The organism is Citrobacter gillenii (assembly GCF_013337685.1).
Lineage (GTDB): Bacteria > Pseudomonadota > Gammaproteobacteria > Enterobacterales > Enterobacteriaceae > Citrobacter > Citrobacter gillenii.
Map to the genome: position 1 here is coordinate 57082 of NZ_SUQN01000007.1, position 230686 is coordinate 287767.

Below are 230686 nucleotides of genomic sequence, written 5' to 3' on the forward strand. Positions count from 1 at the left end.
GCTGTGGGCTGCGCGTTTTTATAAAACGCGTGCGATAGCTCGCGAAATGGTTGAAGGCGGTAAGGTGCATTACAACGGGCAGCGCAGTAAGCCGAGCAAGATTGTCGAGCTGAATGCCACCCTCACCTTGCGCCAGGGAAATGACGAGCGGACGGTGATTATTAAGGCCATTACCGAACAGCGTCGCCCGGCAACGGAAGCCGTTACGCTGTACGAAGAAACCGCGCAAAGCGTGGAAAAGCGCGAAAAAATAGCGCTGGCGCGTAAACTTAACGCGTTGACCATGCCGCACCCGGACAGGCGACCGGACAAAAAAGAGCGCCGCGACCTGTTACGATTTAAACACGGCGACAGTGAATGACTGTCACCCGCAAGAGAGATGATTATGCCGCAACATGACCAATTACATCGTTATCTGTTTGAAAACTTTGCCGTGCGCGGCGAGCTGGTAACCGTTTCACAAACCCTGCAACAGATCCTCGAAAACCATACTTACCCACAGCCGGTTAAAACCGTGCTGGCCGAGCTGCTGGTCGCCACCAGCCTGCTGACCGCTACGCTAAAGTTTGCCGGTGATATCACCGTACAGCTCCAGGGCGATGGCCCGCTGAGCCTGGCGGTGATTAACGGTAACAACAAGCAGCAGATGCGCGGTGTCGCGCGCATTCAGGGCGATATCCCTGAAGATGCAGATCTGAAAACGCTGGTCGGTAACGGCTATCTGGTGATCACCATTACACCGGAAGAAGGTGAACGCTATCAGGGCGTGGTGGGTCTGGAAGGAGACACGCTGGCCGCCTGTCTGGAAGATTACTTCCTGCGTTCAGAACAGCTGCCAACGCGTCTGTTTATCCGCACTGGCGACGTCGATGGCAAGCCAGCAGCAGGCGGTATGCTGTTGCAGGTGATGCCAGCACAAGACGCGCAGGCCGATGATTTTACCCACCTCGCCACGCTGACGGAAACCATTAAAGCCGAAGAGCTGCTGACGCTGCCAGCGAATGATGTGCTGTGGCGTTTGTATCACGAAGAAGAGGTGACTCTGTACGATCCGCAGGACGTGGTGTTCAAATGCACCTGTTCACGTGAGCGTTGTGCAGATGCGCTAAGAACCCTGCCGGACGAAGAAGTGGACAGCATTCTGGCTGAAGAAGGCGAGATCGATATGAATTGCGATTACTGCGCGAGCCACTATCTGTTTAACGCGATGGATATTGCTGAGATCCGCAACAACGCATCCCCTGCTGACCCACAAGTGCATTAAGTTCATAGCCCGGCAGACAGTCCATTCTGCCGGGCTACTTGTTCCAGCGTTTACTCAGCGTAGTAGTTAATCTCTAACCGTTTCCCATCGAGAGTGATATCCCGCCAGATTCTGGGGGCTGTAGTCAGCCTGTGATTTTCCACCGCCTGCAAAAGCGTCGCTTTCGTGAATCCTTCAGGTAACTGGGCTGCGCCGAGCAAAGACCATTGCTTTTCCTTCATGCCAAAGATCAGACTTTCTCCCTCGCCAAAAGCATAAAGCACCTGCTCCGGCTGACCATCTGCGTTAAGATCCTGATTCACTAACACGCATGCATCCTGCTCAACACAGGAGCTAATACGGTAGCTTTGCTGTTTTACAAACCGCCAGAATGCGTCATCGGGTTTTTTGCTACCCGGCGCAATCATCACCATCAGTGCCAGTTGCGTTGTGGTCAGTTCCCGCATGGGATCGAGGTTCCCGCGTAGAATGGCGTTTAAATCACGTCTGCGCTTACTGTCCTTAGTGAAAGCGTCATCCTTTTGTAACGCCTCCAACGCAGCACGCCCCGGTTTTCCGCTATTACGCAACATGTACAGGCTGACCTGATCCGGTGAAATTTGGCCACTATGATAACGGGCCATATGGCTGTTGACGCTAATACGCCAGACATCAATGACCGGCGATGTCAGCAGAATCAACAGTCCCAGAGACAGTAACGAAACACTGAGGATGACTTTGCTCTGAATTTCCAGTGGATTGTGTCCACGGCGCATAATGCTCGCCATGTAGCCGAATGACCAAACCAGCAGCACTGCGATGATCAGCGCACCATGCAGACGCTCAGGCGTCCAGCCATACTGATTGACGCGGACCCAGAGCGCCCAGCTGGCTATCAACATATAAACCGGGGCGACGAGAAGTGAGGTGTTAATCAGATAACGTAATGCCCCTGGATAGGGTAAGTCGCGTTTTTGCGGCTCGCGCACAACGACCATCAATAGCAGGAGCAGCAACGTCAGCGTCGACATCAGCCCCGCCGCAGACACCCGTTGCGAAATCGCCTCCAGACCGGTAAAGGGTAATGTCAGCATAAACATCAGCGCTAACAACGCGACCAGAGGCAACAGACCCGTGGCGATCAACGTCAGAAGCTTTTGTACCGCCGTCACCAGGCGTGACTGCGTACGTGCCAGAATCACCGCCAGCGCGGTAATAAGGCCAAACGTTACATAACCAAACCAGTCGGTCTCAAAGAATAGCGTGTTAAAAAAGGGAATACCGACCAGCTTAAACATCTCGCTCCACAGCAAGAGGACCATCCAGAACAGGCCGTTGGCGACAAAGACGATCAGCAATGTCAGAACATTCAGCCATATCTGGCTGTAAAACTGCGGATAGCGCGCCTGGTCGGTACGCGTATGGAGTTGGTACTGGATCCAGGGTAACGCCAGCATAGCCATGAGAAAGAGGCGCCAACCGTAGACAAAGAAAATCTCATTCTCATTCCACCGGTTCCCTCCTGCAACGTGCCCCTTCAACCAGATGCTCATCGCCAGTACGACGCAGAAGATCACCGCCATCCAGCACCACAGCGCGCGCTGTTTAAACGAGACCACAGAAAGCAGAATCGCCGACGTCAGCGCTATCGTTACAGGCATTCCATAGAACAGCCAGCTACTGTTATGGGGGATGAGGTAAGTCATCAGCAGGTAACACACTACGCCTTGCAGCAGACCAATAAACATCATGCCCCAGCGGGTCGTACGTGAAAGCTCAACACTGTCCATGTCGTAATCCAGAATGAAGGGAAAAGATCATTATCGCATCAACATCACAATTATTGGCACTTACCGGTGTCTTTCAGCCCCTCACAACGCGACGTGAATCGATATTTCATATGTTTGAGTTACGTTATTTTCCTACATGAATGCGATTACACTCACAAGATTCCCGCCAAATATACTCTCCATTAACGTTTTAGGAACATTTTCCACAACAAAAAAGGGTTTCCTGCCATAATATCCGCCTATTTGCGACAGGAGTCGCAGCGTATTCAGTTATCTGTGATTTTGCCGGATGCGTAAATCTATGAGCCTTGTCGCGGTTAACAATCCCTAAAAAACCTTACTATTCCAGGTAATACATATTGGCTAAGGAGCAGTGAAATGCGTGTGAACAACAGTTTAACCCCGCAAGATCTCGAGGCTTATGGTATCAATGACGTTCAGGATATCGTTTACAATCCCAGCTACGACCTGCTGTACCAGGAAGAGCTTGATCCAAATCTGGAAGGCTACGAGCGCGGAGTGTTAACTAATCTGGGCGCCGTTGCTGTTGATACCGGTATCTTTACCGGGCGTTCACCAAAGGATAAGTACATTGTCCGTGACGACACCACGCGAGATACGCTCTGGTGGTCCGACAAGGGTAAAGGTAAGAACGACAACAAACCGCTTTCCCAGGAAACCTGGCAGCACCTGAAAGGATTAGTCACCCAGCAACTCTCAGGCAAACGCCTGTTTATCGTTGATGCATTCTGCGGCGCGAACGCCGATACCCGCCTTTCAGTGCGCTTTATTACCGAAGTCGCCTGGCAGGCACATTTCGTTAAAAACATGTTTATCCGCCCAAGCGATGAAGAACTGCTTGATTTTAAACCTGATTTTATCGTGATGAACGGTGCGAAATGCACCAACCCGCAGTGGAAAGAACAGGGGCTCAACTCTGAGAACTTCGTGGCTTTCAACCTGACTGAACGTATTCAGTTAATTGGCGGGACCTGGTACGGCGGAGAGATGAAAAAAGGCATGTTCTCCGTGATGAATTACCTGCTGCCGCTGAAAGGCATTGCCTCCATGCACTGCTCGGCAAACGTCGGTGAAAAAGGTGATGTGGCGGTGTTCTTTGGCCTGTCCGGTACCGGTAAAACCACGCTGTCTACCGACCCGAAACGTCGCCTGATTGGCGATGATGAGCACGGCTGGGACGACGACGGTGTGTTCAACTTCGAGGGCGGCTGCTACGCGAAGACCATCAAGCTGTCTAAAGATGCAGAACCAGAAATCTACAATGCGATTCGCCGCGATGCGCTGCTGGAAAACGTCACCGTACGTGAAGATGGCTCTATCGACTTCGATGACGGTTCTAAAACCGAGAATACCCGCGTTTCCTACCCGATTTATCACATCGATAATATCGTTAAGCCAGTGTCAAAAGCGGGCCATGCCACCAAGGTTATCTTCCTGACCGCCGATGCGTTTGGCGTTCTGCCACCGGTATCCCGTCTGACCGCAGATCAAACCCAGTACCACTTCCTGTCTGGCTTCACCGCCAAACTGGCTGGAACCGAGCGCGGCGTGACTGAACCGACCCCAACATTCTCTGCCTGTTTCGGTGCGGCCTTCCTGTCACTGCACCCGACGCAGTACGCAGAAGTGCTGGTGAAACGCATGCAGGCTGCTGGCGCACAGGCCTATCTGGTTAACACCGGCTGGAACGGTACCGGCAAACGTATCTCGATTAAAGATACCCGCGCCATTATTGATGCCATCCTGAACGGTTCTCTGGATGACGCAGAAACGTTCCGTCTGCCGATGTTTGACCTGGCGATCCCAACCGAACTGCCGGGCGTAGACACACGTATTCTCGATCCGCGTAATACCTACGCGTCACCAGAACAGTGGCAGGAAAAAGCCAATGCGCTGGCGAAACTGTTTATCGAAAACTTCGAGAAGTATACCGATACCCCAGCGGGTGCCGCGTTAGTCAGCGCCGGTCCGAAGCTGTAATTTTTGATTCGTTATATAGCCCCTTATCTGAAAGGATAAGGGGCTTTTTATTGTATTTACCCTTTTAAAATGTACTCTGTACACCTATAATTTGTACTATTAGCCCCATGCGCAGGAAGCGCCATGTTCACATTTATTGAGCTACAGGGATTTAGTAAACGCCGTCCGTTACTTTTACCTGACGATGAGTTTCGTGCCTTTCAAGAGGCGCTTATTGAAAACCCTGAGGCAGGGGATACTATCGCTGGTACGGGGGGATTCAGAAAAATTCGCTGGAGTCGCTCTGGTATGGGTAAGCGCAGCGGTATTCGGGTTATCTATTACAACGTGACGCGTAAAGGTCGAATCTATCTGGCTTTGCTCTATCCTAAGAATGAACAGGATGATTTAACCGAAGAGCAAAAAAGAGTTTTAATGCACTTATCCGATATGCTGATTTAATTATGAGAATTTTAATCATCAGGACACCGCGATCCGGTGTGGTGAGGCCAAAATGAAAGACGAATTATTTGCCGATTTGCTGGCCAGTGCAGAAGAAATGGTACGTATAGAGAAAGGTGAAGAAACACCTAAACCTGAACATGTACATACTTTTAGCGAAATTGATGTTAAAGCCATCCGCGAAGCAACAGGGTTACGCCAACAGGATTTTGCCATAGCGGTTGGTGTGAGTTATGACCTGGTTAAAAGCTGGGAAACGAAACGACGCCAACCCACTGGAGCACCAAGAAAACTGCTTTTATTAATTCAAAAAAACCCATTTATAATTAATCAATTAAAAGCAATTTAAGCCAGAGGTTTTACTGTTTACCCCATAAACAGAGGGAGGCCTTCGCCTCCCTTTTTTATGCGTCTTTGGTTGTTCCCGGCACACGGGAGACAGGAACAGGAAGCCAGGCGCGAATCGACAGCCCACCGCGTTCGCTGGTGCCGATTTCCAGCATGCCGTTATGGTTATCGATGATGCGCTGCACGATCGCCAGGCCCAGACCGGTACCGCTGGTACTACGGGCACTGTCGCCGCGTACAAACGGCTGGAACAGATGCTTACGCTGCTCCGGCTTGATGCCCGGACCATCATCCTCGACCTGGAACCAGGCGCGATGTGGCTCTGTGCCACTGCTAACCTTAATCCAGCCATTACCATAGCGGGCAGCATTGACCACCATATTGGCAACCGCGCGTTTGATCGACAGCGGATGCATCTTCACCTGAATGAGGCCAGGCTGCAGCGCGGTATCAATCTCACGTTCATAACCGCTTTCTGCCGCAACGACTTCTCCTAACACCGCGTTCAGATCCGCCATCTCCATCGGCATCTCCTGCCCGGTGCGCAGATAGTCGATAAACTGTTCGATAATGGCGTTACACTCTTCGATGTCCTTATTGATGGACTCCGCAAGGTAGCCGTCTTCTTCCCCCATCATCTCGGTCGCCAGGCGGATACGCGTCAGCGGCGTACGTAAATCGTGGCTCACCCCGGCCATCAGCAACGTTCGGTCATCGGCCAGCTGCTTCACGCCCGCCGCCATATGGTTGAAGGCTCGGGTCACCGAGCGCACCTCAGAGGCACCATATTCGCGCAGTGGCGGCGGAATAATGCCTTTACCCACCTGTAACGCCGCATGTTCCAGATCCACCAACGGCCGGTTCTGGATACGAATAAACAGCCATGCACCACCGATTGCCAGCAGCATGATCGCCAGCGTATAGCGGAACAGCGGCGAGAAATCGCCCTGATGAATTTCAGTGAGAGGAACGCGAACCCAGATATTCGGAGACAGCCAGGTTTTCAGCCACACGACCGGCGAGCTTTTGTTGACCTCAACGCGAACTTCCGTCGGACCACCCAGCTGCTGCGCCATCTGATGACTTAAGAATTCATAGTGCTGCGCCCAACGCAACCCCGCTTCTTCAGCGGCTTCGTTGGAATAGAGGGAAATCCCCAGCTCACGGTAAATTTCCCGGCGGAATGCGGGAGGCACGACCAGTTGCGTGCCGTCCTCCAGCTGCAGTTTATCGGTCATCAGCATACGGACTTCGTAAGCCAGGACCTTATTAAACTGCTGGAGGCTCGGCAGGATCGCGAAGTTCAGCACCACCAGATAAGTCGTCACCAGGCTGGCGAACAGCAAGGTGACGATGAGCAATAACGTGCGAGCAAACGAACTTCGTGGCGAGAAGCGCATTCGCCTCATGCTTTAGAACCGTCCGGGACAAAGACGTAGCCCAGACCCCATACGGTCTGAATATAACGTGGATGTGCCGGATCTTCTTCCACCATACGACGCAGACGGGAAATCTGCACGTCAATAGAACGTTCCATCGCGGAGTACTCGCGACCACGGGCCAGGTTCATCAGCTTATCGCGGGACAACGGCTCACGCGGGTGACTGACCAACGCTTTCAGCACGGCAAATTCACCGCTGGTCAGCGGCATAGGTTCATCTTCACGGAACATCTCACGGGTGCCGAGGTTCAGTTTGAACTTACCAAAAGCGATAACCGCTTCTTCCTGAGACGGCGCGCCCGGCAGTTCATTTGCCTGACGACGCAGTACGGCACGAATACGCGCCAACAGTTCGCGCGGATTAAACGGTTTCGGGATATAGTCGTCAGCGCCGATTTCCAGCCCAACGATACGGTCAACCTCTTCCCCCTTCGCCGTCACCATAATGATCGGCATTGGGTTGCTCTGGCTACGCAGGCGGCGGCAAATCGACAGACCATCTTCACCTGGCAGCATCAAATCCAGTACCATAAGGTGGAAGGATTCACGGGTCAGCAGACGATCCATCTGCTCAGCGTTTGCGACGCTTCGAACCTGGAAGCCCTGCTCGGTCAGATAACGTTCCAGTAGCGCGCGCAGGCGCATGTCGTCATCGACCACCAGAATCTTATAGTTCTCTTGCATTGTTATTACTCCCAAAGGTTCGCAACAATTGTAAGTGTGTATTCTTAAGAAAGCTCACCTGAGTAACCAGCAAATTCTGGTATGAATTCCAGGCTAAATTGTTACAAAGCATATTAAACAGCAGCTTAAGTATACAATGTTTCTCGTAATACATTATTTATTCTGTTGATATGCTCACGTAATACCAATTGTGCGCATCATCACAGAATCAAGGTAAAACAATAAGATGAAAACGCCCCTGATAACCCGTGAAGGGTATGAAAAACTCAAACAAGAGCTGAATTACCTCTGGCGTGAAGAGCGCCCGGAAGTCACCAAGAAAGTGACCTGGGCCGCCAGTCTGGGTGACCGCAGCGAAAACGCTGACTACCAGTATAATAAAAAGCGCCTGCGCGAGATCGACAGACGCGTCCGTTATTTGACCAAGTGCATGGAGAATCTAAAAATTGTCGATTACTCCCCTCAGCAGGAAGGAAAAGTGTTCTTTGGCGCATGGGTTGAGATTGAAAATGATGACGGCGACATCCGCAAATTTCGCATTGTCGGCTACGATGAAATCTTTGGCCGTAAGGATTACATCTCTATCGACTCACCGATGGCGCGCGCCCTGCTCAAAAAAGAGGTCGGCGATCTCGCTGTAGTGAACACCCCTGCCGGAGAAGCAAGCTGGTACGTGAATGAGATTGAGTACGTTAAATAAGACGGAACAATCCGAAGCCCCTGCTGATGGCTGGCATTTTTGCCAGTCAATCCGTATAACTATCCCCTGATTTTTATCCTAAAGACGAAGCTATCCATGATGAATGATTCTTTCTGCCGCATTATCGCAGGTGAAATTCAGGCTCGTGCTGAACAGGTAGAAGCTGCCGTTCGCCTGCTTGATGAAGGGAACACCGTGCCGTTTATCGCACGTTATCGTAAGGAAATCACCGGCGGTCTGGATGACACGCAGCTGCGTAATCTGGAGACCCGTCTGGGATATCTGCGGGAACTGGAAGACCGCCGTCAGGCGATCCTCAAATCTATCGGCGAGCAAGGCAAACTGACCGACGATCTGGCGAAAGCGATCAACGGCACGTTAAGTAAGACCGAACTCGAAGACCTCTACCTGCCGTACAAACCTAAACGCCGCACCCGTGGGCAAATCGCCATTGAAGCGGGTCTTGAGCCGCTGGCCGACCTGCTGTGGAACGATCCCTCTCACGACCCAGAAACCGAAGCAGCCAAATACCTCAATGCCGAAAACGGCGTGGCGGATACCAAAGCGGCTCTCGACGGCGCGCGCTACATTCTGATGGAGCGTTTTGCCGAAGACGCCGCGCTGCTGGCAAAAGTCCGTGATTACCTGTGGAAGAACGCCCATCTGGTTTCCATCGTAGTGAGCGGGAAAGAAGACGAAGGCGCCAAATTCCGCGACTACTTCGATCACCACGAACCTATTTCCACCGTTCCTTCTCACCGAGCACTGGCGATGTTCCGCGGGCGTAACGAAGGCGTGCTGCAGCTTTCTCTGAATGCTGACCCGCAGTTCGATGAGCCGCCAAAAGAGAGCCACGGCGAGCAGATTATCCGCGATCATCTGGGTCTGCGCCTGAACAACGCGCCGGCGGACAGCTGGCGTAAAGGCGTTGTCAGCTGGACATGGCGCATCAAAGTGCTGATGCACCTCGAAACCGAACTGATGGGCACCGTGCGCGAACGTGCGGAAGATGAGGCCATTAACGTCTTTGCCCGCAACCTGCACGACCTGCTGATGGCCGCTCCGGCCGGGTTGCGTGCCACTATGGGTCTCGATCCTGGTCTGCGTACCGGTGTGAAGGTCGCGGTTGTTGACGGGACCGGCAAGCTGGTGGCGACCGACACCATTTATCCCCATACCGGACAGGCAGCCAAAGCCGCCGTTGCGGTGGCCGCGCTGTGCGAAAAATACAACGTTGAGCTGGTGGCGATTGGCAACGGTACCGCATCGCGTGAGACCGAACGCTTCTTCCTCGACGTGCAGAAACAGTTCCCGAAAGTGACCGCACAAAAAGTGATCGTCAGCGAAGCCGGGGCCTCGGTGTACTCTGCTTCTGAACTGGCGGCGCTGGAGTTCCCGGATCTCGACGTTTCCCTGCGCGGTGCGGTGTCTATTGCCCGCCGTCTGCAGGATCCGCTGGCCGAGCTGGTGAAAATCGACCCGAAATCGATCGGTGTCGGCCAGTACCAGCACGACGTTAGCCAGACCCAGCTTGCCCGTAAATTGGATGCGGTAGTCGAGGACTGCGTAAACGCCGTCGGCGTTGATCTGAATACCGCCTCCGTGCCGCTGTTGACTCGCGTAGCCGGTTTAACCCGCATGATGGCGCAGAACATTGTTGCTTGGCGTGATGAGAACGGTCAGTTCCAGAACCGTCAACAGTTGCTAAAAGTCAGCCGTCTGGGGCCTAAAGCCTTTGAGCAGTGCGCGGGCTTCCTGCGCATTAACCACGGCGATAACCCGCTGGATGCCTCAACCGTTCACCCGGAAGCCTATCCGATAGTGGAACGCATTCTGGCCGCCACCGAGCAGTCGCTGCGCGACCTGATGGGCAACAGCACCGAATTGCGTAACCTGAAAGCAACCGACTTTACCGACGAGCGCTTCGGGGTGCCGACCGTAACCGACATCATCAAAGAGCTGGAAAAACCGGGTCGTGACCCGCGTCCTGAGTTCAAAACCGCACAGTTTGCTGACGGCGTAGAAACCATGAACGATCTGCTGCCGGGCATGATTCTGGAAGGCGCAGTCACCAACGTCACCAACTTTGGTGCGTTTGTCGATATCGGCGTTCATCAGGACGGTCTGGTGCATATCTCCTCGTTATCGAACAAATTCGTTGAAGACCCGCACACCGTGGTAAAAGCCGGCGACATTGTGAAGGTGAAAGTGCTGGAGGTTGATCTACCGCGTAAGCGTATCGCCCTGACCATGCGTCTGGACGAACAGCCGGGTGAAACCAATGCCCGTCGCGGCGGCGGTGGCAACAACGAGCGCACACAGGTTAACCGCCCGGCGCCTAAAGCCGCAAAACCCCGTGGTCGTGAGGCGCAGTCAGCCGGTAACAGTGCGATGATGGATGCACTGGCGGCGGCAATGGGTAAAAAGCGCTAGTGTGACGCGTGTGCCGGATGGCAGTGTAAACACCTTAGCCGGCCAACTTGTCGTAATTAACTTGTAGGCCGGATAAGACGCGCGAGCGTTGCCATCCGGCCTATTTAATATATTTATCGCTTTCCGTCACAATATATTTATCTCTTTATTAACAGCTGAAACCTTAATTAAACATTAATAAATTCCAATAGTTTCTCCCTCGAATCATTCGTGTCAGACCTGAATAAATGTTGAGCCATATCAAAATTGACTCAAATTATTCGCCAATCCAACATTCCGTCACATTTATTCTATTGATGATAGAAACCATTCTCATTATCATTGTTTTGTTGATTATTTACTCTTTCCTTCGTTGGCTAATCATCTGGTCTCATGCCGCCTTTCGCCCCATGAGGTAATCATCCAGTTAGCGAGATATAAGTAGGTCCCTATGCAATTCACTCCAGACACTGCTTGGAAAATTACCGGTTTCTCTCGTGATATCAGCCCGGCGTACCGGCAGAAGCTCTTGTCGCTCGGCATGCTGCCAGGCTCATCGTTCAATGTGGTTCGCGTCGCCCCATTAGGCGATCCTATCCATATTGAAACACGCCGAGTCAGCCTGGTGTTGCGGAAAAAAGATCTGGCGTTATTAGAAGTGGAAGCGGTTTCCTGTTAATACAGTGAGTCTATAAAAATGAAAAAACTAACCATTGGTTTAATTGGTAATCCTAATTCCGGCAAGACAACATTATTCAATCAGCTTACCGGCGCGCGTCAGCGTGTGGGTAACTGGGCTGGCGTTACCGTTGAGCGCAAAGAAGGTCATTTCTCGACAACTGACCATCAGGTTACGCTGGTGGATTTACCCGGCACCTATTCTTTGACGACCATCTCATCGCAGACCTCCCTCGATGAGCAAATTGCCTGTCACTATATCTTAAGCGGCGATGCTGACCTGCTGATCAACGTGGTTGATGCCTCAAACCTCGAGCGTAACCTCTACCTGACGCTGCAACTGCTTGAACTGGGGATCCCCTGCATCGTCGCGCTGAACATGCTGGACATTGCTGAGAAGCAGCAAATCCGGATTGATATCGATGCCCTTTCCGCCCGTCTGGGCTGCCCGGTGGTGCCGCTGGTCTCAACCCGTGGTCGCGGGATTGAAGCACTGAAGCTGGCTATCGATCGCTACAAAGAAAACGACACCGTCGAGCTGGTACATTATGCCCAACCGCTGCTGCGTGAAGCCGAGTCTCTGGCTGACGCGATGGCCAAAGAGATGCCGCAGCAACAACGTCGCTGGCTCGGTCTGCAGATGCTGGAAGGCGATATCTACAGCCGTGCCTACGCGGGTGATGCGGCACAAAATCTGGATGCCGCGCTGACTCGCCTGAGTGAAACAATGGACGATCCGGCGCTGCATATTGCTGATGCACGTTACCAGTGCATTGCCGCCATCTGCGATACCGTCAGCAACACCCTGACCGCAGAGCCAAGCCGCTTCACCACCGCGGTCGATAAGGTCGTACTTAATCGCTTCCTCGGCCTGCCAGTATTTCTGTTCGTAATGTACCTGATGTTCCTGCTCGCCATTAACATCGGTGGCGCGCTGCAGCCGCTGTTTGACGTCGGTTCCGTGGCACTCTTTATCCATGGTATTCAGTGGATTGGCTACACCCTGCACTTCCCGGACTGGTTAACCATCTTCCTGGCGCAGGGTCTTGGCGGCGGGATTAACACCGTGCTACCGCTGGTGCCGCAAATCGGCATGATGTACCTGTTCCTCTCATTCCTCGAAGACTCCGGCTATATGGCGCGTGCTGCGTTTGTGATGGATCGTTTGATGCAGGCTCTGGGATTACCGGGTAAATCGTTTGTCCCGCTAATTGTCGGCTTCGGCTGTAACGTCCCTTCCGTGATGGGCGCACGCACGCTGGATGCACCGCGTGAACGTCTGATGACCATCATGATGGCGCCGTTTATGTCCTGCGGTGCGCGTCTGGCGATTTTCGCCGTGTTTGCTGCGGCGTTCTTTGGCCAGAACGGCGCGCTGGCCGTCTTCTCATTGTACGTACTGGGTATCGTCATGGCGGTACTGACCGGCCTGATGCTCAAGCACACCATTATGCGTGGCGAAGCCACACCGTTCGTGATGGAGCTGCCGGTTTACCATGTACCGCACGTTAAAAGCCTGGTCATTCAGACCTGGCAGCGGCTGAAAGGCTTTGTCCTGCGCGCCGGTAAAGTCATCATCATCGTCAGTATTTTCCTCAGCGCGTTTAACAGTTTCTCCCTGAGCGGAAAAATCGTCGATAACATCAACGACTCGGCGCTGGCGTCCGTCAGTCGCGTAATCACCCCTATCTTCAAACCGATTGGCGTACACGAAGATAACTGGCAGGCCACCGTGGGTCTGTTCACCGGAGCCATGGCAAAAGAAGTGGTTGTCGGTACGCTGAATACGCTCTATACCGCAGAAAATATTCAGGAAGAAGAGTTCAACCCAGCCGAGTTCAACCTCGGTGACGAGTTAGCAGGTGCGCTGGGTGAAACCTGGCAAAGTCTGAAAGATACCTTCAGCCTGAGCGTGCTGGCTAACCCTATCGAAGCCAGCAAAGGCGACGGTGAGATGGCAACCGGCGCAATGGGCGTGATGGGTGCGAAGTTCGGCAGCGCCGCCGCCGCGTACAGTTACCTGATTTTCGTGCTGCTGTATGTCCCGTGCATTTCGGTAATGGGCGCTATTGCTCGTGAATCCAGCCGTGGCTGGATGGGCTTCTCCATTCTGTGGGGACTGAACATCGCCTACTCTCTGTCGACGCTGTTTTACCAGACGGTCAGCTACAAAGAGCATCCGACCTACAGTCTGGTGTGCATTTTAACCGTCATTCTGTTTAACATCGTGCTGCTGGGAATGCTGCGCCGCGCACGCAGTCGGGTAGATATCGAACTGCTGGCGACCAATAAGACGCCAGGTTCCTGCTGTGCCAGCACCACCGGCGATTGCCACTAGGCGGTGAATGATGGCATCGCTTATTCAGGTACGTGATTTACTGGCTCTGCGGGGGCGTATGGAGGCAACACAAATCAGCCATACGCTGCACACCCCGCAGCCGATGATTGACGCCATGCTGAATCAGTTAGAACAGATGGGTAAAGCCGTGCGTATTCAGGAAGATGCCGACGGGTGTCTTTCTGGAAGCTGCAAGAGTTGCCCTGAAGGGAAAGCCTGTCTGCGCGAGTGGTGGGCATTGCGCTAACCTGTTGCAATAGGCCGGATGGCGCTACGCTTATCCGGCCTACGAATAGCCCCCAATCCCCGAGCGGGATACGGCGCTAGATCTGCTGCTTCAACGCCACCAGCGCGGCACAGAACTCAGCAGGATGCGAAATAAACGGCGCATGTGCCGCTTTGGCAAATATCAACGACTCACTCTTCGGCCACAGAGCATCCAGCATCGGCACGACTTTACGCGGCACCAGACCATCGAGATAGCCGTACAAACGCAGGAATGGCATGTCCAGGGCGCAGAGCGGCTCACGCAGATCGACCGTTTTCAGGATCTCCAGCCCACCATTCAGCACCGCCACATCCGGCATCGGTAACGCCAGCACCGTTTTCTTCAGCGCTCGCGCATCCTGGCGCGCCGTCTCCGTCCCCATCGTTTGCAGTGCCAGGAAACGCTCCACCGTCCGCTGGAAGTCTTCGCTAAGCTGCTGCTGGAAGCCCGCCAGCACTTCGGGCTTAATGCCAGGCCACTCATCGCGTGCGCTAAAGCATGGCGAAGAGGCGACGGTAACCAGCGCCTGCGCGCGCTCAGGATGGGTCAACGCCACCTGACTCGCCACCAATCCGCCCAGACTCCAGCCCAGCCAGATGGCTTTCTCCGGAGCCTGTTGCAAAACGCACTCCGCCATTTCTTCCAGCGGCATCGCACCAAAACCCTGACTGCGCCCAAATCCCGGTAAATCAACCAGGTGCAGCGTAAAATGCGAGCTTAATTCCTCACTTATGCAATGCCAGACTTCCGCATTCAGTCCCCATCCGTGCAGCAGCACAAGATGGCAATTTCCCGAACCCCGGGTCTGCCACCAGATGTCATTCATCAGTTACTGTTCTCTTTTGACCAACAAGGATGAACCTATGCTAACAGTACCAGGATTGTGCTGGCTATGCCGAATGCCGTTAATGCTCGGGCACTGGGGAATGTGTTCCGTTTGCACGCGTGCGACGTGTCAACATGTCTGCCTGTGCCCACAGTGCGGGCTGCCCGCCGCCCACCCCGATATTCCCTGCGGACGCTGCCTGCAAAAGCCGCCGCCGTGGCAGCGACTGATCGCGGTCAGTGACTACGTGCCGCCGCTGAGCGGGCTTATCCACCAGCTGAAGTTTTCCCGGCGTAGTGACATCGCCCCCGCACTGTCGCGCTTGATGTTGCTGGAGGTATTGCAGGCTCGCCGTACCCGTGGCCTTCCTCTGCCGGATCGGCTGATTAGCGTTCCACTCTGGCAACGCCGCCATTGGCGCAGGGGATTTAATCAAAGTGACTTACTGTGTCGCTCACTGGCACGCTGGCTGGGCTGCGACTGGGACGGTCAGGCCATCACACGAACTCGCTCCACCGCCACACAGCACCATCTCAGCGCCCGATTACGCAAACGCAACCTGAAAAATGCGTTTCGCCTTGAATTGCCGGTGCAGGGACTCCATATGGTTGTTGTGGATGATGTCGTCACTACCGGAAGTACCGTCGCGGAGATCGCGCAGCTGCTTTTACGCAACGGCGCGGCGACTGTCCAGGTATGGTGCCTGTGTCGAACCTTGTAGAGCCTCGATGATGGGCGTATTATAACCAAGTAAAATAGTCAACTATTAGGCCATTACTATGATCCATATTTCCGATGCTGCACAAGCGCACTTTGCCAAACTGTTGGCAAATCAGGAAGAAGGGACACAAATTCGCGTATTTGTGATTAATCCCGGCACGCCTAACGCTGAATGCGGCGTTTCTTATTGCCCGCCGGACGCCGTGGAAGCAACCGACACCGCCATTAAATTTGACCTGCTGACCGCTTACGTTGATGAACTGAGCGCACCGTACCTGGAAGAGGCAGAAATTGATTTTGTTACCGACCAGTTAGGCTCCCAGCTGACCCTGAAAGCACCTAATGCGAAAATGCGTAAAGTGTCTGATGACGCACCGCTGATGGAACGCGTGGAGTACATGCTGCAGTCACAGATTAACCCACAGCTGGCTGGCCACGGTGGCCGTGTCTCCTTGATGGAAATCACCGACGAAGGCTACGCAATTCTGCAATTCGGTGGTGGCTGTAACGGCTGTTCAATGGTCGATGTCACACTGAAAGAAGGCATCGAGAAGCAGCTGCTGGCTGAATTCCCGGAGCTGAAAGGCGTTCGCGATTTGACCGAACACCAGCGCGGCGAGCACTCTTACTACTAGCTCCCGAACCTGTAGAGTATCCGTAGGCCCGATAAGACGCATCAGCGTCGTCATCGGGCATTGATGCCGGATGGCAGCGTAAACGCGTTATCCGGCCTACACCCCTGCATTTATCCGCATATGTTCTGCAACAATCCCCCTATAATTTGACCTGCCTCTCATAATTTAAATTTTGCCTGCCCAGGTGATTTTCAATCACCACATGTTACCCGTATCATTATCGCACGCACCTGGAACACTCATAACAGCCAGCTAAACTACGTAGTTTTGAAGGCAATCAGCATTGGTGCCGTAATAACTCTGTTCCCGGTCGGGACAATCAGAATTTGTCATCTAAACACTGACGTTACCCATAACAAAGTAAAGGCCAGGTAAATCATGCCATTAGTCATCGTTGCTATCGGTGTAATCTTGTTACTCCTCCTGATGATCCGTTTCAAAATGAACGGCTTCATCGCTCTCGTCCTGGTGGCGCTTGCTGTCGGATTGATGCAAGGGATGCCACTGGATAAAGTCATCGGTTCAATTAAAGCCGGCGTCGGCGGAACCCTTGGTAGCCTCGCCCTGATTATGGGTTTTGGCGCCATGTTGGGCAAAATGCTGGCAGACTGCGGCGGTGCGCAACGTATTGCCACCACGCTGATTGCTAAATTCGGCAAAAAGCACATCCAGTGGGCCGTGGTATTAACCGGCTTCACCGTGGGCTTTGCGCTGTTCTACGAAGTGGGCTTCGTGCTGATGCTGCCGCTGGTATTCACCATCGCTGCCGCCGCGAACATCCCGCTGCTGTATGTCGGTGTGCCAATGGCCGCTGCGCTGTCTGTGACCCACGGCTTCTTGCCGCCACACCCGGGCCCGACCGCAATTGCCACCATTTTCCACGCCGATATGGGTAAAACCCTGCTGTTTGGTACGATTCTGGCGATCCCGACCGTTATTCTGGCGGGTCCGGTGTATGCGCGTTTCCTGAAGGGCATTGATAAGCCAATCCCGGAAGGTCTGTACAGTGCAAAAACCTTCACTGAAGAAGAAATGCCAGGCTTTGGCGTCAGCGTCTGGACCTCTCTGGTTCCGGTCGTGCTGATGGCGATGCGTGCTATCGCGGAGATGATCCTGCCGAAAGGCCATGCCTTCCTGCCGGTTGCAGAGTTCCTCGGTGACCCGGTTATGGCAACGCTGATTGCCGTTCTGATTGCGATGTTCACCTTTGGTCTGAACCGTGGACGTTCGATGGATCAGATTAACGACACGCTGGTGTCCTCCATCAAGATCATCGCAATGATGCTGCTGATTATCGGCGGTGGCGGTGCGTTCAAACAGGTACTGGTGGATAGCGGCGTCGACAAATACATCGCCTCTATGATGCATGAAACCAACGTCTCTCCGCTGCTGATGGCATGGTCAATTGCCGCTGTACTGCGTATCGCACTGGGTTCTGCTACCGTGGCAGCCATCACCGCAGGTGGGATTGTGGCACCGCTGATTGCAACGACCGGCGTGAGCCCTGAGCTGATGGTTATTGCAGTAGGCTCCGGCTCCGTCATCTTCTCCCACGTGAACGATCCGGGCTTCTGGCTGTTCAAGGAATACTTCAACCTGACCATCGGCGAGACCATCAAGTCATGGTCAATGCTGGAAACCATTATTTCGGTATGCGGTCTGGTAGGATGCCTGCTGCTAAATATGGCTATCTGATGTAAAAAAGCCGGGATTTTCCCGGCTTTTTTTTACTTCTTCTTCGCGGCAGCTTTTCGCCGTTTGTCCAAATCCTTAATCAGCTTGTTCACCCCACCATCGGCAAACATCGCCTCAAGCGTCGTCGTCAGCTTACGCCGCCAATTTTTGTACTGGTCGCTGGTCCCCGGAATATTGACCGGCTCCGCCATATCCAGCCAGTCCTCCGGCTGCAGGCCCAGTAGGGCGCTGTTGCTGTCGGCGATATAGCGCTGCATACCCCGGTTGAGGATCGGCGTCATCGACATCAACGACGCCTTGTGTCCGGCGCGTTTTGGCAGACAGCCGTATTTGTGCAGCGCATCCAACAGGCCCTGCTTCGCCAGTTCACGGTCCTGATACAACCCGCGCAGCACAACTTCATCCGGGTACAGCCCCAGCGTTTTACCGAGCGTCAGATCACCGCTGTCCCAATAGCCTTTAAGCGTAGGAAGGTCATGCGTCGCCGCGACTGCCATTGATTGTTCCGGGTACGCCTGCGGCGCGCGGAAGTTCTTCTCATGGTCATTCTCAAAATAGAGCACTTTGTAGGAATACACGCCGCTGTCACGCAGCTTGCTGACAATTTCTACCGGTACAGTACCCAGGTCTTCACCAATCACCATACAGTGATGACGTTGACTTTCCAGCGCCAGAATAGAAAGCAGGTCGTCGACCGGGTAATGCACGTAGGCGCCATGATCGGCGGTTTCGCCGTAGGGGATCCACCACAAACGCAGCATCGACATTACATGGTCAATACGCAGCGCCCCGCAGTTCTGCATATTGGCACGCAGCAGCTCGATAAACGGCTCGTAGGCGCGCGCGGTGATGATATGCGGATCCATCGGCGGCAGGCCCCAGTTCTGACCGAGCGGACCAAGAATATCCGGCGGTGCACCAACGGACGCTTTCAGGCAGTACAGCTCACGGTCACACCAGGTTTCCGCCCCACCTTCTGCTACGCCGACCGCCAGATCGCGGTACAACCCGATAGGCATTGCAAAGCCCTGACTGGTTTCCCAACAGGCAGCAAACTGGGTATACGCCAGCCACTGTAGCCAGAGGTAGAAATCCACTTCATCGCGGTGCTCTGCGCAGAACTGTTTCACCGCCGGTGAGTCCACCGTCCGGAAGTCTTCCGGCCACGCAGGCCAACCCCAGCGCGATTCATCTTCTTTCGCCTGATATGCATGCAGCGCGTCGAACGCCGCCTGCCAGTAAAGACTTTCACCTTCCTGAGCCACAAAACGACGGAATGCCGCCATCTGCTCATCATCACGCACGGAGAACCCTTTCCATGCCAGACGTAGCGCGGTCATCTTCAGCGTGGTCACTGTGGTGTAATCCACCCACTCGGCATCGCGGGCCTGTTGCAGAGCTTGCTGCGTGGCTGGCTTCTGCCACCAGCTCTGCGCCGCTTTGCTCAGACGGAAGTCCTCTACCGCATTCACATCAATGTAGATCACGTTCAGCCAACGGCGCGAAGACGGGCTATACGGGCTGGCGCTCTCCGGGTTCGCCGGATACAGCGCGTGGATCGGGTTGAGGCCAATAAACGCCCCGCCGCGTTTAGCCACTTCCGGCAGCATCGCCTTCAGATCGCCAAAATCACCAATCCCCCAATTGTTCTCTGAACGCAGGGTATAAAGCTGGACGCAGGCACCCCACAGCTTTTGCCCGGCCAGCAGCGCCTGCGGCTCATAGCAACGTTTTGGCGCGACGATGATGCGGCAATGGCTGCGTGCTTCGTCCTGAGTCAGGGTGAGCGTGTGATACCCCTCCGGCAACTTCGCCGGAAGGTGAAAAGATTTACCGCCAGTGACATGCCCTTTGTGCTGCACACCGTCTTCGGTGGTCAGCAACCAGCTAAATTCACCACTCCCTTCAACCGCCAGCGGCATTTTTTTGCCGACGGTATACACCATCACGTTTGGCACCGGAGTCACCGCCACTTTCGTGGCGGCGGTAGTACGATGCATGGCGTCAAGCAAACGCCGTTTGGTATCGGCGCCAATAGACTGCGGTTTACCGTGGGCATTAATGTAATTGGGGCTGATCCCCGCCGCCAGCGCGGCATTATCCAGACGTTTGCCTTCCATCGCGGTTCCTTATTAGCGTTTTGCCTGCCAGATACGAGCCTGATAATCGCGGATGGAGCGATCCGAGCTGAACATGCCACAGCGTGCGGTATTCAGGATCGCCGCCCGGGTCCAGGCCTCCTGGTCACGGTACAACACATCAACCTGCTTCTGGGCTTCAACGTAGGCGGCGAAGTCGGCCATCACCAGATACGGGTCACCGCCCTGCTTACCGATGCTGTGCAACATCTGATCAAAGGCGTGTTTATCACCGTTGCTGTATTTGCCGCTTTCCAGCTCTTTCAGTACCGCATCCAGCACTTTGTCTTTCTTGCGCCATTTCACCGGGTCATAGCCTTTCGCCTTCAGCGCCTTCACATCTTCCACGGTGTGGCCAAAGATAAAGATGTTTTCATCACCCACTTTCTCGGCGATTTCGACGTTAGCCCCGTCCAGCGTGCCCACCGTTAACGCTCCGTTCAGCGCCAGCTTCATGTTGCCGGTACCAGACGCTTCTTTGCCCGCCGTCGAGATCTGCTCAGAGATATCCGCCGCCGGGATCAGCATTTCCGCCGCTGAGACACAGTAATCCGGCAGGAATACCACCTTCAACTTGTCGCCGACGTGCGGATCGTTATTAATGGTTTCCGCCACTTTGTTGATAGCAAAGATGATGTTCTTCGCCAGGTAGTAACCCGGTGCCGCTTTCGCGCCAAACAGGAATACGCGCGGGACGCGATCTGCCTGCGGGTTCTCACGAATTTCTTTGTACAACGCCAGAATATGCAGCAGATTCAGGTGTTGGCGTTTGTACTCATGCAGACGTTTGATCTGAATATCAAAGATGGCGTCGGTGGTTATCTCAATACCGGTACGCGCTTTAATAAACGCCACCAGGCGCTGTTTGTTCGCCAGCTTGATGTCGCGATACTGCTGACGAAACTTAGCATCGTCGGCGTATTTTTCCAGGTTGATCAACTGGTCAAGATCGTTGGCCCACTCTTTCTTCAGCGATTTATCCAACAACGCAGCAAGTGCCGGGTTGCACTGTTTAATCCAGCGGCGCGGCGTAATACCGTTAGTCACGTTATGGAATTTGTTCGGCCACAGCTGGTGATATTCCGGGAACAAGTCTTTCACGACCAGATCAGAGTGCAGCGCCGCTACGCCGTTAACAGCAAAGCCGCTAACCACGCACAGGTTCGCCATGCGTACCTGCTTGTTGTGCACGACTGCCAGCTTCGCCCACACCGCATCGTCGCCAGGCCAGGTTTTATCCACCAACGTCTTAAAGCGGTCGTTAATCTCTTTGATGATTTGCATATGGCGCGGCAGCAGCGCTTTTATCAGTTTCTCATCCCAGCACTCCAGCGCTTCCGGCATCAGCGTATGGTTGGTATACGCGAACGTTTTGCTGGTAATCGCCCACGCGTCTTCCCAGCTCATCTGATGCTCGTCAATCAGCACGCGCAGCAGCTCAGGAATAGCGATGGTCGGGTGGGTGTCGTTCAGCTGAATGACTTCGAAATCAGCCAGTTGATGCAGCTTACGCCCTGCCAGGTGATGGCGGCGCAGAATATCGGCTACCGAACAAGCACACTGGAAGTACTGCTGCATCAGGCGCAGCTTCTTGCCCGCCGTGTGGTTATCGTTCGGGTAGAGCACTTTAGTCAGTTTTTCAGCGTCGATACCTTGCTGCTCTGCACGCAGGAAATCGCCGTCGTTGAATTTGGTCAGGTTAAACGGATGCGCGTGGCTGGCCTGCCACAGACGCAGCGGTTGCGCCACGCCGTTACGATAACCGAGCACCGGCAGATCCCAGGCCTGGCCGGTGATGATAAACCCGGGCGTCCAGTGACCTTCTTTGCTGACTTTGCCGCCAATACCGACCTGCACATCCAGCGCCTCGTTATGACGGAACCACGGATAGCTTCCGCGATGCCAGTCGTCCGGCGCTTCCATCTGTTGGCCATCAGCAAACGACTGACGGAACAGGCCGTACTGGTAATTCAGGCCGTAGCCCGTCGCGGATTGCCCCACCGTTGCCATTGAGTCGAGGAAGCAGGCCGCCAGGCGTCCCAGCCCACCGTTACCCAGCGCCGGGTCGGTTTCTTCTTCCAGCAGGTCGGTCAGATTGATGTCGTGCGCTTTCAGCTCATCGCTCACTCCCTGATACCAGCCCAGGTTTAGCAGGTTGTTGCCCGTCAGGCGACCGATCAAAAACTCCATCGAAATGTAGTTAACATGGCGCTGGTTTTTAGCGGGTTTCACCGCAGGCTGGGCGCTGAGCAATTCAGCCAACGCCCCACTCACGGCCTGCCACCACTGACGTGACGTCATTTCGTGAGCCGACAGTAAACCAAAGCGCTGCCACTGACGAGTCAGGGCCGCTTGAAAGAGATCTTTGTTGAAGGTTGGCTGTGACATAGGGGTTCCAGATCCTTAGGTAATAAACAACGTTATCGCTAGTTTGCCAGGCTCAATGTTGACCTTCCTCATCCTGGTGAGGATTAGGGAGGGAGGAGGTGCGGGGATGAGCATAAAAATGTGATCGCCGCCACTTAAAGGAGAGGGTATTGCCCGTCGTTACGCAGAATACCCACATAAAATACCTGCCAATGCGACAGGTTTTTCGCATTAACCAAACGGGACTCAGCAGACAATATCAAATAGCGGGATACGGTTGAGAAAAAATATGTAAACAGAGAAACAGTTTCTAACCTGAAATACATATAGTGATTAAGATATTTCACACGAAAGTTTTAAGTCGATCGCGAATACCCATGACAACACTCCGGACAATACACGAGTCATAAAAAACGAGTGGGTATTTTCGCGACCATCAGAATAACGCCAAACCCAGTCGCCACGGCCTTTGTGGCCCCTAAGAGCAATTATTGCAATAGATGTATAGAATTGTGACATAGTGCAAATTCAGACACACAAAAAACCCGCTTAGCTTGCATAAAATGACTTTCTGGCCGACCTTATAGCTATTAATTACGAAGCGCAAAAAAAATCATTTTCCCCATTTTCACACAGTGAAGTGACTAACATATGTTGATTCCGTCTAAATTAAGTCGTCCGGTTCGTCTCGACCATACGGTGGTTCGTGAGCGCCTGTTGGCTAAACTTTCCGGCGCGAACAATTTCAGGCTCGCCCTGGTAACAAGTCCTGCTGGTTATGGAAAAACGACGCTGGTTTCACAGTGGGCGGCGGGGAAAAATGAACTGGGCTGGTTCTCACTGGATGAGGGTGATAACCAGCAGGAACGCTTTGCCAGCTATTTGATTGCCGCTATTCAACAGGCGACCGGTGGACACTGTACGACCAGTGAAGCCATGGTACAAAAACGCCAGTACGCCAGCCTGACCTCACTGTTTGCTCAGCTCTTCATTGAACTGGCAGAATGGCATCGTCCGCTGTACCTGGTGGTGGATGATTATCACTTAATCTCTAATCCGGCCATCCACGAAGCCATGCGTTTTTTCCTGCGCCACCAACCTGAGAATCTCACGCTGGTGGTGCTGTCACGTAACCTACCGCAGCTGGGTATTGCCAACCTGCGGGTGCGCGATCAGCTATTGGAAATCGGCAGCCAACAGCTGGCCTTCAACCATCAGGAAGCGAAACAGTTCTTCGATCGACGTTTATCCTCCCCCATTGAAGCGGCGGAAAGCAGCCGCATGTGCGATGACGTCGCCGGGTGGGCTACCGCATTACAGCTGATCGCCCTTTCCGCACGCCAGAACAATCATTCCGCGCACCAGTCGGCACGACGCCTGGCCGGGATCAATGCCAGCCATTTATCAGATTATCTGGTCGATGAAGTGCTGGACAGCGTGGATCTCAGTACCCGCCACTTCCTGTTGAAAAGCGCCATATTACGCTCCATGAACGATGCGCTGATTGTGCGGGTGACCGGGGAAGAGAACGGCCAAATGCGACTGGAAGAGATTGAGCGTCAGGGACTATTCCTGCAGCGGATGGACGACATCGGCGAATGGTTTAGCTATCACCCGCTGTTTGGTAACTTCTTACGCCAGCGCTGTCAGTGGGAACTGGCGGCCGAACTCCCCGAGATCCATCGCGCCGCTGCAGAAAGCTGGATGGAGCAAGGTTTCCCCAGCGAAGCCATTCACCATGCGCTGGCGGCAGGCGACGCCCATATGCTGCGCGATATCCTGCTCAATCATGCGTGGGGGTTGTTTAACCACAGCGAGCTGGCGCTGCTGGAAGAGTCATTAAAAGCGCTGCCGTGGGAAAGCCTGCTGGAAAATCCACGTCTGGTGCTGCTACAGGCCTGGCTGATGCAGAGCCAGCACCGCTACAGTGAAGTGAACACCCTTCTGGCGCGCGCTGAGCAGGAAATGAAAGGTGATATGGAGCCAACGCTGCATGCCGAATTTAATGCACTGCGTGCTCAGGTAGCGATTAACGACGGTAATCCTGACGAAGCTGAGCGTCTGGCAAAACTGGCGCTGGATGAGTTACCGATCGCCTGGTTCTACAGCCGTATCGTCGCCACCTCGGTGCACGGCGAAGTCCTGCACTGTAAGGGCGACCTGACGCGCTCGCTGTCATTAATGCAGCAAACAGAGCAAATGGCGCGTCATCATGACGTCTGGCATTACGCGTTGTGGAGTTTGATCCAACAAAGCGAAATTTTATTCGCCCAGGGCTTTTTGCAAGCCGCCTGGGAAACCCAGGAAAAAGCCTTCCAACTGGTGAAAGAGCAACATCTGGAACAGCTGCCTATGCATGAATTCCTGGTACGCATCCGCGCGCAGCTCCTGTGGGCCTGGGCGCGGCTGGACGAATCCGAAGCGTCTGCCCGCAGCGGCATTGAACTGCTTTCCACCTTTCAGCCGCAGCAGCAGCTACAGTGTCTGGCACTGCTGGTACAGTGTTCGCTGGCGCGAGGCGATCTGGACAATGCCCGCAGCTTGCTCAACCGTCTGGAAAACCTGCTGGGCAACGGACATTATCACAGCGACTGGATCTCCAATGCCGATAAGGTCCGCGTGATTTACTGGCAAATGGTCGGTGACAAAAATTCGGCCGCCAACTGGCTGCGTCATACGCCAAAACCGGAGTTTGCCAACAACCACTTCCTGCAAAGTCAGTGGCGTAACATAGCCCGCGCGCAGATCCTGCTCGGTGAATTTGAACCGGCAGAAATTGTGCTGGAAGAACTCAATGAAAATGCGCGCAACCTGCGCCTGATGAGCGATCTCAACCGCAACCTGTTGTTGCTGAATCAGCTGTACTGGCAGGCTGGACGCAAAAATGATGCACAGCGCGTGTTACTTGATGCACTGCAGTTGGCGAATCGTACCGGGTTTATCAGCCATTTTGTGATTGAAGGCGAAGCGATGGCGCAGCAGTTACGCCAGCTAATCCAGCTTAATACGTTACCGGAACTCGATCAGCATCGCGCCCAGCGCATTCTGCGTGAGATAAACCAACATCACCGCCACAAATTCGCCCACTTTGATGAAGGGTTCGTGGAGCGTCTGCTGACCCATCCCGAAGTCCCGGAGCTTATCCGCACCAGTCCGCTGACCCAGCGCGAATGGCAGGTGTTAGGACTGATTTATTCCGGCTACAGCAACGAGCAAATCGCCGGTGAGCTGGCCGTTGCCGCGACGACCATCAAAACGCACATCCGCAATTTGTACCAAAAACTCGGCGTGGCTCACCGCCAGGACGCGGTACAGCATGCGCAAAAACTGTTGAAGATGATGGGGTACGGGGTGTAATTAGCCCGGAGGCGTTAACGCTTACCGGGCCTGTCGCTGGCTTAGCACAACTCCAGCTGAATATGGTGGTCGGCAATCACCTGCATCACGCCCGCAGGCGGCAGGGTGTCGGTATACACGGCGTCCACCATGCTGATGCTGCCCATATTCACCATTGCATTTCGACCAAACTTCGAATGATCCACCACCAGCATTACATGCCGTGAATTCTCAATAATGGCGCGTTTGGTGCGGACTTCGTGGTAATCAAATTCCAGCAATGAACCATCGCTGTCGATACCGCTGATCCCCAAAATACCGAAATCCAGACGAAATTGTGAAATAAAGTCGAGGGTGGCTTCGCCCATAATGCCGCCATCGCGGCTACGCAGTTCGCCCCCGGCCAGAATAATGCGGAAATCCTCTTTCACCATCAGCGTATTGGCCACGTTGAGGTTGTTGGTCACAATACGCAAGTTGCTATGGTTCAGCAGCGCGTGAGCGACGGCTTCCGGCGTGGTACCAATGTCAATAAACAGCGTGGAGCCGTTCGGGATCTGCGTGGCGACCTTACGGGCAATGCGCTCTTTTTCTGCCGTCTGCGTGGCCTTACGATCATGCCAGGGGGTATTCACCGAGCTGGATGGCAACGCCGCGCCGCCGTGGTGGCGCAAAATCATGTTCTGATCGGCCAGGTCGTTAAGGTCCCGGCGAATCGTTTGTGGGCTGACGGAGAAATGCTCCACCAACTCCTCAGTGCTGACGTATCCCTGTTTTTTTACCAGTTCAATGATCGCGTCATGTCGTTGTGTTTGTTTCATTATTGTTCCCTGGAATTTTGCCGGATGGCGCTAACGCTTATCCGGCCTACAGTTTGCTATCACAACACTCTCATTCAAGTTCGTTTTCGCACATTGAGCGTGTCTGCCAATGCCATAGCCAGACCAACGGCCAGGCCAGCCATATGTGCGCCGTTCGCCATCGACATACCAAACAGATCGAACCAACCGGCAACAATCCAAATCAAGGCAAAGAGAATCAAACCACGCTGCAGGAAAATACCGCTTTGCGGATCGCGTTCGCCGCGTAGCCACACATAGCCCATCAACGCATACACCACGCCAGACAACCCACCAAACCACGGGCCGCTGAATTTCTGCTGCACATAGCCGCTCAGCAGGGCGCTGATAACGGTAATAACGATCAGTTTTCCGCTGCCCAACCGCTTTTCTACCGCCCCGCCGAGATACCACCACCACAGCAGGTTGAAGAGGATGTGCATCAGCGAGAAGTGCATAAAAGCGTGGGTGAAATAACGCCAGAATTCAAATTTCAGCGAGGGATCGAACGGCCACGCTAACCACAGCATCACCGTTTGATCGCCCACCACATTCATGGCGATAAACACCAGCACACACGCGGCCATCACCACCCAGGTGACCGGGCCGGCGCGTTCGCGCAGCGTGGCAAGAAACGGAAAACGTTGATAGTGCAGGCCACTGTCGGTTTGGCCGGACTGCCAGCTGGCCGCCAGGTAACGCGGGTCGCCTGGGTTTTCCAGAAAACGCGCCAGCTCAGCACGCACGCGTTCAGCCTGGGACTCATCCGCCAGCCAGACATCCGTTTGACTATGTTGCTGAATCGTCAGGATAACGCCCTGTGTCGCCATATAATCAACAAAGGCCTGCGCCACGCGGGGGTTAGCAAAAGAGGTAATCATCAACATCGTTGCTGTCGCTTCATCCACACAAAAGAGGACAGTATATCGACACTACCCGTTTCAGGCTGCATCTTTGTTATATCCGCCATACTTCACTGTAGCGTCGGGCTTACGCACCAAACGTCACTTCCGCAGGAAAATGTCGATGCCAGGCATCGAATCCACCGTCGATGCTGTACACCGCATCGTACCCCTGCTGAAGCAGATATTGTGCCGCACCTTTACTGCTGTTGCCGTGGTAACACATCACCAGCACAACGGTATCAAAATCATGGTCACGCATAAAGGAACCCAGCGTGTCGTTAGTCAGGTGAAACGCCTGTGGCGCATGGCCCATGGCATAGCTTTGCGGATCGCGGATATCCACCAGCACTGCCGTTCCGTGCAGCAGCTTCTGATGGGCTTCTTCGACATTGATACATTCAAACTGATCCATGATGTTCTCTTATTATTTCTGTGCAGGTAACCAATATTACCTGGCAGTGTACGTCGCCTGCACAGGTAAACGCCATAATGTTATATGTATCACTGTAAATTGTTTATCCGATGTTACCAATGGCGCGATTCTTTGCTATTATGCTCGATAACGAACATTAATGAGCTATAACGAAAGTGCGAGAGGCCAGCATGGAAACCAAAGATCTGATTGTGATAGGTGGAGGCATCAACGGTGCCGGTATCGCGGCAGATGCCGCTGGACGCGGTTTATCCGTGCTGATGCTGGAAGCGCAGGATTTAGCCTGTGCAACCTCCTCCGCCAGCTCCAAACTCATCCACGGTGGCCTGCGCTACCTGGAACACTACGAATTTCGTCTGGTCAGCGAAGCGCTAGCTGAACGTGAAGTCCTGTTGAAGATGGCACCGCATATCGCCTTCCCGATGCGCTTTCGTCTGCCCCATCGCCCACACCTGCGTCCGGCCTGGATGATCCGTATTGGTCTGTTTATGTACGATCATCTGGGCAAACGCACCAGTTTACCGAGTTCCACTGGTTTGCGTTTTGGCGCAGATTCTGTGATGAAACCCGAGATTGTGCGCGGTTTCGAATATTCTGACTGTTGGGTAGACGATGCGCGACTGGTTTTGGCAAATGCCCAAATGGTTGTGCGTAAAGGCGGGGAAGTATTAACCCGTACTCGCGCCACCTCCGCTCGTCGTGAAAACGGTCTGTGGATTGTCGAAGCGGAAGATATCGATACCGGCAAGAAACACACCTGGCAGGCTCGCGGCCTGGTTAACGCCACCGGTCCGTGGGTGAAAGAGTTCTTCGACGACGGTATGCACCTGCCTTCACCTTACGGTATCCGCCTGATTAAAGGCAGCCACATTGTGGTGCCGCGCGTACACACCCAGAAACAGGCTTACATCCTGCAAAACGAAGATAAACGTATTGTGTTTGTCATTCCGTGGATGGATGAGTTCTCAATTATCGGCACCACCGACGTCGAATACAAAGGCGATCCTAAAGCAGTGAAAATTGACGACAGCGAAATCAATTATCTGCTGCAGGTCTACAACGCACACTTTAAGAAACAGCTGGGCCGCGAGGATATCGTCTGGACCTACTCGGGCGTACGCCCGCTGTGCGATGACGAGTCCGACTCGCCGCAGGCTATTACCCGCGATTATACGCTGGATATCCACGACGAAAACGGCAAAGCGCCGCTGCTGTCAGTCTTCGGCGGCAAGTTAACCACCTACCGTAAGCTGGCCGAGCACGCGATGGAAAAACTGTCGTCGTACTATCAGGGCATCGGTCCGGCATGGACCAAAGAGTGCATCCTGCCTGGCGGTGACATCGGCGGCGATCGCGAAGATTACGCGGCAAAACTGCGCCGTCGCTATCCGTTCCTGACCGAATCACTGGCGCGCCACTATTCGCGCACCTACGGCAGCAACACCGAGTGGATCATCGGCGAAGCGACCTCGCTTGCTGAGTTAGGCGAAGACTTCGGGCACGAGTTCTATGAGGCAGAGCTGAAGTATCTGGTCGATCACGAATGGGTACGCCGCGCCGACGATGCGCTGTGGCGCCGCACGAAAGAAGGCATGTGGCTGAACGCTGAGCAGCAGGCACGCATGACCCAGTGGCTGGCGGAGTATGTTGAAAAACACCAGCTGTCGCTGGCGTCCTGATAAAAATGCCGGATGGCGGCTGACGCCTTATCCGGCCTACAAGAGTGTATTAACGTAGGCCGGGCAAGCGAAGCGCCCCCGGCAACGAGCGCCCTGTAGGCCCGGTAAGCGTCAGCGCCACCGGGCATTTTGCCGGATGGCGGCTAACGCCTTATCCGGCCTACAGGTAGCCCTATCTCTTGTTACAACCGTACTGAATCAATATGCCAGATGTTCTCGGCGTACTCTTTGATGGTTCTGTCCGATGAGAAGTAGCCCATGTTGGCGATGTTAATCATTGCCTTGGTGGTCCACTGCTCCGGCTCGCGGTACAGTTCATCAACCTTGTCCTGACAATCGACATAGCTACGATAATCCGCCAGCACCTGATAGTGGTCACCGAAGTTGATCAGCGAATCCACCAGGTCGCGATAGCGTCCCGGTTCTTCAGGACTGAAGACCCCGCTGCCAATTTGCGTCAGCACCTGATGCAGTTCCTCATCTTTCTCGTAATACTCGCGCGGCTTGTAACCTTTGCTACGCAAGGCCTCCACCTCTTCTGCAGTATTCCCGAAGATAAAGATATTCTCCGCACCCACATGCTCCAGCATCTCGACGTTGGCTCCGTCCAGCGTACCGATGGTCAACGCACCGTTCAGCGCAAATTTCATGTTACTGGTCCCGGAGGCTTCGGTCCCGGCCAGTGAAATCTGCTCAGACAGGTCGGCGGCAGGAATGATCACCTGCGCCAGACTGACGCTGTAGTTCGGGATGAACACCACCTTCAGCTTGTCGCCAATCTGCGGATCGTTGTTGATCACTTTTGCCACATCGTTGATCAGATGGATGATGTGCTTCGCCATGTAATAGGCCGACGCGGCCTTACCGGCGAAGATATTCACGCGCGGCACCCACTCGGCGTCAGGATCGGCCTTGATGCGGTTGTAGCGGGTGATCACATGCAGCACGTTCATCAGCTGGCGTTTGTACTCATGAATACGCTTGATCTGCACATCAAACAGCGATTTCGGGTTCACCACCACGTTAAGCTGCTGGGCGATAAGCGTCGCCAGACGCTTTTTATTCTCCAGCTTCGCGCGGCGTATGGCCTGGTTCACCAGAGGGTAATCACAATGCTGTTCCAGCTCGCTGAGTTGGCTGAGATCGGTTCGCCAGGTACGGCCAATGTTCTCGTCCAGCACCTCAGAAAGCGGCGGGTTGGCCAGCGCCAGCCAGCGGCGCGGCGTCACGCCGTTGGTGACGTTGCAAAAACGCGTCGGGAAGATTTTCGCAAAATCAGCAAACAGCGACTGCACCATCAGGTTGGAGTGCAGCTCAGACACGCCGTTTACTTTATGGCTGACCACCACCGCCAGCCACGCCATACGCACGCGGCGGCCGTTGGACTCATCAATGATCGAGGTACGTCCCAGCAGGCCGGTATCGTTCGGATACTGCTCCTGCAACGTCTTCAGGAAGTAGTCGTTAATCTCAAAGATGATTTGCAGATGGCGCGGCAGGATCTTGCCCAGCATATCCACCGGCCAGGTTTCCAGTGCTTCGCTCATCAGCGTGTGGTTGGTGTACGAGAACACCTGGCAGCAGACCTCAAACGCATCGTCCCAGCTAAACTTGTGCTCATCAATCAGCAGGCGCATCAGCTCAGGGATCGACAACACCGGGTGGGTATCGTTGAGGTGAATGGCGATTTTATCCGCCAGGTTGTCGTAGGTTTTGTGCAGCTGATAATGGCGGCTCAAAATATCCTGGATCGTCGAGGAGACCAGGAAGTACTCCTGGCGCAGACGCAGCTCGCGCCCGGAATAGGTGGAGTCATCCGGATACAGTACACGGGAGACGTTCTCAGAGTGGTTTTTATCTTCCACCGCCGCAAAGTAGTCGCCCTGGTTAAATTTACCGAGGTTGATTGCGCTACTGGCCTGAGCATTCCACAGGCGCAGCGTATTGGTCGCGTCAGTGTCGTAGCCCGGGATAATCTGGTCGTATGCCACCGCGAGGATCTCTTCGGTCTCGACCCAGCGCATCTTCTTGCCTTCCATCTGAACACGGCCACCAAAGCGCACTTTGTAGCGCGTATTGTGGCGTTTGAACTCCCACGGGTTACCGTATTCCAGCCAGTAGTCCGGCGACTCTTTCTGTCGGCCATCAACAATATTCTGCTTGAACATGCCGTAGTCGTAGCGAATACCGTAGCCGCGGCCCGGCAGGCCTAACGTCGCCAGCGAGTCGAGGAAGCAGGCTGCCAGACGCCCGAGGCCGCCGTTACCGAGGCCGGGGTCATTTTCTTCGTCGATTAGATCTTCGAGATCCAACCCCATGCCTTCCAGCGCATTTTTGACATCGTCATAAATTCCCAACGATAACAGTGCATTGGAAAGCGTGCGGCCAATCAGAAACTCCATTGACAGGTAATAGACCTGGCGAGTTTCCTGAGATAATTGCGCACGATTAGAACGCAGCCAGCGCTCCACGAGGCGATCGCGCACCGCGAACAACGTGGCGTTCAGCCACTCATGTTTGTTGGCAATAACCGGATCTTTGCCAATCGTGAACATCAGCTTGTAGGCGATAGAATGCTTAAGAGCCTCTACGCTGAGTGTGGGCGATGCATAACTAAATGGAGCATTCATATAGGTGATTCCTGGATATCTATTTCAAGCGATAGTAAAGCTCACGGTAGGATTTCGCCGCGACTTGCCAGCTAAAATCCATGGCCATTGCCTGACGTTGTACAAACCGCCAGAGCGAAGGGCGCGACCACAACACGAAAGCACGCCGGATTGCCCGCAACAGCGACCAGGCATTACTATCTTCAAATACAAACCCACTGGCGATACCGTCCGCCAGGTTTTCCAGCGAACTGTCGGACACCGTATCAGCCAGCCCACCGGTACGCCGCACCAGCGGTAGCGTACCGTACTTCAGTCCATACAATTGTGTTAAGCCACACGGCTCAAAGCGACTGGGCACCAGAATAACGTCAGCCCCACCCATAATGCGGTGCGAGAAGGCCTCATGATAGCCAATCTGTACACCCACCTGGCCCGGATGCTCTGCCGCTGCCGCAAGGAAACCTTCCTGCAACACCGGATCGCCCGCACCCAGTAACGCTAACTGTCCGCCCTGCTCCAGTAAACCGGGCAGCGCTTCCAGCACCAGATCCAGCCCTTTCTGGCTGGTCAGGCGGCTCACGACTGCAAAAAGCGGCACTTTGTCGTTAACCTTAAGCCCCATCGCAATCTGCAGTTCACGCTTGTTCTCGGCTTTGTCTTCCAGCGAGTCACGCGTGTAGCGCGATGCCAGCAGCAGGTCCGTTTCCGGACTCCAGATGTTTTCATCAACGCCGTTCAGCACGCCGGAAAGACGTCCTTCACGATGACGCTGCTGCAACAATCCCTCCATTCCATAGGCAAATTGCGCCTCGGTGATTTCCCGCGCGTAGGTCGGGCTAACCGCCGTAATATGGTCGGCGTAGTACAACCCCGCCTTCAGGAAAGAAATCTGCCCGTTGAACTCCAGTCCATGCACATTAAAGAATGACCATGGCAATTGGATGTCATCCATATGCTTTGCATAAAACATGCCTTGATAGGCCAGGTTGTGCACGGTAAACACCGATTTCGCCGGGTGGCCGCGTGCCGCCAGATACGCCGGGGCCAGACCTGCATGCCAGTCGTGCGCATGCACCACATCCGGGCGCCAGAATGGATCAAGCCCGCAGGCCATTTCGCATCCCACCCAGCCGAGCAGCGCAAAGCGCAGGACGTTATCAGAGTAAGCAAACAGGTTAGTATCGTGATACGGGCTGCCGGGACGGTCGTAGAGGTGCGGCGCGTCAATCAGGTAAATACCGACGCCGTTGTAATGGCCGAACAGCAGCGTGATACGTCCGGCAAAGGTATCGCGCCGCGTCACGACCTGCGCATCAGGAATGCCGCGACGGATATCCGGAAACGCCGGGAGCACGACGCGGGCATCCACGCCATCGGCAATTTGCGCGGCCGGCAACGCGCCAAGAACATCTGCCAGTCCCCCGGTTTTTAACAGGGGGAACATCTCTGAACATACGTGTAAAACCTGCATTATCGCTCCTGTTTGATCTGCAGTTTGCGCAGCATTTCACGCGTGACCAGCACAATACCTTCCTCTGAACGATAGAAACGACGTGCATCTTCTTCCGCGTTTTCACCAATCACCATGCCTTCAGGGATGACGCAGGCACGGTCAACGATGCAGCGGCGTAAGCGGCATGAACGCCCGACCCACACTTCAGGTAACAACACTGCCGAATCAATGTTACAGAAAGAATTCACCCGCACCCGCGGGAACAGAACGGACTGCACCACCACCGAACCGGAAATAATACAACCGCCAGAGACCAGCGAGTTCAGCGTCATGCCGTGGCTACCGGAGCGGTCCTGCACAAACTTCGCCGGCGGCAGTGATTCCATGTGTGTGCGAATCGGCCAGTCCTGATCGTACATATCCAGTTCCGGGGTAACCGACGCCAGATCGAGGTTAGCCTTCCAGTAGGCTTCCAGCGTCCCAACGTCGCGCCAGTACGGCTCGGATTCCGGGTCTGACTGTACGCAGGATTTAGGGAATGGATGTGCATAAGCCATGCCAGCTGCGGTAATTTTCGGGATGATATCTTTGCCAAAGTCGTGGCTGGAGTTTTCATCGAGATCATCTTCTTCAAGTAATTCATACAGATAATCGGCGTTGAAAACATAGATCCCCATACTGGCAAGGGATCGGGTCGGATCGTTTGGCATAGCCGGTGGATTCGCCGGTTTTTCCACGAATTCGATGATTTTGTCGCTGTCGTCGACGTCCATGACGCCAAAGGCGCTGGCTTCCTCAATCGGCACCGGCATACAGGCCACGGTGCAGCGTGCGCCTTTTTCGACGTGGTCGATCAGCATGCGCGAATAGTCCTGTTTGTAGATATGATCGCCCGCGAGGATCACTACATATTCCGCTTTATAGCGTCGAATGATGTCCAGGTTTTGGGTGACCGCATCTGCCGTACCGCGATACCAATTTTCACCCTGCATTCTTTGCTGGGCAGGCAGCAGATCGACAAACTCGTTCATCTCTTCACTGAAGAACGACCAGCCGCGCTGAATATGCTGCACCAGCGTGTGGGACTGGTACTGGGTGATCACGCCAATACGGCGGATCCCGGAGTTAATGCAGTTGGATAAAGCAAAATCGATAATGCGGAACTTACCGCCAAAGTGCACGGCAGGCTTAGCACGTTTGTTGGTTAAATCTTTCAGGCGGGTACCACGACCACCGGCCAGGATTAGGGCAACAGATTTTAATGGCAGCTGGCGCGCCAACATTACACGATCGTTCTTCTCTAAACTCACCATGACTAACTCCTTTTTTATCATCTTTGGAACACACACAGTCCGTGCGCAGGTCCCTGCCAGACAGCCGTAATAACCGGATTATCCTCTCCGGCAAATGGAGGAACGGCATGCCATTCCCCTTCAGGTAAAACGATATCTGTCACCTCAAGCGTGGCGTTTATCACGATCAGAAAACGGTCTGAGAGCAGGATCTGCATCTGCCTCGGGCCGTTTTGCCACTCATCCGCACTTAAGGGTTGTGCGTATCGGTTCAGCCAACGCACATTGCCGTCGCCCTCTTCCCACCAGCGATCGTCTGTTAAGGCAGGGATCTGCTGGCGAAGATGAATCAACGCGGCGGTGAATGTGGTTAGCCCGCTGTTTGCCTGCTGCCAGTCCAGCCAGGTTAAGGCGTTATCCTGGCAGTAAGCGTTATTGTTACCGTGCTGGCTATGACCATGTTCATCTCCCGCCAGCAACATCGGTGTACCCTGAGAAAGCAGCAACGTCGTCAACAGGGCATGCATGCTGTCGCGTCGCCGTTCAATCAGGTCCAGCGTGCCGCCTAATCCTTCTTTACCATGATTGTCGCTGTAGTTATTGCTAGTGCCGTCGCGATTTTCCTCACCATTCGCTTCATTGTGCTTATTTGTGAAGCACACACAGTCACGCAGCGTAAAACCATCGTGCGCCGTCACCAGATTGACCGATGCGCTGGGTTTGCGACCAGGGTGTTTAAACATGTCGCTGGAAGCCGCAAAACGTCCGGCAAACTCCCCAAGGGGCAGATTACGCTGGAGCCAGAAGCGTCGACTTGCATCGCGGAAATGGTCATTCCACTCAGCAAACGGCGGGGGAAAATTCCCAACCTGATACCCGCCTTCACCGATATCCCACGGCTCCGCAATCAGCTTAACGCCTGAAAGCAGCGGGCAGTTTTGGATTGCGGTAAACAGCGGCGCATCCTGACGAAACGCAGGCGTACGCCCCATGACGGATGCTAAATCAAAACGAAAACCGTCCACATGGCAGGTTTCCACCCAATAGCGCAGGCATTCGCACGCATACTCCACGACACCGGGATGGCTCAGGTTGAGGGTGTTCCCACAGCCGGTCCAGTTGTAGTAATCACCATCGTCCCTGATCCAATAATAGCTACGGTTATCAATTCCGCGCAGGGAGAAGACCGGCCCTTCAAGATCCAGCTCAGCGCTGTGGTTCAAAACGATATCGAGAATGACCTCAATCCCCGCTTTGTGTAGCGCTTTGACGGCATCGCGAAACTCATCCAGCGCGTGTTCAGGTGAGCAGGCATAGGCCGGATGCAGTGCAAACATGGCTACCGGGTTGTAGCCCCAGTAGTTCGACAGCCCCAGCCGCTGCAGTCGCGGCTCGCTGGCGAAATGCACCACGGGCAGCAGTTCCAGCGCAGTAATGCCGAGACGCTTGAAATAGTCGATCATCACCGGATGACCGAGCGCTTTGTAAGTGCCACGAATCTGTTGCGGAATGTCCGGGTGCAGATACGTCAGCCCTTTAACATGCGCTTCGTAGATAACGGTATTGCCCCACGGCGTGCGCGGCGGGGCATCGTCTTCCCAGTCATAATGGTCTGACACCACCACGCTTTTCAGGGCAATCGCCGCGTTATCGTGATGATCCGGTTCGTTCATTCCACCGTGCAGCAGCGGGTTATCTTTTAACTCGCCATCGACCCGGCGCGCGCAGGGGTCAATCAGCAGTTTCGCCGGGTTAAAACGGTGTCCCTGCTGCGGCTGCCACGGACCATGTACGCGATAACCGTAGCGCAAACCGGGCCGGGCATCGGCCAGATAGCCGTGCCAGACATCGCCGCTACGCCCCGGCAAATCATAGCGATGCTCACAGCCTTGCTCATCGAATATGCACAGTTCGACACGCTCGGCGTGCGCCGAAAAAAGGGTGAAATTAACCCCATGGCCGTCATACGTTGCACCATGGGGGGTGGCATTGCCGGTTGCCAGTTGTGTCATCACCCCTCCCGCATCAGCCAAATCGTGGCCAGCGGCGGCAACGTCAGGCTCAGTGAATGCTGGCGACCGTGGCTGGCAATTTCATCGCTTTGTACTGCGCCGCCGTTGCCGGTATTGCTACCGTGGTAATGCATCGAGTCTGTGTTGAGGATTTCTCGCCATTTGCCCGGTTGATTGATGCCAAAGCGGTAGTCGTGGCGAGGTACCGGCGTAAAGTTGCTGGCAACGATAATTTCATTACCGGCTTTATCACGACGAACAAAAATCAGCACCGACCGTTCGTTGTCATCGACCACCAGCCATTCAAAACCATAGCCGTCAAAGTCGAGTTCATGCAGCGCTTTGTGATGACGATAAGTGTGGTTCAGGTCGCGCACCAGACGCTGTACGCCGTGATGCCAGTTATCCCCCCCCTCCAGCAGATGCCAGTCGAGGCTGGCGTCGTGGTTCCATTCACGGCCCTGGGCAAACTCATTACCCATAAACAGCAGCTTCTTACCCGGGAAGGCCCACATCCAGCCATAGTAGGCGCGCAGGTTGGCAAACTTCTGCCACGCATCGCCCGGCATGCGGTCGAGGATCGATTTTTTACCGTGCACCACTTCATCGTGTGACAGCGGCAGCACAAAGTTCTCGGTGTAGTTGTACAGCATGCCGAAGGTCAGCTTATCGTGATGGTGCTGGCGATAAACCGGGTCCAGCTTCATGTAGTCCAGCGTGTCGTGCATCCAGCCGAGGTTCCACTTGAACCAGAAACCTAAGCCGCCCATGTCCTGCGGTCTTGATACACCGGCAAAATCGGTCGACTCTTCCGCCATACTCACCGCGCCCGGTACCTGTTCGCCAAGAATACGGTTGGTATTACGCAAAAATTCGATGGCTTCGAGGTTCTCACGCCCGCCGAATTCGTTCGGGATCCACTCGCCGTCTTTGCGGCTGTAATCACGGTAAATCATCGACGCCACGGCATCCACGCGCAGCGCGTCAATACCAAAGCGCTCAATCCAGTACAGGGCGTTACCTACCAGATAATTACTGACTTCACGGCGACCGTAGTTGTAGATCAGCGTGTTCCAGTCCTGGTGATAGCCTTCGCGCGGGTCGCTGTGCTCATACAAGCTGGTACCGTCAAACTGAGCCAGGCCGAAGTCATCCGATGGGAAGTGACCGGGTACCCAGTCGAGGATCACGTTCAGCCCCGCCTGATGCGCGGCATTCACAAAATAGCGGAAGTCATCGCGCGTGCCGAAGCGTCGGGTCGGCGCATACATGCCGGTCGGTTGGTAGCCCCAACTGCCGTCAAACGGGTGCTCGCTAATCGGCAACAGCTCAATATGGGTAAAGCCCATCCACTTCACATAGGGGATCAGTTGATCCGCCAGTTCGCGATAGCTCAGCCAGAAGTTGTTGTCCGTATGGCGACGCCACGAGCCCAAATGCACTTCGTAGATAGAGATCGGCGCATCAAACTGGTTGGCTTTTTTGCGTTCCTCCGTTTGCACCACTTTTTCGGGCAAACCGCAGATCACCGACGCCGTTTCCGGACGCATTTGCGCTTCAAAGGCATACGGGTCGGCTTTAACGCGCAAATGACCGTTGGCATCGATCATCTCGTATTTGTACAGCTGCCCCTGCTGTGCACCGGGGATAAACAGCTCCCAGATTCCGCTCTCTTTGCGCAGGCGCATCGGGTGGCGGCGACCGTCCCAGTAGTTGAACTGCCCTACTACCGAAACGCGTCGTGCGTTCGGTGCCCAGACGGAAAAACGCGTGCCGGTCACGCCGTCCATGGTATCCGCATGTGCGCCCAGCGTTTCGTACGGGCGCAGATGCGTCCCTTCGGACAACAGCCAGGCGTCCATATCCTGAATAAGCGGGCCAAAACGGTAAGGGTCATCGATCAGATTCTGCTGTCCATGCCAGACAACAGCCAGCTGATAGCGAAAGAAATTTTTACGGCGGGGAATTACAGCACAGAAAAAACCGCGAGGGTCGAGGCAATCCAGCTTGCCGACTTTGCGTCCGGTTTTTGGTTCGATCACCCACACTTCGGTGGCGTCAGGTAAAAGAGCACGGACTTCAAGTCCGGCGTCAGTTTGGTGCATACCGAGTACGGAAAAAGGATCCGCAAAATGGCCTGCAATTAGCGCATTAATCACGTCTCTATCGATACGAACGGACATGGTTGTCATCCTGTTTTATGGTGTCACCCCTTCCAACTGATTTTCGACATCAGGTAGTGACACTTTTTTTGACCTGAACGACGCAGCACAATTGTGCATCCTCTCTGCGTCGTCCCACCTTCAGGCAACAACTTAATACCTCCGGTATTAAGTCACTCTTAAAGAATAGCCAATGCTTTATCTTACTCCCGGTAAAAAATGAAACATCTGCGCTTACTCCTGTATTACGCAAAAAAAAGGGCGACTCAGCACCCAATGTTTAAACACGGTCTGTGTCTGCCGGATGGCGATATGCTTATCCGGCAGTCCCGCATTACGCTAGCTGACGCAGCATCCGGCGCAATGGTTCCGCAGCACCCCAGAGCAGCTGATCGCCCACGGTAAAGGCTGACAGGAACTCCGGCCCCATATTCAGCTTACGCAGACGACCGACTGGCGTGGTCAACGTACCGGTAACGGCCGCTGGGGTTAACTCACGCATGGTGATATCCCGATCGTTTGGCACCACTTTCGCCCACGGATTGTGCGCGGCCAGCAGTTCTTCCACGGTCGGAATCGACACATCTTTTTTCAGTTTAATCGTGAACGCCTGGCTGTGGCAGCGCAGTGCGCCGACGCGCACGCACAGACCATCTACCGGGATCACAGAAGACGTGTTAAGAATTTTGTTGGTTTCCGCCTGCCCTTTCCACTCTTCGCGGCTCTGGCCGTTATCGAGCTGTTTGTCGATCCACGGAATCAGGCTCCCGGCCAGCGGGACGCCAAAGTTATCAACCGGCAGGGAGCCGCTACGGGACAGGGTTGTCACTTTACGTTCGATATCGAGGATAGCAGAAGAAGGGGTCGCCAGTTCATCGGCCACATGGCTATACAGATGGCCCATCTGCGACAGCAGTTCACGCATATGACGCGCGCCGCCGCCGGAAGCCGCCTGGTAGGTCGCCACGGACACCCAGTCCACCAGATCGTTGGCGAACAGACCGCCGAGTGACATCAGCATCAGGCTAACGGTGCAGTTACCGCCGACAAACGTCTTGATGCCGTTGTTCAGACCATCGGTGATCACATTCTGGTTAACCGGATCGAGAATAATGATGGCATCGTCTTTCATGCGCAGTGAAGAGGCCGCGTCAATCCAGTAACCCTGCCAACCGCTTTCACGAAGCTTTGGATAGATTTCGTTGGTATAATCGCCGCCCTGACAGGTCACAATAATGTCGAGCGCCTTCAGCGCATCGAGATCAAATGCATCCTGAAGCATGCCGGTGGAGGTCGCACCAAACGTCGGTGCCGCCTGCCCAAGCTGGGAAGTAGAAAAGAAAACAGGGCGAATGGCGTCGAAGTCGCGTTCTTCTACCATGCGTTGCATGAGTACAGAGCCGACCATACCGCGCCAGCCGATAAAACCAACATTTTTCATAGCGTTTTTTTCCTGCAGAGATGTGTGCTGTGTATGTACGCCATTATCCTGTGACGTATCCTTCACCATACAAAAAGCAGCCAAAGTCGCAAGTGAAATTAATCAATGATAGCGAAGCCATCAGTAATGCGACTTATCCCGCTGCGCTCGCAAGCAGAAAGTCCGCGGTAATTATCAGGGAATTTGAGTTATGAATGAAATCATTTCAGCGGCAGTTTTATTGATCCTGATTATGGATCCGCTCGGAAATCTGCCCATTTTCATGTCCGTATTGAAACATACTGAACCGAAACGCCGTCGCGCAATTATGATTCGCGAGCTGTTTATTGCGCTGCTGGTGATGCTGATATTCCTGTTTGCGGGCGAGAAAATTCTGGCATTTCTTAACCTGCGCGCGGAAACCGTGTCGATCTCCGGGGGCATCATTTTGTTCCTGATCGCCATCAAGATGATTTTCCCCAGCGCCACCGGTAACAGCACCGGACTGCCCGCAGGCGAAGAGCCGTTTATCGTTCCACTGGCCATTCCGCTGGTGGCGGGCCCCACCATCCTGGCGTCGTTGATGCTGTTGTCGCATCAGTACCCGAATCAGATGGGACATCTGGTGATTGCCCTGCTGATCGCCTGGGGCGGAACGTTTGTGATTTTATTGCAGTCGTCGCTGTTCCTGCGCCTGCTGGGTGAGAAAGGGGTTAACGCGCTCGAGCGCCTGATGGGGCTGATTCTGGTGATGATGGCAACCCAGATGTTCCTCGATGGCGTACGGATGTGGATGAAGGGGTGACGCACTCATATTACGCCGGGTGGCGGCTTCGCCTGACCCGGCCTACGATGTGGATGTGTGCTCGTTTGTAGGCCCGGTAAGCGCAAGCGCCACCGGGCAACCGTTTTGAAGCTGGAGAGCATGGCATTTCAGAGAACGATTCCGTTCACGTTATGTTCATTGCTTCTCTGAGATCTCGTCACCGGTGAACGTGTTAAGGGGGCTACGCAGCCCCCTTAACAATCCCGGCTCTCCGGCAGGAAAATCGCCGCTTCGCGGTTCCCTCCACTTATTCCTCCAGGCTACCGGGCCGGGCGCGAGGCAGCGTCCATGCAAAACGCGCCCTGAACCCGCATCCCTGCGGGTTCTCCCGGCCTTACGGAAACGCGTCGGCAATTTTCAGCCGGACCAGCCCACACCTGACCACCTGAGCTTTTACTTGAATACCTCTGAACAGCAAAACGGATATAGCTGAAAGCCAGAGCGCTGAAGCGACACCCTAGTCCGGCTGAAAATCGATGAGGTGTTGACGGCTGACCGGGTCTGCCCGCAGGGATGCGGGCAGAGGGGACGGCCTGCATGGATGCAGGCTCGGCCCCGACCCGACAGGCAGACGGAATAAGACGAATAACTCGCGCAGCGACGATTTTCCCGCCGGGAGCCTGGGTTGCAAGGGAGGCGGCGGTGAGCCTCCCTTGCACGTTCACGGGCATCAGCGCTTCAGAGAAATGACACCACTCAGGTGAACGGAACCCTGAGCAAAAATCACATGTTCACCCTACATGCTTAACTGAACGGCATTGCACTGTAATTTCAGGTATTCCTTATGCTTTTAAACCGCTGAGAAAACATATTTTCATTTCTGCGAAGCGCCTTCCGGAATACGCTCTTGTCAGCATCGCGGATTAGCATTATCTTCTCGCTGCTCCTGCAAAATCAGGTGCCGGGATTGGTCCCCTGATTACCTCATTCGCGATAAAATCACTTTTATCGTGCGACCAGTTACACCTCTATGGTGGGCTGGACGGTGGCGTCGTAAGACGCGCCGGTATCCAATGAGGCCGGTAGGACCAACTCCGTTCAGCCCGCCACCAAAAGGTTGGTCCCTTAGGTGGTGGTAAAATTTGACTCATTGGAGGCTGCCCTATGGCGACTACCCCTCTCTTTTCACACTCTTTATTTACCCTGCCCTTTAGCCATGCCACAGATTTCACCGAGCTGGCGGATAACTGCGAGCGTTTTGTCGAAGGACTTGTTGAATGCCATGACCCGGTTGAAAAACTGGCGATTTGTGCGCGGCTGTCGGCCTGTCTGGCACTATTGCAACCAACCTTAACGGAACCTGTACCGCATCACCTGCAAGCCAGCCTGACGGTGGAAACATTCCCCACCCGTTCTCCGCTCTTTGAGCCTGAACCCGACCAGATGGGGCGCTACTGTCAGTTATTAACGCACCTGCTGATGAGTAAAACGCTGTCTGACGAGATGGAACGCGTGGCGGGTGATTTACTGCAGGATCTGGTGGAATATTTCGCCGATACGCTAAAAGCACCGCGCTGGCTGAAAACAGAAGAAGGGTTGGTCGTGCTATAAAAAAGCCGGGTAGCGCTTACCCGGCCTACGGTGTGGAAATGTGCTCGTTTGTAGGCCCGGTAAGCGCTAGCGCCACCGGGCAATGCCCTCAGCTCAATAGCTGGAAAGCAATCATACCGACAATTGCACCGACCGTGCCGAGGATGGTTTCCATCATCGTCCAAGTCTTCAGCGTTTGCGCTTCGGTCGCACCAGTGAACTTACCGAACAGCCAGAAACCGGCGTCATTCACGTGACTGACCACGATAGAGCCACCCGCGATACAGATAGACAGGGCCGCCATCTGCGCGCCGGAGAAGTTCAGCTGTTCAATCACCGGCATCACCAGACCGACCGCCGTTAAGCAGGCCACGGTTGCAGAACCCTGAATGATACGCACCGCCGCTGCCAGCACGAAGCAGGTGATGGCAATCGGCAGGCCCATACCGGTTAATGCTTCACCCAGTGCCGGACCGACACCAGAATCCACCAGCACCTGCTTGAATACGCCACCAGCACCGATCACCAGCAGAATAATCCCCGCCGGTTGCAGCGCATGACCGCAGATCTCCATCACTTTGTCTTTTGGCATCCCCTGGCGAATGGCCAGGCCGTAAATCGCCACCAGGCACGCCACCAGAATCGCGGTGAACGGGTGACCGATAAACTCGAACCATTCGTAGGTTGAAGAACCGACCGGCACAAAGCGTGCGGCGATGGTTTTCAGACCCACCAGTACCAGCGGCAGCAGGATCAGCGACAAGCTGAAGCCGAAGGACGGCATTTTCCCCTCGCCCAGATGCGGCTCGGTAATGTCTTCCGGCACGTGCAGCTCAACGTAACGGCTGATAAAATTGCCCCACAGCGGCCCGGCGATAATCATGCCCGGGATCGCCGCACACAGGCCAATCAGGATCATCCAGCCAAAGTCGGCGTGCATCTGAGAAGCCAGCAGCATCGGCGCGGGCCCCGGCAGCAGAAACGCCGCCGCTGCCGCCACGCCCGCAAACAGCGGAATGACCAGCTTAACCAGGTTGGTACCGGTGTGGCGCGCCATCGAGAACGCCACGCTTATCAGCAGCACAATCGCCACTTCAAAGAACAACGGTAATGCGCAAATCAGACCGGCCAGGCCAATCGCATAGTGCGCGCGACTGTGACCAAAGGATTTCAGCATTTTGACGGCAATCTGATCGACCGCGCCCGTTTCATGCAAAATCTTACCGAACATGGCACCGAGAGCGACCACAATCGCCAGGAAGCCCAGCGTTCCCCCCATCCCTTTTTCCATGGTGGCCGCGATTTTATCGAGCGGCATACCGGAAAAGAGACCTGCACCAATAGACACCACCATCAAAGCAACGAAGGCGTGCATACGCGCCTTCATTACTAAAAACAGCAGTAATAAAACAGACCCTACTGCTGTTAAAACAAGCGTTAATGTAGTCACTACTTACTGCCTTGGTTTATAACCTCAATGGTGCTCGCTACCACACCGTCCAGTGGTTGATCGATATCCACCACCAGTACATCGCTTTCGTCCGCACCCGGTTCTTCCAGCGCATCAAACTGGGTAACCAGCATCTGCGTTTTGAAGAAGTGACCTTTGCGCGCTTTCAGGCGGCTTTCAATCACGTCGAAGTCCCCTTTCAGGTAGATGAAAGAGAGATTCGGATTGCCTTCGCGAAGCAGGTCGCGATAGTGTTTTTTCAGCGCAGAACACACGATCAGCGAGACCTTGTTGGTACGCTGCATCGCAAAGGCGGCGTCATTGAGCGCCTGTAACCACGGCTTACGGTCGTCGTCGTTCAACGGCTCACCGGCGGCCATTTTCGTGATGTTGCTGCGCGGATGGAGAAAATCGCCATCAAGAAACGCGGCCTGCAGTTGATGCGCCACTTCGCTGGCGACAGCAGATTTACCGCTGCCCGATACGCCCATCAGAACGTAAACGTGGTGATCATGATTAGTCGTGCTCAAAGCGTTGCCCCCACTGGTACAAGAATCAGGAATTGTTACGGGTAACTGTTATCGGTAACATTGTCCAGCCGGACAAATGGAGAAGCAATATCCATTCGTGCTCGAAGTGTATAAGTGTGAGCTACATCAAACTTGTCGGCTTAAATAGATCCGCCCGGTGACAAGGTGAAACCTAAATCTAACATTTTAGGTGTGACTGCTTCACCGCGGATACGCGCCAGCAGACGCTCAGCGCCAATGCTGCCCATCCGTTCACGCGGCGTGAGCACGCTCGCCAGACGCGGTTCCATCACCTGCCCAATGTCATGACCGTGGAAACCAGCAATCGCCATATCATCCGGAATTTTCAGCCCTAAGCGCTGGCATTCAAATGCCGCCCCGACCGCCAGGTCATCGTTAGTACAGAACACACCGTCCAGCTGCGGGTATTCACGCCGCGCCTGACGGATAAGCTCAATACCAGACGAATAGGAAGAAGATTGTTCCACCATCACGCTATACGGCACCAGACCGGCGTCGCGCATGGCCTGCTCGTAGCCCCTCTGTTTGATAATAGTACGTTCATCCAGACGCGCTCCCAGATAGGCAATGTGGCGATGCCCACGCGCGATAATGGCGGCGGTCATCTGGCGGGCGGCTTCGAAGTTGTCAAAACCGACGGCGATATCAAGACACGGAGACTGGCTGTCCATCAGTTCAACCACCGGGATCCCCGCCACTTCGATCATTTTCAACGTACGCGGGGTGTGGCTGCGTTCGGTGAGGATAAGGCCATCGATATTCCACGATAGCATTGACTCCAGACGTTCCTGCTCCATCTCGGGCTTATAGCCGTAGTGCGCCAGCATGGTCTGATAACCGTGGCGGTCAGTCACGGCCTCAATGCCGCGTAACACTTCAGCAAAAACCTGGTTGGTGAGAGAGGGTAACAGCACGCCGATAGCACGACTGGTAGCATTTGAAAGGATATCAGGAGCACGATTGGGAATATAACCCAGCTCATCAAGTGCAGCGGCAATTTTGCCCCGCAGCGCCACGGAGACCTGCTCCGGGTTGCGCAAAAAGCGACTGACCGTCATTTTGGTCACGCCCACGCGGTCGGCTACATCCTGAAGTACGGGTCTTTTCTTTTTCATCGTCCTGAAGCGTTAAAAAGGGATAGATTCCCCGAGTTTACCACGGACGTGCGGATTTAATGACAAACGATGAAAAGCCGGATGGCGACGCTGTCGCGTCTTATCCGGCCTACAAGGGTTACAGCACGTTATACAGGCGGCAGGTCAAACAGTAACACTTCGCTGTCGCTGTCGGCATGAATCGAAATGGCCTGTTCATCCCAGATTGCCAGACCATCACTGGTGGACGCTTTGGTTCCGTTGATGGTGACATTGCCTTTCACGACCTGGATCCACACGCGGCGTTCCGCGGCTATCTGATGTACCGATTGCTCATCTTTGAGCAGCGCCCAGCGGTACAGCTCCATATCCTGGTAAACCTTCAGCGAACCGTCACGCGCATTCGGCGACAGCACCAGCTGTTTGCCCTGCGCGGCATCAAAACGGCGCTGCTCGTAGCGTGGCGTAATGCCGTTTTCCTGCGGGATGATCCAAATCTGATACAGGTGCAGCTTCTCGGTGTCGCTTGGGTTGTACTCCGAGTGACGGATCCCCGTCCCGGCGCTCATAATCTGGAATTCACCTGCAGGTACCTGCTCTTTATTACCCATGCTGTCCTGATGCTCCACCGCACCTTCCAGTACGTAGGTCAGGATTTCCATGTCTTTATGGGGATGCGTACCAAAGCCCTGGCCTGCGTCGATCACGTCATCGTTAATCACGCGCAGTGCCGAGAACCCCATAAAATTCGGGTCATAGTAGTTGGCAAACGAGAAGGTATGCCAAGAATCGAGCCAGCCATGATTTGCATGACCACGGTCGTTTGCTTTGCGTAAGAAGATCATTGTGTTCACCCCCAGATGTTTTCGATGGAGTCAGTGTGGACTCAATCACTCAGGGATCATAGAGGGTGAAAATTGACGCCTCTGTTCAAAAAAAATGAACAAGCCCAGAGGCGTCACTTAGCGCTATTTGGCGAGGGTTATCGTGGCAGGCATTGCCTGTTCAAAGGCGCGCTCAAGGATCTCGAGGTTAGTAAGAACGTCAGATTCCTTGACGTAATTAGGCGTACCGGTAGTCAGCGACTGATACAGCGCATCATAGACGCGGCCATAGTCGCCCACTTCCGGTTTCATCTCTTCTTTCACCGTGATGCCATCATCGTTGACATATTCCAGCACACCCACTGAATCATCGGCGGCAAAACCGGGTTCCCCCGGCATAATATTGACCTTCAGGCTGGTCTCCTGCTGGTCGATACCGTACTTCACAAACGAGCCTTTAGTGCCGTGAACGATAAACTTCGGATAGTCGATTTTCACCAGGTGGCTGGTTTTGACGATAGCCTTCAGGTCACCGTAGAACAGCTGCGCTTCAAAGGTATCATCAGGATTCGCTTTGTTGCGCAGGCTACGGATGTCATAGGCAACGTGGTCGGGGCGACCAAACAACGAGATAATTTGGTCCATGGTGTGTACGCCCAGCCCATAGAATGCGCCGTCCTGCGGCAGACCCGGCTGGGTTTCCACCACCGGGCGGTAGTAGTCAAAATGGCTCTCCACTTCAACAATCTCGCCCAACTTGCCGCTCTCAATCGCCTTTTTGGCGGTGAGGAAGCAGGAATCGAAGCGACGATTCTGGTACGGCGTAACGATCAGCCCCTTGCTTTGCGCCAGTTCGAACAGCGCTTTTGCCTCTGCCAGCGTTGGTGTGAACGGTTTCTCCACCAGCACGTTTTTACCCGCTTCCAGCGCACGCTTTGCGTATTCAAAGTGACTGTCTGCATGTGTGCAGACGATCACCAGCTTCACCTGCGGATCGTTTAATACCTCGTCGAGGTCGCTGGTAAAGTGGATGTGTGAATATTGCGGTGCCTGCTCTTCCGGCTTGGCGTGACGACGGAAGATATGCGCCACGTGCCAGCTGTCTTTGCGGTTGAGAACGTACGGTAAATGGTAGCGGGTGGTGCTTTTACCAAACCCAATGAATGCGCAGTGTAAGGTCATGAGGCAATCCTTTTGAAGGTGATTACCTACACCATAGCGCAAAGTGGGGGGAGACTGAATCCATCCTGTCATCGTGCCGGATGCGGCGTGGCCTTATCCGGCCTACAAAAGCAGTAGCCTCAAGATCGGCCGGCGGCGTCGCGGTCAGTTTGTTCACGGCAAGCGCGCAGGGCCCGGAGCGTACTAAATGTACGTGAGGAGCACGAGCACTTCCCGGGGACAAAATGGCAAGTAAGCCAGGCTGAAACAAAACCCCAAAAAAAAAGCCAGCAAAAGCTGGCTAAAGTAATACTGGAAGCAATGTGAGCAATGTCGTGCTTTCAGGTTCTCCGTAGGGTTCCCCTGAACGCAGAGCAATAATAATCATTCTCATTCGCACTTGTCTACTTCTTTTTGCAAAAAAATGCAGTTGACGGATTTTTCTTTCTCAGCGAGTGTAAATACACAATTAACCCTGCAGGAGATAAGGAATGAGTGAGATAGTGATACGCCACGCTGAAAAGAAAGATTACGACGCCATTCGTCAAATCCATGCCCAGCCGGAGGTGTATCACAATACGCTACAGGTTCCTCATCCTTCCATGGAGATGTGGCAAGAACGGCTCGCCGAGCGCACCGGTGTCAAACAACTGGTTGCCTGCATTGATGATATTGTCGTGGGGCACTTATGCATTGAAGTCACCCAGCGCCCGCGCCGCAGCCACGTCGCTGATTTTGGGATCTGCGTAGATGCCCGCTGGCAAAATCGCGGCGTCGCCAGCGCGCTCATCCGCACCATGATCGACATGTGCGACAACTGGCTGCGCGTCGAGCGCATTGAGCTGACGGTGTTTGTCGATAATGAGCCTGCTGTGGCGGTGTACAAAAAGTATGGCTTTGAAATCGAAGGGACCGGTAAGAAATATGGCCTGCGCAACGGTGAGTACGTTGATGCGTACTTTATGGCGCGCGTGAAGTAATGGTTGGGCGAGTCATCTCGCCCTTTTTATTGAAAGGACGCATCGTGAAAAAGGTTTTATCGCTGGTTCTGCTGGCAACGATTTCCCCCGGCGACGCCACGACCGTACAAAATGTGGATTCCATCCCCAACGCCATTCAACATCCGGAAGGTAAGCAGATTTTCGCCGAGCAAATGATGGGGGCAACGCCCGCCAAAGGGTTTGGTGAACTGCCGCAAGGGTTAGAGGTGGCGCAATGGATTAGCTGGGTTGCGCCGAATGAAGACCCCAAAAACCTGATTATGACCGGTGCCAAAGCCTGGGGCAAAAACGGGAAATACATTGGCGTCGCCTGTTTTGCCGATAATCAGGCAGAGGCAGAACAAACCAGGAAACGCGCAGATAACGGCTGTCCGGAAAATTACAGCACCAGCCGCGTCAATAAATTATATCTCGGCGTTTTTTCCTGGCAGAATCAACAGTTGCAGCCGATCGCACGTTCAGAAAAACCGCTGGACCAGCTCTCAACGTGGAATGAAAACGCCGAAGCGCAGAGTGATGATGAGTCCGTCAAACCGCTGGCTTATTACACCAAACTGGATCTGGCCCCTTATCGGATCGCACCCGATACCCTGGCATTCGGGGTACGCGGCGGGTACTCAAATGCGTATTCCGGCGGCGGTGCATTTTATGAAGTGCTGGAGCTCTACGCGATTAAAGACAACAAGATAATCAACGTGTTTTCCAACCTTGTTTACCAATATCAGGATATCGCCGGGGACTGGAATCAGGACGGAACACGACAGCACGACATCAGCGAAAGTAAGTACATCCTGAAAATACGCGCGGCAAAGACCGCCGGTTTTTATGACGTAGAGCGTGTTAACCTTGAGGATAAAAGCAGTCGCATATATCGCTGGTCTGAATCACAGCAACAGTACGTTCCCTAGCTGACAGATAAGGCCTACAGCGTATAGCACGATGTAGGCCATCCACCTTAGTACCCCGCCGTTAAATCATCCACGGAGCGTGGGTCAGACGCGCCATACAGTGCGCCATCCGGCCCGACCATAATGCTCTGGGTGCTGCCCATCGCCTCTTTGAGCGCGACTTTTTGCCCTTTCTGTTCTAACAGTTTGATGGTGTCCGGGCTGAAGCCTTTCTCGATGCGCAGCTCATCCGGCAACCACTGATGATGGAAACGCGGTGCATTGGTGGCTTCGGCGACGTTCATTCCAAAATCAATGCTGTTGACCACCATTTGCAGCACAGTAGTGATAATACGACTGCCGCCAGGGCTGCCGGTAACCAGCCAGGTTTTACCGTCTTTCACTACGATGGTCGGCGACATGGACGACAGCGGGCGCTTATTCGGCCCTACCGCGTTGGCATCACCGCCCACCAGCCCGTAAACGTTCGGGACACCCGGTTTGGCAGAGAAGTCATCCATTTCGTTATTGAGCAGAATACCGGTGTTACCCGCCACAATACCGGTGCCGAAGGTGGTGTTCAGGGTATAGGTCACCGCCACGGCGTTGCCGTCTTTATCCACCACCGAGAAGTGGGTGGTTTGGTTACTTTCGTACGGGGCAAGCTTGCCCGGTTTGATCTGACTGGAGGGTTTGGCTTTATTGATATCGATCTGCTCGGCAAGCGATTTGGCATACGCTTTGTTGGTCAGCGCCTGCCACGGTACCTTCACAAAATCCGGATCGCCAAGGTATTCAGAGCGGTCGGCGTAAGCATACTTCTCCGCCTCCGCCATCACCTGCATGGCATCGGCGCTGCCAAATCCGTATTTCTTCATATCGAAGTTTTCGAGAATATTAAGGATCTGCACAATATGAATACCGCCAGAGGACGGGGGCGGCATCGAGAAGACCTGGTACCCGCGATAGTCGCCGCTAATCGGTTTACGCTCCACGGCTTTATAAGCGGCTAAATCGTCTTTGCTCATCAGCCCGCCGTTCTTCTTCATCTCCTCGGCTATCTGATCGGCAATCGCCCCTTTATAAAACGCATCCGGGCCATTCTCGGCAATCATCTCGAGGCTTTTCGCCAGGTTTTTCTGTACCAGCTTGTCGCCCTTTTTCAGCGGTTCGCCGTCTTTCCAGAAAATAGCTTTGCTGTTCTCGTGGTTGGGGATCACTTCACTGCCGTACGTTTTGAGATCGTCAGCCAGCGCATCGTTTACCACAAACCCCTCTGCCGCCAGCTTCATCGCCGGGCGTACCACTTTGTTGAGCGGCAGGGTGCCGTATTTCTCCAGCGCCAGCGAGAATCCGGCCACGGTCCCCGGCGTGCCGGAAGCCAGATGCGAGGTTAGCGATTTTTTACTGTCCGGATTGCCCTGATCGTCGAGGAACATATCACGCGTGGCGTTAGCCGGCGCCATTTCACGGAAATCGATAGCGGTCGTATTCCCGTCTTTGGTGCGCAGCAGCATAAATCCACCGCCGCCCAGGTTCCCCGCCTGGGGATGCGTCACCGCCAGTGCATACCCCACGGCCACGGCAGCATCTACCGCGTTACCCCCCTGCTTTAAGATATCTACCCCAACCTGCGTGGCCATCGCATCCACGGAGGCAACCATCCCCTGCTGCGCGCGCACGGGATGGAACACATCTTCTTCCACGCCATATGATACTGGCGGCGCAGCCGGTGCGGCAGCCGCGCTGAAACAGCTTCCTGAGAGCAGAGCAGCAATGGCTACCCGGCGTATAAACGTCGGTTTTATCATCGTTATTCTCCAGATGTACGGGGGTCTGCCCCCACTAAGCCTGGTGCATAACTCTGAAATAACCATCGTAACGACGAGAAAGGAGTAAACTAAAGAGATCCCCGAGAGGAGAAAAGCGATGAAACGACTCTTGATTTTAGCCATGCTATTGCCGTTTGCAGGCTTTGCACAGCCCATCAACACCATGAACAACCCGAATCAACCGGGTTATCAGATCCCGAGTCAGCAGCGGATGCAGACACAAATGCAATCACAGCAAATTCAGCAGAAAGGGATGCTGAACCAACAGTTGCAGACGCAGACGCGCATGCAACAGCAGCATATGGAAAATCAGATCAACACCAATTCCCAGCGCGTGCGCCAGTCTCAGCCGGGGGAGTTGAATACCAGCCAACAGCAAATGCTACCCAACAACAACGGTGGGATGCTAAACACCAACCGCAATCCGGACAGCACGCTGAATAAACAGCAGCAAATGCTGTCGGAGAAAAAGAACGGCGACATGCTTAAGCCCTCCAGCACGCCGCAGCCTAACGTGCCGTTAAAAACGATTGGGCCTTAATAGGGCTGAAAATCCGGCCCAATGACATCAATGGCATCGGTACAGATGCAATCCACCCCCCAGCGCAATAGCTCTGCCGCGCGCTGGGGACGGTTGACGGTGTACACCAGAATGCGTAACCCGGCATCACGTATCGCATCGACACGCGCTTCATCCAGCAGCGTATAGTTTAGATGAAGAGAAACGCAGCCCAGCCGCGACGTGAGTTCGCGCCAGTCGTCACGCCATTCATCAAGCAGCAGCCCGCGCGGCAGTTCCGGTGCGGCCTGCTGTGCAGCTTCAAGAGCCTCAATGTCAAAGGATGACAGCAGCGGCGGCGTCATGTCAGCCCAGAGTTCACGCGCTGCCAGCGCAACGGCTCTGCCGGTGAGTGCCTCGCTACCCGTAGTGGGTTTAATCTCAATATTGGCCATCATGCGATGCTGACGGCAGCGGTCCGCCACCTGAGAAAGCAACGGCAACGGCTCGCCTTTGAACTCGCCGCTAAACCAGCCCCCGGCATCAACGCGCAGCAGATCCTGCCAGTTCAGCTCCCCTGCGACGCCCCAGCCGTTGCTGGTGCGTTCAAGGTTGTCGTCGTGCAGTAAGAAGATCTCGCCATCTTTTGACAATTTCGCGTCAAATTCGATCATGGTATGCCCGAATCGCGCCCCCACATCGATTGCCGCCAGCGTGTTTTCCGGGGCCAGTTTACCGCCACCACGATGGGCGACAATATGGGGATAAGGCCAGTTACTCATACTCGTTGTCCTGTTTCGCCATCAAAGAGATGCATATGGTTTTCGGGCAGATGCAGCCACAGCGTGCTGCCTGCCGTCGGGCGATGCTGATGCGCCAGCCGCACCACCAGTTTCTGCTCGCCCCAGCGTCCGTGGGCCAGGTTATCCGCGCCCAGCATTTCCAGAGTGTCTAGCACCTGCGGCACGCCGCCTTCGGCCTGCGAGCTTAGCGCAATATGCTCCGGGCGGATACCCAACGTCATGTTACGCCCAATATGGCGTGAATAATCCTTGCCGAGGGGCAACATCATGCCGCTATCCAGCTCAAAATGATGGCCCGTGGCGCTGATACGCCCGTCCAGAAGGTTCATGGCCGGACTGCCGATAAAGCTCGCCACAAAGCGGCTGGCCGGTTTTTCGTACACCTCAACCGGCGTACCGATTTGCTCGGCGACGCCTTTGTTCATCACCAGTACCCGCTGGGCAAGGGTCATAGCTTCGACCTGATCGTGGGTTACGTAAAGTGAGGTGGTTTTCAGTCGCCGGTGCAGATGTTGTAACTCCAGACGCATCTGCACGCGCAGCTTGGCATCAAGGTTGGAAAGCGGCTCATCAAACAGGAATACTGCCGGTTCGCGCACAATCGCCCGTCCCATCGCCACACGCTGACGCTGGCCACCGGAAAGCTCGCGTGGGCGACGTTTGAGCAGTTCGCTCAGCTCAAGGATACGCGCGGCATCGTTCACACGCTCGGCAATGTGCGCTTTGCTCATGCCGCGAATTTTCAACCCCCAGGCCATGTTTTCTTCCACACTCATATGCGGGTAGAGCGCGTAATTCTGGAACACCATCGCAATACCGCGATCTTTCGGCTCCATCTCAGTGACGCGCTTATTTTCAATCCAGATATCGCCGCTGCTCACCCGCTCCAGTCCGGCGACCATCCGCAGCAGCGTAGACTTACCGCAGCCGGACGGCCCGACCATTACAATAAATTCCCCGTCCGCAACATCCAGCGTCAGCGGTTTAATCACCTGGGTTTTACCGTCCCAGCTTTTGGTTACTGCCTGTAGTTTTAAACCAGCCATTTTATTTCTCACTATCGACCAGGCCACGCACAAACGCGCGCTGCATGGCTAACACGATGATTACCGGAGGGATAAGCGTTAGCAGCATAGCTGCCATCACGTGGTTCCACTGCGTCGTACCTTCACCGGTGGCGATCATGCCTTTGATACCCGCCACCGCCGTGCCCAGGTTCACGTCGGTAATAATCAACAACGGCCACAGATACTGGTTCCAGCCGTAAATAAAGGTGATGACGAACAGCGCCGCCAGATTGGTTTTTGACAACGGCAGCACGATGTCGCGGAAAAAACGCATCGGTGATGCGCCGTCAATACGCGCCGCTTCCACCAGTTCATCTGGCAGGGTCATAAAGAACTGGCGGAACAGGAATGTCGCGGTGGCGGATGCCATCAGCGGCAGCGTCAGACCTGCGTAGCTGTCGAGCATTTTCAGGTTGGCGATCACCTCTACCGTCGGGAAAATTCGCACCTCCACCGGCAGCATCAACGTAATAAAAATCATCCAGAAGAACAGGTTACGCAGCGGAAAGCGAAACCAGACGATGGCGAATGCGGAGAGCATCGACACCGTGATTTTCCCCAGCGTTATGCTGAACGCCATGATGAAACTGTTGAGCATCATCAACCAGAATGGTGCGCTGTTCACGCCCACCCCGTTGACCCAGATGGTGTGCATGTTATCCAGCAGATGGGTTCCGGGGATCAGCGTCATCGGCGTGTCATATACCGCCTGGTTGTCCAGCGTCGCCGCCACAAACGCAACGTACAGCGGGAACAGGATCACCATGATCCCCAGAATCAGCAGGGTGTGGCTGAATATTGTCAGCCAGCGACGGTTCTCAATCATTGGTAACGCACCTTACTTTCCACATAGCGGAACTGCACCACGGTCAAAATAATAACGAGGAACATCAGCACCACCGATTGTGCAGCGGAAGACGCCAGATCCAGCCCGACAAATCCTTCACGGTAGATCTTATAAATCAGCGTGGTCGTCGCCTGCACCGGTCCGCCCGCCGTGGCGGCATCAATCACCGGGAAGGTGTCAAAGAAGGCGTAAACCAGATTCACCACCAGCAGGAAAAAACTCACCGGGGCAATCAGCGGCAACGCCAGCTTGAAGAAGCGCCGGATTGGACCCGCACCGTCAATCGCCGCGGCTTCTATCAGCGAGAGAGGAATAGACTGTAATGCGGCAAAGAAGAACAGGAAGTTGTAACTAATCTGCTTCCAGACCGAGGCAAATACCACGAGGAACATGGCCTGGCCGCTGTTTTGCGCGTGATTCCAGTCATAGCCAAACTCACCGAGAAAATGCGTAATCAACCCGCGCCCTGGATTAAACAGAAAGATCCACAGCACCGCAGCGACGGCAGGGGCCACCGCGTAAGGCAGCAGCATCAGCGTCTGGTAGAAACGGCTGCCGCGCACCACGTAATTCACCAGCGCGGCAAAAAACAGCGACACCAACAGACCGCTTACCGTGACTAACGTACTGAACTTGATGGTGGTCCAGAACGAATCAAGGTAGTACGGGTCATGAAACAGCGCGACAAAATTATCCAGCCCCACGAACTGGCTGGAAAAACCAAATGGATCGACGCTTTGTAGCGAATACCACAGCGCTTCACCCGCAGGCCAGATAAAGAAAATAAGGGTGATAGCCAGTTGCGGGGCCACCAATAAATAGGGTAGCCAGCGCGAGCGGAACACCGGTCGGGATGAGGACATGGCAGTTCTTTTCCTGGAAGGTGCCGGATGGCGGTGCAAGCACCTTATCCGGCCTACAAACGCTGTAGGCCTGATAAGCGCAGCGCCATCAGGCACTTATACACTTAAGATTTGGTCGACTGCTCGAAGCGACGCAGTAACTGGTTGCCGCGCTCAACGGCGGTATCCAACGCTTGCTGTGGGGTTTTCTTACCGGTCCAGACGCTTTCCAGTTCCTCATCCACGATGGTGCGGATCTGCGGCATATTGCCCAAGCGCAGTCCTTTGGTGAACGGCAACGGTGGCTTGTTCAGCATTTGACGCGTGGCGGTATCCGCCCCCGGGTTCTTGTCATAGAAGCCCTGTTCGCGGGTCAGATCGTAGGCGGCGGTGGTGATCGGCAGATAGCCCGTTTTCTGGTGCCATTCAGCCGCAATTTCAGGCTTCGCCAGGAAGTTAAGGAACTGCGCCACGCCAGCGTAGGTTTCTTTGTCTTTACCCTGCATCACCCACAGGCTCGCACCGCCGATAATCGCGTTCTGCGGGGCACCTTTCACGTCGGCATCGTACGGCATCATACCGACGCCATAGTTGAATTTCGCATAGTGACGGATGTCGGCCAGAGAGCCGGAAGAAGCAGTGGTAATCGCACAGTCACCGCTGTAAAACTTCTCGGTGGATTCATCTTTGCGCCCGAAGTAGCTGAAATCACCCTTCTTGTTTAGCTCTTGCAGCAGTGCAATATGTTTCACCTGCTCCGGCTTATTAAACTCCAGCACCGCATCGGTACCGTCAAAACCATTGTTTTTAGTGGCGACCGGCAAACCGTTCCAGGCACTAAAGTTTTCAATCTGGATCCACCCCTGCCAGCCGCTGGCATAGCCGCACTTCATGCCTGCAGCCTTCAACTTCGCGGTGTACTCCGCCAGGTCCTGCCAGGTTTTTGGCGGCTGTTCAGGGTCTAAACCGGCTTTTTTGAAGGCATCTTTGTTGTAGTACAGCACCGGGGTGGAGCTGTTAAACGGCTGGGAGAGCAAATGTCCGGTTTTAGAGTCGGTGTAATAACCGGAAACCGTCGGCACAAACTGAGACTCATCAAAGTTAATTCCAGCCTCTTTGAACACTTCATAGACCGGCTTAATTGCCTTTGAGGCCATCATAGTTGCCGTCCCGACTTCGTAAACCTGCAGCAGAGCAGGCGCGTTACCGGTACGGAATGCGGCGATCCCCGCGCTCAGGCTCTGCTCATAGTTGCCTTTGTACTGCGGAACGATTTTGTAGTCGGGATTGGATTCATTAAAACGTTGCGCCAGTGAATCAACTTCTTTACCCAGTTCGCCTTCCATTGAATGCCAGAACGGGATAGTGGTGACGGCCAGTGCCTGACCTGCAAATGCCAGGCTGATTGCCAGTCCTAAAGCTGTATGTCGTAACGATTTCATCGGTTATCTCTCTTGTTGTGCCGGATGCGCGATATCACGCGTTTTATGCTCGCGGGGGTAACATGACATGCTCGAATGACAGAAAAATAACTTTTTTATTACAAAAAAAAGATAGTAAGGCGACAGAGAGATGGCAAGGCAGTGAAGGCGTAGTGACAGGAAAATGCGGGGTGGTGCACAACAAAGCCGGGTAGTGGTGATGTCTTACCCGGCCTACGGAGGGATTTTATCAGTCCAGTAAAATCAGGAAGATTGCGCGAAAATAAATTCCAGCGCCAAACCCAGGATCTGCATACCATGGATGTTTTCTTCCGGAGATATCGCCACCAGGCTTTCCAGAAACTTGAGTTGGCGTGACTGGGCGTTAATGATGCGTTTTCCCCGTAACGCAGGAAGTTTCAGCGAAGAGATGGGATAAACCACGCGACCACAGACTTCCACCGGCAGATTGCGCAGATCGACCTGCTGGAGCACTCCTACAGAGGAATGCAGCAGCGCAACTGGCGTAACGGCAAGCAACAGCGTTGCCGGCCTTAATCTCTACGCCAGCGTCGTTCGTACTCATTCTGTAAACGCTGCTGCTCCCGCCGCTCACGCTCACGCTGGATATCCGATTTTTCATCTTCCCAACTCGGGCACACCGAGCTGTTGAATACTTCGCAGGGCGAGTTGGATTGTGCTAACGGATTGGTGGTTTTTTCTTCCCAGATAGCGGGATCGCGCGGGTCGAACGTTTGCGGCTTCAATGCCTGAGCGCTGGATGAGAGCGCCAAAAACAGACTTCCAATCATCATGCAGGTGCCAGAACGTCGCATCCTTTCTCCTTGTTCATTTTATTATTGATAATTATTCTCAATAATAACATGGAGCAATAAAAAGGGGCCACATCGGCCCCTGGTCTATTTCAAGAAATATTACCCGCCCAGATAGGCGCTGCGCACCGCTTCGTTGGCCAGCAGCGCATCGCCGGTGTCCTCCAGAACCACATGACCGTTTTCCAGCACGTAGCCGCGATCGGCGAGCTTCAGCGCCTGATTGGCGTTCTGCTCGACGAGGAAGATGGTCATCCCCTGCTCACGCAGCTGTTCGATGGTGTTAAAGATCTGCTGGATGATAATCGGCGCCAGCCCCAGAGATGGTTCATCAAGCAGCAGCAGACGTGGCTGGCTCATCAGCGCGCGGCCAATCGCCAGCATCTGCTGTTCACCGCCGGACATGGTGCCCGCCCGTTGAATACGACGCTCATGCAGGCGTGGGAACAGGTCATACACCCACTTGATACGTTCCTGAAACTGGTTGCGTTCAACAAAGAAGCCACCCATTGCCAGATTCTCTTCCACCGTCATGCGCGAAAACACGCGACGCCCTTCCGGGACAATCGCCACCGCTTCACGCATGATTTTCGCCGTCTGCCAGTCGGTGATGTCTTTACCATCAAAAACAATGCGCCCGCTGGTCGCTCGCGGATCGCCGCACAATGTGCCGAGCAGCGTGGTTTTACCCGCACCGTTGGCACCGATTAACGTCACGATCTCACCCTGATTGATATACAGACTGACGTCGTGCAGCGCCTGGATCTTTCCGTAGTGGGCGTTCACCTTGTCAAACGTTAACATCGCTTTTTCCATCTTTTGGCTCGCCCCCATTATGCTTCACCTAAATAGGCGCGGATGACATCCGGGTTATTACGAATCTGTTCCGGCGTCCCGTTTGCCAGCGGCGTGCCCTGGTTCACCACGTAGATACGGTCTGAAATCCCCATCACCAGCTTCATGTCATGTTCAATCAACAAGATTGAAGTGTTGTGATGATTACGCAGCTCAGCAATCAGCTCATCCAGCTCTTTAGTCTCTTTCGGGTTGAGCCCCGCGGCAGGTTCGTCGAGCATCAGGATTTCCGGCTGGGTCACCATGCAACGAGCAATCTCCAGACGACGCTGGTCACCATAGGCCAGGTTACTGGCCTGACGGTTGGCGTGTTCCAGCAGACCGATACGCTCAAGCCAGGTGGCAGCACGGTCCAGCGCTTCGCTCTGGGCACGACGGAAAGACGGGGTTTTCAGCAATCCGGAGAAGACACCGGTTTTCAGCTGTTGGTGTTGCGCCACCAGCAGGTTTTCAATCACCGTCATCTCGCGGAACAGACGCACGTGCTGGAAGGTGCGCACCACGCCCATGCGGGCAATTTGCTGGCCCGGCAGCCCTTCCAGATGCTGATCGCGCAGCTTGATCGTCCCCCCCGTCGGCTTGTAAAAACCGGTCAGACAGTTGAAAACTGTGGTTTTACCCGCACCGTTTGGCCCGATTAACGAGACAATTTCCTGCGGCCTCAGTTCCAGTTCAACGTTGTTGACCGCCAGCAGACCGCCGAAGCGCATCATCAGGCCGTTCACGGATAATAATGGCTGACTCATGCCTGCTCTCCTTCTTTCGCTTGCCCGTTTTTCAACTTCAACTGTGGACGGGTCATCGGCAGAAGCCCCTGTGGGCGCCAGATCATCATCAGTACCATCAAACCACCGAGCATCAACATGCTGTATTCATTGAAATCACGCATCAGTTCGCGTGACACCACCAGCAGGATGGCCGCCAGGATCACCGCAAACTGCGACCCCATGCCACCGAGGACGACAATCGCCAGTACGAAGGCCGATTCAGCAAAAGTGAAAGACTCCGGACTAACGAAGCCCTGACGCGCAGCAAACAGCGTGCCGGCAAAGCCGGCAAACGCGGCACTGATGGTAAAGGCGGTCAGCTTGATACGTGTTGGGTTTAAACCCAGCGAGCGGCAGGCGATTTCATCTTCACGCAAGGCTTCCCACGCGCGGCCCAGCGGCATACGCAGCAGGCGGTTAATGACGAACAGTGAGAAAACCACCAGCAGCAACGCCACCAGATAGAGGAAAATCACACGGTCAGACGGGTCATACTTCACGCCGAAGAAGTTGCTGAAGGTATCCCAGCCGCCTTCGCGGGCGCTACGGCTGAACTCGAGACCGAAGAGAGTCGGTTTCGGGATCTGGCTAATGCCGTTCGGGCCACCGGTCACTTCAGTATTGTTCAGCAACAGAATACGGACGATCTCACCAAAACCTAAAGTCACAATCGCCAGATAGTCACCGCGCAGACGCAGTACCGGGAAGCCGAGCAGGAAACCCGCTGCCGCAGAGACCAGGCCTGCCAGCGGCAGGCAGGTCCAGAAACCGAGACCGTAATAGTGGTTCAACAGCGCGAAGGTGTAAGCACCGATAGCATAAAAACCGCCGTAGCCCAGCACCAACAGACCAGAAAGCCCCACCACCACGTTTAAGCCCAGACCGAGGATGATATAGATCATCGTCAGCGTGGCGATATCGACCGTGCCGCGTGAGACCATAAACGGCCACGCTACGGCAATCACCAGCAGCGCCACCAGGAACAGTTTTTGTTTGACGGTGGAGCCGTCAATCGCCGGCAGAATAAACTTCGGGCCGGAAACTCGCTTCATGCTGTGCTGGAAAGCCGGGCGCAGCAGCTGGAACAGAAAAACGACTCCGGTGCCGATAAACACCCACTGCCAGCGAATATCACTGGCGACATCAACGACCAGCTTGGTGCCATCCAGCTCTAACTGAACGCCCATAAAGACACCCGCGAGGATGAAAAACATGGCGGCAGAGAGCAGCGCCATCGCAACGTGCATTGGTTTCATACTTTCTCTACCTCCGGGCGACCCAGAATACCGGTCGGCATCACCAGCAGCACGATAATCAGCAGTGCAAACGACACCACGTCTTTGTATTCCGTACTCAGATACGCAGAGGAAAGCGCTTCCGCTACACCCAGAATCAGACCGCCAATCATCGCCCCAGGGATGCTACCGATGCCACCCAGTACGGCGGCGGTAAAGGCTTTCATCCCGGCCATAAAGCCGATATACGGGTTGATAACGCCGTAGAATTGACCGAGCAGCACGCCCGCCACTGCCGCCATCGCCGCACCGATCACAAAAGTCAGCGCAATCACGCGGTCAGTGTTAATACCGAGCAGGCTGGCCATTTTCAGATCTTCTGCACAGGCGCGACACGCACGGCCCATACGCGAGTAGCGGATGAAAATCGTCAGCGCCAGCATGGCTACAAAGGTCACAACCCAGATAACTGCCTGCATGGTCGTAATGGAGGCAGAGAAGTTTTCGCTACTGCCGATGGTCCACTGGCCGTTAAACAGGCTGGGCAGCGCCACGTCGCGCGAGCCTTCGGTCAGGCTGACGTAGTTTTGCAGGAAGATGGACATCCCGATGGCGGAAATCAGCGCAATCAGGCGCTTGGAGCTGCGCACGGGCCGGTATGCCACGCGTTCAATACTCCAGCCGTAGGCGCTGGCAATCACGATAGCGCCTACGAATCCGGCCGCTACCAGCAGCCAGCTGGTATCAATACCCATCATCATTAGCGCAGCGATGATCATAAAGGAGACATAGCTGCCGATCATATACACCTCGCCGTGGGCGAAGTTGATCATGCCGATAATGCCGTACACCATCGTGTAACCGATGGCGATCAGCGCGTAGGTGCTTCCCAGCGTGACGCCGTTAAACATCTGCTGTAAGAAATAGAGGAACTGCTCGGACATATGCAAACCTTTTCATACCCGCCCGGCATCACCGGGCGGTGGGATAATTATTTGGCTACCGAGGACGACCCGTCGGCGTGCCACTGGAAGACACCAAACTCAAATCCCTTTAGATCGCCTTTTTCATCCCAATTCAGCGGCCCAATCACGGTATCAGCCCCGTGTGCTTTTAAATCTTTCACCAGATCCAGCGGTTCTTTGCTGCCGCTGCGATCCAAAGCGGTTGCCAGCGACTGCACAGCGGCGTAGGTGATCCACACATATGGTCCGGTCGGATCTTTCTTGTCCGCTTTGAGCGCATCGACGATAGCCTTATTCGCCGGATCCTGGTCATAGCGTTTTGGCATGGTCACCAGCATGCCTTCGCCTGCCTCGCCCGCGATGTTGGACAGTGACGCATTACCCACGCCTTCTGGTCCCATAAACTGCGTTTTCAGGCCCACAGAGCGCGCCTGACGCAGCATTTGTCCCATTTCCGGGTAGTAGCCACCGTAATAAACGAAGTCGATGTTTTCTTTCTTCAGACGGGCAATCAGCGCAGAAAAATCTTTTTCTCCGGCAGTGATCCCATCAAAGAAGACGATATTGGCTTTGCCCGCTTTCAGGCTGTCTTGTACCGAGCGCGCCAGTCCTTCACCGTACTGCTGCTTATCATGGAGGATGGCAATACGCTGAGGCTTAACCGTCTCAAGAATATATTTCGCCGCGGTGGGTCCCTGAGAGGAGTCCAGACCGGCCGTACGCATGATGTGCGCATAACCGCGCTGCGTCAGTTCCGGGTTGGTGGCACCCGGGGAAATCATCAGGATGCCTTCATCTTCGTAGATGTCGGATGCAGGTTGAGTCGACGATGAGCACAGGTGACCAATCACATACTGAATGCCGTCGTTAACGATTTTATTCGCCACGGCCACCGCCTGTTTTGGATCGCAGGCGTCGTCATATTCCACGCCCACCAGCTTGTCGCCTTTGATGCCACCTTTGGCATTAATATCTTTAATCGCCTGACGCGCGCCATTGAATTCCATATCGCCCCACTGCGCGACCGGACCTGACATTGCCCCGACCACAGCGACTTTGATCTCCTCCGCCATAGCCGTGTGCGACATTGCCAGTGCGATTACCCCTGCGATGATTGTCTTCGCATTCCTTTTCATTCCTGAATCCCCATTCGTGATGTTGTGTATTTATTTTGTATTTATATGGTTAAAAAGCAGACTGTGCTTTTTTTGAACTGCACTATTTTTGCCTGTCTGATTAATGGTTTAGCGCAGCATTTTAAGCAAATTACCGCTAAAATCTCTATTTTTCAGTCGATTAAGAAAAGATAATATTCTGCTTTTCACTATAGATAAACAAAAAAAAGCACGCTTGTCAGCATAAAATAATGGCACAAAGAGCGGAATAAAATGCTGCATCCCAGGGTAATATCCTGCCTGTTTTTCAATGCCTAATGTTTCAAACTGTAATTATCGTTGTTATAAAATTAATCACCTGGTTATTCTCATAAAAAAGAGAAAGCGTCCGGGGGAATTATTTCGGTACACTGATTTCATCTTTTGTGATTTGGACACGCTGTCAATGAAGCTGACCATCATTCGTTTAGAAAACTTTAGTGCTCAGGACAACATTGATCTGGGCAAAATCTGGCCGGAATATTCCGCCTCATCTCTACGCGTCGATGACGCTCACCGGATCTATGCCGCGCGGTTTAATGAGCGCCTGTTAGGCGCAGTACGCGTCACCCTGAGCGGTACGCAAGGCGCGCTGGATTCCTTACGCATACGCGAAATCACCCGCCGTCGCGGCGTCGGGCAGTATTTGATCGAAGAAGTGATCCGCGAAAACCCTGACGTGAGTTCATGGTGGATGGCAGATGTAGGCGTGGAAGACCGCGGCGTGATGGCCGCATTTATGCAGGCATTAGGGTTTAGCGCACAGGCGGATGGCTGGGAGAAACGGTAATAAAAAAGCCGGATGGCGCTGACGCTTATCCGGCCTACGAAGTGCTCGCTGTAGGCCCGGTAAGCAAAGCGCTACCGGGCAGTTACTCACTTAGCGTCTGTAGCCGTACCGTTAGCATGCCAATCAAACACGCCGAACTCGAAGCCTTTCAGGTCACCCTTCGCATCCCATGACAGCGGCCCCATCACGGTTTCAACAGAGTTTGCTTTCAGGTATTTAGCAATTTCAGCCGGATCGTCGGAATGGTTCAGACCAGCCTGCAATGATTGCAGCGCAGCGTAGGTGGTCCACACAAACGCGCCGCTTGGATCCTGTTTCTTGGCCTTGATGGCATCCACGATCGGTTTGTTCGCCGGAACCTGATCATAGTTCTTCGGCTTGGTCACCAGTAAGCCTTCCGCAGATTCACCGGCGATGTTAGACAGCGACACGTTCGCCACCCCTTCTGGTCCCATAAACTGGGTTTTCAGGCCAGCAGCACGCGCCTGACGCAGGATCTGCCCCATTTCCGGGTGGTAGCCACCGTAGTAAACAAAGTCGATGTTATCTTTCTTCAGACGCGCCACCAGGGTGGAGAAGTCTTTCTCACCGGCGGTGATACCGTCAAAGAACACCACATCAGCATTCGCTTTCTTCAGGTTGTCTTGCACAGAGCGCGCCAAACCTTCACCGTACTGCTGCTTGTCGTGAACGATGGCAATGCGTTTCGGCTTCACTTTTTCAACAATATATTTCGCGGCAGTTGGCCCCTGATCAGAGTCCAGGCCGGTGGTACGCATTACCAGATTATAGCCACGTGCGGTCAGTTCCGGCGCGGTTGCCGCCGGAGTGATCATCAGAATGCCTTCGTCTTCATAGATATCTGACGCGGGCTGAGTAGAAGACGAGCACAGGTGACCGATAACGTATTTAATCCCGTCGTTAACCACTTTGTTGGCAACCGCTACCGCCTGTTTCGGGTCACAGGCATCGTCGTATTTCACCACGACCAGCTTGTCACCCTTCACGCCGCCTTTGGCGTTAATGTCTGCAATCGCCTGTTCTGCACCGGTAAACTCCTGGTCGCCATACTGCGCCACCGGACCCGACATCGCGCCGACGACGGCAACTTTAATATCCTTAGCAAAGGCCATATTGCTCAAAGACAGGGCGATACATCCTGCCAATAACGCTTTACCCTTCATATTCATCCTGACAATCCCCATTATTGTGGTTATTACGTGTGTTGTGATGTTGTTGTTCAGCACTTTATTTCGATTATTGGATAGCTACCCGTGCTTTAGCAGCATACTCTGCTAAAACATACCCGATTTTTATTATTTTGGAATAGCTAATTTTACATCCAGATAACAGATTCGTGTCGGTGGGAGGGGAGGAAAGGCCCGTTTGCCCGATAAGCGAAGCGCCATCAGGCAAACGTGTTGCCGGATGGCAGCGTAAACGCCTTATCCGGCCTACAAAAAACAAAACCCCCGAATTCACATTCGAGGGTTCATTGGCAATTCGCGAAAATTACGCTTCGATTGCCGCGCGGAGTTTTTTCATGGCGTTCTTTTCAAGCTGACGCACACGTTCAGCGGAAACACCGTAGCGATCGGCCAGCTCCTGCAACGTCGACTTGTTGTCTTCGTCGAGCCAACGGGCACGGATGATGTCCTGGCTACGTTCATCCAGACCTTCCATCGCGTAAGTCAATTTGTTCGCCGCCTGCTCTTCCCAGTTATCGTCTTCAATGCCGTCAGCAAAGTTAGACGATTTGTCCTGCAGATAAAGCACCGGAGCCATCGGCTGGCTGTCGGACTCGTCGTCCGAAGACATGTCAAACGTCATGTCCTGCGCCGCCATACGGGATTCCATTTCGCGGACGTCTTTGCTGGAAACCCCCAGCTCGCGAGCGACCATTTCAACTTCATCCTGGTTAAACCAGCCCAGACGCTGCTTAGTTTTACGCAGGTTAAAGAACAGCTTACGCTGTGCTTTGGTGGTCGCGACTTTAACGATACGCCAGTTACGCAGAACGTATTCGTGGATCTCTGCTTTGATCCAGTGCACGGCGAAAGACACCAGGCGCACACCCACTTCCGGGTTGAAACGGCGCACGGCTTTCATCAGGCCGATATTACCTTCCTGAATCAGATCCGCCTGCGGCAGGCCATAGCCCGCGTAGTTACGAGCAACATGAACAACAAAGCGCAGGTGAGACAGGATCAGCGTTTTAGCTGCTTCCAGATCGCCCTGGTAATGCAGCTTTTCAGCCAGTGCCCGCTCCTCGTCAGCCGACAACATCGGCCACGCGTTTGCAGCCCGGATGTAAGATTCCAGGTTACCAACAGGGGCTAAAGCTAAATTTTGCATTTCTTTGGTCATTCAAATCCTCTCAATCTATATCATCTGGCGCGTTGAAAAATCGACAGCAACAACCATGCCAGAGCTTATGAGCAACGAGAATATCATTCAATCTTTTATCAGACAGTGATTTTATCCACAAGTTCCATGTCGTACTGTGTATACATTACGCACAAAATGTGACATCACAATGACTATGTCGGGAAGAGACAACAGGGACTCTTTCCCTGCAGAGCGAACTTCTCAGTGCAGGGAAAGATTATACCAGAGATTTTTTAATCGGGGGTAAAGTGGCGTAAATGTTGGACCGTGGCAAGCCAGGCTGCCACCCAGCCAATCATTGAGCACACCAGCAGCAGCAGCAGGCACTCGTCGAATGATAAGCCGTTGATATCAAATTTAGTTCCAAAAACCTGTGCCACTTCAGTGACCGCTGAAGACAGACGCATCACCAAAATTTCTGACAAAATCAGTGAAAGAAAAGCGCCCGAAAAGCCAAGCAGCGCTCCGCCGTAGAGGAACGGTCGCAGGATAAACCCATCCGTTGCGCCAATCAGTTTCTGTACGTTGATGGTATCGCGACGGGCAAAAATGCTCAGTCGTACGCTGTTGCCGATAACCAGGAACACCGCGGCCACCATCAGCACGCCAATCATTGCCGAAACGCGCCCCACCAGACTCGTCAACGCCGCCAGCCGCGCAAACCAGCTGTCATCCATGCGCACTTCATCAATACCATTGATTTGTGCCACCCGATCACGCAGCGTGTTCAGCGACTCCGTGCCCTGGAAATCCAGTTTTGGGATAACCACCGCCACGGCCGGCAGCGGGTTCTCTTCCAGCATATCCAGCGCACCGCCAAAACCAGACCAGTTACGGAATTCACCCAGCGCATCGTCGCGGGAAAGATAATTCACCTTCTCCACGCCCTGCTCGGCCTGCAATTGACCAACCACCCGCGCCGCCGCGTCATCATCCAGCGTTTTCTGCAAATACACGGTGATCTGCGGGGACGGATAATACTGGCTTGCCGCCTGGTTTACGTTCTTATAGACCATGTAACACACGCTCGGCAGCGTCAGGGAGATGGCGATCACCATCACCGTCAGGAACGTCGCCAGCGGCTTGCTTTTCAGGTCCTGTAACGCGCCCTGGAACGCATAGCGCACCTGCTCGTTAAAGACATTGGTTTTACGTGAGTTCGGCTTTGGTGAGGATTTTGCCCGCTTCGGCGCGTTGCGTCCCCCGTCACCTGGCGCACCGCCCGATTTACGAAAACGGTCCAGTCGCCCACCGAACTGTTTGATTTGATTAATAGCGTCACGTCTATTCATGCGCCAGGCCTCCATGCAGGTGTCCGTCGCTCAGGACCATCTGGCGATAGGAACGACGGGAGATCAGCCCAATGTCGTGCGTCGCCATTAATACCGTAACCCCGACGCGGTTGAACTCTTCGAACAGGCGTAAGATCCCCTCCGACAACGCGTCATCAAGGTTTCCGGTCGGTTCATCCGCCAGCAGTACCGCAGGTTTATTCACCACCGCACGGGCAATTCCCACACGCTGCTGCTCACCGCCGGAGAGTTGAATCGGGAAATTCTTCGCTTTGTCCAACAGCCCGACCTTGTCCAGTGCCGCTGACACGCGGCGACGAATATCGTCCCCGCTGGCACCCGCGATAATCAGCGGAATCGCCACGTTGTCAAAAACGGTCCGATCCATCAGCAGATGGTGATCCTGAAAAATCATGCCGATCTGGCGACGCAGAAACGGCACTTCACGGTTTTTCAAACGGCTGATGTCATGCCCGCTGAAGGAAATTTTCCCGGCACTGGGCCGTTCAATCCCACAGATCAGCTTCAGCAGGGTACTTTTCCCCGCACCGGAGTGGCCGGTCAGAAACGCCATCTCGCCAGGCTGCATATGGAATGTGACTCCCTGCAGCGCTTGTCTCCCACCGAGATAGGCCTTGCTGACATGTTCAAAGCGAATCATTGTTAATCCTCTCGGGCAAAAAGTGCCTCTATAAAATCGTCCGCTTTAAACGGACGTAAATCCTCGATACGTTCGCCCACACCGATGTAGCGGATAGGGATGCCAAACTGGTCGGCAACCGAGAAAATTACCCCACCTTTCGCCGTACCGTCCAGCTTGGTCAGGGTAATACCGGTCAAACCCACCGCTTCATGGAACAGTTTGGCCTGGCTTATGGCATTCTGCCCGGTACTGGCGTCAAGGGTCAGCATAATTTCATGCGGCGCATCTTCGTCGAGCTTTTTCATCACGCGAACGATTTTCTTCAATTCTTCCATCAGATGCGCTTTGTTCTGCAAGCGACCTGCGGTATCGGCGATCAGCACGTCAACGTTACGCGCCTTCGCCGCCTGGATGGCATCAAAGATAACGGACGCGGAATCCGCGCCGGTATGCTGTGCAATCACCGGAATGTTGTTACGCTGGCCCCAGACCTGCAGCTGCTCGACCGCCGCCGCACGGAAGGTATCTCCCGCAGCCAACATCACCGATTTGCCCTGCTGCTCGAACTGACGTGCCAGCTTGCCGATGGTGGTGGTTTTACCCACACCGTTCACACCAACCATTAAGATAACAAACGGCGTCTTACCATCCACATTTAGCGGTTCATCAACCTTCGCCAGAATCTCGCCCATTTCATCTTTCAGCAGACCGTACAGCGCTTCAGCATCTTTAAGCTGCTTGCGGCTGGCCCCTTCCGTCAGGTTGGCGATGATCTTACGGGTGGTTTCTACCCCCACATCGGCGATCAGCAACTGCTCTTCCAGTTCTTCAAACAGATCATCGTCGATCTTTTTACCGCGGAACAGACTGATAAATCCGGAACCGAGGTTTTCTTTGGTTTTTAGCAGGCTGCGTTTCAGACGCGCAAAGAAGCCTTCTTTCGTCGGTTTCTCCTGTTCTTGTACCGTTTCTTCTTCTGCTGGCTCTTCTACAGCAGGTTCTTCTACGACAGGTTCTTCTACCGGCACAACCATGACGGCTTCTTCTGCCGCTTCAGCAGCCAGCGCCTGCGCTTCCAGTTCTTCGTCGGTCAGCTGCGGTTCGTTTTCCGCTTCTTCTTCAACCGCTTCAACAATTTCAACGGTTTCCGCTTCAGCCTGCCATTCTTCTGGCGAAATTTCTTCAGTTTTTACTTCTTCCGGCAGCGGTAACTCTTCGTGTTCGATAACCGCCGTTGGCACAGGGGCTTCAACAACCGGTTCAACCTCCGGCTGCGGTTGCTCGACCACAGGTTCCGGCTCAGGCTGCAGTTTTTCGATTTCTGCAACCTGTTCAGTGACTTCCACAACTTCAGCCGCAAAGGCCTCCGTTTCGGCTTCGCTATGGTTTTCCTGCGCGCGCGGCTGTTCCTCAACAACGGCAGCTTCTTCCACAACCTGTTGTTGTTCTTCGTTTTTTAATTCTGTCTCGTTTTCCGGTGCCTGCTCTTTTTGACCAAAGCCCAGCCAGGAAAAAAAGCCACGTTTTTTCTCTTTCGCCATTTGCGACTACACTCCCCGCTGTTGCTTCATGGCACAGCGTCAACGCTATGTACATAGCAGCTAAAAAAATGATGAAATAGTCTATCACTTATACCCAATGAATTTCGAGTTACGTCAAGGCGGCAAGCGCACGAATCCCGATGAGCTTACTTTAGTATGTGATTCGGGTGAGTAAGTGCAGCCAACGAAGAGGTCACATGAAAGGCGACGGGTTAACTTAACTCACATCACCGCCTGGAATGACACGTCACCTGCGGATTGAGCAATAATAGAAATGAAAAAACCGAATCACTCAGGCAGCGGCCAGATCCGCATTATTGGCGGGCAATGGCGCGGCCGTAAACTCCCGGTTCCGGACAGCCCGGGTCTGCGACCAACCACCGACCGTGTCCGCGAAACGTTGTTTAACTGGCTGGCACCAATGATGGTCGATGCCCAGTGTCTGGACTGCTTTGCTGGCAGCGGTGCGCTGGGGCTGGAAGCACTCTCCCGTTATGCCGCAGGCGCAACGCTTCTGGAAATGGATCGGGCTGTGTCTCAGCAGTTACAAAAAAATCTCGTCACGCTGAAGGCCAATCACGCCCGCGTCGTCAACACCAATACGCTGGCGTTTCTGGCTCAGGCAGGGTCGCCGCATAATGTGGTGTTTGTTGATCCGCCGTTTCGTAAAGGATTACTGGAAGAAACATTAACGCTTCTGGAAACGAATGGCTGGCTGGCAAACGAGGCGTATATTTACGTTGAGAGCGAAGTCGAAAACGGCCTGCCGCCGGTTCCGGTTAACTGGTCGTTGTATCGTGAAAAAGTCGCCGGCCAGGTTGCTTATCGCCTGTATCAACGTGAAGCACGAGGAGAACACCATGCTGATTAACCTGGGACGCCTGCTGATGCTGGGCGTCTGGGCATTCTTGCTGCTCAACCTTTTTCAGCCCTTCCCGCGCCCGCTCAATATCTTCGTTAACGTGGCGCTGGTGTTTATGGTGCTGATGCACGGCATGCAGCTTGCGCTGCTAAAAAGCACCCTGCCGAAAGACGGCCCGCAGATGACCACCGGCGAGAAAGTGCGTATTTTCCTGTTCGGCGTGTTTGAGTTGCTGGTCTGGCAGAAGAAGATTAAAGATCAGTTGAAGAAGTAGCCGTGATCTTTTCGCCCGGCGGCGCGTTGCGAGCCGGGCCCACAGACTTGTAGGCCGGATAAGGCATCAGCCGCCATCCGGCAGTCGTTGGGTAAAATCAACAAAGCGCGACCCTTTGTAACTCAGCGTGCCTTTATCGCCGACCGTTAACGCATGATACTGCTGTGCATCCAGGCGAAACGTCTGCTCCATTCCCCCGCTAAGTGGCTTAAAGCTCGCTTCATAACGCATGCTGGTACCCGCTGGAGTCACTTCCTGCTGGCGCGAACGTCGGTCATTCAGCGGTTTTTCCCGCTTATTGCTCACCACAACCTGCTTTTGCACCAGCGGCGCGGCATCATTATCCGCTTTTTCCCGGCGCTGTTGGACAAAGCGAAACGACGCGGCGACAACGATTAATACAATGATAACAATGAAAAAAAGTGGTGGCTTACTCATTTTATTAACCCATCAGAAAATGCGGAAATAAGCATACCCTGCCTGTTATGGTGTTGTCATCTGGCGGTATCGACCTCTACACTGGACAGAAGAGCCGTAAGCACCCCGCTTACGAAAAAATAACGAATTCAAGGAACTAAGATGCTTTGGTCGTTTATCGCTGTTTGTCTTTCCGCATGGCTGTTCGTGGATGCGTCCTATCGTGGTCCCACCTGGCAACGCTGGGTCTTTAAACCCCTGACATTATTGCTGCTGTTGCTGCTGGCCTGGCAGGCGCCAATGTTTAATGCCATCAGCTATCTGGTGCTGGCCGGCCTGTTGGCCTCGCTGCTCGGCGATGCGCTGACGCTGTTGCCACGTCAACGCCTGCTGTACGCCGTGGGGGCGTTTTTCCTGTCGCATTTGCTCTATACCATCTATTTCGCCAGCCAAATGACGATGTCATTCTTCTGGCCTCTGCCGCTGGTGCTGCTGGTGTTGGGTGCCCTGCTGATCGCCGTGATCTGGACGCGGCTGGAAGAACTGCGCGTCGCCATCTGCACCTTTATCGGCATCACTCTGATGATGGTCTGGATGGCTGGCGAGCTGTGGTTCTTCCGCCCAACCGCCCCGGCGCTATCGGCATTTATGGGTGCCTCATTGCTGTTCATCGGCAATATTGTCTGGCTGGGTAGTCATTATCGCCGCCGCTTCCGCGCCGATAACGCCATTGCCGCCGCCTGCTACTTCGCCGGACATTTCCTGATTGTACGTTCACTGTACCTTTAAAAACGCTTGACTCTGGAGTCGACTCCAGAGTGTATCCTCCGGTTAATACGAAATGATTATCAACCGGAGGATGCCATGTCGACGCCCGATACCAATGGCAAAAAGGCCCCACAATTTTCTTCATTCAAGCTCGCGCCTGCACCGCAGAAGGTTGATGACTGCTGCAGTGAAGGCCGTTGCTCGACAGCCGCACCCTCACCCACGCCCGTATCCAATACGGTGGACGGCACGCGCTATACCTGGAAAGTCTCAGGCATGGATTGCGCCTCCTGCGCGCGTAAAGTTGAAAATGCGGTCCGCCAGGTCAGCGGCGTCAACCAGGTTCAGGTGCTGTTCGCTACCGAAAAACTGGTGGTCGATGCCGGGGCCGATATTCGCCAGAACATAGAAAACGCGGTGCAAAAAGCGGGCTATACCCTGCGCGATGAGCAAGCACCGGAAGCCGCACCCGAGTCGCGGTTTAAAGAAAATCTGCCGCTGATCACGCTCATCGTCATGATGGCGATTAGCTGGGGGCTGGAGCAGTTCAATCATCCCTTTGGTCAGATGGCGTTTATCGCCACGACGCTGGTCGGGCTGTATCCCATTGCCCGTCAGGCGCTGCGCCTGATGAAAACCGGCAGCTACTTTGCCATTGAAACGTTAATGAGCGTCGCCGCCATTGGTGCGCTGTTTATTGGTGCCACGGCGGAAGCCGCGATGGTACTGCTGCTGTTTTTAATTGGCGAACGCCTGGAAGGATGGGCTGCCAGCCGCGCCCGCAAAGGGGTCAGCGCGCTGATGGCGCTAAAACCCGAAACCGCAGTCCGACTGCGCAATGGCGAGCGCGAAGAGGTGGCCATTAACAGCCTCCAGCCCGGCGACGTGATTGAAGTGGCTGCAGGTGGGCGCTTACCCGCCGACGGCAAACTGGTCTCCGGCTTTGCCAGCTTTGATGAAAGCGCCCTGACCGGCGAATCTATTCCTGTCGAACGCGCCACGGGCGATAAAGTCCCGGCGGGCGCCACCAGCGTTGACCGCCTTGTCACGCTGGAAGTCCTGTCTGAACCGGGCGCCAGCGCCATTGACCGCATCCTGAAGCTGATAGAGGAAGCCGAAGAACGTCGGGCCCCGATTGAGCGATTTATTGACCGCTTCAGCCGCATTTACACTCCGGCCATCATGGCGATCGCCCTGCTGGTCACTCTTGTTCCCCCACTGCTGTTTGCCGCTTCCTGGCAGGAGTGGATTTATAAAGGGCTGACGCTGCTGTTGATTGGCTGCCCGTGTGCGCTAGTGATCTCAACGCCTGCCGCAATTACCTCCGGGCTGGCGGCAGCGGCGCGGCGTGGGGCGCTGATTAAAGGCGGAGCCGCGCTGGAGCAATTAGGTAGAGTCACTCATGTGGCATTCGATAAAACCGGTACCCTGACCGTGGGTAAACCGCGCGTGACGGCGATTCATCCGGCGAGCGGCATCAGCGAGTCCGAACTGCTGGCGCTGGCGGCAGCGGTTGAGCAAGGTGCCACGCACCCGCTGGCTCAGGCGATTGTCCGTGAAGCGCAGACCCGTGAATTGACCATCCCGGCAGCACAAGCACAGCGGGCGTTGGTGGGTTCGGGTATTGAAGCGCAGGTCAATGGCGAGCGGATACTGATTTGCGCAGCGGGCAAACAGCCCGCCGAAGCCTTTGTCGGACAGATTAGCGAACTGGAAAGCGCCGGGCAAACGGTGGTACTGGTGCTGCGCAACGATGCGGTGCTCGGCGTGCTGGCCTTACAGGATACACTGCGTGACGACGCCCTGACCGCCATCAACGAGCTTCATCAGTTGGGCGTAAAAGGCGTGATCCTGACCGGGGATAACCCACGTGCGGCGGCAGCAATTGCCGGTGAGTTGGGGCTGGAATTCAAAGCAGGCCTGCTACCGGAGGATAAAGTTCGGGTAGTGACCAGCCTGAACCAGCAGTCCCCGCTGGCGATGGTTGGGGACGGGATTAACGACGCGCCGGCAATGAAAGCGGCCACCATCGGCATTGCGATGGGAAGCGGCACCGACGTCGCGCTGGAAACGGCGGATGCCGCCCTGACCCATAACCGCCTGCGCGGCCTGGTGCAAATGATCCAACTGGCACGCGCCACTCACGCCAATATTCGCCAGAACATTGCCATTGCGCTGGGTCTGAAGGGGATTTTCCTGATAACCACGATACTGGGGATAACCGGATTGTGGCTGGCGGTGCTGGCAGATACAGGGGCAACGGTACTGGTGACTGCCAACGCGCTGCGGCTGTTACGGAAAGGGTAATGCCTGTTTCTCGCCTGATGGTGCTTCGCTTATCAGGCCGACTGGCTGTTCGTCATTCGTAGGCCGGATTAGGCGCTTGCGCCGCCATCCGGCAAACAAGCTTACTGACCTTTGCGCACTAAATAGCGGTACGGCAGAGAGTCGGTCTCTTTGGCCACCAGCTCATGTTCCATAAACGTACAAAAGCCTGGAATGTCGCGGGTTGTCGCCGGATCGTCCGCGACAATCAGCAGCGTTTCACCGGCCTGCATGCCGCGCACAGTTTTACGCACCATCATCACTGGTTCCGGGCAGCGCAGCCCTTGGGCATCAAGGGTATGGTCGGGAGAGGTAAACAAATCGCTCATCGTTGTCTCGTTCAATAAAAAACGGCGTTATTTTACGCTCTGTTGGTCAGTAAGCCAATCAGGTTAACGATTGCGTGAAAAACAACCATTGCAAAGCCCTGTTAAAGCAGTATCATGCGACCGTTTTATTGGGTTCCCTCACCCCAATTCTTGACTAAAAAGGTACAATATGACTCCGTTTACACAAACTCAGCGCGTAAAAGCGTTGTTCTGGCTATCGCTATTCCATCTGCTGGTGATCACATCCAGCAACTATCTGGTACAACTGCCGATCACCATCTTCGGTTTCCATACCACATGGGGCGCCTTTAGCTTTCCGTTTATTTTCCTCGCCACCGACCTGACCGTTCGCATTTTTGGCGCACCTCTGGCACGACGCATCATTTTTGCGGTCATGATCCCCGCGCTGTTGATCTCCTATGGGGTTTCCGCGCTGTTTTATATGGGGTCCTGGCAAGGATTTGACGCGCTGCTGCACTTTAATCTGTTTGTCGCCCGTATCGCCGCCGCCAGCTTTATGGCCTACGCACTGGGTCAAATTCTGGATGTGCACGTCTTTAACCGCCTGCGTCAAAACCGCCGCTGGTGGCTCGCACCTACCGCCTCCACGCTGTTTGGCAACATCAGCGATACGCTGGCCTTCTTCTTTATCGCCTTCTGGCGCAGCCCGGATGCCTTTATGGCCGAGCACTGGATGGAAATCGCGCTGGTCGATTACTGTTTCAAGGTGCTGATCAGTATTATTTTCTTCCTGCCGATGTACGGTGTGTTGCTGAATATGTTACTGAAAAGGCTGGCAGATAAATCCGAAATCGCGGCATTACAGACGAGTTAAAGGTTCATTTTCCGAGTTGTGATAAGATGGACGAATGAGCCGTTATGGCCGTTTATCGAAAGGAAGAAGTCAATGCGCAATCTGGTTAAATATGTCGGTATTGGCCTGCTGGTTATGGGGCTTGCGGCCTGTGATAATAGCGATACCAAAGCGCCAGCCGAGGGTGCTGCCGCGGAAAGTAACGCCGCCGGACAACCGGTCAGCCTGCTGGACGGCAAGCTCAGTTTTTCCCTGCCAGCAGATATGACCGATCAGAGCGGCAAGCTGGGTACTCAGGCCAACAATATGCACGTGTATTCTGACGCAACCGGCCAGAAAGCAGTGATTGTGATTGTCGGTGATGACACCAGTGAAGACCTGACCGTGCTGGCCAAACGCCTGGAAGATCAGCAGCGTAGCCGTGACCCGCAGCTGCAGGTCGTCACCAACAAGTCGATTGAGCTGAAGGGCCATACCCTGCAGCAGTTAGACAGCATCATCTCCGCCAAAGGCCAGACCGCTTACTCTTCTGTGGTGCTGGGCAAAGTGGACAACCAGCTTCTGACCCTGCAGATCACGCTGCCTGCTGACGATCAGCAGAAAGCGCAGGCGACCGCAGAGAACATCATTAACACGCTGGTTATCCAGTAACGGTTAAGACGATGACACGGCCTCCGCAGAGTCCTCCGGGGGCCGTTTTTTTAACCGCCAGGTCAGCAATAACGCCACCGCCACCAGCCCGGCTGCCGCCAGATAAATAACCGGTACGCCCGCCCACGTCATCACCAGTCCCGCCAGCGGCCCGGTAATCCCCAGTGAGAGATCCATAAATACCGTGTAGGTCGCCAGCGCAGCGCCCTGATTCTGCTGCGGCACCGCTTTTACCGCCACCACGCCCAGCGCCGGGAACACCAGCGAGAACCCCGCACCTGCCAACAGAACGCCTACTTTCGCCATCCACGGCAGATCCGCCATCCCTACCAGCAGCAGCCCAACTATTTCCACGCTAAAACAGATCATCGCCACATTTAACCCGCCTAAGCGGTTAATGCCGTTTGGGAATAACAGGCGGGTCCCGACAAACGTACAGCTAAACAGCGTCAACGCGAATGCCGCGCCGTCCCAGCCTTTAGCGTCATAAAACAGCGTGATAAAGGTGGCGATCACCCCAAAACCAGCGGAAGCCAACGCCAGCGCCATACCGTACAACCAGACGCGCCCGAGCACCGCGCGAAACGGCATCGGCTTGCCCTTGCTGGCCTTCACCGCCGGACGTGGCAGCGCCAACAGTATTGCTAACAGAGCCACCGCCATGATGGTCAGCGCCAGTCCCTGCAAACCACCCCAGGCGTAACACAGCACGCCCAGCGGCGCGCCTATCGCCATCGCCCCGTAGGTGACGATACCGTTCCATGAAATCACCCGCCCAATGTGTATGGAGCCCACCACACCCACGCCCCACAGCGTTGAACCGGTACCGGCAAAACTTTGCCCAATCCCCAGGATCACACGCCCGAGGCACAGCAACAGTAAGCTCACCATCGGCCAGCCGCTGGTTGTTCCCGCCAGCAAATAGCCCAGGCCACTTAAAAAACAGCCGCACAGCCCGAACACGACAATCTTTTTCGGCCCCAGCAGATCGGCGTATCGCCCCGCATGCGGGCGGCTCAACAAGGTGGCGAAATATTGCAGGCTGATCACAAGCCCAGCCCAGAAGGCGCTAAAACCCATAACATCATGAACATAGCCGGGTAGCACCGCAAGCGGCAAGCCAATAGTCAGGTAGCTGGCGAAGTTAAACATCACCACCGAGACAATGCGCAGATTAAGACGAAATCCGTTAAGCGCCGGTTCAGCGACGGGTTCGGGCATGAAGGGTCACCACATTTTTACAACAGTGTTTCATTTCTACCATGTTGCCGGGCAGAAATCAGCAGACAGTTTAGGAATATAGGTCGTAAGCCAGCCGCTACACTTAGAGCAAAACGTAAAAAGGAAGAACACATGACAAGCGCTCAGCCTGATAAAACAGGTTTGCATATTTTGCTCAAACTGGCCGCCCTGGTGGTGATCCTCGCAGGTATTCATGCGGCTGCCGACATTATTGTGCAGCTGTTGCTGGCCCTCTTTTTTGCCATCGTCCTGAACCCGCTGGTGACCTGGTTTATTCGCCGGGGGCTGCGTCGCCCGATTGCCATTACGCTGGTGGTGGTAGTGATGCTGTTCGTGCTCACCGCGCTGGTCGGCGTTCTCGCATCTTCAATCACGGAATTCATGGACATGCTGCCAAAGTACAACAAGGAGCTGACGCGCAAGGTCCTCTACGTGCAAGAGATGGTGCCCTTTCTTAACCTGCATATGTCGCCAGAACGTCTATTGCAACGTATTGACTCCGACAAGCTAATGACCTTCACGACCACGCTGATGACCGGGCTTTCCGGCGCAATGGCCAGCGTCTTCCTGCTGGTAATGACGGTGGTGTTTATGCTGTTTGAGGTACGCCATGTTCCTTACAAGCTGCGCTTTGCGCTGAATAATCCGCAGATCCATATTGCGGGTCTGCACCGTGCATTGAAGGGCGTTTCTCACTACCTGGCGTTAAAAACATTGCTCAGCTTATGGACCGGGGCTATCGTCTGGCTGGGACTGGCGCTAATGGGCATTCAGTTTGCACTGATGTGGGGCGTGCTGGCATTCCTGCTTAACTATGTACCCAATATTGGCTCGGTGATTTCCGCCGTCCCTCCCATGCTGCAGGCGCTGCTGTTCAACGGGATTTACGAATGCGTGCTGGTCGGCGCCCTGTTTCTGGTCGTACATATGGTGATTGGCAATATCCTCGAGCCGCGTATGATGGGCCATCGTTTAGGCCTGTCGACGCTTGTTGTCTTCCTGTCCTTACTGGTATGGGGATGGCTGCTAGGTCCGGTCGGCATGTTACTTTCCGTGCCGCTTACCAGCGTGTGTAAAATCTGGATGGAAACTACCAGGGGTGGCAGCAAGCTGGCAATTTTGCTTGGCCCCGGTAGACCGAAAAGTCGATTACCGGGATAAACTACCAGACAAGGTAGTTTATATATTACGAATAAGATGGTAATAACGCAGACATTACCATCTTAACTTAAATAAAAAACCAATATACAAAGTAAAACCATAATAACTAAAATAAAAAACCTTCCAAAAACACATCTCCAGCACTAACCCACTATATTTAAAAACCATTTAAATTGATGCGCTTAGCTTGATAACGTATACTTCGCACCAATCATGTTGCTGCAAAATTTCCAACTGAAGAAAACCATTAAATATTAAGAAATCATGCCACCAGCACCGTGTTATCTGTCATGTGGAATACAACTCTAATTTAGCTTAAATAAAGATACAGATGATGAAAGGCGAGAATAATTTCATCACTTATTATTTCAATCGTATAAAAATACCGTGATAGGGAGTTTTAATGAAACAGTATATTAAGTGGTTTGCCGCTATTGCGGTTGTCGGCGCGCTGGCAGGCTGTGCGCGTACTGCGCCGATCGATCAAGTTCACTCAAGCGTTAGCGCGGGGCACACTCAGGACCAGGTTAAAAACGCCATTCTAAAAGCCGGCATTCAACGCCAGTGGATCATGACGGAAATTAACCCGGGGGTGATCAAAGCTCGTCAACAGACACGCGATCACGTGGCAGAAGTCCGTATCACCTACACCGCGACCAGCTACGACATCAAATATGACAGCAGTCTTAACCTGCAGGCTTCAGGCGGAAAAATTCATAAAAACTATAACCGTTGGGTGCGCAATCTGGACAAAGACATTCAGGTCAATCTGGCAGCCGGTGCCAATCTGTAATTATGCCTAAAGTCGGGCCGATAAGGCCCGATAACCTCACTATCTGCCACTCAACAGGTTGTTCCCACATGTACGAACAGGACTCGCTCAGCGCACTGGATGCTATTACTGAAGCACAACGTATCGCATTTGCCCCTATGCTTTTTCAAACCGCGTTGTGCCTGCGAAATGCGGGAGTACTGACCTGGCTGGATAAGCAAGGTAAACGCGGCGCTACGCTCGACGAAATTACCGAAAACAGCACCATCAACGAATATGCCGCCAGCATATTGCTGGATATGGGATTAAGTGGGCGCATCATTACCCACAAAGAGGGATATTATTACCTCGCCAAAATCGGTCATTTTCTTTTACATGACACGATGACCAGAGTGAACATGGATTTCACTCAGGATGTTTGCTATCAGGGCCTGTTCTATCTGGAAAATGCGCTGAAAGAAGGTAAACCCGCCGGATTAAAAATATTTGGCGACTGGCCAACCATTTATCCCGCCCTGTCGCAATTACCGCTGGCGGCGCGTGAAAGTTGGTTTGCTTTTGATCATTACTATTCAGACGGGGCATTTGACGCGGCATTACCGTATGTATTCGCCAATGCCCCTGCAACCCTGTACGATGTCGGCGGAAATACCGGAAAATGGGCATTACGTTGTTGTCAGCATGATGACAATATCGCCGTCACGTTATTAGATTTACCACAACAAATTGCGCTGGCCCGTGAAAATATCGAAAATGCAGGATTATCTCATCGCATAAAGTTCCATGCTGTGGATATGCTTAGTGACTCGCCTTTACCCGCAGAGGCTGATATCTGGTGGATGAGTCAATTCCTGGACTGTTTTTCCCCGGAGCAAATTATCGCCATGCTGAGCAAGATTGCCGGCGTAATGAAACCCGGTGCCAAACTCTGCATTATGGAACTGTTCTGGGATGCGCAGAAATTTGAAGCGGCCTCATTTAGCCTGAATGCGTCTTCGCTTTATTTTACCTGTATGGCGAACGGCAACAGTCGTTTCTACAGCGTAGAGAAGTTTTATCACTATCTGAAACAGGCAGGTTTTCAGGTAGATGAACGCCACGATAACCTGGGTATTGGGCATACTTTATTGATATGCCAGAAGAAAAAATAACAAACAACTGGAATAACCGATTTATCGCGGACGCGCGTTGATGAAATTTGCATTAAACATTACCGACTGGCAGGCAAAAGCTCCAGGATTAAGCGAAGCGGCACAGTGGCATGAATGGTCACGGCTTTCGCACACCATCGATCCAGCCTCGCCACAGGGAAAGCTCAGTGAATTACCGATGATGACCGCTCGCCGCCTCAGTTCGGGTAGCAAGCTGGCCGTCGAGTGCGGGCTGGCAATGCTCCGTCGTCATGCGATCGATGCCGTCCTCTATACCAGTCGTCACGGTGAACTGGAACGTAACTACCGCATTCTGCACGCATTGGCGACAGAGCAGCCGATCTCTCCGACCGATTTCGCCCTGTCCGTGCATAACTCCGCCGTCGGCAACCTGACCATCGCCGCAAAAAAACCGCTCGTCTCCTCCTCGCTCTCAGCAGGCAAAGACACGTTCCAGCAAGGGTTATGCGAAGTGATGGGCCTGCTACAGGCGGGATATCGGCGGGTGTTAATGGTCGATTTCGATGGTTTCCTGCCTGAGTTTTATCACCCGCAGCTGCCTGCTGACATGCCGACCTGGCCATTTGCCGTCGCGTTGGTTATTGAACCAGGTAGTCAGTGGCGGTGTGAAACCCGCCCATACCGCGACCACGGCGAGTCCACGTTGCCGCAAAGCCTGCTGTTTTTACAACATTATCTGCGAGATACCCCGGCGTTTACGCTGACGGGTGAACGCGTACAGTGGCAATGGAGTCAGGGGTGAGCGCGGTGTTCCAGCCCCTTAACCGGGCATGGCGACTGGTGATGACCGGTTTATGCTTCGCCCTGTTTGGCATCGGCGGACTGCTCCTTTCCACTATCTGGTTTAACGTATTGTTAATCACAGTATGGAATAATTCCAGACGTCGGCGCATTGCCAGACGCAGCATAGCCGCCAGTTTTCGTCTCTTTTTAACGGTGACGAAGGGGCTTGGCGTGCTGGATTACCACATTGAAGGGCGTGACGTTTTGCTCAAGGAACGAGGATGTCTGGTCGTCGCCAACCATCCGACGCTCATCGACTATGTGCTACTGGCTTCAGTCATGGCAGAAACAGACTGTCTGGTGAAAAGCGCGCTCCTGAAGAATCCGTTCCTCGGCGGCGTAGTCCGGGCGGCGGATTATCTGATTAACAGCCAGGCTGATGCACTGTTGCCCGCCTGCCAGCAGCGGCTGGAACAAGGCGATACAATATTGATTTTCCCCGAGGGGACACGCACGCGTCCCGGTGAGGAAATGACGCTCCAGCGTGGTGCGGCAAATATCGCCGTGCGCTGCCACAGCGACTTACGCATAGTCACGATTAGCTGCAGCGAGCAAATGCTTGATAAGCAAAGCAAATGGTATGACATTCCACCGGCTAAACCCGTGTTTACCATTTCCGTCCGCGCACGGGTAAAAATCGACCAATTTTACGATGCAAATTCACAAGAACCGGCGCTGGCCGCAAGGCAGTTGAACCGGCATCTTTTGCTTCAATTACAACCAGGTACGTTACCTCTTTCAGGAATTAATGATGCAAGCGCTTTATCTTGAAATCAAAAATCTCATTATAACGACATTGAATCTCGACGAACTTACTGCTGACGATATTGAAACCGACGCAGCACTCTTTGGCGATGGCTTAGGGCTGGACTCCATCGACGCCCTGGAGTTAGGCCTGGCGGTGAAAAATGAGTATGGCGTGGTTCTCTCGGCTGAGAGCGAAGAGATGCGCCAGCACTTCTTCTCCGTCGCCACGCTGGCATCTTTCATTCACGCGCAACGTGCCTGAGGAAAGTCCGTTATGACTGAACAAAAAGCCATTTACGAAGAAGTCTCCGCGCTGCTGGTTAAGCTGTTTGAAGTCGACCCACAGGACATTAAGCCCGAGGCGCGCTTGTATGACGATCTGGAACTGGACAGCATTGACGCTGTTGACATGATCGTGCATCTGCAAAAGAAAACCGGCAAGAAAATCAAGCCGGAGGAATTTAAAGCGGTGCGGACAGTGCAGGATGTCGTCGATGCGGTAGAACGCCTGCTCAAAGAAGCATAACGCATCGTGTCGGGCGCGCGTTCGCTGCCAGTCGTACAACTGCTGACAGGCTTACTGCTGTTGGGCTGGCCATTTTTAATCTGGTTTGGCCTGGCACATAACGGCCTGCACTGGCTGCTACCGCTGATGGCATTGCTGCTGTTTGTACGCTTTCGCCAGACCCGGCGACAGGCGGGACCGTTGCGCGTCGTGACGCAGATAGTGGCGGTAGCGGGCATGACGCTTTGCGTTACCAGCTATCTGCTCAAAACGCACCAGTTGCTGCTGTTTTATCCGGTGGTGGTCAACGGGGTCATGCTGGCAGTCTTTGGTGGCTCACTCTGGTCTACCATGCCGGTTGTCGAACGCCTGGCACGGCTGCGCGATCCCAATCTACCCGCAGCAGGTGTGCGCTACACGCGCCGCGTCACGCAAATCTGGTGTGCCTTTTTCATCCTCAATGGCAGCATTGCGCTCGGTACCGCGCTGTATGGCGATATGTCCCTGTGGACGGTGTGGAACGGCATGCTCTCCTACCTGCTGATGGGAACGCTGATGGCAGGAGAGTGGCTGGTGCGCCGCCAGGTGATAAAACGAGATAACCCATGAAGCAGCCCCTTCCACTCTCTGAGTGGCTCAGCGCTCCACGTCCATCCGACGTACCCGTTGCGTGGTTAGAAGACGCGACCTGGACACTCGGCCATCTACGCCACGATGTTGCCCTGTTGATAACGTACCTGCAGCAGCAGGAGGGTGAACGCTGGGCACTGTGCTTTGAGGACAGCTATCTGTTTATCGTGGCACTGCTGGCAACGCTCCATGCTGGCAAAACGCCGGTGATCCCGGGCCATTGTCGCGTTTCATTATTGAACGAGCAGCATGCGCTGTTTGACGGCGTATTGAGCGATAAACCGCTGAACTGGCAGGGTCCGCTACAGGTTGTCCAGTCTGCCATGACGGCCGCCACAGACGACGTGACGTTCCCCCCCATCCGCAGCGACGCCTTTGTGGAACTCTTCACCTCCGGCTCTACCGGCCAGCCGAAGCGGGTCGTTAAACCGATCGGGCGTCTCGATAACGAAGCGGCGTTGCTCGCCGCGCGCTTTGCCGACCGTTTAACAGGTTGTCGGGTGGTGGCATCAGTGTTGCCACAGCATCTGTACGGCCTGACATTTCGTATCTTCCTGCCGATGTCCTTGGGCTTGCCGCTACACGCGGCAATGCTCTGGTACGCCGAACAACTGGCGGCGTTGGGCCATGAGTATCAGTATGTGTTTATCAGCAGCCCGGCGTTTCTGAAACGCCTCGACCACCAGCTTGCCGCGCCGCCGGTCCGGATGGTTCTGTCAGCGGGCGGTATGCTGCCCTGGCAGGACGTCACGCAGACAGCAGACTGGCTAAACGTCTGGCCTGATGAGATCTACGGTAGCACTGAAACCGGCATCCTCGCCTGGCGTTATCGCCAGCAGGATGATGTGGCATGGCAGCCCTTCCCCGACATCAGATTCCGGTCAGAAAATGACGCGTTTCGCGTATTTTCCCCGCTGATTGCTGCTGATGATGGCCTGTTGCTCGACGATATTCTGCATTTTGCAGAAAACGGTCAGTTCCGCCTGATGGGACGGCGGGGCCGGGTGGTCAAAATTGAAGAAAAGCGTATTTCGCTAAGCGAAGTAGAGCGCCGTCTGCTGGCACTGGACGGCATCTGCGACGTTGCTGCTATGCCTGTCTCACGCGGCGGACGCCAGGGCGTTGGCGTCCTGCTGGTTCTGGATAACGAAACGCGTCAACGCTGGTATCAGCGCGGAGGAAAACCACAAGAGCTGAGCTGGCGGCGCGCGCTGCGCCCATGGCTGGAGCCGGTTGCTGTTCCCCGCTACTGGCGGGTGATTGACGAAATCCCGGTGAACAGTATGAACAAGCGTGTCTATGCGCAATTACAGGAGTTATTCCATGAAACCCCATGAAATTGAGCGTCATCAGGCACAACCTCAGCAGGTGGAGATTGTTTTGCATCTCGACCCTTCTCTATTCTGGTTCTGCGGACATTTTACCGTGCAGCCGCTGCTGCCCGGCGTCGCGCAGATGGACTGGGTAATGCACTACGCCACCACGCTGCTCGCCCCCGGCTGGCGCTTTCACAGCATTCAGAACGTGAAATTTCAGGCTCCGCTGTTACCGGAAAACACCGTCACGCTAGCCCTGAACTGGCAAGAAGAGCGCCAGATACTGACCTTCAGCTACCAGCGCCACGACGGCGAAGCGCGCCACACCGCCAGCAGCGGGAAGATCCAGTTATGCCGTTAACGTTTTCTCCCTGCGTGCTGATCCCCTGCTACAACCATGGCGCAATGATGGCCAGCGTGCTGGCGCGGCTTCAGCCGTTCGGCCTGCCCTGCATTGTGGTGGACGACGGCAGCGACGACGCCACGCGGGATGAACTGGCCCGCCTGGCAGCAGAAGATAAAAATCTGACCTTAATTCGCCTGCCGATTAACTCGGGCAAAGGTGCGGCGACGATCTGCGGCATGCAGGCGGCGGCAGAGGCCGGATTCAGCCACGCGGTGCAGGTAGACGCCGACGGGCAGCATGCCATTGAAGATATCCCGAAGCTGCTTGCACTGGCGGAGCTTCACCCAACAGCGTTGATTTCCGGGCAGCCTATTTATGACGATTCCATACCCCGCTCGCGCCTGTACGGACGCTGGGTGACCCACGTCTGGGTGTGGATTGAAACGCTCTCGCTCCAGCTCAAAGACAGCATGTGCGGCTTTCGGGTTTACCCGCTTGCGCCGACGCTGCACCTGGCGCAGCGCGTGACCCTCGGCCAGCGAATGGACTTTGATACCGAAGTGATGGTGCGCCTCTACTGGCAGGGCAATACCAGCTATTTTGTCCCCACCCGTGTCACCTATCCGCTGGACGGTCTCTCTCATTTCGATGCCCTCAAAGACAACCTGCGCATTTCACGGATGCACACGCGCCTGTTTTTTGGCATGTTGCCGCGCATCCCGTCGCTGCTTTTTCGCCGCGCATCGCCACACTGGGCGCGCCAGCAGGAAGTAAAGGGATTATGGGGGATGCGCCTGATGCTACTGGTCTGGCGCTTACTGGGGCGCAAAGCATTCTCCCTGCTGCTCTACCCGGTGGTCGGCGTTTACTGGCTGACGGCAACCACCGCCCGCAAAGCCTCCCAACGCTGGATTGCCCGCGTGCGCGAACAGCTAACCGCACGCCAGATGCCGCTGCCGCCATCGCTCACCAGCTATCAGCACTTCCTGCGTTTTGGCGATGCGATGCTCGATAAAATTGCCAGCTGGCGTGGCGAACTGCGGTTAGGCCGCGATGTGATCTTTGCCCCTGGCGCTGAAGAGACGCTCAACATTAGCTCACCACGCGGCAAGCTGCTGCTGGCCTCGCATCTGGGCGATGTGGAAGCCTGTCGCGCGCTGGCGCAATTACAGGGCAGCAAAACCATCAACGCGCTGGTGTTTAGCGACAATGCCCAGCGCTTTAAGCAAATTATGCAAGAGATGGCCCCGCAGGCCGGGCTGAATCTGCTGCCGGTAACCGATATTGGCCCGGATACCGCGATCCTGCTTAAAGAGAAGCTGGATCGCGGCGAATGGATTGCCATCGTCGGCGATCGTATTGCAGTCAACCCGCAACGCGGCGGCGAATGGCGCGTCTGCTGGAGCCGCTTTATGGGGCAAGCGGCCCCCTTCCCGCAGGGACCCTTTATTCTCGCCTCGATTTTACGCTGCCCGGTGGATCTGATTTTCGCCCTGCGACAACAGGGGAAACTGCGTATTCACTGCGAGCCTTTCGCCGACCCGCTACTGTTGCCGCGCGCCGACCGGCAAAACGCGTTACAGCAAGCCATCGATCGCTACGCCGAACGTCTGGAGCACTACGCGCTACAGTCGCCGCTCGACTGGTTTAACTTTTTCGATTTCTGGCAGCTGCCGGATACCAAAGACAAGGAGTAAGGGTGCTTAACGATCCCCGCTTTACGGCTGAAGTCGAGCTGACCATTCCGTTCCACGACGTCGATATGATGGGCGTGGCGTGGCACGGCAACTATTTCCGCTATTTCGAAATTGCCCGCGAGGCGCTGCTGAATCAGTTCGATTATGGCTATCGGCAAATGAAGGAATCCGGCTATCTGTGGCCGGTGGTCGATACTCGCGTGAAGTACCGCCACGCGCTGACTTTTGAGCAGCGCATTCGCGTACGCGCACGCCTTGAGGAGTTCGAAAACCGTCTGCGCATTGGTTACGAAATTTTCGATGCCGAAACCGGCAAGCGCGCGACTACCGGCTACACCATCCAGGTGGCGGTAGAAGAGAACAGCCGCGAACTGTGCTTCGTCAGCCCGGATATCCTGTTTGCCCGGATGGGGGTCACGCCATGAGATTTTTACCGCTGCTGGCGCTGCTTATCAGCCCCTGGGTCAGCGCTCTGACGCTGGATGATCTGCAACAGCGCTTTACCGAACAGCCGGTGGTTCGCGCCCACTTCGATCAAACCCGCACCATTAAGGATCTGCCGCAGCCGCTACGATCGCAGGGCAACATGTTGATCGCCCGCGACCAGGGATTGCTGTGGGATCAAACGTCCCCATTCCCGATGCAGCTGCTGCTCGATGACAAACGGATGGTGCAGGTGATCAACGGCCAGCCGCCGCAAACCCTCACCGCTGAGAACAACCCGCAGATGTTCCAGTTCAACCATCTGCTGCGCGCACTGTTCCAGGCGGATCGTAACGTGCTGGAACAGAACTTCCGCGTGGCGTTTGCCGACAAAGGTGAAGGCCGCTGGACGCTGCGCCTGACGCCGATCACCACGCCGCTGGATAAGATTTTCGCGACCATTGATTTAGCCGGAAAAACTTATCTGGAGAGCATTCAACTGAACGATAAGCAGGGCGATCGCACCGACATCACGCTTTCCCAACACCAACTGACGCCCGCACAGCTGACTGATGATGAACGCCAACGCTTTGCCGCCCAGTAAACGTCCCGCGCTGCTGTGGGGAATCGCCTGCCTGATCCTATTGGGCGTGTTGCTGACGCTGTTGCCTCAGGCACGGCTTAACAGCAGCGTGCTGGCAATGCTGCCCAAGCAGACGTTGGGGGCGATCCCGCCGAGCCTCAACGACGGCTTTATGCAGCGCCTTGACCGGCAACTGGTCTGGCTGGTAAGCCCCGGGAAAAAAGCCGACCCGCAGGTTGCCCGCAGCTGGTTGTCGCTATTACAGAAATCGCAGGCGCTGGCTGAGGTCAAAGGCCCGATGGACGCCGACAGCCAGCAGGCATGGGGCGCTTTCTTCTGGCAGCACCGCAACGGCCTGATCGATAGCGACACCCGCGCCCGCCTACAAAACGGCGGTGAAGCGCAGGCGCAATGGATACTTTCCCAGCTCTACTCTGCTTTTTCCGGTGTCAGCGGCAAAGAGCTGCAAAACGACCCGCTGATGCTGATGCGCGGCTCGCAGTTGGCAATGGCCAAAAACGGCCAGCGCCTGCGGCTGATGGACGGCTGGCTGGTGGCCCAGGATGAACAGGGCAACTACTGGTACCTGCTGCATGGCGAGCTGGCCGGTTCGTCGTTTGATATGCAGCAGACGCACCAGCTGGTCACCACGCTGAATACGCTGGAAGGTGAACTCAAGGCGCAATATCCGCAGGCGCAGCTGTTGTCTCGCGGGACCATGTTCTACAGCGATTACGCCAGCCAGCAGGCAAAGCGGGATGTTTCGACCCTCGGTGTCGCCACCCTGCTTGGGGTGATTTTGCTGATTGTGGCGGTGTTCCGTTCCCTGCGCCCGCTGCTGCTGTGTCTGATTTCGATTGGTATTGGCGCGCTGGCGGGCACCGTCGTCACGCTGCTGATTTTTGGCGAACTGCACCTGATGACGCTGGTGATGAGCATGAGCATCATCGGGATCTCCGCCGACTACACGCTCTACTATCTGACCGAGCGGATGGTGCACGGCGCAGAAACCTCACCGTGGCAAAGCCTCAGCAAAGTGCGCAATGCCCTGCTGCTGGCGCTGCTGACCACAGTGGCGGCGTATCTGATTATGATGCTCGCCCCTTTCCCCGGCATTCGTCAGATGGCGGTATTCGCGGCGGTGGGCCTGAGCGCTTCCTGCCTGACGGTGATTTTCTGGCACCCGTGGCTGTGTCGTGGGCTGCCGGTGCGCCCGGTACCGGCGATGGTACTGATGCTACGCTGGCTTGCCGCATGGCGACGCAATAAACAGCTTTCCGTCGGCTTGCCGGTGGCGCTGGCCCTGTTCTCGCTGGCGGGTCTTGCCACACTGCGCGTGGACGATGATATCTCGCAGCTTCAAGCGCTGCCGCAGGATATTTTGGCACAGGAAAAAGCGATTACCGCGCTGACCGGGCAGAGTGTCGATCAGAAGTGGTTTGTGGTGTACGGCAAGTCTGCACAGCAAACGCTGGAGCGGCTGGAACTGTTTGCCCCCGCGCTGGAGCAGGCGAAAAAAGAGGGATGGCTTGGCGGCTATCGCACTATTCCGCTGAATTCACTCGCCCGACAGCAGCAGGATCTCAGCCTGCTGAAAAACGCTGCGCCAGCCGTCACTAAAGCCCTGAACAACGCCGGACTGGCGACGGTAAACCCCGATCTTAACGCCATGCCGGTAACGATCGATGCCTGGCTTGCCAGCCCGGCCAGCGAAGGCTGGCGGCTGCTGTGGCTGACCCTGGCCGATGGCGAAAGCGGCGTGTTGGTACCGGTTGAAGGGATGAAAAACAGTGCTGCATTAAGCACTCTCAGCACGAAATACTCCGGCGTCGCGTGGGTGGATCGTAAAAGCAGCTTTGACGAACTGTTCGCGCTGTATCGCCATATTCTGACCGGCCTGCTATTGGTTGCGCTGGCAGTGATTGCCTGTGGCGCGATGGTGCGACTTGGCTGGCGCAAAGGGCTAGTCAGTCTCGTGCCATCGGTATTATCGCTGGGCTGCGGTCTGGCAGTGCTGGCGCTGAGCGGCCATGCAGTCAATTTGTTCTCGCTGCTGGCGCTGGTGCTGGTACTCGGCATCGGCATTAACTACACGCTGTTTTTCAGCAATCCGCGCGGCACACCGTTAACCTCATTTTTAGCGATTACGCTGGCGATGCTGACCACGCTGCTGACCCTCGGCATGCTGGTTTTCAGTGCCACCCAGGCTATCAGCAGCTTTGGTATCGTGCTGGTGAGCGGCATTTTCACCGCCTTCCTGCTGTCACCGCTGGCGATGCCAGTGAAAAAGAGAAAAAAAGACGATGAGTAAACTGATATTTCGTTGGTTGAGTGGGCTTTTGCCGGATGGCGGCGTTGCCTTATCCGGCCTACGTCAGCACATCAATTGTAGGCCGGATAAGCGCAGCGCCATCCGGCGGGGCCTGCTCGTCGCCACGCTGATGCTGACCGGTTGCAGCCACTCACAGCCCGAACAAGAAGGCCGACCACAGGCGTGGCTGGAGCCGGGCGCACGCGTGACGCTACCCGCGCCGGGGATCTCTCCGGCGGTCAATTCACAACAATTGCTCACCGGCAGTTTTAACGGCAAAACCCAGTCGCTGCTGGTGATGCTTAATGCCGATGATAAAAAACTCACCCTGGCAGGCCTCTCCTCTGTCGGTATCCGCCTGTTCCTCGTCACTTACGATGAAAAAGGGCTGCATGCCGAACAGTCGATTGTGGTGCCGCAGCTGCCGCCCGCCAGCCAGGTTCTGGCCGACGTGATGCTCAGCCACTGGCCGATTAGCGCCTGGCAGCCGCAGCTGCCGAAGGGCTGGACGCTCACCGATATCGGCGACAAGCGCGAGCTGCGCAACGCCCGCGGCAAGCTGGTCACAGAAATCACCTACCTGAACCGCAAAGGCAAGCGCGAGCCCATCAGCATCGAACAGCACGTGTTTAAATACCACATCACCATTCAATATCTGGGTGACTGAGATGATCTACATTTCTGCGGTTGGCATGATTAACGCGTTGGGCAACAACCTCGATGAGATTGCCGCCAACCTGATGCGCGGCGTGGCTCCCGGTATGCGCCCGCGCACCGGCTGGCTTCAGGGCCATCAGCACGCGGTTTTAGCCAGCGTCGACGGTGAACTGCCGACGATTCCTGATGAGTTTAGCGCCCATCGTTCGCGCAATAATCAGCTGCTGCTGGCGGCGCTCGCGCAAATCCAGCCGCAGGTGGATGACGCTATTGCGCAGTTTGGTCGCGACCGCGTTGCCGTGGTGCTCGGCACCAGCACCTCCGGGCTGGACGAAGGCGACGTGCATGTTGATCTCACGCTCAACGGCAAAGCGAGCAGCGCCTGGCAATATCCGCAGCAGGAGCTGGGCGACCCGTCGCGCTTTCTTAGCCACTGGCTGGCATTGGACGGCCCGGCGTTTACGCTCTCTACCGCCTGCTCCTCAAGCGCCCGCGCGATCATGAGCGGACGCCGCCTGATTGAATCAGGGTTGGCGGACGTGGCGATTGTCGGCGGGGCGGACACGCTAAGCCGGATGCCCATCAACGGTTTCCACAGTCTGGAATCACTCTCGCCAACGTTATGCCAGCCATTTGGCCGCGACCGCTGCGGGATTACCATCGGCGAAGGCGCGGCGCTGATGCTGCTGACCCGCGAACCGCAGCCGATTGCGCTGCTGGGCGTTGGCGAATCCAGCGATGCGTACCATATTTCGGCCCCTCATCCGCAGGGCGAAGGGGCGATCCACGCCATTCGTCAGGCGCTTAACGACGCGGGGATGACGCCAGAGCAGGTGGGCTACATCAATCTACACGGCACCGCCACGCCGCTGAACGATAAAATTGAGGCTAACGTAGTGAACACGCTATTTGGCGAAAGCGTCCCGTGCAGTTCGACTAAACATCTGACCGGACACACGCTAGGTGCTGCGGGGATCACCGAAGCTGCCATCAGTATGCTGATTTTGCAGCGCGACCTGCCGCTGCCGCCGCAGGATTTTGGCTCCTCGCCACGCGATGAAACGCTGCCTGCTTGTGGGATCATCGAACAAATGCAGCCGCTACCGCGCCCGGTCATCCTGTCAAACTCGTTTGCCTTTGGCGGCAATAACGCCAGTATCCTGCTCGGGAGAATGCCATGAGCCACTATTTAGCGCCCGGCGACTATCTGCCACACGACGCGCCGATGCTACTGCTTGAAGAAGTGGTCAGCGTGACGGACGACTCCGCGACCTGCCGCGTCACGGTATCGCCCGACGGCGTACTGGCTCCGTTTCTCGATGGCGAGGGCAATCTGCCCGGTTGGTTCGCCCTTGAACTAATGGCGCAAACCGTTGGCGTCTGGTCCGGCTGGCACCGTCATCAGGCGGGTCAGGCCAGTATCTCGCTGGGCATGGTGCTCGGCGCACGTGAATTAGCCTGTGCGGCGGGAATATTGCCAGGTGGCCTGACACTGGATATTAGCGTCACGCTACTGATGCAAGATGCACGTTTTGGCAGCTTTGAATGCACCGTTCAGGCCGGTGAAGAGCTGCTGGCAAGCGGTCGCGTCAACACCTTCCAGCCGACAGCGGAAGAACTTAACACCCTATTTCAACAAGGAGCGTCCGCATGAGTCGTTCAGTTTTGGTTACCGGCGCCAGTAAAGGCATTGGTCGCGCCATCGCCCGCCAGCTGGCGGCGGACGGCTTTGTGGTCGGCGTTCACTATCATCGCGATGCACAAGGTGCCCAGGAGACGTTGGATGCAGTCCTCGCTGCTGGAGGTTCGGGGCGTCTGCTGGCCTTTGACGTCGCCAACCGCGAGCAGTGTCGAGAAGTGCTGGAGCAAGATAACGACGCGCACGGTGCGTGGTACGGCATCGTCAGTAACGCCGGTATCACCCGTGATGCGGCCTTCCCGGCGCTCAGCGACAACGACTGGGATGCGGTGATCCACACCAACCTCGACAGCTTCTACAACGTCATCCAGCCGTGCATGATGCCGATGATTAGCGCCCGCCTGGGTGGGCGCATCATTACCTTATCGTCGGTTTCCGGCGTGATGGGCAATCGCGGTCAGGTCAACTACAGCGCCGCCAAGGCGGGGATTATTGGAGCGACAAAAGCGCTGGCGATTGAGCTGGCAAAACGCAAAATTACCGTCAACTGCATTGCGCCGGGGCTGATTGATACCGGGATGATCGAAATGGAAGAGGCCGCGCTGAAAGAGGCGATGTCGATGATCCCGATGAAACGGATGGGCCAGGCCGATGAAGTGGCCGGGCTTGCCAGCTATTTAATGTCGGATATCGCGGGTTACGTCACCCGCCAGGTGATTTCTATCAATGGAGGGATGCTATGACACGTCGCGTGGTCATTACAGGGATGGGCGGCGTCACCGCCTTTGGTGAAAACTGGCAGGCCGTTTCCGCCCGGCTGCTGGCGTATGAAAACGCGGTGCGCAAAATGCCGGAGTGGCAGGTTTATGACGGACTGCACACGCTGCTGGGCGCGCCGGTCGATGATTTCACCCCACCGGAGCACTATACCCGCAAGCGTATTCGCTCTATGGGTCGCGTGTCGCTGATGTCCACCCGCGCGACCGAACTGGCGCTGGAGCAGGCCGGGCTGATTGGCGATGCGGTGCTGACCAACGGTGAAACCGGGATTGCCTACGGCTCGTCAACCGGCAGCACCGGTCCGGTGAGCGAGTTCGCCACCATGCTGACCGAGAAGCACACCAACAATATAACCGGCACCACCTACGTGCAGATGATGCCGCACACCACCGCCGTCAACACCGGATTATTCTTCGGCCTGCGTGGGCGAGTGATCCCCACCTCCAGCGCCTGCACCTCCGGCAGCCAGGCGATTGGCTACGCATGGGAAGCGATTCGTCACGGCTACCAAACGGTGATGGTCGCCGGCGGCGCGGAAGAGCTGTGTCCGTCGGAAGCGGCGGTGTTTGATACCCTGTTCGCCACTAGCCAGCGCAACGACGAACCGAAAACCACGCCCTCGCCGTTTGATGAACATCGCGACGGGCTGGTAATTGGCGAAGGCGCAGGCACGTTGATTCTGGAAGAGCTTGAGCACGCCAAAGCGCGCGGCGCGACGATTTACGGTGAGATTATCGGTTTTGCTACCAACTGCGATGCGGCGCATATCACCCAGCCGCAGCGCGAGACGATGCAGATTTGCATGGAGCAGTCGCTGAAAATGGCGGGCTTACGCGCGCGGGATATCGGTTATATTTCAGCCCACGGCACGGCGACCGATCGAGGTGATATTGCAGAAAGTCAGGCAACCGCCGCCATTTACGGTGATAATGTGCCGCTGTCCTCGCTCAAAAGTTATTTTGGCCATAGCCTTGGCGCCTGTGGCGCGCTGGAAGCCTGGATGAGTTTGCAAATGATGCGCGAAGGCTGGTTTGCGCCTACGCTAAATTTAAGCCAGCCTGATGCCAACTGTGGCGCGCTGGATTACATTATGGGTGAAGCCCGCAAGATTGATTGTGAGTTCCTGCAGAGCAATAACTTTGCGTTTGGCGGCATAAATACTTCTATTATCATCAAACGTTGGCCCTGATATGTACCGGATCGTTGTTGGGAAAGTTTCTGTTTTAAGCGCTGGCGCCCTGCCTCGCGCGTTGTATGAACAGGCGCCGCAAGGTGCGCGCCGCACGCGCTGGCTGGCTGGCCGCGTGCTGCTTTCCCATGCCTTGTCGCCACTGCCTGACATTGTCTATGGTGAGCAGGGAAAACCGGCATTCTCAGGCGACACGCCGCTGTGGTTTAATCTCAGCCACAGCGGGGATGACATCGCCCTGCTGCTCAGTGATGAAGGGGAAGTCGGCTGCGATATTGAAGTCGTGCGCCCCCGTGATAACTGGCGGACGCTGGCAAATACAGTATTCAGCCTTGGGGAACATGCCGAAGTCGAAGCTGAACGCCCGGACCACCAGCTGGCGGCGTTCTGGCGCATCTGGACGCGCAAAGAGGCCATCGTTAAGCAACGTGGCGGCAGCGCCTGGCAAATTGTCAGCATCGACAGCACTACCCTGACGTCCTCACTCTCTGTCAGTCAGTGCCAGCTCGATACCCTGAGCCTGGCCGTGTGTACGCCAACGCCGTTTACATTGACCGCCGACGCCGTGCAGAGACTGGATACCTTAGCGTAAATTTTCCGGGAAGTTATCCGGCAATTCGCTGGCAGCACAGGCAATAACGCTGTCATTATTCGCCCCGCAGTCACGCACGAAGGTAATAGTCGCGAACTCATCAATCACCTCGGTTGGATACGCCGGGCCCGCATCACGATACGACATCATCAGCGGAATATGGTCATTCTGGAAGCAGACCGTTTTCTCCGGATTGTTGATCACCCAGCGTGGAAAGAAGATGGTGCCGTGGAAAAGTTTGTCACCCAGATTTACGATCAAGCTGACGTCGGTTCCGGTCGGTTCGGTCCATGAAATTTTATAAACGCTCTCCCCGACTCGCACAATGTACGCCCGCTGATCTTTCACCCAACGGTTAGCCACAATACCGCTGTGAATACGGTAATCCAGCGTGGTGTCATTTTTCACGTAGATCTCGTAATTCCAGCCATTATCGTAGGTATAGACCAGATGTTTGCCGACAAACCCGCTCAAATCATGTTTATCAAAAGCGCTCATATGCGTTCTCCTCTCAGTTGATGGGGCGATCTTAACGCTTCAAAAATTGGATGAATAACGCTATGTTTACATCATATTCATTCAATTTTTAGATGAGTTATGCATAAGACAACCCTGGAGCAGTGGGCCCTGCTGGAAAAAGTGGTGGAGCTGGGTAGTTTTACTAAAGCAGCGGAAGAGACCAACCGTAGTCAGTCTTCGGTGAGCTACAATCTGGCGCTGTTACAGGAGCGGCTCGGCGTGACGCTACTGATGCCGGAAGGCCGCAGAGCGGTATTAACTCCGGCAGGCGAGGTACTGCTCAATCAGGTCAAACCGCTATTGAAGGCTTTTTCATGGGTGGAAACCCGGGCGGCGACTTTACGCAATGGCACGCGAACACGACTGGATTTGATGGTAGATAGCATCTTCCCACGCAAACGCCTGTTCGCGATCCTCAAGCAGTTCCAGCAGGCGTGGCCGCAGACGCAGGTGCGTCTGACTGAAGTGCTGGAGAATGCTGACGATCGGCTGGCGGCACATGCCGATGCGGACGTGATGGTTCTGACCCGGCGTCAGGATGTCACCGGACGCGGTGAATGGTTGATGAATATTGATTTCGTGGCCGTTGCCCACCGCGATCACCCGCTCTGCACGCAGGATACGCCGCTGGATGAAGACGCCTTACGCGCCTGGCCGCTGATACGTATTGCCGATCGCGACAACCCACAGCAAGCGGCTCGCGATGCCTGGACCTTCTCTACCATTGATGCCGCTATTGATGCGGTACTGTATCAGGTCGGTTACGGCTGGTTGCCCGAGGAGCGCATTCAAGCGCAGCTTGATCAGGGGCTATTACGTCCGTTGCCGTTAAGTCACGGCGCTCGCCGTGCCACACCGTTGCATCTGATCGTCAAAGAGACGCTCACGCCGCTGGATGAGCAGGTAAGCACCCTGCTGCGTTTATTGCGAGCGCATTAACCTTTTCCCCAGATGCCGCACGTGTGTTACAAAATACGCTATTTCCGCATGCCCTGTACGCCACATAAAAGGTTAACTTTAGATGCAACGAGTCACCATTACTCTCGATGACGATTTACTGGAAACGCTGGACAGCCTGAGCCAGCGCCGGGGTTATAACAACCGTTCCGAAGCCATCCGCGACATTTTGCGCGGCGCGCTATCCCAGGAAAGCACGCAAGAACACGGCACCCAGGGCTTCGCGGTACTCTCCTATGTTTATGAACATGAGAAGCGTGACTTAGCCAGCCGTATTGTCTCGACCCAGCATCACCACCACGATTTGTCGGTCGCCACGCTGCATGTCCACATCAACCATGACGACTGCCTGGAAATCGCCGTGCTAAAAGGGGACATGGGTGACGTTCAGCATTTTGCCGATGACGTTATCTCCCAACGCGGCGTGCGCCACGGTCATTTGCAGTGCCTGCCGAAAGAAGAGTGACGTCTATTACGTTGTCGGCCACGACTACATCAGATGACGCGTAATATTAAAACGTTATACGGTTTACCTTCACCGTCACTCCCCGGACACTAAATCCTGCGCACACGCCCAGGCGCTCGACCATGCCCACTGGAAGTTATAACCACCCAGCCAGCCGGTGACGTCCATCACTTCGCCAATGAAATAAAGGCCCGGTACTTTGCGGGCTTCCATGGTCCGTGAAGACAATTCGTTGGTGTCTACTCCACCCAGCGTCACCTCTGCCGTGCGATACCCTTCCGTGCCGTTTGGCTGCACGCGCCATTCGGTCAGCGTTTCCACCAGCGCTTGCTGATCGCGTAGGTTAAGTTGCTTCAACGTCACGTCCGGGATTTGCCCCAACTGCTGCAAACACTCCACCAGTCGCTTCGGTAATTGCATCGCCAGCGTGTTCTTCAGACTCTGATTGGGATGCGCGCTGCGCTGTTCATCAAGGAAGCTTTCGAGGTCAACATCTGGCAACAAATTAATGCTGACAAATTCACCCGGCTGCCAAAAACTGGAAATTTGTAAAACGGCCGGGCCTGACAGCCCACGGTGCGTAAAGAGCAGGTTTTCACGAAATACGGTGCCGTCCTCGGCGGTAATGACAGAGGGAACAGACACGCCGGAGAGCACCTGAAGCTGGTCAAGCAGCGGCTTATGCAGCGTAAACGGCACCAGACCCGCACGCGTTGGCAGCACATTCAGGCCAAACTGTTCGGCAATTTTATAACCAAATGGCGTCGCCCCCAGACCCGGCATAGAAAGCCCACCGCTGGCAATCACCAGTTTCGTCGCACCAACGGTTGCGCCGTTGAGCTCCAGCGTAAAGCCCTCATCATCCCGTGCGACGCTCAGAACTTCGCTACGTAAGCGCATCGTAACGTTACCTTTTTCGCATTCCGCTACCAGCATATCGACTATTTGCTGCGCGGAGTCGTCACAAAAAAGCTGGCCGAGCGTTTTTTCATGCCAGGCAATGCCGTGTTTACCCACCAGATCGATAAAATCCCACTGGGTATAGCGCGCCAACGCTGACTTACAGAAATGAGGGTTTTGACTCAAATAAGCCGCAGGCTCGACATAAAGATTGGTAAAGTTACAGCGCCCCCCGCCAGACATGAGGATCTTGCGCCCGGGCTTTTTACCATTATCAATAAGCAGTACTCGACTTCCTGCTTGTCCTGCCTGCGCGGCACAGAACATACCCGCTGCGCCAGCGCCTATAATAACGGTATCAAACCTTTCCACGTTGCGATCCTCTCTAAAAAGCGGGCGTGAATTGTAAAGATTCCTCAGTGGCCGCACCAGCACCAAACCATCAAAAATAGGTATTTATCTGAATTCTATAAGATAATTCTTTAGTGGTGTCATACAAAGCAGGAGACAAATCAAAAAAACTCTATATTTCACTTTGCCCGCGCCGCCAAAGTCACTGATAATGCGCCGCGTTCATGTCCTCAAAATGGCGTAACGTCCTATGCTACATTTGTTTGCTGGCCTGGATTTACATACCGGGCTTTTACTCTTGCTTGCTTTGGCTTTTGTTCTGTTCTACGAAGCAATTAACGGCTTCCATGATACAGCCAATGCCGTCGCTACTGTGATCTACACCCGTGCCATGCGTTCGCAATTGGCGGTGATCATGGCTGCGGTGTTTAACTTCTTTGGTGTTTTGCTGGGCGGTCTCAGCGTAGCGTATGCCATCGTGCATATGTTGCCAACGGATCTGCTGCTCAACATGGGTTCATCACATGGCCTCGCCATGGTGTTCTCTATGCTGTTGGCGGCAATTATCTGGAACCTGGGTACCTGGTACTTTGGTTTGCCTGCATCCAGCTCCCACACGCTGATTGGCGCGATTATCGGTATTGGTTTAACCAATGCGTTGATGAACGGCACATCGGTCGTGGATGCACTTAACATCCCGAAAGTGATAGGTATTTTTGCCTCTCTTATCATCTCGCCGATTGTCGGCCTGGTGGTTGCAGGCGGCCTGATCTTTTTGCTGCGTCGCTACTGGAGCGGTACTAAAAAACGTGCCCGTATTCACCTGACGCCAGCAGAGCGTGAAAAGAAAGACGGCAAGAAAAAGCCGCCATTCTGGACGCGTATCGCACTGATCCTCTCCGCAATCGGCGTGGCGTTCTCTCATGGCGCAAACGACGGGCAGAAAGGCATTGGTCTGGTCATGCTGGTACTGATTGGCGTAGCACCTGCCGGTTTCGTGGTGAATATGAACGCTTCCGGTTACGAAATTACGCGTACCCGCGATGCCATCAATAACGTCGAAACCTTCTTCCAGCAACGCCCTGACCTGCTCAAGCAGGCGACCGGTGTAGACCAGTTGATTCCGTCACCGACGGAAACAGGTACAGCGACGACGACAGAGTTCCATTGCCACCCGGCTAATACCATTAACGCGCTGGAACGTGCGAAAGGTATGCTGGCGAATCTGGAAACCTACGACAAGTTAAGCGTTGAGCAGCGCGGACAACTGCGCCGTATTATGCTGTGCATTTCCGATACCACCGATAAGGTCGTGAAACTGCCTGGTGTAAGCAACGACGATCAGCGCCTGTTGAAGAAACTGAAAACCGACATGCTGAGCACCATTGAGTACGCTCCGGTGTGGATCATCATGGCCGTTGCGCTGGCTCTGGGCTGCGGTACGATGATTGGCTGGCGTCGCGTGGCAACCACTATCGGTGAGAAAATCGGTAAGAAAGGCATGACCTATGCTCAGGGGATGTCGGCGCAGATGACGGCCGCCGTCTCTATCGGTCTCGCCAGTTATACCGGTATGCCAGTTTCCACCACCCACGTACTCTCCTCTTCCGTTGCGGGTACGATGGTCGTTGACGGTGGCGGCTTACAGCGTAAAACAGTGACCAGCATTCTGATGGCCTGGGTCTTCACCCTGCCTGCGGCGATTATTCTTTCCGGGGGGCTGTACTGGCTCTCCCTGAAGCTTATCTAAGCGAATGCGCAATAAAAAAGCGGGCCTGCAAACAGGTCCGCTTTTTTTTTACGCTGTCATCAGGTTCAGTGCCAGATAATCAGCGCAACCATACTGATTAATACCAGCCCACATAACGAACTGGTGAGAATGAACTGACCGCGCACGCGCTCACAGCGGCGAATAAACTCATCATCATGATGATCGCGATAGCGCTGAGCGTAGATATACCACACCAGACGCATCTGCTTGTTGGGTTGCCCATGCGAGGTAAAAAAGCCTCCGCCATCAACATACTGGTAAAGCAATGGATCGCAACCACGAAGTACCACTAACAGTGCGCGCAACGACGAGAAATAGCGCGCCATATTAACAATGCAAACGACACACAAAGCCCAGAATAACGCAATGGTGCTTATCATACCCCCTCCCCGGCGACCCGCCCACGGAGTTCCTCTCCGGGACTACCGCTCCCCGATACCCTACCAAACTATGCAGTGAAGAGTGCTACCGAAACCGCTCGTGTTAGTGTCACGCATCCGAGCGCCTCTCTAGATAGTGTAGGAGATTAGTTAATTTTTTTGCCAGAAGGTTAATCACTATCAATACAATTAACTGAAAAATTTGTTTAACTACTTGGCAATCAAGGTGGATTGACGGATTATCCTGGTCGCTATAATGTAAGGATAGTCCCTATAGGGTACGTCTTTACGACTGGGCTAGCCCCGCGCGTAAGGTCCGCAGGATGCGGATGACGCGGCGGCAAACGATCGCCAGAAGGCTAGTCATCGACAACTTATGGAAGGAGTAACACTATGGCTTATAAACACATTCTCATCGCGGTTGATCTTTCTCCGGAAAGCAAAGTTCTGGTTGAAAAAGCGGTCTCTATGGCGCGGCCTTACAATGCAAAAGTTTCCCTTATCCACGTTGACGTAAACTATTCCGACCTGTACACCGGGCTAATCGACGTAAATCTGGGCGACATGCAGAAACGCATTTCTGAAGAAACTCATCACGCGTTAACCGAACTGTCCACCAACGCAGGCTACCCTATCACCGAAACCCTGAGCGGTAGCGGCGATCTGGGTCAGGTTCTGGTTGATGCCATCAAAAAATACGATATGGATCTTGTCGTGTGCGGCCATCACCAGGATTTCTGGAGCAAGCTGATGTCCTCTGCGCGCCAGCTGATCAACACCGTTCACGTCGACATGTTGATTGTCCCGCTGCGAGATGACGAAGAAGCATAAAATGCTAGCTGTCGGGGGGTAACCCGCCCCGCTGTAAACATTTAAGCCTGTAAGCGCCCGCCTGTGCGGGCGTTTTTGTTTTTGTACCTTGCGTGAAAATTATTACCTATCAGTACATCAACCCAACAAATAAATCATAATTAGTGTGATCAACTAATTGGATCGAAAACTATCTCTATAATACTCTACCAGCGCGGCCTATCACCGCAGTCTATAACAAAATAAGACTTTTTCGGCGCGTTTTAGAATACGCGTTCATACTTTTCGGGATGGCTTTGAAAGGCGAAGGAATATGAATACACGAGCACCTACGGGCTTGCTGCAGCAACCTCGTCCGTTCTTCATGATCTTTTTTGTAGAATTATGGGAACGATTTGGCTATTACGGCGTTCAGGGCATCCTGGCGGTATTTTTTGTTAAACAACTCGGCTTCTCTCAGGAACAGGCGTTTATCACCTTCGGTGCGTTTGCTGCGCTGGTGTACGGCCTGATATCCATTGGCGGCTACGTTGGCGACCACCTGTTGGGCACCAAGCGCACGCTGGTTCTCGGCGCCATCGTGTTAGCCATTGGCTATTTCATGACCGGAATGTCGCTGCTGAAACCCGACCTGATTTTTATTGCGTTGGGTACCATCGCCGTAGGTAACGGGCTGTTTAAAGCTAACCCAGCAAGCTTGCTGTCAAAATGCTATCCGCCAAAAGACGCCCGACTGGACGGCGCCTTCACCCTGTTTTATATGTCGATTAACATCGGCTCCCTGCTGTCGCTGTCGCTGGCGCCGGTCATTGCCGATAAGTTTGGCTATGCGGTGACTTACAACCTGTGTGGCGCGGGACTTATCGTTGCACTGCTGGTCTATTTTGCCTGCCGTGGCATGGTGAAGGATATCGGTTCTGAGCCAGACCATAAGCCGCTGGTATTCCGCAATCTGCTGTGTGTACTGGCCGGTACCGTGGTGATGATATTCGTGTGCGCCTGGTTGATGCACAACGTGAAAGTTGCCAACCTGGTGCTGATCGTCCTGTCGATTATCGTCACCATCATCTTCTTCCGTCAGGCATTCAAACTGGATAAAACCGGGCGCAATAAGATGTTTGTGGCCTTTATCCTGATGCTGGAAGCAGTGGTGTTCTACGTGCTGTACGCGCAGATGCCGACATCACTGAACTTCTTTGCCATCAATAACGTACACCATGAAATTCTCGGTTTCGCCATCAACCCGGTGAGCTTCCAGGCATTGAACCCGTTCTGGGTGGTGCTTGCCAGCCCGGTACTGGCAGTGATTTATACCCGTCTGGGCAACAAGGGCAAAGACCTGACCATGCCGATGAAGTTCACGCTCGGTATGTTCCTGTGCTCGCTGGGCTTCCTGACCGCTGCTGCCGCGGGTATGTGGTTTGCCGATGCGCAGGGGCTGACCTCACCGTGGTTCATTGTACTGGTATATCTTTTCCAGAGTCTGGGTGAGTTGCTGATTAGCGCCCTGGGGCTGGCCATGGTCGCCGCGCTGGTGCCGCAGCATCTGATGGGCTTTATTCTGGGGATGTGGTTCCTGACCCAGGCTGCAGCGTTCCTGATGGGTGGCTATGTGGCAACGTTCACCGCGGTACCGGAAAACATCACTGACCCGCTACAGACGCTGCCTATCTATACCAACGTCTTTAGTAAAATCGGTCTGGTCACGCTGGCCGTCACGGTAGTGATGGCGATTATGGTGCCCTGGCTGAATCGGATGATTAATACGCCGAGTACTGAACAGTAATACGCCGTGCCGGATGGCGGCTATTGCCTTATCCGGCCTACATTCATTATGCCCGATACGCCTTGCGCTATCGGGCATTTTTAGTGGTTATCCTTTGCGTGCGTCGATCCAGTCCTGCACTTCTACGACAAACGTATCCGGTGCTTTGCGATACATCTTACGCGCCAAATCCAGGATCGTGTGCTGACCAAGCGCCTCTTCCATACGCTGCTGCGCCATATCCATCACTGAGCGCACGCCGCAAATCCCTTCACAGGCCCACTCCGGCGGATGCTCCTCAAAGACCGCTAAGCGCTGGCGGATTTCACGGCATTCGAAGATACGCTTGTCGCCGTCAATAGCATTGACCACGTCCAGCACCGTGATGTGCTCGGCGGGCCTGGCGAGCTGAAAACCGCCGCCCTTTCCTTCACTGCTGCGCACCAGTCCGGCCTTCGACAGACGGGTGAAGATCTTCGCCAGATAGTCATACGGCACGCTTTGTAGCTCAGCAATTTCCCGTACGCTCATATCCCGCGCATCCCCCTTACTGTCAACCATACACATCAGGCTATGGATGCCGTACTCAACCCCGGAACTGTAGAATGCCATGCTCTTATCTCAGCCAAAATGAATCTGAGTTATTGTAACTTTTTCGGCCTGCACATACCAGATACTCAGAATTCACCTGCTCATAAATAAAATTTAATTCATTAAATATCAAATATATAAATACAATTCGACAGACAAAGAAGCGCTTTTACAGGAAATCACATTGCAATCTTTAACTACGACCAATAAAATCCGAGTAAATAATTCATAGTCACCAGTGAGAAACGCCAATGCGTAAAAAAATTCTGATCGTGGGCGCCGGTTTTGCCGGTATGTGGGCAGCATTAAGCGCCGCACGACTGGCGGATAAACATCAGCAGCCCATTGATATTACTGTTATTGCGCCGCAGCCAGAGCTGCGCGTGCGCCCGCGTTTTTATGAGAATGATGTCCAGACGCTGGTTGCGCCACTGCAGCCGCTGTTTGATGTCACCGGTGTGAACTTCCTGCGCGGCACGGTTACCCAGTTGCTTCCACAATCTAAAGAAGTGAGCTGGACGGACGCAACGGGCCAAAAACAGCTTCTCCGCTACGACCGGCTGATTCTGGCCAGCGGCAGTGAAGTTAATCGCAATAGGGTTGCCGGCGCTGCGCAGCACGCCTTCGACCTCGATCAGCTGGAAAGCGCAACCGTACTGGAGCAGCATCTGAAAGATCTCGCGCACAGACCAGAAAGCGAGGCGCGCAATACCGTGGTGGTCTGCGGCGGCGGCTTTACCGGGATCGAAATGGCGCTGGAATTACCGGGTCGCCTGCGCGACATTCTCGGCGCTGATGCTAAGACCAGAGTTGTCGTAGTTGAACGCGGCCCGCAACCGGGTGCACGCTGGAGCCAGGAGCTGCGCGATGTGATCGCCGAAGCCTCCGCTGAACTGGGTGTGGAATGGCGGGTCAATGCAGAAGTCGAAAGCGTGGATGCGTCCGGCGTGACGCTGAAAGACGGGCAGACGATTGCATCACAAACCGTTATCTGGACGGTCGGCGTGCAGGCAAACGGCTTAACGGCACAGATCGACGCCCCGCGCGATCGTCAGGGCCGTCTGCATGTGAATGCGCATCTTCAGGTTGTGGGCCACGAGGATATCTACGCGACGGGTGATGTCGCCTGGGCCGCCACTGATGACAAAGGCAACCACGCCTTAATGACCTGCCAGCACGCGATTCTGTTGGGTAAATTCGCCGGGAACAATGCCGCTGCCAGCCTGTTAGATGTGATGCCACTGCCCTATCGCCAGGAAAACTACGTCACCTGTCTGGATCTGGGCGCGTGGGGCGCGGTGTACAGCGAAGGCTGGGATCAGCAGGTGAAACTGACGCGCGCAGAGGCGAAGAAACTGAAGCGGTCAATCGTCAGCGAGCTGATTTATCCACCGAAAGCGGACCGTGCAGTCGCCTTTGAGATTGCCGACCCGCTGGCACCGTTTGTGTAATTGATATTGCCGGATGTCAGCGTACTTGCAAGGCTGCGCGTAGGCCCGATAAGCGCAGCGCCATCGGGCAGCAAACCATGCCGGATGGCGACGCGACGCGTGTTATCCGGCCTACGGAGTTCCGGCATAAATATCAAACCGGTGCCCTTTAGTCACCACCGCGTTCGGCGTTGCCACCTCCGCCAGCGGCGGGGCATAGTCCGGGCGCTTGACCACCACGCGTTTAGTGGCTAACTGGCGCGCAGGCTCCAGCAGGCCATCGGCATCTAAATCCGGCCCCACCAGCGACTGAAACACGCGCATCTCTTTTTTCACCAACGCGCTTTTCTGCTTATGCGGGAACATCGGGTCGAGGTATACCACCTGCGGGCGTGGGGTGATATCGGTGAGCGCTGTCAGGCTGGATGCATGAATTAACTGCAAACGCGCCTGCAACCACGGGCCAATTTCCGCATCGGCATAACCGCGCGCCAGGCCATCGTCGAGCAACGCCGCCACTACCGGGTTACGTTCCAGCATCCGTACGCGACAGCCCACGGAGGCCAGCACGAACGCATCGCGTCCCAACCCGGCCGTCGCGTCCACCACGTCCGGCAGATAATCGCCTTTCACGCCAACGGCTTTCGCCACCGCTTCACCGCGACCGCCGCCAAATTTGCGCCGGTGGGCCATCGCCCCGCCGACAAAATCAACGAAGATGCCGCCGAGCTTGGGTTCATCGCGCTTGCGCAGTTCCAGATGCGCCGGTGTCATCACCAGCGCCATCAGATTGTCTTCATCGTGTTCCAGTCCCCAGCGGGCAGCCAGAACAGATAAGGCGCCGTCTCCGGCGCCCGTTTCATCCAGTAAACAAATTTTCACGCCAGTCTTCAGCCCTTGATGCCGTAATGGTCCAGCATCGCATCCAGTTGCGGCTCACGGCCACGGAAGCGTTTGAACAGCTCCATAGGCTCTTCGGAACCCCCACGGGTCAGGATGTTATCGAGGAACGACTGGCCGGTTTCACGGTTGAAAATCCCTTCGTCTTCAAAGCGGGAGAAGGCGTCCGCCGCCAGCACGTCAGCCCACAGGTAGCTGTAATATCCCGCCGCATAACCCCCGGCAAAAATATGGCTGAAAGCGTGCGGGAAGCGACCCCATGTTGGGCCCGGCACCACGGCAACCTGCTTTTTAATCTCCGCCAGGGTGTCGAGAATTTTCGCCCCTTGCTGCGGGTTAAACTCAGCGTGCAGACGGAAGTCGAACAGACCGAACTCCAGCTGACGCAGGATGAACAGCGCCGCCTGGTAGTTTTTCGCCGCCAGCATTTTATCCAGCAGTTCTTTAGGCAGCGGCTCACCGGTTTCATAGTGACCGGAGATAAACGCCAGCGCTTCCGGCTCCCAGCACCAGTTTTCCATAAACTGGCTTGGCAGTTCGACAGCATCCCACGGCACACCGTTGATACCGGAAACACCGGCCGTTTCGATGCGGGTCAGCATATGATGCAGGCCGTGACCGAACTCGTGGAACAGGGTAATCACTTCATCGTGGGTAAACAGCGCCGGCTTGCCGCTGACCGGACGGTTAAAGTTGCAGGTCAGGTAAGCGACCGGTTTTTGCAGCGTGCCGTCGGTTTTACGCATCTGCCCGACGCAGTCGTCCATCCATGCCCCACCGCGCTTGTTTTCACGCGCATAAAGATCCAGATAGAAGCTGCCGCGCAGTTCGTTGTGTTCGTCATACAGCTCAAAGAAACGCACTTCCGGGTGCCAGACGTCAACATCGGTACGCTCTTTGGCAGTGATGCCATAAATACGCTTAACCACTTCGAACAGGCCGTTTACGGCTTTGTTTTCCGGGAAGTACGGGCGCAACTGCTCGTCGCTGATGCTGTACAGGTGCTGTTTCTGTTTCTCGCTGTAGTAGGCGATATCCCACGGCTGCAGCTCATCAACGCCAAACTCTGCTTTGGCGAAGGCGCGCAGCTGGGCCAGCTCTTTTTCACCCTGCGGACGGGCACGTTTTGCCAGATCGGTCAGGAAGTCGAGTACCTGCTGCGGGTTCTCGGCCATTTTGGTGGCGAGAGATTTAAAGGCATAGCTTTCAAAGCCCAGCAATTGAGCCAGCTCGTGGCGCAGCGCGAGGATCTCTTCCATCACCGGGCTGTTGTCCCATTTGCCCGCATTGGGCCCCTGATCGGACGCACGGGTGGAGTAGGCGCGGTACATTTCTTCACGCAATGCCTGGTTGTCGCAGTAGGTCATCACCGGCAGATAGCTCGGGATATCCAGCGTCAGCAGATAACCTTCCTGCTCTTTGGCTTCGGCCTGGGCTTTTGCTGCCGCCAGCGCACTTTCCGGCATGCCAGCCAGCTCAGATTCGTCGGTGATCAGTTTGGTCCAGCCCATGGTGGCGTCGAGCACGTTGTTGCTGTACAGGTTGCCAAGTTCAGACAGGCGGGTCGCGATTTCACCGTAGCGCTGCTGCTTTTCTTTCGGCAGGCCGATACCAGAAAGCTCAAAGTCACGCAGGGCGTTATCGACGGCTTTTTTCTGCGCGGTATTCAGAGTGGCGTAATGGTCACCTTCACGCAGATCGCGGTACGCCTGGTACAGGCCTTCATGTTGCCCAACCCAGGTGCTGTACTCAGACAGCAGCGGCAGCGTTTGTTCGTAGGCTTCGCGCAGTTCCGGGCTGTTTTTCACCGAGTTCAGATGGCTGACCGGAGAGAAGATACGCCCCAGGACATCGTCCACTTCCGCCAGCCGCTGGCAAAGATTTTCCCAGGTATATGGCGCCCCCTGCGCAACCACGCGCTCGACGTTTTCGCGGCAGTCGTTCAGCGCCTTAGTGACGGCGGGTACAACATGCTCCGGCTGAATTTTGGAAAACGGCGGCAGTTCGAAGGGAGTCAGCAATGGATTGGTCATTAGCGCAGTCCTGTAGAAAAGAGTGAATGAAGCGCGCATCCGGCGCTGTGCATATTATTTGTAGAATGGGGTTAAGTGTAGAGGATTTCAATGCCAGGCGTTGCGCTTTCGCGGCAGTGACGACTTTTCTGTATACTGTGGCGATACGCTCTATTTTCGCCCGATGGCACGCAGCTTATCGGGCCTACGTTTACAACCTGGAACACGTTTACCCATGCTCAGTTATCGCCACAGCTTTCACGCTGGCAACCACGCCGACGTCCTTAAACACACGGTTCAGAGCCTGATCATCGAGTCGCTCAAAGAGAAAGATAAACCGTTTCTCTATCTGGACACCCACGCCGGTGCGGGCCGTTATCAGCTGAGCAGTGAACGTGCTGAACGTACCGGTGAGTATCTGGAAGGCATCGCCCGCATCTGGCAGCAGGACGACCTGCCGGCAGAACTCGAGCCGTACATCAGCGTAGTGAATCATTTCAACCGTAGCGGTCAACTGCGCTACTACCCAGGCTCTCCGCTGATTGCCCGCCAGCTGCTGCGCGCGCAGGACAGCCTGCAGCTAACCGAACTGCACCCGAGCGATTTTCCGCTGCTGCGCTCCGAATTCCAGAAAGATGAGCGCGCGCGCGTGGCAAAAGCCGACGGCTATCAGCAGTTGAAATCGAAATTACCACCCGTCTCCCGTCGCGGGTTGATCCTCATCGATCCGCCGTACGAAATTAAAACCGACTACCAGGCGGTAGTGGCCGGTATCCACGAAGGCTATAAGCGTTTCGCAACCGGCACCTATGCCCTGTGGTATCCGGTAGTCCTGCGCCAGCAAATCAAACGCATGACCAAAGAGCTGGAAGCGACCGGCATTCGCCGCATCCTGCAAATTGAGCTGGCGGTTCGTCCGGACAGCGATCAACGCGGCATGACGGCGTCCGGCATGATTGTGGTTAATCCACCGTGGAAGCTGGAACAGCAAATGAACAATGTGCTGCCATGGCTGCACCGCAAACTGGTTCCGGCGGGAACCGGACATACCTCGGTAAGCTGGATCGTACCGGAGTAATCGCAGCCATCGGTGGAACCTTTTTATTTCAGGTATACAATCGCGAATATTTTGGCGGAAGGCATAACGCTTCTCCGCCCTACAATGAACATGAAGGAGCGGTCATGACCAAACACTATGATTACATCGCTATCGGCGGCGGCAGCGGTGGTATCGCCTCCATTAACCGCGCGGCCATGTACGGTCAGAAATGCGCGTTGATTGAGGCCAAAGAACTGGGCGGTACCTGCGTCAACGTTGGCTGTGTACCGAAGAAAGTGATGTGGCATGCCGCACAGGTTCGTGAAGCGATCCATATGTACGGCCCGGACTACGGCTTCGATACCACCATCAATAAATTCGACTGGGACAAGCTGATTGCCACCCGTACCGCCTATATCGACCGCATTCACACCTCGTACGACAACGTACTGGGTAAAAATAATGTCGATGTGATCAAAGGTTTTGCCCGCTTCGTTGATGCCAAGACCATTGAAGTAAACGGTGAAACCATCACCGCCGATCATATTTTGATTGCCACAGGCGGCCGCCCGAGCCACCCGAACATTCCAGGCGTGGAATACGGTATTGATTCCGACGGTTTCTTTGAACTGCCGGCCCTGCCGAAGCGCGTTGCGGTAGTTGGTGCAGGTTACATCGCCGTTGAACTGGCTGGCGTGATTAACGGCCTGGGCGCAGAAACACATCTGTTCGTGCGTAAACACGCGCCGCTGCGCAGCTTTGACCCGATGATCGTCGACACGCTGGTTGAGGTAATGAATGCCGAAGGCCCGACCCTGCATACACACGCGATTCCAAAAGCGGTGGTTAAAAATGCAGATGGCAGCCTGACCCTGGAGCTGGAAGATGGTCGTAGCCAGACCGTGGATTGCCTGATCTGGGCGATTGGCCGTGAACCGGCAACCGATAACTTTAACCTGGCGGTTACTGGTGTGAAAACCAACGAAAAAGGCTACATCATCGTTGATAAATACCAGAACACTAGCGTTCCTGGGATTTACGCCGTGGGCGATAACACCGGTGCCGTTGAATTAACGCCGGTTGCCGTTGCCGCGGGTCGTCGCCTGTCCGAACGTCTGTTTAACAACAAGCCGGACGAGCATCTGGACTACAGCAACATCCCGACCGTGGTCTTCAGCCATCCGCCAATTGGCACCGTCGGCTTAACCGAGCAACAGGCGCGCGAGCAGCACGGCGATGATCAGGTGAAAGTGTATAAATCATCGTTTACCGCGATGTATACCGCTGTCACCACACACCGTCAGCCGTGCCGTATGAAGCTGGTGTGCGTGGGTCCGGAAGAGAAGATTGTCGGTATTCACGGCATCGGCTTTGGCATGGATGAAATGCTGCAGGGCTTTGCCGTGGCACTGAAAATGGGCGCAACCAAGAAAGACTTCGACAACACAGTCGCCATTCACCCGACGGCGTCGGAAGAATTTGTCACCATGCGTTAATACTATAAATGCCGGATGGCGGCTGATGCCTTATCCGGCCTACAAACACCGTAATATGTAGGCCAGATAAAGCATCAGTCGCCCTTCGGCATTGTATTAATTACTTATCCTGCATATACGGCGTATAGATCCCGTTGAGGCTTTCAAGGAACGCCACGATATCGTCGATATCTTTTTGCGGCAGTTCTTTGCCGACCTGATAACGCAGCATCAGTTTTACCGCGCCGTCGAGGGTTGGCACATCTCCCCGGTGGAAATAAGGCGCTGTCAGTGCAACGTTGCGTAATCCAGGGACTTTCTGGCGCAGCTTATCTCGTAATTCATTAGTGACGTTCATTCGACCAATATCTACGGCAGTGACCTCGCCAAAATTAAAGTCCTTTTTCAAGCCTAAGGGTTCAAATGAACGCCCGCCTAAAATAATACCGCCATGGCAGGTGGCACATTTATTTTCCTTAAATAATTGATAGCCATGTTTTTGCTGGGCCGTTAACGCGCTTTCATCACCCCGCAGCCATTTATCAAACGGTGCATTTGGCGTAATTAACGTCTTCTCAAACTCAGCAATCGCATCGGTAATATTGTCCCCGCTGAATCCCTGAGGATAAACGGTGATAAATTCTTGCTTCAGCACCGGGTCTTTATCTAACTTCTGGATAATTTCATCCCAGGATTTCGACGCCATTTCAATCGGGTTTAACGGTGGACCACCCGCCTGCGCCTGCAATGTTGGTGCGCGACCGTCCCAGAATTGTTCCACGTTAAAGACCGAGTTAAACACCGTCGGTGCATTAATCGGTCCAACGGCGCCACCGACACCGATTGACGTTTTCCTGCCATCCACACCACCTGCGTTTAAGGCATGGCAGTGTGCACAGGAGATCGTGCTGTCGCCAGAAATGCGCGGGTCATGATACAGCGTAAAGCCCAGCGCCACTTTGCGGGCATCAGTCGGAATACTTTCCGGTATTGGCTGTACGGGCTCATTGCGATGCTGCGTGGCGGTATCACGGCTGGCGTAGTACTGCTCACGTTGTTTGGCTACCCAGCCAAGAATGTCTTCTCGCTCAGCATCGCTGACCTTACCGGCCCAGTGCAGCGCGGTATAACGCGTTGGTGGCATGGTGTCATACTGCATCACCCATTCAATTTTATTCAAATCACTTTGCGAAACGGGTTTATCCGCAACCAGCGCGGCACGAACAGCTTCAAGATTGAATGATTTGTATCCTAATTGAATGTCATAATTCATCAATTGTTTAGCGACGGGAAAGGAAGAATAGAAAGGTAATTCAGCTGAAGGCGTGTGACAATAATCACATCCCTTTTCGCGTAAAAATCCTAATACCTTATTATTGGCTTCCAGCGTAGAGGCCTGAACATCAGCCTGTTTGCTACGTTGATTATCGTGATACCACACATAACCGGATAATCCAAAATAACAAATTACGATGCCTGTTATGGCAATCGCGGTAAGACGGGTAATGATTTTCATTATTTTACCCTCACCGTTGTGAGTTATTGTGACCCAGAAAATTGAAATAATAAATGCGCAGTCTTTGTCAGACTTGACCATCATAGAAAATAAGTGGAGTATTATTTTGATAAGTATCAATCAATTACATGGGCCAGAACTATCATTAGAATAGCCTGCACCTATTACAGGGATCGGATGTTAGCTGATTCTGTTCACACCTCGTTGCAATCGAATGTTCTGAAAATGGAAAATATACAGATCGCACAAGACCAGTAATTCTTCATTATTATCATTAAGATAGTTTTATTTTTTAAATATTAAAAAACATAAGAACGTGATCAACCGCACGCTTTACTCACCCGACACCGAAGCGAATGTCTACGCTTAACAGACAGCCGGGCAATAGCCGTTTCCTTTCACCATCTCTTTACCGGAGGTCTTTCTCATTATGCTCAACCAGAAACTACCCCACGCCCCTTCAGAAGAACTGACGATCGACCTCGATCTGCTTTATGAAATGGATCCGTGCGAGTTAAAGCTGGATGAAATGATTGAGGCAGAGCCTGAGCCGGAGATGATTGAAGGGCTGCCTGCCTCAGATGCGTTAACGCCCGCCGATCGTTACCTCGAACTGTTCGAACACGTTCAGTCGTCAAAGCTGTTTGCCGACAGCAAAACCTTCCCCGACTGCGCGCCCAAAATGGACCCGCTGGACATTCTAATCCGCTATCGCAAGGTTAAGCGGCACCGGGACTTTGACCTGCAGCGCTTTGTTGAGAACCATTTCTGGCTCCCCGAGACCCCGTCGAGTGAGTACGTTTCCAACCCGCAGGACTCTCTGAAAGAGCATATTGACCAGCTGTGGCCAGTGCTGACACGCGAACCGCAGGATCACATTCCCTGGTCCTCGCTGCTGGCGCTGCCGCAGTCATATATTGTGCCAGGCGGACGTTTTAGCGAAACCTACTACTGGGATTCCTACTTCACTATGCTCGGTCTGGCGGAGAGCGGTCGGGGGGATCTGCTGAAATGTATGGCGGATAACTTTGCCTGGATGATTGAAAACTATGGCCATATCCCGAACGGTAATCGGACCTACTACCTGAGTCGCTCTCAGCCGCCGGTGTTTGCACTGATGGTGGAACTGTTTGAAGAAGATGGCGTGCGCGGCGCGCGGCGTTATCTGGATCATCTCAAAATGGAATACGCGTTCTGGATGGATGGCGCAGATTCCCTGGCGTTAAACCAGGCGTACCGTCATGTCATCAGAATGCCAGATGGCTCTCTGCTCAACCGTTATTGGGACGATCGTGATACCCCGCGCGATGAATCGTGGATCGAAGACGTCGAAACGGCCAAGCATTCTGGCCGGCCGCCGAATGAGGTGTATCGGGATTTGCGTGCCGGTGCGGCTTCCGGCTGGGATTACTCCTCACGCTGGCTGCGCGATGCGGGCCGCCTTGCCAGCATCCGCACCACCCAGTTCATCCCCATTGATCTCAACGCCTTCCTGTACAAACTGGAAAGCACCATTGCAAACATTTCGGCACTGAAAGGCGATCGCGAAACCGAGGCTCTGTTTCGCCAGAAAGCCACCAACCGCCGCGCCGCCGTGGACCACTTTCTATGGGATGATGAAAACGGCTGTTATCGGGATTATGACTGGCGACGCGAAGAGATGGCCCTCTTCTCCGCCGCCAGTATCGTGCCGCTGTATGTCGGTATGGCAACCCATGCACAAGCCGACCGCCTCGCTAATGCCGTACGCAGCCGTCTGTTAACCCCCGGGGGTATTATGGCGACGGAATACGAAACCGGTGAACAGTGGGATAAACCCAACGGCTGGGCACCGCTGCAGTGGATGGCGATTCAGGGCTTCAAGCTGTACGGTGACGACCACCTGGGAGATGAGATTGCCCGCAACTGGTTGAAAACGGTTAACCTTTTTTATCAGGAGCACCATAAGCTTATCGAGAAGTACCATATCGCCGACGGCACGCCACGTGAAGGCGGCGGCGGCGAGTACCCGTTGCAGGATGGCTTTGGCTGGACCAACGGCGTCGTGCGCCGATTAATCGGTCTCTACGGCGAGCCGTAACGGTCTGACAGGACGTTGCTCATCAGGCCGTCAGTTAATGGCGTCATACAGCGCGGTATGAATTTTCTGCCATTTCTTGTTTTCGGCGTTTGGCTCCGCGCGAGCGCGTCGTTCGGCTTGCTCGGCGTCATACCGTTGGCGCGCGACAACGTCCGGTTTAGCACAAAAACTTTGCAGATAGCTTTTATGCAGCGACGTCAGCGATGCGCCGTTCGACATCGCATGACTTAGCGTACTCATAAACTGCTGACAGGGCTGGGTTTCATCCATCTGCGAGGGATAGCGCAACAACAGCTTCAGCACAGCAGTATTGCCCGCAGAGAACGCCTGCTCCGTCCACGCCAGCTTCCAGTCCATCCCGCCTTGTAAAAACAATGACGTAATGCGGGTATCATTGCGATCGATAGCCGCCCGCATGGTAAACGCATCCCACGAAATGCCCATGCGGGTCACGGCTTCCCGTGCGGAAGGAGCATCACGTCGCGGTTCCTCTTGTATGATTTCAACCGATTGACCGGCGGTCACCCGCGGCGCAGGCGAGCTAAATAACCAGAATGCGCCCAGCGATATTGCCAGCACCATCGCGCCAACGGCGACCCACAGCATGTTGGAAATCAGCTGCTCACGCTCTTCAGCCGTACGCTGCGCTCGCTTTTCTGGTGGGTCAATGCTGTCGGCAATTTCGTGTTTATCATCCCCGGTCTGTTCAGCCTTTTGCTTTGCCGTTTCCCAGAACTGGCGAACGAGACCCTCATCAGATTCCAGATACGATGCGGGATTGATGCGGACACGACGTTCTTCAAACGCCCGCTGCACGGGGTGGGTAATTTGTCGGTACTGATACTTTAACAACATCAGCTGTACCGAGGTCAGCGGCTGCTGAGCAATGACGCTATTACGTGCTATCCGGCAATCATCAAGAAACATGCGCAGCGTTAAGCGCGGTTCGACAAACAGCGTGAGTACCGAAGTGTCATTAAAAATCTGGGTAAAGTGGCGCACGAACAGTTTCTTATCGACCACCATCAGCGCCAGCTCGCTAAACAACATGCCGTCCAGCGCATCACGCCCCTCACCCAGCTTAAGCCAGCGGCGTAGCCTGTCAGCACCGAAGTGCTGTTTCAGGAAGCTGTTGAGCGGATGCTGGTCCGGCCATACCCTTGCGACAAGGGCTTTGAGGGTTAACTCTATAGCACGAAGTTGGCTCTGCGCTTGCAGCTGCGCCTCCTGTCCTCCACTTTCAATATCGGTTTGATAGTGCAGGATCGGCTGAAGCTGGCGCAGTTGCTCCAGAGACGCGACAAAACGCAGCGCAGAAATGAGCTGGTTTTCACTGACATCCTGACCACTTTCATACTGGGGAACGTTTTGCTGAAGATGGCGTAACCGCAGGGTGAACTGGCTTAATTGCGCATCGTTCATCTGCAATCGTCTGGCTACCGCCCCCCAGCCACCCAGATTCAGGCGAGCCTGGTCGAGCTGTTCCAGAAACCAGCGCGGGTCTTTTCCCTCTGCAACATGCACACCTAACAACAACAGGATTTCCACCGATGCCTGGCGGATGATCCCCAAACAGTGTTCAAATGGCGTACATGTCGCCGGTAATGCGCTATTGGTCATTATCATCCCTAAAAGGGCCGCAACGGTACGGCCTCACAATGGTCTTTATTGCTCTTTTTATAAACGCGACGCCGTATTAAAACGGGCCGGTGCAAACTGAAATACATTCATATAACAAATGAATGTGTTTTACAGTGATGACCTCGTAATCATTGAAAATTATCCAGGAGATAAGCCTGTGCCCGTGTTAAAAACACCACGACTGACCTGCCGCCCGCTGACGGCGTCTGATTGGGATTTTTTCTTAGCATTACAGCAGGATCCTAGCGTAATGCACTATGTCTCCGATGCGCGCTCTGAACAAGACGTACGGACAATATTCGACTCGCGTTTAGCCGAATGGTCTCCCGGAAGCCCACACTGGCTATGCCTGGTCATGTGCGATAACGACTCGGGAACGCCGCTCGGCGTCACCGGATATGTTCACGAAAATAATGAGTGTGCCGAAGTGGGGTTTCTGCTCGCGCCCGAAGCGCAAGGTAAAGGCTATGGCGCGGAGTCTTTGCATGCCGTGTGTGATTTCGCGTTTACAACCGGCGGGCTACACCGTATGACGGCCTGCGTCACCGCCGGCAATTATGCGTCTCGACGTCTGCTGGAAAAGACGGGATTTATTCTCGAAGGTACACTGCGCGAAAGCTATTGGCTGCATCAAACCTGGCACGATGACTGGATTTTCGGCCTGTTAAAGCACGAATATCCGCTCCGCGCGTCATAAGGCGTCTTACTGAAAAAACGGGCTGTATGGCAGGTACCATAACGGAAGGTTTGCTCTAGAATGGTTCTCTTTGCAGAGAAATCAGTATGTACCGCCATTCATCACATTTTACGCCCGCCTGTATCGCCTTTATTAAACAAGGACAGGGATTGTCGCTGGAAAAATATCAGGATGAACGCGGGGTCTGGGTCATTGGCTACGGGCATGAAATCACCGTAGGTGAAACCTTCACGAGCCAAATTTCAGTAGCACAGGCAGAAACGCTGCTGCTCATGGATCTCTACGCTTGCGAGGAATTAATCCAGGCGAAATTGCCGCAACTGAACGATCTGTTTCAGCTGGAAGCATTAATTGCGTGGATGTTTAGCGTGGGGATAACCCGGTTTTGCGCATCAGAAATGTGGCCTGCTCATATTTCACAGCCAGAGACGATCTGACTGTGAAATAAGCGTTGATTAATGTACTTCGTTTAACATCATCGCCGCCTGGGTACGGTTTTTTACCTCCAGACGCTGATACAGCGACTCCAGATGCGCTTTTACCGTCCCGGTGCTGATATTTAACAGACGACCAATTTGTTTATTGGACTCCCCTGCAGCGAGCATGGTCAAGATCTCGCGCTGACGCGAACTTAGTGCTTTTATATTTTGGCTACCGCACGCGGTTGGAGTTAAGCAATCTCTGGGATAAAACATCATGCCCATTGCCACGCTATTGAGCGCCAGCGCGAATGTTTCTGCGTCAGCTTCGCGCGGCACAATGGCCAGCACGTTTAACTGTGTCACCTCCTGCAGCCATTTTTTACGGCAATCTGTGGCGGTGATCAGTACTTTTACCGTCGCATAGCGTTGCGCGAGTTGTTGGAGCAGTTCACGGCAAAACTCACTACCAAGATCGCCATCAAGCATAACCAACGCATTGGGATTGTCTTCCAGCTTTTGCCAAAGATCATCTGCCTGACTGACACCCTGAACATCCACTCCTGGAAGATTTTCTTGTAAACTGACATTCATTCCATGAATAAATATTGACTGCCTGTCAAACATTATTACCTGCATTACTTCTCTCCGTCTGAATAAGATATTGGCCTTAACACGCGGAAGGGTATTACCCATGGGGTAAAATAAGAACTCACCATTTGGCAGGGGCCATTCTACCGATGAAAGAAGAAGAGAGAAGCAGAAGTTATGAATAGTTACAGCTCAAACAAAAGGATTACATAAAGAGGTCATATAAAGACTCTGAATTAAGGAATTCCTTATTATTAGCGCACGCCTCTCGCCAAGTAATATTAATTAATCAGAGTCTATGTTTTTCACCAAAAATAAGGAACATGGCATATCAGGGAAATATGTTACAAAAAATAATATAGCATGAAGTGCTTATTTAATCGGAGTCAGTGATCGAATAAGCACGGGACGGGTTTACAGGAACATCCCGCCAGAGACCTCAATGCGCTGCGCGGTCATCCACGCCAGGTCATCACTAAGCAACGCAGCGATGGCATCACCAATATCATCCGGCAGCCCGACACGTCCCAATGCGGTTTGCGAGGCAATATATGCATTCAGCTGCGCATTGTCCCGCACGCTCCCGCCGCCAAAATCGGTTTCAATCGCGCCGGGCGCAATAATGTTCGCCGTAATACCGCGCTCCCCCAACTCTTTTGCCTGATAGCGGGTCAGCACTTCCATCGCGCCTTTCATGGCGGCATAGGCGCTGTAGCCTGGCAGGGCAAAACGCGACAGCCCGGTCGACACATTGAGGATCCTGCCCCCTTGGTTTATCAGCGGCAACAGGCTCTGCGTCAGGAAAAAAGGCCCTTTAAACTGGATGTTCAAAAGCTGGTCAAACTGCGCTTCGGTGAAGGCAGAATACGGCGCAGTTATGCCGATCCCGGCGTTGTTCAATAAATAATCAAACATCGTACATTGCCACTGGGTTTGCAGCGTCTCCTGCATTTGTTCAACAAAGCGCGGAAACGTTGAAATATCGCCGACATTCAGCGGCAATGCTGCTGCTTTGCCGCCAAGTTGGTGAATATCATCCACCACCTGTTGAGCTTCTTTTTCATTGCTGTTCCACGTCAGAATGATGCCCATTCCTTTACTCGCCAGCTTAAGCGCCGCGTTTTTCCCCAGTCCACGACCGCCGCCGGTCACCAATACAATACGTTGCGTCATAAGAAACCTCATTTCAGGCGTTGTGAAGATTGAGATAAAGCTTATTAGGTGTTAGAAAAACAATAAATATGTCGAATTGCGCATTACTGTTTCCTTGGGAACAACAATAGGGCAGAGAGATGGATAAAATTCACGCAATGCAGTTGTTCCTCCGCGTCGCAGAACTGGAGAGTTTTTCGCGTGCGGCCGACACCCTCGGACTGCCTAAGGGAAGCGTATCGCGACAAATCCAGGCGCTGGAAAATCATCTGGGTACCCAGTTGCTGCATCGCACCACCCGTCGCGTTCAACTGACCCAGGACGGGATGATCTATTACGAACGTGCGAAAGATCTGTTGAGCAATCTGGATGAGCTGGACGGACTTTTTCATCACGATCCCACCAGCATCAGCGGTAAACTGCGGATCGATATGCCGGTTGGTGTGGCCAGAAATCTGGTGATGCCCCGCCTGCCTGCCTTTTTGCATCAGTATCCGGGACTTGAGCTAGAACTCAGCAGCAGCGACCGTCTGGTGGATTTAATCCGTGAGGGTTTCGACTGCGTGGTGCGCGTGGGTGCGCTGAAAGATTCAGGGCTGATTGCCCGCCCGCTGGGGAAATTAACGCAGATTAACTGCGCCAGCCCACAGTATCTGGCCCGTTTTGGTTATCCCGAAAGTCTGGACGATTTGGCCTCGCATGCGGTGGTGCATTACGCGGTAAATCTGGGTACCCGTTCGCAGGGCTTTGAAATAGCGACCGACAACGGGCCCCGCTGGATAAAAACCGGCGGCATGCTGACGGTGAACAGTACCGAAACCTATCATGCGGCCTGTCTTGCCGGGTTGGGCATCATTCAGGTCCCACGCGTGGGTGTACGTGAGGCATTGCGCGCCGGTACGCTGGTTGAAGTCTTACCGCAGTATCGCGCCGAACCGATGCCGGTTTCTCTGCTGTATCCACATCGCCGTAATCTCTCCCGCCGGGTCCACCTGTTTATGGAATGGCTGACCGGCGTGATGAAAGACTATGTGGACTGACGCGCTATACTGTCCTGTGAATGCACAGAATAAGGACTACCGCCCTGATGACGCAGGAAAAAGATGTAAAACGCCCCATTCAGGAACTTGAGCACGCGCCGATCGCCAAAATTGACACCCCAGAGCGTGACCAGACAGAAACCAACAATAAGACCCATCAGGCGCTGAAAACAGCCCTGACTCTGGCGGAACGCGTTCAACGCCAGCCCATGATCGCCCACCTTATCCGCGCCGCAGAACGTTTTAATGACCGGATGGGAAACCAGTTTGGCGCGGCAATCACCTATTTCTCGTTCCTGTCGATGATCCCTATCCTGATGGTATCGTTCGCTGCCGCCGGTTTTATTCTCGCGTCGCACCCCACGTTATTGCAGGATATCTTCAGTAAAATCCTGGCCAACGTCAGCGATCCGACGCTGGCATCCACGCTGAAAAACACCATCAATACCGCCGTTCAGCAACGTACCACCGTCGGGCTGGTCGGGCTGGGTATCGCCCTTTACTCCGGGGTTAACTGGATGGGAAACCTGCGCGAGGCCATTCGCGCCCAGTCGCGTGATGTCTGGGAACGCACGCCGCAGGATCAGGAGAAAATCTGGGTCAAATATCTGCGCGATTTTGTCTCGCTGATTGGATTACTGATTGCGCTGATTGTCACCCTGTCAATTACCTCCATCGCCGGTTCCGCCCAGCAGATGATAATCTCGGCCCTGTACCTCGATGGTATTGACTGGCTGAAACCCGCCTGGCGACTGATCGGCCTGGCGATCTCTATTTTCGCCAACTATCTGTTGTTCTTCTGGATTTTCTGGCGACTCCCGCGTCATCGCCCACGTAAGAAGGCGCTCATTCGCGGTACCTTTATTGCGGCCTTTGGCTTTGAAGCAATCAAAATTATTATGACTTACACGCTGCCGTCGCTGGTGCAATCCCCGTCAGGCGCGGCGTTTGGCTCGGTATTAGGTCTAATGGCTTTCTTCTACTTCTTCGCCCGTTTGACCCTGTTCTGCGCCGCCTGGATAGCCACCGCAGAATACAAAGACGACCCGCGGATGCCGGGGAAAACGCACCGCTAATCTTCGTTAACTGCCGGATGGCGCTACGCTTATCTGCCCTACTGGTGAGTTTTGTAGGCCGGATAAGCGTAGCGCCATCCGGCAATTATAATGCCGCCCGCTCTCACTGATTCAGTGAATAAATCCAACCAGTAACTTTTATTTAACCAAAAACCAGTTTTATCATCCAAGTTTTAAATTATGTGAAGCATTTCATAGAAGAGAAATCTTCGGCCTAAACATTATCCCCTTTTTGCCCGATTTTTGACCAAGCGCAACGTTTGTTACAGATTGAAATGTCTCTTTTGCTGTGCGTAATATGACCGTTCGTTCGACAAAAAATAAGAAAATATTATGCAAGCAACCGCCACAACGCTCGACAACGAACAGGAACACACCCCGGTCAATTCGCGCAATAAAGTCGTCGTCGCCTCACTCATCGGTACCGCCATTGAGTTCTTCGACTTCTATATTTACGCGACCGCCGCGGTGATCGTTTTCCCCCATATCTTCTTCCCGCAGGGCGACCCGGCGGCGGCCACGCTGCAGTCTCTCGCCACCTTTGCTATCGCCTTTGTGGCGCGGCCGATCGGCTCGGCGGTGTTCGGACATTTCGGCGACCGCGTCGGGCGTAAGGTCACGCTGGTTGCTTCGCTGCTGACCATGGGGATCTCGACGGTGATTATCGGCTTGTTGCCGGGTTATGCGTCGATTGGGATTTTCGCCCCGATCCTGCTGGCACTGGCGCGTTTTGGTCAGGGATTGGGTCTTGGCGGTGAATGGGGCGGTGCTGCATTGCTGGCCACAGAAAATGCCCCACCGCGCAAACGGGCGCTCTATGGGTCCTTCCCGCAGTTGGGCGCACCGATCGGCTTCTTCTTTGCCAACGGCACGTTTCTGCTGCTCTCCTGGCTGCTGACCGATGAGCAGTTTATGAGCTGGGGCTGGCGTGTACCGTTTATAGCCTCTGCGGTACTGGTGATTATCGGTCTGTACGTTCGCGTCTCACTGCATGAATCCCCGGTGTTCGCCAAAGTCGCGGCAGCGAAAAAGCAGGTCAAGATCCCGCTGGGAACCCTGCTGACAAAACATGTTCGCGTCACGATCCTCGGCACGTTTATCATGCTGGCGACCTATACGCTGTTCTATATCATGACCGTTTACTCAATGACCTTCAGTACCGCCGCCGCCCCTGTGGGCCTTGGTTTACCGCGTAATGAAGTCCTGTGGATGCTGATGATGGCGGTGATTGGCTTTGGCGTGATGGTCCCGGTTGCCGGACTGCTGGCCGACGCGTTTGGTCGTCGCAAGAGCATGCTCATCATCACCACGCTTATCATTCTGTTCGCCCTGTTCGCCTTTAAACCGCTGCTGGGTTCTGGCAATCCGTCGTTGGTCTTTGTCTTCCTGCTGCTGGGGCTGAGCCTGATGGGGCTGACATTCGGCCCGATGGGCGCGCTGCTGCCGGAGCTGTTCCCGACCGAAGTGCGCTACACGGGCGCGTCGTTCTCGTATAACGTTTCATCGATTCTCGGCGCGTCCGTGGCCCCCTACATCGCGGCATGGTTGCAAGGTAACTATGGTTTGCCGGCCGTCGGGATTTATCTGGCATCGATGGCCGCATTAACGCTGATCGCGCTGCTGTTAATCCACGAGACGCGTCATCAGTCGTTGTGATTCTTTTGCCGGATGGCGGTGTCACCACCTCATCCGGCCTACGTTGAGCATGAAATCCAGGCCGGGTAAACATCCGGCCAGACATCACTTCTTCATTTGCGACAAAATCGTCCGGCACTGATTAGCCTCACCTTCTGACGGTGAGATCAGTGCCAGCAGGGCGGCAGCCGGCGTGACGAGCGTTGCCAGTGCCGCGGCGACGGCCCCACGCGCAATCAACGGCCCTGCTTTCACTCCGGCCTGTGGATTTTTGAATGTCCCGCGAACATACAGCGGTGAACGCAGCGTAATAATACGAATGCCTTTACTCTCCGGATCGACGGTTAAATCCAGCTGTTCAGAGGCAAAACTCGCTGTTCCGGTAACATTGATAACCGCATTTTCGGTATCAAAAGCAAAAATTTGCGGGCGCGCAACGCCATTGACGATATCCAGATTCGCCGCCGCACAGTTCACTCGCACTTCGTCATCACCAAATATCTGTCCGACGATATAGTTGCCCAAATTCAGCCCCACTATTTCCATCAGGTTTCGACTGATCAACCCATCGTTCATCAACAACTTCAGGTTGCCATTACTGTTTCCGAGCAGCGCAGCCACCGAATTCCCGCTCCCGCGAAATTCGGCATCACCATTCATTTCACCGAGCGTTTTCTGCATCAGTTCCACATCCGGCATCAGCTCTTTCAGCTTCAGACGACGCGCCTGAATAGTCGCCCGGCCCTGCATCGGCTTTTTATCCCCTTCCAGATGAATGCGAGAGACGATGCTGCCTCCCGCCAGACCAAATTTCAGCGGCTGCAGTTGCAGGTCGGCATTGTTCAGGATGATATGGGCGGAGAGATCGCTTACCGGCAGGCTGCTGCCGTGCTCAATACGCCGTCCCTTGAAGCGCACATCGGCATCCATCACGTTCCATTTATCGGTTTCGAAACGGTCGTACGGCAAGACTTTATCCGCGGGCTGAACGCTCTTCTCGCCTTTACGCTGTTCAGATTGTTTGGCGCGTTGTGCACCTTTACCGGAATCCACGCCAATCAGCGGCCCTAAATCCGCCAGCCGCAGCTGGCGCGACTCAACGTCGCCTTCCAGTTTCGGGCGCGGCTGGCCGGTGGTGTAAGCCAGCGTGCCGTGAATATCGCTGTCGCCGATGCGGCCATTAAAGTCGCGATAACTAAATACGGCAGATTTCTCGCTGCCTATTTTGGCCACCAGCCGCCCGTCTGTTTCAAAGGGGGGAGTATCCGGCAGCAGAACGCCGGTCAAATCGTACAAATCCCCGAGCGAATCACCGGAGAATTTCAACTGAAGATCGACGCCGCCCATATTCATCGGGTCATTTACCGCACCGACAAAGGCCACCCGCGTATTAGCTGAACGGAAATCGGCCTGCACCGGGAACGGTGTGCCTTCGCCGCGTAACGCCAGCATTCCACCGATTTTTCCACTGCCGGTTAGCGGTTCACCGCGATACCGCCCCTGTGCCTTCAGGCCGAAAACGTAATCGCCAACGTTGGCACGCTTTTCTGTGCTTTTCGTTCCCGTCACTTCGCTAAAGGGCAACGGTTTGCCCAGCGGATCAACGACGATTTCAATCTCCGATTGGGTGATCTTATCGTTGATGGCGATACGTCCTTGATCGAACAAAATATTATCGAGTCGAAATGACCAGGCTGAAGGCGGGGTGTTGGGATCGGGGTTTTCACTCCCCGCGAGGGTAAAGGTCCAGTTGTTGTTTTTCTCCGACAGGCGAATAAGCCGCGCGTCCGGTTTCACCAGCTTAATCCACGGTAGCCAGACCGTTTTGGTCAGCAACGCCAGCGGCGCGAGCGTGGCTTCAACGCGCGGGAGATGCACCATGGTGATGTCAGGGATATCCGGCGGGTTGCCGAGGATAATATCCTCCGCATGAATGTGCGGCCACGGAACCCAGCTTCGCCAGCCGGTTTCCTGCTTCTGGCGTTCCCAGACGACGCCCAAATCACCGCGTATCGCGAACGGTCGGTTGAGTTCAGTAGAGACTTTCTGGTTGATGGTCGGTTTGAGCCGGTTCCAGTCAAATGTCGCAATCACGATGATGAGTACGACGATCAACAACAAGAAAACCCCTGATACTGCTGTGGTTATTTTGCCTGCTTTCGTCATCTTTTACCTCCTCACTTTCTTCCTTGCCTGTTCTAAAGATAGTCCAGCAGGGTTAAAAGGAGGCCGATGACGCCAACATCACAGCGACAATATCACCTCTTCAAGGGTATTCAGGGGAACCGGACGCGAGAGAAAATAGCCCTGCGCAGCGAACGCCGGTGAGTTTTGCACGTCGCGCCACTCTTCCAGTGTTTCCACACCTTCAACAATCACACCGCGGCAATAACGGTTCATCAACTGCAGCAGCAGTGTGAACAGGTTGCGGCCTTCCGGCGTCTGGCGCAGCATAATAAACAGATCCCGCGCTACCTTAATGTAGTCATAGCTGACTTCGCTCAGAGCGGAGAAATTCGCCATCCCGGTGCCAAAGTCATCCAGCCAAAGCGGACCAAACTCGCACATTGAGGCAAATGACGCTCCCTTCGGTAAACGAATATGCTCCACCAGTTCAAAGCGCAGCCACGGCAGGCATTCAATGATTTTCAGTATGTCGGGATCCTGGCGCATCGCCAGCAGCGTCGGGCCATCGACGTTCACCGACGCCAGCAGGTCGTGGGCTCTGAAAAAGTCGCTTTTCAGTTGGAGTTGCAGAAGCTGCTCTTTCACCACGTCAATACGATGACGTACGGCTATTTCGGCAAAATAGCGGTCCGGCGCAAGACGCTGGGCAGGATTGTCAGGATGGCTCACTACTGTCAGCAGTTCAACGGCCATCAGCCGCCCATTGGTCTGGTAAATCGGCTGGTAGGTGTAAGCACGCTCGCACTGCAGCCAATAGCGTCTCTCCAGCAAGCTCTCGATACTCGCATCAGGCGTAATTAGCTGCTGGGTAACCTGCTTTATCATCTGAGATGTCCTGTAAATAAGAGTGTGACTGACCGGACTCGTCAAAGGTTATCGGCGCTCGGGCGCAGAACTTTACGTTCAGCACATCGCAAAATAAAAACCAGGCAGCAAAAAAATTGCGCAGAATACGCGTTGGCTCAAAAAATTAATGGAACGATGTTTTAATATAGTTGACCACTTAACACCCACAGCGCACACTACCGTTAATTTTTTTCAGAGCAGGTTACGACTATGTCCAGCAAGATTGCCGTGATTGGCGAATGCATGATTGAACTGTCACAGAAAGGCGCAGACGTTCAGCGCGGTTTCGGTGGCGACACATTGAATACATCCGTTTATATCGCCCGTCAGGTCGATTCTGCGGCCCTTTCTGTACACTATGTCACGGCGCTGGGCACGGACAGTTTTAGCCAACAGATGCTGGAATCCTGGCATGGCGAAAACGTCGATACCTCATTAACGCAACGCATGGACAATCGCCTTCCGGGTCTCTATTACATTGAGACAGACAGCACCGGCGAACGTACCTTCTATTACTGGCGTAATGAAGCCGCGGCAAAATTCTGGCTGGAGAGTGAACAATCCGCCGCCATTTGCGAAGAGCTGGCGACGTTCGACTACCTGTACCTGAGCGGTATAAGCCTGGCGATCTTAAGCCCGACCAGCCGCGAGAAACTGCTGTCGCTGCTGCGCGAATGCCGCGCCAACGGCGGAAAAGTCATTTTTGACAACAACTACCGCCCGCGCTTGTGGAGCAGTAAAGAAGAGACGCAGCAGGTGTATCAGCAGATGCTGGAGTGCACCAATATCGCGTTCCTGACGCTGGATGATGAAGACGCGCTGTGGGGTGAAAAACCCGTTGCTGAGGTCATTGCCCGTACCCACGCGGCCGGTGTGCAAGAAGTAGTGGTGAAACGCGGCGCAGACTCGTGCCTGGTGTCTATCAATGGCGAAGAGCTCATTGATGTACCGGCGGTAAAACTGCCGAAAGAGAAAGTGATTGATACCACTGCCGCGGGCGACTCGTTCAGCGCCGGGTATCTGGCCGTACGCTTAACCGGTGGTGATGCCGCAGAAGCCGCCAAACGCGGTCATCTGACGGCCAGCACGGTGATTCAGCATCGCGGGGCGATTATTCCCCGCGACGCAATGCCGCAGTAACTTATTGTTCTTGTAGGCCGGATAAGGCGTTAACGCCGCATCCGGCATTGGGTACGCCGGGGGCGTTTCGCTTGCCCGGCCTACAGGTTACGATACCCTCTACTGTACTGGCGGAATATCCGTCACTTCAGGATGCGACTCATCGGTTTCAACCGACGCTGCCGCAGCGGCCACCGGCGCCATGATGGCATCCCACGTCGCCTGCAGATCCTTCATATTGAATTCCGGCTCACCCTTCGGCTGCAGCAGAATGAGTGCCATTTCTTGCGACAGTTGCTGGCGCAGGTCCTGATTCAACATTTCTACGGTCAGGCCATTGAGGAAGTTCTGGCGTAAACGCTGGTACTGTTCCGGCGCAATATCCACCACCTGATTTTGCAGCGAGCGCAGGCGCTGGCTGATTAAGATATCGGTATCGGTTCGGCCATAGGTGGCAAACAGCTTCTGCAGTTCCAGATTTTTTTGTGCCACCAGCGCGTTAAATTCATCTTCTGGCAGCCCCTTATCACGCACTTTCGCCAACTCACGCGCCACCGTACCCAGATTCGCATTCAGCTTATCATTCGGTGACTCAACGTTAATGGCGCACTGCGCACGCAGGAACAACACCCGACAGTCAAAGCCGAGGCCGATATCTTTCGCATTGTTTTTAGTAAGCGTCTGCTGAATGTGCCAGAACAGCGCTTCACGGGCTAAATCAGCACGCCAGTAGCGCAACAGCGCGGCAGATTCACGAATCGGTTGCCACGGCGTATCCCACATGATGGAGAGGCGATCCTGGCGTACCGCATCGGTCATAATGCTCACCGCTTCAGCGCGTAGCGGAGAAAGTGTCGGCACCGGTGCCGGAGTCTCACGTTTACCTTTTAATTCGCCGAAGGTTTTGTTGATTTGCTCTGCCACGTTACGTGCGTCAACGTTGCCGACGATAATCAGCGTCATGGCATCCGGGGTATACCATTTCTGGTAGAACGACTGGATTTTCTCAGCATCGACCGGGGTTTTCAGCGGATCGGCAGGATCGTGTCCCAGCAGCGTTGATCCTTTCAGTCGGTAGCGCCACCAGCCTTCTTTGGTGTCCACCGGCCAGGTTGTCACCATATCTTCGCTACTCAGCGCATGGTTGATGGTTTCTGGCGTGATGGTCAGCTTGCCGGAGATAGTCGCCAGATAAGAGAGCGACTCTTTCAGCAGGTCGTTACGGCTGTTGGGCAAGCTGAGGTTATACAGTGTGGAATCATAGGAAACGATAACAGGCGGCATGGGACGCTTGGGATCGAACCCCTGCTGCCACAGTGAACGGGCTTGCGTGGCATCAAGGCCACCGCTTTGCGTCAGCGCGATACGCGGGATCGCATGGCTGAAACCACTCTGTTGTGTATTTTCGGTGAGTGAACCGGTATTAACCAGCAGGCGAACCTCGATACGGTCGCTGGGGCGCTGGGGGGTGGCTAATACTTGCCACTGTAAACCGTTTGCCAGCGTACCCTGTTGCCACGCCGGGTCAGGCTGGAGCGCATCTGCCTGCACATAGCCGGCAGAGGCCATCATCAGCAAGCTGCCCGCTAAAAGTCGAATTTTTGTGCCCTGCATGTGAACCCCTGATCAACAATCCTGGTAATAAAAAGACAGCCCTGAACAGGACTCTCTGAATATGACGTTAAAACACTTCGTGTTAGACCGCGAAAACATAAAAATGTCACGGAAGAAGTGAAAAAATCCCGAAGCCATCGGATCGACGGCTTCAGGTACAGGGGGTAATTATGCGCAGGAGCCCGTAGCCCTACAAGGGACTACGGGCAGAAGTGACGAGATTAAGAGGATAAATCGTGCGTTTTGCCATCCTGCGCACGGTTATTCAGCGTGTCATCCAGCTTTTTGGTATCCAATTCTTTCACCCACTTAGCCACAACGACCGTGGCCACACCGTTACCAATCAGGTTGGTCAGCGCACGGGCTTCAGACATAAAGCGGTCAATACCGAGAATCAACGCCAGACCGGCAATCGGTAAATGGCCCACAGCGGAGATCGTCGCCGCCAGGACAATGAAGCCACTTCCGGTGACACCCGCAGCCCCTTTCGAGGAGAGCAGCAGCACCACCAACAAGGTTATCTGATGGAAGATATCCATATGACTGTTCGTGGCCTGAGCGATAAACACCGCCGCCATCGTCAGATAGATCGAGGTCCCATCAAGGTTAAACGAGTAACCGGTTGGAATAACCAGCCCGACCACCGACTTCCGACAGCCCAGTTTTTCCATCTTATCAAGCATACGCGGCAGCGCGGACTCGGAAGATGATGTCCCCAGAACGATCAGCAATTCTTCACGGATATAGCGGATGAACTTGAAGATGCTAAAGCCGGTTGCACGAGCAATAGACCCCAGCACCACCACCACAAACAGAATACAGGTGATGTAGAAGCAGATAATCAACTGCCCCAGCTGTACCAGCGTACCGACGCCATATTTACCGATGGTAAAGGCCATGGCCCCGAAAGCACCGATTGGCGCCAGGCGCATGATCATATTGATGATGCCGAAAATGACCTGCGAGAAGCTTTCAATCACGTTGAAAATCATTTGGCCTTTGCTGCCCAGACGGTGCAGCGCGAAACCAAACATCACCGCGAACAGCAATACCTGCAGGATGTTGCCGCTGGCGAACGCGCCAATGACGCTACCTGGGATAATATCCATCAGGAAGCCCACAATCCCCTGGTCTTTTGCCTGCTCAGCGTAAATCGCGACAGCTTTGGCATCCAGCGTGGCCGGATCAACGTTCATCCCGGCACCGGGTTGCACCACGTTGACAATGATAAGACCGATGATCAGCGCAATCGTACTGACTACTTCAAAATAAAGCAGTGCAACCGCACCCGTGCGGCCTACTGCTTTCATACTTTCCATGCCTGCAATGCCGGTAACGACAGTACAGAAGATGACGGGAGCGATGACCATCTTAATGAGCTTAACGAACGCGTCGCCAAGCGGTTTCATTTGGGCGCCCAATTCAGGGTAGTAATGGCCAAGGAGAATACCGATGGCAATCGCTGTCAGGACCTGAAAGTAAAGGCTTTTGAATATTGAGGTTTTCATAGGGTGTCCTTAAAGTAAAAACCACAGGTCTTGTAAGGTTTTATTTAACCTGCGGCCCTAAAGTAACACCCACACAACATGACAGAAATGTACAAAGATCATAATTGATACAAAAATGTTAAAAATTTTGAGCTGGCTCGCACAAGCGCACCCTTTTTTAAGTTTTGTAATCAGCCCATTACTGCGTTAAATAACGTTCTTCGAAGATATCTGCCGGAACTGGACGGGCAAATAAGAATCCCTGCGCCACTTCCACGCCCGCCTGTTCCAACCACGCGCGTTGGGCTTCGGTTTCGACACCTTCAGCAATCATCTGTAAATCGAGGCTGTGCGCCAGCTGAATAATCGCCGTGATCATGCTGCAATCCTCAGGCACGCCGTCGACAAACATCTTATCGATTTTGAGCACATCCACCGGCAGCGACTTCATATGCTGTAGCTGGCGTAAACCGGCGTAGCCCATACCAAAGTCATCCAACGCGATACGCACACCTGCATTACGCAGCGGGCGCAAAATGGCAACGGCCGCGTTGGGATCATCGATATGTCGGCTTTCGGTCACTTCGAGAATCAGCGTGCCGGGCTTCACACGATACCGGTTTAGTAGTTCCAGCAGGTCTGACACCATATTCGGGTGCATTAACTGCAGTGCAGAAAGATTGACCGATAGTGGAAGCATCAGACCGCGCTCCTGCCAGGCAGCAAGCTGGCGGCAGGACTCTTCCAGCACCCAGTACCCGACAGTTACCATCAGACCACAGGATTCAATCCTGTCGATTAACCCTTCCGGCAGTTCCCAGCTTCCATCCGGCTGCTGCATCCGTAACAGCGCTTCCGCACTCAGTATTTTGCCGCTGGCAATTTCTACCTGCGGCTGCATCCACAGCGCAAAGTGCTGGTTGTCCAGCGCGGTAAGAATGTCGTTCTCTTCCGTCAAACGCTGCTGAGCTTCTTCCATTTGCTGCGGGTCAAAGAACTGAATCTGGTTTTTACCCTTCCGGCGTGAGGTGAGTGCCGCAGAGAGCGCACGGCTGTAAAGCTGCTCTGCGGTTAAGTCGCCATAAAACATCGCGACCCCAATATTGCAGTTGGGGCGCAGTTGGATGCCGTGGATAGGCAAACGCTCATTAATGATAGTGAGTACTTGCTGACCTAATGTGATGGCATGCCAGGGTTCCTTCACACCATGCGCAATAATGGCAAAATCGTAGCCACTTACCTGGGTAAGCACCATTCTGGGCGCCAGTACCGACTTGAGTTTTTCGACAACCGTCAGCAGCAGGATTTCCCGCTGAGTTTCGCTCAGCACGCCTGCGGTATCCCGCAACGTTTCGCAGGTGACAATCATCAGTGCTGTGGTCTGCTTACGGGATACAACCTGCTCCAGCAGCCCCATTAAAAACGTTTTGTTGGGCAGTTCGGAGACCGGAAAACGCATTGAATAGTCGCTCAACTCTTCGCTGCGGCGCTGCACCAACTGCTGGTTCAGGTTGTAGCTGCGCACCAGCATGCCAATCTCATCATCCTGATGCAGGCGCGGCAACGCCAGTTGGTAGCCCATTAACGCCTGCTGAGGGATCTCATTCAGTTCTCGGGCTATTTTACGTAACGGATGCACAATCAAGCGGTTAATACACCAGGAGATCGCCACCGTCAGGACCAGGGATAAAAGTAAGTAAATGGTCACTAACGTTGAGAGCGTGCTCATCACGAATTTGTACATACGGTACGAATCCGCCTGCAGCACCAGATAGGCCAGCGGCTGTGGGTTGGCAGAACGCTCCAGAGAATAGACCGGCAGCGAGATCTGCACCGGTAGTTCGAACAGACGCGTCACCGTTACCGGGACCGAACGTTCGGGAATAAAGCTCATCCGCAAAGCCTGAAACTGATTCGGCAGTACCACATCGGCACGGCTGACCACGCCCGCGGGCTGAATTCGCCGTAAAATCGTCTCCGCTTCGGGGATATCCCCTTTCAGAATGGTGGCCGACAGGGGCTCACGTACAGAGCGGGCGATACTTTCCAGTTGCGTAGCCGTGTTATAGCGGTTCTGCTGTACCAAATGAAACAGCAAAACGGTGCAAAAAATAAAAACAAACACCATGACTACGGCCGCAACCATCGCCATCTGCTTAATTGTTAACGAGCGACTGACACGCAAACTGACTCTCCATGGATAAATAAAACTGCCGTCAGAGTATACCCGATCATAGCGTTATTAAGAGAGGCGCTATCTGAAAAGTTCCCATCGCGTATTTTCGCCGCAGGTTTGACGCCTGGCGTGGAAAGTTACCGACAGAAAGGCGAAAAAGGCCGCAAGATTACGCCTCACCGGACAAGCCCGGTTTATCGATGATTCTGCGGTAACACATCACCCCAACCACTTCGCCAGTACCGCGTCTGCATGAAGCCTCGCATTCACGTTTATCTCGCCGTAACTGGAAAGTTATTTGCCAGCTGGCAACTTTCCTGACGGCATCTCAAATTATTAAATTACTAACACATTGATTTCTATGCATTCATGTTCTGGCACAGCGATTGCTATTTGACTGTGAGCTGTTCTGTTCCGAATCAAAGGAGATATCATGTCTGACTGTCGTGCTTACGGATTCAATACCCAGATCGTTCATGCGGGCCAACAACCCGACCCTTCCACTGGCGCGCTCAGTACGCCTATTTTCCAGACGTCAACCTTCGTTTTTGACAGTGCCGAACAGGGCGCCGCCCGCTTTGCGCTTGAAGAACCCGGCTACATCTATACGCGCCTTGGAAACCCCACCACCGACGCGCTGGAGAAAAAGCTGGCTGTGCTGGAAAGAGGCGATGCCGCGCTGGCAACTGCATCCGGTATTTCAGCCATCACCACCTCGTTGCTGACCCTGTGCCAGCAGGGCGACCATATCGTTTCCGCCAGTGCCATTTACGGCTGTACTCACGCTTTTCTGTCACACAGCCTACCGAAGTTCGGCATTAACGTCAGCTTCGTCGACGCCGCCAAGCCGGAAGAAATCCGCGCGGCCATGCGCCCGGAAACCAAAGTGGTGTATATCGAAACACCAGCAAACCCAACGCTCTCGCTGGTTGATATTGAAACGGTCGCCGGTATCGCCCATCAGCAAGGCGCATTGCTGGTCGTGGATAACACCTTTATGTCGCCCTACTGCCAGCAACCTCTGCTGTTAGGTGCCGACATCGTGGTGCACAGCGTGACCAAGTACATCAACGGCCACGGGGACGTGATTGGCGGTGTGATTGTTGGCAAGCAGGAATTTATCGACCAGGCACGGTTCGTCGGGCTGAAAGATATCACCGGCGGCTGCATGAGTCCGTTCAACGCCTGGCTGACGCTGCGCGGCGTGAAAACGCTGGGCATCCGAATGGAGCGCCATTGTGAAAACGCGTTAAAAATTGCCCGCTTCCTGGAAGGGCATCCGGCCATTACCCGCGTGTATTACCCGGGCTTGCCTTCACATCCGCAGTATGAGCTGGGTAAACGTCAGATGAGCCTGCCAGGAGGAATTATCAGCTTCGAAATCGCCGGCGGCCTCGAGGCTGGCAGACGGATGATCAATTCTGTAGAATTGTGCCTCCTCGCGGTCAGTCTCGGTGACACCGAAACCCTCATTCAGCACCCAGCGTCTATGACACATTCGCCCGTTGCGCCAGAGGAACGGCTTAAAGCAGGTATTACCGACGGACTTATCCGTCTTTCTGTTGGTCTTGAAGATCCAGAAGATATTATTAACGACCTTGAACACGCCATCAGAAAGGCAACATTCTGACTATTACGGCCTGAACCGATGCAGATCGGTTCAGGCCGTTGAGAATCAAGGCACAACAGCCTGGCTATACACGTAATTCCTTTTCAGGGGAGAGCGTGTATTTTCGGCAGGGGGTTCTATGCAGGACAACACATTACAATTAAGCAACACTACAGCAACCGCCGCATCCTTCTCAACAAAGCTACCTTTTACAAAATACGATTTTGGTTGGGTATTACTCTGTATCGGCATGGCAATTGGCGCCGGAACGGTGCTGATGCCGGTACAAATTGGTTTAACCGGTATTTGGGTATTTATTGTCGCCTTTATTATTGCTTATCCCGCCACCTATATTGTGCAGGATATTTATTTAAAAACGCTCTCTGAAAGTGAAACCTGTAATGACTACACCGATATTATTAGTCATTATTTAGGTAAGAACTGGGGCGTATTTCTTGGCGTCATCTATTTTCTGATGATTATCCACGGCATCTTTATTTATTCATTATCGGTTGTTTTTGACAGTGCGTCCTATATCAAAACCTTCGGACTCACCGATGCCGATCTTTCGCAGTCAATTATCTACAAAGTCGCGATTTTTGCGGTGCTGGTTGCCATTGCTTCCGGCGGAGAAAAGCTGCTGTTCAAAATCTCCGGCCCGATGGTGGTGGTAAAAGTTGGCATCATCATTGTATTTGGCTTTGCGATGGTCCCGCACTGGAACTTTAATAATATCAGCGCATTCCCTGAGGCGGGCGTCTTCTTCCGCGATGTCCTGCTAACCATCCCGTTCTGTTTCTTCTCGGCAGTGTTTATTCAGGTACTGAACCCCATGAATATCGCCTACCGCAAAAGGGTGTCAGACCGGGTGTTGGCTACGCGCATGGTCATTCGTACCCACCGCATCAGTTATATTACGTTGATTGCAGTCATTCTGTTCTTCTCATTTTCCTTTACCTTCTCTATTAGCCATGAAGAAGCGGTCTCAGCCTTCGAACAAAATATTTCCGCACTGGCGCTGGCGGCTCAAGTTATCCCAGGACAAATTATTCACATCACCTCCACGGTGTTGAATATTTTTGCCGTACTGACAGCATTCTTCGGTATTTATCTGGGATTCCACGAGGCTATGAAGGGTATTATTCTTAACGTACTGGGTCGTGTTATCGACGTTGAGAAAATTAATCCATTGGTTCTGACGCTGGGGATTTGCGCCTTTATCGTCACCACGCTGGTGATTTGGGTGTCGTTCCGCGTATCAGTACTGGTGTTCTTCCAGTTGGGTAGCCCGCTTTACGGTATCGTCTCGTGCATTATTCCGTTCTTCCTGATTTATAAAGTCACACAGCTGGAAAAACTGCGCGGGATAAAAACCTGGCTTATCCTGCTGTACGGAATGTTGCTGTGCCTGTCACCGCTGTTGAAGCTGATTGAATAACAAATTAATTAACCCGATAACAGCGCCGTCAGCCCTGACGGCGCTTACTCCACGCTCTCCAGCTGATAGCTACGGATTTTGTTCAGTACCGTGGTATGCGACACCCCCAACGCTTTGGCAATATGCCGCGATGAAACATTCTCATCCATCATCTGCTCTATTAACTGACGCTCAGCGCACTGAACCTGCTGTTTAAAAGGCTGTCCGCCGCGGGACTGATTAACTGAGGTTATACTCGCGATACCCAAATCCTCTCGGGTAATCACATCAGATTCTGCCATCAACATCAGACGAATAATGGTGTTTTCCAGTTCGCGCACGTTCCCCGGCCAACCATGATGATGCATGGCATCAAAGCAGCCTTTATCCAAAATTAACCGGCGCTGAAATTCTTTCGCGTATTTCTGCACAAAATGGCGGATCAGCAGGCTGAGATCCTGCGGGCGTTCCCGCAACGGAGGAATAGTCAGGGAGAGAACGTTAATTCGATAATACAGGTCGGCGCGCAGCAGGCGTTGTTCGACCATCTCTTCCAGATTGGCGTTGGTCGCCACAATAATACGCACGTTAACCGGAATAATCTGCGCCCCGCCCACGCGGCGGATCCCGCCATCTTGCAGTACTCGCAGTAATTTGGCCTGTAAATTCAGCGGCATCTCACCAAATTCATCCAGGAAAAGGGTGCCTTTATCCGCCATTTCAAACAGCCCTTTTTTGCCTTTACCGTCCGCACCGCTGAAGGCGCCTTTTTCGTATCCGAAGAATTCACTCTCCATCAGCGACTCGGGTAATGCAGAGCAGTTAACCGGAATAAATGGATAAAAGCTGCGCTGGCCAGAGTTATGAATAGCTCGGGCCAGCAGCTCTTTACCGGTTCCGGTTTCACCGCGGATCAGGACGGTATATTTTCTGTCCGCAATTCTGATCGCTTTTTCGATCAGTGCCTGCATGCTCTGGCTGCTGCAAATAATGTCTGAAAAATAGCGTGGGCGTTCCACTTCGGGCATCGACAGTTCGCTTATCTCTTCGCAAAAGTAAGCAACGTTAATAATATCGGCACGCTGACTTAAGCTGGATTGCACGCAGGAAATATCCTGCAACTGACGGCACCAGGATTTAATCAGGATCCGGCCTGCCGTCACTTTCATTGAGATGATATTGATATCACAGCAGGAAAACTCCTTCAGGACATCCTCAACCATAGACAGGCGATCAATTGTTTTAATATCCCAGCGTATCGTGACCACATTTGCTCCAGGTAGTTAGCAACTGCGAAGTAGATATTTCGGTGACGCTCAAGAATCTGACTACATTCTAGACGCTGTGGAATAATGTTCTGCCAATGGACTCACATTGTGGAAGTAAAAACGAAATATAAAAAAACCGGAGCACAAGGCTCCGGTTATTGGGTCATAACCCACGCTTATTGCTGCGGATTCTCATCCTGGTCTACGGCAAAGCACGCCACCAGCTGACCGCCGTAATCTTTAAGCTGCGGCTGTAGCTGGGTACAAGGACCAAAACGACGGCGGCAGCGGGCGTTGAACGCGCAGCCCGGCGGTGGATTCAGCGGGCTTGGCAGCTCGCCGGTCAGCTTGATGCGCTCACGACGGTCGTCCGGGTTCAGACGCGGCGTCGCAGAGAGCAGCGCCTGGGTGTACGGATGGCGCGGATTGTTGAAGATCTGATCTTTGGTCCCTTTCTCCACGCAGCGACCTAAATACATCACCATCACTTCATCGGCAATATGTTCCACTACCGACAGGTCGTGGGAGATAAAGACATAGGACAGCCCCAGATCCTGCTGCAGATCCATCATCAGGTTCAGCACCTGCGCACGCACGGAAACGTCCAGCGCGGAGACCGGTTCGTCGGCAATCACCACGTCCGGGTCAAGCATCAGACCGCGGGCGATGGCAATACGCTGACGCTGACCACCGGAGAACATGTGCGGATAGCGGTCGTAGTGCTCGGTTTTCAGACCCACTTTCGCCATCATCTCCAGCGCTTTTTCACGACGCTGCTCTTTGCTGAGCGAGGAATTGATCTGCAGCGGCTCCTCCAGAATCTGCCCCACTTTCTTACGCGGGTTCAGCGAGCCATACGGGTTCTGGAACACAATCTGGATTTTCTGCCGACGCAGCTTCTGCGCCTGAGGGTCATGCTTGAGCAGATCCTGCCCCTGGTAATACAGCTCTCCGCCGGTCGGAACTTCAATCATCGTCAGCAGGCGACCCAGCGTTGATTTCCCGCAGCCCGACTCGCCAACCACCGCCAGCGTTTTGCCACGCTCTAAGGTAAATGACACGCCGTCCAGCGCTTTAACCAGGCGCTCCGGGGCGAACATCCCCTTCTTCACCGGATAGTGTTTTTTCAGGTCAATTGCCTGCAACAATGGCTGTTGCGAGGTGGCCTCGTGCGTACTCATAGTGTGGGCCTCCCGGCATCATCGAGTGGGTAGTGGCATTTCGACTGGCGACCTTCGCCCAGTATGTTCAGCTCCGGCTCTACGCTACGGCATTTGTCCGTGGCATACGGACAGCGCGGGTTCAACAGACAACCGTTCGGGCGGTCGTATTTACCCGGCACCACGCCCGGCAACGAGGCCAGTCGCGCTTTATCCTGCGCAAACTCCGGCAACGCACGCAGCAATGCCTGGGTATACGGATGGCGGGGCGCGCGGAAAATATCGTGTGCAGCCCCGGTTTCCACCACCTGACCGGCATACATAACGATGATTTTGTGTGCCGCTTCTGCCACCAGCGCCAGGTCATGAGTAATCAATACCAGCGCCATATTTTCTTTCTGCTGAAGCTCCAGCAGCAGTTCGATGATCTGGGCCTGAATAGTCACGTCCAGCGCGGTTGTCGGTTCATCGGCAATCAGCAGTTTCGGACGACAGGCAATCGCCATGGCGATCATCACGCGCTGACTCATGCCTCCAGACAACTGGTGCGGATACACATCAAGACGTGAAGCCGGGTCAGGAATGCCCACCAACGTCAGCAGGTCAATCGCCCGCTGAATACGGGTTTTCTTGTTGCCACCCTGATGCACCTTAATGGCTTCCATAATCTGGTAGCCGACGGTGTAGCACGGGTTGAGGCTGGTCATTGGGTCCTGGAAAATCATCGCCACTTCAGCACCCACCAGCTGGCGACGCTCTTTTTCAGAGATGCGTTTCAGGTCGCGGCCGTTAAACTCAAGGCTTTCCGCCATCACGCGGCCGGGGTAGTCAATCAGCCCCATAATCGCCAGTGAGCTGACGGACTTACCGGAGCCGGATTCCCCGACAATCCCCACCACTTCGCCCTGGTTCACACTGTAGCTGATGCGGTCTACGGCACGGAATTCGGCGCCAACGTCGCCGAAATGTACAGATAATTTGTCTACATTTAATAACGCCATCTCGAACCTCTTACTGCTTCAGTTTGGGATCGAGCGCGTCACGCAGACCGTCACCCATCAGGTTAAATGCCAGCACCGTCAGCAGGATCGCCAGACCCGGGAAGGTCACGACCCACCAGGCACTTTGCGCGAACTGCAACACGTCGGAGAGCATAGTGCCCCATTCCGGTGTTGGCGGCTGCGCGCCCATGCCCAGGAAGCCAAGCGCGGCCATATCGAGAATGGCGTTAGAGAAGCCGAGCGACGCCTGAACAATCAGCGGCGCAAGACAGTTAGGAAGAATATTGACGAACATCTGGCGCATCGCACCGGCACCCGCCACGCGAGAGGCGGTGACGTAGTCGCGGTTCACTTCCACCAGCACGGCGGCACGTGTCAGACGCACATAGTGCGGCAGCGCCACGAACGTCAGTGCCAGCGCCGCATTACCTATCGATGGGCCAAATACCGCCACCAGCACCAAAGCCAGCAACAGGCTCGGCAGTGCCAGCATGATATCGACCACTCGCATGATGACGTTATCAACGATGCCGCCGAAATAACCGGCCACCAGCCCGAGAATCACGCCCATCAGCAGCGAGAGCACCACCACCAGACAGCCGACCAGCAGCGACAGGCGTGCACCGTACATCAAGCGCGACAGCACATCGCGCCCTACGTCGTCAGTACCAAACAGATGCGCCCACGAGCCGCCTTCCTGCCACGCAGGAGGTGCCAGCAGCGTATCGCGAAACTGTTCCGCCGGGTTATAGGGCGCAATCCAGTTGGCGAAAATTGCAATAAACAGCACGATGACCACATAAACGAGGCCAACGACCGCACCTTTGTTGCGTTTAAAATAGTGCCAGAACTCCTGCAACGGGGTCATCGGCACCGGTGCAGCAATAACTTTATTTTCAGTAACCTGTGACATGATGGCCCCTTACTTCTTATGCCGAATACGCGGGTTCACCACGCCGTACAGCAGGTCTACCAGCAGGTTGACGAGAATAATCATCGTCGCTACCAGTAATACACCGCCCTGCACTACCGGATAATCACGGCGTTGCAGCGCATCAATCAGCCAGCGCCCCAGACCCGGCCACGAGAAAATGGTTTCGGTCAGAATAGCCCCTGCCAGCAGCGTACCGACCTGCAGACCGATAACGGTCACCACAGGCAGCATGGCGTTGCGCAGAGCATGAATGACGATCACGCGCATCCGCGTCAGCCCCTTGGCGCGCGCGGTACGAATGTAATCTTCGCCCAGCACTTCCAGCATTGACGAACGGGTCATACGCACGATAACGGCCAGAGGAATGGTGCCCAGCACCATCGCGGGCAGGATCATATGCGCCACGGCATCAATGAAGTTACCCTCTTCACCCCAGATGGCGGTGTCGATCAGCATAAACCCGGTCAGCGGGTTGGAGTCATCAAGGAACACCATGTCGCTCACCCGCCCGGAAACCGGCGTCAGGTTCCACTGCACGGAAACCAGCATGATCAGCATCATGCCCCACCAAAAGATAGGCATGGAGTAACCGGTCAGTGCCAGACCCACAGCGGTGTGATCAAAAATGGAACCACGCTTAACCGCGGCGAGTACACCAACGGGAATGCCTACCGCGGTGGCAAACATCATGGCGCAGACACCGAGTTCCAGCGTCGCTTTAAAGCGCGGCACGAACTCTTCCCACACCGGCAAGCGGCTTTTTAACGAAATGCCTAAGTCACCATGCATAACCCCCCAAATGTAATGGAGGTACTGCTGCCACATCGGTTTATCCAGACCGAGTTCAGCCAGCAGTTGAGCATGACGCTCAGGGGAGATCCCACGCTCACCCGCCATGATCATTACCGGATCGCCGGGGATCATATGGACGAAGGCAAAGGTGAGAAGAGTGATACCGATAAACGTAGGGATGACGAGTCCCAAACGTCGGAGAATGAACTGCAACATAACCCGGATTCTCTCTAATGACGCACGGCCTGGAACCGTGAATCTGTATTACTCACAAATCTTATCCCACGCATAAACAACTGTGGGTAAAGCACTACGCCGGATGGCGCTACGCTTATCCGGCCTACTCTCGTAGGCCTGCGCAAGCGTAGCGCCGCCAGGCATGGGGTGCATGAACACCCCTGAGTTTTAATTATTCGATAGAGACGTTTTCGAAGTGGTGTTTGCCTAATGGATCAACCACATAGCCTTTGACTTCTTTACGCACGGGCTCATACACGGTGGAGTGAGCAATGATCAGCGCAGGCGCCTGGTCATGCATCACTACCTGAGCTTGTTTGTAGAGTTCAACACGCTTGTTGTGGTCGTCGGTCGCGCGGGCCGGTTGAATCAGATCTTCAAACGGCTTGTAGCACCAGCGAGAGTAGTTGGAGCCGTCTTTCGCTGCCGCACAGCTGAACAGGGTGGCGAAGAAGTTATCCGGATCCCCATTGTCCCCGGTCCAGCCCATCATCACCGCCTGGTGCTCACCAGACTTGGCACGCTTGAGGTACTCGCCCCACTCGTAGGTGACGATTTTGGCCTGGACGCCAATTTTCGCCCAGTCCGCCTGGATCATTTCAGCCATACGGCGTGCGTTCGGGTTGTACGGACGCTGTACCGGCATCGCCCACAGTTCAACGGTGAAGCCTTTATCCTGGCCCGCTTCTTTCAGCAGCGCTTTGGCTTTTTCCGGATCGTAGCTGTAGTCTTTAACGTCGTCGTTATAGCCCCACATGGTTGGCGGGATCAGGTTCTTGGCTGCAACGCCTGCGCCCTGATATACCGCTTTGATGATCGCTTCTTTGTTCACCGCGTAGGTCAGCGCCTGACGCACTTTCACGTCATCAAACGGTTTTTTCTCGGTGTTGAAAGACAGGTAACCCACGTTCAGGCCCGCCTGCTCCAGCAGGTTGAGGTTTTTATCCTGCTTCATGCGCGCGATATCAGCCGGGTTCGGGTACGGCATCACCTGGCACTCATTCTTCTGCAGCTTGGCGTAACGCACGGATGCGTCAGGGGTGATGGAGAAGACCAGACGATCGATCTTCGGCTTGGTGCCCCAGTAACCTTCGAACGCTTTATACAGAATGCGCGAGTCTTTCTGGTACTGCTGCATCTGGAACGGACCGGTACCGATTGGGTTCAGATCCACTTTCTCCGGGGAGCCGGCTTTCAGCATGTTGTCGGCATATTCTTTGGAAAGAATAGACGCGAAGTCCATCGCCAGATCTGCCAGGAACGGTGCTTCCGGGCGGGTCAGTACGAACTGGACAGTGTTATCGTCGACTTTCTTCACTTCACTGATCAGATCCGGCAAGCCCATCCCTTCGAAGTACTCATAGCTGCCACCAGAGACTTTATGGTACGGGTTCTGGGCGTTTTTCTGGCGGTCAAAGGAGAACACCACGTCATCAGCGTTGAAGGTACGCGTCGGTTTAAATTCTTTATTGTCCTGCCACTTCACGCCCTGACGCAGGTGGAAGGTATAGGTTTTACCGTCTTCGCTGATTTCCCACTTCTCAGCCAAGCCCGGGATCACTTCAGTCGTACCGGTTTTGAACTCAACCAGGCGGTTATAGATCGGTACTGAGCTGGCATCATAGGTTGTGCCAGAAGTGAAAAGCTGTGGGTTAAAGCCTTCAGGAGATCCTTCTGAACAATAAACCAGAGTTTTAGCCTGTACGCTTGCTGCGACGGTCATAGCCACCAGGCTCAGACCAAGCTTCAGCATCCCTGACTTCTTCAAGGAAATACTCATTCTTCTGCTCCAAATGTGATGTTTGTTGTTTTACCCTTTGCAGTGGGTTTGCACCGCCTGGCCTTTTTTGTTTTTTACCCGGCCGGGTCGGCGTTAAGAGGATGGGGATTCCGTTCACATAAGCGACTGAGTTGCAGTGCGGATTCTCCATGAAATGCCCCTCATGCCCTACAATCTGTCAACAGAATGTGAAAACGTCAATACAGGTAACCGTGATTTACGCCAACGGTGAGAATTCGCAAACAAAGATTAAAAAAAGTGCAGAGGGGCATTTTCAGCAGGGAAATTTGTGCTACGCGGCCTATACCAGAATAAATATCTTCATATTTAGCAACGTTTAGTGATTAACATTTATGCAAAATGTGAAAAATTTCTTAATGAATGCTGCATATCTGAGCGATTAATACCATGAACGTTAAAGCGCACAGCGGAAAATGCTAGGTTCAGCCATAAGTAACGCAAAAAAAGATTCAAGCAAATATAAAAAAAGACAATGGAATATGTCACAGAATCGTTAACAGACAGTGGGAAGTGGTACACAATTTTTGCAGGCGAAATGAAGATGAAACGGGGAAGCAGCCCGTAGGCCGGATAAGGCGTCTGCGCCGCCATCCGGCGATGCAGACTCCCACGCGCTTTAATTGCCTGATGGCGCTGCGCTTATCAGGCCTACAACTCCTCTCGGCTTCAGATGCAAAAAACCCCGCTCGTTGAGCAGGGCTTTAAATTTGGTCGGTGATAGAGGATGACTCGCCACTGCGTGGCTCGCCCTGCGGGCCGTTGCTGGCGCAACGTTCTCTCGCTACCGCTCGAGTCGAACCTCTTGCCCCCGGAGGTTCTCATCCTCTCGGCTTCAAATGCAAAAAGCCCTGCTCGTAGAGCAGGGCTTTGAATTTGGTCGGTGAAAGAGGATGACTCGCCACTGCGTGGCTCGCCCTTCGGGCCGTTGCTGCCGCAACGTTCTCTCGCTACCGCTCGAGTCGAACCTCTTGCCCCCGGAGGTTCTCATCCTCTCGGCTTCAAATGCAAAAAGCCCTGCTCGTAGAGCAGGGCTTTGAATTTGGTCGGTGATAGAGGATTCGAACCTCCGACCCCTTCGTCCCGAACGAAGTGCGCTACCAGGCTGCGCCAATCACCGAATGCGGGGCGCATCTTACTGCTCAGGTGCGCGCCCGTCAATCCCTTCGTATCAAAATGCCATTCGATCGGCGAGAAAGTCAGCAGGCCGGTTACTGCGCCGTGACTTTCTGCCCGCCCGGAACGTTGCACCAGTTATTGTTCTCATTTATACCGCCGTTTGGCGAGGTATAACCGAGGCAACCCAAAATGGTGTCATACAGTTCCACATGACGGCGCGGGACCTTCATATCCGCCTCTTGCTTCAGGTGAGCAAACGCCTTCGCATGATCGGGGTCTTCCAGATACTTATCCGACATCCACACCATCATCGGCACGCGGAACTGCTCTGGCGGCGCCATTTTACGCGGCGTACCGTGCAGGTGCTCACGTTCGTTAATAGACTCACCGTGATCGGCGGCATAGAACACTATCGCTTTCTTATCGCGCAGTTGATCAAACACTTTGGTAATAAAGTGATCGACATAGGTCACCGAGTTGTCGAAAGAGTTAATCATCTGTTCTTTCGAACAGCCGCTATCGACATCCACACACTCAGGCTTCCACTGTGCATACTCGCGAGTGTAGCGCTGCGTGTAGTTAAAGTGTGAACCTTTGGTATGCAGAATAATCAGGCGCTTACCGCTGTCATTCTGCTTTAAGGATTGCTGCATTTCGGTAATCAGCAGCATATCGTCAACCGTTTTGCCACGGTTACGCGGCTCTGCGCCAATTTGTTCACGATAGGCGATGTTTTCCGCCATGGTATTACTGTAGAACCACATCTCGCTTTGCATCGCGTAAAGGTCTGTTTTAAACCCTAACTGACCGAGTACGGAAAAAACGTTTTGTTCTTTCAGCGTCCGCTGTGGGTTTTCTTCCGCACCACCTTGACGTACAAACATGCAGCGCAGCGACAACTTGGTCGCGGTATCACATGAATACCCACGGAATGCCGCCAGGTTTTTCTCCTGAGCCAGCCTTGGTGTGGTATTTCGCTCGTAGCCAAAAATCCCCATATGATCCCAGCGCGTGGTCTCACCAATAATAAACACCACGTAGGTGTCATCGAGATTCTTGGGGGCAACATAGGTGAATTTTTTCGCCGGGTTCATCAGCGATTTGTTGTCTGAGGACTCATCAACCTGCGCCCAGGCATACAGCCCTAACGCGGAGAGCCAGTTTGACGGCAGATAGGAGTTTGCCACGACGCCGCCGTAGCTGGGTAAATCGATGCCGGTTTCACGCTCGACGGATCTCTGCTGCATGCTGAGCAGACGAATCGGCGCCCATACCATGATCCCCGCCAGCAAAACGACCGCCACATTGCGAAATCTCATACCTGGCGTGCGCAGCTGTTTTATCAGGGTGTAGCGACAACGGTTATTCCAGATTAAGAGCAACGGCAAAATACTGACCGAAACCAGCCACGCAATAAAATGCCAGCCCACAACTTCCTTCGATAAATCAATATCGGTGGTCATAACCGAGGCAATAATGCCGTAACCGATCACCACGTTCAGGAAGGTCATATAATAGCTGGCACCTGCGGAACACAGCACCACAAAGGTTGCCAGTACACGCCAGGCGCGTCGGCCAAATAAAGAGAGAAGACGAAGTAAAAAGAAGGTTGCCAGCACCGCGCCAGCTAATTCAACAACCGCAGAGATTCCTTTCCAGACGGTGAACTCGTACGCATATCCGCTAAAACGACGGTAAAATACAGCGGAGTTCATAAACAGACCGATATAGATTGCCAGCAAGAGACTGAGCTTCTGCTGCGTCATCGACTTAATATATCTCATCAATAAAACCTGGAAAACGGGATAAAAAGCCCTACTTACAGTCAGTTAGACCGGGCAGGTGAAAGATGCGACAACGGCAGAGTTTGAAATGTCTACGGGCGCGAGTAAGTAGACCACAGGTAAACGCAAAAGTGCTTATAGAGAATGAAAATGGCGCATATATTTTTGTAAATATATGCGCCAGGTATTAATGACACCACTAATAGAATCAGGCGTGCGCCTCGGTAAATACGCTACGCTGAGGCTGACGAATGGTGGTAGACAGCGCCAGCGAGATGATTAACAGCGCGAAGATGACACAGAAGGTCACGTAAAAACCGCCAAACAGGGAAGCGATGATGGACCCACAGATGCTGCCAATCCCGAAGCCCAGATAGATAACCCCATAGTTTTTAGCCAGATTATTCAGGCCAAAGAACTCACTGACCAAGGACGGGAACACGGTAATCGTACCGCCAAAGTTAAAGGCAACGCAGGCAATCGCCGCGAAGAAGGTCGCTTCGTTCAGCGGTGCGAATAACAGCGCCGCCATACCGACCAGCGAAACAACCTGACCAATGGTGATAACGCGAATACGGGAAATCTTGTCGGACAGGATGCCCAGCACCAGACGGCCTGACAGGTTAGCGATGGAAATCACCGTCACCGCATTGGCCGCTGTCGCCACATCCATATGCGCCAGAGTTTGTGCAATATCTTTTGCCACACCAATGACATACAGCCCACTCATACACGCGGTCAGGAACATCACTGCCAGCATCCAGTACTGTGGTTTGCGCATCGATTGCGCCAGAGTGTAGTCGTGCTCGACCACGCCATTCACCGTTTTTACTTCCTGATTTGGTGCATCTTTCATCAGCGTAGAGCCAAAGACGATCATCACCAGCACAATGGCACCCCAGATAACAAAGGTTTTCTCCAGCCCGACGGTTTCCAGCAGATGAGTGTCGATAAACTTGAAGCCGAGGCTGCCGAGGCCATAAGAGCCGATAGCAAAGGCAGAAATCAGCCCTTTACGCTCAGGGAACCATTTTACGCAGTTGGACAGCGTTAACAGGTAGCCCGCACCATCCGCCAGGCCCACCAGCACACCCGCACTCAGCCACAGCATAATCAGGCTGTCAGAGTGTGCGGTTAAGAAGAAGCCCACGCCCAGCAGGATACCGGATGCCATGGTGACGCGTTTCACGCCAAAACGTTCCTGAAGTTTCCCGGCGACAGAAGAAGAAATCGCCAGGCCCAGGCTTAACAGGCCAAAGGAGAAAGCCACCTGGCTGACCGGCGCATCCAGCTTTGAAGAAAGCGCGCCATTGAACAGGCTCCAGGTGTAAACCGAACCTAAGGCAAATTGGGTAATGATGGTGCCGATCAGGGTCAGCCACCGGGTACGCTGATAATCAGAAGTTTTCATGGCAGTATTCCTGCATAAGCAAAATGGGAAATTCTCTGCCAACAACCATACCGAAGTGCATTTATGACGAGGGGAAAACGGCATGAAGTGCCATCAGAACGGAATGAAATGCCTGGATTGCGGAATGAATGACGAGACAAAAAGTGAGAGGACCGGATTTTTCACACAAGTGAGTACCCGCTATCACTGAGACGCGTGTGATTATTGATTCTAATATGTAACAGAGTTGTTTTATTTACGCATGTTCGCGTTAAAATTTAGCGCTTACTCCCATGGTGTACATATAGTCACTGTTATTGGTGCTATTTTCCGCCTGAGAGAGCGCAGCATAGGCCGCCATATGCGGATTGAGCAGCATATCGGCACCCACGGTAACATCCAGCCAGTTGCCGTCCTGACTCGCCGCGGACATCCGGCTGAGGCCCGATTGCGCCTTCCAGATATTCTCGCCAAACTGCTGGTTATAGCTGATTTGCGCCCACGGACGCACATCGCCAAACTGCGAATTAACCCGCCAGCCTAAGGTGCTGACGCTGGCATGCCATAACGGATCGGTCTGCGTGACGGACGTCGCACTGTCGCCAAACTCGTTATAGGTGGACGTTGCCGAACCGTCATAATGTAGGGCTGCGATCGGGCCGGTCGTCACTTGTCTGGACACGGGGAAATTCCAGCCCATACTCATACCGCTGGTCGTATCCAGCGTCGTTTGGTCCGCCAGGTTCACCACCGGACCCGCCACGCTCTTCGTGGAACGAATGCGTTCTTCAAGTATGTCGTTATAGCGTGGTTGGTGATCGCTGTCCCATGTATAACGTTCAGCCGTATGACCTGACATAGCATCAACGATATATTCTTGTTGCCAGCCATAGGCCGTATGGGTAGACAGCGCACAGACCACGACGCTCACCAGAAGGCTGAACCTCTGGCGACCACTACTGTTTCTTATAATCATCAACGCGACTCCAGAAAAGAGCCGAATTCGGCGATATTATTGTCATTGTGTGAAGGATATCGGGCACATTAGGCCCTGTATTAAATATTGTCTTTTTAGCGGGCGCGTCAAGGCGAGCCGAATGAAATTTTTACGCCAGTAAAAACAGCGAGGAAGAATATGCAGCGTTGCGGCTGGGTCAGTCAGGATCCACTATACATTGCCTATCACGACAAGGAGTGGGGGGTCCCCGAAACCGATGGTCAAAAGCTGTTCGAGATGATCTGTCTGGAGGGGCAGCAGGCAGGGTTATCGTGGATAACCGTCCTGAAGAAACGGGAAAACTATCGTCATGCTTTCCACCATTTCGATCCTGTCGCCGTTGCCGCGATGACCGAAGATGATGTCGAAAGGCTGGTGCTGGATGCCGGTATTATTCGTCATCGAGGGAAAATTCAGGCCATTATCGGTAACGCACGCGCCTACCTGGCGATGGCGCAAAACGGCGAACCGTTTAGCGAGTTTGTCTGGTCGTTCGTTGATCATCAACCGCAGCTGACGCGCGCCGCCAGCCTGAGCGACATCCCCACCTCAACCCCTGCGTCTGACGCGCTCTCAAAAGCGTTAAAAAAGCGCGGCTTTAAGTTTGTCGGCACCACCATCTGTTACTCCTTTATGCAGGCATGCGGGCTGGTCAACGACCATGTCACCGACTGTATTTGCTACCCGGAGGGTCAACATGATTCGCCAATCAACGCCTGACGATCTGGCGCCGATTCTGGCGCTGTGGATGGATAGCACGATTTATGCTCATCCGTTTATTGAAGAACGCTACTGGCGTGAGAGTGAACCCATCGTACGCGATGTCTACCTGCCCGCAGCACAAACCTGGGTATGGGAGGAAAGCGGCCAGCTCAAAGGCTTTGCCAGCGTGATGGAAGCGCGCTTTTTGGGCGCACTGTTTGTTGAACCTACCGCCATCAGAAGCGGGATCGGCAAAGCGCTGGTGCAGCATGTCCAGCAGCGCTTTTCGTTGCTCAGCCTTGAGGTTTATCAGAAGAACCAGTCAGCGGTGAATTTCTACCATGCGCTGGGTTTTCGTATTGAAGACAGCGCATGGCAAGAAGAGACGCATCACCCCACGTGGATTATGAACTGGCAGGCGGATCAAACGCCGTAAGCGCCAGTGCGGGCCCGGTGTACTTTTCCAGCCACGCCAGCGCGGTGTTGCCCGCGCAGCCATTCCCCAGCTTCGAGCTGGGGAGATCGCAGGTCAGCACATTCACCGCGCCATTCTTACAAATGCCCCCTGCGGACAGGTCCAAATCTGGCCAGGCGCCCTCGTGAATACAAATCACGCCCGCTTTGATGCCTGTCGTCACCACCGCCCCGGCCAGAATTTGCCCGCGATGATTCCACACCCTGACCGTGTCGCCATCGGCAATCCCCCTCGCCTTCGCATCCTGCGGGTGAATGGTCACCGGTTCGCGATCCGCCACCGCGTACTGCTCGCGTAACGTGCTGTAATTCAACTGGCTGTGCAAACGGTGCGCCGGATGGGCCGACAGCACCTGTAATTGCTCGGGCTCAGCATTGCCGAACCATTCATCCGGCGCCAGCCACATCGGGTGCCCTGCACAATCCGCGTAGCCGTAACTTGCAATCTTCTGCGAGTAGATTTCGATTTTGCCGCTGTCAGTTTTCAGCGGATGCGCCTGCGGGTCACGGCGAAAATCAGCAAAGCGAATAAACTGCGCGTTGGCGGCACTTTCCGGCATTTCGATAAGCCTGTTGGCCTGCCAGAACTCGGCAAAGGGCGGCAACGTCACCTGCTGGCTGGCCCCGCGCTGCCCGGCAATCTTGTAAAAGGTTTCCAGCCATTCCAGCTCGCTTTTGCCTTCCGTAAACCGTTCATACCCGCCCTGCTCCCAGCGCTCGCTGAGTTCAGCAAAAACATCAAAATCATTGCGCGCCTCATCGCGTGCCGGCACAACCTGCTTCATCGGTACCAGATGCTGATTACTGTAATCACCGGTCATGGTGAGGTCGTTACGCTCAAAAGAGGTGGTGGCGGGCAAAACGATATCGGCATGCTTCGCCGCCGCAGTCCAGAAACACTCGGAGATCACCACCAGCTCTGGCTTTTGCCAGGCGCGAATCAGACGATTGGTATCCTGATGATGGGTGAAGTTTGCCCCGCCCGCCCACCAGAGAAAACGGATGTCCGGGAAATGGCGGTCCATACCGTTGTGTTGGTAGAACCCTCCGGGGTTTTCCAGAGCCTCAACGATGCGCGCAACCGGGATTTTATCCACCGCATCGGTGCCACCTTTTACGCTCCCCTGCATGGAGGCGAGCACCGCCGCGCGACGCGTCGGATTGCCGCCGTTAGCAAAATGATAAGAGAGACCAAAACCACCGCCAGGCGTGCCAATTTGCCCGAGCATGGCGGCCAACGTGACGATCATCCAGTGCTTTTGTTCACCATACTGCTGACGTTGCATACCCCACCCGGCCATCAGCATAGTGGTGTTTTGGTGAAATATTTCTGCCAGTTCACGTATTTTCGCCGCAGGTACACCACAAATCTCCGCAGCCCACTCTGCCGTTTTGGCGACATCATCGGATTTCCCCACAAGATAGTCGGCAAATCGTTCATAACCGGTGGTACAGCGGGCAAGAAACGCCTCGTCGTGCCAGCCGTTTTCCACCAGCGTATGGGCAATGCCGAGCATGAGGGCGACATCGGTACCCATATGCGGGGCGACCCACTCCATTTTGTCACCAAAGAAATCCACGCTCTCCGATCGCATCGGATCAATGCAGATCAGGCGTTTACCGCTGTTGCGTAACGCCTCAAAGTACGCGAGCCCCTGCTCATCAGAGGCGTTCCAGGCAATCTTCAGGGTGTTGAGCGGATTCGCGCTCCAAAGCACCACCACGTCGCTATGTTCCAGTACGACGGGCCAACTGGTCTGCTGCTGATAGACTTCGTTCCCGCCCACGACGTACGGCATGATGGCCTGCGCCGCCCCCGTTGAGTAATCCCCCAAATGGCCGGTATAACCACCCGCCAGCGCCATATACCGCTGCAGCAGGGTCGCGGCCTTGTGTAACACACCGTTCGAACGCCAACCGTACGAACCGGCAAAAATGGAGGACGGACCGTAACTGTCGCGGATGCGCTTATGCTGGGTATGGATCAGATTCAGCGCCTCATCCCAGCTGACACGGACAAACTCATCCTGCCCGCGCACACCCAGTGGAGCCTCCGGCGAGGCCAGAAAGCCTTTACGCACCATCGGAAAACGCACCCGCGTTTTGCTGTGTACCTGATCGCGCACCACGGTCTGCAACGAATTGGGCTGTGAAGTGGGCAATGCGCCACGCGAGGAGAAAACCGTGTCGCCATCGGTTTCAACAAGAATGGGTCCCCAGTGGGCGGCGGTTAATACCGAGTAATGTGCGGGTGAATTAGCCAAGATGGCGCTCCTGAATGCGATGTGACGGCTTATTTATTATGCCGTTCAATGTTACTTACAAATTTCAGAGTCTTCCCTGGAATTTTCTTCATGTTCACACGTCATAATCAACCGCCACAGTCGCTGTGGTAAAGAATAAAAAAGTCATTAAGGAATTAAGATGAAGAAACGTGTATTTGTGATTGCTGCCATCGTGAGCGGCGCCCTGGCGGTTTCTGGCTGCACAACAAACCCTTACACCGGTGAACGCGAAGCGGGTAAATCCGGCATGGGGGCGGGCATTGGTTCGCTGGTGGGTGCGGGCATTGGCGCGCTCTCCTCGTCGAAGAAAGATCGCGGCAAAGGCGCGTTGATTGGCGCAGCCGCAGGGGCCGCCGTGGGTGGTGGTATCGGTTACTACATGGACGTGCAGGAAGCAAAACTGCGCGAAAAAATGCAGGGAACCGGCGTGAGCGTGACGCGCAGTGGCGATAACATCATTCTGAATATGCCCAACAACGTCACCTTCGACAGCAGCAGCGCCAACCTGAAACCTGCCGGGGCCAACACCCTGACCGGCGTGGCTATGGTGCTGAAAGAGTACAATAAAACCGCGGTCAACGTATTGGGCTTCACCGACAGCACCGGCAGCCAGGATCTGAACATGCGTCTGTCACAGCAGCGTGCGGACTCTGTTGCCAGCGCCCTGATCACTCAGGGTGTGGAAGCTAACCGTATCCGCACCCGTGGAATGGGCCCGGCGAATCCAATAGCCAGCAACAGCACCGCGGAAGGTAAAGCACAAAACCGCCGCGTAGAGATCACGTTGAGTCCAATTCAGTAACGTTTTGTGCCGGAGACAGGCTGCGCCTTATCCGGCATGAAGCACTTGCCATCGTTGATTTTCACGATAAGGTGTTCACACTAAATTCAGGGAAATCAGCGATGAGCAAATCAACACGTGCCACCATCAGCGATGTGGCGAAAGCCGCAAAAACGGGTAAGACCAGCATTTCACGCTACCTCAACGGTGAGAAGCATCTGCTTTCCGACGCGCTGTTGGCCCGCATTGAACACGCCATTGCCGAACTCGACTATCGCCCCAGCCTGATGGCACGAGGCCTGAAGCATGGCCGTACCCGCCTGATAGGCCTGATTATCGCCGACATTACCAACCCCTACTCCGTTAACGTGTTAAGCGGTATCGAAGCTGCCTGTCGCGAAAAAGGCTTTACCCCGCTGGTCTGTAATACCAACAACGAAGTTGACCAGGAGCTGCATTATCTCGATCTGCTGCGTAGCTATCAGGTTGAGGGGATTGTGGTGAATGCCGTCGGCATGCGCGAAGAAGGGCTGAACCGCCTGCAACAGTCTGCACTACCGATGGTGTTGATTGATCGTAAAATTCCGGATTTCGCCTGTGATATGGTCGGTCTGGATAACACCCAGGCGGCGACAGTTGCCACTGAGCACCTGATTGAACAAGGCTTCGAAGCTATTCTGTTCCTCAGCGAGCCGTTGGGGATGGTTAACACCCGACGCGAACGTCTGACTGCTTTTCGCGCCACGCTGGCGCGATATCCCGGCGTTATCGCCGAAAATGCTGAGGTTTCGCTGGCGGAAAATACGCAACTGGATGACACGCTGCGTCAGTTTCATCAGCAGCATCGCGGAATGCGTAAGGCCGTTATCTCTGCCAACGGCGCGCTCACGCTGCAGGTGGCCCGCTCGCTTAAGAGTATTGGCCTCAACTGGGGCAGCGACATCGGCCTGCTCGGTTTTGACGAACTGGAATGGGCCGAACTGGCTGGCGTCGGCATCACCACCCTGAAGCAGCCCACCTGGCAGATTGGCTATACCGCCGTCGAGCAGGTTGTACGCCGGATCGATGGTAAATCGGATGCTGTTCAGGAACAGGTTTTCTCCGGTGAGCTAATCGTTCGCGGGTCTACCGCCCGTTAAATTTCCTTCGTGATGGTGATCATAAATTCGGCATCATAGTCTTTTCTTTGGAACCGGTTCCATCTAGCGTTATAGCAAGAACGCACGATTTGGAGTTTCCATGAAAAGAAAAATTATGGTGGTCACCGCCGCTTACGGCTACGACCAGGTGCATGCAGCTGGCGGGCAAACTGCCATGCTGCCTATTATTGCTGAAGCTGGTGCTGACGGCGTTGAAATCCGCCGCGAAATGCTGAGCGACGCCGAGCTTAAAACACTGCCAACCCTGGCATCCGCGATTGAAATCTTCGGCCTGCTGGCCTGCTACTCCGCGCCAGAACCGCTATTTCTACAAGATGGTCATCTCAATCCCCACCTGCCGGCACTCCTTCAGGAAGCCCAAACGTTGCAGGCGTTATGGTTAAAAGTCTCCCTGGGTCATTTTTCCCATACTCAGCAATTCGACACACTGCGTGAGTGGCTCAACGACAGCGGTATGGAACTGGTGGTCGAGAACGATCAAACGTCCTGCGGACGACTGCAGCCTATGCTGCACTTCAGGGATGCCTGCCAGACGCAGGATCTGCCGGTATCCCTGACCTTTGATATGGGCAACTGGCTGTGGGTCGGCGACTCCCCCGAAGACGCCGCGCAGGCGCTCGCCTCAACCGTGGGATATATCCATGTGAAGGCCGCCACTCCGCATCTCGACAGCTTCCGTGCCGTTGCGCCCGATCGGGCAGACCCGCGCTGGCTGGCACTGTTAAACACGCTGCCCACGGACGTCCCGCGCGGCATTGAATTCCCCCTGGAAGGGCACGATTTAGCGGCGGTGACCCGTCACTACGTCGAACTGCTACGCGAGGAGTAACACATGAAAAATTCACTGGATGTCGTCACCATTGGCGAAGCAATGACGATGTTTGTCGCCACGCAAACCGGCGAACTGGCGGATGTAGAGACATTTATCAAACGGGTCGCGGGCGCAGAGCTTAACGTGGCAACCGGCCTTGCCCGTCTGGGCCTGAAGGTCGGCTGGGTGAGTCGCGTAGGTCACGACAGTTTTGGCCGTTTTATTATTAAGTCGCTGGAAAAAGAAGGGATTGATGCGCAGGGAGTCACCCAGGATGGACGCTACGCAACCGGCTTTCAGCTGAAATCTAAAGTCGAAAATGGAACCGATCCCATCGTGGAGTATTTTCGCAAAGGCTCAGCCGCCAGCCATCTTGGCATGGAGGATTATCACGAGGCGTACTTCTCCAGCGCACGCCACCTGCACCTGAGTGGCGTGGCGGCAGCGCTGTCCGCCAGTTCTTACGAACTGCTGGCCCATACCGCCCGCACCATGAAAGCCCAGGGAAAGACTATCTCGTTCGATCCCAATTTACGCCCGGTGCTGTGGAATAGCGAAGCGGAGATGGTGGAGAAACTCAACCGACTCGCATTCCAGGCCGACTGGGTTCTGCCGGGGTTAAAAGAGGGCATGATTTTGACGGGACAACAGACGCCTGAAGGCATCGCTGACTTTTATCTGCGCCACGGCGCGAAGGCAGTGATTGTTAAAACGGGTGCCGATGGCGCCTGGTATAAGACAGCCAACGGCGAGCAGGGCTGCGTCGCACCGGTGAAGGTCGACAACGTGGTCGATACCGTCGGTGCGGGTGATGGCTTTGCGGTCGGCGTCATCAGCGCCCTGCTGGAAGGGCACTCACTGCATCAGGCGGTGGCCCGAGGCAATAAAATTGGCGCCCTGGCCATACAGGTTCAGGGCGACAGTGAAGGATTACCCACACGTGAACAATTAGCGGAATAAACCCCCGGCCCACTCTGTACCCTACATACAGAGGCGGCGTAACAGCATAACCAGAGGGCAGTCTATGAATAGCTCAACCAATGCAGCAAAACGCTGGTGGTACATCATGCCAATCGTGTTCATCACGTACAGCCTGGCGTATCTCGACCGCGCGAACTTCAGCTTCGCCTCCGCCGCAGGCATTAACGAGGATCTTGGCATTACCAAAGGGATCTCTTCCCTGCTGGGTGCCCTGTTTTTCCTCGGCTATTTCTTTTTCCAGATCCCAGGCGCAATTTACGCCGAGCGCCGCAGCGTACGAAAACTCATTTTTATCTGCCTGATCCTGTGGGGCGGGTGCGCCTCGCTGACCGGAATGGTCAGTAACATCCCCATGCTTGCCGCCATCCGTTTTATTCTTGGCGTCGTAGAAGCCGCCGTCATGCCCGCGATGCTGATTTATATCAGCAACTGGTTTACCAAATCCGAGCGTTCACGCGCCAACACCTTCCTGATCCTCGGTAACCCGGTCACCGTGCTGTGGATGTCCGTCGTTTCGGGTTATTTGATTCAGGCGCTCGGCTGGCGTGAAATGTTCATCATCGAAGGCTTTCCGGCCGTCATCTGGGCGTTCTGCTGGTGGGTGCTGGTCAAAGACAAACCTTCCCAGGTGGGCTGGCTGACGGAGTCCGAAAAAAGCGCGCTGCAGGCACAGCTGGAACAAGAGCAGCAGGGAATTAAAGCCGTGCGTAACTATGGTGAGGCTTTCCGCTCACGCAATGTGATCCTGCTGTGTATGCAGTATTTTACCTGGAGTATCGGCGTTTACGGTTTTGTGTTGTGGCTGCCGTCAATTATCCGCAGCGGCGGCGCGAATCTCGGCATGGTGGAAGTGGGCTGGCTTTCATCGGTCCCGTATCTGGCCGCCACCGTCGCGATGATTTTGGCCTCATGTGCTTCCGACAAACTGCAAAACCGTAAGCTGTTTGTCTGGCCGCTGTTACTGATCGCCGCGTGTGCCTTTATCGGATCCTGGGCCGTTGGCGCTGACCACTTCTGGATGTCTTACACCCTGCTGGTGATAGCCGGTGCGGCGATGTACGCCCCGTATGGTCCCTTCTTCGCCATCATTCCTGAAATGCTGCCGCGTAACGTCGCCGGGGGCGCCATGGCGCTGATTAACAGTATGGGCGCGCTGGGGTCATTCTTTGGCTCCTGGTTTGTTGGCTACCTCAATGGCACCACCGGCAGCCCGTCCGCCTCGTACATTTTTATGGGGGTGGCGCTTTTTGTCTCAGTGTGGCTAACTCTGATTGTTAAGCCTGCTAATAATACCTGCATTCCGGTTGGCGCACGCCACGCTTAAATTTTAACTTACGGAGATTCGCATGAAGCCGTCCATTATTCTCTACAAAGCGTTACCTGACGATTTACTGCAGCGCCTGGAAGCACATTTTTCGGTGACTCAAGTCCCTAACCTGCGCCCGGAAACGGTCGCACAGCACGCGCAGGCCTTCGCCAGTGCGGAAGGTCTGCTGGGCTCCAGCGAAACCGTCAATAGCGCCCTGCTGGAGAACATGCCCAGGCTGCGCGCAACCTCAACAATCTCCGTAGGCTATGACAATTTCGACGTCGAGGCGCTTAACGCCCGTAATGTCTTACTGATGCACACCCCAACCGTACTGACCGAAACCGTGGCGGATACGATAATGGCACTGGTGTTAAGCACGGCTCGCCGCGTAGTCGAGGTGGCTGAACGCGTGAAAGTAGGTGAATGGACCAAGAGCATCGGGCCGGATTGGTTCGGCACCGATGTACATCACAAAACGTTGGGGATTGTCGGTATGGGCCGCATCGGCCTCGCACTGGCACAACGCGCCCATTTCGGCTTTGGCATGCCCATTCTCTACAATGCACGCCGCCAGCATAAGGAAGCGGAAGAGCGCTTCAACGCGCGCTACTGCAATCTGGATACGCTATTGCAGGAATCGGATTTTGTCTGTCTGATCCTGCCGCTAACGGATGAGACTCACCATCTGTTTGGCGCCGCGCAGTTCACCAAAATGAAGTCCTCCGCCATTTTCATCAACGCTGGACGTGGCCCGGTCGTGGACGAAACCGCACTGATTGCCGCCCTGCAAAGCGGGGAAATTCATGCCGCCGGTCTGGATGTGTTTGAGCAGGAACCGCTGCCGGTAGACTCTCCGCTGCTGTCGTTACCAAACGTGGTGGCGCTACCGCATATTGGTTCGGCAACCCATGAAACCCGCTACAACATGGCGGCCTGTGCGGTAGATAACTTAATTGATGCACTGCAAGGGAACGTCGAGAAGAACTGTGTGAATCCGCAGGTAGCAGGATAAAAAAATGCCGGGTGGCGCTACTGCGTACCCGGCATTCTGTATATCGCTATTCCCTGAATTACTGGGCTGCGTTCACCGCAGCAGTCCAGGCTTGATTAAATGCCTGATGCTGGGCTGCCAGCGGGCCAATCAGCGTGTTGTACTGGCTTGCCTGTTGTGAGGTCGGGAACTGGATACCGTTCGCCACAAAGCTCACCTGCGTATCCTGCTGCGCGATAAAATCACCCACCTGTACCAGTTGCTGCGTAAAGATTTGCGCGGCAGGAATCAGCGGCTGTAGAGCCTCTGACGGAGCAGTCACGACTTTGCTGTAGACCTGATCAAAGACGGGTTTCAGATCCTCGCTTTGCTTCAGCGCACCACGTGCGGCATCGGCCTGCAGCTTCGCATTCTGCAGCTGTTGCCCTAACACGCCCAGCGCACCATTTGCCTGACGCAGCGGTTCACGCTGGGTCACGTAATCCTGAGGAACACGGATGGCATTTACGCTATCCACAACCGGGCGCAGACCGGAGTCCATCGCCTGATTCACCTGCTGTGAATAACCATAAAGAATCGCGTAATCGGAGACAAACGGGCCAAACTGTTTTTTCTGATCGGCGGTCAGCGTCGGTAAACGCTCTCCGCTACGCATTGCAGTATTCTGCAGGAAATCGACAAACGCTTTGCGTTGATCGCCTTCTTTATCAAAACACCCACTCAGGCCAACTACCATTAAGAGCGCCAAAACAGGCGCAAACCAGCGAGAGCAGGACTTACCTGTCGCCATTTTAATACTCCTTCACCCAAAAATGCGCACAACGACACCCGCGTGCCTGACGATGACAAGGATAGTCCAGGTCAGCCCCGCAAGATACCCTTTCCGCGTAATCTTGTCGGGGAAAATACCCGTTTCGGTGGCCCTGCGTTTTGCTGAACAATGCGCCATCAGCCGAATGGCGTAAAAATTTTGTCATCTTTACAAATGAGTTTGGCCGAGAGGAGATCCCGACCGTTATCAGATCGTTAGCAAACTACAGGTCGGCCACCGCGATCCGCTGAAACGCGCCCACCGCGCGCACCCCACGCCCGGCGTCTTTTTTTGCGACTATTCTTAATGAGCTTCGATGAAATTCACGATCCCGCTGTGTGATTTTAGGAGTCCTCAATGGAATATAAAGATCCTATGCTTGAACTGCTTAGCAGTCTGGAACAGATTGTTTTTAAAGATGTATCGCAGACCGTCACCTTGACGCAAAAAGCCAACCCGTTTACCGAATTTGAACAGCTACGACGAGGGACGGGTTTAAAAACAGATGATTTTGCCCGAGTAATGGGCGTAACGGTTGCGATGGTTCATGAGTGGGAGTCTAAACGCGTAAAGCCTTCCAGTACCGAATTGAAATTGATGCGCCTGATTCAGGCCGACCCGAGATTAAGTAAGCAGTTGATGGATTGATGTTTTTTCTGGTTTTTCTTCAGAACGGTCCTGTAAATGGACCGTTCTACCACCAGCTCCAGCAACAAAAAAGAAAATAGTAGTTGCATCCTCCGGCGTAAAATGAGTTAATGCACTCAACGGTTTGACGTACAGACCATTACAGCAGTTTAGTAAGGCAAGTCCCTTCAAGAGTTATCATTGATACCCTTCGTAGTGAGCATTTTCCTTTACTGTTAAAAAATCTGTAAAGCACGCCATATCGCCGAAAGGCACACTTATTTTTTAAAAGGTAATACACTATGTCCGGTAAAATGACTGGTATCGTAAAATGGTTCAACGCTGATAAAGGCTTCGGTTTCATCACTCCTGACGATGGCTCAAAAGACGTGTTCGTACACTTCTCTGCTATCCAGAACGAAGGCTACAAATCTCTGGACGAAGGTCAGAAAGTTTCCTTCACCATCGAAAGCGGCGCTAAAGGCCCGGCAGCTGGCAACGTAACCAGCCTGTAAGCTTAAAAAGCTCAAAATTCTAGATCCCTGCCAAACGGCGGGGATTTTTTTTATCTGTCTCTCGCAATAATTTCCTCAGCTTTCTTCTTTGCATTACTTTACCCACCGCACCTTTGACCTTTCCCTAAGGGTAAGCTTTATAGTACGTCGGCATGTATTCCACAATTTTCACAAGGAATTGAAGCTATGTCGAAAACCTCACTGTTGCTGTTATTAGGTTTACTCACCACAAGTAGCGTATTCGCTGCTACCCCGGAATCAACCTTTCTGGCGCAACATGGGCTAAGCGGGAAATCCGTTGAGCAAATTGTCGACGCCATTGACCAGTCGCCTCAGAGTCGACCACTGCCCTATTCTGCCTCCATCACCAGCACCGAACTAAAGCTCTCTTCCGGTGAACAGGTTTATACGCTACCGCTTGGTGACAAGTTCTATCTCTCCTTTGCCCCATACGAATGGCAAACTCACCCCTGCTTTAACCACAGCCTTTCTGGCTGCAAGGGAGAAATGCCCGAGAAGACCTTTGATGTCAAAGTGACGGATAGCAAGGGAGACGTGGTGGTGCAGAAAGCAATGACCAGCTACCGCAATGGTTTTATCGGCGTATGGCTGCCACGCAATATGGATGGCACAATTGAAGTGAGCTACAACGGCAAAAAAGCGTCTCACGCCATCAAAACGATGAATGACAGCCAGACCTGTCTGACCGAATTGCAGCTGCGCTAACAGCATAAAAAAATGCCGGATAGGCAATTGCGTATCCGGCATTTTTTACGTCAAAACAGACGGTTACTGCAGCAGCGAAATATCCGCCACGCGCAGGAACAGCTCACGCAGTTTTTCGAGCATGGTGAGACGGTTGATACGTAAATCCTTATCTTCCACCATAACCATTACTTTCTCGAAGAACGCATCAACCGGTTCGCGCAGTTCGGCCAGTTCGACCAGCGCTTCCTGATAGCGACCCTCAGCAAACGCAGGCTCCAGCTTGTCACGCAGTACCACAACCTTCATCGCCAGCGTAATTTCTTCCGGCTCTTTCAGCGTTGCTGCATTCACACGGTCGTTCAGCGGCTCTGTCGTTTTCGCGAGGATGTTAGAAACACGTTTGTTGGCTGCAGCCAGCGCAGACGCGGCTTCCAGCGTACGGAAGTGCGAAACCGCCTTCATACGTGCGTCGAAATCAGCCGGACGCGTCGGACGACGCGCCAGCACCGCCTGAATGGTATCAACGGTGTAGCCTTCGTCCTGATACCAGGCACGGAAGCGACCCAGCATAAAGTCGATGACATCATCCACTACGTTCGCGTTGGACAGCTTGTCACCGTACAGACGTACCGCTTCTTCGGTCAGCGTTTGCAGATCAAGGTTCAGGTTCTTCTCAACGATGATACGCAGCACGCCCAGCGCAGCACGACGCAGTGCAAACGGGTCTTTGTCACCTTTTGGATGCTGACCAATACCGAAGATACCCGCCAGGGTGTCCATTTTATCGGCAATGGCTACCGCACAGGCCACCGGGTTAGACGGCAGGTCATCACCGGCAAAGCGTGGCTGATATTGCTCGTTCAGCGCTACCGCTACATCTTCCGCTTCACCATCATGACGTGCGTAGTGCATGCCCATCACGCCCTGGGTGTCGGTGAACTCGAAGACCATGTTGGTCATCAGGTCACACTTGGACAGCAGGCCCGCGCGGGTGGCATGGTTGACATCAGCGCCAATCTGTTCAGCAATCCAGCCCGCCAGCGCCTGAATACGATCCGTCTTGTCGCGCAGGGTACCCAGTTGCTGTTGGAACAGCACGGTTTGCAGACGCGGCAGATGATCTTCCAGACGTTTTTTGCGGTCAGTATTGAAGAAGAATTCGGCATCCGCCAGACGCGGACGAACCACTTTTTCGTTACCGGAAATAATCTGCATCGGATCTTTCGATTCGATGTTAGCGACGAAGATAAAGTTCGGCAGCAGTTTGCCGTCGTTCGCGTACACCGGGAAGTACTTCTGGTCACCTTTCATGGTGTGAACCAGCGCTTCAGACGGTACCGCGAGGAATTTTTCTTCGAACTTCGCCGTCAGCACCACCGGCCATTCAACCAGAGACGCGACTTCTTCCAGCAGGCTTTCGCTCAGGTCAGCGTTACCGCCAATCTTACGCGCCGCCTCTTCGGCATCGGCCTTGATTTTTGCCTTACGCTCGGCGTAATCAGCAATGACTTTGCCGCGCTGGCGCAGAATTTCAGGATACTGGTCGGCATTGTCGATGGTGAACTCAGGCTCGCCCATAAAGCGGTGGCCGCGGATCACGCGATCGGACTGAATACCCAGAATCGTTGCCGGGATGACTTTGTCGCCCAGCAGCAGCGTGACGGTATGAACCGGACGCACAAAGTGGACGTCGGACGCGCCCCAGCGCATCAGTTTCGGGATCGGCAGCTTAGCTAGTGACGTGGCAATCATGTTTGGCAGCAGCGTTTCTGCGCTTTCGCCTTTCACATGCGCACGGTACAGCAGCCATTCACCTTTGTCGGTGCTCAGGCGTTCAGCCTGATCAACGGTGATACCGCAACCGCGCGCCCAACCTTCTGCCGCTTTGCTCGGTTTACCTTCCGCGTCAAACGCCTGGGCAATCGCCGGGCCGCGCTTTTCTACTTCACGGTCAGGTTGCGATTCAGCAAGGGCAGCCACTTTCAGCGCCAGACGACGCGGCGCAGCAAACCACTCTACGTTGCCGTGTGCGAGGCCAGCATTGTCCAGCTCCGCAGTGAAGTTCGCAGCAAAGGACTCAGCCAGGCTGCGCAGTGCTTTTGGTGGCAGCTCTTCAGTGCCAATTTCCACCAGAAAAGTTTTCTCAGACATGGCCGCCTCTTATTTGTCTTTGTTGCACATCGGGAAGCCAAGGGCTTCACGGGAAGCATAGTAAGCTTCTGCCACTGCTTTGGTCAGGGTGCGAATGCGCAGAATATAACGCTGACGCTCGGTGACGGAGATGGCTTTACGCGCATCCAGCAGGTTGAAGCTATGGGCGGCTTTCAGAATACGTTCGTAAGCAGGCAGCGGCAGTGGGTTTTCCAGCGCCAGCAGCTGCTGGGCTTCTTTCTCATACTGCTCGAAGCAGGTGAACAGGAAGTCCACGTCAGCGTATTCAAAGTTGTAAGTCGACTGCTCGACTTCGTTCTGATGGAACACATCGCCGTAAGTGGTTTTACCCAGCGGGCCGTCGCTCCAGACCAGGTCGTAAACGCTGTCTACGCCCTGAATGTACATCGCCAGACGTTCCAGACCGTAAGTGATTTCTCCGGTCACAGGCTTACATTCCAGACCACCAACCTGCTGGAAGTAGGTGAACTGCGTCACTTCCATGCCGTTCAGCCACACTTCCCAACCCAGACCCCAGGCACCCAGCGTTGGGTTTTCCCAGTTATCTTCCACGAAACGGATGTCGTGAATGGTTGGATCCATACCCAGCTCTTTCAGCGAACCAAGGTACAGCTCCTGAATGTTGTCCGGGGACGGCTTAATGACGACCTGGAACTGATAGTAATGCTGTAAGCGGTTCGGGTTTTCGCCATAGCGACCGTCGGTCGGACGACGAGAAGGCTGCACATAAGCAGTCGCCATCGGCTCCGGCCCCAGCGCGCGCAGGCAGGTCATTGGGTGAGAAGTACCCGCGCCGACTTCCATGTCCAATGGTTGAACAATGGTGCAGCCCTGGCGAGCCCAGTAATCCTGTAAGGTCAGGATCAAGCCCTGGAAGGTCCTGGTATCAAACTTTTGCATATTATTTCGTGCTGGATACGTGTGGATTTAAAGGAAGCGATCAGTATACCCGCTGGCTGCAAGATATACAGTACGAAACGGGAAAAAGGAGGAACTTAGCGCATGGAAAGGTGCAAAAACTGCCCGTCTGCGTCAAATGAGCAGACAAAACTCTCTTTACGGAAGGTAGAACCACGCATCTCATAGCTGCCCTGGAACTGTTCGAAGCCGGTTACGTCTATTTTCTGCGTTCCGGTGTTATAACGTTCCGCCGCTTCATTTTTGCATAATGCTTCCATATCCAGCGAACGCGAAGAGCTCACTTTGGCCTTTTGCGCCTTCTGAGCCGGTGCCGGCGGCTGTGGGTCCGCGCATCCTGCCAGCAGGAGGGCAGCCATCGCGGGAAAGAAATACTTCATCATCATTTTATTACCCTCTGATTTGCGGGTCAGTCTTATTATTATTACTGTCTGGAAACGGATCCTATTTTGAGAATCTCATCGGACCATCACAAGCTTTAGCGTAAAAACTCAGATTATTCCAGTGAGATACATCCGCGAAATGCCAGTCAGACTTTTTTTAATGGAAACAGAGGAACTGATGCAGCCCAAAATTTTCTGGATTGATAACCTGCGCGGGATTGCCTGTTTAATGGTGGTTATGATCCATACCACCACCTGGTACATCACCAATGCGCACATCGTCAGCCCGTTAGCCTGGGATCTTGCCAATGTGCTCAATTCAGCTTCACGCGTCAGCGTACCGCTGTTTTTCATGATTTCAGGCTTTCTTTTCTTTGGCGAGCGCAGCGCCCAGCCGCGACATTTTCTCCGTATTGCGCTCTGCGTTCTGTTTTATAGCGCCGTCGCACTGGCCTACATCTCACTGTTCACCTCGATTAACGCCGAGCTGTCTTTGAAAAATCTGCTGCAAAAACCGGTGTTCTATCACCTGTGGTTTTTCTTCGCCATCGCCGTCATCTACCTGGTCTCACCGCTGATTCAAGTGAAAAGTATTAGCGGAAAAATGCTGCTGGCGCTGATGGTGGTGCTTGGCATCCTTGCTAATCCCAACACCGTCTCGCTAAAAATGGGGGGCGTTGAGTGGCTGCCCATCAACCTGTACATCAGCGGCGACACGGTCTATTACATCCTGTACGGCTTGCTGGGCAGGGCAATTGGCATGATGAATACACAAAAACGCGCGCTCACCTGGGTCTGTGCGGCACTGTGCGTCACCGCCGTCTTTGTTATCTCTCGCGGAACCTTATACGAGCTCCGCTGGCGAGGGAATTTCGCCGACACCTGGTATCTCTACTGCGGCCCAGCCGTATTTATTTGCGCAGTCTCGCTGCTGACGCTGGTCAAAAACACCCTTAGCGCACGCACTATCCCCGTACTGGGCCTGATTTCCCGCCACTCACTGGGTATCTATGGCTTCCACGCGCTGATCATTCATGCGCTGCGCACTAACAGTATCGAGCTCAAGAACTGGCCACCGCTGGATATGCTGTGGATTTTCAGCGCCACGCTGGCGGGCAGCCTGCTACTTTCGGTTCTGCTGCAACGCATCGATACACGCCGACTGGTGAGTTAACACTCACCCGTCGTTACTCTTTTAGCGGGCGCATCAGCATAATTTGCCCCGCTAAACACACGAAGAATGCCATTGGATAGGCGCCCATTTCGATGAGTGACAAGGGAGCGTTCAGCATCCCCAGCAGCAGCAACCCTACTGTTATCAATGCCACCATCTGGCACACACGCGTAAAGTGTTCGTCATTCTGATTACTATTTTCAGCACGCTGGTAAGCGTACGTCACAAACATCCCTGTCATCAGGACACCCAGAAAGTATCCTTTCCCGTTCAATAAGGGACAGGCGCGCCATAAACCAATAACGTAAATGAGTGCACCCGAAAGGAATAATAGCCATGCCATAAACCTCGTAGTCTTCATTGGGATCTCCTTATCCATCACGGATACAATATGAATAACCCACTAAAGACAACACAGAAAAATAGCACTAAGTTATATTTTCAGAATAAATCCATACACGTAAATTATTAATTTAAAAAATACATAGATTATAAAAATCCCCTCCATTTAGCAGAGGGGAAATATGATCATGACATCAGCGGCAGCAATTGCTGATAGAGACGACGGAAGGTTTCGCGACGCTGCAAATAAAGCGCATGGCGATCTGCGTCAGGATAATGCGCCTGTTCCAGCGCCAGTTGAGGCAATAGGTCAGATAATGGCTTATCGGAATTCATCGCAATTTGTGCCAAACGTGCCGCCCCCAACGCAGGACCAACGTCACCACCGGTACGGTAATCCAGCTGCAACCCGCTGATATCAGACAGCATCTGGCGCCAGTACTCGCTGCGCGCCCCGCCGCCAATGAGCGTAATGCTGGCCGGTTTAACACCACAGGCATGCACCACATCCATACCATCTGCCAGCGCGAATCCCACGCCTTCCAGCACTGCTTTCGCCAGTTCTGCCGGCCCATGCTGATGCGTCAGACCAAAAAAGACGCCTTTCGCCTGCGGATTATTATGCGGCGTACGTTCACCCGACAGGTACGGCAAAAACCAGACGGGTTCAGCCTGCTCATCCGCCTGTTGTGCCGCAGTTATTAGCGCAGGAACGCTGCTCAGCCCGGTTAATTTTGCCGCCCAGTCCAGGCAGGATGCCGCACTGAGCATAACGGACATCAGATGCCATCTTTCAGGTAAAGCATGACAAAAACTGTGTACCGCACTTTCTGGTTTACTGAGGAATCCGTCGCTTACCGCAAAGTAAACACCGGACGTGCCCAGCGAAAGCATCGCCTGACCGGCATTCATCATACCGACGCCAACCGCGCCTGCCGCGTTATCTCCGCCACCCGCAATCACCGGGATCTCGGACATGCCCCAGGCTTGCGCGACCGCAGGCAACAACGTGCCGGTAATCTCGCTGCCTTCAAACAACGCTGGCATATGCGCACGGGTCAGGTGACAGGCTGCCAGCATGACGTCGCTCCAGTCGCGCTTCGCAACGTCCAGCCACATCGTACCGGCGGCATCAGACATATCGCTGGCGAATTCCCCGGTCATACGCAAACGCAGGTAATCTTTCGGCAGCAGGACTTTATCAACCTGGCGGAAAATATCCGGTTCATGGCGCTGAACCCACAGCAATTTGGGTGCCGTAAAACCCGGCATCATCAGATTGCCGGTGATGCCGCGAGACTCTGGAACCTGGTTTTCCAGTATCTCGCACTCTTGTGCGCAGCGTCCGTCATTCCATAGGATCGCCGGGCGCAATACCTTCTGCTGCTCATCAAGTAGCGTCGCACCGTGCATTTGACCGGCAATCCCCAGGGCCTTCACCTCCCTGAGTGAATGTTGCTGAGCCAGTGCTTTGACGGCGCGATCCGTTGCCAGCCACCACTGTTCAGGATCCTGCTCCGACCATAGCGGATGAGGACGCGAAACCATGAGTTTCTCCGTCTGCGAGGCCACAACATCACCCTGCTCATTCAGCAGTATGGCCTTTACGCCTGATGTGCCCAGATCTATCCCGATATACATAGGGTATCGTTCCTTAAAGAAATGCCCGGCAGCGCAAAGCTATCCGGGCTGACGAACGTTCTTAACGATCCGTTATTTGTCGAACAAATAATGGTTTACCAGATTTTCCAGCTGTTCCTGATGACCGCTCTGATGCACCGGCGCCAGATTATGTTGTTCAGCGTACTGCGCAATTTCGGTCAGCGTCATCTGGCCCTTCAGAATTTGCTGGCCCAGCTCACCATTCCAACCGGCATAACGTTTTGCAACGCGCTGATCCAGGCCACCATCTTCAATCATGCGAGCTGCGATTTTCAGCGACAGTGCCATGGTGTCCATCGCCCCAATATGACCATAGAACAGATCGTATTTATCGGTGCTCTGGCGACGCACTTTGGCATCAAAGTTCAGGCCACCCGTGGTGAAACCACCTGCTTTCAGGATTTCGTACATCACCAGCGCATTCTCTTCCACGCTGTTCGGGAACTGGTCGGTATCCCAGCCCAGCTGCGCATCTCCGCGGTTGGCATCGACAGAGCCAAACAGGCCCAGCGCGATTGCGGTGGCGATTTCGTGGTGGAACGAGTGGCCAGCCAGCGTGGCGTGGTTGGCTTCGATATTCAGTTTGATCTCTTTTTCCAGGCCGAACTGTTTCAGGAAGCCGTAAACGGTCGCCGCATCGTAGTCGTACTGATGTTTGGTCGGCTCCTGCGGCTTCGGTTCGATAAGCAAGGTACCCTGAAAACCGGTTTTGTGTTTGTGCTCAACCACCAGTTGCATGAAACGGCCAATCTGCTCGCGTTCCTGACGCAGATCGGTATTAAGCAGAGTTTCATAGCCTTCACGACCGCCCCACAGAACATAGTTTTCGCCGCCTAATTTATGCGTAGCATCCATGGCAGTCACCACCTGGGTGGCCGCCCAACTGAACACTTCCGGATCCGGGTTGGTAGCCGCACCTGCGCCGTAACGTGGGTTAGTAAAGCAGTTTGCCGTCCCCCACAGCAGCTTCACGCCGCTTTGTTCCTGTTTAGCGCCCAGCACATCAACCATCTGCGCGAAGTTGTTTTTGTACTCTTTCAGCGAAGCACCTTCAGGCGAAACATCTACATCATGGAAGCAGTAGTAAGGCACGTTCAGCTTGTGGAAAAACTCAAACGCCACATCCGCTTTGCGTTTCGCCAGCGCCAGCGCTTCACCGGGTTGCTGCCATGGGCGGTCAAAGGCTCCCATGCCGAACATGTCTGCACCATTCCAACAGAAAGTGTGCCAATAGCAGGCGGCAAAACGCAGGTGATCTTCCATACGCTTGCCTAACACTTTCTCATCAGGATTGTAATGGCGAAATGCGAGCGGGTTAGTGGATTTTGTCCCTTCAAAACGAACACGGTCGAGTTGGTCAAAATAAGCCTGCATAATAAGCTCCATAATCAGGTAATACGGCAAGTAAACTGCGATATCGCCATACTGGAATTTCCTGATTTATTGCTCAATTACGTTATTTCACACCGCTATTAAGAGAATACCCAAATGTGCGCTGGCTCCCAAAAAAACGCGCTAAATAAAGAAATAAAAAGACGATCGGGATCGAATCCTGATGAATAAACTAAAAACCATAATCCGCGGATAAGATATGACAATTGCCTTCCCGCTTAGGGTATGTGAGTTTTGCGTAGCGCTACGCAAATCAAAAATTTGTCACACATAATCAGGCAGCATTATCCACGGTTTTGGTAGTATCGACAGGCCCATATTCACCCTTTCCAGGACAGGCTCTTATGTTTGATAAACGTCACCGTATCACTCTTTTATTTAATGCCAATAAAGCCTACGACCGCCAGGTGGTTGAGGGCGTGGGTGAATATTTACAAGCGTCGCAATCTGAATGGGATATATTCATCGAGGAAGATTTTCGCGCGCGTATTGATAATATTAAAGACTGGTTAGGCGACGGTGTTATTGCCGATTATGACGACGATGACATTGCGCAATTACTTGCCGATGTCGATGTCCCCATCGTTGGCGTCGGGGGTTCTTACCATCTTTCTGAACATTATCCACCGGTCCACTACATTGCCACCGATAACCACGCATTGGTTGAAAGCGCCTTTCTGCATTTGAAAGAAAAAGGGGTGAACCGCTTTGCATTTTACGGTCTACCACCTTCCAGCGGCAAACGCTGGGCCGAGGAGCGTGAATATGCCTTTTGCCAACTGGTAGCGAAAGAAAAGTACCGTGGCGTGGTCTATCAGGGCCTGGAAACTGCACCAGAAAACTGGCAACACGCACAAAATAGGTTAGCCGACTGGCTGCAAACTCTGCCGCCGCAAACCGGGATTATCGCCGTCACCGACGCGCGTGCACGGCACGTTTTGCAGGCCTGTGAACATCTGCATATTCCGGTACCGGAGAAACTGTGCGTCATTGGCATTGATAACGAAGAACTGACCCGCTACCTGTCGCGCGTGGCGTTATCATCCGTTGCTCAGGGTGCTCGTCAGATGGGCTATCAGGCCGCAAAACTCCTGCACCGCGTGCTGGCGAACGAAGAGCCGACGCTACAACGCATTCTGGTCCCTCCGGTACGCGTCGTGGAACGTCGTTCAACCGACTACCGTTCACTTACCGATCCGGCCGTTATTCAGGCGATGCACTTCATCCGCAACCATGCCTGTAAGGGCATAAAGGTCGAACAGGTACTGGATTCGGTGGGGATTTCACGGTCGAATCTGGAGAAGCGTTTTAAAGAGGAGGTCGGGGAGACCATTCATGCGGTGATCCATGCCGAAAAGCTGGAGAAAGCGCGCAGCCTGCTGATTTCCACCACGCTTTCCATCAACGAGATTTCACAGATGTGCGGCTACCCGTCTCTGCAGTATTTCTATTCGGTGTTCAAGAAAGAGTACGACACGACGCCAAAAGAATACCGCGATGTGAACAGCGAAGTGCTGATGTGATGTGTTGCCGGATGGCGACTGCGCCTTATCCGGCCGACGAGTCATCTTGTTGGCCGGATAAACGTAGCGCCATCAGGCGCAGGAATTACATATGCGCTGCAATTAAGCGCTGGTTATCCTGGTACATCGCGAACAGATAGTTGTTGTAGCTCTTCCCTTGGGTGGAATACCCCTTCAGCTTATGAATCATCGCCGTGGCGGTGACTTCCTGATCGGTTTTACGCAGCTGAGCGCGTGACTTACGGAAGGAAGAGTATGCCGGATGTGTATTCAGATTAATGACGTAAGCCGTCACTGACTCTTTCACCGAGTCAAACTGAGAGTAGCCTTTCACCTTACCCGGCGCATTGGTGCAACGACCTTTGACACATTTCATGCCAAACAGATTATTGTTGCTACGTGCCAGCTTCGACGTACCCCAGCCGCTTTCTGCCGCAGCCATGGTTGCCACCATACTGGTAGGGATAATATCCACGCGCTCAAGCAGCGTGTTCCACGGAATTTTACGCGTGTTGCCAGACCAGCTCACCTTGTAGCGTTTGGCGATATCTTTCATGCGCGCACGCTCGCTCGGCGACCAGCGATTCTGGTACTGCTTTGAAATCAGCCAGTTACGTTCAGCAGTAATGGCCGCATTTTGACTAGTAATGTAAGGCATAACCGTCCGGAGAAACGCTTTTTTCCTTGGTGTTCCGGAAGGGTATTTTCGCAAATCAGGAAGTGAACTACTCTTTGCACTATTGCGAGAATACTCTTGTTTACTGCTTACCTGTGTATTACTTGTCTTGGTTGCCTGGGGCTTCTGACTCGTTGTTGCCGTGTGTGTCTTTGCCAGCACCTCACCGGAAAATGCAATGGTGAGTAACATTAGAATCATGGCCCCATATCGTCGAATGGGAGTCAATATCATTAGGTCTCCTGGTCGGATTTATACATTCCAACACCTTATATTTTTCATAAAAATGAGAGATGAATCTCAAATCATAGCAAAAATAGCCGTCAAGAGCACCCAAAGGAATAGTCCAATTCCGAAACTATGTCACGCGCTAACGGTTAAGATTGGTATTAATTCGAAGAAAATGCGGGTGTTATCGCAAAATAATGCCGTTTTTTGCGCACGATCGCTCACCCTCACGTCTCATCCTGGCGGAATCCACCCAAAGGATGAGTCTCCGACCGTAATTCGCTGGCAAACTGGCTAAAATCGCAGCATTCAGGACAGCGTTATGAAACTTGCCGCCTTTGCGCTGGCGCTTATGCCAGGCATCACCATCGCCTCGTCATGGACTTCTCAAGGGTTCCCCACCTTCGAAGTGGAGGGTACGGGTAAGTTTGTCAGCCATGCAACGTTGACGAAGGGTACCCGTCCTTTAATACTAAATTTTGACCAACAGTGCTGGCAGCCTGCCGAAACCATTAAACTCAACCAGATGCTGTCGCTAAAACCTTGCACAGGCGAGCCACCACAGTGGCGTTTATTCAAAGACGGTAGTTACACGCTGGAAGTGGATACCCGCTCCGGAACGCCAACGTTGATGTTATCAGTAGCATCCGCCGTTGAGCCGGTGAGCAACCTGATTCGCCAGTGTCCGAAATGGGATGGCTCACCGCTGACGCTGGATGTAAGTCAGACTTTCCCTGAAGGTGCCGTGGTGCGTGATTACTACAGCCAGCAGACGGCAATGGTTAAGCACGGTCAAATCACCCTCCAACCCGCAGCCAGTAGCAACGGGTTATTACTGCTTGAACGCGCAGAAACGGACGCCCCTGCCCCCTTCGACTGGCATAACGCCACGGTGTATTTCGTACTGACGGATCGCTTTCAAAACGGCGATCCGACCAATGACCACAGCTACGGTCGCCACAACGACGGCATGCAGGAGATTGGGACGTTTCACGGTGGCGATTTACGTGGCCTCACCAGCAAACTCGACTATCTGCAACAGTTAGGCGTTAACGCCCTGTGGATCAGCGCTCCGTTTGAGCAGATTCACGGCTGGGTAGGCGGTGGCACCAAAGGGGATTTCCCCCACTACGCCTATCACGGTTATTACACGCAAGACTGGACCACGCTTGATGCCAATATGGGCAACGAGGCCGATCTGCGTGCGCTGGTCGATGGCGCTCACCAGCGCGGTATCCGCATTCTGTTCGATGTGGTGATGAACCATGCCGGTTACGCGACGCTGGCCGATATGCAGGCTTATCAGTTTGGCGCGTTATATTTATCGGGCGATGAATTGAAACATACGCTCGGTGAACGCTGGACAGACTGGAAGCCCGCCGCCGGACAGAGCTGGCACAGCTTTAATGATTACATCAATTTCAGTGATAAAGCCGCCTGGGAAAAATGGTGGGGGAAAAATTGGATCCGTACCGACATCGGCGACTACGACAGCCCCGGTTTTGACGACCTGACGATGTCGCTGGCCTTCCTGCCCGATCTGAAAACCGAGTCCAACACGCCTTCCGGGTTACCGGTGTTTTACAATAACAAACCGGATACCCACGCCAAAGCCATTGCGGGCTACGCGCCACGAGATTATCTGACCCACTGGCTCAGCCAGTGGGTGCGCGACTACGGGATTGACGGGTTTCGGGTCGATACCGCCAAACACGTCGAACTTCCCGCCTGGCAGCAGTTGAAAACCCAGGCCAGCGCAGCACTAACCGAATGGAAGAAAGCTAACCCGGACAAAGCGCTGGATGATAAACCCTTCTGGATGACCGGCGAAGCCTGGGGTCACGGCGTTATGCGCAGTGAGTATTACCGCCACGGCTTTGATGCGATGATCAATTTTGATTATCAAGAGCAGGCGGCCAGCGCCGTCGACTGCCTGGCGAATATGGATCTCACCTGGCAGCAGATGGCGGATAAATTGCAGGATTTTAACGTTCTGAGCTATCTCTCATCGCACGACACGCGCCTGTTCCGCGAAGGTGGAGATAAAGCCGCCGAGCTGTTGCTACTGGCTCCGGGCGCGGTGCAGCTGTTTTACGGTGACGAATCCGCGCGTCCTTTCGGCCCGACCGGCTCAGACCCTTTACAAGGCACGCGATCCGATATGAACTGGCAGGACGTCAGCGGTAAATCGGCCGCCAGCGTCGCACACTGGCAGAAAATCAGCCAGTTCAGGGCCAGACATGCCGCCATCGGCGCTGGTAAACAAACCACGCTGACGTTGAAACAAGGATACGGATTTTCCCGCGAGCACGGTGACGACAAAGTGATGGTCATTTGGGCAGGTCAGCCCTAATCCCCCCTGGCTTCTCGTACCCGGTGGGGCGAGAAGCGTTATGCAAAATAAAACACCACCCTGTTACAAATGTGTAGCACAAAACGTCAATTTAGTCTCACAGGCCTGATTTGCACCCCGCCATAGGTAGCGCTATGGTTAGCCACTTTATTACTCAGCTCGACAGACCACCTGCTATGACATTCTCACTTTTTGGCGACAAATTTACCCGCCATTCAGGCATCACCCGCCTGATGGAGGACCTCAACGACGGTTTACGTACGCCCGGCGCGATCATGCTTGGCGGCGGTAACCCGGCGCAAATCCCACAGATGCAGGAGTACTTCCAGTCTCTGCTAGCCGAGATGCTGGAAAACGGCAAAGTCACTGATGCGCTTTGTAATTATGACGGTCCACAAGGGAAAACCGAGCTACTGGCCGAACTGGCCACGCTGCTGCGCGAGAAGCTGGGCTGGGATATCGAACCACAAAATATTGCACTGACAAATGGCAGTCAGAGCGCGTTTTTCTACTTATTCAATCTTTTCGCCGGACGTCGCGCCGACGGGACCACCCGAAAAGTCCTGTTCCCACTGGCACCGGAATACATTGGCTATGCCGATTCCGGGTTGGAAGAGGAGCTCTTCGTCTCTGCGCGCCCGAATATCGAGCTGCTGCCGGAAGGTCAGTTTAAGTATCACGTTGACTTTGAACACCTGCACATTGGCGAAGAGACCGGCATGATTTGCGTGTCGCGCCCCACCAACCCGACAGGTAATGTGATTACTGACGAAGAGTTATTGAAGCTGGACCGCCTCGCCAATCAGCACGGTATTCCGCTGGTCATTGATAATGCCTATGGCGTCCCGTTCCCCGGCATTATCTTTAGCGAAGCCCGTCCGCTGTGGAACCCCAACATTGTACTGTGCATGAGCCTTTCCAAGCTCGGGCTGCCGGGCTCGCGCTGCGGTATTATTATCGCCAATGAAAAAATCATCACCGCGATCACCAACATGAACGGCATCATCAGCCTTGCCCCTGGCGGTATGGGTCCGGCTATCATGTGCGAGATGATTAAACGCAACGATCTCCTGCGCCTGTCGGAGACCGTGATCAAGCCGTTTTATTATCAGCGCGTTCAGGAGACCGTGGCGATCATTCGCCGTTACTTATCCGAAGAGCGCTGCCTGATCCATAAACCAGAAGGGGCGATTTTCCTGTGGCTGTGGTTCAAGGACTTGCCTATCACCACCGAGCTGCTGTATCAACGCCTGAAAGCACGCGGCGTGTTGATGGTTCCCGGTGATTACTTCTTCCCGGGGCTGGACAAGCCGTGGCCGCACACCCACCAGTGCATGCGGATGAACTACGTTCCGGAGCCGGAGAAAATCGAGGCTGGCGTGAAGATTCTGGCTGAAGAGATAGAACGCGCCTGGCGTGAAGGCTGATGGCAAACCCGACCGCCTAACCGGTCGGGTCACGCATTACAACGGCTGTGAACGCAAACGCTGCTGCTGAATTTTTGCGGCGTCAACGCATTGCAACGCACGGGTCGGGCAGGATTCTACACACGCCGGGCCCGTTTCGCGATGCCAGCACAAATCACATTTAACCGCCTGCACCCGCGAGCGCTGTGCAACCACATTCATGGCCCCAAACGGACAGGCCAGCATACAGCTCTTACAGCCAATGCAGCGTGCCTGTTCCACGAAGATATGCCCATGTTCGCGGCGAATAGCGGTGGTCGGGCAGGCATTCGCACAAGGCGCGTCTTCGCATTGATGACACGTTACCGCCGTGGTAAACGCGTCGTCTTTAATCACCCGAATACGCGGGATAAATGCCCCAGAGGAGACCGTCGCACACGTCTGGTTTTCCTGATGCGCGACGACGCAGGCCACTTCGCAGGTTCGACATCCAATGCATTTCGCCGCATCCGCCATAATAAACCCGTTCATTGCCTTCTCCGTCGCCGTTAAAACCACAGAGTGCCAAAGAGCCGGCCCCCACCGCTTTGATCGGACAGGGGAAACGGTGGAATTTTGTCAGGTGTATGAGCCAGGCAGGGGCAACTACGCCGAATTAATATGCTCTTTGCAGTAACGGCGCTTCCACGCCGCCGGGGTCAGGCTGGTGTGTGTACGGAAAATTTTGCGAAAATACCCCACGTCGTTAAATCCACATTTAAACGCCACCTCGGTCAGCGACAGCGAATCACTGATCAACAGCTTTTCTGCCGCCCTCACCCGCTGGCGATGCAGCGCTTCGGTTAACGTCAGCCGAAAAACACCCCGGAATACACGCCCCAGATAGTCTGCATTGCAATGCAGCTCTTTCGCCAGCAATGAGGCTGATAGGGGTAAATGGAACTGAGTATGTATCATTTGCTGCGCTTTCCACGCCAGCGCATTACCGGGCGTATCGGCAGGTTGTTCGCTGGCGGCAGCGGATATTTGCTGCAAAATCAGCAACAGGATCAGCTCCAGCGCAACGCTGCGATGGATATTCTCCTGCTCACGTAAAAACTGGCGAAACAGCGAAATAATATATTGTGGCTCATTCACCCGAGTCTGTTGCGGGATCGAAAGCAGCGCTTCAGGCGGTGAAACACGCTCACCGGACTTCACTTCAAAATGCAGCCAATAAAATTTTAAATCGGGCGGAAATTGTCCCACGCCGACATGTAAACGCTGCGGCCACAACAGCAAACTCTCTCCAGCCTGCACGCTAAAAATAGCGTTCCCTTCACGAATCGTTAATGTCCCTTTTTCGACAAAGATAATTTCCCAGGAATGAAGTTGCCGCGCCGGATGACTTCCCACGCCACGAGAAATAAACAGCCCGCCATTTTGTACTTTAATCGGAAGTGACATGGATAATTCAAGCATAACTATTCAATTTCCCGCTTTTAGCACCCTAAAAACCTGCCTTCATCTTTGATTATTCACGATAAAATAGTATCTCGCCGGATCGAAATCACACTTTTTTAATTAAGTCGGAATTGTCATCTTTTTATACTTTTCCCTTCCCTTGTTGGTCTGTGTATTTGGTGCAGAATAAATAACGTACTTTGCAAATGACACAATAAAAGCCCGCAATGTAGCGGGGTACTTTCTGAACATCCTCTCCGGGAGTTATTTATGACTTCGGCTCCGATTACGACCAACGATTTGGCACAACGTGCACAAGACGACAAATTATCTCTGCGTGAAAAAATAGGTTACGGATTAGGCGATGCAGGCGGGACCGTTATTACCTGCCTGATCATGAACTTCCTGACTTTTTTCTATACTGATGTGTTTGGCTTAACGCCCGCACTGGTCGGCACCTTGTTTATTGCCCTGCGCGTATTTGACGCAGTTTCTGACCCGATCATGGGTGTCCTCGCCGACCGCACGCAAAGCCGCTGGGGACGCTTTCGCCCATGGCAGCTGTGGGTGGCCGTTCCCATCGGCATTATTGGCGTTCTGACCTTTACCGTCCCGGACGCCAGCATGGGGGTAAAAATCGCCTGGGCATTTGGCACCTATCTGCTGCTTTCCGTCGGCTATACCGCGATCAATGTGCCGTATTGTGCGCTGATCAACACCATGACGACGCGCCACAATGAAGTGATCGCCTGCCAGTCCTGGCGCTTTGTGCTGTGCGGTGTCGCCGGTTTTTTAGTCTCCGTCGGCCTGCCGTGGATGGTGGAGATACTCGGTCAGGGCAACGCCGCGCAGGGTTATCAGTTTGGCGTGGGCATCCTGTGTGCCATCGCAGTCGTCATGTTCCTGTGCTGTTTCTTCTGGGTGCGCGAGCGGGTACCGCTGGCGATGATGGGGAAATTTACGCTACGCGAACACATCGGCGGACTGCGTAAAAATGACCAGCTGCTGCTGATGCTGGTGATGTCCTTCCTACTGATCAATGTCTTTAATATTCGTGGCGGCGGGTACATGTACTTCATTACCTACGTGCTGGAAGGCAGTACCGCTTACACCTCGCTGTTTTTCACCATGGTCACCTTCGCCTCGATTATCGGTTCGGTGGTGGTTAGCCCGCTGACGCGACGCATCGACACCGTCAAACTCTATTACTACACCAACCTGGTACTGGCGGCGCTGGCAGCGTTAATGTGGTTCCTGCCAACCGGTCCAGCGCACCAGACGTTATGGCTGGCGGTGATTCTCGGCAACGGCATTATTCTCGGCTTCACGCTGCCGCTGCACTTCTCGCTGATGGCCTTTGCTGATGATTACGGCGAATGGAAAACCGGCGTGCGTTCCTCCGGCATGAATTTCGCCTTCAACCTGTTTTTCATCAAGCTGGCCTGGGCCTCCAGTGCCGGGATCATCAGCGTGTTGTTTATTTTTGTCGCCTATCAGCCTGGCGCTGGCAACCAAACCGCCAGTTCGCTGCAAGGTATTACCGCCATGGAGACGCTGCTGCCCGCCCTGTTCCACCTACTGCTGGCGCTGTCTATCCGCCTTTGCAAACTCAATAACCCGATGATGTCGCGCATTGCTACCGATCTGCGTCAGCGTCATGTACAGCCTTAAGGAGCACGAAATGAACGCACAGGAAGTCGACCTGCATAAGCTCACGGTCAGCGATCCGTTCCTCGGACAATACCAGCAACTGGTGCGCGACGTGGTGATCCCCTATCAGTGGGATGCGCTCAATGACCGCATTACAGAAGCCGATCCCAGCCACGCTATCGAGAATTTCCGTATTGCTGCGGGCCAGCAATCCGGTGAGTTTTACGGCATGGTTTTTCAGGATAGCGATGTGGCCAAATGGCTGGAGGCCGTAGCCTGGTCGCTGTGTCAGAAACCGGATACCGAGCTGGAAAAAACCGCCGATGAGGTGATTGAACTGGTCGCCGCCGCCCAGTGCGAAGATGGCTATCTCAACACCTATTTTACGGTGAAGGCCCCTGAAGAACGCTGGACGAATCTGGCCGAATGTCATGAGCTGTACTGCGCGGGTCACATGATAGAAGCGGGTGTGGCCTTCTTTCAGGCGACGGGAAAACGCCGCTTACTGGAGGTGGTATGCCGTCTGGCAGACCATATCGACAGCGTTTTTGGACCCGGTGAAAACCAGCTGCATGGCTATCCCGGACACCCGGAAATTGAGCTGGCGTTAATGCGATTGTATGAAGTCACGCAGCAACCACGCTATATGACGCTGGTAAATTATTTTGTTGAGCAGCGTGGCACACAGCCGCATTTCTACGATGAAGAGTACGAAAAACGCGGTCGCACCTCCTACTGGCACACCTACGGCCCGGCGTGGATGGTGAAAGACAAGCCTTACAGCCAGGCGCACCAGCCAATATCTGAACAACAAACCGCCATCGGTCACGCCGTGCGCTTTGTCTACCTGATGACCGGTGTGGCCCACCTGGCCCGCTTAAGCCAGGACGAAGGCAAGCGCCAGGACTGCCTGCGACTGTGGAACAATATGGCCCAGCGCCAGCTGTACATTACCGGCGGGATCGGCTCGCAAAGCAGCGGCGAGGCATTTAGCAGCGATTACGATCTGCCCAACGACTCTGTGTATGCGGAAAGCTGCGCCTCTATTGGTCTGATGATGTTCGCCCGCCGGATGCTGGAGATGGAGGCCGACAGTCAGTACGCCGACGTGATGGAACGCGCGCTGTATAACACCGTACTGGGTGGTATGGCGCTTGACGGGAAACACTTTTTCTACGTTAACCCGCTGGAAGTGCATCCTAAGTCTCTAAAATTTAACCATATTTATGACCACGTGAAGCCCATTCGCCAGCGCTGGTTTGGCTGCGCCTGCTGCCCACCGAATATCGCGCGCGTGTTAACGTCGATTGGCCATTACCTCTACACGCCGCGCCAGGACGCGCTGTATATCAATATGTATGTGGGCAACAGCATGGAAATACCCGTTGAAGACGGGACGCTGAAACTCCGCATTAGCGGAGATTATCCGTGGCATGAGCAGGTTAATATCACCATTGATTCCGTGCAGCCAGTACACCACACCCTGGCACTACGCCTGCCGGACTGGTGCTCCGCGCCGCAGGTAATGCTGAACGGTTTGCCTGTAGAACAAGATATTCGCAAAGGCTATTTGCACATAACCCGCACTTGGCAAGAAGGGGATACGCTGAGCCTGACGCTCCCGATGCCGGTGCGTCGGGTATACGGTAATCCGCTGGTTCGCCATGTTGCCGGTAAGGTTGCCATTCAACGTGGACCGTTAGTCTATTGTCTGGAGCAGGCGGATAACGGCGAGGAATTGCATAACCTGTGGCTGCCCAAAGAGAGTGAATTCAGGGTCTTTGAGGGGAAAGGGCTATTCAGCCATAAAATACTGATTCAAACGGAAGGGGTGAAGCAAAGCGCTGATGATGCCACACAGCAATCGTTGTGGCACTACGATGTCTCCCCCGCTTCCCGGCAAACGCATACGCTGACGTTTATTCCGTGGTTTAGCTGGGCGAACCGTGGTGAAGGTGAAATGCGGATTTGGGTCAACGAGCAGTAATGATATGACGGATGGCGACTGTTGGCGCCATCCGTCAAAACATCATGAAAAAATTGCCCTCTTCCATGAGGACAAACGGGTGAGAATTAGAAACGCCAGCTCACCCCTGACAGGAAAGTGAAGCTGTCATCGCGATCAACCATTGGGCTATCCTTAATATCATCTGGCAGCACGCTATAGTTGGCGCTGGCCAGCAGTGTCAGGTTAGCGGTTAACGCATATTTTGCGGACAGACCGGCATACGGTGTCCAGCTATCGCCTGGGGAATAGCTAGATAACCCGCTACGGCGAGACTCATTGCCTGAGATGCCGTAGTAATATTCGTTGAATTTTTCATCGTAGTAGAGCACACCAATGGACGGCGTCAGCGTCAGCTTGCCCATCGGCATTGGACGGAACAGAGAAACTTCGCCAGCCCAACCGCTGCTGTTGTCCATTACATCCGCGGCGGCAGAGACTTTCACGCTGCCCCATTTCTCATGGTGATACCATGCGGCCCCCGCCATTGCGGTTGCGTCACGCTTGTCGAGCTGCTTCATCGCATGATCGTCGTTATCGCCAGGGTCAAACTCAAGCGGCATCCACGAAGCAGTAATGCTAAATTCATTACTTTCACTCTTCGACAGAATATAACCTAGCGTTGTTTGCCTAAAATAAAATGATTCGCCTTCATAACTGATAAGCGGTACTGCATGGACATTTTCATTGTATCCACGATAAGGAGATTCGTTATATACAGCCCCACCGCCAAGAGAAAACTCTGCGGCTGATGCACTTGCCATAAAAGACAAAGCAACTAGCGCCGCAATATTGCGTTTAATTAACATGCCAACTTTCCATTTTAAAATAAGCTACAAAGCAGGCGCATAATAATGCTTACAATTTCATCAGTGCAAGACGCATATTTATATAGTAATATATAAAATCATATATATATTGGATTCAGCGATGAACAAATTACAACTCAAACACCGGGAACTAAAAATTATTTCGGTCATTGCTGCCAGTGAAAACATCAGCCATGCCGCAACCGTACTCGGCATTGCGCAGGCCAACGTCAGCAAATATCTTGCTGATTTTGAATCAAAAGTTGGATTAAAGGTGTTTGACAGAACCACCCGACAACTTACCCTGACGCCCTTTGGCACCGCGTTGCTACCCTACATCAATGACATGTTAGACAGAAACGAACAGCTGAACAATTTTATTGCCGATTATAAGCATGAAAAACGTGGTCGGGTCACGGTATATGCACCGACGGGAATTATTGCTTACTTATCGCAACATGTTATTGCAAAAATTCAGAATATTGGTGGAATTAGCCTCTCGCTGAAAACCTATAACCTGGAACGTAAAGCATTTTATGAAGGGGTCGAATTCCCTGATGATTGTGATGTTTTAATTTCCTACGCACATCCCAAAGATGAAACACTGGTTGCCAGTTTCATTACTAAATATGCGGTTACGGCTTTTGCCAGCCAGGGATATCTCGATAAACACCCCATCAGTAGCCCTGAAGAACTGGAGCAACATTCCTGTATTTTGATTGATTCAATGATGATTGATGACGCCAATATTTGGCGATTCAATTCAGCCGGTGGCAAGGAGATGCATGACTATCGGGTGACAGGAAATTACGTCTGCGATAATACACAATCCGCGCTGGCGCTGGCACGTAATCATCTGGGCATTGTTTTTGCGCCCAATGAAAGCGTTCAACTTGATATTGAGGCTGGGGCGCTGGTTCCGTGCTTCTCTGAACAGCACGAGTGGTGGCTGGATCTGGTCGCGATTTTCCGTAAGCGTGAATACCAACCCTGGCGAGTGCAGTTTATTCTGGATGAGATGTTGGCGGAGATTCGCGAGCAGCTTACTCAGGTGCTACAACAGCCACCTGAGTAAGTAAAATAGTCTGCACCTAGTGGTCGAGATACAGGTAATGCACCCAACTGGTCATGCGTAACAGGACCTTACGCATCACTGATACATGGGCGAAATGGTCCGAATACACCGCGACCTGAGCGTAAATACCATCAGGCAACGCGTTGACGTCCACATTCTCATTCAGTTCAATCGTGGCGATCACCCCTTCCGAACCCGGCGTGGAGTTTAAGGATTGCAACGCGCCGTTCGACTGATACGTACCACCCGGAACCGCCGGGCTAATCGCGGCCAGTTTTCCGCTATAAACTTTCCCCGGTAGCGCGTTAAATACCACTTCAGCTTCGTCACCTGGCTCCAGTCGCAGAAGTGAGTTTTGGCGGAACTGGGCAATAATCTGTCGTTTTTGATCCGGGATAAACACCATCACCGGACGCATCGGCAGCGCAGCGGCATAGGTGCCCGGTCGGATCAGCACCTGGGTAACATAGCCATCGCTGGGCGCACGAACCACGGTTTGATCGAGGTTAAATTCTGCTTCCGCCAGCTGGGCTTTCAGGCTGGCAATTTGTGAATGCTCACCCATCACCATGCTGTCTAACTGGCTCTGTATTTGCTGTTGCTCTGCGAGGGACGATTTTACCGACGCTTCCTGCGCCAGATAGTTTTGCCGTGCCGCATCGATATCGCGTTCAGAAAAAGGATTTACCTTCGCCTGGCTACCCTGCGCGTAACGCTGGTAATCTTTTGCCAACTTGTCACGCGTGGCCTTTTTCTGCTGCGTGTTCGCTTTCATTTCATCTAACTGCGCAACCAGCGCCTGCTCTTTATGCTGTGCCGTGACAATATCGGCTTTCAGGCGGTCAACCCTCGCCTGATAACGCCCTGGGTTAAGCTTAAACAGCACCTCGCCTTTTTTGATCAGCGTGTTTTTCTTATCCGTGACTTCTGTTACCACCCCGGTCACCTGCGGCACGACGGGAATAGAAATAACCGCCTTTTGCGCCTTAAATGTATACGGATGGTTATAGTTCATCAGTAATATAAGTCCGCAAACAATAAAAATACCGCCCAATGCTGCAGTCGGTACTGTCCATTTATTTACAGGAATTTTAAAAATTTTAAATACAGACCATGCACAAGCCACATAGGTCAAAACGATCAGTAAATCCATCGATATTACTCCGCCGGGGAGGTCTTAACCTCGGCCAGTTTCTTTTCCAGATCGGCTACCCGCTCCTGAAGTTGAATCAGGGAAGAATCAGCACTTTGCATGCCCCAACCGCGCTCCGGGCGGTAAAGCGTTGCCCAAATCCATAAAAAGGGCCAAATAACATGCAGCGTAAACAGACTTACCCATCCCGCAACATGGATAGCGTCGGCATGAGGATGGTTACGTTTTTTTGCAATTAGATAGGGAATATCATGCAGAATAATAACCCCATAAAAAATGACCAGGAATACAAAAATAAGCACTCCTAATGCAAAATAATCAAGAAACATATTTGCCTCAGGGATTAAAAATAAAGAATTTGTATGCTATTAGTTTTAAATAATAGATTTGAGCATAATAGTGGAATAACCAGATTGGATGCAATTGTCTTATTTATATAACGATATATGGGTTTATATATACCCATCGTCTTTTGAACTGCTTCTTTGTTGGCTTCGTTCGCTCACCCCAGTCATTTACCTGAGTAAACTGCAGAGCAGAACTTGATGCCCGGCTCGCTATGCGATACCGGGCAATAAGTGACAGGAGATTAAAACAGCCCCAGCGGTTTATCAGAGTAGCTCACCAGCAGGCACTTGGTCTGCTGGTAGTGGTTCAGCATCATCTTGTGAGTTTCCCGCCCGATACCCGACTGTTTATAGCCGCCAAACGCCGCATGTGCCGGGTAGGCATGGTAGCAGTTGGTCCAGACGCGTCCGGCCTGAATACCACGTCCCATCTTGTAGGCCAGATTACCGTTACGGCTCCAGACGCCAGCACCCAGTCCGTATTGGGTATCGTTGGCGATCTCCAGCGCGTCTTCCATAGTTTTAAAGGTTGTGACCGCCAGCACCGGGCCGAAGATCTCTTCCTGGAAAACGCGCATATTGTTCTTGCCGTACAGGATGGTTGGCTCGAGGTAGTAGCCCTCTTTTAACTCCCCATCCAGTTGCTTACGCCGCCCGCCGGTCAGGACATCCGCCCCTTCTTTCTTACCGATATCAATGTAGTTCAGAATGGTTTCTAACTGCCCATGCGAGACCTGCGCGCCCATCTGCGTGACGCTATCAAGCGGGTTACCGCTGCGGATACTCTCCACACGGCGAATGGCTCGCTCCATAAAACGTTCGTATATAGATTCCTGCACCAGTGCACGACTCGGGCAAGTACACACCTCGCCCTGGTTGAAGGCAAATAGCGCAAAGCCTTCCAGCGCCTTGTCAAAGAACGCATCTTCCTCATCCATAACGTCGGCAAAGAAGATATTCGGCGACTTGCCACCCAGTTCCAGCGTGACAGGGATAATATTCTGTGTGGCGTACTGCATGATCTGCTGGCCGACTTCCGTCGAACCGGTAAACGCCACTTTCGCAATGCGTTTTGATGTCGCCAGATATTCGCCGATTTCTCCGCCCGCACCGTTGACCACGTTCACCACGCCCGGTGGCAGCAAATCACCGATAACTTCCATCAGCAGCAGCACCGACAGCGGCGTCAGACGAGCTGGCTTCAGCACCACGCAGTTACCCGCTGCCAGGGCCGGCGCCATCTTCCAGCTCGCCATCAGCAACGGGAAGTTCCACGGGATAATTTGCCCGACTACGCCGAGCGGTTCATGGAAATGATACGCCACCGTATCGCTGTCGACTTCACTGATCCCCCCTTCCTGGGCTCGAATACAGGAGGCGAAATAGCGGAAATGGTCAATGGCCAGCGGCACATCTGCCGCGCTGGTTTCGCGGATTGGCTTACCGTTATCCCAGGTTTCTGCCGTCGCCAGCAGCTCCAGGTTTTGCTCCATGCGATCGGCAATCTTGAACAGGAGCGCAGCACGATCCTGGACGGACGTATGCGCCCATTTATCTTTGACTTTGTGCGCGGCATCCAATGCCAGATCGATGTCTTTTTTGCCAGAAGAGGCCACTTCGCACAGTAACTGCCCGGTGACCGGCGTCAGGTTCTGGTAATACTCACCGTCCACCGGTGCCACCCAATCGCCGCCGATAAAGTTATCGTATCGGGCTTTTAACTTCAGGGGATAACCATACTCGCCGGGATGAATACTCGTTGAAGGGGGGTTATTGGTCATGACCGTCTCCTTGCTGTAGGGGTACTACAAAGGTAGACGGGACTGGCGAATTATTCGCCAGCCATTTACTGCTTTACGACAGATGTCACGGTTTACATTGCCGCGCGATAGATCGCCATGATTTCCTCATGCGTCGCCTGAATCGGGTTGGTAAAACCACAGGCATCCTTCAGGGCGTTGGTCGCCAGAATAGCAAAATCTTCTTCCTTCACGTTCAGGTCGCGCAGGCCTGCCGGAATTGCCACTTTCTGCGCCAGCTCACGGATCGCCGCGATGCAGGCCTCAGCGCCTTGCGCTTCGCTCATATCCGCCACATTCACACCCATTGCAGCCGCGCAGTCACGCAGGCGAGCCGCAGCAACCTTGCTGTTGAACACCTGAACATGCGGCAGCAGGACGGCGTTGCACACCCCGTGCGGCAGGTTATAGAAACCGCCCAGTTGGTGCGCCATTGCGTGAACGTAACCCAGAGAAGCATTGTTAAAGGCCATACCGGCAAGGAACTGCGCGTAGGCCATAGCTTCGCGCGCCTGCGCGTTACTGCCCTCTTCCACGGCAACCGTCAGATTTTCAGCAATCATCGTTACCGCTTTGAGTGCACAAGCATCGGTAATCGGCGTGGCGGCAGTGGAAACATAGGCTTCAATGGCGTGGGTCAGCGCATCCATACCGGTGGCCGCCGTCAGAGACTTCGGCATACCGACCATCAGCGAGGAATCATTTACCGACAGCAGCGGGGTCACGTGCTTATCAACAATCGCCATTTTAATGTGGCGTTCTTCATCAGTGATGATGCAGAAACGGGTCATTTCAGATGCCGTACCCGCCGTGGTGTTGATGGCAATCATCGGCAGCTGTGGTTTTGCAGAACGGTCAACGCCTTCGTAGTTACGAATGTCGCCGCCGTTAGCCGCCACCAGCGCAATGCCTTTCGCACAGTCATGTGGTGAGCCGCCGCCCAGGGAAATAACGCTATCACACTGGTGTTCTTGCAGAAGTTTCAGACCCGCCGTAACGTTGCTGGTAGTTGGGTTAGGATGTGTACCATCAAAAATAACACTGAAAATATCACGTTCCTGTAAGGCCTTTTGAATATCGCCCGCCATCCCTAATTGGGTCAGCATGGCATCCGTCACGATTAACGTACGACGGAATCCATATTCCGCCATTGTATTCATGGCATCCTTCAATGCACCAGTACCGATTACGTTCACAGATGGGATAAAAAATGTTGAAGCAGCCATTGTACAATCCTTAATTACTCTAAAGAGGTAGGCAGCATACGTGTGAAAATCCCATCAAAATATGATCGTGGTTGTTATTTTAATAACACCAGAAATTAAAAAAGCACATTAGGTTTAAAATCTAATGTGCTTATATAAATCAACCGCTATTTTGTATTAATTCATGTTTTCTATGAATTAATTGTGTCATTACTTTTCGGGAAACAGTAATGCATCGCGTAATAAATGATCATTTCCCCGGCGACGGGTAAACCCAATACGGTCAAAATATTCCAGAATTTGGATAGCCAATTTACGTCCCACATTCAGCCTGTCGCGGAAATCAGCGGCACAGGTTGATCCTCTTTCCAGATCCAGTTCGCGGATCATATTGGCAAAAGCCACGATGCGATCGTTACGATAATAGCGATCTTTGACGATCGCGGTAATGATGCCCTGCTGCGCTGCCTGCCGTAGCGCCAGACGCATGGCCTGCTCATCAGTGCCCGTTTCTTTCGCCAGGTCCCGCACCCACCACGGCTCATCGCCGAAGAGAGGCTCAACTTTTTGCCAGATGGCCTGCTGCTCATCGCTAAAGCCGGCCTTATGGTCCGGTAAATGCAGCCAGCCATGGTGGCTATGGATAACGCCGCTATCGCGCATTTTTTCGATCAGCAGCAGGACCAGCGCTTCGTCTTCCATCGGCAGCGCCATGCGCCGCAGACGCTCACGCCCCGGTCCCGGCTCATCGCGATGCTGCTCGTGGTACGTCGCCAGCGTATCCAAAATTTTACGCTGCCAGCGGGCGGCGACAGAGGCATTCAACAGGCTATATCCAGCCTGAATAAAACCATGTTGCTCAATCAACGGGCGCATCCCGTCGCCGTTAAGCTGGCGCGCCCATGCGAAATCGGGGATGTTCACCGCGCCACGCGTCAGATGCACTGCCAGCGCGTCGCCGTCATTCTGTGCGTTTTCCAGCGCCGATAGCCACTGCAGATACTCCGGTTTACGCTTGCCACGACGCGGCGGGTTGAGCGTCACCACGCGTGCACCCGCAAGCGTCGTGCGGGCAGAAATATCGCGCAGCACCAGTCTGTCGTTATCGGCCAGCCACAGCGGCGTATCAAACACCAGCTCCGCCAGCGTCCCTTCGAGCAGGGAAATACGCCCGGTCACGTGGCTGGCCGCGTGGTGAATATGCAGCGGTTGCCACTGTGTCAGCGGGGCGGCGTGCTCTAAAGAGACAATGACGCGGGTCAAGGCATCCGGCGGTGCATCGGACAACAGCCAGTCACCGCGGGTGAGCTGTTCTTTCTCCGCATCGCCAGCAATATTCAGGGCAATACGCTGCCCGGCATGAGCGTACTCAGTGGCCTGGTTTTGCGCATGCAGACTACGCACGCGCATCGGTTTGTTGACCCCAGTCAGCCACAGCGTGTCGCCAACGTTCACTTCACCACTGAGCGCCGTGCCGGTAACTACCAGGCCCGCCCCCTTCACCGTAAAGGCGCGGTCAATTGCCAGCCGGAAGGTGTGATTGCGGGCCAGCTCTCGCGCAGGCAGCTGCAGCAGATGCTCACGTAATGCATCAATACCCAGCCCTTCACTGGCGGCGGTCACGAAAAGTGTCGCCCCGGCAAAACCAAAGTTTGCCAGCGTTGACTGCACCTCTGCACGCACGTCGTCAATACGCGCGTCATCCACGCGATCGGCTTTGGTCAGCGCCACGGTGAGCTGCGGATTGCCCGTCAGTTGCAGGATCTGCAAATGCTCCCGCGTTTGCGCCATCACGCCATCATCGCAGGCCACCACCAACAGCGCGTGATCGATGCCGCCGATGCCCGCCAGCATGTTGGACAGAAACTTTTCATGTCCGGGAACGTCGATAAACCCCAGCACGCGGCCATCCGGCTGCGGCCAGTAGGCATAGCCCAAATCGATGGTCATGCCACGTTTTTTTTCTTCCGGCAGACGATCGGCATTCACACCGGTAATCGCCTGTAATAACGTGGTTTTTCCGTGGTCAACGTGTCCGGCTGTTGCAATAATCATTTCAGCATCATCTCCATAAACCGGGGCTCGTCTTCAAGACAGCGCAGATCCAGCCATAAGCGGCCATCATAAATTCGCCCAATAACCGGCACCGGTAGCGCGCGCCAGCGGGCAGCCAGGGCCTCAAGGCGGCTACCGCGCCCGTCATGCGGGGTAAAGGTTAATGCCGCGCTGGGCAGTCTATCAACCGGTAGCGAACCACTGCCAATCTGCGACAGACAAGGCATCACGTTCAGTGCAAACTCGCCGCCATAATGTTGTTCGAGCTGTGCCTGTAAGCGTTGTGCCTGTTCGCGGATCGCCTCTTCCTTACGGGTGAGCAGGCGCAGCGTGGGTAATTTTTCCGCCAGTGCTTCCGGATGCAAATAAAGCCGCAGCGTGGCTTCCAGTGCCGCCAGGGTCATTTTATCGGCCCGCAGCGCACGTTTCAGCGGATGACGCTGCAGCCGGGCAATCATCTCTTTCTTACCGACGATAATTCCGGCCTGCGGCCCGCCCAGCAGCTTGTCGCCCGAGAAGCTGACCAGGCTAACACCCGCGGCAATCAACTGCTGCGGCATCGGCTCCTTGGGTAAACCGTACAGGCTGAGATCCACCAGCGAGCCGCTGCCCAGATCCGTCACCACCGGAATATCCAGCTCATGACCGATCGCCGCCAGCTCGGCTTCATCCACCGTTTTGGTAAAGCCTTCAATGCTGTAATTGCTGGTATGCACTTTCATCAACAGACCGGTATTTTCATTCACTGCCTGACGGTAATCGCTGGCGTGCGTCCGGTTAGTGGTACCGACCTCATGTAGAACGCACCCGGCCTGGCGCATCACGTCCGGAATACGAAATGCGCCGCCAATTTCCACCAGCTCACCGCGTGAAACCACCACCTCTTTACCATTGGCGGTTGCAGCCAACATCAGCAGCACCGCTGCCGCATTGTTATTAACGATGCAGGCATCTTCGGCTCCCGTAATGCGACACAACAGGTCCGCCAGCGCACGATCGCGATGCCCACGACCGGCGCCGTCGAGGTCATACTCCAGCGTCACCGGCGCGTGCATCACCTGCATCACCGCCTCAATCGCTTCTTGCGCCTGCAACGCACGACCCAGGTTGGTGTGCAGCACCGTACCCGTCAGGTTGATGACCGGACGCAGCGCGCTGTGCGACTCACGTTCCAGCCGGGCGCTGGCTTCTTGCGCCCAGTCGTCACTCCACGCCGGGAGTGCCTGCGTGTCGCGAATCGTTTCCCTGGCTTCGTCGAGCATATGGCGAAGAAGCTCCACCACTCGGGTATGACCGTGAAACTCACGTAAGGCAAGAAAGGCGCTGTCGCGCAATAAACGATCGATCGCAGGAAGCTGGCTGTAGAGTGAACGCATGTCGGTTGTCATGAAAGGGCCTGGCTGTTGGTGGCCCTCTCCGCCGGGGAGAGGGATAGCAATATGGGGGGATTGTACCGTGAGTTTGCTCAGGCGGACATAATACGCATCAAGCCTTTGGCGGTTCCGTGCGGGCAAAACTTTCACGCTGAAAGAGCGTTTCCACCAGTTTAACCAGTCGCGGTCGGTCAACACACCAGCCGGGTGCGACGCGGCGGAAATTGAGATAACCCACGGCGCAGGCGATGGCGACGGTGGCCAGATTCACCGTGTCCGTTTTCAGGGTGCCGTCTGCCAGATAGCCTTCCAGCACATCCAGGCTGCGGGTAATTTTCTCGCGCTGGCGCAGCAGTTCGATTTCTGATTGCTGTGCGGCTGGCCGGGCCTGTTCGCGTACGGAGACAAGTCCAGCATCCATAATACCGTCCGCCAGCGCTTCAATCTGACGCACCTTCAGCGCCGCCAGCGGATCGCGCGGTAACATGGCTGGCGCAATATCCAGCAGCTCAATGTATTCGGCGATGATTGGCGAATCGAACCAGTACTCGCCCTCATCGGTGACCAGCGCGGGCACTTTTCCTAACGGGTTGTAGCGCGCCACGCCGTTTTCGGCGTTGTAGGGGAGTTCATTAACGAATTCGAAGGTAATGCCCTTTTCCAGCAACAGAATAGAGATTTTTCGCACAAAAGGGCTGGTGTAGCTACCAATGAGTTTCATGCCGTGTCCTTTTTGCCAACAAAAATATCAGTATGGCTCAGGCCACGGCAAATGGCAGGTGACGACGGTCTCAATGATCTAAATAAAGGTAATGCATCCAGCTGGTCATACGCAGCAGTACTTTACGCATCACCGACACGTGGGCGAAATGGTCGGAGTAAACCGCCACCTGGGCATAAATGCCGTCCGGTAAGGCGTCAACTTCGGCATTCGGCTCCAGTTCAATCGTTGCCAGCACGCCATCGGTACCCGGCACCACCGTTAAGGACTGCAATGCGCCCTGAGCCTGATAAGAACCTCCCGGCACAACCGGCAGAATGCTGGTCAATTTACCGGAGAAAACCTGGCCTGGTAGCGCATTAAACACCACTTCCGCTTCATCGCCCGGTTCAAGACGCAGCAATGAGTTCTGGCGGAACTGGGCCACAATCTGGCGTTTCTGTTCCGGAATAAAGACCATCACCGGTCGCAGAGGCAGCGCAGCGGCATAGGTCCCCGGACGGATCAGCACCTGCGTGATATAGCCATTACTTGGCGCACGCACGACGGTCTGATCCAGATTGTATTTGGCTTCAGCAAGCTGAGCACGCAGAGAGGCAACCTGCGACTGCTCGCCGTTAACCATGCTGTCTAACTGACTTTGGATCTGGGTTTGTTCCGCAACGGAGCCTTTCACCAGCGCATCTTGTGCCAGGTAGTTTTGGCGGGCGTTGTCGATATCGCTTTCAGAAAACGGGTTAACCTTCGCCTGGCTGCCTTTCAGATAGCGTTGATAATCTTTATACAGACGATCGCGCTCGGCGGACACTCGCGTGGTGTTGGCGACCGCTTCCGAAAGTTGCGCTTTTAAATTATCGATATTGTGCGTTGCGGTAACCAGGTCGGCCTGCAGCCTGTCGACGCGCGCCTGGTAGCGGCCTGGATCGAGTTTGAACAACACCTCGCCTTTTTTAATCAGCTGATTATTTTTATCGGTAACCTCACTCACAATCCCCGTAACCTGCGGCGTAATTGGAATGGAGATCACCGCTTTTTGCGCAGTGTAGGTATACGGGTGGTTATAGTTCATTAATAAAATGAGGCCCGCAACAATAAACACGCCACCTAAAGCTGCGGTAGCAAGCGTCCATTGGTTTACCGGGATACGGAATATCTTAAAGATGGCCCAGGCAAATGCCACGTAGGTCAAAACAATCAACAGATCCATGATCAGCGCTCCTGCGTGTTCTTATCAGCGGCGGGTTGCACCGCAGCCAGTTTTTGTTCCAGATCGGCTACGCGCTTCGCAAGAGCGTCAATATCAGGGTTGCCCGTCATTGGCTGAATATGGTTTTGCATTCCCCAGCCGCGTTCGGGTTGGTAGAGCGTGGCCCAAATCCACAGGAACGGCCAAATGGCATGGAGCGTAAACAAGCTAATCCAGCCCGCCGTATGAATCGCATCGGCATGGGGATGGTTACGCTTTTTAGCCATGTTGTAGGGAATATCATGGATGGCGATGATTCCGTAGAACAGAACCAGGAAGACGAAAATGAGCACGCCCAACGCGAAATAATTTAGAAACATACCTGCCTCGAATTCACACTAATTAGAGTTTTTTTGTGCTGGCAGCCGTATGTACCCTGGCTGATGTCTTGAACATAACTGGAGTTGGCAATTTTTGCCATACCACAAAAAAAATATATTTTCTGAGTAAAAGTTGCTTTATTTTCCGCAAAAAATGGGCGGGGGAGAATCTGCTTCAGATCACACTGGGAAAAAAACAGATGAAAATTTCTTGTGATTCAGATCACAAAGACTCAACAAACACGCCAACATAAAACATGAACCAATTCACATTTTTCTGCCTTTTTGGGTGAATTCTAACCGTGAGGTGTTTTTTTGTACTGGTGTTTTGTGATGAATATCACATTAACTACCGCCATACACCCTATATTTACGTGACGAATATCACATAAAAAGGCGTCGACTGGACAGTTGAACGATTCAGTGCCAGATTTCGCAGTATCTACAGGGTCCGGCTACCTCCTGCCGCTACATTAACAAACCTCGGGCTTTCAGCCTGCGCGATAGCAAACATAAGAAGGGGTGTTTTTATGTCATCCGATATTAAGATCAAAGTGCAAAGCTTTGGTCGATTCCTCAGCAACATGGTGATGCCGAATATCGGCGCGTTTATCGCGTGGGGTATTATCACCGCATTATTCATTCCGACAGGGTGGTTGCCGAGCGAAACGCTGGCTAAGCTCGTTGGCCCTATGATCACCTATCTTCTGCCGCTGCTGATTGGTTACACCGGCGGTAAATTGGTGGGTGGCGATCGCGGCGGTGTGGTCGGTGCCATCACCACAATGGGTGTGATCGTCGGTGCCGATATGCCGATGTTCCTCGGCGCAATGATTGCCGGTCCGTTGGGCGGCTGGGCGATTAAACACTTCGATAACTGGGTTGACGGTAAGATTAAATCCGGCTTTGAGATGCTGGTGAACAACTTCTCCGCCGGCATCATCGGGATGATCCTCGCTATCCTGGCGTTCCTCGGCATTGGCCCACTGGTTGAAGCCCTGTCCAAAATTCTGGCAGCAGGCGTTAACTTCATGGTTGTCCATGACATGCTGCCGCTGGCGTCTATCTTTGTTGAACCGGCGAAAATCCTGTTCCTCAACAACGCCATCAACCACGGTATTTTCTCACCGCTGGGCATTCAGCAGTCCCATGAGATGGGCAAATCCATCTTCTTCCTGATTGAAGCAAACCCGGGTCCGGGTATGGGCGTCCTGCTGGCGTACATGTTCTTCGGTCGCGGTAGCGCTAAACAGTCTGCGGGCGGTGCGGCTATCATCCACTTCCTGGGCGGTATCCACGAAATCTACTTCCCGTACGTGCTGATGAACCCACGTCTGATCCTGGCCGTTATCCTCGGCGGTATGACCGGCGTATTTACGCTAACTATCCTCGGCGGCGGTCTGGTTTCTCCGGCCTCTCCGGGCTCTATCCTGGCCGTACTGGCCATGACGCCAAAAGGCGCGTACTTCGCTAACATCGCGGCAATCTGTGCGGCCATGGCGGTCTCCTTTGTGGTCTCAGCCATTCTGCTGAAAACCAGCAAAGTGAAAGAAGAAGATGACATTGATGCAGCGACCCGTCGCATGCACGACATGAAAGCAGAATCCAAAGGTTCATCTCCGCTGTCTGCGGGCGATGTCACCAACGACCTGAGCCATGTGCGTAAAATCATCGTTGCCTGTGATGCCGGTATGGGCTCCAGCGCAATGGGTGCAGGCGTACTGCGCAAGAAAGTGCAGGATGCCGGTCTGTCTCAGATCTCCGTCACCAACAGCGCGATTAACAATCTGCCGCCGGATGTGGATCTGGTCATTACCCACCGTGACCTGACCGAACGCGCTATGCGCCAGGTTCCGCAGGCGCAGCACATTTCGCTGACCAACTTCCTCGACAGCGGTCTGTACACTAGCCTGACCGAGCGTCTGGTTGCCGCACAGCGCCACAACGTTAACGAAGAGAAGGTACGTGACCACCTGAAAGACAGTTTTGATGAAGGTGATAACAACCTGTTCAAACTGGGTGCGGAGAATATCTTCCTTGGCCGTAAAGCCACCAACAAAGAAGAAGCCATTCTGTTTGCCGGTGAGCAACTGGTGAAAGGCGGCTATGTTGAGCCGGAATACGTCCAGGCAATGCTGGATCGCGAAAAACTGACCTCTACCTACCTGGGTGAGTCCATTGCGGTACCGCACGGCACCATCGAAGCTAAAGATCGCGTGCTGAAAACCGGCATCGTGTTCTGTCAGTACCCGGAAGGTGTGCGCTTCGGTGAAGAAGAAGACGACATTGCCCGCCTGGTGATTGGTATCGCCGCGCGTAACAATGAGCACATCCAGGTGATTACCAGCCTGACCAACGCGCTGGATGATGAATCCGTGATCGAACGTCTGGCGCAGACCACCAGCGTAGATGAAGTGCTGGAACTGCTGGCAGGTCGTAAGTAAGCGTTATTGCCCGGTAAGACTCATGCTTACCGGGCCTACAAAATCCTCTCCCTTGTGGAGAGGGTTAGGTTGAGGGAAAAGCCTCACCCCAGCCCTCTTGGGTAAAAACATTAATGAAGGTTAATACTATGAAAGCATTACATTTTGGCGCAGGTAATATCGGTCGTGGCTTTATCGGCAAACTGCTGGCAGACGCGGGGATACAACTGACGTTTGCGGATGTAAATCAGGTGGTTCTCGACGCCCTGAATGCCCGTCATAGCTATCAGGTTCATGTTGTCGGTGAAAATGAGCAGGTTGATACCGTTTCCGGCGTTAACGCCGTCAGCAGCATCGGCGACGATGTCGTTGAACTGATTGCCCAGGTTGATCTCGTGACCACCGCGGTTGGTCCGGTCGTGCTGGAACGCATTGCGCCTGCCATCGCCAAAGGGCTGATCAAACGTAAAGCGCAGGGTATTAGCACCCCTCTGAATATCATTGCCTGCGAAAACATGGTGCGTGGCACCACCCAGTTGAAAGGTCACGTGCTGAACGCGCTGGACGATGCGGATAAAGCCTGGGTTGAAGAACACGTTGGTTTTGTCGATTCTGCCGTAGACCGTATTGTTCCGCCTTCCGCCTCTGCCACCAACGACCCGCTGGAAGTGACCGTAGAAACCTTCAGCGAGTGGATTGTCGACAAAACCCAGTTTAAAGGCGAGTTGCCAAACATCCCGGGAATGGAATTAACTGATAACCTGATGGCATTTGTCGAACGTAAGCTCTTCACGCTGAACACGGGGCATGCTATAACCGCGTACCTCGGAAAATTGACCGGTCATCAGACCATCCGTGACGCGATTCTCGACGAGAAAATCCGCACAGTGGTAAAAGGTGCGATGGAAGAGAGCGGCGCGGTACTGATCAAACGCTATGGCTTTGATGCGGCAAAACATGCAGCATACATTCAGAAAATCCTCAGTCGTTTCGAAAACCCGTACCTGAAAGATGACGTTGAGCGCGTGGGCCGCCAGCCGCTGCGTAAACTGAGCGCAGGCGACCGTTTAATCAAGCCGCTGCTCGGCACGCTGGAGTACGGCCTGCCGCACGTTAATCTGGTGCAGGGTATTGCTGCGGCGATGCATTACCGCAGTGAAGAAGACCCGCAGGCGCAGGAACTGGCAGCGCTGATTGACGAAAAAGGCCCACAGGCCGCGCTGGCACAGGTTTCCGGGCTGGATGCCAACAGCGACGTGGTGGCGGAGGCGGTTAACGCATATAACGCAACCAAATGATCCACAGTGCGGCGCAGGTCAGCCTGCGCCCGAATATCAGATTGTCAGATATGCAGGCAATAATGGAACAAACGCAGGCCTTTGAAAATCGTGTGCTTGAGCGTCTGAATGCTGGCAAAACCGTACGCAGCTTCCTCATCACCGCCGTAGATTTACTCACCGAGGCGGTGAATATCCTGGTGCTTCAGGTATTTCGCAAAGACGACTACGCGGTTAAATATGCAGTGGAACCGTTGCTCGACGGCGACGGGCCGCTGGGCGATCTGTCGGTCCGTCTGAAGCTGATCTACGGCCTGGGTGTGCTCAGCCGCCCTGAGTATGAAGATGCGGAACTGCTGATGGCGCTGCGTGAGGAATTGAATCACGACGGTAATGAATATGCGTTCACCGACGACGAAATTCTCGGACCGTTTGGTGAACTGCACTGCGTGACGGCGCTCCCGCCCCCGCCCCAGTTTGATACCTCAGACTCGGGTTTGTACGCCATGCAAATCCAGCGCTACCAGCAAATGGTACGCTCAACCATGGTGCTCTCTCTGACCGAGCTGATTTCTAAAATCAGCTTAAAGAAAGCCTTTCAGAAATAACGTCATACCGATTTACTTCTCATCCTGCTGCGGTCGATACAGCTGGCGATAGTACTCCAGACGCTGCAGATACAGCGGCACGTTTTCCTGCGGGACCTCAGAAGGCACCGTGTTACGCGGCGGCGTTTTATTCAAGTACTCACGAAAAGCCTGGCTTGACGCCATAAAATCGATGGTTTTATCAATAAGAATCGAAACGTTCTCGCCTATTTTCGCCATGATGATTCATCCTCCATGTATTATCCGCGACCCGCCTGCGCGGTCGATGGTTTAAGTTTAGGATCGGATGGTTAATTATATTGAGGAAAACGTGCTTCACTATGCCGCCACCGACAAAAAGCACCATCAACGATCTTATTTCTTAAAATCCCTTTTTAATCAAACAGCTAACATTTTCATTAGCGAAATAATACTTGCAGCATTTGATTATTTATCTTCGATTAGTTGAGAATAATCCCCCTCTGCGCGCATACTATAGGATATTCATCCTATTTTTAGCAGAAGCTATCCTATGAAAGAAGTCGAAAAAAACGAAATTAAACGTCTGAGCGATCGCCTGGACGCCATCCGCCACCAGCAGGCAGACCTGTCACTGGTTGAAGCCGCCGACAAATATGCCGAGCTGGAAAAAGAAAAAGAAACGCTGGAAGCCGAGATCGTGCGCCTGCGTGAAGTTCACGGTCAGAAGTTGAGCAAAGAAGCACAAAAGCTCAGCAAGCTCCCGTTCCGTCGCGCCATCACCAAAAAAGAGCAGGCCGACATGGGCAAGCTGAAGAAAAGCGTGCGCGGCCTGGTGATCGTACACCCGATGACCGAACTGGGTCGTGAAATGGGCCTGAAAGAGATGACTGGCTTTTCAAAGACTGAGTTTTGATCACCCTCCGGGCAACGTCCGTTTGCCCGGTCTCCTATTTCCCCGCCAATTGGCCCTACCAATTTTAGCCAGATCCGAATACCCCCTCACATTTCGTTAAAAATAACTTACAATGTCGTTGCCAATAAATAACATCTGATTAACCATTCGTTGTCATTACCCCTACACAACAATATTGGCAGGGCCACTTTTACACATAGTGTGACGACGAGATGAGCACAGACTCATTGCATTATGTCGGCGGCCCCCAGGAGACCTGCAATGAATCTCTGGCAACAAAACTACGACCCGGCCGGTAACATCTGGCTTTCAAGCCTGATTGCCTCACTCCCTATTCTGTTCTTTTTCTTCGCGCTGATTAAGCTCAAGCTGAAAGGTTATGTCGCTGCGACGTGGACGGTAGGGATTGCCCTGTTGGTCGCCTTGCTGTTCTACAAAATGCCGGTCGATCACGCGCTGGCATCCGTGGTGTACGGCTTCTTCTATGGTCTGTGGCCGATTGCCTGGATAATCATCGCCGCCGTATTCGTCTATAAGATTTCGGTCAAGACCGGGCAGTTCGACATTATCCGTTCCTCAATTCTGTCGATTACCCCGGACCAGCGTCTGCAGATGCTGATTGTCGGCTTCTGCTTTGGTGCATTCCTCGAGGGGGCTGCAGGATTTGGCGCCCCGGTGGCGATTACCGCCGCACTGCTGGTTGGCCTGGGCTTTAACCCGCTGTACGCCGCAGGTCTGTGCCTGATTGTAAACACCGCGCCGGTGGCGTTTGGCGCAATGGGTATTCCGATCCTGGTTGCTGGTCAGGTTACCGGGCTGGACAGTTTTGAAATCGGCCAGATGGTAGGCCGCCAGCTGCCGTTCCTGACGATTATCGTGCTGTTCTGGATCATGGCGATTATGGACGGCTGGCGCGGCGTGAAAGAGACCTGGCCGGCGGTAATGGTCGCAGGCGGCTCCTTTGCCATCGCGCAGTACCTCAGCTCTAACTTTATCGGGCCAGAACTGCCGGACATCATCTCTTCTCTGGTGTCACTGGTGTGTCTGACGCTGTTCCTGAAACGCTGGCAGCCGGTACGCATCTTCCGCTTTGGCGACATGGGTGCTTCACAGGTCGATCAAACGCTGGCCCGCACTCACTACACCGCCGGCCAGGTGGTTCGCGCCTGGTCACCGTTCCTGTTTCTGACAGCAACGGTCACGCTGTGGAGCATCCCACCGTTTAAAGCGCTGTTTGCCCCTGGCGGCGCGATGTATCACTGGGTGGTGAATGTTCCGGTACCGTTCCTCGACAAACTGGTGGCCCGCATGCCGCCGGTGGTACACGAAGCCACGGCCTACGCGGCGGTATACAAGTTTGACTGGTTCTCAGCGACCGGCACCGCCATTCTGTTTGCCGCCCTGCTGTCTATCGTCTGGCTGAAAATGAAGCCCTCTGCCGCCCTGCAAACCTTCGGCAGCACGCTGAAAGAGCTGGCGTTGCCCATCTATTCCATCGGGATGGTACTGGCATTCGCATTTATCTCTAACTACTCAGGACTGTCTTCGACGCTGGCATTAGCGCTGGCACACACCGGCAGCGCCTTTACCTTCTTCTCGCCGTTCCTCGGCTGGCTGGGCGTATTCCTGACCGGGTCAGATACCTCTTCTAACGCACTGTTCGCAGCCCTACAGGCAACGGCAGCGCAGCAAATCGGTGTCTCCGATGTACTGCTGGTGGCGGCAAATACCACCGGTGGCGTAACCGGCAAAATGATCTCCCCGCAATCTATCGCCATCGCCTGTGCGGCCGTGGGGCTGGTGGGTAAAGAGTCTGACCTGTTCCGCTTTACCGTGAAACACAGCCTGATATTCACCTGTATGGTGGGTGTGATTACCACGCTTCAGGCCTATGTCTTAACCTGGATGATCCCATGATAGTGATGCCCAGACGCCTGTCCGACGAGGTCGCTACTCGCGTGCGGGCGCTGATTGAAGAACAACAGCTGGAGGCGGGCATGAAGTTGCCCGCCGAGCGCCAGCTGGCCGTACAGCTCGGCGTGTCGCGTAATTCACTGCGCGAGGCGCTGGCAAAGCTGGTCAGTGAAGGCGTGCTGCTCAGCCGTCGCGGCGGCGGGACGTTTGTCCGCTGGCAGCATGAAGCCTGGTCCGAACAAAACATCGTTCAGCCGCTGAAAAGCCTGATGGCGGATGACCCGGATTACAGCTTCGATATTCTCGAAGCCCGCCACGCCATTGAGGCCAGCACCGCGTGGCATGCCGCGATGCGCGCTACAACTGCCGACAAAGAGAAAATCAGGCTATGTTTTGAGGCCACGCAGAGTGAGGACCCGGATCTCGCCTCACAAGCAGACGTTCGCTTTCACCTCGCCATTGCGGAAGCGTCGCACAACGTGGTGCTGCTCCAGACCATGCGCGGTTTCTTCGACGTATTGCAGTCCTCGGTAAAACAGAGCCGCCAGCGTATGTACCTGGTGCCACCTGTGTTTTCACAGCTCACAGCACAGCACCTTGCCGTGCTGGACGCGATTGTCACCGGGGACGCTGATGGCGCGCGTAAGGCGATGATGGCGCACCTCAGCTTTGTCCACACCACCATTAAATGTTTTGATGAAGACCAGGCCCGCCAGGCGCGTATTACCCGTCTGCCCGGTGACCATAATGAAATTAGCAGGGAGAACAACTCATGATTATTTCAGCAGCCAGCGATTATCGCGCCGCAGCCCAGCGCATTCTGCCCCCCTTCCTGTTCCACTACATCGACGGTGGTGCCTATGCAGAGCATACCCTGCGCCGTAACGTCGAAGATTTATCGGAGGTGGCACTACGCCAGCGCGTGCTGAAGAACATGGCCGACCTGAGTCTGGAAACCACCCTGTTCAACGAAAAACTGTCGATGCCGGTGGCATTAGCGCCGGTTGGCTTGTGCGGCATGTATGCCCGCCGGGGCGAAGTTCAGGCCGCCGCTGCCGCTGACGCCAAAGGCATTCCGTTTACGCTTTCGACGGTTTCCGTCTGCCCGATTGAAGAAGTTGCCCCGACCATCAAGCGTCCGATGTGGTTCCAGCTGTACGTCCTGCGCGATCGCGGTTTTATGCGTAACGCGCTGGAACGTGCTAAAGCAGCAGGCTGCTCCACACTGGTCTTTACCGTCGATATGCCCACGCCCGGCGCACGCTACCGTGACGCACATTCCGGGATGAGCGGTCCGAATGCCGCGCTGCGCCGTTACTGGCAGGCGGTAACCCATCCGCAGTGGGCGTGGGACGTTGGCCTGAACGGTCGTCCGCATGATTTAGGCAATATCTCGGCCTACCTGGGTAAACCCACCGGCCTGGAGGATTACATCGGCTGGCTGGCAAACAACTTCGATCCGTCCATCTCCTGGAAAGACCTCGAGTGGATCCGTGAATTCTGGGACGGTCCGATGGTGATCAAAGGGATCCTCGATCCAGAAGATGCTCGCGATGCCGTACGCTTTGGCGCCGACGGCATCGTGGTCTCGAACCACGGCGGCCGCCAGCTGGACGGCGTGCTGTCTTCTGCGCGTGCGCTGCCCGCCATTGCCGACGCGGTGAAAGGCGATATTGCGATTCTGGCAGACAGCGGCATCCGTAACGGCCTGGACGTGGTGCGCATGATTGCACTGGGTGCAGATACCGTACTGCTGGGCCGTGCTTACCTGTATGCACTGGCGACCCACGGTCAGGCAGGTGTCGCTAACCTGTTGAACCTTATTGAGAAAGAAATGAAAGTGGCGATGACGCTGACCGGTGCAAAATCCATTCGTGAAATCAGCCGTGACTCACTGGTACAAGAGCTGGGAAAGCAACTGCCCGCCGCTCTGGCACCTCTCGTCCAGGGTAGCGCCGCGTAACCGTACCCCGTAAAACCCTACACTCTGAATGGTCGGCCTGTTCTCAGCCCGGCCATTTTTTATGCAAAAATAACGACCAGTTAACATTTACACTCAATATATTTGACAACTTTTTATTCACCTGCCAAATGTATATACAAGCTAATACAACAACAACCCACACAATAATAATCCACACGACAACAACCATCATAACGGGCGAGGGTGACATGGTTTATTCCGGTAAAGTGAATATCCAGCAGGCGATAGATGACAGTCCTTTTTCACGCTTTCATTGGGTCATCATCGTCCTTGGCTTTCTGGTGCTGGCCATTGATGGCTTCGACACGGCGGCGATGGGCTACATTGCCCCTACCCTCTCAGCCGACTGGGGGATCAAGAAACAAGATCTCGGGCCGGTATTAAGCGCCGCGCTGCTGGGGCTCTCATTTGGCGCCCTGCTGGCCGGGCCAATTTCCGATCGCATGGGACGTAAACGCGTACTGGTTTTTTCCTGCCTGTTCTTTGGTCTCGCCAGTCTGGGCACCGCCTATGCCCAGACGCTGAATATGTTAACGTTTTGGCGGTTTCTCACCGGACTCGGGCTGGGTGCAGCAATGCCGAACGCCATCACGTTGGTGTCAGAATTTGCGCCAAAACGCTGCCGCTCGATGGCGATTAACACCATGTACTGCGGTTTCCCGCTCGGTGCAGCAGGTGGCGGGGTTATCTCCTCCTGGCTGATTCCTAACTACGGCTGGCACAGCGTCCTGCTCGCCGGGGCAATTGCCCCGCTGGCGCTGACCATCCTCCTGGTGTTATTTCTGCCGGAGTCGGTCAAGTATCTGGTCCATCGCGGGAAAGAGATCGCGCAGGTCAAACGAATTGCCCGTCGCTTTATGCCAGGTGATATAGACCAGGTCACCCATTTTTATCTGGATGAAGAACGGACTGACGTCAAAAAAGGCAGCGTGGCGCAGTTGTTCAGCATGCCGTGGCTGCCGGGCACGTTGATGCTGTGGATGACCTACTTTATGGGGCTGGTTATCTATTATGTGCTGCTGAGCTGGATGCCGACGCTGATGCTGGGAATGGGTTACCCGCTGGCAGAATCTGCCTGGCTGACATCACTGTTCACCTTCGGCGGTACCGCGGGGATCCTGCTGGCCGGCTGGCTGATGGATCGCTGGGAAGCGCACAAAGTCGTCTCCATCGGTTTTATCCTGACAATGCTGTTTGCACTGGCGCTCGGGTTTGAACATAACCACATCATTCTGTTTGGCGCCCTGATCTTCCTGATGGGGATCACCATGAACGGTGCACAGTCCGGACTACAGACGCTGGCGGCAACGTTTTACCCGACCCACTGTCGCGCAACAGGTATTGCCTGGATGCAGGGCGTGGGCCGCTTTGGTGGCGTCGCCGGGACCATGACCAGCGCCCAATTACTTTCTCTGCAATGGCAGGCTGACAGCATATTGATGTTCCTCAGCGTTCCCGCGCTGCTGGCTGCTGCCGCAACGCTTTATAAGCTGCAACGCTATAAACCGCAGCCTCTGACCGTCGCATAGTACCCGTCCTTTCTGCTATCCTGCCCCCCGTTATTAAGGGGGCAGTATGCTTAACATCGTTTTATTCGAACCAGAAATCCCGCCAAATACCGGCAATATCATCCGCCTTTGCGCCAATACCGGCTTTCGTCTGCATATTATTGAGCCCATGGGCTTTACCTGGGACGACAAGCGCCTGCGTCGCGCGGGGCTGGATTATCACGAATTTACCGCCGTACTGCGCCACCCTGATTACGCCGCCTTTGTGGCTGCAGAAAATCCGCAACGTCTTTTTGCGCTGACCACCAAAGGGACGCCGGCCCATAGCGCGGTAAGCTATCAGGATGGTGATTATCTGATGTTTGGCCCGGAAACGCGCGGCCTGCCCGCCAGCATTCTCGACGCGCTGCCTGCAGAACAAAAAATTCGTATTCCGATGATGCCGGACAGCCGCAGCATGAACCTGTCTAACGCGGTGTCGGTGGTGGTGTATGAGGCCTGGCGCCAGCTGGGGTATCCGGGCGCCGTATTACGCAGTTGATTTTGTCGGATGGCAGCTGAAGCCATATCCGACCTACGGGGTTTGTAGGCCCGGTAAGCACAGCGCCACCGGGCTCGAAATACGCAGTACGTGAGGATGACGAGCACAGCCCAGGTTCAATATGGCAAGTAAGATAGCTCGAAATCAGATGCCATCGCCGCATTCGAACGTATGATGTATCCCGTTGAAATGCTGATCCATATCCATGGACGGCTTATCGCTGTCAGGTTTACCGACAATCCGTGCCGGAACGCCTGCGGCGGTGGTATGTGGCGGTACGGGCTGTAAGACGACAGAACCCGCGCCAATTTTCGCCCCGCGCCCAACCTCGATGTTGCCGAGAATTTTTGCGCCCGCGCCAATCATCACGCCTTCACGAATTTTTGGGTGACGATCGCCGCCCGCTTTACCGGTCCCGCCTAAGGTGACGGATTGCAGGATCGAGACGTCGTTTTCGATCACCGCGGTTTCACCCACCACAATTCCGGTGGCATGATCGAGCATGATCCCACGACCAATTTTTGCCGCCGGATGAATGTCGACCTGGAAAGTCACGGACACCTGATTTTGCAAGAAGATCGCCAGTGCCTGACGCCCCTGATGCCACAGCCAGTGGCCGATGCGGTAAGCCTGCAGCGCATGGAAGCCCTTCAGGTACAAAAGCGGGGTGGAATATTTGTCGACAGCCGGGTCACGCGTGCGCACTGCCTGGATATCGCAGGCCGCCGAGGCAATCATTTCCGGATCGGCGGCGTAGGCTTCTTCCACCACTTCACGAATAGCAATCGCCGGCATGATTGGCGACGCAAGCTTATTCGCCAGCATATAGCTTAGCGCGCTGCCGAGATTCTCATGCTTGAGCAGCGTTGCGTGGTAAAAACTGGCCAGCATTGGCTCACAATCAGCCAGTGCCCGGGCTTCTGCTTTAATATTTTTCCAGACGATATCCAGTTCTTCACACGGCATTGCGTACTCCACAGAAGGTAGCAAAACGACCAACCCGTTCTACGCGGGTCGGGTCGTTATAGTAAAACGGTTCCTTACGGCTAGTGGCTGCTCCGCTCGTCCTTGCGTGCACGACCTAATAACGTCAATGCTGCCTCGCGCGCATTTTTTCCGCAATACAATACTTGATAAATTTCCTCGGTTATTGGCATTTCGACACCAAAACGGTGCGCCAATTCACGAACTTCTTTCGTATTGCGATAGCCTTCAACCACTTGGCCAATCTTGTCCTGCGCGCCCTGAACATCCATGCCCTGACCGAGCATCATGCCAAAACGGCGGTTACGCGACTGGTTGTCGGTACACGTCAGCACCAGATCGCCCAGACCCGCCATGCCCATGAAGGTCGCCGGATCGGCACCCAGCGCCGCGCCAAGGCGTGACATTTCGGTCAACCCGCGGGTGATCAATGCCGTACGGGCATTAGCACCAAAGCCGATGCCGTCAGACATCCCTGCGCCAATGGCAATCACGTTTTTCACTGCACCGCCGAGCTGTACACCAATGAAGTCCGGGTTACTGTAAACGCGGAAACTTTTGCCGCAGTGCAGCAGTTGCTGGAGATCGTCAGCAAACGTCTCATCCGTTGACGCCAGCGAAATCGCCGTAGGCATGCCTGCAGCCAGTTCTTTGGCAAACGTAGGACCGGAAATCACCGCCAGCGGAATGGCATCCCCCAACGCTTCACGCGCGACATCCTGTAACAGGCGTCCCGTTTCCGCTTCCAGACCTTTTGTCGCCCAAACCAGGCGCGCATCAGAGCGCATCAACGGTTTGATCTGACGCAGCACTTCGCCAAAGACATGGCTCGGCACCACCACCAGAATATTACGGCTGGCGGCCAGCGCAGTGGCTAAATCACTTTCCAGGCGCAGCGTATCGGGAAAAGGCACATCAGGAAGGAACGCAACGTTGCAGCGATCGTGCTCGAGCGTTGCGATATGTTTGGGATCGTGGCCCCACAGGATAACCGGGTGGCCGTTTCTTGCCAGGGTAATGGCAAGAGCGGTGCCGTACGAGCCGGCACCAATCACAGTCATTGAAGCATTACTTTGATTCATCAGGCATCCTGATGTTCTTCAGTACCTTCGCCAGTCTGCTGCTGTAAATAGTTCATGAACAGCGCATCAAAGTTGACCGGTGCAAGGTTCAGCTGCGGGAACGTACCGCGTGATACCAGGCTGGTGATGCATTCACGGGCATACGGGAACAGGATGTTCGGGCAGTATGCACCCAGGCAATGCGCCATCTGAGTCCCTTCAATTCCGCTGATGGAGAAAATCCCGCCCTGCTGAACTTCGCACAGGAACGCCGTTTCTTCACCCAGAGAAGCCGTTACGGTGACACGCAGCACAACTTCATACACGTCATCTGCCAGTTGGGTAGATGCAGTATCAAGATCAAGTTTAACCTCTGGCTGCCAATCTTTCTGGAAAACATGCGGTGCATTTGGCGCTTCGAAAGACACATCCTTGGTATAAATACGTTGGATCTGGAAAGCCATTTCAGTGTTATTTTGTTCTGACATGTTTAGAAAACCCTTTAGTGTTGTCCTTTAAATACTATCCGTACGCCTTAACGCAGCAGGGGATCCAGTCCACCACGCGCATCCAATGCATACAAGTCGTCACAACCACCAATGTGCTGTGCATCAATAAAAATCTGCGGAACCGTCGTACGACCACTGCGTTTGATCATCTCTTCGCGCTTCACGGCGTCGCCGTCAATCGGAAGTTCCTGGAAACTCACGCCCTTGCTGTTCAATAGCGCTTTTGCGCGATGGCAAAATGGGCAGGTTGCTTTGGTGTAGATCTCGATGTTGGCCATGACTTATCTCCGATATTAACTTACGGTGTTACTTGCCACGTACCAGCGGGAGGTTTTCACCACTCCAGCCTGCTACGCCGTCTTTCAGCACGGACACCTGCTCAAAACCCGCTTTAATCAGCGCAGTTGCAGATTCCTGGCACTGCATGCCAGAACCGTCAACCACAATAACCGGTTTGGCTTTGTGTTTTTCAAGCTCGCCGAAGTTGTTGGCTTTAATTTCGCTCGGCAACAGGTTAGTTGAACCGGCGATATGGCCTTTGCGGAAGTCATCACGCTGACGTAAATCCACAATAACCGCATCTTCTTTATTGAGAAGACGAGTGGCTTCGCCGCGGGTAATCACCTTCACTTTCGAGGTCAGGCTTTTGATGGTCGTAAATAATACAGCCGCCAGTAACGCAATCCAGGCGATACTCAAGACAGGGTGGCGACTAACAAATTGCATAATTTCTTGCATGGGGGGTAACAACTCCCGACTCAGTGATTAAAAAAACCAGGGAAAGAGTATACCTGCGCGTTGGCGCAAATACAGCCAGAGCGTGCATTGGATTGCATTTTTGCGGGGCGCTACGGAAAAAAAAACGTAAATCCGAGTCCTCCCTGACGTGCTATACCCCATTATTTGATCTTCGGGGGCTACTTTATCGATTCAGCTGTAGTAAAATTACGCAATTATTTTTATCTATTAAGTGTGAGGTTGTCGCAATGTCGGTTTCTAAAAAACCTATGGTACTGGTGATTCTGGATGGCTACGGCTATCGCGAAGACAGCCAGGATAACGCCATTTTTAATGCTAAAACCCCGGTTATGGATGCTCTGTGGGCCAAACGTCCACATACCCTGATTGACGCATCTGGTCTGGAAGTCGGCCTGCCTGACCGCCAGATGGGTAACTCCGAAGTGGGTCACGTCAACCTGGGCGCGGGCCGTATCGTGTATCAGGATCTGACCCGTCTGGATGTTGAAATTAAAGAACGGACTTTCTTCACTAACCCGGTACTGACCGATGCGGTCGACCAGGCGAAAAATAGCGGCAAAGCAGTACACATCATGGGTCTGCTGTCTGCGGGCGGCGTACACAGCCACGAAGATCACATCCTGGCGATGGTTGAGCTGGCGGCAGAACGCGGCGCAGAAAAAATCTATCTGCACGCCTTCCTCGATGGCCGTGACACACCACCGCGCAGCGCTGAAAAGTCGCTGCAAAAATTCGAAGAAAAATTTGCCGCGCTGGGCAAAGGTCGCGTTGCGTCCATTATTGGTCGTTACTACGCCATGGACCGCGACAACCGTTGGGATCGCGTTGAAAAAGCGTATGACCTGATGACGCTGGCCCAGGGTGAATTCCAGGCTGACACCGCAGTAGCAGGTCTGCAGGCCGCTTATGCTCGTGATGAAAACGACGAATTCGTAAAAGCGACCGTGATCCGCGCAGAAGGCCAGGCCGATGCCGCAATGGAAGACGGCGATACGCTGATTTTCATGAACTTCCGTGCTGACCGTGCGCGTGAAATCACCCGCGCGTTTGTGAACGCTGACTTCGATGGCTTCGCGCGTAAGAAAGTGGTTAACCTCAACTTTGTACAGTTGACCGAATACGCGGCCGACATCAAAACAGCGGTAGCTTACCCACCAACGTCTCTGGCGAATACCCTCGGCGAGTGGATGGCGAAGCACGACAAAACCCAGCTGCGTATTTCCGAAACTGAAAAATATGCACACGTGACCTTCTTCTTCAACGGTGGCGTAGAAGAGCCGTTCAAAGGCGAAGACCGTATCCTGATCAACTCGCCGAAAGTAGCCACCTACGATCTGCAGCCAGAAATGAGCTCCGCAGAGCTGACCGAGAAGCTGGTTGCCGCGATTGAGAGCGGGAAATACGACACCATCATCTGTAACTACCCGAACGGCGACATGGTCGGTCATACCGGGGTAATGGATGCTGCGGTTAAAGCGGTTGAAGCGCTGGATCACTGCGTTGAGCAAGTGGCCAAAGCGGTTGAGTCCGTTGGCGGCCAATTGCTGATCACCGCAGACCACGGTAACGCTGAGCAAATGCGCGATCCGTCTACCGGTCAGGCACATACTGCACATACCAACCTGCCGGTTCCGCTGATTTATGTCGGTGGTAAAAACGTCAAAGCTGTCGATGGCGGTAAACTTTCCGATATCGCCCCGACCATGCTGACGCTGATGGGCATGGAAATCCCGCAAGAGATGACTGGTAAGCCGCTGTTCATCGTGGAATAATCCCTCCCCATGAGGGGAAAGGCGATTAATACCATCACATGGGCCGCAAAACCGCGTAGGTTTTCAGTCAGGCCCTTGTTATACGCCAGCGTGATTAGCGCTGGCGTATTGTTGTGCGCCTTTTCCGCCCACGCGGACGAACGCGACCAGCTCAAATCTATTCAGGCCGATATCGCGGCAAAAGAACGCGCGGTGCGCCAGCAACAACAGCAACGTTCCACCCTCCTCGCCCAGCTTAAAGCCCAGGAACAGGCCATCGCCGTTGCGGCACGACAGCTGCGCGAAACGCAAAATTCACTGGCGCAACTGAATGCGCAAATTGCCGAAATGAACGCCGCCCTCGCGAAGCTGGAAAAGCAGCGAGCAGCACAGGAACGCAGCCTGGCCGCCCAACTGGACGCCGCGTTTCGTCAGGGTGAGCACACCGGCATTCAGTTAATCCTCAGTGGCGAAGAGAGTCAGCGCGGGCAGCGCCTGCAGGCCTATTTTGGCTATCTGAACCAGGCGCGGCAGGAAACCATCGCCCAGTTGAAGCAAACCCGCGAAGAGGTCGATTCGCAGAAAGCCGAGCTGGAAGATAAACAGAGTGAGCAGCAAACGCTGCTGTACGAGCAGCGCGCTCAACAGGCCAAGCTGGAACAGGCGCGTAACGAGCGCCAAAAAACGCTCGCTGGGCTGGAGTCCTCCATTCAGCAGGGTCAGCAGCAGCTCAGCGAACTGCGCGCCAACGAATCCCGCCTACGCAGCAGCCTTGCACGGGCCGAGGCCGCCGCCAAAGCGCGCGCTGAACGTGAAGCCCGCGAAGCACAGGCGGTGCGCGATAAGCAAAAGGATGCATCGCGCAAAGGGTCGACCTACAAGCCGACCGAAAACGAAAAATCCTTGATGTCCCGTACCGGGGGGTTAGGTTCACCGCGCGGTCAGGCATTCTGGCCCGTCCGTGGCCCAACGCTGCATCGCTATGGCGAACAGCTGCAAGGTGAGCTACGTTGGAAAGGGATGGTCATTGGCGCATCTGAAGGCACCGAAGTGAAAGCCATTGCCGACGGTCGCGTTATTCTGGCCGACTGGCTTCAGGGTTATGGTCTGGTGGTCGTGGTTGAGCACGGTAAAGGCGATATGAGCCTGTACGGCTATAACCAAAGCGCGCTGGTCAGCGTAGGTACGCAGGTGCGTGCCGGACAGCCGATTGCCCTGGTGGGTAGCAGCGGCGGTCAGGGCAGACCCGCACTCTATTTCGAAATTCGTCGCCAGGGTCAGGCGGTCAATCCACAGCCGTGGTTGGGAAGATAAGTTTTGCCTCAGTTTCGCCGCATAATATTCTCACTCGCCAGCCTGCTGGCATTCGCTCCCTCTGTTTTTGCCGGTAAGCTTGCCATCGTGATCGACGATTTCGGTTATCGTCCGCACAACGAGAATCAGGTGCTAGCGATGCCTTCTGCGATCTCCGTTGCCGTTCTGCCCAATGCACCACATGCACGGGAGATGGCGACCAAAGCGCATAACAGCGGACATGAAGTCTTAATCCATCTGCCGATGGCGCCTCTCAGCAAACAGCCGCTTGAGAAAGATACCCTGCGCCCGGAGATGAGCAGCGACGAGATTGAGCGGATTATTCGCGATGCGGTAAGCAAAGTGCCGTATGCCGTCGGGCTTAACAACCATATGGGCAGCGCGATGACCTCCAGCCTGTTTGGCATGCAGAAAGTGATGCAGGCACTGGAACGGTACGATCTTTATTTCCTGGACAGTATGACCATCGGTAACAGCCAGTCCATGCGTGCGGCAGGAGGAACGGGCGTGAAAGTGATTAAACGCAAAGTCTTCCTCGACGACACGCAAAACGAAGCGGACATTCGCCGCCAGTTTAACCGCGCGGTCGAACTGGCGCGCCGCAACGGTTCCGCTATCGCGATTGGGCACCCTCATCCTTCGACGGTACGCGTATTGCAGCAAATGGTTTATAACCTGCCCGCTGACATTACGCTGGTTCGCCCAAGCAGCCTGCTCAATGAACCACAGGTAGATACCTCTACGCCAAATCTGACGCCACCGAAAAACAGCACGCCTGATGCGCCGCGTAATCCTTTCCGCGGGGTGAAACTGTGCAAACCGAAGCAACCGTTAGAACCCGTTTACGCTAGCCGATTCTTTAGCGTGCTCGGTGAGAGCATCACCCAAAGCACGCTGGTACAATATATGCGCCTGCAGTGGCAGGGCTGGTCGTAATCAGTCTTTCAGACCCAGCGTGACATGGGCCAGACGGCGTGGCGTCAGTGATTTATCGCGCCACTTGCTAAACCGGATGGCCCATAACAGCACCTGATAACCCAGCTTAACGCTGCAAATATTGCTCACCATTCGCTTGAACATACCCGATACAAACACCTCGGCAATCATGCGCTGGCGAATCTTTTCGTCTGGCTCTTTGCGGATGCAATGGCATACGCGTAGCGCTTCGTAAATCACCTGCTGTTTGAATTCAGGGTAAATCGGAATACGCCCGGCGTAATCATGATTCATCTTATCCAGCAGGCGGGTAATTTTGATGTAGTGGCGCTGATAGGCCAGGTTCTTCTCTCCGGTACGCGGCAGGCGACTGACGGACGCGCCGTGCAGGAAATATTTATACAGCGGAACCTCCGTGTAACGCGCGCGTTTGGCGTTAAACATAAACTCCGTCGTCCAAATAATATCCTGGTGGTGCAGACCGGAAAGAAAGGTTAGCCCAGCGTCGCGGATGGTTTGATGACGGTAAACCCCCATCCAGACCACATGCCGCCAGCGACGACTGGCAAGTGCTTTGCGCAGCCAGTCCGGCCCGGTCATGACGCCGGTAGAACGAATACGATCGGTGGGAATAGATGCCCAGGTATGACCCGTTTCCGCAATACACCAGTCGGCGTTACACTGGGCAACGTCCAGATTGTCCTGCAGCGCCATATTCATCAGCGTTTCATACATTTCCGGATAGGCAATGTCGTCACCATCGACGTAAGCGATATACTCGCCCTTTGCTACCGCCATACCGGTATTTCGCGCTGCCGAGACGCCCCCGTTGCGCTGGTGCAGCAAATGGACGTGTGGATAACGATCCGCATAGGCCTGAGCAAGCTCTGCCGAGTTATCCGTAGAGCCATCATTTACGATGATGATCTCCAGATTTTTCCAGGTTTGCGCGATCAGGGAATCCATACACGCAATGAACGGTTCACCCGTATTGTAAAGCGGCATAATGACGCTCAATAGGCCGGGAGTATAGGTCATATAAAATCCTGCCAAACAATGTAATTAACGGCAATTTTTAGCATATTACGCGGCAGAAGATCAGAGAAAGTTATTCTTATCTTTGACCTAAAATGCGCCGGACAAGCGGGATCGCGCCAGAAAAAAATCCCCGGGTATTTAATGAACATAAATATCCGGGGACAGCACACAGAACCCATTAATCAGAAACGGTTAATCCCAGCTCAGGATCACTTTCCCTGACTGACCTGAACGCATCGCGTCAAAGCCCTGCTGGAACTCATCGATGGAGAACCGATGGGTGATGATTGGCGACAAATCCAGACCAGACTGGATAAGTGCAGCCATTTTGTACCAAGTTTCAAACATTTCGCGACCGTAAATACCTTTAATAAACAGCCCTTTAAAGATAACCTTCGTCCAGTCGACGGACATGTCTGACGGCGGAATACCCAGCATGGCGATGCGACCGCCGTGGTTCATGGTGTCCAGCATGGCGCGGAACGCTGGCGGCGCACCGGACATCTCCAGACCCACATCAAACCCTTCGGTCATACCCAGCTCGGCCATGACATCAGTCAGGTTCTCTTTCGCTACGTTTACCGCGCGAGTAATACCCATTTTGCGCGCCAGCTCAAGGCGATACTCATTCACATCCGTAATGACAACGTGGCGTGCACCAACGTGCTTCGCGACGGCTGCCGCCATAATCCCGATAGGACCTGCACCGGAAACCAGCACATCTTCTCCGACCAGATCGAACGACAGTGCCGTGTGAACCGCATTGCCGAACGGATCGAAAATTGAGGCTAAATCATCGGAGATGTTATCCGGGATCTTGAACGCGTTAAACGCCGGGATCACCAGATACTCAGCAAAACAACCTGGACGGTTTACACCGACACCGGTCGTATTGCGGCACAGGTGAGTACGCCCACCACGGCAGTTACGGCAATGTCCGCAAGTAATGTGGCCTTCACCCGACACGCGATCGCCGATTTTAAAACCTTTCACTTCCTGGCCGATGCCGACTACTTCGCCGACATACTCATGCCCAACAACCATTGGAACCGGGATGGTTTTTTGCGACCATTCATCCCAGTTATAAATGTGAACGTCAGTCCCGCAGATGGCTGTTTTACGGATTTTAATCAGCAAATCGTTATGACCGACTTCCGGTTCAGGAACGTCGGTCATCCAAATGCCTTCTTCCGCTTTCAGTTTGGATAACGCTTTCATTTCACATCCTCAGGCAATAACGCCCAGTTGTTTACCAATGCGTGTGAACGCGTCAACAGCACGCGTAATCTGCTCAGGGGTATGCGCCGCAGACATCTGGGTACGGATACGCGCCTGGCCTTTCGGAACCACCGGATAGAAGAAGCCGGTAACGTAAATACCTTCTTTTTGCAGTTCACGGGAGAACTGTTGTGCAACGACTGCATCACCCAACATCACCGGAATAATCGCGTGATCGGCACCGGCTAACGTAAAGCCAGCGGCGGACATTTGCTCACGGAATTGACGGGCGTTTGCCCACAGGCGATCGCGCAGGTCATGGCCGGACTCAACCATTTCCAGCACCTTAATGGACGCCGCCACAATCGCCGGAGCCAGTGAGTTGGAGAACAGGTACGGACGGGAACGCTGACGTAGCCACTCCACGACTTCTTTACGCGCTGCGGTATAACCACCGGACGCGCCGCCCAGTGCTTTACCCAGCGTACCGGTAATGATGTCGACACGCCCCATCACTTCGCAGTATTCATGGGAACCGCGGCCGTTTTCGCCGACAAAACCCACCGCGTGGGAATCATCAACCATCACCAGTGCATCGTACTTATCCGCCAGGTCGCAGACGCCTTTCAGGTTGGCAATCACGCCGTCCATCGAGAACACGCCGTCGGTAGCAATCAGCACGTGACGCGCCCCAGATTCACGCGCTTCTTTCAGGCGCGCTTCCAGTTCCTGCATATCATTATTGGCGTAACGGAAACGCTTCGCTTTACACAGACGAACGCCGTCGATGATAGAGGCGTGGTTCAGGGCATCGGAGATAATCGCATCTTCTGCGCCCAGCAGCGTTTCGAACAGGCCGCCGTTGGCATCAAAGCAGGAAGAATAAAGAATGGCATCTTCCATACCGAGGAACGCCGCCAGTTTTTGCTCCAGCTGCTTGTGGCTGTCCTGGGTGCCGCAGATAAAGCGCACCGAAGCCATGCCAAACCCGTGAGAATCCATACCCGCTTTTGCCGCTGCAATCAGTTCCGGGTGGTTAGCCAGTCCCAGATAGTTGTTCGCACAAAAGTTAATCACGTGGCTTCCATCAGCTACCGTGATATCCGCCTGCTGCGCAGACGTAATAATGCGTTCTTCTTTAAACAGCCCTTCCGCACGTGCGGTTTCCAGGTCGTTCGTTAACTGCTTGTAAAAATTCCCACGCATTGCAATTCTCCAGACTGGGCAAATTTCAGCACATATTACCCAAAGCTATACATTGATACGAGATGACGCGTCATCACTTCTTCAAAATGAAGCATAAATCACGTGTACCCGCACGGCTTATCGGTGAATGGCTGAAGCCAGGGCCATGTAGTGATATGATAGAAGTATTCGTGTCTGAGATTGTCTCTGACTCCATAATTCGAAGGTTACATTTATGATCATCGTTACCGGCGGCGCGGGCTTTATCGGCAGCAACATCGTTAAGTCACTGAATGATAAAGGCATCACTGATATCCTGGTGGTGGACAACCTGAAAGACGGCACCAAGTTTGTTAACCTGGTGGATCTGAATATTGCTGACTACATGGATAAGGAAGACTTCCTGATCCAGATTATGGCCGGTGAAGAATTCGGCGATATCGAAGCAATTTTCCACGAAGGCGCATGCTCTTCCACCACCGAGTGGGATGGCAAGTATATGATGGACAATAACTATCAATACTCCAAAGAGCTGCTGCACTACTGCCTGGAACGCGAAATTCCGTTCCTGTACGCCTCTTCTGCAGCCACTTACGGCGGACGTACTTCTGACTTCATCGAATCCCGTGAATATGAGAAACCGCTGAACGTTTACGGCTACTCAAAGTTCCTGTTCGACGAGTATGTTCGTCAGATCCTGCCAGAAGCGGATTCGCAGATTGTCGGCTTCCGCTATTTCAACGTCTACGGACCGCGTGAAGGCCACAAAGGCAGCATGGCAAGCGTGGCTTTCCATCTCAATACCCAACTCAACAATGGCGAAACGCCAAAACTGTTTGAAGGCAGCGAAAACTTCAAACGTGATTTCGTCTATGTCGGCGATGTTGCCGCAGTTAACCTGTGGTTCCTGGAAAACGGTGTATCCGGTATCTTTAACCTCGGTACCGGTCGCGCGGAATCATTCCAGGCCGTGGCGGATGCTACGCTGGCTTACCATAAAAAAGGCAGCATTGAGTACATTCCGTTCCCGGAAAAACTGAAAGGCCGCTACCAGGCGTTTACTCAGGCGGACCTGACTAACCTGCGCGCAGCAGGCTACGACAAGCCGTTTAAGACCGTGGCCGAAGGCGTAACGGAATATATGGCCTGGCTGAACCGCGACGCGTAAGTATGAAAATTTTGGTGATAGGCCCGTCCTGGGTTGGCGACATGATGATGTCGCAAAGTCTCTATCGCACGCTCAAGGCGCGCTATCCCCAGGCGATAATCGACGTGATGGCACCAGCATGGTGTCGTCCGCTGCTGTCGCGCATGCCTGAAGTCAACGACGCGATTGCCATGCCGCTAGGACACGGTGCGCTGGAGATCGGTGAACGGCGTAAACTCGGCCACAGTCTGCGTGAAAAACGCTACGATCGTGCCTTCGTGCTGCCGAACTCATTTAAGTCAGCACTGGTGCCGTTCTTTGCGGGCATTCCCCATCGTACCGGATGGCGCGGTGAGATGCGCTACGGGCTGCTCAATGATGCACGCGTGCTGGATAAAGAAGCCTGGCCGCTGATGGTCGAGCGCTATGTAGCGCTGGCCTACGATAAAGGCGTAATGCTTTCAGCGAAAGATTTACCGCAGCCGCTGTTATGGCCGCAGCTGCAAGTCAGCGAAGGTGAAAAATCACTGACCTGTAGCCAGTTCTCTCTCTCTGCTGAACGCCCGATCATCGGTTTTTGTCCTGGGGCAGAATTTGGCCCGGCCAAACGCTGGCCGCATTATCACTATGCGGAACTGGCAAAGCAGCTGATCGACGAAGGTCATCAGATCGTACTGTTTGGCTCAGCCAAAGATCATGAAGCCGGTAATGAAATTCTGGCGACACTCAACACCGAACAGCAGGCATGGTGCCGTAATCTGGCGGGTGAAACGCAGCTCGAGCAGGCCGTTATTCTTCTCGCCGCCTGTAAAGCGGTAGTCACCAATGACTCAGGATTAATGCACGTAGCCGCCGCGCTGAACCGTCCGCTGGTCGCCCTGTACGGCCCCAGCAGCCCAGACTTTACTCCGCCTCTTTCCCATAAAGCACGGGTGATCCGCCTGATAACGGGTTATCACAAAGTGCGTAAGGGCGATGCGGCGCAAGGGTATCATCAGAGCCTGATTGACATCACTCCTCAGCGCGTTCTGGAAGAACTGAACGACCTGTTGTTACAAGAGGAAGCCTGACGGATGCGGGTTCTGATTGTTAAAACATCGTCGATGGGCGATGTACTGCATACATTGCCTGCGCTAACCGATGCGCAGCGGGCAATTCCAGGTATTCAGTTTGACTGGGTGGTTGAAGAAGGGTTCGCGCAAATCCCATCCTGGCATTCAGCCGTTGACCGGGTGATCCCCGTGGCGATTCGCCGCTGGCGTAAAGCCTGGTTTTCAGCACCGATTAAAGCCGAGCGTAAAGCGTTTCGCGATGCGGTGCGTTTACAGCAGTATGACGCGATAATCGATGCCCAAGGTTTGGTTAAAAGTGCCGCTCTGGTTACGCGTCTGGGGCGCGGCATCAAGCATGGCATGGACTGGAGCACGGCTCGCGAGCCACTGGCAAGCCTGTTTTATAACTGTAAGCATCATATTGCCAGGCAGCAGCATGCCGTTGAACGTACACGGGAACTGTTTGCGAAAAGTCTGGGGTATACCAAACCACAGTCGCAGGGCGATTATGCTATCGCGCAGCATTTCTTGAACGATCTTAATGCTGATGCAGGCCAATATGCGGTATTTTTACACGCGACAACCCGTGATGATAAACATTGGCCGGAAGCCAACTGGCGGGAGCTGATTGGCCAGTTACATAACGCCGGAATACGCATTAAGCTGCCCTGGGGTGCCCCTCATGAAGAAGCGCGCGCCAAAAGGCTGGCTGATGGTTTTAACTACGTCGATGTCCTGCCGCGGATGAGTCTGGAAGAGATCGCAAGTGTGTTGGCGGGGGCAAAGTTTGTCGTGTCGGTGGATACAGGGCTCAGCCATTTAACCGCAGCGCTGGATCGCCCGAACATTACCCTGTATGGCCCAACAGACCCAGGGCTGATTGGTGGGTATGGGAAGAATCAATACGCACAGCAGAGTCAATCCGGTAATTTACAGGATCTCGATGCCAGCAGCATCAACGCATCATTGCTTGATATTAATTTGCTTTAACTTTAAGAGATGAACCATGCTTTGCCAAAACATGTTTTCTCGCTTTATCGATAATACAAAAAACAACCCATTTAATTTTCTATATCAGCTATTTTACACGGGGATCCTTGTCACCCTTGCGATGGTGCTGGTCAATCCCGATGAGGCACTGAAGGTATTTATTGCCTGTGCGGCCCTGTCTCTGCCGTTGATTGGCAAAAATATAAAGTATGTGCTCGGCAACAAAAAAAATCTGATCTTGCCTTTTATGCTGTTGCTTTTTGGCTTAGTGCAAATTATCTGGGTGGACATCTTTAAGCAACCCGGATCTGCCTTTACCGGCGCCTACCGTTCGTATCAGAACGGGGGTAAAGTCATGATCTTTGCCGCACTGGTTCTCACCGCATTAACCTCGCGAGCACCCTGCGAAACCAAAACCCGTGTCACCAGCATCTGGGTTATTGTTACGGCAATTGGCCTGTATCTTTTTGCAGGCTACCAGCTAGCCGGTGCCCCTAATCCTTTGGTTTATCGTGTTGCTCTCGGTTTTGAGCACCAGACTGGTACCGCTTATGCGCTGACATTGATTGGCTTATTGGCATCTCAGGCCATTATCAACCTGCGTATAAAACATACCGTTTCACTGTATCTGTTACATTTCTTAATATCGCTGGCGGTTATTATTACCACGCAAACTCGGGCGGCTATTTTGGTATACCCGATCCTGAGTATCGGCCTGTTTCTCATGCACCATCGTCACAACCGTATCATGTTGTTCAAAACATTATTGGGCTTCGTGATACTGGTAGGGGTAGCGTCAATTCCGCTTAAATCAATTATTGAAAATCGTTACCAGAACACGATGGTCGATTTGCATTCCTACAGCCAGAACAATAGTAATTCTTCTATTGGCGCGCGACTTGCAATGCAACGAGCAGGTATTGAAGCCGGGAAAGAGCATTACTGGGGACAGTCACTTGAGCAACGAGGTGCAGAAATACAACAACTTGCTTTGCAAGATACCTCGCTACAAGGCGCCGTTGCATTCCTTGACGTTCATCTGCATAACGAGATAATTGATACCTTTTCGCTTAAAGGCATCCCAGGGGTTGTTGTGCTACTCTTGCTCTATGCAGTCATGTTTTTAAGAGCTTACTGGCAACGTAGTTCTCTGTTGTTTGTCATCTCAGGTGCTATCGCTATCTATGGCTTAAGTGATTTATTATTATATGCCAAAGGTGAAGCTTTGAGCAGCGTACTGGCATTGTGTATAGCAGCAATGCTGACCTCGAATCCAACGAGAGAGCGATGCCATGATTAACGCTTCAGGTTATTTACTGAGCATTATTATACCGACATACAACAATGCGGAATTCATCGCAGAAACACTGGCATCGATACACCAGAGTATCACTGACGATGTGGAGGTAATCATTGTTAATGATGGCTCAACCGATCTGACCGAAGAACGCGTTAGTACATTTTATCGTGAAAAAAATTGCAAGAACATTAGATATATAAGCAAAAATAATCAAGGTGTTGCAATCGCCCGTAACGTTGGACTGGCCCATGCGACGGGAAAATATATTGGTTTTGTGGACAGCGATGATATTGTCTGCCGTGATTATTTTTCTATTCTCCTCCCTAAATTAAGAGACGAAAAATATGATATTATTGAATTTAACCTAACCCGTAATATAAAAAATCTGCATAAGAATACTTCTGATACGGAAAAGACTATCGTCCAGCACGAAGTGACTTTAGAAAATGACAACTATGCGCCACTATTCCCAATTTTTCGTGCCGGTCAGTGGCACTTAATGACGAAGATTTTTCATCGTGATGTGATCGGTGAAGATCGATTTGAAGAACATCGTCGCTATGAAGATATGATTTTCTGTCCTTTTCAATATTTTAAATGCCATAATATTTTAAAGATCGAAAATAATCTTTACTACTACCGGGTAAATGATAAAAGTATTACCGAGAATATTATTGATAGCGATGCGGATAGTATCTTCTTCGCCATGCGAAAAATGTATAACTATATCAACGAAAATAGTGCCAAACGCACTGTTGCTACGCTCATGATCATCAATTGTTTTCTCGAAGGACGCAAACTACTGCGTAAGAAAAAAGGCTATTATCGCTATAACGAAAGCATGCTAAATGATATTCACAACGCGCTGGCATGCTGCGACACGCGAATTGTTAAGAAAAAGATCATTTATAAAATGAAATATCCACACATTGATCGTTCCATTTCTGAAATACGTTTTAAAATTATAAATACCTGCAAGAATTTATTTTTTCGAAAGGGACTTTAACATGTTTGATAAAGTGGACAGAGTTCTTATCTGCAAGCTCAAATTTTACGGGGATGTACTGTTGATCACCCCCGTCATTGCCAGCATTCGAGCCCGCTATCCGCAGGCTAAAATCGATCTGCTTCTTTATAAAGATACCAAAGCAATCGTAGCCGCGAATAAAGATATCAATGATTTTTACCTCATCGAGAAAAAGAAAGGTTTGCTGGCGACTACGAAAAATTACCTATCAGTGCGTCAACAGCTAAAGAAAAATCACTATGATCTTATCGTCAACTTAACAGAGCAGTGGCCTATTGCAGCCCTTATAGCCTCCCTGCACCGTCCCTCTGTTGCGTTTGAACGTGACAAAAATCAATGGAATCGGCTTTTTACACACATAACGCCCTCCGTTGGAACACATGTCGTTGAGCAAAATTTATCCATATTGAAAGGGATTGGCTTTGGTGAAGCAGAGCTCAAGAAAGAGATGTCGTTGTGTTATCGTCCGGATGACTATCAACATTTAGTATCCCAGCTGCCTGCACTATCTTCGCAAAAATATGTTGTTATTCAGCCTACGGCAAGGCAAGAGTTTAAATGTTGGGATGATGATAAATTCGCACATGTCATAGACCATCTGCATCAACAAGGCCTGCATGTTTATCTTACCTGTGGGCCAGCATTAGGGGAGCAACAGCAGGTTCAACGCATCGCAGAACTGTGCCAGGTTTCTCCTGACCTGACACTGGCAGGCAAAACAACCTTCCTGCAATTGGCTGCGTTGATCGACCATGCAGTTCTTTACATCGGGGTCGATTCTGCGCCTATGCATATGGCGGCAGCGTTAGGAACACCACAGGTCTGCCTGTTTGGTGCTACCAATTATCAGCAATGGAGACCATGGTCAGATAAAGCAGTGTTGATTTGGGCTGGCGATTACCATCCAATGCCTTCCAGAGATGAACTCGACAGGTCAAAAAAATATTTAACATGGGTACCAGAACAAGCTGTGATTGACGCTATCGATATGGTACTTCATGATAGTGGCAATAATAAAGGCAATGAGAAAGCATAAATGGACAACAAAAATAACGTTATTAATATTGCTTACTGTACAGATGCCAACTATCTGGAATATGTAGCAGTGTCCATTATGTCCGTCATAATGAACAACCCAGGACAAGACCTGTCATTTTTCGTTTTTGTCTATGACGTCACTGATGAAGAGATTGATAAGCTACGCTCCACCAGTGATAAAATTCAGGTTATCAATATTGATAAAGAAGAGATTGAAAAATATAACAATGACTTTGCAATCAAACACCTGAACCGTTCAACTTATATGCGCCTTGCCGTTCCGCGCTTACTGAAAGATAAAGTTGAGCACTTTATCTATTTAGATGCCGACACTCTGTGTTTTGATAAACTCAATGATATTAACAGTATTGATATCAGTAACGTCATTTGCGCAGCCAGCCACGACTCGCTCGATATCCATGATACAAAAAATGCCAAACGCCTAGGTCTCAGTACAGGTCATTACTTCAATGCCGGTTTTTTGTATATTAATATCGCGAATTGGATTAAATTCGACATCGAAAACAAAGCAAATACTGTACTATTTGAACAGGGAAAAAATCTACCTTACTTTGATCAAGATGCTCTAAATATTGCAATGGATGGCAACGTCAAATTTATTGATAATCGATGGAATTTTTTGTTTAACTGGTTTAACGATCAACAGAAAGATAGCTTCTTCTATCAAAAAGATAACCTGCCACGCATTATCCATTTCACCGGTGGAAGAAAGCCATGGTATAAAGAACACACAGGGCTTTCACAGCAGCTGTATCTTTTCTACCATCATTTCACACCATGGCAGAACACAGAAATGCGCTCTTATGCCCCGCGAATGAGGCCTACTGATTATCGGGTTTACTCGCGTCAGGAAGCCAAAAGGGGAAATTACTGCGCTTCTATCAAATGGTATATGAAATATCTCAAGACAAAACTGCGCTAAATAAAAACTCCCTTTCGGGAGTTTTTTTACTTACTTTGTAACTTTGCACGTAAATAGCCGATATAGCTAATTACTGAAGCGAAATATTTTCCTTGTAGCCTTTCATGCCGTGATTTCTTTTTATACTGTTTTGGCGTTCTGGCTGGTAACAAAGGAACATCAGTCCATGGTGAAGACTTCCACGCTTCAATAAAATACTGTGCTGAAGGATAGTTAGCCCATGAATTCCATGGTTTAGTCACACCTATATAATGGATCAGAATGGTTTCAGGTGTAATATACTCTTTATACTTTGAAAGATCTTTGCTCTTAAGTTCTTGTTTAATACCATATATTGCATCATAAATTCGTGGTAAGAAAATAGTTTTCCCCAAAAACATGATATTTAAAACATCCTGATCAAGAAACGCAAATTTCTTAGTTTTATCTAAAAGAGTAGAAAATGCTTTAGAGAAAAATTGTTGCTCCTTCCATTCCTTTAAATTGGCAAAAACAACCCCAGCATTAAAATATTGCTCATTAAACTCTGGAACATTAAGACGAGTAGCTGCATATGAGCGACTATCATCAACATCCTGGATAACTGCAGCTACATGATGCCCAAATTTGATATTCGTTAAATCAATCAACGAACCCTTACATACCACATCGGCATCAATATAGAGTAGACTATCGATTTTTTCGCTAAGATATTCGAATGCAATGAATCTAAAATAAGTCGCATGAGACCAGGCATTTCCGCATGGCAAGACCTTTAGTCCTTCAGCATTCATTACATAGACCGTTATATTACTAGAAAATTGTTTTGCTAGTTTTTCAAGCCGTTGCCGATAATCTAAGTCAATATAATCAGTAAAAAGGTGAAAATGAATGCTGATATCTTGATTATGTAGTAAAACGGACGACATCGAAACTGCCGCTCCGAACATAAAATTCTGATCAACCCCCCATGCAATATTGAGCTGCGGGGTATGATCTGTTGGAGCACCACAGATCTCAATGGTATCCTTGATAGACTGATGACAATCAAAATTCATGTACTACACCTTTTTATGCTATCTGAAAATTATCTGCACAGCAAACTAGTGCGACCGTGCATTATGTAGTTTATTTTTTATATACATAACGTGGCTTAGCACAGAACGGATATATTTCCGCTGCACTTTTTCATGCCGCGATTTACGTTTATATAGCTTCGCCGTATTTGCATTCAATAAAGATTTTTCCGCCCATGCGGATTTCTGATATGCTTCAATAAAAAACTTAGCTACTGGATATTTAGCCCATATATGCCATGGCTTTGTTACTCCAACATAATGAATTAACACTGTATCATCAGTGATATAGTTTTTGTAAATTTCATCATTCTTATTTTTCAGTTCCTGATCAACACCATAAATACAGTTAAAGTCTCTTCTCAGGAAAATCACATTACCGACAAATAATATATTAAGAACATCTTGATCAAAATAAAGAAGCTCCCTTTGGCGCTCTTCTAAAATAGAAAAGGCTTTAGTTAGTAGTTGTTGCTCTCGCCAGACGGCCAGGTTGGCAAACACCACGCCAGAATTAAAATACCCATTACTCAACTCAGGAATGCCAAGTCTGGTACCGGATTTAATACGCACTTCATCAATATCATTGATTACAGCGGCATATTCCCCACAAAAATTAATTTCAGTAAGTTCTCGTAAAGAACCTTTGCAAACCACATCGGCATCAAGGTACAGCACTGAACTAAGTTCAGTGCTTAAATACTCAAATGCAAAGTAGCGATAATACATTGCATAGGTCCAGGCTTTAGTGCTCGGTAATTTTCGAAATGCAGTATTATCGAAAACCAAAACCGTCACCGTCGTACTGTACATCTGCGTCAGTCGTTTTACACTTTCCAGATAGTCATCATCGACATAGTCTGTTGCTATATAGAAGTGGATATCAATATCAGGGTTATTTACCAGCACTGAGGTCATCGAGATGCCAGAACCAAATAAAAAATTACGATCAACACCATACGCAATATTTAGTTTTTTGTTCTTTTCGTGCGTAGAACTGTCAATCAAATGCTTTTGAATAATTACTTGCTGAAAATCGATGTTCATAGTGCAATGGCCTCAAAATTAATATGTACTTTAGAGCGCTTTTCTTATTGTTCTCTGTCTGATTTTTTGCGCTTTCGTAACGGCTTGTTCAAACAACTTAACTTCCTGACGGAAAATTTCACGTAGCGGCATGGCAAAGTAAACACGTAAAAATCGATAGATATCTCTTGATGTCAGCCCGATTTCAAGTGATGAGAAATAGAGCCCAATCAAATCTTTATTGCGCCAACGGCGAGGTACATGTTGGCGTATTTGCGCACGATGCAGATCGATCACCGAGAGTTTAATATCCTCAATTTTTGAGGGCATAGGTTGTTGAAGCAAAAAGTGACAGATATAACAGTCTCGATGGTTCACCCCACCACGATGCATTTTACCCACCATTTCTGCCACGCGGGTGATAATGGTCCGTTTTAATACAAAATTAGGGCGTTCAACACTCCAACTAGCGCAAAAATCTTCGAGGCTGATAGCAGGAGAGAGATCTTCAGTGATAATAAATGACGTACGCTCTAATGGATTCAGTCCTTTCTGTCCAAACGCCACCCCGGTCATGGTATCAACATTCAACGCTTGCAAACGATGAATAGCTAACCACTCTCGATCGGCCCCCAGCACAGGCATACGTAACGAAATCAGGTTTTTCACCACTTCTTTGAGCGTGGTTCCATGATGATATTTAAGAAAATATCCTTTCCCCATCATCTCAAAACGTAGAGTACGTCGCGTTTCCAACGCACGAAAAACCTCACCATCCAGTTTAGCGACTTCTGTAAACGGATCTTTTCCCTGCCACTGCGTGGCAAAGGGTTCTTTTAATTCAATCATTCTCAATGCCTAAAATGATGTCTGCAGCCCTGTCAGCCAGACTATAGAGATCTTCTGTATCAGCAAAATGCCGTGCATTTCCGGCCCAGCGACTTCTTTGCTCATTGTTTTGCAACGCATCGAAAAGTGCTGAATTCAAGTTGTTCTGCACAAACGGTTCAGGAATAACCACGCCACATTGGGCAGCATTGATATAGTCAGCATACCCGCATACTTCCGTGGTTAACACCGGCAACCCTGCAACGACTGCCTCTAATAAGACAATCCCAGCAGCTTCCTGAACAGCAGGATGCAGTAACAAATCCGCAGCAGACATCAATTCGGAGATATCATCCCGCCCCGAGAAAAACTGTACTTGTTTTTCAATACCCAATTGGCGAGCCTGAGCACGGTAACGATCTGCTTTATCCTGACCGACGACCATCAACCGCGTACGCTGGCGTAGAGGTTCAGGCAAAGACGCCAGAGCCTGCAATGTACGCAGCACACCTTTACGCTTGAAATCTGAACCTACCTGCAGAAGGAAGAACTGATCGAGACCAATATCATTTTTTTCCCTGACAATCTGTCTACTGTTTTCAGGCTGCTGGCTGTACTTTCGGTCAGGGTAAATACCCGGTGGTAAAATACGAAAACGTGGATTCTCGGTATGATAATGACGTTTAAAATCGCCAATTTGTTTGTTGGTTAACATCAGTAATGTGGTATGAGAACCTTGCTGAAATACTGCCTTTTCAAATGAGGCATAATGGCGATAACGCCGCGTCAGCTTGTAAAAAAAACCTTTTTCACGGGCAACTTTTTCGGCATAACAGACATCGGCTGCATAATACACATCCAGCCCAGGCATTTTATTAAAACCAACAACACGATCAACAGGATGTTGGCTAAAATACTGTTGAACCCATTGATGATATTGCTCATTTTTCCCATGATTTGTTCTGGATGTAACTGGAACGAGTATAATTTCCAAGCCTTCAGGGCGCTCCCCCTGCCATTGTTGGGTAAAGACCTGAACATGATGCCCCCGTGCAGCAACCGTCTGCGCAACCCGCAGAAAATCACGCTGCAATCCACCATAAGGAAAATACTTGTACAAACAAAAAGCAATGATCATGCATTAATATCCGCATCGTGTCGCCAGGCATACCAAGCCAGATACATAAGGGGACTGTAATCCTTACTTGCGCTACCCAAAGATTACTCCACATGCTTCGGCCGCAAACTACCAGAAATTGCGCATAGTATATCATTGATTATCACTCAATCCGAACTGAATGTTTTTTGAACAAAAAATTAAATTTAATATAAAAAACAGATACATAATATAAATTCAATCTCATCGGAAAAGTCGTATCGCACGAGAAGTTAAGCCCTAATATTGGAAGCAGGTGTTTTTTGAAACGACCGCCAGGCATAACAATGCCTTGTCAACACAAGCGTTTTGGTACAACCTGGATAAAAATGATGGTAAAGCCACAGTTAAATACATAGAATCCCCAGCACATCCCTAGGTTAGCCACTATTATGCTCGAATTGCTTTACACCGCCCTTTTCTACCTTATTCAGCCCTTGATCTGGATACGGCTTTGGGTGCGCGGTCGTAAGGCTCCGGCCTACCGTAAACGCTGGGGTGAACGCTACGGGTTTTATCGTCGTCCGCTAAAGCCAGGCGGCATCATGCTGCATTCTGTGTCCGTGGGCGAAACACTGGCGGCGATCCCATTAGTCCGCGCCCTGCGACATCGTTACCCGGACCTGCCGATCACGGTTACCACCATGACACCAACCGGCTCAGAGCGCGTACAGTCTGCATTTGGTACTGACGTTCAACACGTCTATTTACCTTACGATTTACCCGATGCACTCAACCGTTTCCTGAACAAAGTTGACCCCAAACTGGTGTTAATCATGGAAACCGAGTTGTGGCCAAATCTGATCGCGGCACTCCACAAACGTCATATTCCTCTGGTCATTGCTAATGCCCGACTTTCCGCCCGCTCGGCCGCAGGCTACGCGAAACTGGGTAAATTTGTTGGCAGATTACTACGTCGTATTACGTTGATTGCCGCACAAAATGAAGAAGATGGTGCACGCTTTATTACGCTTGGTGCAAAGAGCAATCAGGTGACCGTCACCGGCAGTCTGAAATTTGATATTTCCGTCACCCCGCAGTTGGCCGCTAAAGCGATCACGTTACGTCGCCAGTGGGCACCACATCGCCCGGTATGGATTGCTACCAGCACACACGATGGTGAAGAAAGCATTATCGTCGCCGCGCATCAGGCATTATTAAATCAGTTCCCGAATCTGTTACTGATTCTGGTTCCACGACATCCGGAACGTTTTCCGGATGCCATTAACCTCGTACGCCAGGCTGGGCTAAGCTATACCACACGGTCCTCGGGAGAAGTCCCGTCCTCAGGTACTCAGGTGGTTATTGGCGATACGATGGGCGAACTGATGTTGCTGTACGGCATTGCCGATCTGGCGTTCGTCGGCGGCTCACTGGTTGAACGTGGGGGTCATAATCCATTAGAAGCTGCAGCGCATGCGATTCCCGTACTGATGGGACCACATACCTTTAATTTTAAAGATATTTGCGCCCGACTTGAGCAGGCAAGTGGATTGATCACCGTCACCGATACCACCACGTTGGTGAAAGAGATCTCGTCGTTGCTGACCGATGCAGATTATCGTAATTTCTATGGTCGTCATGCAGTTGAAGTTCTGTATCAAAACCAGGGCGCGCTACAGCGTCTGCTGCAGCTGCTGGAACCTTACCTGCCACCCAAAACGCACTGAGGGTTGTCATGCAAAAACGGGCAATTTATCCAGGAACCTTCGATCCCATTACTAACGGCCATATCGATATCGTGACGCGTGCAACAAGCATGTTCGATCACGTGATTCTGGCGATTGCCGCAAGTCCCAGTAAAAAACCGATGTTTACTCTGGAAGAGCGTGTTGAGCTGGCACAGCAGGCAACGGCGCATCTCGACAATGTCGAAGTACTGGGGTTTAGCGACTTAATGGCAAACTTCGCCCGCGATAAACAGGCAAATGTTCTGATTCGTGGGCTGCGTGCCGTGGCAGATTTTGAGTATGAAATGCAGTTGGCACACATGAATCGCCACCTGATGCCGCAACTGGAAAGCGTCTTTTTGATGCCTTCCAAAGAATGGTCATTTATCTCATCATCGCTGGTTAAAGAAGTCGCCCGCCATCAGGGGGACGTGACCCACTTTTTACCGGCGAACGTGCACCAGGCGTTAATGGCCAAGCTGAAGTAAAGGCGTTATCTACGCTATTTCTGGCAGCGACGGCAGTAGAATGTCGTTCGCTGTGCATGTTTTGTCGCAACGATCGGCGCGCCGCATGCACGGCAAGGCTCACCTTCTCGCCCATAGACTTGCAACTCCTGGGCAAAATAGCCCGGCTTGCCGTCACTTTGCAGAAAATCCTTCAGCGTCGTTCCCCCTTGATCGATAGAGCGAAGCAAAACCGCCTTGATAACGCGCACCAACAGCTCACACTCAGATACCGACAGCGACGATGCCAGGCGGTCAGGATGGATACCAGCCGCAAACAGCGACTCGCTGGCATAGATGTTGCCAACCCCCACCACTAACTTGTTGTCCATCAGCCAGGGTTTAATCGCCGTTTTCTTCTTCGCGCATTTCTGCTGGAGGTAACTGGCGTTGAAATCATCGCTCAGCGGCTCCGGGCCAAGATGCGCGAGAACATTGTGTCCCGCCAGTTCTTTGGTCCATAACCACGCCCCAAACCGCCGGGGATCGGTATAGCGTAGGACTTTGCCATTGCTCATCACCAAATCCACATGGTCGTGTTTTTCTGCCGGGCGTTCTTCAGGAAGAATACGTAAACTGCCTGACATGCCCAGATGAATGATAATCCAGCCATCCGCTAGCTCTAAAAGCAGATACTTCGCACGACGTTGTACGCTAAGCACAGGCTTATCACTAAGACGATAGATTTCTTCTGATACCGGCCAACGCAGACGCCCATTACGCACAATGGCGTGCAGAATCGTTGCCCCAACGAGATGCGGCTCAATACCACGGCGACTGGTTTCGACTTCAGGTAATTCAGGCATAGCATCTCCGGCGGTGTATCAGGTCTCATTAATATGGGGACGGCCAGAAAACAAAAAACCCCGCCGAGGCAGGGTTTTTCTTTACATCAAAGCGAAAATTATTTGATTTTCGCTTCTTTGTATAAAACGTGCTGACGGACAACTGGATCGAATTTTTTCAGTTCCAGTTTTTCCGGCTTAGTACGCTTGTTCTTCGTGGTGGTGTAGAAGTGACCAGTACCAGCAGAAGAAACCAGCTTGATTTTCTCACGAATACCTTTAGCCATGATTTATTTCCTCTTAGTACTTAGTACTTTTCGCCACGGGCACGCAGTTCAGACAGAACTGTTTCGATGCCTTTCTTATCAATAACACGCATACCTTTAGCAGATACACGCAGGGTGACAAAACGCTTCTCGCTCTCAACCCAAAAACGGTGAGAGTGCAGGTTAGGCAGGAAACGGCGTTTAGTCGCGTTCAGTGCGTGGGAACGGTTGTTACCGGTCACCGGACGCTTGCCAGTAACTTGGCAGACTCGGGACATGTCTATTCTCCAAAAATCAAATTAGCTCGAGCTTCGTATGGGGTATTGGCGCCTCGTCAGGCTTCTCAGCCCGGTTATCGCAGTTCAATACACTCAATCTTTCATACTGCATCAACGTTGGATACCGAATGAATGATTTCGTATATTTGCGAACTCTCGATTGCCAGGCCCAAATGCCAAACCCGAGATTCTCAAAGGTGGCGTAGTATACGCTGAGTCAGCGATGTGCTCAAGTCCCGAACAGACAAAGATCCCGATGGATCGCGTAAAGTGCGTTAAATCCAACCGCGTTCCGCAAAAGAAACGTACTCTCCGCGCCCAATTACTAGATGATCAAGCACCCGGACATCCATGAACTGACAGCATTTCACAACACGCTCGGTGATAAGTTTATCTGCTTTACTCGGCTCTGCACACCCCGAAGGGTGATTATGCGCAAGGATCAGCGCCGACGCATTCATTTTTATCGCCTCACGGACAATTTCTCGCGGATGTACCTCGACATGGCTGAGCGTGCCAGAAAAAAGTGTGCTGTGTTTAATCACACGATGCTGAGCATCAAGAAAGATCACCAGAAAGATCTCTCGTTCCTCTTGCGAGAACTGGCTTTGCAGGAACTCACGCGCCATTTCGGGACTCAGTAGCGAACGCTCTTCCATCACGCGCACGTTGTAGTAACGCTTTGCCAATTCGGCAATACCTTTTAGCTGGGCATACTTCGCCACGCCAATACCCTGAACCTGGCTGAAATCCATGTAATCGGCCGATAACAGACCATACAGAGAACCAAAATTTTGCAGTATCTCTTTTGCCAGCGTCAGGACATCTTTCCCTCGCGAACCGGTACGTAAAAAAAGTGCCAATAGCTCAACATCCGTCAGCGAATCTACCCCCAGAGCCATCATTTTTTCCCGGGGCATCGAACATTCCATCTCTTCCATGCTTCTCCTCCCTTAGCCCGCGGAATGGTTACATAACACCCGCCATGAAGCGACGTCCTGTTTTCACTTCTTCGTGACGCCTCGCAAAGTGCTTCCCGGCAAAAGCACGTCGCATTGAGGATTGTGATAAAATATCCGCCTTCTGGTGAAATCCAACAGGAAAGATCATGATGAGCCTGGCCGGTAAAAAAATCGTAATTGGTGTCAGTGGCGGTATTGCTGCATACAAAACCCCCGAGCTGGTACGCCGTTTACGGGAACGTGGCGCAGACGTCCGCGTGGCAATGACCGAGGCGGCAAAAGCGTTTATTACGCCCCTGAGCTTACAGGCGGTTTCGGGCTACCCCGTTTCCGACAGCTTGCTTGACCCCGCAGCAGAAGCTGCGATGGGTCATATTGAACTCGGGAAATGGGCCGATTTAGTTATCCTGGCCCCCGCCACGGCTGATTTGATTGCGCGCGTTGCCGCTGGCATGGCCAACGATCTGGTGTCAACGATCTGCCTGGCAACGCCTGCGCCTGTTGCCGTCTTACCGGCCATGAACCAGCAGATGTACCGCGCCGCCGCAACACAGCACAATCTCGGCGTTCTCGCGTCACGTGGCCTGCTCATTTGGGGACCCGACAGCGGCAGCCAGGCCTGTGGCGATGTTGGCCCTGGCCGTATGCTGGATCCGTTAACCATTGTGGATATGGCGGCGGAACATTTTTCACCTGTCAATTCCCTGCAACATCTCAACATCATGATTACGGCTGGCCCAACACGCGAGCCGCTTGATCCGGTGCGCTACATTTCTAACCACAGTTCCGGAAAGATGGGTTTCGCCATCGCCGCTGCGGCAGCAAAGCGCGGCGCTAATGTCACGCTGGTGTCAGGTCCCGTGTCATTAGCCACGCCGCCTTTGGTACAGCGTATTGATGTCGTTACGGCGCTCGAAATGGAAGCTGCCGTGCAATCAGTCGTACAGCAACAGCATATTTTTATCGGCTGTGCCGCCGTCGCTGATTATCGCGCAGAAACCGTAGCCCATGAAAAAATCAAAAAGCAGGCGACGCAGGGTGATGAATTCACAGTAAAAATGGTCAAAAACCCGGATATTATCGCCGGGGTTGCCGCACTCAATGCTAATCGTCCTTTTGTCGTTGGGTTTGCCGCCGAAACAAATAATGTGGAAGAATATGCCCGGCAAAAACGTATCCGCAAAAACCTTGATGTGATTTGTGCAAACGATGTTTCACTATCTACTCAAGGATTTAACAGCGACAGCAACGCATTACACCTTTTCTGGCAGGATGGAGATAAAGTCTTACCGCTTGAGCGTAAAGAACTCCTGGGCCAATTATTACTCGACGAGATCGTGACCCGTTATGATGAAAAAAATCGACGTTAAGATTCTGGACCCACGCGTAGGGCAACAATTTCCGCTCCCGACGTACGCCACCTCTGGCTCTGCCGGACTTGACCTGCGCGCCTGTCTTGATGACGCCGTAGAACTGGCTCCGGGCGCGACGACGCTGGTGCCAACCGGGTTAGCCATTCATATCGCCGACCCTTCGCTGGCGGCGGTGATGCTTCCACGCTCCGGGTTGGGCCATAAGCACGGTATCGTACTTGGCAACCTGGTCGGCTTGATTGACTCCGATTATCAGGGCCAACTGATGGTATCTGTCTGGAACCGTGGCCAGGACAGCTTCACTATCGAGCCGGGTGAGCGTATTGCACAGATGGTCTTTGTGCCGGTCGTGCAGGCTGAATTTAATCTGGTGGAAGAATTTGAAGCCACCGATCGTGGCGAAGGCGGCTTCGGCCATTCCGGGCGCAAGTAACCCGTAGAGAAGTATCCCACAGCGTAATAACGCAATAACATACCGCAAACAGTTGTTTGCGGTCGCTGTGTGGATGCCTGCCTGGCAAGTGCTTATTTTCAGGGGTATTTTGTAACATGGTAGAAAAGCAAACTGCGAAAAGGAATCGTCGCGAAGAAATACTTCAGTCTCTGGCGCTGATGCTGGAATCCAGCGATGGAAGCCAACGCATTACGACAGCAAAACTGGCAGCCTCTGTTGGCGTTTCCGAAGCGGCATTGTATCGCCATTTTCCCAGCAAGAC

General features: G+C 53.5%; 209 protein-coding genes, 1 tRNA gene, 2 other RNA genes and 1 pseudogene (2 of these 213 running past the window's edge). 106 read left to right on the top strand and 107 right to left on the bottom strand.

Annotation, left to right across the window (positions count from 1 at the left end):
• Both hslR and hslO read left to right on the top strand, forming a co-directional pair.
• Positions 1-361 carry the 3' portion of a ribosome-associated heat shock protein Hsp15 gene (gene hslR, locus FCH32_RS17055; RefSeq protein WP_115257302.1) on the top strand. The gene continues 41 nt to the left of window position 1, outside the view, so only the last 361 of its 402 coding nucleotides appear in the window; its start codon lies off the left edge, out of view; the stop codon is at positions 359-361.
• A 24-nt stretch (positions 362-385) separates the two neighbouring features.
• Entirely contained in the window at positions 386-1264 is an 879-nt protein-coding gene (gene hslO, locus FCH32_RS17060) for an Hsp33 family molecular chaperone HslO (protein ID WP_096759272.1), read from the top strand.
• Positions 1265-1314: 50 nt separating this feature from the next.
• On the opposite strand, the gene FCH32_RS17065 is transcribed toward hslO, so the two are convergent.
• Positions 1315-3033, bottom strand: a complete 1719-nt coding sequence (locus FCH32_RS17065; protein ID WP_174361246.1) for a DUF4153 domain-containing protein — start codon at positions 3031-3033, stop codon at positions 1315-1317.
• A gap of 378 nt (positions 3034-3411) precedes the next feature.
• Between FCH32_RS17065 and pckA the strand changes: the two genes are divergently transcribed.
• The 3 genes from pckA (at position 3412) to nadS (ending at position 5824) form a co-directional block, all read left to right on the top strand.
• Positions 3412-5034 (top strand): phosphoenolpyruvate carboxykinase (ATP), encoded by a 1623-nt coding sequence (gene pckA, locus FCH32_RS17070; RefSeq protein ID WP_115257300.1) that lies wholly within the window; start codon positions 3412-3414, stop codon positions 5032-5034.
• 123 nt (positions 5035-5157) lie between these two features.
• Positions 5158-5475, top strand: a complete 318-nt coding sequence (locus FCH32_RS17075) for a type II toxin-antitoxin system RelE/ParE family toxin (protein WP_117342464.1) — start codon at positions 5158-5160, stop codon at positions 5473-5475.
• Positions 5476-5527: 52 nt separating this feature from the next.
• Positions 5528-5824, top strand: coding sequence for a NadS family protein (nadS, locus tag FCH32_RS17080; protein ID WP_003837894.1), 297 nt, complete (start codon positions 5528-5530; stop codon positions 5822-5824).
• 55 nt (positions 5825-5879) lie between these two features.
• On the opposite strand, the gene envZ is transcribed toward nadS, so the two are convergent.
• Positions 5880-7232, bottom strand: coding sequence for a two-component system sensor histidine kinase EnvZ (gene envZ, locus FCH32_RS17085; RefSeq protein WP_096759268.1), 1353 nt, complete (start codon positions 7230-7232; stop codon positions 5880-5882).
• The gene (gene ompR / locus FCH32_RS17090; protein WP_001157751.1) at positions 7229-7948 is read right to left on the bottom strand and encodes an osmolarity response regulator transcription factor OmpR; all 720 of its coding nucleotides are present in this window, start codon (positions 7946-7948) and stop codon (positions 7229-7231) included. The genes envZ and ompR overlap by 4 nt, the downstream gene beginning before the upstream one ends.
• A 226-nt stretch (positions 7949-8174) precedes the next feature.
• Here ompR and greB point away from each other — a divergent pair, with 226 nt between their 5' ends.
• From greB to feoC, 5 genes are all read left to right on the top strand, one after another.
• Positions 8175-8648 carry a transcription elongation factor GreB gene (gene greB / locus FCH32_RS17095; protein WP_005121627.1) on the top strand — a complete coding sequence of 158 codons (474 nt, stop codon included), beginning with the start codon at positions 8175-8177 and terminating at the stop codon, positions 8646-8648.
• 96 nt (positions 8649-8744) lie between these two features.
• On the top strand, positions 8745-11081 hold the full coding sequence (locus FCH32_RS17100) for a Tex family protein (RefSeq protein ID WP_174361247.1): 2337 nt from the start codon (positions 8745-8747) through the stop codon (positions 11079-11081).
• Positions 11082-11511: 430 nt separating this feature from the next.
• Entirely contained in the window at positions 11512-11739 is a 228-nt protein-coding gene (gene feoA, locus FCH32_RS17105) for a ferrous iron transporter A (protein WP_115257296.1), read from the top strand.
• Between the two features lie 18 nt (positions 11740-11757).
• A complete protein-coding gene (feoB, locus tag FCH32_RS17110) occupies positions 11758-14076 on the top strand; it encodes a Fe(2+) transporter permease subunit FeoB (protein WP_115257295.1) in 2319 nt (772 codons plus the stop codon).
• Positions 14077-14086: 10 nt separating this feature from the next.
• On the top strand, positions 14087-14323 hold the full coding sequence (gene feoC, locus FCH32_RS17115) for a [Fe-S]-dependent transcriptional repressor FeoC (RefSeq protein ID WP_096759504.1): 237 nt from the start codon (positions 14087-14089) through the stop codon (positions 14321-14323).
• 76 nt (positions 14324-14399) lie between these two features.
• Here the strand turns inward: feoC and bioH are convergent, their stop codons facing one another.
• Complete coding sequence (bioH, locus tag FCH32_RS17120; protein WP_135911285.1) at positions 14400-15170, bottom strand: pimeloyl-ACP methyl ester esterase BioH; 771 nt, start codon at positions 15168-15170, stop codon at positions 14400-14402.
• Positions 15171-15207: 37 nt separating this feature from the next.
• Here bioH and gntX point away from each other — a divergent pair, with 37 nt between their 5' ends.
• The 3 genes from gntX (at position 15208) to gntT (ending at position 18220) form a co-directional block, all read left to right on the top strand.
• The gene (gene gntX / locus FCH32_RS17125; protein WP_174361248.1) at positions 15208-15891 is read left to right on the top strand and encodes a DNA utilization protein GntX; all 684 of its coding nucleotides are present in this window, start codon (positions 15208-15210) and stop codon (positions 15889-15891) included.
• Positions 15892-15949: 58 nt separating this feature from the next.
• Positions 15950-16525, top strand: coding sequence for a Fe-S biogenesis protein NfuA (gene nfuA / locus FCH32_RS17130; protein WP_096759262.1), 576 nt, complete (start codon positions 15950-15952; stop codon positions 16523-16525).
• Positions 16526-16903: 378 nt separating this feature from the next.
• On the top strand, positions 16904-18220 hold the full coding sequence (gene gntT / locus FCH32_RS17135) for a gluconate transporter (RefSeq protein ID WP_045448464.1): 1317 nt from the start codon (positions 16904-16906) through the stop codon (positions 18218-18220).
• A 32-nt stretch (positions 18221-18252) separates the two neighbouring features.
• Here the strand turns inward: gntT and malQ are convergent, their stop codons facing one another.
• Together malQ and malP are read right to left on the bottom strand one after the other, a co-directional pair.
• Positions 18253-20340 carry a 4-alpha-glucanotransferase gene (malQ, locus tag FCH32_RS17140; RefSeq protein WP_096759260.1) on the bottom strand — a complete coding sequence of 696 codons (2088 nt, stop codon included), beginning with the start codon at positions 20338-20340 and terminating at the stop codon, positions 18253-18255.
• A gap of 12 nt (positions 20341-20352) precedes the next feature.
• On the bottom strand, positions 20353-22746 hold the full coding sequence (gene malP, locus FCH32_RS17145) for a maltodextrin phosphorylase (RefSeq protein ID WP_174361249.1): 2394 nt from the start codon (positions 22744-22746) through the stop codon (positions 20353-20355).
• Between the two features lie 630 nt (positions 22747-23376).
• On the opposite strand from malP, the gene malT reads away from it, so the two are divergent.
• The gene (gene malT, locus FCH32_RS17150) at positions 23377-26082 is read left to right on the top strand and encodes an HTH-type transcriptional regulator MalT (protein ID WP_174361250.1); all 2706 of its coding nucleotides are present in this window, start codon (positions 23377-23379) and stop codon (positions 26080-26082) included.
• A gap of 41 nt (positions 26083-26123) precedes the next feature.
• Here the strand turns inward: malT and FCH32_RS17155 are convergent, their stop codons facing one another.
• From FCH32_RS17155 to glpE, 3 genes are all read right to left on the bottom strand, one after another.
• Positions 26124-26882 carry a DeoR/GlpR family transcriptional regulator gene (locus FCH32_RS17155; RefSeq protein WP_096759257.1) on the bottom strand — a complete coding sequence of 253 codons (759 nt, stop codon included), beginning with the start codon at positions 26880-26882 and terminating at the stop codon, positions 26124-26126.
• A gap of 74 nt (positions 26883-26956) precedes the next feature.
• Positions 26957-27787 carry a rhomboid family intramembrane serine protease GlpG gene (gene glpG / locus FCH32_RS17160; protein WP_137362557.1) on the bottom strand — a complete coding sequence of 277 codons (831 nt, stop codon included), beginning with the start codon at positions 27785-27787 and terminating at the stop codon, positions 26957-26959.
• Between the two features lie 103 nt (positions 27788-27890).
• Positions 27891-28217: a thiosulfate sulfurtransferase GlpE gene (gene glpE / locus FCH32_RS17165; RefSeq protein WP_096759255.1), complete on the bottom strand. Its 327-nt coding sequence runs from the start codon at positions 28215-28217 to the stop codon at positions 27891-27893.
• A 191-nt stretch (positions 28218-28408) separates the two neighbouring features.
• Between glpE and glpD the strand changes: the two genes are divergently transcribed.
• Positions 28409-29917: a glycerol-3-phosphate dehydrogenase gene (glpD, locus tag FCH32_RS17170; protein WP_096759254.1), complete on the top strand. Its 1509-nt coding sequence runs from the start codon at positions 28409-28411 to the stop codon at positions 29915-29917.
• 182 nt (positions 29918-30099) lie between these two features.
• Here the strand turns inward: glpD and glgP are convergent, their stop codons facing one another.
• The 6 genes from glgP to asd all read right to left on the bottom strand — a co-directional run bounded on the left by glgP (position 30100) and on the right by asd (position 40889).
• A complete protein-coding gene (glgP, locus tag FCH32_RS17175; protein WP_115257289.1) occupies positions 30100-32547 on the bottom strand; it encodes a glycogen phosphorylase in 2448 nt (815 codons plus the stop codon).
• A gap of 19 nt (positions 32548-32566) precedes the next feature.
• The gene (gene glgA / locus FCH32_RS17180) at positions 32567-34000 is read right to left on the bottom strand and encodes a glycogen synthase GlgA (RefSeq protein WP_115257288.1); all 1434 of its coding nucleotides are present in this window, start codon (positions 33998-34000) and stop codon (positions 32567-32569) included.
• Positions 34000-35295: a glucose-1-phosphate adenylyltransferase gene (gene glgC / locus FCH32_RS17185; RefSeq protein WP_115257287.1), complete on the bottom strand. Its 1296-nt coding sequence runs from the start codon at positions 35293-35295 to the stop codon at positions 34000-34002. Before glgC ends, glgA begins: the two co-directional genes overlap by 1 nt.
• Positions 35296-35312: 17 nt before the next feature.
• Positions 35313-37286 carry a glycogen debranching protein GlgX gene (gene glgX, locus FCH32_RS17190; RefSeq protein WP_117342471.1) on the bottom strand — a complete coding sequence of 658 codons (1974 nt, stop codon included), beginning with the start codon at positions 37284-37286 and terminating at the stop codon, positions 35313-35315.
• Positions 37286-39469 carry a 1,4-alpha-glucan branching enzyme gene (gene glgB, locus FCH32_RS17195; RefSeq protein ID WP_174361251.1) on the bottom strand — a complete coding sequence of 728 codons (2184 nt, stop codon included), beginning with the start codon at positions 39467-39469 and terminating at the stop codon, positions 37286-37288. Before glgB ends, glgX begins: the two co-directional genes overlap by 1 nt.
• Before the next feature lie 313 nt (positions 39470-39782).
• Positions 39783-40889 carry an aspartate-semialdehyde dehydrogenase gene (gene asd / locus FCH32_RS17200; protein WP_096759248.1) on the bottom strand — a complete coding sequence of 369 codons (1107 nt, stop codon included), beginning with the start codon at positions 40887-40889 and terminating at the stop codon, positions 39783-39785.
• Between the two features lie 190 nt (positions 40890-41079).
• On the opposite strand from asd, the gene yhgN reads away from it, so the two are divergent.
• On the top strand, positions 41080-41673 hold the full coding sequence (yhgN, locus tag FCH32_RS17205; protein ID WP_003023480.1) for an NAAT family transporter YhgN: 594 nt from the start codon (positions 41080-41082) through the stop codon (positions 41671-41673).
• Between the two features lie 1125 nt (positions 41674-42798).
• Positions 42799-43245 (top strand): hypothetical protein, encoded by a 447-nt coding sequence (locus FCH32_RS17210; protein ID WP_117342474.1) that lies wholly within the window; start codon positions 42799-42801, stop codon positions 43243-43245.
• 88 nt (positions 43246-43333) lie between these two features.
• Here FCH32_RS17210 and gntU read toward each other — a convergent pair whose 3' ends face one another.
• The 5 genes from gntU to FCH32_RS17235 form a co-directional block, all read right to left on the bottom strand.
• Complete coding sequence (gene gntU, locus FCH32_RS17215) at positions 43334-44674, bottom strand: gluconate transporter (RefSeq protein WP_115257284.1); 1341 nt, start codon at positions 44672-44674, stop codon at positions 43334-43336.
• A complete protein-coding gene (gntK, locus tag FCH32_RS17220) occupies positions 44674-45204 on the bottom strand; it encodes a gluconokinase (protein WP_096759246.1) in 531 nt (176 codons plus the stop codon). Before gntK ends, gntU begins: the two co-directional genes overlap by 1 nt.
• A gap of 140 nt (positions 45205-45344) precedes the next feature.
• Positions 45345-46340 carry a gluconate operon transcriptional repressor GntR gene (gntR, locus tag FCH32_RS17225; RefSeq protein WP_096759245.1) on the bottom strand — a complete coding sequence of 332 codons (996 nt, stop codon included), beginning with the start codon at positions 46338-46340 and terminating at the stop codon, positions 45345-45347.
• 128 nt (positions 46341-46468) lie between these two features.
• Complete coding sequence (gene yhhW, locus FCH32_RS17230; protein ID WP_117342475.1) at positions 46469-47164, bottom strand: quercetin 2,3-dioxygenase; 696 nt, start codon at positions 47162-47164, stop codon at positions 46469-46471.
• A 123-nt stretch (positions 47165-47287) separates the two neighbouring features.
• Complete coding sequence (locus FCH32_RS17235) at positions 47288-48325, bottom strand: oxidoreductase (protein WP_174361252.1); 1038 nt, start codon at positions 48323-48325, stop codon at positions 47288-47290.
• 470 nt (positions 48326-48795) lie between these two features.
• On the opposite strand from FCH32_RS17235, the gene yhhY reads away from it, so the two are divergent.
• Positions 48796-49284: an N-acetyltransferase gene (gene yhhY, locus FCH32_RS17240; protein ID WP_096759242.1), complete on the top strand. Its 489-nt coding sequence runs from the start codon at positions 48796-48798 to the stop codon at positions 49282-49284.
• A 44-nt stretch (positions 49285-49328) separates the two neighbouring features.
• Positions 49329-50213 carry a hypothetical protein gene (locus FCH32_RS17245; protein ID WP_174361253.1) on the top strand — a complete coding sequence of 295 codons (885 nt, stop codon included), beginning with the start codon at positions 49329-49331 and terminating at the stop codon, positions 50211-50213.
• 47 nt (positions 50214-50260) lie between these two features.
• On the opposite strand, the gene ggt is transcribed toward FCH32_RS17245, so the two are convergent.
• Complete coding sequence (ggt, locus tag FCH32_RS17250; RefSeq protein WP_096759239.1) at positions 50261-52003, bottom strand: gamma-glutamyltransferase; 1743 nt, start codon at positions 52001-52003, stop codon at positions 50261-50263.
• A 118-nt stretch (positions 52004-52121) separates the two neighbouring features.
• On the opposite strand from ggt, the gene FCH32_RS17255 reads away from it, so the two are divergent.
• Positions 52122-52565: a DUF2756 family protein gene (locus FCH32_RS17255; protein WP_096759238.1), complete on the top strand. Its 444-nt coding sequence runs from the start codon at positions 52122-52124 to the stop codon at positions 52563-52565.
• Here the strand turns inward: FCH32_RS17255 and ugpQ are convergent.
• The 12 genes and pseudogenes from ugpQ to livK form a co-directional block, all read right to left on the bottom strand.
• Positions 52562-53305 (bottom strand): glycerophosphodiester phosphodiesterase, encoded by a 744-nt coding sequence (gene ugpQ / locus FCH32_RS17260; RefSeq protein ID WP_115257276.1) that lies wholly within the window; start codon positions 53303-53305, stop codon positions 52562-52564. The two genes, FCH32_RS17255 and ugpQ, sit on opposite strands and share 4 nt — an antisense overlap.
• The gene (locus FCH32_RS17265) at positions 53302-54372 is read right to left on the bottom strand and encodes a sn-glycerol-3-phosphate import ATP-binding protein UgpC (RefSeq protein ID WP_174361254.1); all 1071 of its coding nucleotides are present in this window, start codon (positions 54370-54372) and stop codon (positions 53302-53304) included. Before FCH32_RS17265 ends, ugpQ begins: the two co-directional genes overlap by 4 nt.
• Before the next feature lies 1 nt (position 54373).
• A complete protein-coding gene (gene ugpE / locus FCH32_RS17270; RefSeq protein ID WP_174361255.1) occupies positions 54374-55219 on the bottom strand; it encodes a sn-glycerol-3-phosphate ABC transporter permease UgpE in 846 nt (281 codons plus the stop codon).
• Positions 55216-56103 carry a sn-glycerol-3-phosphate ABC transporter permease UgpA gene (ugpA, locus tag FCH32_RS17275; RefSeq protein WP_174361256.1) on the bottom strand — a complete coding sequence of 296 codons (888 nt, stop codon included), beginning with the start codon at positions 56101-56103 and terminating at the stop codon, positions 55216-55218. Before ugpA ends, ugpE begins: the two co-directional genes overlap by 4 nt.
• Positions 56104-56207: 104 nt before the next feature.
• Positions 56208-57524: a sn-glycerol-3-phosphate ABC transporter substrate-binding protein UgpB gene (gene ugpB, locus FCH32_RS17280; RefSeq protein WP_096759233.1), complete on the bottom strand. Its 1317-nt coding sequence runs from the start codon at positions 57522-57524 to the stop codon at positions 56208-56210.
• Positions 57525-57767: 243 nt separating this feature from the next.
• A pseudogene (locus FCH32_RS17285) lies at positions 57768-58037 on the bottom strand (dTDP-glucose pyrophosphorylase); the annotation flags it as partial.
• A 20-nt stretch (positions 58038-58057) separates the two neighbouring features.
• Positions 58058-58339, bottom strand: coding sequence for a hypothetical protein (locus tag FCH32_RS17290; protein ID WP_174361257.1), 282 nt, complete (start codon positions 58337-58339; stop codon positions 58058-58060).
• A 99-nt stretch (positions 58340-58438) separates the two neighbouring features.
• On the bottom strand, positions 58439-59152 hold the full coding sequence (gene livF / locus FCH32_RS17295; RefSeq protein ID WP_096759502.1) for a high-affinity branched-chain amino acid ABC transporter ATP-binding protein LivF: 714 nt from the start codon (positions 59150-59152) through the stop codon (positions 58439-58441).
• Between the two features lie 17 nt (positions 59153-59169).
• On the bottom strand, positions 59170-59937 hold the full coding sequence (livG, locus tag FCH32_RS17300; protein WP_096759231.1) for a high-affinity branched-chain amino acid ABC transporter ATP-binding protein LivG: 768 nt from the start codon (positions 59935-59937) through the stop codon (positions 59170-59172).
• The gene (gene livM, locus FCH32_RS17305) at positions 59934-61214 is read right to left on the bottom strand and encodes a branched chain amino acid ABC transporter permease LivM (protein ID WP_096759230.1); all 1281 of its coding nucleotides are present in this window, start codon (positions 61212-61214) and stop codon (positions 59934-59936) included. Before livM ends, livG begins: the two co-directional genes overlap by 4 nt.
• On the bottom strand, positions 61211-62137 hold the full coding sequence (livH, locus tag FCH32_RS17310) for a high-affinity branched-chain amino acid ABC transporter permease LivH (RefSeq protein WP_096759229.1): 927 nt from the start codon (positions 62135-62137) through the stop codon (positions 61211-61213). Before livH ends, livM begins: the two co-directional genes overlap by 4 nt.
• 47 nt (positions 62138-62184) lie before the next feature.
• Positions 62185-63294: a high-affinity branched-chain amino acid ABC transporter substrate-binding protein LivK gene (livK, locus tag FCH32_RS17315; protein ID WP_115257271.1), complete on the bottom strand. Its 1110-nt coding sequence runs from the start codon at positions 63292-63294 to the stop codon at positions 62185-62187.
• Positions 63295-63718: 424 nt separating this feature from the next.
• On the opposite strand from livK, the gene panM reads away from it, so the two are divergent.
• Positions 63719-64102, top strand: coding sequence for an aspartate 1-decarboxylase autocleavage activator PanM (panM, locus tag FCH32_RS17320; protein ID WP_174361258.1), 384 nt, complete (start codon positions 63719-63721; stop codon positions 64100-64102).
• Positions 64103-64188: 86 nt separating this feature from the next.
• On the opposite strand, the gene FCH32_RS17325 is transcribed toward panM, so the two are convergent.
• The 5 genes from FCH32_RS17325 to ftsY form a co-directional block, all read right to left on the bottom strand.
• Positions 64189-65292 (bottom strand): branched-chain amino acid ABC transporter substrate-binding protein, encoded by a 1104-nt coding sequence (locus FCH32_RS17325; RefSeq protein WP_138140553.1) that lies wholly within the window; start codon positions 65290-65292, stop codon positions 64189-64191.
• A 322-nt stretch (positions 65293-65614) separates the two neighbouring features.
• Positions 65615-66469, bottom strand: coding sequence for an RNA polymerase sigma factor RpoH (gene rpoH / locus FCH32_RS17330; protein WP_096759226.1), 855 nt, complete (start codon positions 66467-66469; stop codon positions 65615-65617).
• 254 nt (positions 66470-66723) lie between these two features.
• Entirely contained in the window at positions 66724-67782 is a 1059-nt protein-coding gene (gene ftsX / locus FCH32_RS17335; RefSeq protein WP_096759225.1) for a permease-like cell division protein FtsX, read from the bottom strand.
• Complete coding sequence (gene ftsE / locus FCH32_RS17340) at positions 67775-68443, bottom strand: cell division ATP-binding protein FtsE (protein ID WP_096759224.1); 669 nt, start codon at positions 68441-68443, stop codon at positions 67775-67777. The genes ftsX and ftsE overlap by 8 nt, the downstream gene beginning before the upstream one ends.
• Positions 68444-68445: 2 nt before the next feature.
• On the bottom strand, positions 68446-69966 hold the full coding sequence (ftsY, locus tag FCH32_RS17345) for a signal recognition particle-docking protein FtsY (RefSeq protein ID WP_174361259.1): 1521 nt from the start codon (positions 69964-69966) through the stop codon (positions 68446-68448).
• A gap of 274 nt (positions 69967-70240) precedes the next feature.
• Here ftsY and rsmD point away from each other — a divergent pair, with 274 nt between their 5' ends.
• Positions 70241-70837, top strand: coding sequence for a 16S rRNA (guanine(966)-N(2))-methyltransferase (gene rsmD / locus FCH32_RS17350; protein ID WP_096759222.1), 597 nt, complete (start codon positions 70241-70243; stop codon positions 70835-70837).
• Positions 70827-71102 (top strand): DUF1145 family protein, encoded by a 276-nt coding sequence (locus FCH32_RS17355; protein ID WP_096759221.1) that lies wholly within the window; start codon positions 70827-70829, stop codon positions 71100-71102. Before rsmD ends, FCH32_RS17355 begins: the two co-directional genes overlap by 11 nt.
• 66 nt (positions 71103-71168) lie before the next feature.
• Here the strand turns inward: FCH32_RS17355 and FCH32_RS17360 are convergent, their stop codons facing one another.
• Positions 71169-71540, bottom strand: coding sequence for a DUF2500 domain-containing protein (locus tag FCH32_RS17360; protein ID WP_137362568.1), 372 nt, complete (start codon positions 71538-71540; stop codon positions 71169-71171).
• A gap of 141 nt (positions 71541-71681) precedes the next feature.
• Between FCH32_RS17360 and FCH32_RS17365 the strand changes: the two genes are divergently transcribed.
• Both FCH32_RS17365 and zntA read left to right on the top strand, forming a co-directional pair.
• Complete coding sequence (locus tag FCH32_RS17365) at positions 71682-72308, top strand: lysoplasmalogenase (RefSeq protein ID WP_096759219.1); 627 nt, start codon at positions 71682-71684, stop codon at positions 72306-72308.
• Between the two features lie 75 nt (positions 72309-72383).
• The gene (gene zntA, locus FCH32_RS17370; protein ID WP_174361260.1) at positions 72384-74594 is read left to right on the top strand and encodes a Zn(II)/Cd(II)/Pb(II) translocating P-type ATPase ZntA; all 2211 of its coding nucleotides are present in this window, start codon (positions 72384-72386) and stop codon (positions 74592-74594) included.
• Positions 74595-74695: 101 nt separating this feature from the next.
• Here the strand turns inward: zntA and tusA are convergent, their stop codons facing one another.
• A complete protein-coding gene (tusA, locus tag FCH32_RS17375) occupies positions 74696-74941 on the bottom strand; it encodes a sulfurtransferase TusA (protein ID WP_003827551.1) in 246 nt (81 codons plus the stop codon).
• 169 nt (positions 74942-75110) lie between these two features.
• Here tusA and FCH32_RS17380 point away from each other — a divergent pair, with 169 nt between their 5' ends.
• Both FCH32_RS17380 and FCH32_RS17385 read left to right on the top strand, forming a co-directional pair.
• Positions 75111-75776, top strand: coding sequence for a 7-cyano-7-deazaguanine/7-aminomethyl-7-deazaguanine transporter (locus FCH32_RS17380; protein ID WP_096759217.1), 666 nt, complete (start codon positions 75111-75113; stop codon positions 75774-75776).
• 72 nt (positions 75777-75848) lie between these two features.
• Complete coding sequence (locus FCH32_RS17385; RefSeq protein ID WP_115257264.1) at positions 75849-76406, top strand: DcrB family lipoprotein; 558 nt, start codon at positions 75849-75851, stop codon at positions 76404-76406.
• Positions 76407-76409: 3 nt separating this feature from the next.
• Here the strand turns inward: FCH32_RS17385 and FCH32_RS17390 are convergent, their stop codons facing one another.
• Entirely contained in the window at positions 76410-77627 is a 1218-nt protein-coding gene (locus tag FCH32_RS17390) for an MFS transporter (RefSeq protein ID WP_096759215.1), read from the bottom strand.
• A gap of 132 nt (positions 77628-77759) precedes the next feature.
• On the opposite strand from FCH32_RS17390, the gene FCH32_RS17395 reads away from it, so the two are divergent.
• From FCH32_RS17395 to acpT, 20 genes are all read left to right on the top strand, one after another.
• The gene (locus FCH32_RS17395; protein WP_115257262.1) at positions 77760-78809 is read left to right on the top strand and encodes an AI-2E family transporter; all 1050 of its coding nucleotides are present in this window, start codon (positions 77760-77762) and stop codon (positions 78807-78809) included.
• Positions 78810-79224: 415 nt separating this feature from the next.
• Positions 79225-79602 carry a hypothetical protein gene (locus FCH32_RS17400; RefSeq protein ID WP_135912828.1) on the top strand — a complete coding sequence of 126 codons (378 nt, stop codon included), beginning with the start codon at positions 79225-79227 and terminating at the stop codon, positions 79600-79602.
• A gap of 68 nt (positions 79603-79670) precedes the next feature.
• Positions 79671-80732, top strand: coding sequence for a class I SAM-dependent methyltransferase (locus FCH32_RS17405; RefSeq protein ID WP_115257260.1), 1062 nt, complete (start codon positions 79671-79673; stop codon positions 80730-80732).
• Positions 80733-80772: 40 nt separating this feature from the next.
• The gene (locus FCH32_RS17410) at positions 80773-81495 is read left to right on the top strand and encodes a beta-ketoacyl synthase chain length factor (RefSeq protein ID WP_174361261.1); all 723 of its coding nucleotides are present in this window, start codon (positions 80773-80775) and stop codon (positions 81493-81495) included.
• Positions 81480-82307, top strand: a complete 828-nt coding sequence (locus FCH32_RS17415; RefSeq protein ID WP_153880359.1) for a lysophospholipid acyltransferase family protein — start codon at positions 81480-81482, stop codon at positions 82305-82307. The genes FCH32_RS17410 and FCH32_RS17415 overlap by 16 nt, the downstream gene beginning before the upstream one ends.
• The gene (locus FCH32_RS17420; RefSeq protein ID WP_096759209.1) at positions 82288-82545 is read left to right on the top strand and encodes a phosphopantetheine-binding protein; all 258 of its coding nucleotides are present in this window, start codon (positions 82288-82290) and stop codon (positions 82543-82545) included. The genes FCH32_RS17415 and FCH32_RS17420 overlap by 20 nt, the downstream gene beginning before the upstream one ends.
• A 12-nt stretch (positions 82546-82557) precedes the next feature.
• Positions 82558-82809 carry an acyl carrier protein gene (locus FCH32_RS17425; RefSeq protein ID WP_096759208.1) on the top strand — a complete coding sequence of 84 codons (252 nt, stop codon included), beginning with the start codon at positions 82558-82560 and terminating at the stop codon, positions 82807-82809.
• Positions 82810-82815: 6 nt separating this feature from the next.
• Positions 82816-83397: a COG4648 family protein gene (locus FCH32_RS17430; protein ID WP_174361262.1), complete on the top strand. Its 582-nt coding sequence runs from the start codon at positions 82816-82818 to the stop codon at positions 83395-83397.
• The gene (locus tag FCH32_RS17435; RefSeq protein ID WP_174361263.1) at positions 83394-84755 is read left to right on the top strand and encodes an AMP-binding protein; all 1362 of its coding nucleotides are present in this window, start codon (positions 83394-83396) and stop codon (positions 84753-84755) included. Before FCH32_RS17430 ends, FCH32_RS17435 begins: the two co-directional genes overlap by 4 nt.
• Entirely contained in the window at positions 84742-85095 is a 354-nt protein-coding gene (locus FCH32_RS17440) for an ApeI family dehydratase (protein WP_174361264.1), read from the top strand. Before FCH32_RS17435 ends, FCH32_RS17440 begins: the two co-directional genes overlap by 14 nt.
• Entirely contained in the window at positions 85086-86777 is a 1692-nt protein-coding gene (locus FCH32_RS23535) for a glycosyltransferase family 2 protein (protein WP_135911264.1), read from the top strand. The genes FCH32_RS17440 and FCH32_RS23535 overlap by 10 nt, the downstream gene beginning before the upstream one ends.
• Positions 86778-86779: 2 nt before the next feature.
• Positions 86780-87202 carry an acyl-CoA thioesterase gene (locus tag FCH32_RS17450; protein WP_135911263.1) on the top strand — a complete coding sequence of 141 codons (423 nt, stop codon included), beginning with the start codon at positions 86780-86782 and terminating at the stop codon, positions 87200-87202.
• Positions 87199-87804 (top strand): LolA family protein, encoded by a 606-nt coding sequence (locus tag FCH32_RS17455; protein ID WP_135911262.1) that lies wholly within the window; start codon positions 87199-87201, stop codon positions 87802-87804. Before FCH32_RS17450 ends, FCH32_RS17455 begins: the two co-directional genes overlap by 4 nt.
• Positions 87773-90094, top strand: coding sequence for an MMPL family transporter (locus FCH32_RS17460; protein ID WP_174361265.1), 2322 nt, complete (start codon positions 87773-87775; stop codon positions 90092-90094). Before FCH32_RS17455 ends, FCH32_RS17460 begins: the two co-directional genes overlap by 32 nt.
• Positions 90095-90224: 130 nt before the next feature.
• Entirely contained in the window at positions 90225-90761 is a 537-nt protein-coding gene (locus tag FCH32_RS17465; protein ID WP_174361330.1) for a DUF3261 domain-containing protein, read from the top strand.
• A gap of 1 nt (position 90762) precedes the next feature.
• On the top strand, positions 90763-91932 hold the full coding sequence (locus FCH32_RS17470) for a beta-ketoacyl-[acyl-carrier-protein] synthase family protein (RefSeq protein WP_174361266.1): 1170 nt from the start codon (positions 90763-90765) through the stop codon (positions 91930-91932).
• Positions 91929-92405: a hotdog family protein gene (locus FCH32_RS17475; RefSeq protein ID WP_174361267.1), complete on the top strand. Its 477-nt coding sequence runs from the start codon at positions 91929-91931 to the stop codon at positions 92403-92405. Before FCH32_RS17470 ends, FCH32_RS17475 begins: the two co-directional genes overlap by 4 nt.
• Complete coding sequence (locus FCH32_RS17480; RefSeq protein ID WP_174361268.1) at positions 92402-93133, top strand: 3-ketoacyl-ACP reductase FabG2; 732 nt, start codon at positions 92402-92404, stop codon at positions 93131-93133. Before FCH32_RS17475 ends, FCH32_RS17480 begins: the two co-directional genes overlap by 4 nt.
• A complete protein-coding gene (locus FCH32_RS17485; RefSeq protein WP_174361269.1) occupies positions 93130-94359 on the top strand; it encodes a beta-ketoacyl-ACP synthase in 1230 nt (409 codons plus the stop codon). The genes FCH32_RS17480 and FCH32_RS17485 overlap by 4 nt, the downstream gene beginning before the upstream one ends.
• A gap of 1 nt (position 94360) precedes the next feature.
• A complete protein-coding gene (acpT, locus tag FCH32_RS17490) occupies positions 94361-94951 on the top strand; it encodes a 4'-phosphopantetheinyl transferase AcpT (RefSeq protein ID WP_174361270.1) in 591 nt (196 codons plus the stop codon).
• Here the strand turns inward: acpT and FCH32_RS17495 are convergent.
• Positions 94943-95449 carry a phenolic acid decarboxylase gene (locus tag FCH32_RS17495; RefSeq protein WP_135911256.1) on the bottom strand — a complete coding sequence of 169 codons (507 nt, stop codon included), beginning with the start codon at positions 95447-95449 and terminating at the stop codon, positions 94943-94945. The genes acpT and FCH32_RS17495 overlap by 9 nt on opposite strands.
• A gap of 99 nt (positions 95450-95548) precedes the next feature.
• Here FCH32_RS17495 and FCH32_RS17500 point away from each other — a divergent pair, with 99 nt between their 5' ends.
• Together FCH32_RS17500 and nikR are read left to right on the top strand one after the other, a co-directional pair.
• Complete coding sequence (locus tag FCH32_RS17500; RefSeq protein WP_174361271.1) at positions 95549-96409, top strand: LysR family transcriptional regulator; 861 nt, start codon at positions 95549-95551, stop codon at positions 96407-96409.
• 82 nt (positions 96410-96491) lie between these two features.
• Complete coding sequence (gene nikR / locus FCH32_RS17505; protein WP_096759193.1) at positions 96492-96893, top strand: nickel-responsive transcriptional regulator NikR; 402 nt, start codon at positions 96492-96494, stop codon at positions 96891-96893.
• Positions 96894-96968: 75 nt separating this feature from the next.
• Here the strand turns inward: nikR and FCH32_RS17510 are convergent, their stop codons facing one another.
• Positions 96969-98165 (bottom strand): BaiN/RdsA family NAD(P)/FAD-dependent oxidoreductase, encoded by a 1197-nt coding sequence (locus FCH32_RS17510; protein ID WP_174361272.1) that lies wholly within the window; start codon positions 98163-98165, stop codon positions 96969-96971.
• A gap of 229 nt (positions 98166-98394) precedes the next feature.
• On the opposite strand from FCH32_RS17510, the gene pitA reads away from it, so the two are divergent.
• Positions 98395-99894, top strand: a complete 1500-nt coding sequence (gene pitA / locus FCH32_RS17515; protein WP_115257235.1) for an inorganic phosphate transporter PitA — start codon at positions 98395-98397, stop codon at positions 99892-99894.
• 65 nt (positions 99895-99959) lie between these two features.
• Here pitA and uspB read toward each other — a convergent pair whose 3' ends face one another.
• Positions 99960-100295 (bottom strand): universal stress protein UspB, encoded by a 336-nt coding sequence (uspB, locus tag FCH32_RS17520; RefSeq protein ID WP_096759190.1) that lies wholly within the window; start codon positions 100293-100295, stop codon positions 99960-99962.
• 393 nt (positions 100296-100688) lie between these two features.
• Here uspB and uspA point away from each other — a divergent pair, with 393 nt between their 5' ends.
• Positions 100689-101126, top strand: coding sequence for a universal stress protein UspA (gene uspA, locus FCH32_RS17525; RefSeq protein WP_003023368.1), 438 nt, complete (start codon positions 100689-100691; stop codon positions 101124-101126).
• Positions 101127-101418: 292 nt separating this feature from the next.
• Positions 101419-102891, top strand: a complete 1473-nt coding sequence (gene dtpB, locus FCH32_RS17530) for a dipeptide/tripeptide permease DtpB (RefSeq protein ID WP_115257234.1) — start codon at positions 101419-101421, stop codon at positions 102889-102891.
• A gap of 87 nt (positions 102892-102978) precedes the next feature.
• Here dtpB and FCH32_RS17535 read toward each other — a convergent pair whose 3' ends face one another.
• Positions 102979-103482 carry an RrF2 family transcriptional regulator gene (locus FCH32_RS17535; protein WP_115257233.1) on the bottom strand — a complete coding sequence of 168 codons (504 nt, stop codon included), beginning with the start codon at positions 103480-103482 and terminating at the stop codon, positions 102979-102981.
• 230 nt (positions 103483-103712) lie between these two features.
• Between FCH32_RS17535 and FCH32_RS17540 the strand changes: the two genes are divergently transcribed.
• Positions 103713-104912, top strand: coding sequence for an NAD(P)/FAD-dependent oxidoreductase (locus tag FCH32_RS17540; RefSeq protein WP_146718133.1), 1200 nt, complete (start codon positions 103713-103715; stop codon positions 104910-104912).
• Between the two features lie 111 nt (positions 104913-105023).
• On the opposite strand, the gene rsmJ is transcribed toward FCH32_RS17540, so the two are convergent.
• Positions 105024-105773 (bottom strand): 16S rRNA (guanine(1516)-N(2))-methyltransferase RsmJ, encoded by a 750-nt coding sequence (rsmJ, locus tag FCH32_RS17545; protein WP_115257231.1) that lies wholly within the window; start codon positions 105771-105773, stop codon positions 105024-105026.
• A gap of 8 nt (positions 105774-105781) precedes the next feature.
• Positions 105782-107824 (bottom strand): oligopeptidase A, encoded by a 2043-nt coding sequence (gene prlC / locus FCH32_RS17550; protein WP_115257230.1) that lies wholly within the window; start codon positions 107822-107824, stop codon positions 105782-105784.
• 214 nt (positions 107825-108038) lie between these two features.
• Between prlC and FCH32_RS17555 the strand changes: the two genes are divergently transcribed.
• A complete protein-coding gene (locus tag FCH32_RS17555; RefSeq protein WP_096759184.1) occupies positions 108039-108881 on the top strand; it encodes a 23S rRNA (adenine(2030)-N(6))-methyltransferase RlmJ in 843 nt (280 codons plus the stop codon).
• A 104-nt stretch (positions 108882-108985) separates the two neighbouring features.
• On the top strand, positions 108986-110338 hold the full coding sequence (gene gorA / locus FCH32_RS17560; RefSeq protein WP_115257229.1) for a glutathione-disulfide reductase: 1353 nt from the start codon (positions 108986-108988) through the stop codon (positions 110336-110338).
• A gap of 100 nt (positions 110339-110438) precedes the next feature.
• Here the strand turns inward: gorA and FCH32_RS17565 are convergent, their stop codons facing one another.
• Complete coding sequence (locus tag FCH32_RS17565; RefSeq protein ID WP_115257228.1) at positions 110439-111833, bottom strand: cytochrome-c peroxidase; 1395 nt, start codon at positions 111831-111833, stop codon at positions 110439-110441.
• A 430-nt stretch (positions 111834-112263) separates the two neighbouring features.
• Here FCH32_RS17565 and FCH32_RS17570 point away from each other — a divergent pair, with 430 nt between their 5' ends.
• The gene (locus tag FCH32_RS17570) at positions 112264-113913 is read left to right on the top strand and encodes an alpha,alpha-trehalase (protein ID WP_115257227.1); all 1650 of its coding nucleotides are present in this window, start codon (positions 112264-112266) and stop codon (positions 113911-113913) included.
• A 30-nt stretch (positions 113914-113943) separates the two neighbouring features.
• Here the strand turns inward: FCH32_RS17570 and FCH32_RS17575 are convergent, their stop codons facing one another.
• A complete protein-coding gene (locus tag FCH32_RS17575) occupies positions 113944-115533 on the bottom strand; it encodes an STY4199 family HEPN domain-containing protein (RefSeq protein ID WP_117342503.1) in 1590 nt (529 codons plus the stop codon).
• Between the two features lie 178 nt (positions 115534-115711).
• On the opposite strand from FCH32_RS17575, the gene FCH32_RS17580 reads away from it, so the two are divergent.
• Both FCH32_RS17580 and FCH32_RS17585 read left to right on the top strand, forming a co-directional pair.
• Positions 115712-116251, top strand: coding sequence for a GNAT family N-acetyltransferase (locus FCH32_RS17580; RefSeq protein WP_115259888.1), 540 nt, complete (start codon positions 115712-115714; stop codon positions 116249-116251).
• An 86-nt stretch (positions 116252-116337) separates the two neighbouring features.
• Complete coding sequence (locus FCH32_RS17585; RefSeq protein WP_117342504.1) at positions 116338-116688, top strand: glycoside hydrolase family protein; 351 nt, start codon at positions 116338-116340, stop codon at positions 116686-116688.
• 18 nt (positions 116689-116706) lie between these two features.
• On the opposite strand, the gene FCH32_RS17590 is transcribed toward FCH32_RS17585, so the two are convergent.
• Both FCH32_RS17590 and FCH32_RS17595 read right to left on the bottom strand, forming a co-directional pair.
• Positions 116707-117309 (bottom strand): helix-turn-helix transcriptional regulator, encoded by a 603-nt coding sequence (locus FCH32_RS17590; protein WP_115257224.1) that lies wholly within the window; start codon positions 117307-117309, stop codon positions 116707-116709.
• A 366-nt stretch (positions 117310-117675) separates the two neighbouring features.
• Entirely contained in the window at positions 117676-118434 is a 759-nt protein-coding gene (locus FCH32_RS17595) for an SDR family NAD(P)-dependent oxidoreductase (protein ID WP_115257223.1), read from the bottom strand.
• Between the two features lie 119 nt (positions 118435-118553).
• Here FCH32_RS17595 and FCH32_RS17600 point away from each other — a divergent pair, with 119 nt between their 5' ends.
• The 3 genes from FCH32_RS17600 to FCH32_RS17610 all read left to right on the top strand — a co-directional run bounded on the left by FCH32_RS17600 (position 118554) and on the right by FCH32_RS17610 (position 122185).
• Positions 118554-119453 (top strand): LysR family transcriptional regulator, encoded by a 900-nt coding sequence (locus tag FCH32_RS17600; RefSeq protein WP_115257222.1) that lies wholly within the window; start codon positions 118554-118556, stop codon positions 119451-119453.
• Between the two features lie 47 nt (positions 119454-119500).
• Positions 119501-120529: an inner membrane protein YhjD gene (gene yhjD / locus FCH32_RS17605; RefSeq protein ID WP_115257221.1), complete on the top strand. Its 1029-nt coding sequence runs from the start codon at positions 119501-119503 to the stop codon at positions 120527-120529.
• A gap of 333 nt (positions 120530-120862) precedes the next feature.
• On the top strand, positions 120863-122185 hold the full coding sequence (locus FCH32_RS17610) for an MFS transporter (protein ID WP_115257220.1): 1323 nt from the start codon (positions 120863-120865) through the stop codon (positions 122183-122185).
• Positions 122186-122269: 84 nt separating this feature from the next.
• Here FCH32_RS17610 and FCH32_RS17615 read toward each other — a convergent pair whose 3' ends face one another.
• On the bottom strand, positions 122270-124330 hold the full coding sequence (locus tag FCH32_RS17615) for an AsmA family protein (RefSeq protein ID WP_135911249.1): 2061 nt from the start codon (positions 124328-124330) through the stop codon (positions 122270-122272).
• Between the two features lie 78 nt (positions 124331-124408).
• A complete protein-coding gene (pdeH, locus tag FCH32_RS17620; protein ID WP_096759173.1) occupies positions 124409-125176 on the bottom strand; it encodes a cyclic-guanylate-specific phosphodiesterase in 768 nt (255 codons plus the stop codon).
• 231 nt (positions 125177-125407) lie between these two features.
• Here pdeH and kdgK point away from each other — a divergent pair, with 231 nt between their 5' ends.
• A complete protein-coding gene (kdgK, locus tag FCH32_RS17625; RefSeq protein ID WP_096759172.1) occupies positions 125408-126337 on the top strand; it encodes a 2-dehydro-3-deoxygluconokinase in 930 nt (309 codons plus the stop codon).
• A 99-nt stretch (positions 126338-126436) separates the two neighbouring features.
• Here kdgK and FCH32_RS17630 read toward each other — a convergent pair whose 3' ends face one another.
• The 3 genes from FCH32_RS17630 to hmsP form a co-directional block, all read right to left on the bottom strand.
• Positions 126437-127930 (bottom strand): M16 family metallopeptidase, encoded by a 1494-nt coding sequence (locus FCH32_RS17630; protein ID WP_115257218.1) that lies wholly within the window; start codon positions 127928-127930, stop codon positions 126437-126439.
• Positions 127931-128151: 221 nt separating this feature from the next.
• Positions 128152-129438, bottom strand: coding sequence for a dicarboxylate/amino acid:cation symporter (locus FCH32_RS17635; protein WP_115257217.1), 1287 nt, complete (start codon positions 129436-129438; stop codon positions 128152-128154).
• A gap of 178 nt (positions 129439-129616) precedes the next feature.
• Positions 129617-131602 carry a biofilm formation regulator HmsP gene (hmsP, locus tag FCH32_RS17640; RefSeq protein ID WP_096759169.1) on the bottom strand — a complete coding sequence of 662 codons (1986 nt, stop codon included), beginning with the start codon at positions 131600-131602 and terminating at the stop codon, positions 129617-129619.
• 424 nt (positions 131603-132026) lie between these two features.
• Between hmsP and megL the strand changes: the two genes are divergently transcribed.
• Positions 132027-133223: a methionine gamma-lyase gene (gene megL / locus FCH32_RS17645; protein WP_096759168.1), complete on the top strand. Its 1197-nt coding sequence runs from the start codon at positions 132027-132029 to the stop codon at positions 133221-133223.
• 118 nt (positions 133224-133341) lie between these two features.
• Complete coding sequence (locus FCH32_RS17650; protein ID WP_146718142.1) at positions 133342-134640, top strand: SLC5/6 family protein; 1299 nt, start codon at positions 133342-133344, stop codon at positions 134638-134640.
• 44 nt (positions 134641-134684) lie between these two features.
• On the opposite strand, the gene FCH32_RS17655 is transcribed toward FCH32_RS17650, so the two are convergent.
• The 13 genes from FCH32_RS17655 to FCH32_RS17715 form a co-directional block, all read right to left on the bottom strand.
• The gene (locus FCH32_RS17655) at positions 134685-135887 is read right to left on the bottom strand and encodes a sigma 54-interacting transcriptional regulator (protein WP_174361273.1); all 1203 of its coding nucleotides are present in this window, start codon (positions 135885-135887) and stop codon (positions 134685-134687) included.
• A 176-nt stretch (positions 135888-136063) separates the two neighbouring features.
• A complete protein-coding gene (gene dppF, locus FCH32_RS17660; RefSeq protein ID WP_115257215.1) occupies positions 136064-137068 on the bottom strand; it encodes a dipeptide ABC transporter ATP-binding subunit DppF in 1005 nt (334 codons plus the stop codon).
• Positions 137065-138048: a dipeptide ABC transporter ATP-binding protein gene (gene dppD, locus FCH32_RS17665; protein WP_096759164.1), complete on the bottom strand. Its 984-nt coding sequence runs from the start codon at positions 138046-138048 to the stop codon at positions 137065-137067. Before dppD ends, dppF begins: the two co-directional genes overlap by 4 nt.
• 10 nt (positions 138049-138058) lie before the next feature.
• Positions 138059-138961, bottom strand: coding sequence for a dipeptide ABC transporter permease DppC (dppC, locus tag FCH32_RS17670; RefSeq protein ID WP_115257214.1), 903 nt, complete (start codon positions 138959-138961; stop codon positions 138059-138061).
• 9 nt (positions 138962-138970) lie between these two features.
• Positions 138971-139990 carry a dipeptide ABC transporter permease DppB gene (gene dppB / locus FCH32_RS17675; RefSeq protein WP_096759162.1) on the bottom strand — a complete coding sequence of 340 codons (1020 nt, stop codon included), beginning with the start codon at positions 139988-139990 and terminating at the stop codon, positions 138971-138973.
• Positions 139991-140183: 193 nt separating this feature from the next.
• Complete coding sequence (gene dppA, locus FCH32_RS17680) at positions 140184-141791, bottom strand: dipeptide ABC transporter periplasmic-binding protein DppA (RefSeq protein WP_115257213.1); 1608 nt, start codon at positions 141789-141791, stop codon at positions 140184-140186.
• Entirely contained in the window at positions 141706-141942 is a 237-nt protein-coding gene (locus tag FCH32_RS17685) for a hypothetical protein (protein ID WP_162604169.1), read from the bottom strand. The genes dppA and FCH32_RS17685 overlap by 86 nt, the downstream gene beginning before the upstream one ends.
• Positions 141943-142520: 578 nt before the next feature.
• A non-coding RNA gene (locus FCH32_RS17690) (RtT sRNA) lies at positions 142521-142655 on the bottom strand.
• 31 nt (positions 142656-142686) lie between these two features.
• Positions 142687-142821: non-coding RNA, RtT sRNA (locus FCH32_RS17695), on the bottom strand.
• Positions 142822-142852: 31 nt separating this feature from the next.
• Positions 142853-142929, bottom strand: a tRNA-Pro gene (locus tag FCH32_RS17700).
• 91 nt (positions 142930-143020) lie between these two features.
• Positions 143021-144712, bottom strand: coding sequence for a kdo(2)-lipid A phosphoethanolamine 7''-transferase (gene eptB / locus FCH32_RS17705; protein ID WP_174361274.1), 1692 nt, complete (start codon positions 144710-144712; stop codon positions 143021-143023).
• Between the two features lie 208 nt (positions 144713-144920).
• Entirely contained in the window at positions 144921-146123 is a 1203-nt protein-coding gene (locus FCH32_RS17710; RefSeq protein ID WP_117342513.1) for an L-lactate MFS transporter, read from the bottom strand.
• A 250-nt stretch (positions 146124-146373) separates the two neighbouring features.
• Positions 146374-147078 carry an autotransporter outer membrane beta-barrel domain-containing protein gene (locus tag FCH32_RS17715; RefSeq protein WP_117342514.1) on the bottom strand — a complete coding sequence of 235 codons (705 nt, stop codon included), beginning with the start codon at positions 147076-147078 and terminating at the stop codon, positions 146374-146376.
• Positions 147079-147237: 159 nt separating this feature from the next.
• On the opposite strand from FCH32_RS17715, the gene tag reads away from it, so the two are divergent.
• Entirely contained in the window at positions 147238-147819 is a 582-nt protein-coding gene (gene tag, locus FCH32_RS17720) for a DNA-3-methyladenine glycosylase I (protein ID WP_117342515.1), read from the top strand.
• A complete protein-coding gene (locus FCH32_RS17725; protein ID WP_096759154.1) occupies positions 147797-148237 on the top strand; it encodes an N-acetyltransferase in 441 nt (146 codons plus the stop codon). The genes tag and FCH32_RS17725 overlap by 23 nt, the downstream gene beginning before the upstream one ends.
• On the opposite strand, the gene FCH32_RS17730 is transcribed toward FCH32_RS17725, so the two are convergent.
• On the bottom strand, positions 148206-150539 hold the full coding sequence (locus FCH32_RS17730; RefSeq protein WP_174361275.1) for a molybdopterin guanine dinucleotide-containing S/N-oxide reductase: 2334 nt from the start codon (positions 150537-150539) through the stop codon (positions 148206-148208). The genes FCH32_RS17725 and FCH32_RS17730 overlap by 32 nt on opposite strands.
• 160 nt (positions 150540-150699) lie before the next feature.
• Here FCH32_RS17730 and FCH32_RS17735 point away from each other — a divergent pair, with 160 nt between their 5' ends.
• The 6 genes from FCH32_RS17735 (at position 150700) to ghrB (ending at position 156614) form a co-directional block, all read left to right on the top strand.
• Complete coding sequence (locus FCH32_RS17735; protein WP_045448680.1) at positions 150700-151362, top strand: OmpA family lipoprotein; 663 nt, start codon at positions 150700-150702, stop codon at positions 151360-151362.
• A 101-nt stretch (positions 151363-151463) separates the two neighbouring features.
• Positions 151464-152480 (top strand): LacI family DNA-binding transcriptional regulator, encoded by a 1017-nt coding sequence (locus FCH32_RS17740; protein WP_174361276.1) that lies wholly within the window; start codon positions 151464-151466, stop codon positions 152478-152480.
• 100 nt (positions 152481-152580) lie between these two features.
• Positions 152581-153330, top strand: coding sequence for a sugar phosphate isomerase/epimerase family protein (locus FCH32_RS17745; RefSeq protein ID WP_174361277.1), 750 nt, complete (start codon positions 152581-152583; stop codon positions 153328-153330).
• 3 nt (positions 153331-153333) lie between these two features.
• On the top strand, positions 153334-154272 hold the full coding sequence (locus FCH32_RS17750) for a sugar kinase (RefSeq protein WP_174361278.1): 939 nt from the start codon (positions 153334-153336) through the stop codon (positions 154270-154272).
• 64 nt (positions 154273-154336) lie between these two features.
• Complete coding sequence (locus FCH32_RS17755) at positions 154337-155617, top strand: MFS transporter (protein WP_174361279.1); 1281 nt, start codon at positions 154337-154339, stop codon at positions 155615-155617.
• A 22-nt stretch (positions 155618-155639) separates the two neighbouring features.
• Entirely contained in the window at positions 155640-156614 is a 975-nt protein-coding gene (gene ghrB, locus FCH32_RS17760) for a glyoxylate/hydroxypyruvate reductase GhrB (RefSeq protein WP_115257203.1), read from the top strand.
• 58 nt (positions 156615-156672) lie between these two features.
• Here the strand turns inward: ghrB and FCH32_RS17765 are convergent, their stop codons facing one another.
• On the bottom strand, positions 156673-157383 hold the full coding sequence (locus tag FCH32_RS17765) for a DUF3053 domain-containing protein (protein WP_096759146.1): 711 nt from the start codon (positions 157381-157383) through the stop codon (positions 156673-156675).
• 378 nt (positions 157384-157761) lie between these two features.
• Here FCH32_RS17765 and FCH32_RS17770 point away from each other — a divergent pair, with 378 nt between their 5' ends.
• The 3 genes from FCH32_RS17770 to cueP all read left to right on the top strand — a co-directional run bounded on the left by FCH32_RS17770 (position 157762) and on the right by cueP (position 159272).
• Positions 157762-158052 (top strand): HTH-type transcriptional regulator, encoded by a 291-nt coding sequence (locus tag FCH32_RS17770; protein WP_115257202.1) that lies wholly within the window; start codon positions 157762-157764, stop codon positions 158050-158052.
• A gap of 281 nt (positions 158053-158333) precedes the next feature.
• The gene (gene cspE / locus FCH32_RS17775) at positions 158334-158546 is read left to right on the top strand and encodes a transcription antiterminator/RNA stability regulator CspE (protein ID WP_004126446.1); all 213 of its coding nucleotides are present in this window, start codon (positions 158334-158336) and stop codon (positions 158544-158546) included.
• 186 nt (positions 158547-158732) lie between these two features.
• Positions 158733-159272, top strand: coding sequence for a copper-binding periplasmic metallochaperone CueP (gene cueP, locus FCH32_RS17780; RefSeq protein ID WP_174361280.1), 540 nt, complete (start codon positions 158733-158735; stop codon positions 159270-159272).
• Positions 159273-159335: 63 nt separating this feature from the next.
• Here cueP and glyS read toward each other — a convergent pair whose 3' ends face one another.
• The 3 genes from glyS to FCH32_RS17795 form a co-directional block, all read right to left on the bottom strand.
• Positions 159336-161405, bottom strand: coding sequence for a glycine--tRNA ligase subunit beta (glyS, locus tag FCH32_RS17785; RefSeq protein WP_174361281.1), 2070 nt, complete (start codon positions 161403-161405; stop codon positions 159336-159338).
• A 9-nt stretch (positions 161406-161414) separates the two neighbouring features.
• Positions 161415-162326, bottom strand: coding sequence for a glycine--tRNA ligase subunit alpha (glyQ, locus tag FCH32_RS17790; RefSeq protein ID WP_001168551.1), 912 nt, complete (start codon positions 162324-162326; stop codon positions 161415-161417).
• A gap of 95 nt (positions 162327-162421) precedes the next feature.
• On the bottom strand, positions 162422-162730 hold the full coding sequence (locus FCH32_RS17795) for a YsaB family lipoprotein (protein WP_174361282.1): 309 nt from the start codon (positions 162728-162730) through the stop codon (positions 162422-162424).
• Between the two features lie 175 nt (positions 162731-162905).
• Between FCH32_RS17795 and FCH32_RS17800 the strand changes: the two genes are divergently transcribed.
• Entirely contained in the window at positions 162906-163901 is a 996-nt protein-coding gene (locus FCH32_RS17800) for an acyltransferase (RefSeq protein ID WP_174361283.1), read from the top strand.
• A gap of 13 nt (positions 163902-163914) precedes the next feature.
• Here the strand turns inward: FCH32_RS17800 and yiaB are convergent, their stop codons facing one another.
• From yiaB to xylA, 3 genes are all read right to left on the bottom strand, one after another.
• Positions 163915-164262 (bottom strand): inner membrane protein YiaB, encoded by a 348-nt coding sequence (yiaB, locus tag FCH32_RS17805; RefSeq protein WP_115257199.1) that lies wholly within the window; start codon positions 164260-164262, stop codon positions 163915-163917.
• Between the two features lie 167 nt (positions 164263-164429).
• A complete protein-coding gene (gene xylB, locus FCH32_RS17810; RefSeq protein ID WP_174361284.1) occupies positions 164430-165884 on the bottom strand; it encodes a xylulokinase in 1455 nt (484 codons plus the stop codon).
• Between the two features lie 72 nt (positions 165885-165956).
• Positions 165957-167279: a xylose isomerase gene (xylA, locus tag FCH32_RS17815; protein ID WP_096759139.1), complete on the bottom strand. Its 1323-nt coding sequence runs from the start codon at positions 167277-167279 to the stop codon at positions 165957-165959.
• A gap of 362 nt (positions 167280-167641) precedes the next feature.
• Here xylA and xylR point away from each other — a divergent pair, with 362 nt between their 5' ends.
• On the top strand, positions 167642-168820 hold the full coding sequence (xylR, locus tag FCH32_RS17820) for a D-xylose utilization transcriptional activator XylR (protein ID WP_174361285.1): 1179 nt from the start codon (positions 167642-167644) through the stop codon (positions 168818-168820).
• Between the two features lie 85 nt (positions 168821-168905).
• Here xylR and FCH32_RS17825 read toward each other — a convergent pair whose 3' ends face one another.
• On the bottom strand, positions 168906-169730 hold the full coding sequence (locus FCH32_RS17825) for a protein bax (protein ID WP_096759137.1): 825 nt from the start codon (positions 169728-169730) through the stop codon (positions 168906-168908).
• 316 nt (positions 169731-170046) lie between these two features.
• Between FCH32_RS17825 and malS the strand changes: the two genes are divergently transcribed.
• Both malS and avtA read left to right on the top strand, forming a co-directional pair.
• A complete protein-coding gene (gene malS, locus FCH32_RS17830) occupies positions 170047-172077 on the top strand; it encodes an alpha-amylase (protein WP_174361286.1) in 2031 nt (676 codons plus the stop codon).
• A gap of 176 nt (positions 172078-172253) precedes the next feature.
• Positions 172254-173504, top strand: a complete 1251-nt coding sequence (gene avtA, locus FCH32_RS17835) for a valine--pyruvate transaminase (protein ID WP_096759134.1) — start codon at positions 172254-172256, stop codon at positions 173502-173504.
• Positions 173505-173540: 36 nt separating this feature from the next.
• Here the strand turns inward: avtA and FCH32_RS17840 are convergent, their stop codons facing one another.
• A complete protein-coding gene (locus FCH32_RS17840; protein WP_117342522.1) occupies positions 173541-174014 on the bottom strand; it encodes a 4Fe-4S dicluster domain-containing protein in 474 nt (157 codons plus the stop codon).
• 114 nt (positions 174015-174128) lie between these two features.
• Positions 174129-174944 (bottom strand): AraC family transcriptional regulator, encoded by an 816-nt coding sequence (locus FCH32_RS17845; RefSeq protein WP_096759124.1) that lies wholly within the window; start codon positions 174942-174944, stop codon positions 174129-174131.
• Positions 174945-175196: 252 nt separating this feature from the next.
• On the opposite strand from FCH32_RS17845, the gene FCH32_RS17850 reads away from it, so the two are divergent.
• Together FCH32_RS17850 and FCH32_RS17855 are read left to right on the top strand one after the other, a co-directional pair.
• The gene (locus FCH32_RS17850; protein ID WP_096759122.1) at positions 175197-176597 is read left to right on the top strand and encodes an MFS transporter; all 1401 of its coding nucleotides are present in this window, start codon (positions 175197-175199) and stop codon (positions 176595-176597) included.
• A gap of 10 nt (positions 176598-176607) precedes the next feature.
• Entirely contained in the window at positions 176608-178563 is a 1956-nt protein-coding gene (locus FCH32_RS17855; RefSeq protein ID WP_174361287.1) for a glycoside hydrolase family 127 protein, read from the top strand.
• 86 nt (positions 178564-178649) lie between these two features.
• Here the strand turns inward: FCH32_RS17855 and FCH32_RS17860 are convergent, their stop codons facing one another.
• Entirely contained in the window at positions 178650-179390 is a 741-nt protein-coding gene (locus tag FCH32_RS17860; RefSeq protein ID WP_096759120.1) for a MipA/OmpV family protein, read from the bottom strand.
• Positions 179391-179511: 121 nt separating this feature from the next.
• Here FCH32_RS17860 and FCH32_RS17865 point away from each other — a divergent pair, with 121 nt between their 5' ends.
• Positions 179512-180465: a LysR family transcriptional regulator gene (locus FCH32_RS17865; RefSeq protein WP_115257191.1), complete on the top strand. Its 954-nt coding sequence runs from the start codon at positions 179512-179514 to the stop codon at positions 180463-180465.
• Between the two features lie 16 nt (positions 180466-180481).
• Here FCH32_RS17865 and FCH32_RS17870 read toward each other — a convergent pair whose 3' ends face one another.
• From FCH32_RS17870 to FCH32_RS17910, 9 genes are all read right to left on the bottom strand, one after another.
• The gene (locus tag FCH32_RS17870) at positions 180482-181618 is read right to left on the bottom strand and encodes an HlyD family secretion protein (protein ID WP_135911235.1); all 1137 of its coding nucleotides are present in this window, start codon (positions 181616-181618) and stop codon (positions 180482-180484) included.
• A gap of 5 nt (positions 181619-181623) precedes the next feature.
• Complete coding sequence (locus FCH32_RS17875; RefSeq protein ID WP_117342532.1) at positions 181624-181947, bottom strand: DUF3302 domain-containing protein; 324 nt, start codon at positions 181945-181947, stop codon at positions 181624-181626.
• A 260-nt stretch (positions 181948-182207) separates the two neighbouring features.
• Positions 182208-183746 carry an aldehyde dehydrogenase AldB gene (gene aldB, locus FCH32_RS17880; protein WP_174361288.1) on the bottom strand — a complete coding sequence of 513 codons (1539 nt, stop codon included), beginning with the start codon at positions 183744-183746 and terminating at the stop codon, positions 182208-182210.
• A 92-nt stretch (positions 183747-183838) separates the two neighbouring features.
• Positions 183839-184990, bottom strand: coding sequence for an L-threonine dehydrogenase (gene yiaY, locus FCH32_RS17885; protein ID WP_174361289.1), 1152 nt, complete (start codon positions 184988-184990; stop codon positions 183839-183841).
• Between the two features lie 189 nt (positions 184991-185179).
• Positions 185180-187024: a selenocysteine-specific translation elongation factor gene (gene selB, locus FCH32_RS17890; protein WP_174361290.1), complete on the bottom strand. Its 1845-nt coding sequence runs from the start codon at positions 187022-187024 to the stop codon at positions 185180-185182.
• Positions 187021-188412 carry an L-seryl-tRNA(Sec) selenium transferase gene (selA, locus tag FCH32_RS17895; RefSeq protein WP_174361291.1) on the bottom strand — a complete coding sequence of 464 codons (1392 nt, stop codon included), beginning with the start codon at positions 188410-188412 and terminating at the stop codon, positions 187021-187023. Before selA ends, selB begins: the two co-directional genes overlap by 4 nt.
• 97 nt (positions 188413-188509) lie before the next feature.
• Positions 188510-189118 carry a glutathione S-transferase gene (locus tag FCH32_RS17900; protein WP_135911231.1) on the bottom strand — a complete coding sequence of 203 codons (609 nt, stop codon included), beginning with the start codon at positions 189116-189118 and terminating at the stop codon, positions 188510-188512.
• A 70-nt stretch (positions 189119-189188) separates the two neighbouring features.
• Positions 189189-190325: an HlyD family secretion protein gene (locus FCH32_RS17905; RefSeq protein WP_115257186.1), complete on the bottom strand. Its 1137-nt coding sequence runs from the start codon at positions 190323-190325 to the stop codon at positions 189189-189191.
• A 2-nt stretch (positions 190326-190327) separates the two neighbouring features.
• A complete protein-coding gene (locus tag FCH32_RS17910; RefSeq protein ID WP_117342538.1) occupies positions 190328-190684 on the bottom strand; it encodes a DUF3302 domain-containing protein in 357 nt (118 codons plus the stop codon).
• A 530-nt stretch (positions 190685-191214) separates the two neighbouring features.
• Between FCH32_RS17910 and mtlA the strand changes: the two genes are divergently transcribed.
• The 3 genes from mtlA (at position 191215) to mtlR (ending at position 194992) form a co-directional block, all read left to right on the top strand.
• Positions 191215-193128 (top strand): PTS mannitol transporter subunit IICBA, encoded by a 1914-nt coding sequence (mtlA, locus tag FCH32_RS17915; protein WP_115257184.1) that lies wholly within the window; start codon positions 191215-191217, stop codon positions 193126-193128.
• A 128-nt stretch (positions 193129-193256) separates the two neighbouring features.
• Positions 193257-194405, top strand: a complete 1149-nt coding sequence (gene mtlD / locus FCH32_RS17920; protein ID WP_174361292.1) for a mannitol-1-phosphate 5-dehydrogenase — start codon at positions 193257-193259, stop codon at positions 194403-194405.
• Positions 194402-194992, top strand: a complete 591-nt coding sequence (gene mtlR / locus FCH32_RS17925) for a mannitol operon repressor MtlR (RefSeq protein ID WP_096759107.1) — start codon at positions 194402-194404, stop codon at positions 194990-194992. Before mtlD ends, mtlR begins: the two co-directional genes overlap by 4 nt.
• A 12-nt stretch (positions 194993-195004) precedes the next feature.
• Here mtlR and FCH32_RS17930 read toward each other — a convergent pair whose 3' ends face one another.
• The gene (locus FCH32_RS17930) at positions 195005-195211 is read right to left on the bottom strand and encodes a hypothetical protein (protein WP_096759106.1); all 207 of its coding nucleotides are present in this window, start codon (positions 195209-195211) and stop codon (positions 195005-195007) included.
• A gap of 292 nt (positions 195212-195503) precedes the next feature.
• Here FCH32_RS17930 and FCH32_RS17935 point away from each other — a divergent pair, with 292 nt between their 5' ends.
• The 6 genes from FCH32_RS17935 (at position 195504) to trmL (ending at position 201813) form a co-directional block, all read left to right on the top strand.
• Positions 195504-195866, top strand: a complete 363-nt coding sequence (locus FCH32_RS17935; RefSeq protein ID WP_096759105.1) for a YibL family ribosome-associated protein — start codon at positions 195504-195506, stop codon at positions 195864-195866.
• Positions 195867-196127: 261 nt separating this feature from the next.
• Complete coding sequence (gene lldP / locus FCH32_RS17940) at positions 196128-197783, top strand: L-lactate permease (RefSeq protein ID WP_096759104.1); 1656 nt, start codon at positions 196128-196130, stop codon at positions 197781-197783.
• The gene (lldR, locus tag FCH32_RS17945) at positions 197780-198556 is read left to right on the top strand and encodes a transcriptional regulator LldR (protein WP_174361293.1); all 777 of its coding nucleotides are present in this window, start codon (positions 197780-197782) and stop codon (positions 198554-198556) included. The genes lldP and lldR overlap by 4 nt, the downstream gene beginning before the upstream one ends.
• A complete protein-coding gene (gene lldD / locus FCH32_RS17950; protein ID WP_137399930.1) occupies positions 198553-199743 on the top strand; it encodes a quinone-dependent L-lactate dehydrogenase in 1191 nt (396 codons plus the stop codon). Before lldR ends, lldD begins: the two co-directional genes overlap by 4 nt.
• 209 nt (positions 199744-199952) lie before the next feature.
• Positions 199953-201293, top strand: a complete 1341-nt coding sequence (locus tag FCH32_RS17955) for an MFS transporter (protein ID WP_117342540.1) — start codon at positions 199953-199955, stop codon at positions 201291-201293.
• 46 nt (positions 201294-201339) lie between these two features.
• Positions 201340-201813, top strand: a complete 474-nt coding sequence (gene trmL, locus FCH32_RS17960) for a tRNA (uridine(34)/cytosine(34)/5-carboxymethylaminomethyluridine(34)-2'-O)-methyltransferase TrmL (RefSeq protein ID WP_003827329.1) — start codon at positions 201340-201342, stop codon at positions 201811-201813.
• Between the two features lie 144 nt (positions 201814-201957).
• On the opposite strand, the gene cysE is transcribed toward trmL, so the two are convergent.
• The 5 genes from cysE to FCH32_RS17985 all read right to left on the bottom strand — a co-directional run bounded on the left by cysE (position 201958) and on the right by FCH32_RS17985 (position 205105).
• Entirely contained in the window at positions 201958-202779 is an 822-nt protein-coding gene (gene cysE, locus FCH32_RS17965; RefSeq protein ID WP_096759099.1) for a serine O-acetyltransferase, read from the bottom strand.
• Between the two features lie 80 nt (positions 202780-202859).
• Positions 202860-203879 carry an NAD(P)H-dependent glycerol-3-phosphate dehydrogenase gene (gpsA, locus tag FCH32_RS17970; protein ID WP_117342542.1) on the bottom strand — a complete coding sequence of 340 codons (1020 nt, stop codon included), beginning with the start codon at positions 203877-203879 and terminating at the stop codon, positions 202860-202862.
• The gene (gene secB / locus FCH32_RS17975) at positions 203879-204346 is read right to left on the bottom strand and encodes a protein-export chaperone SecB (protein WP_096759097.1); all 468 of its coding nucleotides are present in this window, start codon (positions 204344-204346) and stop codon (positions 203879-203881) included. Before secB ends, gpsA begins: the two co-directional genes overlap by 1 nt.
• 47 nt (positions 204347-204393) lie before the next feature.
• The gene (grxC, locus tag FCH32_RS17980; RefSeq protein WP_003024152.1) at positions 204394-204645 is read right to left on the bottom strand and encodes a glutaredoxin 3; all 252 of its coding nucleotides are present in this window, start codon (positions 204643-204645) and stop codon (positions 204394-204396) included.
• A gap of 28 nt (positions 204646-204673) precedes the next feature.
• A complete protein-coding gene (locus FCH32_RS17985) occupies positions 204674-205105 on the bottom strand; it encodes a rhodanese-like domain-containing protein (RefSeq protein ID WP_096759096.1) in 432 nt (143 codons plus the stop codon).
• Positions 205106-205353: 248 nt separating this feature from the next.
• On the opposite strand from FCH32_RS17985, the gene gpmM reads away from it, so the two are divergent.
• From gpmM to FCH32_RS18000, 3 genes are read left to right on the top strand one after another with little or no spacing between them, the layout of a single operon-like run.
• Complete coding sequence (gene gpmM, locus FCH32_RS17990) at positions 205354-206898, top strand: 2,3-bisphosphoglycerate-independent phosphoglycerate mutase (RefSeq protein WP_096759095.1); 1545 nt, start codon at positions 205354-205356, stop codon at positions 206896-206898.
• Between the two features lie 33 nt (positions 206899-206931).
• Positions 206932-208191, top strand: coding sequence for a murein hydrolase activator EnvC (gene envC / locus FCH32_RS17995; protein WP_232058724.1), 1260 nt, complete (start codon positions 206932-206934; stop codon positions 208189-208191).
• A gap of 3 nt (positions 208192-208194) precedes the next feature.
• Positions 208195-209127: a divergent polysaccharide deacetylase family protein gene (locus FCH32_RS18000; protein WP_146718158.1), complete on the top strand. Its 933-nt coding sequence runs from the start codon at positions 208195-208197 to the stop codon at positions 209125-209127.
• Here the strand turns inward: FCH32_RS18000 and FCH32_RS18005 are convergent, their stop codons facing one another.
• The 3 genes from FCH32_RS18005 to kbl form a co-directional block, all read right to left on the bottom strand.
• A complete protein-coding gene (locus FCH32_RS18005) occupies positions 209128-210165 on the bottom strand; it encodes a glycosyltransferase (RefSeq protein WP_135911224.1) in 1038 nt (345 codons plus the stop codon).
• Positions 210166-210357: 192 nt separating this feature from the next.
• Complete coding sequence (gene tdh / locus FCH32_RS18010) at positions 210358-211383, bottom strand: L-threonine 3-dehydrogenase (RefSeq protein ID WP_153880297.1); 1026 nt, start codon at positions 211381-211383, stop codon at positions 210358-210360.
• Positions 211384-211392: 9 nt separating this feature from the next.
• Entirely contained in the window at positions 211393-212589 is a 1197-nt protein-coding gene (gene kbl / locus FCH32_RS18015; protein WP_117342546.1) for a glycine C-acetyltransferase, read from the bottom strand.
• A 214-nt stretch (positions 212590-212803) separates the two neighbouring features.
• On the opposite strand from kbl, the gene rfaD reads away from it, so the two are divergent.
• From rfaD to FCH32_RS18050, 7 genes are read left to right on the top strand one after another with little or no spacing between them, the layout of a single operon-like run.
• Positions 212804-213736, top strand: a complete 933-nt coding sequence (rfaD, locus tag FCH32_RS18020; protein ID WP_096759088.1) for an ADP-glyceromanno-heptose 6-epimerase — start codon at positions 212804-212806, stop codon at positions 213734-213736.
• A 2-nt stretch (positions 213737-213738) separates the two neighbouring features.
• Positions 213739-214785, top strand: a complete 1047-nt coding sequence (gene rfaF / locus FCH32_RS18025) for an ADP-heptose--LPS heptosyltransferase RfaF (protein WP_135911222.1) — start codon at positions 213739-213741, stop codon at positions 214783-214785.
• A gap of 3 nt (positions 214786-214788) precedes the next feature.
• Positions 214789-215757 carry a lipopolysaccharide heptosyltransferase RfaC gene (gene rfaC, locus FCH32_RS18030; protein ID WP_135911221.1) on the top strand — a complete coding sequence of 323 codons (969 nt, stop codon included), beginning with the start codon at positions 214789-214791 and terminating at the stop codon, positions 215755-215757.
• Between the two features lie 16 nt (positions 215758-215773).
• Complete coding sequence (locus FCH32_RS18035) at positions 215774-217057, top strand: O-antigen ligase family protein (RefSeq protein WP_174361294.1); 1284 nt, start codon at positions 215774-215776, stop codon at positions 217055-217057.
• Positions 217050-218063 carry a glycosyltransferase family 2 protein gene (locus FCH32_RS18040; protein ID WP_174361295.1) on the top strand — a complete coding sequence of 338 codons (1014 nt, stop codon included), beginning with the start codon at positions 217050-217052 and terminating at the stop codon, positions 218061-218063. The genes FCH32_RS18035 and FCH32_RS18040 overlap by 8 nt, the downstream gene beginning before the upstream one ends.
• A gap of 1 nt (position 218064) precedes the next feature.
• A complete protein-coding gene (gene rfaQ, locus FCH32_RS18045) occupies positions 218065-219120 on the top strand; it encodes a lipopolysaccharide core heptosyltransferase RfaQ (protein WP_174361296.1) in 1056 nt (351 codons plus the stop codon).
• A complete protein-coding gene (locus tag FCH32_RS18050; RefSeq protein ID WP_135911219.1) occupies positions 219121-220065 on the top strand; it encodes a glycosyltransferase family 8 protein in 945 nt (314 codons plus the stop codon).
• Positions 220066-220091: 26 nt separating this feature from the next.
• Here FCH32_RS18050 and FCH32_RS18055 read toward each other — a convergent pair whose 3' ends face one another.
• The 4 genes from FCH32_RS18055 to FCH32_RS18070 are packed head-to-tail and all read right to left on the bottom strand — an operon-like array spanning position 220092 to position 224112.
• Positions 220092-221102 (bottom strand): glycosyltransferase family 8 protein, encoded by a 1011-nt coding sequence (locus FCH32_RS18055; protein ID WP_174361297.1) that lies wholly within the window; start codon positions 221100-221102, stop codon positions 220092-220094.
• A gap of 45 nt (positions 221103-221147) precedes the next feature.
• The gene (locus FCH32_RS18060; protein ID WP_174361298.1) at positions 221148-222167 is read right to left on the bottom strand and encodes a glycosyltransferase family 8 protein; all 1020 of its coding nucleotides are present in this window, start codon (positions 222165-222167) and stop codon (positions 221148-221150) included.
• Between the two features lie 30 nt (positions 222168-222197).
• Positions 222198-222995 carry a lipopolysaccharide core heptose(I) kinase RfaP gene (rfaP, locus tag FCH32_RS18065; protein WP_115257168.1) on the bottom strand — a complete coding sequence of 266 codons (798 nt, stop codon included), beginning with the start codon at positions 222993-222995 and terminating at the stop codon, positions 222198-222200.
• Positions 222988-224112 carry a glycosyltransferase family 4 protein gene (locus FCH32_RS18070; RefSeq protein WP_174361299.1) on the bottom strand — a complete coding sequence of 375 codons (1125 nt, stop codon included), beginning with the start codon at positions 224110-224112 and terminating at the stop codon, positions 222988-222990. The genes rfaP and FCH32_RS18070 overlap by 8 nt, the downstream gene beginning before the upstream one ends.
• A gap of 410 nt (positions 224113-224522) precedes the next feature.
• Between FCH32_RS18070 and waaA the strand changes: the two genes are divergently transcribed.
• Positions 224523-225800: a lipid IV(A) 3-deoxy-D-manno-octulosonic acid transferase gene (waaA, locus tag FCH32_RS18075; RefSeq protein ID WP_115257166.1), complete on the top strand. Its 1278-nt coding sequence runs from the start codon at positions 224523-224525 to the stop codon at positions 225798-225800.
• Between the two features lie 8 nt (positions 225801-225808).
• Entirely contained in the window at positions 225809-226288 is a 480-nt protein-coding gene (gene coaD, locus FCH32_RS18080) for a pantetheine-phosphate adenylyltransferase (protein WP_096759078.1), read from the top strand.
• A gap of 14 nt (positions 226289-226302) precedes the next feature.
• Here the strand turns inward: coaD and mutM are convergent, their stop codons facing one another.
• From mutM to radC, 4 genes are all read right to left on the bottom strand, one after another.
• Entirely contained in the window at positions 226303-227112 is an 810-nt protein-coding gene (gene mutM / locus FCH32_RS18085; RefSeq protein WP_153880468.1) for a bifunctional DNA-formamidopyrimidine glycosylase/DNA-(apurinic or apyrimidinic site) lyase, read from the bottom strand.
• A gap of 98 nt (positions 227113-227210) precedes the next feature.
• On the bottom strand, positions 227211-227378 hold the full coding sequence (gene rpmG, locus FCH32_RS18090; protein ID WP_003024094.1) for a 50S ribosomal protein L33: 168 nt from the start codon (positions 227376-227378) through the stop codon (positions 227211-227213).
• 20 nt (positions 227379-227398) lie between these two features.
• Entirely contained in the window at positions 227399-227635 is a 237-nt protein-coding gene (rpmB, locus tag FCH32_RS18095) for a 50S ribosomal protein L28 (RefSeq protein WP_003024071.1), read from the bottom strand.
• Positions 227636-227910: 275 nt separating this feature from the next.
• The gene (radC, locus tag FCH32_RS18100) at positions 227911-228576 is read right to left on the bottom strand and encodes a RadC family protein (protein WP_096759076.1); all 666 of its coding nucleotides are present in this window, start codon (positions 228574-228576) and stop codon (positions 227911-227913) included.
• A gap of 170 nt (positions 228577-228746) precedes the next feature.
• On the opposite strand from radC, the gene coaBC reads away from it, so the two are divergent.
• The 3 genes from coaBC to slmA form a co-directional block, all read left to right on the top strand.
• Positions 228747-229967: a bifunctional phosphopantothenoylcysteine decarboxylase/phosphopantothenate--cysteine ligase CoaBC gene (gene coaBC, locus FCH32_RS18105; RefSeq protein ID WP_115259885.1), complete on the top strand. Its 1221-nt coding sequence runs from the start codon at positions 228747-228749 to the stop codon at positions 229965-229967.
• Complete coding sequence (gene dut / locus FCH32_RS18110) at positions 229945-230403, top strand: dUTP diphosphatase (protein WP_003827259.1); 459 nt, start codon at positions 229945-229947, stop codon at positions 230401-230403. Before coaBC ends, dut begins: the two co-directional genes overlap by 23 nt.
• A gap of 116 nt (positions 230404-230519) precedes the next feature.
• Positions 230520-230686 carry the 5' portion of a nucleoid occlusion factor SlmA gene (gene slmA / locus FCH32_RS18115; protein ID WP_096759074.1) on the top strand. 430 nt of this gene lie beyond the right edge of the window, so only the first 167 of its 597 coding nucleotides appear in the window; it begins with the start codon at positions 230520-230522; its stop codon lies beyond the right edge, outside the window.

Excerpts from the sequence above, each read along its gene's own strand:
- cspE (WP_004126446.1), top strand. The coding sequence starts at position 158,334 with ATGTCCGGTAAAATGACTGGTATCGTAAAATGGTTCAACGCTGATAAA.
- ftsX (WP_096759225.1), bottom strand. The coding sequence starts at position 67,782 with ATGAATAGACGTGACGCTATTAATCAAATCAAACAGTTCGGTGGGCGA.
- asd (WP_096759248.1), bottom strand. The coding sequence starts at position 40,889 with ATGAAAAATGTTGGTTTTATCGGCTGGCGCGGTATGGTCGGCTCTGTA.
- FCH32_RS17765 (WP_096759146.1), bottom strand. The coding sequence starts at position 157,383 with ATGGCGACAGGTAAGTCCTGCTCTCGCTGGTTTGCGCCTGTTTTGGCG.
- FCH32_RS17415 (WP_153880359.1), top strand. The coding sequence starts at position 81,480 with ATGGAGTCAGGGGTGAGCGCGGTGTTCCAGCCCCTTAACCGGGCATGG.
- FCH32_RS17565 (WP_115257228.1), bottom strand. The coding sequence starts at position 111,833 with ATGAAAATCATTACCCGTCTTACCGCGATTGCCATAACAGGCATCGTA.
- FCH32_RS17825 (WP_096759137.1), bottom strand. The coding sequence starts at position 169,730 with ATGATATTGACTCCCATTCGACGATATGGGGCCATGATTCTAATGTTA.
- FCH32_RS17435 (WP_174361263.1), top strand. The coding sequence starts at position 83,394 with ATGAAGCAGCCCCTTCCACTCTCTGAGTGGCTCAGCGCTCCACGTCCA.
- FCH32_RS17795 (WP_174361282.1), bottom strand. The coding sequence starts at position 162,730 with ATGATGATGAAGTATTTCTTTCCCGCGATGGCTGCCCTCCTGCTGGCA.
- bioH (WP_135911285.1), bottom strand. The coding sequence starts at position 15,170 with ATGAATGACATCTGGTGGCAGACCCGGGGTTCGGGAAATTGCCATCTT.
- FCH32_RS17365 (WP_096759219.1), top strand. The coding sequence starts at position 71,682 with ATGCTTTGGTCGTTTATCGCTGTTTGTCTTTCCGCATGGCTGTTCGTG.
- xylR (WP_174361285.1), top strand. The coding sequence starts at position 167,642 with ATGTTTGATAAACGTCACCGTATCACTCTTTTATTTAATGCCAATAAA.
- glpG (WP_137362557.1), bottom strand. The coding sequence starts at position 27,787 with ATGTTGATGATTACCTCTTTTGCTAACCCCCGCGTGGCGCAGGCCTTT.
- cueP (WP_174361280.1), top strand. The coding sequence starts at position 158,733 with ATGTCGAAAACCTCACTGTTGCTGTTATTAGGTTTACTCACCACAAGT.
- ugpQ (WP_115257276.1), bottom strand. The coding sequence starts at position 53,305 with ATGAGTAACTGGCCTTATCCCCATATTGTCGCCCATCGTGGTGGCGGT.
- malS (WP_174361286.1), top strand. The coding sequence starts at position 170,047 with ATGAAACTTGCCGCCTTTGCGCTGGCGCTTATGCCAGGCATCACCATC.
- ompR (WP_001157751.1), bottom strand. The coding sequence starts at position 7,948 with ATGCAAGAGAACTATAAGATTCTGGTGGTCGATGACGACATGCGCCTG.
- FCH32_RS18035 (WP_174361294.1), top strand. The coding sequence starts at position 215,774 with ATGCTTTGCCAAAACATGTTTTCTCGCTTTATCGATAATACAAAAAAC.
- cysE (WP_096759099.1), bottom strand. The coding sequence starts at position 202,779 with ATGCCGTGTGAAGAACTGGATATCGTCTGGAAAAATATTAAAGCAGAA.
- dut (WP_003827259.1), top strand. The coding sequence starts at position 229,945 with ATGATGAAAAAAATCGACGTTAAGATTCTGGACCCACGCGTAGGGCAA.
- FCH32_RS17065 (WP_174361246.1), bottom strand. The coding sequence starts at position 3,033 with ATGGACAGTGTTGAGCTTTCACGTACGACCCGCTGGGGCATGATGTTT.
- lldD (WP_137399930.1), top strand. The coding sequence starts at position 198,553 with ATGATTATTTCAGCAGCCAGCGATTATCGCGCCGCAGCCCAGCGCATT.
- FCH32_RS17710 (WP_117342513.1), bottom strand. The coding sequence starts at position 146,123 with ATGAAAACTTCTGATTATCAGCGTACCCGGTGGCTGACCCTGATCGGC.
- glgA (WP_115257288.1), bottom strand. The coding sequence starts at position 34,000 with ATGCAGGTTTTACACGTATGTTCAGAGATGTTCCCCCTGTTAAAAACC.
- FCH32_RS17360 (WP_137362568.1), bottom strand. The coding sequence starts at position 71,540 with ATGAGTAAGCCACCACTTTTTTTCATTGTTATCATTGTATTAATCGTT.
- envZ (WP_096759268.1), bottom strand. The coding sequence starts at position 7,232 with ATGAGGCGAATGCGCTTCTCGCCACGAAGTTCGTTTGCTCGCACGTTA.
- FCH32_RS17480 (WP_174361268.1), top strand. The coding sequence starts at position 92,402 with ATGAGTCGTTCAGTTTTGGTTACCGGCGCCAGTAAAGGCATTGGTCGC.
- rfaD (WP_096759088.1), top strand. The coding sequence starts at position 212,804 with ATGATCATCGTTACCGGCGGCGCGGGCTTTATCGGCAGCAACATCGTT.
- FCH32_RS17575 (WP_117342503.1), bottom strand. The coding sequence starts at position 115,533 with ATGACCAATAGCGCATTACCGGCGACATGTACGCCATTTGAACACTGT.
- coaD (WP_096759078.1), top strand. The coding sequence starts at position 225,809 with ATGCAAAAACGGGCAATTTATCCAGGAACCTTCGATCCCATTACTAAC.
- coaBC (WP_115259885.1), top strand. The coding sequence starts at position 228,747 with ATGAGCCTGGCCGGTAAAAAAATCGTAATTGGTGTCAGTGGCGGTATT.
- grxC (WP_003024152.1), bottom strand. The coding sequence starts at position 204,645 with ATGGCCAACATCGAGATCTACACCAAAGCAACCTGCCCATTTTGCCAT.
- FCH32_RS18060 (WP_174361298.1), bottom strand. The coding sequence starts at position 222,167 with ATGAACATCGATTTTCAGCAAGTAATTATTCAAAAGCATTTGATTGAC.
- nfuA (WP_096759262.1), top strand. The coding sequence starts at position 15,950 with ATGATCCATATTTCCGATGCTGCACAAGCGCACTTTGCCAAACTGTTG.
- nadS (WP_003837894.1), top strand. The coding sequence starts at position 5,528 with ATGAAAGACGAATTATTTGCCGATTTGCTGGCCAGTGCAGAAGAAATG.
- gpsA (WP_117342542.1), bottom strand. The coding sequence starts at position 203,879 with ATGAATCAAAGTAATGCTTCAATGACTGTGATTGGTGCCGGCTCGTAC.
- FCH32_RS17745 (WP_174361277.1), top strand. The coding sequence starts at position 152,581 with ATGAAAAGAAAAATTATGGTGGTCACCGCCGCTTACGGCTACGACCAG.
- FCH32_RS17905 (WP_115257186.1), bottom strand. The coding sequence starts at position 190,325 with ATGGATCTGTTGATTGTTTTGACCTACGTGGCATTTGCCTGGGCCATC.
- FCH32_RS17930 (WP_096759106.1), bottom strand. The coding sequence starts at position 195,211 with ATGGCGAAAATAGGCGAGAACGTTTCGATTCTTATTGATAAAACCATC.
- aldB (WP_174361288.1), bottom strand. The coding sequence starts at position 183,746 with ATGACCAATAACCCCCCTTCAACGAGTATTCATCCCGGCGAGTATGGT.
- rfaQ (WP_174361296.1), top strand. The coding sequence starts at position 218,065 with ATGTTTGATAAAGTGGACAGAGTTCTTATCTGCAAGCTCAAATTTTAC.
- selA (WP_174361291.1), bottom strand. The coding sequence starts at position 188,412 with ATGACAACCGACATGCGTTCACTCTACAGCCAGCTTCCTGCGATCGAT.
- FCH32_RS17210 (WP_117342474.1), top strand. The coding sequence starts at position 42,799 with ATGGCGACTACCCCTCTCTTTTCACACTCTTTATTTACCCTGCCCTTT.
- mutM (WP_153880468.1), bottom strand. The coding sequence starts at position 227,112 with ATGCCTGAATTACCTGAAGTCGAAACCAGTCGCCGTGGTATTGAGCCG.
- prlC (WP_115257230.1), bottom strand. The coding sequence starts at position 107,824 with ATGACCAATCCATTGCTGACTCCCTTCGAACTGCCGCCGTTTTCCAAA.
- eptB (WP_174361274.1), bottom strand. The coding sequence starts at position 144,712 with ATGAGATATATTAAGTCGATGACGCAGCAGAAGCTCAGTCTCTTGCTG.
- xylB (WP_174361284.1), bottom strand. The coding sequence starts at position 165,884 with ATGTATATCGGGATAGATCTGGGCACATCAGGCGTAAAGGCCATACTG.
- FCH32_RS17755 (WP_174361279.1), top strand. The coding sequence starts at position 154,337 with ATGAATAGCTCAACCAATGCAGCAAAACGCTGGTGGTACATCATGCCA.
- tdh (WP_153880297.1), bottom strand. The coding sequence starts at position 211,383 with ATGAAAGCGTTATCCAAACTGAAAGCGGAAGAAGGCATTTGGATGACC.
- FCH32_RS17380 (WP_096759217.1), top strand. The coding sequence starts at position 75,111 with ATGACTCCGTTTACACAAACTCAGCGCGTAAAAGCGTTGTTCTGGCTA.
- malQ (WP_096759260.1), bottom strand. The coding sequence starts at position 20,340 with ATGGAAGGCAAACGTCTGGATAATGCCGCGCTGGCGGCGGGGATCAGC.
- FCH32_RS17715 (WP_117342514.1), bottom strand. The coding sequence starts at position 147,078 with ATGATTATAAGAAACAGTAGTGGTCGCCAGAGGTTCAGCCTTCTGGTG.
- glgC (WP_115257287.1), bottom strand. The coding sequence starts at position 35,295 with ATGGTGAGTTTAGAGAAGAACGATCGTGTAATGTTGGCGCGCCAGCTG.
- FCH32_RS17535 (WP_115257233.1), bottom strand. The coding sequence starts at position 103,482 with ATGGCATTCTACAGTTCCGGGGTTGAGTACGGCATCCATAGCCTGATG.
- kbl (WP_117342546.1), bottom strand. The coding sequence starts at position 212,589 with ATGCGTGGGAATTTTTACAAGCAGTTAACGAACGACCTGGAAACCGCA.
- FCH32_RS17585 (WP_117342504.1), top strand. The coding sequence starts at position 116,338 with ATGTACCGCCATTCATCACATTTTACGCCCGCCTGTATCGCCTTTATT.
- FCH32_RS17865 (WP_115257191.1), top strand. The coding sequence starts at position 179,512 with ATGAACAAATTACAACTCAAACACCGGGAACTAAAAATTATTTCGGTC.
- FCH32_RS17870 (WP_135911235.1), bottom strand. The coding sequence starts at position 181,618 with ATGGATTTACTGATCGTTTTGACCTATGTGGCTTGTGCATGGTCTGTA.
- FCH32_RS17615 (WP_135911249.1), bottom strand. The coding sequence starts at position 124,330 with ATGACGAAAGCAGGCAAAATAACCACAGCAGTATCAGGGGTTTTCTTG.
- FCH32_RS17590 (WP_115257224.1), bottom strand. The coding sequence starts at position 117,309 with ATGCAGGTAATAATGTTTGACAGGCAGTCAATATTTATTCATGGAATG.
- FCH32_RS17405 (WP_115257260.1), top strand. The coding sequence starts at position 79,671 with ATGTACGAACAGGACTCGCTCAGCGCACTGGATGCTATTACTGAAGCA.
- FCH32_RS17740 (WP_174361276.1), top strand. The coding sequence starts at position 151,464 with ATGAGCAAATCAACACGTGCCACCATCAGCGATGTGGCGAAAGCCGCA.
- glgX (WP_117342471.1), bottom strand. The coding sequence starts at position 37,286 with ATGACACAACTGGCAACCGGCAATGCCACCCCCCATGGTGCAACGTAT.
- FCH32_RS17540 (WP_146718133.1), top strand. The coding sequence starts at position 103,713 with ATGCGTAAAAAAATTCTGATCGTGGGCGCCGGTTTTGCCGGTATGTGG.
- FCH32_RS17900 (WP_135911231.1), bottom strand. The coding sequence starts at position 189,118 with ATGAAACTCATTGGTAGCTACACCAGCCCTTTTGTGCGAAAAATCTCT.
- FCH32_RS17595 (WP_115257223.1), bottom strand. The coding sequence starts at position 118,434 with ATGACGCAACGTATTGTATTGGTGACCGGCGGCGGTCGTGGACTGGGG.
- livF (WP_096759502.1), bottom strand. The coding sequence starts at position 59,152 with ATGGAAAAAGCGATGTTAACGTTTGACAAGGTGAACGCCCACTACGGA.
- rfaC (WP_135911221.1), top strand. The coding sequence starts at position 214,789 with ATGCGGGTTCTGATTGTTAAAACATCGTCGATGGGCGATGTACTGCAT.
- tag (WP_117342515.1), top strand. The coding sequence starts at position 147,238 with ATGCAGCGTTGCGGCTGGGTCAGTCAGGATCCACTATACATTGCCTAT.
- FCH32_RS17985 (WP_096759096.1), bottom strand. The coding sequence starts at position 205,105 with ATGCAAGAAATTATGCAATTTGTTAGTCGCCACCCTGTCTTGAGTATC.
- dtpB (WP_115257234.1), top strand. The coding sequence starts at position 101,419 with ATGAATACACGAGCACCTACGGGCTTGCTGCAGCAACCTCGTCCGTTC.
- radC (WP_096759076.1), bottom strand. The coding sequence starts at position 228,576 with ATGGAAGAGATGGAATGTTCGATGCCCCGGGAAAAAATGATGGCTCTG.
- FCH32_RS17840 (WP_117342522.1), bottom strand. The coding sequence starts at position 174,014 with ATGAACGGGTTTATTATGGCGGATGCGGCGAAATGCATTGGATGTCGA.
- rpmG (WP_003024094.1), bottom strand. The coding sequence starts at position 227,378 with ATGGCTAAAGGTATTCGTGAGAAAATCAAGCTGGTTTCTTCTGCTGGT.
- uspB (WP_096759190.1), bottom strand. The coding sequence starts at position 100,295 with ATGATAAGCACCATTGCGTTATTCTGGGCTTTGTGTGTCGTTTGCATT.
- FCH32_RS17460 (WP_174361265.1), top strand. The coding sequence starts at position 87,773 with ATGATGAACGCCAACGCTTTGCCGCCCAGTAAACGTCCCGCGCTGCTG.
- feoA (WP_115257296.1), top strand. The coding sequence starts at position 11,512 with ATGCAATTCACTCCAGACACTGCTTGGAAAATTACCGGTTTCTCTCGT.
- FCH32_RS17410 (WP_174361261.1), top strand. The coding sequence starts at position 80,773 with ATGAAATTTGCATTAAACATTACCGACTGGCAGGCAAAAGCTCCAGGA.
- ugpE (WP_174361255.1), bottom strand. The coding sequence starts at position 55,219 with ATGATTGAGAACCGTCGCTGGCTGACAATATTCAGCCACACCCTGCTG.
- FCH32_RS17555 (WP_096759184.1), top strand. The coding sequence starts at position 108,039 with ATGCTCAGTTATCGCCACAGCTTTCACGCTGGCAACCACGCCGACGTC.
- rsmD (WP_096759222.1), top strand. The coding sequence starts at position 70,241 with ATGAAAAAACCGAATCACTCAGGCAGCGGCCAGATCCGCATTATTGGC.
- dppC (WP_115257214.1), bottom strand. The coding sequence starts at position 138,961 with ATGTCACAGGTTACTGAAAATAAAGTTATTGCTGCACCGGTGCCGATG.
- dppD (WP_096759164.1), bottom strand. The coding sequence starts at position 138,048 with ATGGCGTTATTAAATGTAGACAAATTATCTGTACATTTCGGCGACGTT.
- uspA (WP_003023368.1), top strand. The coding sequence starts at position 100,689 with ATGGCTTATAAACACATTCTCATCGCGGTTGATCTTTCTCCGGAAAGC.
- FCH32_RS17495 (WP_135911256.1), bottom strand. The coding sequence starts at position 95,449 with ATGAGCGCTTTTGATAAACATGATTTGAGCGGGTTTGTCGGCAAACAT.
- FCH32_RS17685 (WP_162604169.1), bottom strand. The coding sequence starts at position 141,942 with ATGGAGAATCCGCACTGCAACTCAGTCGCTTATGTGAACGGAATCCCC.
- yhjD (WP_115257221.1), top strand. The coding sequence starts at position 119,501 with ATGACGCAGGAAAAAGATGTAAAACGCCCCATTCAGGAACTTGAGCAC.
- xylA (WP_096759139.1), bottom strand. The coding sequence starts at position 167,279 with ATGCAGGCTTATTTTGACCAACTCGACCGTGTTCGTTTTGAAGGGACA.
- rfaP (WP_115257168.1), bottom strand. The coding sequence starts at position 222,995 with ATGATTGAATTAAAAGAACCCTTTGCCACGCAGTGGCAGGGAAAAGAT.
- yhhY (WP_096759242.1), top strand. The coding sequence starts at position 48,796 with ATGAGTGAGATAGTGATACGCCACGCTGAAAAGAAAGATTACGACGCC.
- FCH32_RS17465 (WP_174361330.1), top strand. The coding sequence starts at position 90,225 with ATGCTGACCGGTTGCAGCCACTCACAGCCCGAACAAGAAGGCCGACCA.
- gorA (WP_115257229.1), top strand. The coding sequence starts at position 108,986 with ATGACCAAACACTATGATTACATCGCTATCGGCGGCGGCAGCGGTGGT.
- FCH32_RS18050 (WP_135911219.1), top strand. The coding sequence starts at position 219,121 with ATGGACAACAAAAATAACGTTATTAATATTGCTTACTGTACAGATGCC.
- FCH32_RS17470 (WP_174361266.1), top strand. The coding sequence starts at position 90,763 with ATGATCTACATTTCTGCGGTTGGCATGATTAACGCGTTGGGCAACAAC.
- FCH32_RS17290 (WP_174361257.1), bottom strand. The coding sequence starts at position 58,339 with ATGCGACGTTCTGGCACCTGCATGATGATTGGAAGTCTGTTTTTGGCG.
- nikR (WP_096759193.1), top strand. The coding sequence starts at position 96,492 with ATGCAACGAGTCACCATTACTCTCGATGACGATTTACTGGAAACGCTG.
- rpmB (WP_003024071.1), bottom strand. The coding sequence starts at position 227,635 with ATGTCCCGAGTCTGCCAAGTTACTGGCAAGCGTCCGGTGACCGGTAAC.
- yhhW (WP_117342475.1), bottom strand. The coding sequence starts at position 47,164 with ATGATCTTCTTACGCAAAGCAAACGACCGTGGTCATGCAAATCATGGC.
- rpoH (WP_096759226.1), bottom strand. The coding sequence starts at position 66,469 with ATGACCAAAGAAATGCAAAATTTAGCTTTAGCCCCTGTTGGTAACCTG.
- FCH32_RS17355 (WP_096759221.1), top strand. The coding sequence starts at position 70,827 with ATGCTGATTAACCTGGGACGCCTGCTGATGCTGGGCGTCTGGGCATTC.
- ftsE (WP_096759224.1), bottom strand. The coding sequence starts at position 68,443 with ATGATTCGCTTTGAACATGTCAGCAAGGCCTATCTCGGTGGGAGACAA.
- FCH32_RS17750 (WP_174361278.1), top strand. The coding sequence starts at position 153,334 with ATGAAAAATTCACTGGATGTCGTCACCATTGGCGAAGCAATGACGATG.
- trmL (WP_003827329.1), top strand. The coding sequence starts at position 201,340 with ATGCTTAACATCGTTTTATTCGAACCAGAAATCCCGCCAAATACCGGC.
- FCH32_RS17475 (WP_174361267.1), top strand. The coding sequence starts at position 91,929 with ATGAGCCACTATTTAGCGCCCGGCGACTATCTGCCACACGACGCGCCG.
- FCH32_RS17800 (WP_174361283.1), top strand. The coding sequence starts at position 162,906 with ATGCAGCCCAAAATTTTCTGGATTGATAACCTGCGCGGGATTGCCTGT.
- livG (WP_096759231.1), bottom strand. The coding sequence starts at position 59,937 with ATGAGTCAGCCATTATTATCCGTGAACGGCCTGATGATGCGCTTCGGC.
- FCH32_RS17600 (WP_115257222.1), top strand. The coding sequence starts at position 118,554 with ATGGATAAAATTCACGCAATGCAGTTGTTCCTCCGCGTCGCAGAACTG.
- FCH32_RS18055 (WP_174361297.1), bottom strand. The coding sequence starts at position 221,102 with ATGAATTTTGATTGTCATCAGTCTATCAAGGATACCATTGAGATCTGT.
- FCH32_RS17425 (WP_096759208.1), top strand. The coding sequence starts at position 82,558 with ATGACTGAACAAAAAGCCATTTACGAAGAAGTCTCCGCGCTGCTGGTT.
- ghrB (WP_115257203.1), top strand. The coding sequence starts at position 155,640 with ATGAAGCCGTCCATTATTCTCTACAAAGCGTTACCTGACGATTTACTG.
- livH (WP_096759229.1), bottom strand. The coding sequence starts at position 62,137 with ATGTCCGAGCAGTTCCTCTATTTCTTACAGCAGATGTTTAACGGCGTC.
- FCH32_RS17650 (WP_146718142.1), top strand. The coding sequence starts at position 133,342 with ATGCAGGACAACACATTACAATTAAGCAACACTACAGCAACCGCCGCA.
- glyQ (WP_001168551.1), bottom strand. The coding sequence starts at position 162,326 with ATGCAAAAGTTTGATACCAGGACCTTCCAGGGCTTGATCCTGACCTTA.
- greB (WP_005121627.1), top strand. The coding sequence starts at position 8,175 with ATGAAAACGCCCCTGATAACCCGTGAAGGGTATGAAAAACTCAAACAA.
- FCH32_RS17500 (WP_174361271.1), top strand. The coding sequence starts at position 95,549 with ATGCATAAGACAACCCTGGAGCAGTGGGCCCTGCTGGAAAAAGTGGTG.
- zntA (WP_174361260.1), top strand. The coding sequence starts at position 72,384 with ATGTCGACGCCCGATACCAATGGCAAAAAGGCCCCACAATTTTCTTCA.
- FCH32_RS17455 (WP_135911262.1), top strand. The coding sequence starts at position 87,199 with ATGAGATTTTTACCGCTGCTGGCGCTGCTTATCAGCCCCTGGGTCAGC.
- FCH32_RS23535 (WP_135911264.1), top strand. The coding sequence starts at position 85,086 with ATGCCGTTAACGTTTTCTCCCTGCGTGCTGATCCCCTGCTACAACCAT.
- ggt (WP_096759239.1), bottom strand. The coding sequence starts at position 52,003 with ATGATAAAACCGACGTTTATACGCCGGGTAGCCATTGCTGCTCTGCTC.
- gntT (WP_045448464.1), top strand. The coding sequence starts at position 16,904 with ATGCCATTAGTCATCGTTGCTATCGGTGTAATCTTGTTACTCCTCCTG.
- FCH32_RS17875 (WP_117342532.1), bottom strand. The coding sequence starts at position 181,947 with ATGTTTCTTGATTATTTTGCATTAGGAGTGCTTATTTTTGTATTCCTG.
- kdgK (WP_096759172.1), top strand. The coding sequence starts at position 125,408 with ATGTCCAGCAAGATTGCCGTGATTGGCGAATGCATGATTGAACTGTCA.
- yiaY (WP_174361289.1), bottom strand. The coding sequence starts at position 184,990 with ATGGCTGCTTCAACATTTTTTATCCCATCTGTGAACGTAATCGGTACT.
- FCH32_RS17635 (WP_115257217.1), bottom strand. The coding sequence starts at position 129,438 with ATGAAAACCTCAATATTCAAAAGCCTTTACTTTCAGGTCCTGACAGCG.
- gntR (WP_096759245.1), bottom strand. The coding sequence starts at position 46,340 with ATGAAAAAGAAAAGACCCGTACTTCAGGATGTAGCCGACCGCGTGGGC.
- mtlR (WP_096759107.1), top strand. The coding sequence starts at position 194,402 with ATGATCCACAGTGCGGCGCAGGTCAGCCTGCGCCCGAATATCAGATTG.
- feoB (WP_115257295.1), top strand. The coding sequence starts at position 11,758 with ATGAAAAAACTAACCATTGGTTTAATTGGTAATCCTAATTCCGGCAAG.
- FCH32_RS17390 (WP_096759215.1), bottom strand. The coding sequence starts at position 77,627 with ATGCCCGAACCCGTCGCTGAACCGGCGCTTAACGGATTTCGTCTTAAT.
- secB (WP_096759097.1), bottom strand. The coding sequence starts at position 204,346 with ATGTCAGAACAAAATAACACTGAAATGGCTTTCCAGATCCAACGTATT.
- mtlA (WP_115257184.1), top strand. The coding sequence starts at position 191,215 with ATGTCATCCGATATTAAGATCAAAGTGCAAAGCTTTGGTCGATTCCTC.
- FCH32_RS17570 (WP_115257227.1), top strand. The coding sequence starts at position 112,264 with ATGCTCAACCAGAAACTACCCCACGCCCCTTCAGAAGAACTGACGATC.
- pckA (WP_115257300.1), top strand. The coding sequence starts at position 3,412 with ATGCGTGTGAACAACAGTTTAACCCCGCAAGATCTCGAGGCTTATGGT.
- FCH32_RS17395 (WP_115257262.1), top strand. The coding sequence starts at position 77,760 with ATGACAAGCGCTCAGCCTGATAAAACAGGTTTGCATATTTTGCTCAAA.
- yiaB (WP_115257199.1), bottom strand. The coding sequence starts at position 164,262 with ATGAAGACTACGAGGTTTATGGCATGGCTATTATTCCTTTCGGGTGCA.
- dppB (WP_096759162.1), bottom strand. The coding sequence starts at position 139,990 with ATGTTGCAGTTCATTCTCCGACGTTTGGGACTCGTCATCCCTACGTTT.
- FCH32_RS17155 (WP_096759257.1), bottom strand. The coding sequence starts at position 26,882 with ATGAAACAAACACAACGACATGACGCGATCATTGAACTGGTAAAAAAA.
- glgB (WP_174361251.1), bottom strand. The coding sequence starts at position 39,469 with ATGTCCGTTCGTATCGATAGAGACGTGATTAATGCGCTAATTGCAGGC.
- glpE (WP_096759255.1), bottom strand. The coding sequence starts at position 28,217 with ATGGATCAGTTTGAATGTATCAATGTCGAAGAAGCCCATCAGAAGCTG.
- selB (WP_174361290.1), bottom strand. The coding sequence starts at position 187,024 with ATGATTATTGCAACAGCCGGACACGTTGACCACGGAAAAACCACGTTA.
- livM (WP_096759230.1), bottom strand. The coding sequence starts at position 61,214 with ATGAAACCAATGCACGTTGCGATGGCGCTGCTCTCTGCCGCCATGTTT.
- ugpB (WP_096759233.1), bottom strand. The coding sequence starts at position 57,524 with ATGAAATCGTTACGACATACAGCTTTAGGACTGGCAATCAGCCTGGCA.
- FCH32_RS17955 (WP_117342540.1), top strand. The coding sequence starts at position 199,953 with ATGGTTTATTCCGGTAAAGTGAATATCCAGCAGGCGATAGATGACAGT.
- ftsY (WP_174361259.1), bottom strand. The coding sequence starts at position 69,966 with ATGGCGAAAGAGAAAAAACGTGGCTTTTTTTCCTGGCTGGGCTTTGGT.
- megL (WP_096759168.1), top strand. The coding sequence starts at position 132,027 with ATGTCTGACTGTCGTGCTTACGGATTCAATACCCAGATCGTTCATGCG.
- FCH32_RS17485 (WP_174361269.1), top strand. The coding sequence starts at position 93,130 with ATGACACGTCGCGTGGTCATTACAGGGATGGGCGGCGTCACCGCCTTT.
- malP (WP_174361249.1), bottom strand. The coding sequence starts at position 22,746 with ATGTCACAGCCAACCTTCAACAAAGATCTCTTTCAAGCGGCCCTGACT.
- FCH32_RS18005 (WP_135911224.1), bottom strand. The coding sequence starts at position 210,165 with ATGACCTATACTCCCGGCCTATTGAGCGTCATTATGCCGCTTTACAAT.
- lldR (WP_174361293.1), top strand. The coding sequence starts at position 197,780 with ATGATAGTGATGCCCAGACGCCTGTCCGACGAGGTCGCTACTCGCGTG.
- gntX (WP_174361248.1), top strand. The coding sequence starts at position 15,208 with ATGCTAACAGTACCAGGATTGTGCTGGCTATGCCGAATGCCGTTAATG.
- feoC (WP_096759504.1), top strand. The coding sequence starts at position 14,087 with ATGGCATCGCTTATTCAGGTACGTGATTTACTGGCTCTGCGGGGGCGT.
- glyS (WP_174361281.1), bottom strand. The coding sequence starts at position 161,405 with ATGTCTGAGAAAACTTTTCTGGTGGAAATTGGCACTGAAGAGCTGCCA.
- FCH32_RS17855 (WP_174361287.1), top strand. The coding sequence starts at position 176,608 with ATGAACGCACAGGAAGTCGACCTGCATAAGCTCACGGTCAGCGATCCG.
- FCH32_RS17910 (WP_117342538.1), bottom strand. The coding sequence starts at position 190,684 with ATGTTTCTAAATTATTTCGCGTTGGGCGTGCTCATTTTCGTCTTCCTG.
- FCH32_RS17420 (WP_096759209.1), top strand. The coding sequence starts at position 82,288 with ATGCAAGCGCTTTATCTTGAAATCAAAAATCTCATTATAACGACATTG.
- dppF (WP_115257215.1), bottom strand. The coding sequence starts at position 137,068 with ATGAGTACGCACGAGGCCACCTCGCAACAGCCATTGTTGCAGGCAATT.
- FCH32_RS18040 (WP_174361295.1), top strand. The coding sequence starts at position 217,050 with ATGATTAACGCTTCAGGTTATTTACTGAGCATTATTATACCGACATAC.
- FCH32_RS17255 (WP_096759238.1), top strand. The coding sequence starts at position 52,122 with ATGAAACGACTCTTGATTTTAGCCATGCTATTGCCGTTTGCAGGCTTT.
- FCH32_RS17610 (WP_115257220.1), top strand. The coding sequence starts at position 120,863 with ATGCAAGCAACCGCCACAACGCTCGACAACGAACAGGAACACACCCCG.
- FCH32_RS17075 (WP_117342464.1), top strand. The coding sequence starts at position 5,158 with ATGTTCACATTTATTGAGCTACAGGGATTTAGTAAACGCCGTCCGTTA.
- FCH32_RS17935 (WP_096759105.1), top strand. The coding sequence starts at position 195,504 with ATGAAAGAAGTCGAAAAAAACGAAATTAAACGTCTGAGCGATCGCCTG.
- FCH32_RS17325 (WP_138140553.1), bottom strand. The coding sequence starts at position 65,292 with ATGAATATGAAGGGTAAAGCGTTATTGGCAGGATGTATCGCCCTGTCT.
- waaA (WP_115257166.1), top strand. The coding sequence starts at position 224,523 with ATGCTCGAATTGCTTTACACCGCCCTTTTCTACCTTATTCAGCCCTTG.
- hslO (WP_096759272.1), top strand. The coding sequence starts at position 386 with ATGCCGCAACATGACCAATTACATCGTTATCTGTTTGAAAACTTTGCC.
- FCH32_RS17770 (WP_115257202.1), top strand. The coding sequence starts at position 157,762 with ATGGAATATAAAGATCCTATGCTTGAACTGCTTAGCAGTCTGGAACAG.
- panM (WP_174361258.1), top strand. The coding sequence starts at position 63,719 with ATGAAGCTGACCATCATTCGTTTAGAAAACTTTAGTGCTCAGGACAAC.
- FCH32_RS17735 (WP_045448680.1), top strand. The coding sequence starts at position 150,700 with ATGAAGAAACGTGTATTTGTGATTGCTGCCATCGTGAGCGGCGCCCTG.
- dppA (WP_115257213.1), bottom strand. The coding sequence starts at position 141,791 with ATGAGTATTTCCTTGAAGAAGTCAGGGATGCTGAAGCTTGGTCTGAGC.
- gpmM (WP_096759095.1), top strand. The coding sequence starts at position 205,354 with ATGTCGGTTTCTAAAAAACCTATGGTACTGGTGATTCTGGATGGCTAC.
- tusA (WP_003827551.1), bottom strand. The coding sequence starts at position 74,941 with ATGAGCGATTTGTTTACCTCTCCCGACCATACCCTTGATGCCCAAGGG.
- yhgN (WP_003023480.1), top strand. The coding sequence starts at position 41,080 with ATGAATGAAATCATTTCAGCGGCAGTTTTATTGATCCTGATTATGGAT.
- ugpA (WP_174361256.1), bottom strand. The coding sequence starts at position 56,103 with ATGTCCTCATCCCGACCGGTGTTCCGCTCGCGCTGGCTACCCTATTTA.
- lldP (WP_096759104.1), top strand. The coding sequence starts at position 196,128 with ATGAATCTCTGGCAACAAAACTACGACCCGGCCGGTAACATCTGGCTT.
- pdeH (WP_096759173.1), bottom strand. The coding sequence starts at position 125,176 with ATGATAAAGCAGGTTACCCAGCAGCTAATTACGCCTGATGCGAGTATC.
- FCH32_RS17860 (WP_096759120.1), bottom strand. The coding sequence starts at position 179,390 with ATGTTAATTAAACGCAATATTGCGGCGCTAGTTGCTTTGTCTTTTATG.
- FCH32_RS17725 (WP_096759154.1), top strand. The coding sequence starts at position 147,797 with ATGATTCGCCAATCAACGCCTGACGATCTGGCGCCGATTCTGGCGCTG.
- FCH32_RS17630 (WP_115257218.1), bottom strand. The coding sequence starts at position 127,930 with ATGCAGGGCACAAAAATTCGACTTTTAGCGGGCAGCTTGCTGATGATG.
- avtA (WP_096759134.1), top strand. The coding sequence starts at position 172,254 with ATGACATTCTCACTTTTTGGCGACAAATTTACCCGCCATTCAGGCATC.
- FCH32_RS18070 (WP_174361299.1), bottom strand. The coding sequence starts at position 224,112 with ATGATCATTGCTTTTTGTTTGTACAAGTATTTTCCTTATGGTGGATTG.
- FCH32_RS17845 (WP_096759124.1), bottom strand. The coding sequence starts at position 174,944 with ATGCTTGAATTATCCATGTCACTTCCGATTAAAGTACAAAATGGCGGG.
- rfaF (WP_135911222.1), top strand. The coding sequence starts at position 213,739 with ATGAAAATTTTGGTGATAGGCCCGTCCTGGGTTGGCGACATGATGATG.
- FCH32_RS17440 (WP_174361264.1), top strand. The coding sequence starts at position 84,742 with ATGAAACCCCATGAAATTGAGCGTCATCAGGCACAACCTCAGCAGGTG.
- FCH32_RS17850 (WP_096759122.1), top strand. The coding sequence starts at position 175,197 with ATGACTTCGGCTCCGATTACGACCAACGATTTGGCACAACGTGCACAA.
- glgP (WP_115257289.1), bottom strand. The coding sequence starts at position 32,547 with ATGAATGCTCCATTTAGTTATGCATCGCCCACACTCAGCGTAGAGGCT.
- malT (WP_174361250.1), top strand. The coding sequence starts at position 23,377 with ATGTTGATTCCGTCTAAATTAAGTCGTCCGGTTCGTCTCGACCATACG.
- acpT (WP_174361270.1), top strand. The coding sequence starts at position 94,361 with ATGTACCGGATCGTTGTTGGGAAAGTTTCTGTTTTAAGCGCTGGCGCC.
- livK (WP_115257271.1), bottom strand. The coding sequence starts at position 63,294 with ATGAAAAGGAATGCGAAGACAATCATCGCAGGGGTAATCGCACTGGCA.
- pitA (WP_115257235.1), top strand. The coding sequence starts at position 98,395 with ATGCTACATTTGTTTGCTGGCCTGGATTTACATACCGGGCTTTTACTC.
- mtlD (WP_174361292.1), top strand. The coding sequence starts at position 193,257 with ATGAAAGCATTACATTTTGGCGCAGGTAATATCGGTCGTGGCTTTATC.
- FCH32_RS17100 (WP_174361247.1), top strand. The coding sequence starts at position 8,745 with ATGATGAATGATTCTTTCTGCCGCATTATCGCAGGTGAAATTCAGGCT.
- FCH32_RS17265 (WP_174361254.1), bottom strand. The coding sequence starts at position 54,372 with ATGGCTGGTTTAAAACTACAGGCAGTAACCAAAAGCTGGGACGGTAAA.
- glpD (WP_096759254.1), top strand. The coding sequence starts at position 28,409 with ATGGAAACCAAAGATCTGATTGTGATAGGTGGAGGCATCAACGGTGCC.
- FCH32_RS17385 (WP_115257264.1), top strand. The coding sequence starts at position 75,849 with ATGCGCAATCTGGTTAAATATGTCGGTATTGGCCTGCTGGTTATGGGG.
- FCH32_RS17235 (WP_174361252.1), bottom strand. The coding sequence starts at position 48,325 with ATGACCTTACACTGCGCATTCATTGGGTTTGGTAAAAGCACCACCCGC.